223 protein-coding genes, 4 tRNA genes, 3 rRNA genes, 1 other RNA gene and 8 pseudogenes (2 of these 239 only partly in view) are annotated in these 230,686 nt (G+C 39.1%); 72 read left to right on the forward strand and 167 right to left on the reverse strand.

The window, feature by feature from the left end:
- The 21 genes from CVT08_RS05440 to CVT08_RS05535 form a co-directional block, all read right to left on the reverse strand.
- Positions 1-224, reverse strand: partial view of an AAA family ATPase gene (locus CVT08_RS05440; RefSeq protein ID WP_021092016.1) — the start only. 421 nt of this gene lie to the left of the window's left edge; only the first 224 of its 645 coding nucleotides appear in the window; it begins with the start codon at positions 222-224; its stop codon lies beyond the left edge, outside the window.
- A gap of 161 nt (positions 225-385) precedes the next feature.
- Positions 386-640, reverse strand: a complete 255-nt coding sequence (locus CVT08_RS05445) for a hypothetical protein (RefSeq protein ID WP_021092014.1) — start codon at positions 638-640, stop codon at positions 386-388.
- A gap of 21 nt (positions 641-661) precedes the next feature.
- A complete protein-coding gene (locus tag CVT08_RS05450) occupies positions 662-1,660 on the reverse strand; it encodes an adenine-specific methyltransferase EcoRI family protein (RefSeq protein ID WP_103560458.1) in 999 nt (332 codons plus the stop codon).
- Between the two features lie 8 nt (positions 1,661-1,668).
- Positions 1,669-2,070: a single-stranded DNA-binding protein gene (gene ssb, locus CVT08_RS05455; protein ID WP_107811793.1), complete on the reverse strand. Its 402-nt coding sequence runs from the start codon at positions 2,068-2,070 to the stop codon at positions 1,669-1,671.
- 23 nt (positions 2,071-2,093) lie between these two features.
- Positions 2,094-4,052, reverse strand: coding sequence for a type IA DNA topoisomerase (locus tag CVT08_RS05460; RefSeq protein WP_107811794.1), 1,959 nt, complete (start codon positions 4,050-4,052; stop codon positions 2,094-2,096).
- Complete coding sequence (locus CVT08_RS05465; protein WP_107857017.1) at positions 4,049-4,621, reverse strand: AAA family ATPase; 573 nt, start codon at positions 4,619-4,621, stop codon at positions 4,049-4,051. The genes CVT08_RS05460 and CVT08_RS05465 overlap by 4 nt, the downstream gene beginning before the upstream one ends.
- A gap of 18 nt (positions 4,622-4,639) precedes the next feature.
- Positions 4,640-5,860, reverse strand: coding sequence for a type IV secretion system protein (locus tag CVT08_RS05470; protein ID WP_107857016.1), 1,221 nt, complete (start codon positions 5,858-5,860; stop codon positions 4,640-4,642).
- 1 nt (position 5,861) lies between these two features.
- A complete protein-coding gene (locus CVT08_RS05475) occupies positions 5,862-6,137 on the reverse strand; it encodes a hypothetical protein (RefSeq protein WP_021091977.1) in 276 nt (91 codons plus the stop codon).
- Between the two features lie 69 nt (positions 6,138-6,206).
- The gene (locus CVT08_RS05480) at positions 6,207-7,064 is read right to left on the reverse strand and encodes an ArdC-like ssDNA-binding domain-containing protein (RefSeq protein ID WP_107857015.1); all 858 of its coding nucleotides are present in this window, start codon (positions 7,062-7,064) and stop codon (positions 6,207-6,209) included.
- Between the two features lie 41 nt (positions 7,065-7,105).
- A complete protein-coding gene (locus CVT08_RS05485; RefSeq protein WP_107811796.1) occupies positions 7,106-7,303 on the reverse strand; it encodes a hypothetical protein in 198 nt (65 codons plus the stop codon).
- 199 nt (positions 7,304-7,502) lie between these two features.
- Positions 7,503-9,308, reverse strand: a complete 1,806-nt coding sequence (locus tag CVT08_RS05490) for a type IV secretory system conjugative DNA transfer family protein (protein ID WP_107860961.1) — start codon at positions 9,306-9,308, stop codon at positions 7,503-7,505.
- Between the two features lie 52 nt (positions 9,309-9,360).
- Positions 9,361-9,771, reverse strand: a complete 411-nt coding sequence (locus tag CVT08_RS05495; RefSeq protein ID WP_107811797.1) for a plasmid mobilization relaxosome protein MobC — start codon at positions 9,769-9,771, stop codon at positions 9,361-9,363.
- A complete protein-coding gene (locus tag CVT08_RS05500; RefSeq protein WP_103587021.1) occupies positions 9,768-10,715 on the reverse strand; it encodes an ATPase, T2SS/T4P/T4SS family in 948 nt (315 codons plus the stop codon). The genes CVT08_RS05495 and CVT08_RS05500 overlap by 4 nt, the downstream gene beginning before the upstream one ends.
- The gene (locus CVT08_RS05505; RefSeq protein WP_021091988.1) at positions 10,708-10,914 is read right to left on the reverse strand and encodes a hypothetical protein; all 207 of its coding nucleotides are present in this window, start codon (positions 10,912-10,914) and stop codon (positions 10,708-10,710) included. The genes CVT08_RS05500 and CVT08_RS05505 overlap by 8 nt, the downstream gene beginning before the upstream one ends.
- A gap of 9 nt (positions 10,915-10,923) precedes the next feature.
- Positions 10,924-12,147 (reverse strand): DNA type IV secretion system protein ComB10, encoded by a 1,224-nt coding sequence (locus CVT08_RS05510; RefSeq protein WP_021092026.1) that lies wholly within the window; start codon positions 12,145-12,147, stop codon positions 10,924-10,926.
- A gap of 1 nt (position 12,148) precedes the next feature.
- Positions 12,149-13,375, reverse strand: a complete 1,227-nt coding sequence (locus tag CVT08_RS05515; protein ID WP_021092019.1) for a TrbG/VirB9 family P-type conjugative transfer protein — start codon at positions 13,373-13,375, stop codon at positions 12,149-12,151.
- Positions 13,372-14,022, reverse strand: coding sequence for a type IV secretion system protein (locus tag CVT08_RS05520; protein WP_107857007.1), 651 nt, complete (start codon positions 14,020-14,022; stop codon positions 13,372-13,374). Before CVT08_RS05520 ends, CVT08_RS05515 begins: the two co-directional genes overlap by 4 nt.
- Position 14,023: 1 nt before the next feature.
- Positions 14,024-14,146: a hypothetical protein gene (locus tag CVT08_RS10310; RefSeq protein WP_021092012.1), complete on the reverse strand. Its 123-nt coding sequence runs from the start codon at positions 14,144-14,146 to the stop codon at positions 14,024-14,026.
- A gap of 2 nt (positions 14,147-14,148) precedes the next feature.
- Positions 14,149-16,608: an AAA family ATPase gene (locus CVT08_RS05525; RefSeq protein ID WP_107857006.1), complete on the reverse strand. Its 2,460-nt coding sequence runs from the start codon at positions 16,606-16,608 to the stop codon at positions 14,149-14,151.
- A gap of 9 nt (positions 16,609-16,617) precedes the next feature.
- Positions 16,618-16,908 carry a hypothetical protein gene (locus CVT08_RS05530; protein WP_413784155.1) on the reverse strand — a complete coding sequence of 97 codons (291 nt, stop codon included), beginning with the start codon at positions 16,906-16,908 and terminating at the stop codon, positions 16,618-16,620.
- Positions 16,878-17,195 carry a hypothetical protein gene (locus tag CVT08_RS05535; protein ID WP_035142263.1) on the reverse strand — a complete coding sequence of 106 codons (318 nt, stop codon included), beginning with the start codon at positions 17,193-17,195 and terminating at the stop codon, positions 16,878-16,880. The genes CVT08_RS05530 and CVT08_RS05535 overlap by 31 nt, the downstream gene beginning before the upstream one ends.
- Before the next feature lie 746 nt (positions 17,196-17,941).
- Here CVT08_RS05535 and CVT08_RS10155 point away from each other — a divergent pair.
- Entirely contained in the window at positions 17,942-18,724 is a 783-nt protein-coding gene (locus CVT08_RS10155) for a relaxase/mobilization nuclease domain-containing protein (protein WP_230855970.1), read from the forward strand.
- A 206-nt stretch (positions 18,725-18,930) separates the two neighbouring features.
- Positions 18,931-19,380 (forward strand): hypothetical protein, encoded by a 450-nt coding sequence (locus tag CVT08_RS10160; protein WP_230855905.1) that lies wholly within the window; start codon positions 18,931-18,933, stop codon positions 19,378-19,380.
- 260 nt (positions 19,381-19,640) lie between these two features.
- Here the strand turns inward: CVT08_RS10160 and CVT08_RS05545 are convergent, their stop codons facing one another.
- From CVT08_RS05545 to CVT08_RS05595, 11 genes are all read right to left on the reverse strand, one after another.
- Entirely contained in the window at positions 19,641-19,880 is a 240-nt protein-coding gene (locus CVT08_RS05545) for a type II toxin-antitoxin system RelE family toxin (protein WP_230855906.1), read from the reverse strand.
- The gene (locus tag CVT08_RS05550; RefSeq protein WP_103596518.1) at positions 19,870-20,121 is read right to left on the reverse strand and encodes a hypothetical protein; all 252 of its coding nucleotides are present in this window, start codon (positions 20,119-20,121) and stop codon (positions 19,870-19,872) included. The genes CVT08_RS05545 and CVT08_RS05550 overlap by 11 nt, the downstream gene beginning before the upstream one ends.
- Positions 20,122-20,132: 11 nt before the next feature.
- Positions 20,133-20,384 (reverse strand): hypothetical protein, encoded by a 252-nt coding sequence (locus tag CVT08_RS05555; RefSeq protein ID WP_103596519.1) that lies wholly within the window; start codon positions 20,382-20,384, stop codon positions 20,133-20,135.
- A gap of 84 nt (positions 20,385-20,468) precedes the next feature.
- Positions 20,469-20,708 (reverse strand): hypothetical protein, encoded by a 240-nt coding sequence (locus tag CVT08_RS05560; RefSeq protein ID WP_103560449.1) that lies wholly within the window; start codon positions 20,706-20,708, stop codon positions 20,469-20,471.
- An 11-nt stretch (positions 20,709-20,719) separates the two neighbouring features.
- Positions 20,720-21,094, reverse strand: a complete 375-nt coding sequence (locus CVT08_RS05565) for a hypothetical protein (protein ID WP_107832581.1) — start codon at positions 21,092-21,094, stop codon at positions 20,720-20,722.
- A gap of 10 nt (positions 21,095-21,104) precedes the next feature.
- On the reverse strand, positions 21,105-21,344 hold the full coding sequence (locus tag CVT08_RS05570; protein WP_103560451.1) for a hypothetical protein: 240 nt from the start codon (positions 21,342-21,344) through the stop codon (positions 21,105-21,107).
- A 10-nt stretch (positions 21,345-21,354) separates the two neighbouring features.
- Positions 21,355-21,540, reverse strand: coding sequence for a hypothetical protein (locus CVT08_RS05575; protein ID WP_196380996.1), 186 nt, complete (start codon positions 21,538-21,540; stop codon positions 21,355-21,357).
- A gap of 1,234 nt (positions 21,541-22,774) precedes the next feature.
- Positions 22,775-24,013, reverse strand: coding sequence for a toprim domain-containing protein (locus CVT08_RS05580; protein WP_107857010.1), 1,239 nt, complete (start codon positions 24,011-24,013; stop codon positions 22,775-22,777).
- Positions 24,010-24,246: a TrbM/KikA/MpfK family conjugal transfer protein gene (locus CVT08_RS05585; RefSeq protein ID WP_103560454.1), complete on the reverse strand. Its 237-nt coding sequence runs from the start codon at positions 24,244-24,246 to the stop codon at positions 24,010-24,012. Before CVT08_RS05585 ends, CVT08_RS05580 begins: the two co-directional genes overlap by 4 nt.
- A 9-nt stretch (positions 24,247-24,255) precedes the next feature.
- The gene (locus CVT08_RS05590; RefSeq protein ID WP_103596523.1) at positions 24,256-25,242 is read right to left on the reverse strand and encodes a type IV secretion system protein; all 987 of its coding nucleotides are present in this window, start codon (positions 25,240-25,242) and stop codon (positions 24,256-24,258) included.
- A 26-nt stretch (positions 25,243-25,268) separates the two neighbouring features.
- Positions 25,269-26,573, reverse strand: coding sequence for a hypothetical protein (locus tag CVT08_RS05595; RefSeq protein ID WP_230855907.1), 1,305 nt, complete (start codon positions 26,571-26,573; stop codon positions 25,269-25,271).
- 738 nt (positions 26,574-27,311) lie between these two features.
- Here CVT08_RS05595 and CVT08_RS05600 point away from each other — a divergent pair.
- Positions 27,312-28,466: a site-specific integrase gene (locus tag CVT08_RS05600; protein WP_107811806.1), complete on the forward strand. Its 1,155-nt coding sequence runs from the start codon at positions 27,312-27,314 to the stop codon at positions 28,464-28,466.
- Positions 28,467-28,599: 133 nt separating this feature from the next.
- Here the strand turns inward: CVT08_RS05600 and CVT08_RS05605 are convergent, their stop codons facing one another.
- Positions 28,600-29,940, reverse strand: a complete 1,341-nt coding sequence (locus CVT08_RS05605) for a class II 3-deoxy-7-phosphoheptulonate synthase (protein ID WP_107856882.1) — start codon at positions 29,938-29,940, stop codon at positions 28,600-28,602.
- A gap of 141 nt (positions 29,941-30,081) precedes the next feature.
- Between CVT08_RS05605 and rarD (CVT08_RS05610) the strand changes: the two genes are divergently transcribed.
- The 5 genes and pseudogenes from rarD (CVT08_RS05610) (at position 30,082) to CVT08_RS10165 (ending at position 35,249) form a co-directional block, all read left to right on the forward strand.
- Complete coding sequence (rarD, locus tag CVT08_RS05610; protein ID WP_072594294.1) at positions 30,082-30,969, forward strand: EamA family transporter RarD; 888 nt, start codon at positions 30,082-30,084, stop codon at positions 30,967-30,969.
- 16 nt (positions 30,970-30,985) lie between these two features.
- Complete coding sequence (gene rarD / locus CVT08_RS05615) at positions 30,986-31,840, forward strand: EamA family transporter RarD (protein ID WP_265094273.1); 855 nt, start codon at positions 30,986-30,988, stop codon at positions 31,838-31,840.
- Positions 31,833-32,285: an aryl-sulfate sulfotransferase gene (locus CVT08_RS05620; protein ID WP_107856880.1), complete on the forward strand. Its 453-nt coding sequence runs from the start codon at positions 31,833-31,835 to the stop codon at positions 32,283-32,285. Before rarD (CVT08_RS05615) ends, CVT08_RS05620 begins: the two co-directional genes overlap by 8 nt.
- Before the next feature lie 39 nt (positions 32,286-32,324).
- Positions 32,325-34,067 carry an AAA family ATPase gene (locus CVT08_RS05625; RefSeq protein WP_230855909.1) on the forward strand — a complete coding sequence of 581 codons (1,743 nt, stop codon included), beginning with the start codon at positions 32,325-32,327 and terminating at the stop codon, positions 34,065-34,067.
- Positions 34,039-35,249, forward strand: a pseudogene (locus CVT08_RS10165) (McrC family protein). Before CVT08_RS05625 ends, CVT08_RS10165 begins: the two are co-directional and overlap by 29 nt.
- Positions 35,250-35,266: 17 nt before the next feature.
- Here CVT08_RS10165 and CVT08_RS05640 read toward each other — a convergent pair.
- The 14 genes from CVT08_RS05640 to CVT08_RS05705 form a co-directional block, all read right to left on the reverse strand.
- Complete coding sequence (locus CVT08_RS05640; protein WP_107856877.1) at positions 35,267-36,322, reverse strand: glycoside hydrolase family 3 N-terminal domain-containing protein; 1,056 nt, start codon at positions 36,320-36,322, stop codon at positions 35,267-35,269.
- Positions 36,319-37,209: an NAD(P)H-dependent glycerol-3-phosphate dehydrogenase gene (locus CVT08_RS05645; protein ID WP_107856876.1), complete on the reverse strand. Its 891-nt coding sequence runs from the start codon at positions 37,207-37,209 to the stop codon at positions 36,319-36,321. Before CVT08_RS05645 ends, CVT08_RS05640 begins: the two co-directional genes overlap by 4 nt.
- 12 nt (positions 37,210-37,221) lie before the next feature.
- Complete coding sequence (gene gatB / locus CVT08_RS05650; RefSeq protein ID WP_107856875.1) at positions 37,222-38,643, reverse strand: Asp-tRNA(Asn)/Glu-tRNA(Gln) amidotransferase subunit GatB; 1,422 nt, start codon at positions 38,641-38,643, stop codon at positions 37,222-37,224.
- Between the two features lie 167 nt (positions 38,644-38,810).
- The gene (locus tag CVT08_RS05655; RefSeq protein ID WP_002942300.1) at positions 38,811-39,494 is read right to left on the reverse strand and encodes a F0F1 ATP synthase subunit A; all 684 of its coding nucleotides are present in this window, start codon (positions 39,492-39,494) and stop codon (positions 38,811-38,813) included.
- A 65-nt stretch (positions 39,495-39,559) separates the two neighbouring features.
- A complete protein-coding gene (locus tag CVT08_RS05660) occupies positions 39,560-40,321 on the reverse strand; it encodes a TSUP family transporter (protein WP_107856874.1) in 762 nt (253 codons plus the stop codon).
- 156 nt (positions 40,322-40,477) lie between these two features.
- On the reverse strand, positions 40,478-41,014 hold the full coding sequence (locus tag CVT08_RS05665; protein WP_107856873.1) for a superoxide dismutase family protein: 537 nt from the start codon (positions 41,012-41,014) through the stop codon (positions 40,478-40,480).
- Positions 41,015-41,080: 66 nt separating this feature from the next.
- Complete coding sequence (locus CVT08_RS05670) at positions 41,081-41,848, reverse strand: TIGR02757 family protein (protein WP_107856872.1); 768 nt, start codon at positions 41,846-41,848, stop codon at positions 41,081-41,083.
- Positions 41,845-43,716 carry a flagellar hook-associated protein FlgK gene (gene flgK, locus CVT08_RS05675; protein ID WP_009293752.1) on the reverse strand — a complete coding sequence of 624 codons (1,872 nt, stop codon included), beginning with the start codon at positions 43,714-43,716 and terminating at the stop codon, positions 41,845-41,847. The genes CVT08_RS05670 and flgK overlap by 4 nt, the downstream gene beginning before the upstream one ends.
- Before the next feature lie 3 nt (positions 43,717-43,719).
- Positions 43,720-44,151, reverse strand: a complete 432-nt coding sequence (locus tag CVT08_RS05680; protein WP_002942314.1) for a flagellar export chaperone FlgN — start codon at positions 44,149-44,151, stop codon at positions 43,720-43,722.
- A gap of 16 nt (positions 44,152-44,167) precedes the next feature.
- A complete protein-coding gene (locus CVT08_RS05685) occupies positions 44,168-44,371 on the reverse strand; it encodes a flagellar biosynthesis anti-sigma factor FlgM (RefSeq protein WP_035142326.1) in 204 nt (67 codons plus the stop codon).
- A 58-nt stretch (positions 44,372-44,429) separates the two neighbouring features.
- On the reverse strand, positions 44,430-44,729 hold the full coding sequence (locus CVT08_RS05690; RefSeq protein ID WP_012001656.1) for a rod-binding protein: 300 nt from the start codon (positions 44,727-44,729) through the stop codon (positions 44,430-44,432).
- A complete protein-coding gene (locus tag CVT08_RS05695) occupies positions 44,729-45,781 on the reverse strand; it encodes a flagellar basal body P-ring protein FlgI (RefSeq protein ID WP_103599301.1) in 1,053 nt (350 codons plus the stop codon). Before CVT08_RS05695 ends, CVT08_RS05690 begins: the two co-directional genes overlap by 1 nt.
- A 56-nt stretch (positions 45,782-45,837) precedes the next feature.
- Positions 45,838-46,404 (reverse strand): 16S rRNA (guanine(966)-N(2))-methyltransferase RsmD, encoded by a 567-nt coding sequence (gene rsmD / locus CVT08_RS05700; RefSeq protein ID WP_107856871.1) that lies wholly within the window; start codon positions 46,402-46,404, stop codon positions 45,838-45,840.
- Positions 46,401-46,745, reverse strand: a complete 345-nt coding sequence (locus CVT08_RS05705; RefSeq protein WP_107856870.1) for an ornithine carbamoyltransferase — start codon at positions 46,743-46,745, stop codon at positions 46,401-46,403. The genes rsmD and CVT08_RS05705 overlap by 4 nt, the downstream gene beginning before the upstream one ends.
- A 119-nt stretch (positions 46,746-46,864) precedes the next feature.
- On the opposite strand from CVT08_RS05705, the gene CVT08_RS05710 reads away from it, so the two are divergent.
- Genes CVT08_RS05710 through CVT08_RS05725 form a run of 4 tightly spaced genes read left to right on the forward strand, consistent with a single transcriptional unit; the run spans position 46,865 to position 49,624 of the window.
- The gene (locus CVT08_RS05710; protein WP_107714967.1) at positions 46,865-47,260 is read left to right on the forward strand and encodes a FlaG family protein; all 396 of its coding nucleotides are present in this window, start codon (positions 46,865-46,867) and stop codon (positions 47,258-47,260) included.
- A 2-nt stretch (positions 47,261-47,262) separates the two neighbouring features.
- The gene (fliD, locus tag CVT08_RS05715; RefSeq protein ID WP_107856869.1) at positions 47,263-49,023 is read left to right on the forward strand and encodes a flagellar filament capping protein FliD; all 1,761 of its coding nucleotides are present in this window, start codon (positions 47,263-47,265) and stop codon (positions 49,021-49,023) included.
- A gap of 9 nt (positions 49,024-49,032) precedes the next feature.
- Positions 49,033-49,404, forward strand: coding sequence for a flagellar export chaperone FliS (fliS, locus tag CVT08_RS05720; RefSeq protein ID WP_035167483.1), 372 nt, complete (start codon positions 49,033-49,035; stop codon positions 49,402-49,404).
- Positions 49,397-49,624, forward strand: coding sequence for a hypothetical protein (locus CVT08_RS05725; RefSeq protein WP_103599304.1), 228 nt, complete (start codon positions 49,397-49,399; stop codon positions 49,622-49,624). The genes fliS and CVT08_RS05725 overlap by 8 nt, the downstream gene beginning before the upstream one ends.
- Before the next feature lie 66 nt (positions 49,625-49,690).
- Here the strand turns inward: CVT08_RS05725 and rnpB are convergent.
- An RNA gene (gene rnpB, locus CVT08_RS05730) (RNase P RNA component class A) lies at positions 49,691-50,017 on the reverse strand.
- Positions 50,018-50,593: 576 nt separating this feature from the next.
- Here rnpB and CVT08_RS10430 point away from each other — a divergent pair.
- Together CVT08_RS10430 and CVT08_RS10435 are read left to right on the forward strand one after the other, a co-directional pair.
- Positions 50,594-51,421, forward strand: a pseudogene (locus tag CVT08_RS10430) (Cache 3/Cache 2 fusion domain-containing protein); the annotation flags it as partial.
- 27 nt (positions 51,422-51,448) lie between these two features.
- Positions 51,449-52,501: pseudogene (locus tag CVT08_RS10435) on the forward strand (methyl-accepting chemotaxis protein); the annotation flags it as partial.
- Between the two features lie 113 nt (positions 52,502-52,614).
- On the opposite strand, the gene truD reads toward CVT08_RS10435, so the two are convergent.
- Together truD and CVT08_RS05745 are read right to left on the reverse strand one after the other, a co-directional pair.
- Positions 52,615-53,739, reverse strand: a complete 1,125-nt coding sequence (gene truD / locus CVT08_RS05740) for a tRNA pseudouridine(13) synthase TruD (protein ID WP_107856081.1) — start codon at positions 53,737-53,739, stop codon at positions 52,615-52,617.
- Positions 53,717-54,538, reverse strand: a complete 822-nt coding sequence (locus tag CVT08_RS05745) for a thiamine-phosphate kinase (RefSeq protein ID WP_107856082.1) — start codon at positions 54,536-54,538, stop codon at positions 53,717-53,719. Before CVT08_RS05745 ends, truD begins: the two co-directional genes overlap by 23 nt.
- Positions 54,539-54,601: 63 nt before the next feature.
- Here CVT08_RS05745 and CVT08_RS05750 point away from each other — a divergent pair, with 63 nt between their 5' ends.
- Positions 54,602-55,615, forward strand: coding sequence for a hypothetical protein (locus CVT08_RS05750; RefSeq protein ID WP_107856083.1), 1,014 nt, complete (start codon positions 54,602-54,604; stop codon positions 55,613-55,615).
- Positions 55,616-55,739: 124 nt separating this feature from the next.
- Here CVT08_RS05750 and CVT08_RS05755 read toward each other — a convergent pair whose 3' ends face one another.
- From CVT08_RS05755 to CVT08_RS05810, 12 genes are all read right to left on the reverse strand, one after another.
- Positions 55,740-57,317: an RNA-directed DNA polymerase gene (locus tag CVT08_RS05755; protein ID WP_107856084.1), complete on the reverse strand. Its 1,578-nt coding sequence runs from the start codon at positions 57,315-57,317 to the stop codon at positions 55,740-55,742.
- 8 nt (positions 57,318-57,325) lie between these two features.
- Positions 57,326-59,134, reverse strand: a complete 1,809-nt coding sequence (locus CVT08_RS05760; RefSeq protein WP_107856085.1) for a menaquinone biosynthesis decarboxylase — start codon at positions 59,132-59,134, stop codon at positions 57,326-57,328.
- A gap of 185 nt (positions 59,135-59,319) precedes the next feature.
- Entirely contained in the window at positions 59,320-59,670 is a 351-nt protein-coding gene (locus CVT08_RS05765; RefSeq protein ID WP_107856086.1) for an Imm10 family immunity protein, read from the reverse strand.
- Positions 59,671-59,672: 2 nt separating this feature from the next.
- Positions 59,673-60,602 carry a hydroxymethylbilane synthase gene (gene hemC / locus CVT08_RS05770; RefSeq protein ID WP_107856087.1) on the reverse strand — a complete coding sequence of 310 codons (930 nt, stop codon included), beginning with the start codon at positions 60,600-60,602 and terminating at the stop codon, positions 59,673-59,675.
- 8 nt (positions 60,603-60,610) lie between these two features.
- Positions 60,611-61,042, reverse strand: coding sequence for an FxsA family protein (locus CVT08_RS05775; RefSeq protein ID WP_107856088.1), 432 nt, complete (start codon positions 61,040-61,042; stop codon positions 60,611-60,613).
- Entirely contained in the window at positions 61,039-62,739 is a 1,701-nt protein-coding gene (locus CVT08_RS05780) for a proline--tRNA ligase (protein ID WP_107856089.1), read from the reverse strand. Before CVT08_RS05780 ends, CVT08_RS05775 begins: the two co-directional genes overlap by 4 nt.
- Positions 62,729-64,012 (reverse strand): glutamyl-tRNA reductase, encoded by a 1,284-nt coding sequence (hemA, locus tag CVT08_RS05785; protein WP_107856090.1) that lies wholly within the window; start codon positions 64,010-64,012, stop codon positions 62,729-62,731. The genes CVT08_RS05780 and hemA overlap by 11 nt, the downstream gene beginning before the upstream one ends.
- Positions 64,012-64,905: a polyprenyl synthetase family protein gene (locus CVT08_RS05790; protein ID WP_107856091.1), complete on the reverse strand. Its 894-nt coding sequence runs from the start codon at positions 64,903-64,905 to the stop codon at positions 64,012-64,014. The genes hemA and CVT08_RS05790 overlap by 1 nt, the downstream gene beginning before the upstream one ends.
- Positions 64,906-64,915: 10 nt before the next feature.
- Positions 64,916-65,347 carry a hypothetical protein gene (locus tag CVT08_RS05795; RefSeq protein WP_107856092.1) on the reverse strand — a complete coding sequence of 144 codons (432 nt, stop codon included), beginning with the start codon at positions 65,345-65,347 and terminating at the stop codon, positions 64,916-64,918.
- Positions 65,340-65,594, reverse strand: coding sequence for a DUF2018 family protein (locus CVT08_RS05800; protein WP_107856093.1), 255 nt, complete (start codon positions 65,592-65,594; stop codon positions 65,340-65,342). Before CVT08_RS05800 ends, CVT08_RS05795 begins: the two co-directional genes overlap by 8 nt.
- Before the next feature lie 48 nt (positions 65,595-65,642).
- Positions 65,643-66,266: an HAD family hydrolase gene (locus tag CVT08_RS05805; protein ID WP_107856094.1), complete on the reverse strand. Its 624-nt coding sequence runs from the start codon at positions 66,264-66,266 to the stop codon at positions 65,643-65,645.
- Positions 66,263-66,595, reverse strand: a complete 333-nt coding sequence (locus tag CVT08_RS05810) for a hypothetical protein (RefSeq protein WP_009293722.1) — start codon at positions 66,593-66,595, stop codon at positions 66,263-66,265. The genes CVT08_RS05805 and CVT08_RS05810 overlap by 4 nt, the downstream gene beginning before the upstream one ends.
- Before the next feature lie 105 nt (positions 66,596-66,700).
- Between CVT08_RS05810 and CVT08_RS05815 the strand changes: the two genes are divergently transcribed.
- Positions 66,701-67,972 carry an O-acetylhomoserine aminocarboxypropyltransferase/cysteine synthase family protein gene (locus CVT08_RS05815; protein WP_107856095.1) on the forward strand — a complete coding sequence of 424 codons (1,272 nt, stop codon included), beginning with the start codon at positions 66,701-66,703 and terminating at the stop codon, positions 67,970-67,972.
- Between the two features lie 731 nt (positions 67,973-68,703).
- On the opposite strand, the gene CVT08_RS05820 is transcribed toward CVT08_RS05815, so the two are convergent.
- From CVT08_RS05820 to CVT08_RS05835, 4 genes are all read right to left on the reverse strand, one after another.
- The gene (locus CVT08_RS05820) at positions 68,704-69,141 is read right to left on the reverse strand and encodes a hypothetical protein (protein WP_021085477.1); all 438 of its coding nucleotides are present in this window, start codon (positions 69,139-69,141) and stop codon (positions 68,704-68,706) included.
- A gap of 30 nt (positions 69,142-69,171) precedes the next feature.
- Positions 69,172-70,413 (reverse strand): ArsS family sensor histidine kinase, encoded by a 1,242-nt coding sequence (locus CVT08_RS05825; protein ID WP_107856096.1) that lies wholly within the window; start codon positions 70,411-70,413, stop codon positions 69,172-69,174.
- Positions 70,413-71,090 carry a response regulator transcription factor gene (locus CVT08_RS05830; RefSeq protein WP_107856097.1) on the reverse strand — a complete coding sequence of 226 codons (678 nt, stop codon included), beginning with the start codon at positions 71,088-71,090 and terminating at the stop codon, positions 70,413-70,415. Before CVT08_RS05830 ends, CVT08_RS05825 begins: the two co-directional genes overlap by 1 nt.
- A gap of 97 nt (positions 71,091-71,187) precedes the next feature.
- Positions 71,188-72,591: a Do family serine endopeptidase gene (locus tag CVT08_RS05835; RefSeq protein ID WP_107856098.1), complete on the reverse strand. Its 1,404-nt coding sequence runs from the start codon at positions 72,589-72,591 to the stop codon at positions 71,188-71,190.
- 155 nt (positions 72,592-72,746) lie between these two features.
- On the opposite strand from CVT08_RS05835, the gene CVT08_RS05840 reads away from it, so the two are divergent.
- The 3 genes from CVT08_RS05840 to CVT08_RS05850 are packed head-to-tail and all read left to right on the forward strand — an operon-like array spanning position 72,747 to position 75,650.
- On the forward strand, positions 72,747-73,643 hold the full coding sequence (locus CVT08_RS05840; RefSeq protein ID WP_009293707.1) for a DnaJ family protein: 897 nt from the start codon (positions 72,747-72,749) through the stop codon (positions 73,641-73,643).
- 3 nt (positions 73,644-73,646) lie between these two features.
- A complete protein-coding gene (locus CVT08_RS05845; RefSeq protein ID WP_107856099.1) occupies positions 73,647-74,021 on the forward strand; it encodes a heat shock protein transcriptional repressor HspR in 375 nt (124 codons plus the stop codon).
- Positions 74,022-74,024: 3 nt separating this feature from the next.
- The gene (locus tag CVT08_RS05850; RefSeq protein ID WP_107856100.1) at positions 74,025-75,650 is read left to right on the forward strand and encodes a cation:proton antiporter; all 1,626 of its coding nucleotides are present in this window, start codon (positions 74,025-74,027) and stop codon (positions 75,648-75,650) included.
- Between the two features lie 268 nt (positions 75,651-75,918).
- On the opposite strand, the gene CVT08_RS05855 is transcribed toward CVT08_RS05850, so the two are convergent.
- The 3 genes and pseudogenes from CVT08_RS05855 to secA form a co-directional block, all read right to left on the reverse strand.
- Positions 75,919-77,118 (reverse strand): ABC transporter permease, encoded by a 1,200-nt coding sequence (locus CVT08_RS05855; RefSeq protein WP_107856101.1) that lies wholly within the window; start codon positions 77,116-77,118, stop codon positions 75,919-75,921.
- A 51-nt stretch (positions 77,119-77,169) separates the two neighbouring features.
- Positions 77,170-77,271: pseudogene (locus CVT08_RS10440) on the reverse strand (SEC-C metal-binding domain-containing protein); the annotation flags it as partial.
- A 108-nt stretch (positions 77,272-77,379) separates the two neighbouring features.
- Positions 77,380-79,776: pseudogene (gene secA / locus CVT08_RS05860) on the reverse strand (preprotein translocase subunit SecA); the annotation flags it as partial.
- 97 nt (positions 79,777-79,873) lie between these two features.
- Here secA and lolA point away from each other — a divergent pair.
- Positions 79,874-80,386 (forward strand): LolA-like outer membrane lipoprotein chaperone, encoded by a 513-nt coding sequence (gene lolA / locus CVT08_RS05865; protein WP_087578679.1) that lies wholly within the window; start codon positions 79,874-79,876, stop codon positions 80,384-80,386.
- A gap of 27 nt (positions 80,387-80,413) precedes the next feature.
- On the opposite strand, the gene CVT08_RS05870 is transcribed toward lolA, so the two are convergent.
- From CVT08_RS05870 to CVT08_RS05895, 6 genes are read right to left on the reverse strand one after another with little or no spacing between them, the layout of a single operon-like run.
- Positions 80,414-80,953, reverse strand: a complete 540-nt coding sequence (locus CVT08_RS05870; RefSeq protein WP_021089839.1) for a hypothetical protein — start codon at positions 80,951-80,953, stop codon at positions 80,414-80,416.
- Positions 80,950-82,269: an ATP-dependent DNA helicase gene (locus CVT08_RS05875; protein WP_103599297.1), complete on the reverse strand. Its 1,320-nt coding sequence runs from the start codon at positions 82,267-82,269 to the stop codon at positions 80,950-80,952. The genes CVT08_RS05870 and CVT08_RS05875 overlap by 4 nt, the downstream gene beginning before the upstream one ends.
- Positions 82,270-84,285 carry an SH3 domain-containing protein gene (locus CVT08_RS05880; RefSeq protein ID WP_107856103.1) on the reverse strand — a complete coding sequence of 672 codons (2,016 nt, stop codon included), beginning with the start codon at positions 84,283-84,285 and terminating at the stop codon, positions 82,270-82,272.
- Positions 84,282-84,776: a chemotaxis protein gene (locus tag CVT08_RS05885; protein ID WP_107856104.1), complete on the reverse strand. Its 495-nt coding sequence runs from the start codon at positions 84,774-84,776 to the stop codon at positions 84,282-84,284. Before CVT08_RS05885 ends, CVT08_RS05880 begins: the two co-directional genes overlap by 4 nt.
- Complete coding sequence (locus CVT08_RS05890) at positions 84,769-85,212, reverse strand: DUF523 domain-containing protein (RefSeq protein ID WP_107856105.1); 444 nt, start codon at positions 85,210-85,212, stop codon at positions 84,769-84,771. Before CVT08_RS05890 ends, CVT08_RS05885 begins: the two co-directional genes overlap by 8 nt.
- Positions 85,209-86,075 carry a D-amino acid aminotransferase gene (locus CVT08_RS05895; RefSeq protein WP_107856106.1) on the reverse strand — a complete coding sequence of 289 codons (867 nt, stop codon included), beginning with the start codon at positions 86,073-86,075 and terminating at the stop codon, positions 85,209-85,211. Before CVT08_RS05895 ends, CVT08_RS05890 begins: the two co-directional genes overlap by 4 nt.
- A gap of 104 nt (positions 86,076-86,179) precedes the next feature.
- Here CVT08_RS05895 and CVT08_RS05900 point away from each other — a divergent pair, with 104 nt between their 5' ends.
- Complete coding sequence (locus CVT08_RS05900) at positions 86,180-86,686, forward strand: hypothetical protein (RefSeq protein WP_103559074.1); 507 nt, start codon at positions 86,180-86,182, stop codon at positions 86,684-86,686.
- On the opposite strand, the gene CVT08_RS05905 is transcribed toward CVT08_RS05900, so the two are convergent.
- Genes CVT08_RS05905 through rsmH form a run of 3 tightly spaced genes read right to left on the reverse strand, consistent with a single transcriptional unit; the run spans position 86,665 to position 89,824 of the window.
- Positions 86,665-88,614, reverse strand: coding sequence for an FUSC family protein (locus tag CVT08_RS05905; RefSeq protein ID WP_107856107.1), 1,950 nt, complete (start codon positions 88,612-88,614; stop codon positions 86,665-86,667). The genes CVT08_RS05900 and CVT08_RS05905 overlap by 22 nt on opposite strands.
- Positions 88,605-88,898: a hypothetical protein gene (locus CVT08_RS05910; RefSeq protein WP_002940285.1), complete on the reverse strand. Its 294-nt coding sequence runs from the start codon at positions 88,896-88,898 to the stop codon at positions 88,605-88,607. The genes CVT08_RS05905 and CVT08_RS05910 overlap by 10 nt, the downstream gene beginning before the upstream one ends.
- Positions 88,899-88,900: 2 nt before the next feature.
- Positions 88,901-89,824, reverse strand: coding sequence for a 16S rRNA (cytosine(1402)-N(4))-methyltransferase RsmH (gene rsmH, locus CVT08_RS05915; protein WP_107856108.1), 924 nt, complete (start codon positions 89,822-89,824; stop codon positions 88,901-88,903).
- 126 nt (positions 89,825-89,950) lie between these two features.
- Between rsmH and CVT08_RS05920 the strand changes: the two genes are divergently transcribed.
- The 4 genes from CVT08_RS05920 to ftsZ all read left to right on the forward strand — a co-directional run bounded on the left by CVT08_RS05920 (position 89,951) and on the right by ftsZ (position 94,713).
- Positions 89,951-90,538 carry a class II aldolase and adducin N-terminal domain-containing protein gene (locus CVT08_RS05920; protein WP_107856109.1) on the forward strand — a complete coding sequence of 196 codons (588 nt, stop codon included), beginning with the start codon at positions 89,951-89,953 and terminating at the stop codon, positions 90,536-90,538.
- Between the two features lie 139 nt (positions 90,539-90,677).
- Positions 90,678-92,135 (forward strand): peptidylprolyl isomerase, encoded by a 1,458-nt coding sequence (locus CVT08_RS05925; RefSeq protein ID WP_107856110.1) that lies wholly within the window; start codon positions 90,678-90,680, stop codon positions 92,133-92,135.
- Between the two features lie 5 nt (positions 92,136-92,140).
- On the forward strand, positions 92,141-93,559 hold the full coding sequence (gene ftsA / locus CVT08_RS05930) for a cell division protein FtsA (protein ID WP_103644993.1): 1,419 nt from the start codon (positions 92,141-92,143) through the stop codon (positions 93,557-93,559).
- 14 nt (positions 93,560-93,573) lie between these two features.
- Positions 93,574-94,713, forward strand: a complete 1,140-nt coding sequence (gene ftsZ, locus CVT08_RS05935; RefSeq protein WP_107714648.1) for a cell division protein FtsZ — start codon at positions 93,574-93,576, stop codon at positions 94,711-94,713.
- Between the two features lie 276 nt (positions 94,714-94,989).
- Here the strand turns inward: ftsZ and CVT08_RS05940 are convergent, their stop codons facing one another.
- The 17 genes from CVT08_RS05940 to rpmH all read right to left on the reverse strand — a co-directional run bounded on the left by CVT08_RS05940 (position 94,990) and on the right by rpmH (position 110,358).
- On the reverse strand, positions 94,990-95,286 hold the full coding sequence (locus CVT08_RS05940) for a metal-sulfur cluster assembly factor (protein ID WP_107856111.1): 297 nt from the start codon (positions 95,284-95,286) through the stop codon (positions 94,990-94,992).
- 3 nt (positions 95,287-95,289) lie between these two features.
- Positions 95,290-96,480, reverse strand: coding sequence for a peptidase M50 (locus CVT08_RS05945; protein ID WP_107856112.1), 1,191 nt, complete (start codon positions 96,478-96,480; stop codon positions 95,290-95,292).
- A 1-nt stretch (position 96,481) separates the two neighbouring features.
- Positions 96,482-96,820 (reverse strand): hypothetical protein, encoded by a 339-nt coding sequence (locus CVT08_RS05950; RefSeq protein WP_107856113.1) that lies wholly within the window; start codon positions 96,818-96,820, stop codon positions 96,482-96,484.
- A 73-nt stretch (positions 96,821-96,893) separates the two neighbouring features.
- Positions 96,894-97,934, reverse strand: coding sequence for a peptide-methionine (R)-S-oxide reductase MsrB (gene msrB, locus CVT08_RS05955; RefSeq protein WP_107856114.1), 1,041 nt, complete (start codon positions 97,932-97,934; stop codon positions 96,894-96,896).
- Between the two features lie 77 nt (positions 97,935-98,011).
- A complete protein-coding gene (gene purH, locus CVT08_RS05960; RefSeq protein WP_107856115.1) occupies positions 98,012-99,544 on the reverse strand; it encodes a bifunctional phosphoribosylaminoimidazolecarboxamide formyltransferase/IMP cyclohydrolase in 1,533 nt (510 codons plus the stop codon).
- Between the two features lie 22 nt (positions 99,545-99,566).
- Positions 99,567-100,139: a hypothetical protein gene (locus tag CVT08_RS05965; RefSeq protein WP_107856116.1), complete on the reverse strand. Its 573-nt coding sequence runs from the start codon at positions 100,137-100,139 to the stop codon at positions 99,567-99,569.
- A complete protein-coding gene (locus tag CVT08_RS05970; protein ID WP_107856117.1) occupies positions 100,140-100,874 on the reverse strand; it encodes a TerB family tellurite resistance protein in 735 nt (244 codons plus the stop codon).
- Between the two features lies 1 nt (position 100,875).
- Positions 100,876-101,928 (reverse strand): SDH family Clp fold serine proteinase, encoded by a 1,053-nt coding sequence (locus CVT08_RS05975; protein ID WP_107856118.1) that lies wholly within the window; start codon positions 101,926-101,928, stop codon positions 100,876-100,878.
- A 3-nt stretch (positions 101,929-101,931) separates the two neighbouring features.
- A complete protein-coding gene (purL, locus tag CVT08_RS05980; RefSeq protein WP_107856119.1) occupies positions 101,932-104,121 on the reverse strand; it encodes a phosphoribosylformylglycinamidine synthase subunit PurL in 2,190 nt (729 codons plus the stop codon).
- 56 nt (positions 104,122-104,177) lie between these two features.
- Positions 104,178-104,897 (reverse strand): hypothetical protein, encoded by a 720-nt coding sequence (locus CVT08_RS05985; RefSeq protein WP_107856120.1) that lies wholly within the window; start codon positions 104,895-104,897, stop codon positions 104,178-104,180.
- Between the two features lie 74 nt (positions 104,898-104,971).
- Entirely contained in the window at positions 104,972-105,553 is a 582-nt protein-coding gene (locus tag CVT08_RS05990) for an NAD(P)H-dependent oxidoreductase (RefSeq protein ID WP_107856121.1), read from the reverse strand.
- Between the two features lie 42 nt (positions 105,554-105,595).
- On the reverse strand, positions 105,596-106,921 hold the full coding sequence (mnmE, locus tag CVT08_RS05995; RefSeq protein WP_107856122.1) for a tRNA uridine-5-carboxymethylaminomethyl(34) synthesis GTPase MnmE: 1,326 nt from the start codon (positions 106,919-106,921) through the stop codon (positions 105,596-105,598).
- Entirely contained in the window at positions 106,918-108,009 is a 1,092-nt protein-coding gene (locus CVT08_RS06000) for a Jag N-terminal domain-containing protein (protein ID WP_107856123.1), read from the reverse strand. The genes mnmE and CVT08_RS06000 overlap by 4 nt, the downstream gene beginning before the upstream one ends.
- Positions 108,009-109,562 carry a membrane protein insertase YidC gene (gene yidC, locus CVT08_RS06005; protein ID WP_107856124.1) on the reverse strand — a complete coding sequence of 518 codons (1,554 nt, stop codon included), beginning with the start codon at positions 109,560-109,562 and terminating at the stop codon, positions 108,009-108,011. The genes CVT08_RS06000 and yidC overlap by 1 nt, the downstream gene beginning before the upstream one ends.
- Positions 109,563-109,904, reverse strand: a complete 342-nt coding sequence (gene yidD, locus CVT08_RS06010) for a membrane protein insertion efficiency factor YidD (protein ID WP_087583103.1) — start codon at positions 109,902-109,904, stop codon at positions 109,563-109,565.
- Entirely contained in the window at positions 109,901-110,236 is a 336-nt protein-coding gene (gene rnpA / locus CVT08_RS06015) for a ribonuclease P protein component (RefSeq protein WP_035142427.1), read from the reverse strand. The genes yidD and rnpA overlap by 4 nt, the downstream gene beginning before the upstream one ends.
- Complete coding sequence (gene rpmH, locus CVT08_RS06020; protein ID WP_002940373.1) at positions 110,224-110,358, reverse strand: 50S ribosomal protein L34; 135 nt, start codon at positions 110,356-110,358, stop codon at positions 110,224-110,226. Before rpmH ends, rnpA begins: the two co-directional genes overlap by 13 nt.
- A 123-nt stretch (positions 110,359-110,481) precedes the next feature.
- Between rpmH and CVT08_RS06025 the strand changes: the two genes are divergently transcribed.
- Positions 110,482-111,135, forward strand: a complete 654-nt coding sequence (locus CVT08_RS06025; protein ID WP_107856125.1) for a uracil-DNA glycosylase family protein — start codon at positions 110,482-110,484, stop codon at positions 111,133-111,135.
- A complete protein-coding gene (locus CVT08_RS06030; RefSeq protein ID WP_107856126.1) occupies positions 111,132-112,412 on the forward strand; it encodes a hypothetical protein in 1,281 nt (426 codons plus the stop codon). The genes CVT08_RS06025 and CVT08_RS06030 overlap by 4 nt, the downstream gene beginning before the upstream one ends.
- 12 nt (positions 112,413-112,424) lie before the next feature.
- Here the strand turns inward: CVT08_RS06030 and CVT08_RS06035 are convergent, their stop codons facing one another.
- The 9 genes from CVT08_RS06035 to CVT08_RS06075 all read right to left on the reverse strand — a co-directional run bounded on the left by CVT08_RS06035 (position 112,425) and on the right by CVT08_RS06075 (position 119,697).
- The gene (locus tag CVT08_RS06035; protein ID WP_103595535.1) at positions 112,425-112,814 is read right to left on the reverse strand and encodes a YbgC/FadM family acyl-CoA thioesterase; all 390 of its coding nucleotides are present in this window, start codon (positions 112,812-112,814) and stop codon (positions 112,425-112,427) included.
- 20 nt (positions 112,815-112,834) lie between these two features.
- On the reverse strand, positions 112,835-113,350 hold the full coding sequence (locus CVT08_RS06040) for a threonine/serine exporter family protein (RefSeq protein WP_002940362.1): 516 nt from the start codon (positions 113,348-113,350) through the stop codon (positions 112,835-112,837).
- Entirely contained in the window at positions 113,343-114,125 is a 783-nt protein-coding gene (locus tag CVT08_RS06045; protein WP_107856127.1) for a threonine/serine exporter family protein, read from the reverse strand. The genes CVT08_RS06040 and CVT08_RS06045 overlap by 8 nt, the downstream gene beginning before the upstream one ends.
- Complete coding sequence (locus CVT08_RS06050) at positions 114,109-114,588, reverse strand: DUF4149 domain-containing protein (RefSeq protein WP_107856128.1); 480 nt, start codon at positions 114,586-114,588, stop codon at positions 114,109-114,111. The genes CVT08_RS06045 and CVT08_RS06050 overlap by 17 nt, the downstream gene beginning before the upstream one ends.
- Positions 114,589-114,598: 10 nt before the next feature.
- The gene (gene prmC, locus CVT08_RS06055) at positions 114,599-115,411 is read right to left on the reverse strand and encodes a peptide chain release factor N(5)-glutamine methyltransferase (RefSeq protein WP_107856129.1); all 813 of its coding nucleotides are present in this window, start codon (positions 115,409-115,411) and stop codon (positions 114,599-114,601) included.
- A complete protein-coding gene (locus tag CVT08_RS06060) occupies positions 115,401-116,603 on the reverse strand; it encodes a M48 family metallopeptidase (RefSeq protein WP_107856130.1) in 1,203 nt (400 codons plus the stop codon). Before CVT08_RS06060 ends, prmC begins: the two co-directional genes overlap by 11 nt.
- Before the next feature lie 8 nt (positions 116,604-116,611).
- The gene (locus tag CVT08_RS06065; protein ID WP_107856131.1) at positions 116,612-117,724 is read right to left on the reverse strand and encodes a hypothetical protein; all 1,113 of its coding nucleotides are present in this window, start codon (positions 117,722-117,724) and stop codon (positions 116,612-116,614) included.
- A 4-nt stretch (positions 117,725-117,728) separates the two neighbouring features.
- Positions 117,729-119,102: a sodium-dependent transporter gene (locus tag CVT08_RS06070; protein ID WP_107856132.1), complete on the reverse strand. Its 1,374-nt coding sequence runs from the start codon at positions 119,100-119,102 to the stop codon at positions 117,729-117,731.
- Positions 119,103-119,256: 154 nt separating this feature from the next.
- Complete coding sequence (locus CVT08_RS06075; RefSeq protein ID WP_107856133.1) at positions 119,257-119,697, reverse strand: hypothetical protein; 441 nt, start codon at positions 119,695-119,697, stop codon at positions 119,257-119,259.
- A 162-nt stretch (positions 119,698-119,859) separates the two neighbouring features.
- Here CVT08_RS06075 and CVT08_RS06080 point away from each other — a divergent pair, with 162 nt between their 5' ends.
- Positions 119,860-120,075 carry a hypothetical protein gene (locus tag CVT08_RS06080; RefSeq protein ID WP_230855911.1) on the forward strand — a complete coding sequence of 72 codons (216 nt, stop codon included), beginning with the start codon at positions 119,860-119,862 and terminating at the stop codon, positions 120,073-120,075.
- Between the two features lie 92 nt (positions 120,076-120,167).
- Here CVT08_RS06080 and CVT08_RS06085 read toward each other — a convergent pair whose 3' ends face one another.
- The 5 genes from CVT08_RS06085 to abc-f form a co-directional block, all read right to left on the reverse strand.
- Positions 120,168-122,108 (reverse strand): BCCT family transporter, encoded by a 1,941-nt coding sequence (locus tag CVT08_RS06085; RefSeq protein WP_107856135.1) that lies wholly within the window; start codon positions 122,106-122,108, stop codon positions 120,168-120,170.
- Between the two features lie 125 nt (positions 122,109-122,233).
- A complete protein-coding gene (locus CVT08_RS06090; protein WP_107856136.1) occupies positions 122,234-123,679 on the reverse strand; it encodes a DKNYY domain-containing protein in 1,446 nt (481 codons plus the stop codon).
- Positions 123,679-125,190, reverse strand: coding sequence for a DKNYY domain-containing protein (locus CVT08_RS06095; protein ID WP_107856137.1), 1,512 nt, complete (start codon positions 125,188-125,190; stop codon positions 123,679-123,681). The genes CVT08_RS06090 and CVT08_RS06095 overlap by 1 nt, the downstream gene beginning before the upstream one ends.
- Before the next feature lie 75 nt (positions 125,191-125,265).
- Positions 125,266-125,700 (reverse strand): hypothetical protein, encoded by a 435-nt coding sequence (locus CVT08_RS06100; RefSeq protein ID WP_021089328.1) that lies wholly within the window; start codon positions 125,698-125,700, stop codon positions 125,266-125,268.
- Position 125,701: 1 nt separating this feature from the next.
- Positions 125,702-127,633 (reverse strand): ribosomal protection-like ABC-F family protein, encoded by a 1,932-nt coding sequence (gene abc-f / locus CVT08_RS06105; protein ID WP_107856138.1) that lies wholly within the window; start codon positions 127,631-127,633, stop codon positions 125,702-125,704.
- A 95-nt stretch (positions 127,634-127,728) separates the two neighbouring features.
- Between abc-f and CVT08_RS06110 the strand changes: the two genes are divergently transcribed.
- From CVT08_RS06110 to CVT08_RS06120, 3 genes are all read left to right on the forward strand, one after another.
- Positions 127,729-129,048: an MATE family efflux transporter gene (locus CVT08_RS06110; RefSeq protein ID WP_107856139.1), complete on the forward strand. Its 1,320-nt coding sequence runs from the start codon at positions 127,729-127,731 to the stop codon at positions 129,046-129,048.
- Positions 129,024-129,686: a M48 family metallopeptidase gene (locus tag CVT08_RS06115; protein WP_230855912.1), complete on the forward strand. Its 663-nt coding sequence runs from the start codon at positions 129,024-129,026 to the stop codon at positions 129,684-129,686. The genes CVT08_RS06110 and CVT08_RS06115 overlap by 25 nt, the downstream gene beginning before the upstream one ends.
- A 70-nt stretch (positions 129,687-129,756) precedes the next feature.
- Entirely contained in the window at positions 129,757-130,242 is a 486-nt protein-coding gene (locus tag CVT08_RS06120) for a tetratricopeptide repeat protein (protein ID WP_021089341.1), read from the forward strand.
- 94 nt (positions 130,243-130,336) lie between these two features.
- Here CVT08_RS06120 and CVT08_RS06125 read toward each other — a convergent pair whose 3' ends face one another.
- A complete protein-coding gene (locus tag CVT08_RS06125; protein WP_107856140.1) occupies positions 130,337-132,403 on the reverse strand; it encodes a TRAP transporter permease in 2,067 nt (688 codons plus the stop codon).
- Between the two features lie 89 nt (positions 132,404-132,492).
- A complete protein-coding gene (locus tag CVT08_RS06130; protein ID WP_103599594.1) occupies positions 132,493-133,434 on the reverse strand; it encodes a TAXI family TRAP transporter solute-binding subunit in 942 nt (313 codons plus the stop codon).
- Between the two features lie 597 nt (positions 133,435-134,031).
- Between CVT08_RS06130 and CVT08_RS06135 the strand changes: the two genes are divergently transcribed.
- The 4 genes from CVT08_RS06135 (at position 134,032) to CVT08_RS06150 (ending at position 135,939) form a co-directional block, all read left to right on the forward strand.
- Positions 134,032-134,331 (forward strand): DUF883 family protein, encoded by a 300-nt coding sequence (locus tag CVT08_RS06135; protein ID WP_107856141.1) that lies wholly within the window; start codon positions 134,032-134,034, stop codon positions 134,329-134,331.
- 258 nt (positions 134,332-134,589) lie between these two features.
- Complete coding sequence (locus CVT08_RS06140) at positions 134,590-134,826, forward strand: hypothetical protein (protein ID WP_103599591.1); 237 nt, start codon at positions 134,590-134,592, stop codon at positions 134,824-134,826.
- A gap of 184 nt (positions 134,827-135,010) precedes the next feature.
- Entirely contained in the window at positions 135,011-135,166 is a 156-nt protein-coding gene (locus tag CVT08_RS06145) for a hypothetical protein (protein ID WP_180995817.1), read from the forward strand.
- A 161-nt stretch (positions 135,167-135,327) separates the two neighbouring features.
- Positions 135,328-135,939: a phosphate ABC transporter ATP-binding protein gene (locus tag CVT08_RS06150; RefSeq protein WP_107856142.1), complete on the forward strand. Its 612-nt coding sequence runs from the start codon at positions 135,328-135,330 to the stop codon at positions 135,937-135,939.
- 26 nt (positions 135,940-135,965) lie between these two features.
- Here the strand turns inward: CVT08_RS06150 and CVT08_RS06155 are convergent, their stop codons facing one another.
- From CVT08_RS06155 to CVT08_RS06170, 4 genes are read right to left on the reverse strand one after another with little or no spacing between them, the layout of a single operon-like run.
- Positions 135,966-136,838 (reverse strand): carbon-nitrogen hydrolase, encoded by an 873-nt coding sequence (locus tag CVT08_RS06155; protein ID WP_107856143.1) that lies wholly within the window; start codon positions 136,836-136,838, stop codon positions 135,966-135,968.
- Between the two features lies 1 nt (position 136,839).
- Entirely contained in the window at positions 136,840-137,766 is a 927-nt protein-coding gene (locus CVT08_RS06160; RefSeq protein WP_107856144.1) for a cation diffusion facilitator family transporter, read from the reverse strand.
- A gap of 2 nt (positions 137,767-137,768) precedes the next feature.
- On the reverse strand, positions 137,769-138,737 hold the full coding sequence (locus CVT08_RS06165) for an agmatine deiminase family protein (protein ID WP_107856145.1): 969 nt from the start codon (positions 138,735-138,737) through the stop codon (positions 137,769-137,771).
- Positions 138,734-138,979 carry a CBU_0592 family membrane protein gene (locus CVT08_RS06170; RefSeq protein WP_103639513.1) on the reverse strand — a complete coding sequence of 82 codons (246 nt, stop codon included), beginning with the start codon at positions 138,977-138,979 and terminating at the stop codon, positions 138,734-138,736. The genes CVT08_RS06165 and CVT08_RS06170 overlap by 4 nt, the downstream gene beginning before the upstream one ends.
- Before the next feature lie 109 nt (positions 138,980-139,088).
- Between CVT08_RS06170 and CVT08_RS06175 the strand changes: the two genes are divergently transcribed.
- The 5 genes from CVT08_RS06175 (at position 139,089) to CVT08_RS06195 (ending at position 142,420) form a co-directional block, all read left to right on the forward strand.
- The gene (locus CVT08_RS06175; protein WP_107714821.1) at positions 139,089-139,742 is read left to right on the forward strand and encodes an amino acid ABC transporter permease; all 654 of its coding nucleotides are present in this window, start codon (positions 139,089-139,091) and stop codon (positions 139,740-139,742) included.
- The gene (locus CVT08_RS06180) at positions 139,729-140,397 is read left to right on the forward strand and encodes an amino acid ABC transporter permease (protein WP_009293647.1); all 669 of its coding nucleotides are present in this window, start codon (positions 139,729-139,731) and stop codon (positions 140,395-140,397) included. Before CVT08_RS06175 ends, CVT08_RS06180 begins: the two co-directional genes overlap by 14 nt.
- A 1-nt stretch (position 140,398) precedes the next feature.
- Complete coding sequence (locus tag CVT08_RS06185; protein ID WP_107856146.1) at positions 140,399-141,136, forward strand: amino acid ABC transporter ATP-binding protein; 738 nt, start codon at positions 140,399-140,401, stop codon at positions 141,134-141,136.
- A gap of 91 nt (positions 141,137-141,227) precedes the next feature.
- A complete protein-coding gene (locus CVT08_RS06190; RefSeq protein WP_107856147.1) occupies positions 141,228-142,085 on the forward strand; it encodes a cysteine ABC transporter substrate-binding protein in 858 nt (285 codons plus the stop codon).
- Positions 142,086-142,105: 20 nt separating this feature from the next.
- On the forward strand, positions 142,106-142,420 hold the full coding sequence (locus CVT08_RS06195; RefSeq protein WP_035142669.1) for a TfoX/Sxy family protein: 315 nt from the start codon (positions 142,106-142,108) through the stop codon (positions 142,418-142,420).
- A gap of 67 nt (positions 142,421-142,487) precedes the next feature.
- Here the strand turns inward: CVT08_RS06195 and CVT08_RS06200 are convergent, their stop codons facing one another.
- The 3 genes from CVT08_RS06200 to groES all read right to left on the reverse strand — a co-directional run bounded on the left by CVT08_RS06200 (position 142,488) and on the right by groES (position 145,898).
- On the reverse strand, positions 142,488-143,855 hold the full coding sequence (locus tag CVT08_RS06200) for a phosphomannomutase/phosphoglucomutase (RefSeq protein ID WP_107856148.1): 1,368 nt from the start codon (positions 143,853-143,855) through the stop codon (positions 142,488-142,490).
- Positions 143,856-143,985: 130 nt separating this feature from the next.
- Positions 143,986-145,620, reverse strand: coding sequence for a chaperonin GroEL (gene groL, locus CVT08_RS06205; RefSeq protein WP_107856149.1), 1,635 nt, complete (start codon positions 145,618-145,620; stop codon positions 143,986-143,988).
- Between the two features lie 17 nt (positions 145,621-145,637).
- Complete coding sequence (groES, locus tag CVT08_RS06210; RefSeq protein ID WP_009293641.1) at positions 145,638-145,898, reverse strand: co-chaperone GroES; 261 nt, start codon at positions 145,896-145,898, stop codon at positions 145,638-145,640.
- A gap of 168 nt (positions 145,899-146,066) precedes the next feature.
- Here groES and CVT08_RS06215 point away from each other — a divergent pair, with 168 nt between their 5' ends.
- Positions 146,067-148,610, forward strand: coding sequence for a tryptophanyl-tRNA synthetase (locus tag CVT08_RS06215; protein WP_107856150.1), 2,544 nt, complete (start codon positions 146,067-146,069; stop codon positions 148,608-148,610).
- Positions 148,611-149,771, forward strand: a complete 1,161-nt coding sequence (locus tag CVT08_RS06220) for an MFS transporter (protein ID WP_107856151.1) — start codon at positions 148,611-148,613, stop codon at positions 149,769-149,771.
- Between the two features lie 377 nt (positions 149,772-150,148).
- Here the strand turns inward: CVT08_RS06220 and uvrB are convergent, their stop codons facing one another.
- Positions 150,149-152,125 (reverse strand): excinuclease ABC subunit UvrB, encoded by a 1,977-nt coding sequence (gene uvrB / locus CVT08_RS06225; RefSeq protein WP_107856152.1) that lies wholly within the window; start codon positions 152,123-152,125, stop codon positions 150,149-150,151.
- A gap of 125 nt (positions 152,126-152,250) precedes the next feature.
- On the opposite strand from uvrB, the gene CVT08_RS06230 reads away from it, so the two are divergent.
- The 10 genes and pseudogenes from CVT08_RS06230 (at position 152,251) to CVT08_RS06275 (ending at position 161,961) form a co-directional block, all read left to right on the forward strand.
- Complete coding sequence (locus CVT08_RS06230; RefSeq protein WP_002940382.1) at positions 152,251-152,484, forward strand: hypothetical protein; 234 nt, start codon at positions 152,251-152,253, stop codon at positions 152,482-152,484.
- A 23-nt stretch (positions 152,485-152,507) separates the two neighbouring features.
- Entirely contained in the window at positions 152,508-152,744 is a 237-nt protein-coding gene (locus CVT08_RS06235; RefSeq protein WP_009293636.1) for a hypothetical protein, read from the forward strand.
- The gene (locus CVT08_RS06240; RefSeq protein ID WP_107856153.1) at positions 152,741-153,154 is read left to right on the forward strand and encodes a type II secretion system protein; all 414 of its coding nucleotides are present in this window, start codon (positions 152,741-152,743) and stop codon (positions 153,152-153,154) included. The genes CVT08_RS06235 and CVT08_RS06240 overlap by 4 nt, the downstream gene beginning before the upstream one ends.
- Positions 153,154-155,004 carry a primosomal protein N' gene (locus CVT08_RS06245; protein WP_107856154.1) on the forward strand — a complete coding sequence of 617 codons (1,851 nt, stop codon included), beginning with the start codon at positions 153,154-153,156 and terminating at the stop codon, positions 155,002-155,004. The genes CVT08_RS06240 and CVT08_RS06245 overlap by 1 nt, the downstream gene beginning before the upstream one ends.
- A gap of 52 nt (positions 155,005-155,056) precedes the next feature.
- Positions 155,057-156,518: pseudogene (locus CVT08_RS06250) on the forward strand (MBOAT family O-acyltransferase).
- Positions 156,519-156,526: 8 nt separating this feature from the next.
- Entirely contained in the window at positions 156,527-157,708 is a 1,182-nt protein-coding gene (locus tag CVT08_RS06255) for a hypothetical protein (protein WP_107856155.1), read from the forward strand.
- 119 nt (positions 157,709-157,827) lie between these two features.
- Positions 157,828-158,886 carry a flavodoxin-dependent (E)-4-hydroxy-3-methylbut-2-enyl-diphosphate synthase gene (gene ispG / locus CVT08_RS06260; RefSeq protein WP_107856156.1) on the forward strand — a complete coding sequence of 353 codons (1,059 nt, stop codon included), beginning with the start codon at positions 157,828-157,830 and terminating at the stop codon, positions 158,884-158,886.
- Positions 158,887-158,890: 4 nt separating this feature from the next.
- Positions 158,891-160,303, forward strand: a complete 1,413-nt coding sequence (locus tag CVT08_RS06265) for a replicative DNA helicase (RefSeq protein ID WP_107856157.1) — start codon at positions 158,891-158,893, stop codon at positions 160,301-160,303.
- A 2-nt stretch (positions 160,304-160,305) separates the two neighbouring features.
- Positions 160,306-161,553 (forward strand): ComEC/Rec2 family competence protein, encoded by a 1,248-nt coding sequence (locus tag CVT08_RS06270; protein ID WP_107856158.1) that lies wholly within the window; start codon positions 160,306-160,308, stop codon positions 161,551-161,553.
- 51 nt (positions 161,554-161,604) lie between these two features.
- Positions 161,605-161,961 carry a hypothetical protein gene (locus CVT08_RS06275; protein ID WP_107856159.1) on the forward strand — a complete coding sequence of 119 codons (357 nt, stop codon included), beginning with the start codon at positions 161,605-161,607 and terminating at the stop codon, positions 161,959-161,961.
- A 71-nt stretch (positions 161,962-162,032) separates the two neighbouring features.
- On the opposite strand, the gene CVT08_RS06280 is transcribed toward CVT08_RS06275, so the two are convergent.
- The 8 genes from CVT08_RS06280 to CVT08_RS06315 are packed head-to-tail and all read right to left on the reverse strand — an operon-like array spanning position 162,033 to position 171,433.
- Positions 162,033-162,896, reverse strand: a complete 864-nt coding sequence (locus CVT08_RS06280; RefSeq protein WP_107856160.1) for a DMT family transporter — start codon at positions 162,894-162,896, stop codon at positions 162,033-162,035.
- Positions 162,893-164,128 (reverse strand): TolC family protein, encoded by a 1,236-nt coding sequence (locus CVT08_RS06285; protein WP_107856161.1) that lies wholly within the window; start codon positions 164,126-164,128, stop codon positions 162,893-162,895. The genes CVT08_RS06280 and CVT08_RS06285 overlap by 4 nt, the downstream gene beginning before the upstream one ends.
- On the reverse strand, positions 164,125-167,151 hold the full coding sequence (locus tag CVT08_RS06290; RefSeq protein WP_107856162.1) for an efflux RND transporter permease subunit: 3,027 nt from the start codon (positions 167,149-167,151) through the stop codon (positions 164,125-164,127). Before CVT08_RS06290 ends, CVT08_RS06285 begins: the two co-directional genes overlap by 4 nt.
- Positions 167,148-167,891, reverse strand: a complete 744-nt coding sequence (locus CVT08_RS06295) for an efflux RND transporter periplasmic adaptor subunit (protein ID WP_107856163.1) — start codon at positions 167,889-167,891, stop codon at positions 167,148-167,150. The genes CVT08_RS06290 and CVT08_RS06295 overlap by 4 nt, the downstream gene beginning before the upstream one ends.
- Positions 167,888-169,153, reverse strand: a complete 1,266-nt coding sequence (locus CVT08_RS06300) for a TolC family protein (protein ID WP_107856164.1) — start codon at positions 169,151-169,153, stop codon at positions 167,888-167,890. Before CVT08_RS06300 ends, CVT08_RS06295 begins: the two co-directional genes overlap by 4 nt.
- Positions 169,153-169,875, reverse strand: coding sequence for a flagellar type III secretion system pore protein FliP (gene fliP / locus CVT08_RS06305; protein ID WP_413784343.1), 723 nt, complete (start codon positions 169,873-169,875; stop codon positions 169,153-169,155). Before fliP ends, CVT08_RS06300 begins: the two co-directional genes overlap by 1 nt.
- A gap of 11 nt (positions 169,876-169,886) precedes the next feature.
- The gene (locus CVT08_RS06310; RefSeq protein ID WP_004318176.1) at positions 169,887-170,666 is read right to left on the reverse strand and encodes a flagellar motor protein MotB; all 780 of its coding nucleotides are present in this window, start codon (positions 170,664-170,666) and stop codon (positions 169,887-169,889) included.
- On the reverse strand, positions 170,666-171,433 hold the full coding sequence (locus CVT08_RS06315; protein ID WP_021086711.1) for a motility protein A: 768 nt from the start codon (positions 171,431-171,433) through the stop codon (positions 170,666-170,668). Before CVT08_RS06315 ends, CVT08_RS06310 begins: the two co-directional genes overlap by 1 nt.
- Positions 171,434-171,569: 136 nt before the next feature.
- Here CVT08_RS06315 and glmU point away from each other — a divergent pair, with 136 nt between their 5' ends.
- Genes glmU through truA form a run of 7 tightly spaced genes read left to right on the forward strand, consistent with a single transcriptional unit; the run spans position 171,570 to position 177,945 of the window.
- Positions 171,570-172,880: a bifunctional UDP-N-acetylglucosamine diphosphorylase/glucosamine-1-phosphate N-acetyltransferase GlmU gene (glmU, locus tag CVT08_RS06320; RefSeq protein WP_107856166.1), complete on the forward strand. Its 1,311-nt coding sequence runs from the start codon at positions 171,570-171,572 to the stop codon at positions 172,878-172,880.
- Entirely contained in the window at positions 172,867-174,039 is a 1,173-nt protein-coding gene (gene coaBC / locus CVT08_RS06325; protein ID WP_107856167.1) for a bifunctional phosphopantothenoylcysteine decarboxylase/phosphopantothenate--cysteine ligase CoaBC, read from the forward strand. The genes glmU and coaBC overlap by 14 nt, the downstream gene beginning before the upstream one ends.
- The gene (locus CVT08_RS06330; protein ID WP_107856168.1) at positions 174,036-174,722 is read left to right on the forward strand and encodes a hypothetical protein; all 687 of its coding nucleotides are present in this window, start codon (positions 174,036-174,038) and stop codon (positions 174,720-174,722) included. The genes coaBC and CVT08_RS06330 overlap by 4 nt, the downstream gene beginning before the upstream one ends.
- A gap of 3 nt (positions 174,723-174,725) precedes the next feature.
- Positions 174,726-175,397 carry a polyprenyl diphosphate synthase gene (gene uppS / locus CVT08_RS06335; protein ID WP_107856169.1) on the forward strand — a complete coding sequence of 224 codons (672 nt, stop codon included), beginning with the start codon at positions 174,726-174,728 and terminating at the stop codon, positions 175,395-175,397.
- Positions 175,398-175,404: 7 nt separating this feature from the next.
- Entirely contained in the window at positions 175,405-176,193 is a 789-nt protein-coding gene (locus CVT08_RS06340) for a prepilin peptidase (RefSeq protein WP_107856170.1), read from the forward strand.
- Positions 176,186-177,214: an LptF/LptG family permease gene (locus CVT08_RS06345; protein ID WP_002942974.1), complete on the forward strand. Its 1,029-nt coding sequence runs from the start codon at positions 176,186-176,188 to the stop codon at positions 177,212-177,214. The genes CVT08_RS06340 and CVT08_RS06345 overlap by 8 nt, the downstream gene beginning before the upstream one ends.
- Positions 177,214-177,945 (forward strand): tRNA pseudouridine(38-40) synthase TruA, encoded by a 732-nt coding sequence (gene truA / locus CVT08_RS06350; RefSeq protein WP_107856171.1) that lies wholly within the window; start codon positions 177,214-177,216, stop codon positions 177,943-177,945. Before CVT08_RS06345 ends, truA begins: the two co-directional genes overlap by 1 nt.
- Before the next feature lie 42 nt (positions 177,946-177,987).
- On the opposite strand, the gene CVT08_RS06355 is transcribed toward truA, so the two are convergent.
- Positions 177,988-178,064: transfer RNA gene (locus CVT08_RS06355), tRNA-Arg, on the reverse strand.
- 109 nt (positions 178,065-178,173) lie between these two features.
- On the opposite strand from CVT08_RS06355, the gene CVT08_RS06360 reads away from it, so the two are divergent.
- Positions 178,174-178,359 (forward strand): hypothetical protein, encoded by a 186-nt coding sequence (locus CVT08_RS06360; protein ID WP_107856172.1) that lies wholly within the window; start codon positions 178,174-178,176, stop codon positions 178,357-178,359.
- 50 nt (positions 178,360-178,409) lie between these two features.
- A complete protein-coding gene (locus CVT08_RS06365) occupies positions 178,410-179,234 on the forward strand; it encodes an adenylosuccinate lyase (protein ID WP_107856173.1) in 825 nt (274 codons plus the stop codon).
- 137 nt (positions 179,235-179,371) lie between these two features.
- On the opposite strand, the gene CVT08_RS10175 is transcribed toward CVT08_RS06365, so the two are convergent.
- The 13 genes and pseudogenes from CVT08_RS10175 to mqnE form a co-directional block, all read right to left on the reverse strand.
- Positions 179,372-179,560 (reverse strand): hypothetical protein, encoded by a 189-nt coding sequence (locus tag CVT08_RS10175; RefSeq protein ID WP_230855914.1) that lies wholly within the window; start codon positions 179,558-179,560, stop codon positions 179,372-179,374.
- A gap of 9 nt (positions 179,561-179,569) precedes the next feature.
- A pseudogene (locus tag CVT08_RS10180) lies at positions 179,570-180,244 on the reverse strand (isoaspartyl peptidase/L-asparaginase family protein).
- Between the two features lie 15 nt (positions 180,245-180,259).
- Positions 180,260-180,418 carry a hypothetical protein gene (locus tag CVT08_RS10185; protein ID WP_230855915.1) on the reverse strand — a complete coding sequence of 53 codons (159 nt, stop codon included), beginning with the start codon at positions 180,416-180,418 and terminating at the stop codon, positions 180,260-180,262.
- A 379-nt stretch (positions 180,419-180,797) separates the two neighbouring features.
- Positions 180,798-180,916 (reverse strand): 5S ribosomal RNA (gene rrf, locus CVT08_RS06375).
- 133 nt (positions 180,917-181,049) lie between these two features.
- Positions 181,050-183,954, reverse strand: a 23S ribosomal RNA gene (locus tag CVT08_RS06380).
- 434 nt (positions 183,955-184,388) lie between these two features.
- Positions 184,389-184,464 (reverse strand) — tRNA-Ala (locus CVT08_RS06385).
- A gap of 12 nt (positions 184,465-184,476) precedes the next feature.
- Positions 184,477-184,553: transfer RNA gene (locus tag CVT08_RS06390), tRNA-Ile, on the reverse strand.
- 94 nt (positions 184,554-184,647) lie between these two features.
- A 16S ribosomal RNA gene (locus CVT08_RS06395) occupies positions 184,648-186,158 on the reverse strand.
- The 16S, 23S and 5S rRNA genes sit together here with 2 tRNA genes alongside, the layout of an rRNA operon.
- A gap of 401 nt (positions 186,159-186,559) precedes the next feature.
- Entirely contained in the window at positions 186,560-187,243 is a 684-nt protein-coding gene (locus CVT08_RS06400) for a type II secretion system protein (RefSeq protein WP_107856644.1), read from the reverse strand.
- A 3-nt stretch (positions 187,244-187,246) separates the two neighbouring features.
- Positions 187,247-188,464, reverse strand: a complete 1,218-nt coding sequence (locus CVT08_RS06405; RefSeq protein ID WP_107856645.1) for an ArnT family glycosyltransferase — start codon at positions 188,462-188,464, stop codon at positions 187,247-187,249.
- 9 nt (positions 188,465-188,473) lie between these two features.
- Complete coding sequence (locus CVT08_RS06410; protein ID WP_021084219.1) at positions 188,474-188,914, reverse strand: phosphoribosyltransferase; 441 nt, start codon at positions 188,912-188,914, stop codon at positions 188,474-188,476.
- A 12-nt stretch (positions 188,915-188,926) separates the two neighbouring features.
- A complete protein-coding gene (locus CVT08_RS06415) occupies positions 188,927-190,219 on the reverse strand; it encodes an NCS2 family permease (protein WP_107856646.1) in 1,293 nt (430 codons plus the stop codon).
- A gap of 11 nt (positions 190,220-190,230) precedes the next feature.
- Positions 190,231-191,295 carry an aminofutalosine synthase MqnE gene (gene mqnE / locus CVT08_RS06420; protein WP_103569336.1) on the reverse strand — a complete coding sequence of 355 codons (1,065 nt, stop codon included), beginning with the start codon at positions 191,293-191,295 and terminating at the stop codon, positions 190,231-190,233.
- 110 nt (positions 191,296-191,405) lie between these two features.
- On the opposite strand from mqnE, the gene CVT08_RS06425 reads away from it, so the two are divergent.
- The 6 genes and pseudogenes from CVT08_RS06425 to CVT08_RS06450 all read left to right on the forward strand — a co-directional run bounded on the left by CVT08_RS06425 (position 191,406) and on the right by CVT08_RS06450 (position 197,763).
- Positions 191,406-193,904, forward strand: coding sequence for an HD domain-containing protein (locus CVT08_RS06425; protein ID WP_107856647.1), 2,499 nt, complete (start codon positions 191,406-191,408; stop codon positions 193,902-193,904).
- Positions 193,905-193,907: 3 nt separating this feature from the next.
- Complete coding sequence (gene glmS, locus CVT08_RS06430) at positions 193,908-195,719, forward strand: glutamine--fructose-6-phosphate transaminase (isomerizing) (protein ID WP_103643424.1); 1,812 nt, start codon at positions 193,908-193,910, stop codon at positions 195,717-195,719.
- A gap of 128 nt (positions 195,720-195,847) precedes the next feature.
- Positions 195,848-196,642 carry a CsgG/HfaB family protein gene (locus tag CVT08_RS06435; protein ID WP_012001529.1) on the forward strand — a complete coding sequence of 265 codons (795 nt, stop codon included), beginning with the start codon at positions 195,848-195,850 and terminating at the stop codon, positions 196,640-196,642.
- Position 196,643: 1 nt separating this feature from the next.
- Positions 196,644-197,069 carry a gamma-glutamyl phosphate reductase gene (locus tag CVT08_RS06440; protein ID WP_103635759.1) on the forward strand — a complete coding sequence of 142 codons (426 nt, stop codon included), beginning with the start codon at positions 196,644-196,646 and terminating at the stop codon, positions 197,067-197,069.
- Between the two features lie 67 nt (positions 197,070-197,136).
- Positions 197,137-197,340: pseudogene (locus tag CVT08_RS10445) on the forward strand (DUF4172 domain-containing protein); the annotation flags it as partial.
- Between the two features lie 108 nt (positions 197,341-197,448).
- Positions 197,449-197,763 carry a Fic family protein gene (locus tag CVT08_RS06450; protein WP_107856648.1) on the forward strand — a complete coding sequence of 105 codons (315 nt, stop codon included), beginning with the start codon at positions 197,449-197,451 and terminating at the stop codon, positions 197,761-197,763.
- A gap of 228 nt (positions 197,764-197,991) precedes the next feature.
- On the opposite strand, the gene CVT08_RS06460 is transcribed toward CVT08_RS06450, so the two are convergent.
- A complete protein-coding gene (locus CVT08_RS06460) occupies positions 197,992-198,486 on the reverse strand; it encodes a hypothetical protein (RefSeq protein WP_103615342.1) in 495 nt (164 codons plus the stop codon).
- An 11-nt stretch (positions 198,487-198,497) separates the two neighbouring features.
- On the reverse strand, positions 198,498-199,697 hold the full coding sequence (locus tag CVT08_RS06465; RefSeq protein WP_107856650.1) for a tetrahydrodipicolinate N-succinyltransferase N-terminal domain-containing protein: 1,200 nt from the start codon (positions 199,695-199,697) through the stop codon (positions 198,498-198,500).
- A 161-nt stretch (positions 199,698-199,858) separates the two neighbouring features.
- Here CVT08_RS06465 and CVT08_RS06470 point away from each other — a divergent pair, with 161 nt between their 5' ends.
- A complete protein-coding gene (locus CVT08_RS06470) occupies positions 199,859-200,455 on the forward strand; it encodes a YagU family protein (RefSeq protein ID WP_107856651.1) in 597 nt (198 codons plus the stop codon).
- A gap of 194 nt (positions 200,456-200,649) precedes the next feature.
- On the opposite strand, the gene CVT08_RS06475 is transcribed toward CVT08_RS06470, so the two are convergent.
- From CVT08_RS06475 to thiC, 6 genes are all read right to left on the reverse strand, one after another.
- Complete coding sequence (locus tag CVT08_RS06475; RefSeq protein ID WP_107856652.1) at positions 200,650-201,102, reverse strand: hypothetical protein; 453 nt, start codon at positions 201,100-201,102, stop codon at positions 200,650-200,652.
- 180 nt (positions 201,103-201,282) lie between these two features.
- Positions 201,283-201,972 (reverse strand): cytochrome-c oxidase, encoded by a 690-nt coding sequence (locus CVT08_RS06480; RefSeq protein WP_107856653.1) that lies wholly within the window; start codon positions 201,970-201,972, stop codon positions 201,283-201,285.
- A 103-nt stretch (positions 201,973-202,075) separates the two neighbouring features.
- On the reverse strand, positions 202,076-203,413 hold the full coding sequence (locus CVT08_RS06485; protein WP_107856654.1) for a PFL family protein: 1,338 nt from the start codon (positions 203,411-203,413) through the stop codon (positions 202,076-202,078).
- Positions 203,414-203,422: 9 nt separating this feature from the next.
- Positions 203,423-203,689, reverse strand: a complete 267-nt coding sequence (locus CVT08_RS06490) for an ACT domain-containing protein (protein ID WP_002939508.1) — start codon at positions 203,687-203,689, stop codon at positions 203,423-203,425.
- 133 nt (positions 203,690-203,822) lie between these two features.
- Positions 203,823-204,923, reverse strand: coding sequence for an Mrp/NBP35 family ATP-binding protein (locus CVT08_RS06495; RefSeq protein WP_107856655.1), 1,101 nt, complete (start codon positions 204,921-204,923; stop codon positions 203,823-203,825).
- On the reverse strand, positions 204,917-206,215 hold the full coding sequence (gene thiC, locus CVT08_RS06500) for a phosphomethylpyrimidine synthase ThiC (protein WP_107856656.1): 1,299 nt from the start codon (positions 206,213-206,215) through the stop codon (positions 204,917-204,919). The genes CVT08_RS06495 and thiC overlap by 7 nt, the downstream gene beginning before the upstream one ends.
- A gap of 149 nt (positions 206,216-206,364) precedes the next feature.
- Between thiC and CVT08_RS06505 the strand changes: the two genes are divergently transcribed.
- From CVT08_RS06505 to CVT08_RS06520, 4 genes are read left to right on the forward strand one after another with little or no spacing between them, the layout of a single operon-like run.
- Positions 206,365-207,483: a bifunctional 2-C-methyl-D-erythritol 4-phosphate cytidylyltransferase/2-C-methyl-D-erythritol 2,4-cyclodiphosphate synthase gene (locus CVT08_RS06505; protein WP_107856657.1), complete on the forward strand. Its 1,119-nt coding sequence runs from the start codon at positions 206,365-206,367 to the stop codon at positions 207,481-207,483.
- Complete coding sequence (locus tag CVT08_RS06510) at positions 207,480-208,370, forward strand: response regulator (RefSeq protein WP_107856658.1); 891 nt, start codon at positions 207,480-207,482, stop codon at positions 208,368-208,370. The genes CVT08_RS06505 and CVT08_RS06510 overlap by 4 nt, the downstream gene beginning before the upstream one ends.
- Positions 208,348-209,529 carry a sulfate adenylyltransferase gene (locus CVT08_RS06515; protein ID WP_107856659.1) on the forward strand — a complete coding sequence of 394 codons (1,182 nt, stop codon included), beginning with the start codon at positions 208,348-208,350 and terminating at the stop codon, positions 209,527-209,529. Before CVT08_RS06510 ends, CVT08_RS06515 begins: the two co-directional genes overlap by 23 nt.
- Positions 209,530-209,537: 8 nt before the next feature.
- A complete protein-coding gene (locus tag CVT08_RS06520) occupies positions 209,538-210,005 on the forward strand; it encodes a phosphatidylglycerophosphatase A family protein (RefSeq protein WP_103648022.1) in 468 nt (155 codons plus the stop codon).
- Positions 210,006-210,039: 34 nt separating this feature from the next.
- Here CVT08_RS06520 and CVT08_RS06525 read toward each other — a convergent pair whose 3' ends face one another.
- The 18 genes from CVT08_RS06525 to rpoB all read right to left on the reverse strand — a co-directional run.
- Positions 210,040-210,657: a hypothetical protein gene (locus tag CVT08_RS06525; RefSeq protein ID WP_107856660.1), complete on the reverse strand. Its 618-nt coding sequence runs from the start codon at positions 210,655-210,657 to the stop codon at positions 210,040-210,042.
- 78 nt (positions 210,658-210,735) lie between these two features.
- On the reverse strand, positions 210,736-211,170 hold the full coding sequence (locus CVT08_RS06530; protein WP_107856661.1) for a fatty-acid--CoA ligase: 435 nt from the start codon (positions 211,168-211,170) through the stop codon (positions 210,736-210,738).
- The gene (gene ccsA, locus CVT08_RS06535; RefSeq protein WP_107856662.1) at positions 211,171-214,266 is read right to left on the reverse strand and encodes a cytochrome c biogenesis protein CcsA; all 3,096 of its coding nucleotides are present in this window, start codon (positions 214,264-214,266) and stop codon (positions 211,171-211,173) included. It abuts the gene before it with no gap.
- Positions 214,267-214,311: 45 nt separating this feature from the next.
- A complete protein-coding gene (locus CVT08_RS06540; protein ID WP_107856663.1) occupies positions 214,312-214,869 on the reverse strand; it encodes a c-type cytochrome in 558 nt (185 codons plus the stop codon).
- Between the two features lie 93 nt (positions 214,870-214,962).
- A complete protein-coding gene (locus tag CVT08_RS06545; RefSeq protein WP_107856664.1) occupies positions 214,963-216,219 on the reverse strand; it encodes a major outer membrane protein in 1,257 nt (418 codons plus the stop codon).
- A gap of 266 nt (positions 216,220-216,485) precedes the next feature.
- Entirely contained in the window at positions 216,486-216,923 is a 438-nt protein-coding gene (locus CVT08_RS06550) for a hypothetical protein (protein ID WP_107856665.1), read from the reverse strand.
- Between the two features lie 126 nt (positions 216,924-217,049).
- A complete protein-coding gene (locus CVT08_RS06555; protein WP_107856666.1) occupies positions 217,050-217,637 on the reverse strand; it encodes a hydrogenase-4 component G in 588 nt (195 codons plus the stop codon).
- Positions 217,638-217,720: 83 nt separating this feature from the next.
- Positions 217,721-218,155: a Dps family protein gene (locus CVT08_RS06560; protein WP_107856667.1), complete on the reverse strand. Its 435-nt coding sequence runs from the start codon at positions 218,153-218,155 to the stop codon at positions 217,721-217,723.
- Between the two features lie 152 nt (positions 218,156-218,307).
- A complete protein-coding gene (locus CVT08_RS06565) occupies positions 218,308-218,685 on the reverse strand; it encodes a rhodanese-like domain-containing protein (protein WP_107856668.1) in 378 nt (125 codons plus the stop codon).
- 216 nt (positions 218,686-218,901) lie between these two features.
- Positions 218,902-218,978 (reverse strand) — tRNA-Arg (locus CVT08_RS06570).
- A 78-nt stretch (positions 218,979-219,056) separates the two neighbouring features.
- Complete coding sequence (fusA, locus tag CVT08_RS06575; protein ID WP_107856669.1) at positions 219,057-221,135, reverse strand: elongation factor G; 2,079 nt, start codon at positions 221,133-221,135, stop codon at positions 219,057-219,059.
- Between the two features lie 12 nt (positions 221,136-221,147).
- Positions 221,148-221,618, reverse strand: a complete 471-nt coding sequence (gene rpsG, locus CVT08_RS06580) for a 30S ribosomal protein S7 (RefSeq protein WP_002941142.1) — start codon at positions 221,616-221,618, stop codon at positions 221,148-221,150.
- Positions 221,619-221,696: 78 nt separating this feature from the next.
- On the reverse strand, positions 221,697-222,092 hold the full coding sequence (gene rpsL, locus CVT08_RS06585; RefSeq protein WP_107856670.1) for a 30S ribosomal protein S12: 396 nt from the start codon (positions 222,090-222,092) through the stop codon (positions 221,697-221,699).
- An 80-nt stretch (positions 222,093-222,172) separates the two neighbouring features.
- Positions 222,173-223,306 carry a beta-aspartyl-peptidase gene (gene iadA, locus CVT08_RS06590; protein ID WP_107856671.1) on the reverse strand — a complete coding sequence of 378 codons (1,134 nt, stop codon included), beginning with the start codon at positions 223,304-223,306 and terminating at the stop codon, positions 222,173-222,175.
- The gene (gene nhaC / locus CVT08_RS06595) at positions 223,303-224,715 is read right to left on the reverse strand and encodes a Na+/H+ antiporter NhaC (RefSeq protein ID WP_107856672.1); all 1,413 of its coding nucleotides are present in this window, start codon (positions 224,713-224,715) and stop codon (positions 223,303-223,305) included. Before nhaC ends, iadA begins: the two co-directional genes overlap by 4 nt.
- 135 nt (positions 224,716-224,850) lie before the next feature.
- Positions 224,851-225,240 (reverse strand): DoxX family protein, encoded by a 390-nt coding sequence (locus tag CVT08_RS06600; protein WP_107856673.1) that lies wholly within the window; start codon positions 225,238-225,240, stop codon positions 224,851-224,853.
- A gap of 132 nt (positions 225,241-225,372) precedes the next feature.
- Positions 225,373-229,887: a DNA-directed RNA polymerase subunit beta' gene (gene rpoC / locus CVT08_RS06605; RefSeq protein ID WP_107856674.1), complete on the reverse strand. Its 4,515-nt coding sequence runs from the start codon at positions 229,885-229,887 to the stop codon at positions 225,373-225,375.
- Positions 229,874-230,686, reverse strand: partial view of a DNA-directed RNA polymerase subunit beta gene (gene rpoB, locus CVT08_RS06610; RefSeq protein WP_107856675.1) — the end only. The gene runs 3,333 nt beyond the window's last position; only the last 813 of its 4,146 coding nucleotides appear in the window; its start codon lies beyond the right edge, outside the window — the gene reads right to left on this strand; it ends in the stop codon at positions 229,874-229,876. Before rpoB ends, rpoC begins: the two co-directional genes overlap by 14 nt.

Consider the following 230,686-nt stretch of genomic DNA (forward strand, 5'->3'; position numbering starts at 1 on the left):
TGCAGGAATACTTTTAGTTCTTCGCCGTATTTATATGCAAAGTCAAATGCTTTTGGGTGATTTTCTTCGTTTCGTATGTTTAAAAATGTAGCTATTGACTTCTGTGGGTCTGTATCGACCAATAATAGTGGTTCGCCTTTTACTATGCCTTGGTTTATCGCTATATTAGTAGCTAAGGTGCTTTTACCGCTTCCGCCTTTTTCATTACATATAGAAACAATCATTTTTATTCCTTTGCCTTAGATTTTTAAATGATTATATACTTTTAAACTTAATAAATAATAAAATATTAAATTATTAAATAGTATTTCAAATAAATATATAAAGAATAAAAATTATATATTGAATATTTTTTTATAAATAAAACAATAGTATTTTATAAAAATTATTCTTTTCTTTCTGAAATAATAAAATTTATCTTAATAATAAAATATAGCATTACGTTAAAAATTATATAGCACATAATAGCGAGAGCTATAAAAAAGGCATCTGCATTGAGTAGGGTCTCTATTTTATTTGGTTTTTTTAAAAGATATAAAATAGTATTTATGCCGATCCCAAATAAATTTATAAATGCAAAAACCCACATAAACCGCTTTGCTGGGGTATTGAAAAGCTGTAGCTTGTTTTTCTTCTTCATGCACTTTTGTCCTTTTGCTACCTAAAATTGATTAAATATTCTTGCTCTAGGCTTTAATCCGCCTTTTCTTTGTATGATGATCCTTGTAAAAAGTTCTTGCCCTTTTAGAACCGCTGATTTTGTGTTGTTTTCTTTGTAGGTATGTTTAACTAGTTCAGGGTATTTGTCTTTAATTTCAAAGTCACAGCCTAAAATTTTAAATTGTGCTGGGTTGTGCCTTAAAAAAAATGTTAGCGGTATACCAATTACTCCGTCATAGTCAATTGGTATGTCCTTGCAATTTTTGACTTCTATGATCTTGTAATTATCGTACTCTGGGTATTTATTTTCATTGCCCTTATACTTTTGGGTTAATCTTATACCATTTTGGTGTTTTATACTTTTTAAATTTGTAAACCATGATATGTTGCTAAAACGCTTCTTACTGCCGTCTGGTCGTGTAAAAATATTTACTTGATGATTGCCTAGCCAAATTTTACCCTTTTTGTATAGCTCAAATATTTTTTTATACGTAATTGAGTAGGTTCCGCCAACTATTAAAAATTTCTTGTTTTGTTCTTCTACAATTTCTATTAGGTCGCGAAAAAGGGAGAAAGGTGGATTTGTAACTATTATATCGCCACTTGCCATAATATTTCTTACTTCTTCGCTTCTAAAATCACCATCCCCTTGCAACATCGTCTCATTTATTCCGCTTTCGCTGATCTCTATTTTCATCCCCTTTGATTTTGGGTCTTTAATATTGTACGTCGTTGTAATTAGCTTTTTTAGCTCTAGGGATTTAAAATTTAAGGCAAAGTATCTATAAAAGTTGCTTTTCTTGCCGTCGTTGCAAGGGCATACTACTACTTTGCCTTTAAAATGTGTTCTATAATCTTGTATTTCGGCTCTTATCTCATCGAAACTCGTATAAAACTCATCATCTACGTCATATTTTGCACTCATGAAGTAGATATTGGCTCTTTTATCTTTATCCGATAACCAGCTTTGAGCTCTTTCGCTTTGGGTTAAATTTTGCATTTTACTGCTCATTCCCCTTGCACATACTCGGTTTTTTCAGCTTGTTCTTCTCGCTCGTTCGGCGTTTCCTTTTCGTTAATTTCCTGCTTTTTGCTATCAAGCATTACCATTTTATCAACGACAATGCTATGTTTGCTCCTATTTTGTCCATTATTGTCTGTCCATTGGTCGAATTTCAATCTGCCATCTACGAAAACCTTTGACCCTTTTTTGAGATATTGATTTGCGATCTCTGCGGTCTTACCCATAAAAGTTGTATCTATAAAGCAGATTTCTTCTTTTTTCTCATTGTTAATAGTGTACTTGTATGTTGATGCGATAGCTGTGTTGCCTATGGCTAGCCCTGATGGTGTGTATCTGAGCTCAACATCCCTTGTTAAATTTCCTATTACTGACACATATGTATGCATGTTTTCTCCTTTTTATTGTTTTATTATTTTTTCTTTATTGCTTTGTCTATAAAATCTTTACAAATTTTTAGATTTTTTTCGTAATCTTTTGGCAGTGCCATTCCTTTGTCTTTAGATAGCTTTTTAGCCAATTCTATTTGTTTCTCGCTTGGTGGCACTATGACTTTGTCTTTATTTTTATCAATAAAATTAGAGCAAATCTTCCAGTCTTTCTCGATGCCGTCTGGCAATTGCATATTTAAACTATGTGCTATATTTTTAGCCCACTCGAGTTGTTTCTCGCTTGGTGGCTTTTGTGTGCTATCGTTTAGCTCTTTGAAACCCATTTTCTCATGGAGCGGTCTTATAAAGTCTAAATAGTCAACCTTTCCATTGCTAATTTCATCTAGCACACTTTCCATTTGTTTCGTAAATTCGCTTTGTGTGATCCACTCATCGTTGTTTGTTTTTATAGTTTCAATAAAATTTATACCCTTTGGCGTTGCTATGATATTGCTATTTTTGCCTTTTGTTTCGATGCTTACGTACTCTCTTTTAATAAGTGTTGGTAGAAATGTTGCATACGTGCTTGGACGTCCGATACCTTCTTTTTCCAAAAGAGATATAAAATTACTTTCTTTATAGTGCTGTGGCGCTTGTTTTTTTACTTCCTGTAGATTAAATTCTAATATTTGGAGCTCGTCGCCTTGTGCTAGATTTAATGTTATCTCTTGAACTTCTTTATCTTTGTCGTCTTCATCTTCAGTTGTGGCTACGATAGCGTTTTTAAATCCTTTATAGATACATTTGCTCGTTTTTGCCTTGAAGCTTAGCGTCTTTATATCTATATCATATATAGTATTTTCGTTAATCGCATTTTTGGCTTGACTTTGAACCGAATTTAAAAAGATAAGCTCATAAAGGCTTTTTTCGTCATCCGTTAGGCTTTCTTTCTTTGCTATTTCTTCTATTTGGTTAAAATCATGTATGTGTGAGATACGTATTGCTTCATGTGCTTCTGCTTGGCTTTGACTTCCTGCTTTATATTCTTTTTTCTCATACCATTCTTCACTGCCAAATTTAACGCCTACTTCATCTATAAATTCGTTTGATAAGCTGTTACTATCGGTTCTATGATAAGTAATTAAGCCTTTTTCGAATAATTTTTGAGCAAGGCTCATCGTCTTGTCAGGGCTAAAGCCCAATCTTTTATTTGCGTACTCTTGTAGTTGTGAGGTTCTAAAAGGTACTTTAGGCTTTTGTTGTGCCTGCTTAACATCAATTTTATATACCTTTGCTAGACTACCAGCTAATTCAGATATTTTGGCATTTGCTTCATCTTTGTCAGTAAATATATTGTCATTTACCGCATTGAATTCTATGCCGTCTTTTGTTTTAAGTTTTACTTTTATTTTATAATCGATCTTTGCGTTTGCCTTATTTTCCAGAAATTCTTTTATTTCCAATTCTCGCTTGACAATTAGAGCAAGAGCTGGGGTTTGCACCCTGCCTACGCTATTGTTTTTATCATTTAGCTTGTTGATATATGTTGGCGACATGATAAAGCCCACTAGCTTATCGCCAACCGCTCTTGCCTTGAAGCTATCAAATTCTTTTAAATTTGAGTTTGCAAATGGCACAGCACTATCTAGCCCCTTTTTTATTCCACTCTCTGTGATCTCGTGAAATTCTGCACGTTTAACGCTTTTTGCTATATTTTTAATAGTTTGATAAACCATATAGCCTATTCCGTATCCCTCTCTATCAGGGTCTGTCGCAATTACGACATCTTTCCCTTTGCAATCGTTAAATATTGCATTTATTCGGCTTTTGCTATCTTCTTTGAAATCAAATATTGGCTCATAGTTCTTAAAATCAACCACTATTTGATTTGTAAGCTCTTTGAAATGCCCTTTTGTAGCATAAACTTTTGCTCCAGTTATTTGCTCTATCTTATTGACCTTGTTTGGACTTTCAATTATGATTATTGTGTTTTCGTTCATAGCTCTAATCCTTTGCTTTGATTTTGGTGTTCTTTCCATTGTTTTGATTTTTCAATCATTTTTAAAACTTCCTTGATTTGCGTGTTTCTGTCTATAATCATAAACGTTTCATCTCTAAGAATAGACGAAGCCAGCATTCTTTCTTGCAATTTTTGGCTTTGTGCGTATGTGTGAACTCTGCTTTCCATTGTGTAGTCCTGTTTGGCTTGTTTGTCAAGTTTTAAAAAGAAGTTGATACTCGTATAGAAGTTTTTACATTTTTTTATGAGTTCATTTGTTCTTTTCTTATCTTTTGGATCGCAATAAAATTTACCAAGCTCTATAGGGCTGTCACTGATTGCTATGTCGTGCTCTTTAAGCACTTTGACTATATTTAACATCTGTCCTTTGGTAACGTATGGCTGGTCTTTTAGCCTCTCTTTTTGGTTGTTTTCGATGAGTTCCGTTGCAAATTCCGAAATTAAGCCAACATCTATTCTTTTTTCTCTCATGTATTTTTTTAAATTTTTAGCTAGCGTACTTTTGCCAGCTCCTGGACTACCATAAATATTTATTACCAATTTATTCATTGCTTTATTCTCCTACTTTTATGGAGCTACATATCCGCCACGAAATGTTTTATACTTTTCATATGCTTTTCCTACGTCTTGACCTATTGCTTTTGAGCCTGCGCCGATATCTTTTATTAAATTTGCACCTGCTCCTATACTTGCACTAGCTATTTGTCCTGCTACTCCAGCTCCTGTAGCTGATCCAAATCCACTTACTGCTCCGCCTATAAAACTTCCGCCACCAGCTTTTCTAGCTAATCCGCTTAATATGGTCTTGCCTGCTACTGCACCAGCCACTATTCCACCAGTTACACCGCCACTTCCATTTTCCATCTGTGTACCAAGCACTGCGTTGATCCAACTTGGAATTTTCCTTAATAAAAACAATGCTGTTATGCAGGTTATCGATCCTGTAATTAGGTATTCGAATTGTTTAGTAAATAGTTCGCCTATATAATCTTGGTATTTCTCTAGTTCTAAAATTGGGTTCATTGCTAAATTTAGGGCTATAAATGCTAATGGTGCAATAATTGCGTATGATAAATAGAGCTTATACCAGCTCCATAAATATGGTAAGAATTTTGGCATTATTAAAAATGGTATGACTAAAGGCAAGGTGCTAAGTATTAAAAATGCCATAAATTTACTAAAGAAAATCACTATTGTAATTCCTATCAAAAGTATAAAAAATGCTAAATAAAAAATCCAAAAAGGTATCATGCGAATTGCTGTTATTACGCCTGCCGATAAATAATCCATCACACCATTAAAGCTAATGCCTAGAAATGACCACTCTTGCGATTGTAAATACTCTTTTGTTCCGTAGCTCCACATCATTTCTCTTAGATTATCGATCCTGTTTGCTGACTCTGTAACAATCGATCCAAAGTCTTTATTTTCAAAAATTGAGCTAACTATTGCGGTTATTGCGTTCTCTGGGATTGTCAGAATGTATAAAACGCCCATATAGGCGTTAAAGGAGCTAAGAGTTGCAAATATAAAGCATAGCAATATTAAATATTTTATAGCTCCGAAGATCTCATCTCTTGTTGGGTAGCCATTATTAACTCTACCTAATAGCCAAAACACCACTATAAGAATTATTATAGTTTCCGATGCAGTTGAATATACTAAATCATGCGATCCATTATAAAATTTTTCAAATAAGCTCATTACGTTTTCTTGCATAACGGCTTGTACTTTATTAATCCAATTGCTATCGGTTAATATATCTTTTGCTACTTCTGTCTGTGCCATTTTACGCCTTTGTTATTTCTTTCATATATGTTTTTATTGATATTAGTGCTCTCCCATTACCTAATGGATTTTTAGTCTTTATTTTTTTTATTTCTATTTTTTTATTATTTTTTATAATTGTTTCTGTTGCGATTTCTTCTTCAAAGTATGGACTTTGCATTTCTATGATAAAATTTTCCGTATTTTCTTTTGTGGTAGGGTTGCCCACATTTGTTTGAATTTTGCTATTGTTCTTTTTGTCGCTCAGCCCTAAAAAATTTATAAAATCGCTTAACATCTTTTTCCCTTTTTACAAACAATAGGGAGCTTTGCTCCCTATTTGTCCTAAGTTTCGTTTATGACCTATTTATCTCTCCATGCCCTTGTTTTGCTCTTTGGTTTGAGCTTTTTCTTTGGTCATGTCGATCTTTTTAGCTGGATTAAAATAATCTACACCTTTAATTTGAGCTAGCGTTAGGTTATTTAGTTGTTTCTCTAAATTTCCGCTTATCCCCAAGGTCTTGTTGTAATCTATTTTTACTTCAAAATCTTGATTTTTTGCTTGCTCTCTATAGTGCTGGATTGCTGTTAGATCTCTTTCTTTGATCTTGCTCTCGTCTAGTCCATCAAACTGACTTACGTGATATAGAGTTTTTGTTTCTAGGCGTGGATTAATTGGGATTTTTTCCTTTACAACATAGGTCATTGCTTCCCCTGTCTCTTTGTCATACTTTATATTGCCGTCTTTGTCTTTAACAACAGCCATGATTTCTTTACCATCTTTGTCTAGCTTTGGTCTTATCTCATGGTCTGCAATATAGAGCATTTTAACACCATCGACTCTAGCTTGTAAGCCATTTTTAGTGGTTAGGATTTCGCCTGTTTTCTCATCGTGTTTTAGCTTTAGTATTCCGCCCATTGCGTTACCTTGCTCCATTGTCACAAATTGAGGCTTGTCATAACCCTTTATAGCCATTTCGGCTCTTAATAGCATACTAGTCTCTCTCGAGTATGTGGCTCCAGTCTTTGCGTTGTATGGAATTGTCCTATCGACTTCTTCTTTACTCATATCTTTTTGCCAGTCTGCTTTTGCTGTCTTGTGGGCTTCAAAGAGCTTATATTTCATGTATTTATCAAAGCTCTCTTTCTTTTCAGCGTTATCCATCTGGTTCCAGCTTTTTCTCTCTTGTTGTTCTGACTTGATATACTTTGTAAAATCAGCCATTTTTTATCCTTTACATCTGTTAATAACCTATAACTTTTGGGCTATAGGTTAGAGTTAGGCTCATTTTCTTCTTCTATGATTTCGAGGCTTTGGTGGTCTTTTTTTAGATAATCCCACTTCTTGCTTTCATCATCGTTGATTTCAAACTCGCCGTCTTGGCTCTCTTCGAATTGCTTTGCAAGATACATCTCATACTCTTTATATGCTTCTTCTTGCTTTAGCTTTTCTGCATAGTTCATTTTCTACTCCTTAGGACAGATTTTTAGAGTTTTTAGGCTCTAATCTAAAATTTAGGTTCTTACTTAAATTTTAGATTAAAAACTTTATAAATAATAAAATATATAATAATAAAATATTAAAAAGTAAAAATATTTAAAATTTATAAATACTATTCCTTTAAAATTATTAGTAATATTTATAAATTTTTTTAAAAAATTTCTACTCTTTATCTATTTTTATTCTTAATGATTTTAATAATTCATCTCTTTGCTCTTTTCTTTCATCTTTTACTTGTGTTTGTTCTTGATTTGTAATTGTCTTAGTTGTTTCTGCTGTTTCTATAATTTCTTGGGTCGATACTACTTCTACTTTATCTGCCCCTTTAAATTGCTCTATTTTGAACCAATACGGCACTTTCGCCTTGATAGGTATTTTAAAAAATCCTTTTACAAGTATCAAAATATCGCTACTATCCTGATTTTTTAGGTCTTGTGCTGTGACCAGCTTCTTTGCTTCTTTGCTTTTTGAGATATTGCTTTTAAAAAGATCCATATTGCCTTGCGATTTACTTATTTTTATGTTGGTGTAATCGCCTATTAGCTTACTTGTGTCTTCAGCATCTTTGTCGCTGTTCATGCCAAAAATTACTTGATAACCGCTGTTATTTTTAACGATATTCATATCATCTTCGCCATAATATTTTTTGATTTGCTCATAGCTTTGGGTCACAAATACAGGCAATAAGCCATAGCTCCTACATAGTGCTGGTGCTTCTAGTAAGAATGGCATCTTCCCAAATCTAACAAATTCATCTAAAAACGCATAAATAAATTTATTTAAATCACTGCATTCTTTTCCGCTCATAAGTTTTTTAAATAGCGTTTCTACAAAAATTCTAATAAGTGGCGCTAGGATGTCCATATCTTCGGTTTGGACGACTACATACATCGATATTCTTTTTTCTCTTAGGTCTTCAAATGTGAAGCTCATTTTGCTGGTGGCACTAGCAACTTGTGGGTTTGTAAAAACTTTCATAAAAGTATCGTATGTGGATTTTATCGATGCAAACTCATTGTCGGCAGATTTTGAGTAGGCTCTAGCTTGATTTCTCGTATTCTCATCTATAGTTTCGTCAAAACTAGTCTGCTTGAGCCAAATTTTGAAAGTATCTACATCATAATCTCGTTCTCTTGGTTTCGTTGGATCGTCTTCATCAGGCTCTTTCATGGCTTCTTCACCAAATTTCTCATCAAGATAGTCGAAATAATCAGCCTTTGGTGCTTGTGCCAATTGCGCTAGCGTTGCGTGCTTGTCTTTTTGCATAAAATACTCTGCAAAAAATACAAACATTGTTTTTGCCGATATTATCCAGTGATCGTTTTCTCTACCTTTTTCGCCTACAAATATTGTGGAGGCGATCTGCTCGGCTAATTTTTTTATGTGAAGATATTGTAAATCTTTAACTAGGCTATGATCAAACGGATTAAAAAATAATGTATTATCCCAGCTAAAAGGGGAGAATAGTTGGATTTCATTATTAAAATATTTTTGACGATAGCCTGCCGTTTTTACGTAAAGCTCTCCTTTGATGTCTAATACTACACAAGAATTCGGCACACTCAGTAAATTTGGGATAATCATACCAGCCGTTTTTCCGCTTCCAGGAGGTGCCACTACTAATGTTGAGAGCGGTTGTGTTGCTCGTATAAATTTTGGGCTTGTGCTGTCAATGTCAAAGCATCCTAGCACAAGTCCTGTTTTGTAGTTTATCTTCATCTTTTCAAAATCTGCTGGCGTTGCAAACCTTGCTGATCCATAATCTTCATTATCTCTTAGATATGGCATTAGCCACCAAATTATAGCGACCAAGAGTGGTGCTATTAGTGCAAATACCGCGACATAGGCTTTCATTTTTAACGTTGGCGTGCCAATATTTTGTAAAATTTTAAATGCCACAATTGGCACATTTACTATGTCAGGGTTGAAAATAAGTTTTACAACTACCAAATATGCAATTATCCCCATTATTAGGGATGTTACGTATATTAATATCCACTTTTTAGCTGTAAATTCTTTGCTATTCACTTTGCAATCCTTTTATCTCTTTGTTATTAGGTTGCTTTGTTCGTTCTACGTCTATTTTTATTTTTAGCTTACCGATCTTATTACTTAGTCTTTCTATTGCGTCAAAAAACTCATACATAGTCTTTTCTAAGTCGCTTTTAGCTTCTTCTTTTTTTATGATATGAGCATTTAGGTGATATGCTATTTGGTTTAAATTTTTTCCGAGGTGCTTAAATTCTTTCAAAAAATCAGCCAAAATTTCATTATTAATCTCAATTTGTTTTAGGGTTTGTGCATATTTTTCAACATGAATTAATTTTCTAACGATCGCAGATTTGCTTTCATTCCTTGCCTGCATCATTTTTGTTAAAATTCTTGCATCGGCTTCGGTAAAATAAATAAAATGGCTAGATACTTTTTTCATGCGATCATCCTTGCAATATCTATCTCTTTTAAATTGAGGATGTCTGTAATTACTCTTTTATTTTTTACCCTTGCTATTTGAATGATATAGTCAATTGCTGTCATTATTAGGCTGTCAAGCATACTTTCATCTACGTTTGATAATCCACCGCCTAATATAATATTTGTTTTTATTGCTTTTATGGCATCTTTTGGGTTGTTCGCATGTAGTGTGCTTAGGTTGCCTGCGTGTCCTGTATTATTTACTCTTAAAAATGAAAACGTATTTCTGATATCTATCTCGCCTAAGAAAAGCCTATCAGGTCGCAAACGCATTGCATTGTCGATCGCTACTTGGTAGCTATAAATTTCTGTTGCTATTTTAGGGACGGCAAGTTGAGTTTTATTTATGTTTTCAACTCTTAGTTCTTGGCTATCTTCTATGGTTACTACTCGCTCGCTTGGGTCTATTTCTCCCATTAGTGAGTTTAAAAAACTTGTCTTTCCGCTTCCAGTTCCACCGCTTAAAAGCACATTCTTTTTTTCGTGTATCAAGTCTTTTATTTTTTCATAGCTCCAGCCATTATTTATGCATTTTTCACTTAGGATAAAGCTTTCAAGCGGATAAATTTCTTTGCTTGGTATCCTTATGCAGATTGCTATTTCGCTATTAAATAGGCTTGATTTGTGCTGTGCTTGGACACGATATCGCAAAAATGGACTTGGCAATTCACAAGACAAGTGACAATGGCTTTCATCAAAACGTTGATTTCTTCTAGTTGCCAACTCGACTAAAAAACTATTTAAAAATTTAGCATCTAGTTTTTCGTCTTTTACCACTTCCCAGTGGTCGCCATAATCTATATTAATTTCGCAAGGCTGGTTAAAAATTAGCTCATTTGCGTTTAGATTTAGATATGGCTTTAAAACATTAAGAATGTTTTTTAAAATTATACTTTCACTCATCTTGCTCGTTTTGCTTTTGGTCTGGTGCTTGGTTCATTAAATTTCTTTTTTCTTCTAGCAACATCTCAAGCTTTTGTTTCTCTTTATCTGCATTTGCTTGAGCTTTCTCGGTTTTCTTTACCTGTTTTGCTATACGCTCCAAAATTTTGTTATAAGCGTTTTGGTTTTTGATTTCCGCTTTAATATCTTCTAGTTGCACGCTTGCTCCTTAATCGTTGAAATATTGCATTAAAACTTCGCCATTTTTAGGTTTTGCAAACCACATGTGATTTGTTGGCACTAAAAATATACGGCTTCCGCTTTTGATTTCAATTGTTGGTTTAATTTGACTTTGTTGTTGGATTATGTCTTGAACCACACTACTTACATCACTTCTTGAATTAGAGTAAATTTCATTTACATAGGTGTTGTTTGCATTGTTTCCACTATTAATTTTCGATGCTATGCCTAAAAGCAAGGCATTTGTAATTGTTGAGATTGAATATGCTATGCCGTATCTTTCCCAATATTTGTTATTGACTGCTCCAACCGCTCCTGTCATACCCATGTTATCAGCTACTATTGCATCTGTTAGCATTATGTTTATGCCTTGTGGCGTGATAATCTCTCGCCATCTAATTTCTAATCGCTCGTGTCCGATCTTGGTGTCGTTGGTGTAAAATCCTATTGCTTTACTTCCACGTGGTATCAATACGGCTCGCCCCATTGCGGCATATATATCTTGCTCTATTTGAGCCGTAACTATTCCGCTTAAATCCGAGCTTATTGCACTAGTTAATATGGCTGGGATTAGTCTGCCAGCTCTAATTGTGCGATACAGCCTATGCTCATTTGTGCTTATATCAACTGGCTTTTGATTTGAAAAGCTATCAACGCCATATTTTGAGCTGTTTTGATTTACGCTTTTTACTTCATTATTGCGATTTGCTAAAATTTGCGCTCGCATTAGCTCCTGCATTCGTTTTTTATACGCCCTTTGGTTGTCTATTGCCATTTCTTGTCGCAATTGTTCTTGTTTGGCTTGAAGCTTGGCTTGTTGTTCTCTTGCACGCTGTGCCATTTGCTCCTGCTCTTGTATATCTTGCTCAGGCGTCTGATCTTGTAAATTTTGATTTCTTTGTTCATTTAAAGCATTTTGTTGCTTGTTGCCTAGCTTCTCGAGTCTGTTTAAAATCTCAGTTAAATTCTGATCTTCATTTGGCTCTTTCTTGCCAGCTCTATAGATATAATCATCTACTGGGAATTTTGAATTTTCGAATAGATGATTTAAATTTGTTTGATTTTGCAAATTCCTGATCTTCTCATCTTTTGCTTTTTTGCTTATATTTTCGTCATCAAATATTTCAGCCGTAGCTGTATTGGTGGCAAAAAGGGGGGCAGATATAACGCTAATTGTAACTATGCTTAAAAATAGTCTATTCCCCTTTTTCATTTTAAATTCCTTTAGTTTCATTTATTGTTTTTTTGTTTTCTTTTTGGTGCTGTCTTATTGCTTCTTTATCTGTATTTAGGTTTTTTCTTATTTCTTTTCTATCTCTTTCTTCTTGCGTTTCTTTTCTCTCTACGCACACATAGCTATCGCCACTTTTAATAGTAAATTTTGGATTTATGGTTTCGGCTATAATGTAATCTCCTATTACTCTTGTTTCTACTGGGCTGTCCTGCTTGTCGATAACTGCAAAAATTGTAGGAATTTGTGGCATTTCATCTTTGGCATATTTAAAATATGTAAATTTCTTGTCGCTAAAAATTTCTGCTGATAAAAGCCATTCATTTTCTTTTTTTGCTTTTTGCGTATAGCCAGTATAAATATCGCTCTTTAGCACTTTTAGCTCTGCTATGCCATCTTTTATGATTTTATATTTATCGCTTTCATCTTTTGCTTTGGCTTGCTTTGCCTTTTGCACTTCATCGTCTTGTATGCGAATTACAAAGCTTGGATCATTCGTATTTTTGTAATCTGTCGAATATAAATAAAATGTGTGGATTTTTCCATCGCTTGTAAAAATAGTTAGACTTGTATCAATTCCTATAAGCTGTGGGATTATCGCTATCGCATTTGCTTTGCTTGGTATTTGCTCTACTTTAAATCCTGTTTGGTCACCCAATACAAAATTATCTATATCATTATCAAATATAAGCGTTGTTGCCATTGCTTGGCGAGTACGTATTTTATGCGTCTTATTTGGTACGTATTTTATTGTTTGTGTATTTTCATATCCGCTATAATTTTTAGTGTGGAATTTGTTTTGTAGTGCTTTTAAGTCCTGATTTCTTATGGCATTTTGCATAAGCTCAAGCTCTTCTTTGCTTATATCTTGCGATTGCTCTGCACCCATTCCATCTTGGTCTGGCATTTGCGCCATTTGTGGTTGAGAATTATTAAATTTTGCTAGTTGCGGATGATTGTTCTGTCCCATGCCAAATGGTTTTACCTTGAAATTTGATTGAACTTGACTATTGATATCCTTGTTTTTGTCATTAAAAATATCTTCGCCCATTGAGCCATTTTTTTGCTGTTCATTAACTAGTTCTTGTGTCTGTCGCATAATTGCACGGACTTCATTCATTTGTTCTTCACTTAATCCGCCTTGGTCTTGTTCTGCATTTAAATTTAAAACAAATAATGCTATTAAAGATAATCTAGTTAAATTTTTCATTTCTTATCCTTTTCATCTATTATCTGCGTTACTTGATATTTGTTCACTATAAAGCCTGTTGGGTTTTTCATTGTGTCCGCATAATTACTAGTTTGGTTACGGAAGTCATACTCTATTGCACTTCTATATTTTTTATAGCTAACTTCAGTGCGAGTTGGATTTGTAATTTCTGCTTGAAAATCTATCGTAGCTACATTTTGGCTTAAAATCGCTACGTTTAGAATTTTTATATCCCTATAGTAGTTTTTGGTAGTGTAAATTGAATTAGGATCACTAACCAAATTTTCGAACGCTTCCCATACCTGTCTACTACTTTGCGTACGTATTTCGTTATAACGCTCGGCATCATCTATGCGATTAATTAGCTCTCTATTTTTCACATATCCTGCAAGTATGCTTTTTAAAAGCTCTTCATTGTTTCTAACGTTTAGACTGGTATCGTCTATTGTCACAAACCTTGAGTCACCATCTGAAAATTTTAACAATACAGGCTTTGTCTCTTTAAGAGGCGTTAGTAGTGCTATCGCAACGGATAAACTTATGCTAACTATTGTTAAAGCAATGATCACATAAAACATATACGCTTTTATGTTTCGCTCCGCCTTAAAAATAAAATTTGGGTCTACTTTTTTGCCTTCGTATGCCATATTAACCTACTTGTATGATGTCGTAGCAAGCGCAAGGGCTTACTTTTTCTATTTTGCTTGGCTTATCAGCACATCCGCTTAAAAATATCATTAAAGCCGTTGTTACAATTACTGCTAGTTTCATTTTTAGCTCCTTTGTTCTTTGTGTTCTATATAGTATTTACGCCAATGTATTGGGCTTTCAGTCTTTAATTTTTTTATCAAATTTACGCTATCTGAGCTTGACGAGAATACTCTTAAATAATTTCCTAGGCTTGACAAATTGACATTTAGTTTTGCGCTCTCGTTTCGTAGCTTCATATTTAAAAGCACCTGCCTAGCATTTGATTGAGTGTCTTTTAAGAATTTAGCTTCCGTAGGCGTTAGTCCTATTATCTCGCTTAGCTGATTTAGCGTATCTTCATTGTTTGTTGGGAAGATAAGAAAATTTGCGATATTGTCAAGAAATGATGAGCCACGCTCATTTCCGTTAAACAGGCTTATGTTTTGAAAGCCAAAGCATCCAACACCGCCTATCTTTCTCCACTCCAAAATACCTTCAAGGATTTTCTCTGACATTACTTCATCTCTTAAATAGTCCTTCAACTCGTCTATGAAACAAAAAAAGCCACGTATATTTTCGCTATTTTTTGCCTGATTTTTCAGTCTGTGAAATACATACATTGCGGTGAGGGCTGATACCTTTTTGTTTGGCAATATTCCATCCATGTTTAGTACTGATAGCTGTTTTGTGAAATTTAGGGCATCTTCTTTGTTGTCGAATATTGAGCCCTTATAATTTCCAAATCTAGTCTTTAATCTTGCTTCATTATCGGCTGGCAGTGAGTCTATGAAATCGCTTAACGACAATATTTGATCCGCTTGCTTATTGTCAAAAAGCCTATTTATTGTTTCTCTAATATCTTTTGTTGCATCATGCTCTTCAGGCTTTAGCTCTGCCATTGAGCTTAGCCATGACGCTAAAAATTCTCTATTCTCTGCTGTATCGGCTAGGCTGAATGGATTTAGTTTAAACCCATCGCTTTCGCTATCATGATATTCGCCGTCCATGTAATTTGTGAAGCAATACATACCCCTTAGCTTGTCCATTGCAAAAATGCTTACAGGATATTTGAAAAGATTTGTCATCAAGAATTGAATTGTTGTTGTTTTACCAGTTCCTGTTCCGCCTATGATCATTGTATGACCTGCTGGTCTATCTCCATCAGGTTGGCAGTGAAAGTTAAACAAAAATGGTGTGCCGTTTAAGTGCTTAAAGGTCGTAACTGCTTCGTCACCCCAATCATTCTGATTAAATCCAGTTACTTCGTTCTCAAAATTTGCGATCGTAGCTAGGTTGCTTATGTTTAATGTTTTCTTTCTTGCATTTAAATTTCCACGACTTGGGAAGAGACTAAAATATAGTGCCTTTTGGTTAATAGTCTCTCTAACAACGTTGAGACCTTGATTTTCAAGGATATTTTTTAGTTCGTTTGTGCGATTATCTAGTTCTGCTAGGTTGTCGGCTAGGCAATATATAGAAAAGCTTGTTTCAACTAGGTTTTCTCTATCTGCTTGGATAAGCTCCATCAAATGATCTAGTTTTTGTTGGACTAGTTCAACCGAGAAGGCTCTAGTATCTTTTATTTTTTTGATTGCTTTGCGTTTTTCGTACGCCTTAAAGTAAATCATCGTCATAAACTCATGATCACTCTTAATTAAATTTGACGTAATAATTGACTTTATTTGCTCTGTTTCGTATGCCTTAACGCTAATAAATCTCGCATATTTTGTTGTGCCATCATTTCTATAAAATTCAATATAATCTTTTTTAAATTCGACATAAGAGCTAATGTAGCTATCTGTTATTAATTCGTTTGTGTATCTTAAATTTGTTTCCTGTGCGTTTGAGTACGTCGCATAAAAATTAATTATCTCATCACTACTCATCTGGCGTGGCTGATAGGTTGCCAAATGATTTTTTATATTTAGAAGTGTGTTATTTAACAACTCCATTTTTTGTCTATAGTTTGAGCTTTCTTTATTTTTCTCGTCTTGTTCGCTAGTTACTTTTGTCTTAAAACTTTCAAGAAATCCAGTTATATTTTTAGTTGTAGTTGATATCAATAAAAAATATTTGATTGAATAAATATCTTGATTTTTCTCCCATTTTTCAATTATTTCATTTGCATATTGATTTATATTTTTTTCTATGTAATCCTTAGCCTTGATCTTAGTTTTCTTGATAATTAAATTAGTTTCTACACTATCTTTTAGCGTTGTAAAAAACATAATTCGATTTATTAGATAATCCATTTCATTGTCAAGACTAATTCCTGCGTAGCTTGTCCCCTTAAGCTCCACTGCAATTGTTATATTGCCATCTTTTGTAACAATAGCATTCTCGCCGTATTTGCATGCGATATTGTTCTCTTTTGCCATTGTGTATATTTCAGGTTCGCCCAGCATTATTATTCTGTCAGCTTTTTTATTTATTTGACTTATTTTTGAGCGGATATCACTATCTTTTTCTTTTTTTGTTTCAATTCCAAGTTCTTGTTTGTTTTGTTTCCAATCTTTAAAAACATCTATAAGTCCACGAGCCATTGTCTAATCCTATGCAAAAAATTTTCTTTGTGAAATTTTAAAATTTGAGCCGATGATCTCATAGATATCTTCATCGAAAAATTCCAAAATGAAAAAAAAGCAGTATAGAACTGCAACGACTGCCAATGAATACAAAATAAGGATAAACCACGATATAAATCCGATTACAAAGATAATTAGTAAGCTTGTTGTAGTTAGCCCCATTATTTTTGTTTTTCTCGTTAAGTCCATATAGCAGTCAGTTACAACCATTTTACACTCGCTTAAATTTACATTGCAGATGCAGTTAATCCGTAGCAAACTCCTAGGATTATCGATGCGATTAGCACAAACCTTATGTGTTGTTTTATTTGTTCGACATTAAAAAGTGCCGTAAGCATGAGGACAATTATCCATAAAATTCCAATAACGAGTATAATCGTGTTTAGAACGCTTGCAACACTGCTTCCTGCTTCAGTTATTTGAGTATTAGTGTTTTGCTCAAGTGTTTTCAACACATTTTGTCCGCCACCTGATCCAAAAAGAAACAATGGTGAGCACATTGCTAGATAAAAAAGCTTTTTCGCTTTTGATAGAATTTTTTTCATTCCATACTCCTTGTGTAATTTATTTTGTTTCCGTTACTATATTATTTTTTAAAAACGGACTTTTTGTATAAATATTTTTAAGATGTATGTTTTTATGGGAGTTCTAAAATATGATATAAGTTTTTAATTTTTATTTACTTTTTAATTTTTCTAAAGTAGCGTTGGCACTTCATTTATTTTTATAAATTTTCTTTTTACAAAAATGTCACTTTATATGTATTTTTATTTTTATTATCTTTTGTGTCTTTGACTATATATTTTCAATTTTTATATATTCTATTTTAATTTATTTTTATAAATATAATTTTTCTTATCATCTTTATTTTACTTATTTTATATTTTTACAAATATTCTTTTTAATTACTATTATTATTTAAAAATAAAATGAGATTTTTATTTTTATTTTTTTATTCTTTTGTAAAAAGAATAAAAAAATCACACTATAAAGCCGATTATATCGGCGTTTAGTGTAAAAAGTGATATATAAAAAGGGGTTATCCTGCCTATCTTCTCGCATTATATTTTTAACTTTACTTACACTAACATCATTACAAATCTTTTAAATAGTTGGAGTTTTTTTATTTTGGCTAGGACAGAAGCACAATGGGATGAATTTTTAAAAAACTATCAGAGCTGGGCGAACAAAAAATTCAATAAATGAGCACAAAAATATATCTTTTAGCTCGAGCCATATTTCATCGATTAAAAATTCTTTCTCAAAAAATACAAAACAATCTGTTGTGAAGATGATTTCAAATTTACCACGTGAAAGTATTAAAAGATGTATTGACTACACTCTCAATAACTCAATTGATGGCTCTGCCATCAATGAAAAAGGGGAGAGAGTAAGCAGTGACGAAATTATGAAAAATTGGAGTAAGGATTTTGGCACAAATAAAAATTCAAAAGACGCTTGGCATCTTATTTTCTCAATCAATGAGCCATGCAATGACGAAAAAACACTAAACGCTCTAGTTGATAGTGTTAGTGAAATTTTAAGTAGAAATTTTATGGGGCATAAGTATGCTTTGGTGCTTCACACACATCAAAATAACCCACACGTGCATGTAGTTCTTAACAAGCGTAATGATATGACTAGGCGTAAAATTCATTTTGATACTCGTGACGAGATTAAAGATTTTTTCGACGAAGTTCGCACTGATTTTGCCTATTCGCTTGGTGCAAGAGGGTTAAAATACGAAAATAAAAACGCTATGCATAAGGATTTAAAAAAAGAATTTTCTAAAATAAAATCTAGTATCAACCTCGAGCAGGATAGCTATACGGCAAAGGATAAAACACTAGAATTTTACGAGCAAATGCAAGAAAAAAATAAGATAGAATATAATGCAACTTCCAGCCGTATTAAGGCTATGAATGATGAGATTGATTTACTAAAAAAAGCCAATGATGAGCTGACTAGGCAATTTTTACTCTACGTTCAGAAAAAGGGCAAAAAACGTTTTAAGCTGGGGAAGGAGCTAAAGGAGAATAATAAAATATTACTTCAAAAAAACGTAAGGATTTAATAAAAGAGATTAAAAAGCTTGATAGTCTTTCATATAAAGCTACTCAGATTAATGATATGCATTTGGCTCACTACAAGGATCAATCTGATACCCTTAAATTACTTGAAAAATTTTAGTTATAACTTTAACAAAATTTATCCGCACGGCAAAGGCTCTAGTAAAAGCCGACTGGTTATTTTCTAAAAAGGTAAAAACGATCTATTGCTGTGCTTCGTGGGCGTGATGATAATGCTAAAAAATACTTTGATGATAGCTTAGTTGCTACACGTCTTTTGGGTCGCAATGAAAGTCTTTTTAAACTTAATAAAAAACTTGAAATTTTAGATCAAAGCCTTTATATTTTACATCACTCCGAGCTTGGCGATACTGAGAAAAATGAATTTAAAAAGCGACTAGATGATAATAAAGATTTTATAGCCGACATTTGCAAAAAACGCTTTTCATATATTGAAAATAAGCTATTAAAATCTGAAAAAATTAGTAAGGACGATTTTCTTTTAAAAGAGTATTTTAAAGGTGTATCTATGCTTGATACTACGGCTAACGAACGACTTATCAGGATCAAAAATGAGCGTAGGCTTTATAAGGATGTTTTGGCGGAACGTGAGACTATGGGCTTAAATGCTTACTCTTCGTACGATAAAAACTCAAAATGAAAAATAACGATCGTAGTAGATAAATGCTATTATCTACTATTTTAAAAATTTTCTTTGATTGTTGTTTGATAGTTTGCTAAAAATAATAAAATATATAACAAAAACTACATATAATTAAAATTAATAAAAAGTTAAGAATAGTAGTAATTTTTTTATAAAAAAATTAAGATAGTAAATATTAAAAATGTGTTATTTTGTTGGCACGTTCTTTAAAAATACTTTTTTTACATTCCTATCGGTATAAACTTCATCTCTTTTACTTATGTCGAGAAAAAAAGTACTATAAGCTCTTCATCTTGTATAAAACATATCAAGCGATAGTTTTTTACTCTATATCTCCATAATCCACTCAAATTCTCAGTTAATCCTTTTCCGCTACTGCGTGGATCATCACTTTCCTCGAGTCGATCAAGAAACTTTTGAATTGGTTTTTTGATTGAGCCGTCAAGTTCATTAAACTTCTCTTTAGCATAATCGCTAAATCGTATCTTATAAGCCATTTTCTTTCTTTATATCAGCCCATGAGGTTGATTTGCTTCCGCTAGCCAAATATTCAGAATAAAGCTTTGCTCCAAGCTTTGCATCTTCAATGTCTTGCAAGGCTTCGCTGTCGATCTTATTTTTCGATGTGTTGATATACTTTATCGTATATGTTGGATTGCTGGCTTTGGCGACAGCGTTTTTTATAGCTTGGATAATTTGTTGGTTTAAATTTTCGCCTGTAATAGTTATAGTTTTCATGTGTTTGCTCTCTATTTTTCAAAGTCTGGAATAACTATAGGTGATTTATACCTAGTATTACATTCATATGCGTCATACTTCAATTTATTATATGCGTCTGATGTGCTTGGTTCGGTATTTCTGTATTTCTTTAAAATGATTTCACATTCTTCGTCACTCAACTCGTGCTTTTGTTTTTGTACCTTTGGCAGTTGAAACTCTGCACATCCACTAAAAAACAATCCAGCTATTGCTGTAATTATCAAAACCTTATTTACTTTCATTGTAAATCCTTTTTTTAAGAAAAATTATAACATATTGTATAAAATTTTACGTTATAAGGCTATTTGGTTTCTCGACCAGCTTTATCATACTCTGGCTCTTCTTTGCTCTTCTTCGTCGATCTGACACACTACTTCGTCGTCGTGCCATATCATGCACCCAAGGGAGTCTAAGTATTCAACCATTAGCCTAACACTGCTTTTTAAAAACGAGAGCTCTCTATCACTTATGTTTGCAAGCTCTCTTGACTCTAGTGGGAGCGGAGCTTTAATTAGCTCATTCATTATTTCATTTGCTCTCTCAAATTTATTATAATCTCTATTCATGCTTGTCCCTTTTATGGCAATTTAAAACCTATTGCATAAATCGGATACACATTCTCTAGAAACCCACTTTTAGCCAAGGTTTCTCTTATTTCCTTGTATGTATGCCTGCGATCATCATATTTGATCCAGCCACCTTCAATATCTTTTTTCTCAAAATACCAATACACTTCATCCATATTGATGTAGTTTTTTTCCACATACTCCTGATTTAGTGCCATGTTATTGAGATAATCGCTTGCTGGTTCGGCTAATTCCATCTCATAGTAATATTCACCATCTCTTGATTTATAAAAATTTACTACTCTATAGATAGACTCGGTTTTATCAAGTGGTCTATCCATGTCCTTTTTTAGGACTATTCTGTCATTTGATTTAAATTTTTGCATTTTAGACTCCTTAATTATTTAAGTTTGCTAGTAAATTTGACTTTTCGTCTTCTATGCTCTTAATTACATCTTCTTTATTTGTAATTTCGCAACCAAACTCGTCTGCTAGCTCAATTATGTACTTTTGAAGCCTAGCACATTCGGCTATGACTTCTTCGCTGTCGTCATCCAAATCCCCTAACCATTTGCATTCTTTTAACGCCTTTAGCGTCATTTCATGCCTGCAGTAGCTCATAAATATCTCTCTCATCTTCTACTCCTTATCTATTTTCTCTTATATTTTGCTCTATAACATCTTTTGTGGCTCTTAGTGACTCACAAAATGATGTAAACTCGGTCTTTTCGCCTTTATTGTAGGTAACATAAACTACGTTAGTTGTGTTCGTGTCGTTTAACATGGCTTCGTATACCACACCATTTCTTTGCATCGATATATGCTTTTTCATCGCCATTTATCTTTCCGTATTGACTAAGTAGGTTAATTATGCTGTTTGCTTTCATCTCTTATCCTTTCTTTTTATAATAAGATTATATCCAAAATAAACTTAATAAATAATAAAATAATAAATAATAGAATATCATATAATTAAAATATTCAGTAGTAAAAAAATAATCTATGAAATAAAAATAATAAAAAAATACAAACATAATATTTAAGCATTTTTTTAAGTTACATTATGCTTTTTTTCTTCCCCCTTTTTAAATTTTACACATCGCTTTTAGCGATGCTACTATATTGCGGGGCGTTGCGGGGTATCCCCGCTTAATACCATAAAGAGCCGAGACCTAGGCTCGGCTCTGGCGTTCCAGCACTCTAGTGCAGGTCGCCTGCCATAAATTTCGGACAATTTGTAAAAATAAATTTACTCAACAATGCGTCAAACTCCCACACAAAGGGGATAAACATCACTTTATCAATACTTATTTAAAGCTTAAAGTCTAAAAACCATAGCTTTATCCTGACTAGCCAAATCCTGAACTATTGACGAGAAAATGTAAAATTTCTTACTACTTAAAAGCCTTACAAATGCCGATACAAAGGGGCTAAACCTAACTTCATCAATACTTACTTAAAGCTTAAAGTCTAAAAAGCAGATGGCTTGCATTCGATTACGGCTCATAAAATTTCGGACAATTTGTAAAAATAAATTTACTCAACAATGCGTCAAACTCCCACACAAAGGGGATAAACATCACTTTATCAATACTTATTTAAAGCTTAAAGTCTAAAAACCATAGCTTTATCCTGACTAGCCAAATCCTGAACTATTGACGAGAAAATGTAAAATTTCTTACTACTTAAAAGCCTTACAAATGCCGATACAAAGGGGCTAAACCTAACTTCATCAATACTTACTTAAAGCTTAAAGTCTAAAAAGCAGATGGCTTGCATTCGATTACGGCTCATAAAATTTCGGACAATTTGTAAAAATAAATTTACTCAACAATGCGTCAAACTCCCACACAAAGGGGATAAACATCACTTTATCAATACTTATTTAAAGCTTAAAGTCTAAAAACCATAGCTTTATCCTGACTAGCCAAATCCTGAACTATTGACGAGAAAATGTAAAATTTCTTACTACTTAAAAGCCTTACAAATGCCGATACAAAGGGGCTAAACCTAACTTCATCAATACTTACTTAAAGCTTAAAGTCTAAAAAGCAGATGGCTGTTTTTTATCGTGTCTTAGATGATCTTTCGTAGTCTTTTTCAATTTTTGCGTTTATCAAGTTAAGTCGCTTATAGCCTTCTCTCATTCCCTGTAATGTCTTGATCTTTGGTTCTATTTCTCTAAATTTTTCAATATTAAGGGCGTATAGGTCTTTTATTTTACTTTTCTTAGCATCTGGCTCGAGAAAGTCGTATTTCTTTGACAAATACTCAACTTGCCGAGAAAACTCCTTTAAAGGCTTTGTTATGCTGTCGAGACTAATTTTATTACTACTTATACCTAATGCTGTGCCTGCTACCAAATCATCATTAAAGTCCTTTAGGATTGGTTTGGCTGATCTCGCATTTGGTACTATTTCTAGTATCGCTTTTGTAAATTCTTTGCCACGTTCGTCATTATCAAATCCTAGTACAACTCCTGCATTTGGTGCCAGCTTTGTCAATGCTTTTATGACTTCCTTTTGCGTTGCCGATATTTGACCATTTGTTGAGCATAGGAGTGTTTCTTTTAAATTTACGTCTTTTATTTCACAATATGATAATGTATCTATCATGCTCTCACAGATTACAATATTTTTAAAATCCTTTGGATTCTTGTGTGCTTCGTCTGCCTTGAGTATTTCAAGCCCCTTTATTCCATTGCAGAGCTGTTTTATTGGCTTAGCGTATGCCTTTCCTTGCTGATCCTGCGTTAAAGGCTTCGATAAGTAGCTTATATATCCTGTCTGCTTTAGAAATTCTCTTTTGCCACTGCTTAGTTCTAATACACTTAATGTATATGTTGGCACTATTGCATTCTTAAATTTTTCATCCTGCTTGAGGCTACTAAATTTTATCAGGATATCGCTTTTAATTTTTCTTTTGCTAGTCAAAAACGAGTTTTCATCTATCTTATTTAATTTTTTAAATTTTTCTACTATAATACTATCATTTTCTTTTTGTTTTATTATTTTTTTAGTATTGTTTTTTAATGTCTTTACATCGTTTATTATATTTTCATCTATTAAATCTTTTATTGATACGCCACGATTTTTGGCGAAATTATAAATATTTCCCCTATCATTATCATCGCTTGGGTTAAAGTATAAATAGTGTCCGTTGCTTTTTCTCGTTATGATAATTGTATCGGAGTTGTTGTTTGTGAGTGTCTTGTAATTTTGGCTACTTTTCTCTCGTTTTTCAAAGTAGCCATTATTCTTTAAAATTTCATCTAGTGGGAGTTCGACTAAATTTTCTTTGTTCATTGTTTAGGACATAATTTTAAAAAGTTCTCACGCTTCTTTGCTTGTTTGTGTGGTTTTTTGTCTGTTATCGAAAAATATTTTTTAAGTGCTGGAGCACATTCGCTCGGTCTTGTTGGGCTTGATAAGCACAATAATGCTTCGCATGCCAGCTTTGCATCTCCTGTTATTTCCTGTGCTACTGCACTACCTGCAAACATTGTTATGGCAACAATACTTAAAACTATTTTTTTCATTTCTACTCCTTATTTAAAAAATACAAATTTTGGAAGCCCTAGCTCATCTTTTGGCATTTGCTTTGTTTCTGGGTCAAATATTGCATCATTTCGCTTATATTCAACAACTTTTTGGTTAAAGCTATCTGGTGTTAAATCTCTAGCATTATCGTCTTTCATGGCTTGTCTGCTCGATGCCATTGCGCTGGTGTAATTGATATTTAGCTCATATTGCTGTTGCATATTTTCTAAAATTTTAAGCAGTATAGTATTCGTTAATGCTTGAGCCTGCTTTTGATTATTAGCCTTATTTAATTGTTTGGATAGCTGTTTTAAATCATCTCTCATTCTATCTCTTGTATACTCTTTCGTTTTATCACCATTATGAAATGTGTCTTCAAATGCTAATAAATTGTTTGTTTTCTCTATATTATCCCTCTCTTGCAAAAACCTTTCCGCATTTTTAATATTACTGATCTGTGCCTGATAGTTTGCTCGTTCTATTGGGTCAACTGCCTTATTCATTTTTTGAGTTAATTCTTCTATGCTCTTGCTTATATTTGCTCCATCACGTAGTGCAAATGTACATCTATTTAGCTTATTTGCTAGTTTATTGCCTGATGCTTTTACTGAGTGACTAAAAAATTGGCTGTTTTGTTCTAAGAATGAGCAGGCTGTCTTAACTCTTGCTATATCCCCCATTATGTCTTTTGGCAAATTTTTTACATCTTCGTATATGCTTTGCATTTGCGCTATTAAACTTTGTGCATCGCCTAATATCTCATAAACGCTGTTCATATCTACACCAAGCTCTTGCATTTGTTTCTCGAAATTTAGTGTATCTTTAACCATTTGCTCATATTGTTTGATCTGTTCTGCATAGTCTTTCAGTGTTTGGGTGTATCCCATAACTTGTTGGGCTATCGCGGCTACGTCAATAGTTGGTATACCGCTAGCATTAACACTACTTAAAAATAGTGAGGATGCTACGGCAACTGATATAATCATTCTTTTCATTATTTTTTCCCTTTTTTACTCATTTTTTATAAGCTCCTGCTTTGTTCTTGGTCTTTTTCTTTTGTCTTATTTAGTATTTTTTCCTTACTCTGCGCTAAACTATCATTAACTTTTTTATAAAATTTAGGATAACTATTTTTAAAATTTGGCGTTTCTTTCTCTACTTCATTCAACATTTTGTTTAATTTTTCGTATCCTTTTACATCAAGCCCTTTTTTAATTTCTTTTTCATACGTTGTTTTTAGTTTTGCGTAGTTTGCATGTTCGTTTTCTAATTCTTTTAAACCGCCCTTGACTTCTTTGCGTTGTTTATAAACTTCTTTAACCAGATCCCCAACTGCATCTTTAAATTTGGGACTATCAAAGGCTAGTTCTAGCTTTTCTTGTCGCTGGCGTTCTTTTGTTTCGCTTTCTTCTTTGCCCTGTCGCATCATCATTTCTAGACTTCTATCCATCTCCTGCAGAGCAGTCATTATGTCTTTTATATCGCCACTATTCATCAGATTGTCAATTGATTTTTGAAAATTGGCTTCAAGCCTAGATTGTTCATCTCTTAATTTTTCAAGCTCTTTTTCGTGCTGGTTTTCCAGCTCATCAGCTTTCCTGCTCCAGTCTTCTTGTTCTGCTTCTCTTTCTTGTGAATGTGTTGTTGTAATTGTGGCATCCTGCTTGGCTTCATTTTTATTCTCTAGCTCAGCTTCTTTTGCCTTGATCTGCTCATCTATCTTTTCTTTTTCTTTTAAAATTTCAAGGCTACTTTTAAGGGTGTCATTACCATCTATTTCATTCAGCTTATCGCTTACAAAGTCTCTCTTTTCTTTTGGACTTTTAAATTCATTAAACTCAGCTTCTTTTGCCTTGATCTGCTCATCTATCTTTTCTTTTTCTTCTAGGGTATTAACGGCTTCATTCAAATTCTTATTTAATTTTAATTCTGCTGTTTCAAAAATAAATTTACGATTTATATCTTGGATTGTGTATTCTTTTTCATTGTCGAAGTTCTCTTTCAAATCCATATCCATTTCTCTTATCGTGAGTGTTTTAATTTTGTTGAGATCTTCTGCACTTATGTCTGTTTTATAGATATTGTTAATAGCTTCTCTTACTTCATTATCGTCGTTGCTACCATAAGCTGTATAAAATTCTCTGGCACATGCTACTGCACCTGTTTCGTTGCTTTTAAAAATTCCTGTGTTATCGATAGCTTCTTTGCATGTTAGCACCTGCTCTTTTACACTGCTTTGTTTTAATTCTTCGGATGGCATCACCATTTCTTGCTCTTTTAGATAACTCCATTCAGCCAATTGATCTTGAGTTAGCTCTTCTGCCATTTTCTTTCCTTAAACGATAGATTATTTAATTAATTTTACCCTTTATTAAATTCAACTAACTTTTAAAAAAAGTGATATATAAAAACAACTATTTTTTTAAGCTAAATTTAATAAAAAGCCACAATCAATCTTTAAATGCTCTACAATCAAAAAAATAAGTGTTTAATGCTATCCTTTCTTTAAATTATTTTTTTAAAAAGCCAACACACCCCTTTAAAATCAATTTAAACGCTAATTCCTTTCTTAAATTTTTTCAACCTACAAAACAATAAAAAATTTAAAAACTCAAAACAACATAAAATAACTTTAAAAAATTTTTAAGCTTCTACTTATTCTATTAAAATTTAAATTTTCTTATTAACAACATCTCTAATAAAAAAATTTCTTTCCCTTTTTAAATTTTATGTATTTATATATTAGTGTTTAGCGTGGCGGACATTTTGTAAAATATTAAACTTTTTATTTAATTTTTCCTTAGTTAAAAATATCCCTATTTTTTGGTGTTTTTAATTAATTCTTTTTATTTATAACTTAAAATAAAAATAACAAATAAAAGGACATTTTGTAAAATAAAGCCATTAAAGCAAGGTATATTAAGCATTTATTAATATTTATTTCCCTTTATATGGTTATTTAAGCTTTAAAAGATATAAATACTCTTTTTTAAAAATCTTAAATAATAAAATTAATTTAAAGTAAATTTTTGTGTTATGTTTAAATTTTTGCTAAAATCACCGCATGAAAAATTTAGAAAAAAATAGAAATATATATATTAAGCATAATCGTTTTTATATTGACTATCAAAAGGATGGCGTAAGAATTCGCCGTGCCACTGGACTGAAAAAATCCCCTTTAGCATTTGATTTTATTCGAAAAAACTATAATTTATTTCTTGGCTCTGAAGAGGATATTGAACTTGCTAAGAGCAAATATTATGAGCTCGAGGATATGCAAACTGATCGCATAATCAGAAAAGGGGAGCAAAAGCTGGAGCCTATTAAAAATACTAGTGAGTTTAGCTTTGAGGGGATTATTTATAGATTGCTTAATGAAAAATCCTTTTTAAAGGATAAAACAATCAGGTTTTATAATGTTGCTAGTCAGGCTGTTATCGATTTTCTGCATTCAAAAAACATCTTTTACCTGTCCGATTTTGAAAGGCAGGATAGTATTGATTTTGTAAAATTTTGTAAAAACAAGGGCTTAAAAGATAGCTCAATTAATGGGTATTGCTCTTTTTTTAAAATGGTTTTTCGTTATGCTATTGCCAATGATATAATCTCAAAAAATCCATTCTATATACCTAGGTTCAAACAAGAATTACATAATGCCGACAATGGTGATTTTACCCCTTTTAATTTAAGTGAGATTTTGCAACTTATAAAACATGCCGAGGGCGAGCTACGCTTATTTTTAATAGTTGCATTCTTTACTGGGGCTAGGACTGGCGAGATTTTGGCTTTGACTTTTAATGACTTGGATTTTCAAAATAAGGAGATACGTATTAATAAAACTCTATCGGAGCTAGGTGTTTTGGATTCTCCTAAAACTAAATCCAGCAATCGTACAATCGATATGCTTGATATTGTTTATAATGAACTGATAAAACTCGATTATACCGATATTAATCAAAATATTTTTTCTCTTTCACGAGCAGTTATCAGATTAAAATTTAATGATTTGCAGAGATCCCTTGGCTTTAAAATACATAAGCTTTATGATACTAGACACTCATTCGCTTCTGTAATGTTAAGTCGTGGCGAGGAGCCGATGTGGGTTGGTTGTAAAATGATGGGTCATAAAAATTTAAATGAGACCTATCGCTCTTATGCTAAATATCTACCAAAAGATACTAGGCAAAGAGCAACTTTTTTAAAGAATATAGCAATTTAAAATTTTAAAAAAATAGACACTTTTTGATAAAAATATGCTATAATATACTAATTTAATTTAAAAAAGTAGATGACTTTTCACCCCTTTTTTATTTATTTAAATGCCTATTTTACGGCATTTCAGCTTATAAATTTTAAGCTTTTTTAACTAGATCAGCCATCAAAAATGCAAGCTCTAAAGCCTGATCAGCATTTAGTCTTGGATCGCACTGCGTCTCGTATCTCTCTTTTAGCGAGCTTTCAGTGATGTTTAGCGCGCCACCGGTGCACTCAGTCACATCTTTGCCAGTCATCTCAAGATGCACGCCACCTGCTCTTGTGCCCTCAGCTTTATGAATTTCAAAAAAGCTTCTAACCTCGCTTAAAATTTTACTAAATTCACGAGTTTTGTAGTTGTTCGAGGCTTTAACGGTATTGCCATGCATAGGATCGATGCTATAAACGATATTTAACCCCTCGCGTTTTAGCTCTCTTAAAATTTTTGGTAAATTTTCGCCGATCTTGTCAGCGCCCATTCTGATTATCACATTTAGTCTGCCAGCTTCATTTTCTGGATTTAGCTTATTTGCGAGTGCGACGACGTCTTCAGCTTTTGCGCTTGGTCCGATCTTTACACCGATAGGATTTTTAACACCACTTAAAAAATGCACATGAGCGTCGTTTATGCCGCGCGTTCTCTCGCCTATCCAAAGCATGTGAGCCGAGCAGTCGTACCACTCGCCACTAAGGCTATCAACCCTGGTTAGTGCCTCTTCATAAGACAATAGTAGCGCCTCGTGAGATGTATAGACTGCTGTTTGATTTATCGCTGGGGTATTTGCCGAAGTGATGCCACAAGCTGCCATAAAAGATAGAGTTTTTGTTAGATCGTCAGCTAGTTTTGCGTATTTCTCACCGATCTCTGGCCTTTTAACAAAGCCTAAATTCCACTTATGCACCTGATGAAGGTCTGCCAAACCTCCTCTTGAAAAGGCTCTTAAGAGGTTCATCGTAGAAGCACTTTGATAGTAAGCTTCTATCATGCGTTTTGGGTCGGCAACTCTAGCTTTCTCGTCAAATTCAAAGCCATTTATGATGTCACCTCTATAGCTTGGCAACTTAACGCCATTTACCTCTTCATAATCGCTACTTCTAGGCTTTGCAAACTGCCCTGCTACGCGGCCTACTTTGACCACCGGACAGCCACCACCAAAGGTTAAAACTATCGCCATTTGAAGTAAGACCTTAAACATATCTCTGATGTTGTTTGCGTTAAAATTTGTAAAGCTCTCAGCGCAGTCGCCACCTTGAAGCAAAAAGGCCTCGCCATTGCAAACTTTTGCAAGCTCATTTTTAAGACTTCTAGCCTCGCCAGCAAATACCAAAGGCGGAAGTGCTTTTAGTTTTTCTTCAGCCTCTTTTAGCTCTTTTAAATTTGGATAAGTTGGTTGTTGCAAGATATTAAATTCTCTCCAACTATCTCTGTTCCAAGTCATAAATTTTCCTATCTTTTACCTTAATTTAGCGCTGATTATATCACGGCAAACTTAAAAAATAAAAGCCATTAATGGGATATTAAAGATATTTTGCATACAATCGCTACTTTAAATTTACCCAAAAAAGAGCATAAATTTTTCATGATAAAAGGCATTTTTTATTCGCTTTTAGCCTCAGTTTTATTTAACTGCATCTACTACATGTCAGTGCTCATGAACCCCATCAGCACGCAAGCTCTTATTGGATACCGCATGATCTTTGCCATGCCTTTTGTCATCGCCGCCATTTTTTTGTTAAAACAGCAGCGAAATTTCAAATTTTTACTTCTAAAAATAAAGCTAAAACCTAAAATTTTACTAGTTTTGCTTGCTACCTCGCTCATCGTCTCATTTCAGATGTGGCTCTATCTCTGGGCTCCAAGTAACGGCGCAGCGCTAAAAGTCTCGATAGGCTACCTCATCATGCCAATAGTCATGGTCCTTTTTGGACGGATATTTTTCAAAGAGCACCTCTCAAAAACAAAGTTAGCATCGATATTTTTCGCTGCCATTGGCGTCTTTAGCACAGCAGTTATAAGTGGCGGCATCTCGTGGGAGAGCGCTGTAGTTTTTTGCCTTTATCCAGTCTATTTTACCATTAGAAAGTACTACAACCTTGCAAATTTCTCAAGCTTTGTTATAGAGATAATTTTTATGTTTTTATTCTCATTTTATTTTGCGCTCACAGCCGACATGAACTACGTGATGAGCCAAAATCCAAACATCTACTATCTACTCATCTTGCTTGGTGCTATCAGTGGCATAGCCCTCATCGCCCAGATCCTCTCAAGCACGCTCGTGCCGATAAATGTGCTAGGTTTGCTTACATATTTTGAGCCTATAATGATGCTTTTTGTCTCATTTGCCATCGGCGAGAGACTGGAGAAAAGCTCATACTTTTTGATGATCTGTCTAGCCATTTCGGTCACGCTTTTGATGATAGATAGTATAAATTCTATAAAAGGCGACAAAAATACCAAGACTAAATGAGAGCCAAAAAGGCGTTATTCTCGCGCTTAGCGCCTTTTTTATGTGGGGGTTTTTGGCGGTTTATTTCAATCTATTTAGCAAAGATGTCGATGCTTATGAAATTTTAGCCCACAGGATCATCTGGTCATTTTTCTTGATGGCGGCAGTGCTTTGCATTAATGGCAAAATGGGCGAAATTTTTGCGCTTCTTAAGGATATCCGCTCGCTAAAGGCTCTATTTTTAAGTGGTATTTTTATCACCATAAACTGGGGCGTTTATGTCTATGCGGTGGGTAGCGGCAAAATTTTAGATACGAGTTTGGGATATTTTATAAATCCCTTGATAAGCATGCTCCTTGGCGTCATCATCTTTAAAGAGCGCCTGAGCAAAGCTAGCGCCATAGCCGTTTGCATCGTCATCGCAGCCGTTTGCGTGCAAATTTACGCCAAAGGTGGCCTGCCACTTGTCTCTATCATCTTGCCACTTTCGTTTGGATTTTACGCGATGGTTAGAAAGATGGCGAAGATTAGCGCATTTAACGGGCTTTTTATCGAAACATTTTTTATGTTTCCATTTGCGCTTGGCTACGTTTTATGGCTGGTTTTTCACTCGCAAAGCCACTTTGGGCTAAACGGGGACTCACTTTTAATGATCGCTTCAAGCATCGTAACCATCGTGCCACTTGTCGCATTTAACGCAGCTACGACAAGGATAAATTTAACGACGATCGGATACTTGCAATACATCTCACCAACTATCGCGATCCTTTGCGCGGTCTTTATTTACGGCGAAATTTTAGATGGCTACAAAGTCATCTCATTTTGTATGATCTGGCTGGCGCTTGCGATAATTAGCGTGGATAAATTTAGAAAAAGGAGTAAAAATGAATAGCGTTACGATTTATTTGCTGCTTGCATTTTTTGCGGCGCTTATTTTATATTTTCAGATACAAAAACTCACAAAAAAGCTCGACGATGAAGGAGCGGTGCCTGCCTATCAAAAGGCTGCACAAGAGGTTTTGCAAAATTTAAATAACGCTGAGAAATACCCTAAATTTTGCAATGTCATACAAAAAAAGATAAACGCTCTAAGACAAGACATACTCTTTGAAGATGCGCTAAATGGGGCTGGCGATAAGGACAAAGCGCTTGATACCTTAGAGCAGATAAGAGATAAGGTCGAGGTGCTTTTAAAGCGGGAAAATGCAAACTGGGAGAGCGAACTGGTTGAAATTTTAGACGAGATCGATGGCTTTGTGAAGGCAAATTTAAAAAACGGCGAAGAAAGAGCCGAAGAGCTAAGGGACGAACTAAAGAAAGAATTTGATGGGTTGTGAAAGTGACTTTGGTAAATTTTGATAATTAAAGGAGTAAGCGTGTTTGAATTTATAGATTACGATGGTTTTCAGGACTACTGTGATAAGAATAAATATATGGAGAATAGCTCTGTTAAAGCCTATCATTCTTACTTAAAAAACTTCATTAGTTTTTTGGAATATAATAAAATTTATTCATTTTCCGATTATGATAATGCGGATATAAAATATTTAGAACAAGAATTTACAAAAACGGGCAGAAATGAACAAACTTTTAATAAGTATATGCGTGCAGTAAATTATTATAGAGATTTTAAAAAAGGTAAATTAGAGACGATGCCAACAGAAAACAATGGACAACAAAAAGCTAAGGTAAATTTTCCACTAAATCAAATTTTATATGGCCCTCCAGGAACAGGAAAAACATATAGGCTTTCAAAGATCATGGATAATTTTACTCAAAATCTCAATGTAAAATCGAACGATGACACTGACGCGCTATATGAAATGTTAAAAATAGAAAACTACACTTGGTTTCAAGTGGCTGCAGCCATATTATATGATGCAGCTATTTCAAATATTAATAGTGGTTGGGTTAAGTTAAATAACGACATAGTAAATCACACTTTATTTAAATTAAAATCAATAAAATCAAATTCAAAAAAACCAAACCAGACAATATCTACAGTTTTACTGTCTCATACAAAAATGGATTGTAAGTATGTAAATATTAAAAGAAAAGACCCTCCTTTTATATTTGAGAAAAATGAGAAAAGTGAATGGTGTGTAGATACAAAAATACTTAATGATGAGTGTCCTGAAGCCATAGATCTTTATGAAAAATACAAAGAGATAAAAGATAAAAAAGTAGGCACAAGCTACACTAAAGAAAATTTTAAATTTATAACATTTCACCAAAGCTACGGATATGAGGAATTTGTTGAGGGTATAAAGCCAGTATTTGATGACGAAAACGAAGATGGCGATATAACTTATGAGATATCAAAAGGCATTTTTTATCAGTGCTGCGAAAACGCCTTGCTTCTTAGTGATTACAAAGGCAAACTTAGGGATTTTTGCGATCTGCCAAAAGATGAGCGACAAAAGTTTTTTAATGAAAACACACCAAAATATGCCATCTTTATCGACGAGATCAACCGCGGAAATATCTCTAAAATTTTTTGTGAGCTCATAACTCTTATAGAGCCGTCAAAAAGGCTCGGCGCAGATAACGAGATAATGGTCGAGCTACCATATTCAAAAGAGAAATTTGGAGTGCCGTCAAATTTATACATAATAGGCACGATGAATACAGCAGATCGAAGTATAGCCCTTATGGATACGGCTCTTAGAAGAAGGTTTGAGTTTGTGGAGATGATGCCAGAATACGATGCGCTAAATGAAACAATCATTGAAGGCATCAATGTAGGTGAAATGCTAAAAACGATAAATGAGCGTATAGAGTATCTTTATGACAGAGATCACACGATAGGGCATGCTTATTTTATAGATGTGTCAGACTTAAAAACGCTTGCGAATGTCTTTAAAAACAAAATTTTACCGCTACTGCAAGAGTATTTTTACGACGACTGGGAGAAAATAAGGCTTGTTTTGGGCGATAGTCAATTTATCAAAGAAAAGAAGTCAGCAAATGCTTTATTTAAAAGCGGCACTGACTATATAAACGATAAAATTTTATACGAAATAGACAAAGAAGCTTTTTACGTCGAGCAAAACTATCTAAAAATTTACAATTTAACAAGTAGCCAAGCAGATGAAGCAAACCCAGATAACAATTACTGAGTTTGAGCGTATATATGAGCGCATTATAGGCAAAAAAGACTTTTGCGATATAGAAAATTTTATCCTTAAAAATAGCGATGAAAATGCGCCTTTTTTAAGGATAGCAAGCGGAGTTGGTGGGAAATTTATACAAGCTAAAAGCTATGTCGGCGTCTTGCAGACAAAAAGCGGCTTAACGATAGAAATTTTGCCAAAAATAGCAGACAAAACCAACGCTGAAAGATCAAAAGCAGTTTTTATAAAGATGCTAAGGACGCTAAAAAATTTTCCATTTAAAAGCTCAAATTTAGCTAGTTTAAAAATCCAAAATTTACCGCTTTTGGAAATTTTCATCTCTATGTTTTTATGCGAGCTTGAAGCTCTTGTAAAAAAGGGGATAAAAAGTGACTATGTGGCGCTAGAGGAGAACCTAAATTTCCTAAAAGGGAAGCTAAATATAAACGAGCAGATCAAAAAAACAGCATCCACAAAGAGCGGTTTTACGTAGGATACAGCGAATTTTTAAGCGATATAAAGATAAATAGGATCATAAAATCAACGCTTAAATTTCTATACAAAAAGTCAAATTCTAGTAAAAACCAGCAAAAAATACGCGAGTTTTTATTTATGTTTGACGAAGTTTCTACGTGCGATGATTATAAAAATTTCTTTACTAACTTTGTTATAAACCGCCAAATAAAGCACTACGAGCAAACGCTTTTATGGTGTAAGATATTTTTGCTTGGCAACTCTTTTACTCCACACAAAGGCGATGATTTAGCCTTTGCCTTACTATTTGATATGAATGCGCTCTTTGAAAGCTATGTTGGAAATTTTATAAAGAAAAGCTTTCCAGGCACAATATTACAACACTCAGAAAAGCACCTCGTTGAATATCCAAAAAGCTTTAAACTAAGACCTGACATATTTTTAAAAGATAAATTTATAGCCGATACAAAATGGAAGATCATCAGGCAAGATAATAAAGAAAACGAGGAAAAGTATAAAATCTCACAAGCCGACCTATATCAACTCTATGCCTACGGCAAAAAACACGAGTGTGACAAGCTTTACCTCATCTATCCAAAGATAGAGGGCATAAGACAAAAAACTATGAAATTTAGATACGACGATGAAATGTGGCTTGAAATTTTATATTTTGATCTTGAAAAAGACGAAAATAACGCAAATTTACTAGCGTAACTTTCTAAAAGCCAAATTTAAATCTTCGCTTTTAGAGCCATTATCCTCTTATATGATGCGTCTATCCGCTCTTTACTGATCTTTTTCTCATTTACGGCATCCACTATGATCTGAGTGACTAGATCGGCCGTTCTTTGGTTATTTATCTTAAACTCACTAAAGAGCAAGATATCACCACCAGCATTTATAAATTTCACCACTTTTTGCGCCAAAGTCTCATCTCCAACGCCTTTCATCAGCATATCATCGCTAATAACCACACCATTAAATTTAAGCTCATTGCGAAGCAGATCGGTTATTATTTTTTTAGAAAGTGTGGCTGGATTGTCCTCGTCGATACCCTTTACAAAAAGGTGCCCGACCATGATGATCTGCGCTCTACTTGTGCTTATAGCGTCTTTGTATGGCAAAAGTGCATCTTTACTTAGAGTGACCTCGCTCTTATTTTTATGTGAGTCCTCTTTTGAGCTGCCATGCCCTGGAAAGTGCTTAAGTGTCGTTAGGATACCCTGCTCTTTAAATGCGTCCATAAAAGCATCAGCATAGATCACCACCTTGCTTGCATACTCGCTAAACGCCCTTTGCTTAGCGGCGATGATGGGCGAGTTTTCATCGTGCAGATCGACCACTGGGGCGAAATTTAAATTTATGCCGCACTCTTTTAAATTTATAGCCATTTTTGAGTAGAGACCATAGGCACTTTTGATATCAAGCGTGCTTGCGACCTCGTATGCGCTAGGATATGGGCCATCAAAGCTCTTGTCTTTCATGCGGCTTACGTTGCCGCCCTCTTCGTCGATAGCGATGAAAATTTTAGGGCTTTTCTCTTTGATCGCCTTTATGCTAGCTTTTAGCTGGGCTTTGCTGGTGATATTTCTGCCAAGTAGCATCACACCGCCAAATCTCTCGTAGCCAGCGTCGCTTAACATCGCGCGAAACGCAGTGTCTTTTGTGCTAGCGCCGTTAAAGCCGACCATTATCATCTGCGAGACCTTGGCTCTTAGGCTCACCTCTGCGCCGTTTAACCCAAGAGTAAAAATAGCCATAAAAAGTATAAATTTAAAAGCTCTCATCTTCTTCCCAAAAGCGATTTTACGCTTTCAAAAACGTCTTTGCCATTTAGCATATTTTCAACCTCGCTTGCTATTGGCACATATATGCTCTTTTCTTTAGCGATCTTGCTAATAGCCCTTGCAGTATCGACGCCCTCTGCCACCTCGCCAAGCTCATTTAAAATTTTCTCTAGTCTCTCATGCCTTGCGATGCCAAGACCTACGCGGTAGTTGCGTGAGAGTATCGACGAAGCGGTTAAAAATAGGTCCCCTGCGCCACTTAGCCCCATAAATGTCTCATCTTTTGCGCCAAAAAATTTGCCAAATCTAGCCATCTCGACAAGCCCACGTGAAATGAGGCTAGCTCTTGCGTTGTTGCCAAGACCAAGACCCTCGCAGATACCGCCAGCTATGGCGATCACGTTTTTATACGCCCCACACACCTCAGCGCCGATCACATCCTCAGAGGTGTATGCCTTCATATAGCTTGGGAAAAATGAAGCAAATTTTAAAGCTAAATTTTGATTTTTAGAATTTACCACCAAGGCGCAAGGCAGCTTTTGCATGATCTCTTTTGCAAAGGTCGGCCCAGAAAGAAAAGCCAAATTTTCACTATCCACAAAATCCTCGTAAATTTCATTTAGAAATTTAAGATTTGCCGTGTCTATGCCCTTGCTGGCGACTAAGATCTTTTGACCTTTGTTTTTGTAGTTTTGCTTTAGCCATAAATTTGTAGCTTGCGTTGGGATCGTGCAGACTAGGTACTCGCACTCCAAAGCCTCTTCTAAGCTTACAAAATTTGGCATCTCTCTTGGCGTTCTTGAGCTGATGACGCACTCGTTATTCTCACTAAATGCGTGAAATAGCGCACTACCCCACTTGCCAGCTCCGATGACTGCTATGCTCATTTTAGCCCTTTTTTAGCCTATTTTGGCCTTTAAAAGCTCATTGACCTTGCCTGGGTTAAAGGCACCTTTGCCCTCTTTCATCACCTGACCGACAAAGAAGCCAAACATCTTATCTTTGCCGTTTTTATACTCTTCTACTTTATCGGCGTTTGCAGCTAAAATTTGATCTATAATGGCAACGATCGCTGAGTCGTCGCTCACTTGTTTTAAACCAAGCTTTTCGATGACGCTATCAACATCCGCGTCGTTTTCCATTAGATAGTCTAGCACCTCTTTTGCAGCTTTGCCGCTTATCGTGCCATCTTCTATGCGTTTTAGTAAATTTATCATCTTAGCACTACCAACTGGGCTTGTCTCAATCGTCACGCCGTTATTTAAGCGGCCAAGAAGCTCGACTATAAGCCACGTAGTAGCAAGCTTTGGAGAAATTCCAGCAGCGATCAGCTCTTCAAAATATCTAGCCATCTCAACGCTTTGAGTTAAATTTAAGGCATCGCTCTCTTTTACACCTAGCTCGCTAACATATCTTGCGACCTTTTGTTCGGCAAGCTCTGGAATTTTGATCGCTTCGTTATACATCTCTTCTGGCACCTCAACAGGCAGCAAGTCAGGGTCAGGAAAATACCTATACTCCGCGCTATCCTCTTTGCCACGCATAGACCTTGTCACTAAATTTGTCGTGTCAAACAGCCTTGTCTCTTGATAGACCTCTTCGTCATATCTGCCATCTTCCCAAGCTGCACTTTGGCGCTCTACCTCGTAGTCGATCGCTTTTTGGATAAATTTAAATGAGTTTAGGTTTTTTATCTCAACTCTTGTGTAAAGCTTGGTGTCGCCTTTTGGACGGATAGAGACGTTTGCGTCGCAGCGAAAGCTACCTTCCTGCATATTTGCGTCGCTGATGTTTAAAAAGCGAAGGATCGAGTGCAGTTTTTTAAGATAAGCCACCGCCTCGTCGCTACTTCTAATATCTGGCTCGCTAACTATCTCAAGAAGCGGCGTGCCAGCTCTATTTAGATCGACCAAACTCTCGTTTTCTTCGTGGATATTTTTGCCAGCGTCCTCCTCAAGGTGCGCTCTTGTTACTCCGATACGTTTTTTAGTGCCGTTTACGTCGATGATGAGCTCGCCACCTTCTACGATAGGAATTTCAAACTGTGAAATTTGATATGCCTTTGGAAGGTCTGGATAGAAGTAGTTTTTTCTATTAAAGACTGATTTTTTATTTATCTTAGCGTTTATCGCCGTGCCAAAGCTGATCGCCTTTTTGACCGCCTCTTTATTTAGCACAGGCAAAGCCCCTGGTAGCGCTAGGCAGGTCGGACAAACGTGAGTGTTTGCCTCGTCACCAAAGCTAGTCGAGCAAGAGCAGAAAATTTTAGTTTTTGTATTAAGCTGAGTATGAACTTCTAAACCGATAACGACTTCAAACATATTTTTACCTTTAAATTTATGCAAATTTTTAGTGCGTATTTTAGCGATACTTTCTTTTAAAATATCTAAAGGGGAGCTTTAGTGATCTATTTATATAGGTTAAAAATGTTTTTGGAGAATAAATTTAAAAAGAGAAAAGCCATATAATAAAAATATGGCTTTAAATTTTAATGCTCGTGCTCGCTAATAGCGACTGCGCCAGCTAGATAAACGTAAGTTAGCATCATGAAGATAAATGTTTGCAAAACAGCCATAAGTGTTAGAAGTGCAAAGGCTGGAAGTGGAGCAAACCAAGGTGCAAGTGTAAGCATCGCAAGCAAGAACAAGTCGTCGCCTTTGATGTTACCAAAAAGACGGAAAGATAGCGAAACTACACGTGAAAGATGTGAGATGACTTCGACTGGAAACATAATAGGAGCTAGAAATTTGTTTGGTCCCATAAAGTGTCCAAAGTATTTGAAAAAGCCATTTTCTCTAATGCCCTCAAAGTTGTAGTAAATAAATACAACCAAAGCCAAAACTAGAGTTAAATTTAAGCTTGAGCTTGGTGACTCAAAGCCAGGGATGATACCGATGACGTTTGAGAAAAATACGATAAAGCCGATAGTTGCAACAAGTGGGAGGTATTTTCTAGCTAGCTTTTCGCTACCTAAAGTATCTTTACCCATAGAGATAACGCCCTCTAAATAAGCCTCAACTATGTTTTGAAGGCCTCTTGGCACAAGCTGCATCTTGCTCCTTGCGATATAGGCAACGATGAGGATGATCAAAGCTACAAGGCAAAAGTGAAACGCATAGACAAAGGCATGTGAATGGTTTAGCAAATTTGAGAATAGAAACAAATCTTTCATTGATTTACCTTAGATTTAGAATTTTGCGTGATTGTAACAAAATTATTGTTAAAACATTTTTAATTTTAAGCTTTGAAGTAGTCAAAAAGCAGTTTGCAAATAGTCGCTGCGACAACTATCAAAAACATCGTTCTAATAAATTTGACCTCTTTTTTGATGACTAAGTTTGAGCCAAAATAAGCTCCTAAAATTTGCCCCACAGCCATCAAAAAACCAACCGCCCAAAGCACCTTGCCGCCTATTATAAAAACACCAAGTGCTACGATGCCGCTGGTAAAATTTAAAGCTTTCGTGTGAGCGACCGCCTTTTTTAAATTTAGCCCTATCAAAGCCACCATCGCAAACATCCAAAACGACCCAGCTCCAGGCCCGAAAAAGCCATCGTAAAAGCCCAAAATGAGCCCAAAGATAACATAAAATAGCCTCTCGTCCATCTTTGCAGCTCTGTCGCTCTCGCCTATCTTTGGCATAAAAAGTGTGTAGATAAAGATGGCGATTAGTAAAAATGGGATGATGATTTTTAAGAAATTTGCATTTAAAAATAAGATGAGCGTCGCTCCGATGACAGCTCCTATGAATGTAAAAACTATGCCAACAAAGCACTCTTTATAGTTAATCAGCCCTTTTTTGGTGAAATTTAGCGTTGCTGTAAAGCTGCCAAAGACACCTTGAAGCTTGTTTGTGCCAAGGGCAAGATGCGGTGGCACGCCCATAGCCATTATAGCTGGCAAGGTGATCAGTCCGCCGCCTCCTGCGATCGCGTCGATAAAACCACCCAAAAATGCAGCCACAAAAAAGAGGGCGTAGCTAAGTAGATCAAATTCCATTTTTGCTCTTTAGTAAATTTAAGTCAAAAGCGGATTGTAGTTTAAATTTTTGAAATTTTATCTTAGAAATGGGGGTTAAATTTAGATATTGAAGTGTGAAATTTAAAAGAAAAAGCCTTTAAACGTTAAATTTAAAGGCTTTTTGTGGGGGTTTAATTACTTAATAACGCCGCAAAGCATTCTAGCGCCGCCGCCGCCAAGTGCTTTTGGATGGTCGCTGTGGTTGTCGCCACCAACGTGAACCATTAGTGAGTGACCTTTTAGCTCGTCAAGGTTTTTGATCTTTGGAGCTAGCACTGGGTAGTTTGCATTGCCCTCGGCATCTACGTAAAGTGCTGGTAGATCGCCTTTGTGACCCTTATCGTCCCATGCAAATGAGTGCATTTTTGTCTCAGCTGGATCCCAGTGACCACCTGCTTTCATACCAAGACCTTTCTCAGTCGCGCCACAATCAGCATTTTGATGAACGTGAAAGCCGTGAAGTCCTGCAGGAAGACCTTTTAAATTTGGAAAAAACGCAACGCCGTAGTTTGTCTTAACAGCTACTACTTCGCCAACGCTCTTATCGCCCTTTTCGCTTAGTTCGCTAACTGGGATCACAAGATGCTCGCCAGCCTTTGGATCAAAGTGATGGCCCTCGTGAGCAAAAAGTAGTGTTCCTAAAACAGCACTTAGTAAAACGATTTTTTTCATACACACTCCTTATGGATAAAATTGTAGGTGAAGTCTATCCTAAATTTAAAAATTTAGCAATAATTTTTATTTTTTGAGATTTTTTACGATGGTTTCTAGCTCTTTGCTCTGCCCTATCCTATAAAGCGCAAAGTCGTATTTTATCGGATCAAGCTCGTCAAATTCTCTAAGTTTTTTTGTAAGATCCATGACCGCTTTGAAATCGTAGCTCTTTCTGTTTATAAGTCCTAAATTTAATGAAACCCTATGCGTATGCACATCAAGTGGCATCAAAAGCCTATCTTTTGGCAAATTTTTAAATAATCCAAGGTCGATGTCGCTATCTCGCACCATCCAGCGAAGATACATGTTATAGCGTTTATATGGGCTTTGAGGCTCTTTGCTAAAGCTCTTACCAAAGAAAAACTCATATCCATCTGAGCGGTAAGAATTTAGCCCGTAAATAAATTTAATAAGCCCATTTACTGCTTCTATCATCTCGCCATTTTTTGCAAGACCTTGGCGTAAAATTTCTTCTATGTCAGCCTCTTTTTTTAGGCGTGAAAGTGTGATAAAAATTTCTTTTACGTCATTTTCATTTTGAAAGCGGTATTTGAAATTTGAAAGATTTTTCTTGATATTTTTCTCGCTCTCATCAAGCAGGTTAAATTCAAGCGAATTTAGAAATTTCACTATCATTTTTGCGTTGCCATAGGCAAATAACGCACAAATGAGCGCTATGTTTGGCTCTTTAAATTTAGTAGCTACTTGAAGTGGGTCCGGGGCGTCAAATAGCCCCGAATTTGTATTTTTGCTAAGTACGTGTGAGTCTAAAAGGCTCTTTAGTTCGCTCATTGTTTTAGTGAAAGAAGCGTGTCAAGCATCTGATCAACTGTCGTGATGATCTTTGCAGCTGCGCCGTAGCTTGCTTGAAAGCGGATCAAGTTTGTAAGCTCTTCGTTAGTATCTACGCCACTTGTTGATTGAAATTCCTCTTCAGCAGTCCTTTGCAAAGATGTGTTTGTGTCGTGGATAGTGTTGTTTGCCTCGGTATCGCTCGCCATATCGGTTGTAAAATATCGGTAATATCCCTCGATCGTCTCATCTCTATCAAGCGCAGTGCCACTTGAGTAAAATGTCTGCTTTTGGTACTGAAGCTGTATCATCTTATTTGCAACTTCGTTGTTGCCCACGACTGGCTTTGAGTAGGCACGAAGTTTTGTGTGATCTTGGGTGAAATTTTGATTGATACCTATTGTATTTGAGTTTGTGCCAGAAAAAAATCTGTTGATACCAACAACGCCTGGGAAATTTGTGCCGTGATCGACTATTGAGATGCTATAAAGCCCTTGAGCTTGCTTTGGTATGAGCGCAAATGTGCCTTGGTGCGTGTTTTTATCATAAAAATACGACGCTTCAAAGAAGTCATCGACGTCATTTAGCATGTTGTTATCGTTGTTATCGTCTGAATTTGAGTTAAAATCCTGCACAACAGAGTTGCCGTATTTTGTATCGTTCATCGTCGTTGTGCCGTTTATCTCGATAGTCTTTTTAGCTACGACATTACCCTTGTTGTCATAAACGATAGCATCAAAACTGCCGTTTCTTATGCTGTTGTCGTGGTTCATCAGCGTCTTGTCATTTTCTAGGTAGCTGATCGGATCTGAGTTTGAAATTTCAACCGCAGACTCGGCATAGACGTTATTTGTGCTAGTTATTAAAGTTTTTGAAAATGTATTTAGATTGTCGATATATTTTTGGATGATACCATCACTAAATTTATCATTATCTGGCTCGTAGTTGCGACCTCTAAGATCAAGTGCAGCGCCTATCTTGCCATTTGTGATCTTCTCCTCCATAGGGATGCGTCTGCCATCTTCTCTTTCATAATAAATTTTTGTGTATTGCCCACTCTCAGTTGAGCTCATAGAAATTTCATGAAAATTTACGCCATCAACGATGCTTACACCGCCGATATTTAGGTTGTAGTATCTTCCTTGATCGCTTATGCCTGTATCTATCCTTGACTCGCTTTTTAGATCGCTTTTATAAACAGCTGTATTTACCAGCTTTGACATAGCAAGCTCTAGCTCATCGCGCTTGTCACGAAGGTCATTTGCATTTATCTTGATGCCAGCGTCTGCGCCAGATTCAACTCTTTGAATTTGTTTATTGATATTTGCTATTTGCTTGCCAAGTGAGTTTATCTCGTTTATATTTATCTTTATAGTCTCATCTATCTGCGTGTGCATATCATAAAGCATCTTTGATGAGCGGTTGATGCTAGCTGTTAAAACGCTAGCTTTGTTTATCAAATTTACCTTTTGAGCGCCCTCGTCTGGGTTTGAAGCAAAGTTATTCCACGCAGCAAAATACTCCTGTATATCTTTTACCATGCCGTTATCTTTTAGATCTGGGAAGTATTTTGTCGCCTCTTGTAAAATTCTCTGTTTATAGCCTGTATTTTCTAAATTTGATGATGAATATTTTAGTCTTTGGTAGGCAAACTCGTCGTGAAGTCTTGTCACAGTATCTACTTGCGTACCTGTGCCAACGCCACCAGGGACTGTGTTCATCGCTGGAGATGCTGACTGGACTACACGCTGCCTTGTGTAGTAGTTACTATCGGCGTTTGTGATGTTGTTTCCAGTTGTGCTTATTTGCACTTGGGCTGCATTTAGCCCTGAAACGCCTGTGCCTAATGACATAAAGATATTAGCCATTTGTTAAACCCTTGATTTGTAAAAATTATTATCTGTGCCGCTGCCGTCTTGTCCGTATTCATTAGTCTGAGTACCAAAGACTTTTTTGCTAAGTGAGTCGAAAAACTCCTTAACAACAACGACGTGTCTTGCATATTCTTTATTTACTTTATGTAAAATTTCAAGCTTTGAACGCATAAGCACTAGCTTTGACTTCACTTCATCATCTAAAACGCTTGCAAGTGTCGTAGTGCCACTCTCTTTTGAGACCCTTAGCAGTTCTTTATCCAAAGCTCTTTTGGTATCTTCAAAAGCACGCACGAGAGCATTTTTCTTCTTCACGCTCTCATCAACGCTTGAGTGTTTCGCCTCTTTTATATTGGCGATATCTTGCATCGTTAAATTTATAAGCTCGTCTAGCTCGCCTATGGCCTCGTCCAAAAGCTTTTTAATCATTTAAATTCCTTTAAATTTAGAGCAACGCATCAGCCACAGCTTTTGCTGTTTTAGAGATATCTACCTGATAGGTGCCATTTGCTATTGCATCAGCTATCTCTTTTACTCTTGCGTTTTCGTTTGTTTTTACTTCTTTGTTTTCATTTTCAACTCTAGCATCGCTATTTTTATTTAGCGTATTTGCCTGGTAGTTTGGTCTTTGGTTCAAAGGAGTTATCATATCCATACCTCTTAAAATAAAATGTTTATATCACTACATCGGCAAAATATAAATTTACTTAAGAGTCTCTCTTCAAAAAATCGTATAAAAGTTCTGAAAAACCTAAATTTCCACTCAAAGCTTTGCTCATAGCGTCGTTATACATAGACCTATAAATGTCGCTGCCAGCGGCTTTTGGATAGAGTGAGTTCTTATCATCTTCTTTTAAAGCGATATCAAGAACAGCTTTTACCATAAATGCTTCAAAAGCATCAGTTTGCTCTTTTAAAAGTGCATCTTGTTTGGCATTTGCGTTTTTTATCTTGTTTGCTGAGATGTCACTATATGAATTTAGTGCTAGGGTGTTGTCTATTTGCATTATATTATCTCCAGATCGACTTGTATCGCGCCAACTCGTTTTAAATTTTCAAGTATCGAGATGATGTCACTTGGTGTTGCACCAAGCTTGTTTAGCGCTCTTGTCACGTTTGCAACAGTTGTTTTCTCGCCTGAAATTTTAAGTAGATTTTGACTAGGGGCTACTGAGGTGTCGCTACCTATATTTACATCATTTTGCGCTGCCTCTTCGTAGCTGTTTGGCTCTATTTTTATTGTAATTGCGCCGTGAGTTATCACAACTGGACTGACCACAGCGTTTATACCGCTAACTATAGTGCCAGTTCTCTCATCAACCACGATCTTTTCATCTGGCTTATACTCCACATCAAGATCAAGCACAGCGCTTGCAAGCTCGATGATGCTAACGTCATCTGGCTTTTTAACGATGACCGTTCTTGGATCTATCGCCTTTGCAGTATCGTCTGAGATGTTTGCATTTATGGCATTTTGGATATCAAGAGCGGTTTTGAAATTTGTATCTTTTAGGCTTAGCTTTATGCTATCTTGGTTGTAGATATCATAAGTAACCTCGCGCTCCACAAGGGCGCCATTTAGGATAGTGCCAACGGTTGGGTGGTTGCCACCACTTCTGCCTGCACTCTTGCCACCGATACTTAGAGGGCCCTGAGCTAAAGCGTAGATATCGCCATCAACGCCTTTTAGCGGGGTCATAAGAAGTGTGCCACCTTGCAAGCTTTTTGCGTCGCCGATAGATGAGATCTCGATATCAAGCTTGTCGCCATGCCTTGCAAATGCAGGCAATTTTGCTGTCACCATAACAGCGGCTGCGTTTTTAGACTTGATATCATCTGGATTTATCTTGACATTTACGCCTTGAAGCATGTTTGATAGCGACTGGATCGTAAATTTTGACGTTGAGCCATCCCCTGTGCCGTTTAGTCCGACAACCAAACCATAGCCTATTAGCTGATTATCCCTTACGCCAACGATATTTGCAAGCTCTTTTATCTGCGTAGCAAAGGCTGAAGTAGCTATAACTGAAGCTGCTACAAAAGATAAAAATTTTTTCATATTTTTTCCTAAAATTTAGCTATTTTAGGTTTTTAAAGCAAAAGATGTTCCAAATTTTACTGAAAATAAGAGAGAGAAGTGGCTCCAAATTTTTTAAATTTAATAAGTTTATATGCAGAAATTTCATCATTAAATTTAAAGTCGCTGTTATGCTCAAAAACTATCATATAAATTTTCTCTTTTTTTAGCTGCGAGATCAAATTTACAAGCTTTTCATAGATATCATCAAAGCCAGCCCTTATGTCAAATGGCGGATCAAGATAGAGTAAAACCTTGCCATTTTGCGAATTTACAAGATCAGGCAAAAGCGTAAAAGTATCGCCATTTATAGCTTTTAAATTTGAACTTTGCAGGCTTGAAAGATTGCTTTGCGTGATCTTAAAAGCAGCCCTATCTTTTTCGATAGCGATAGCCTCACGTGCTCCGTTGCTAACAGCCTCGCTTGCCATCACGCCACTTCCACCAAAGCCCTCTATAAATGTAAGTGAGTAAATTTCATCTCTGATGACGTTAAAAAAGGACTCTTTTACGATGCTTTTTGTGCTTCTTGTCGTGCTTAGACTTGGCAATTCAAGCCTTTTGCCTTTAAATTTACCACTTGAAATTTTGGTAAAAAGTTTCACTGATTTGCCCTTAAAATTTCAAGCAGATCAGCTTTAAATTTATCAATTAAGAGCGATACTTTTTGCTCCAAACTCTTTTCATTTGCTATCTGCGCTGGCTCTTTTGCCTTTGAAATTTGCGTAGCTGAGTAAAACTCCTCAAGCGTATCAAGAAGGGTTGCTCTTGTGAATGGATGAGAAAGATGGGCGTTCTTACCTATTATAAATAGCGGTTTTTTTGTGACGATCTCGCGGTCACTCACTACAAAATCACAATCCTTATGATGAGCGGCTAAATTTCCACAAAAAAGCAGCAAGGTCTTTTGCAGCAAAATGCAGTCGCATTCAAATGAAATTTTCATATCCCGTCCTATAAATTTTGCTCGATTTTAACCTAAATAATCAAAAATTTATATAAATACTAAAGGAATTTAAAATTTTACCGATGTAGATGCTGATGTAAGTTTTAAGGAGTAAAACTATGGAAATTTTAAAGGCAGCAGCAAATCAAACGCTCGAAGCAAATATGAGTTCATCAGCTCAGCGCCAGATAGATAGCAGGCCTATCGAGCATACTGATATCAGTGCAAATGTCGAGAAAAACGACAAATCAAAGGATATTAACGAGCTAGACGGACTTAGTAACGAAGATCTTGCAAGAAGGACAAGAGAGGTCACTGATAAGCTAAACTATCAGATGCAGCAGCTCGATACTAATGTAAGATTTGCTTACAACGAGAAGTTAAATTTGATGGTTGTTCAGGTAAAAGATGCCAAAACAGGCGAGGAAATAACACAGCTTCCAAGCAAAGAGGCTATAAAAATAAGTGAATACTTTAGGGAAAGTATAGGCATACTTTTTGATAAGGAGAGTTAAAAATGGCAGTAGGTAACATAACAAATTTAGGCATCGGTACAAAAAATAGCGGCCTAAACGACGAGCTTATCAAGAAACTAAAAGAGGCTGATGAGGCTGGACAGATCAAGCCACTAACATCAAGGCTAGAGAAAAACGATCTTAAACAAAAAGACCTTGCGGCGCTAAAAACTCTTGTTAGCAACGTAAATGTGAGCGGCAAAACACTTGGTGGCGAGGCTTTGTATCTAAAGAGAAATACAAACAACGCTGGCTCAAGCGTCACAGCATCTGCAGCAAATGGCGTTAGCGTGCAAAGCTTTAGTATCGACGTGCAAAAACTTGCTCAAAAAGATACATTTCAAAGCAAAAATTTCAAAAAAGCTTCAGAAATAGTGGGCGCAACAAGCACTGGCTCATTTGACGTTGAGATCGACGGACAAAAGTTCTCTATCGGCGTGACAAGATCGACAACATATCAAGATATCGTTGATAAGATAAATGACGTAAGTGGTGGCAAGTTGCAAGCTAGAATTTTAAATGTTGGTGGCGACAAACCAAATCAAATAATGCTTCAATCAGGCAAAACTGGTGCAACACAGACTATCAAAATTTCAAATGATACATCTGGCATTTTAGACAAGCTTGGCTGGGATGATACGCAGTTTCAAGACACAGATGAGAATGGCGCACTATTAACAAATCCTGATGGTTCACCAAAGATGACATCAAATTTGGAAAAAAATAGAATTCAAAAAGCACAAGATGCAGAATTTACATATAATGGCGTAAATGTTAAAAGGGATAAAAATACATTTGATAATCTTAGGCCAGGTGTTACTATAACACTAAATGAGGTTGGTAAAACAAATGTTAGCATTTCACAAAATACAGACGAAGTCATAAAAGCGGTTGAAGAGTTTATAAAAGACTACAACTTAATGACCATGAACCTTGGCATCGCGACAAGCTATGATGAGGAAAAAGGCGCTGGCACCTTCCAAGGCGTGAGCGAAATTTCAGGCCTTAGATCAAACATCGGCCGTCTCATAAACGGACAAGATAGTGAAGGAAAGGCGTTAAGTAAATTTGGCATAACACCTGATAAAGATGGTCAGCTTCAGCTTGATCTAAATAAATTTAACGCTGCTCTTAGCAAAGATCCTGAGGAAATTCAGAGATTTTTCATGGGATCAAACAAGACTGAGCCGATAACTCACATGGGAAATGCTCCAGTTAGCGCCGGAGCTCTAAATATAGCAGCTGGCGATCTTACTATAAATGGCAAGTCAGTTATTTTCTCAACCGCAGCTGGCTCATCAGCTGAGGACAACGCTCTAAAGCTTCAACAAGCTATAAATGACGCTGGAATAGATGGTGTCACAGCTAGCCTTGATCAAAGTGGCAAGAGAATAATCCTAAAGAGAAATGATGGCCAAAGTTTGGAGATAAAAGGCAATAGCACAGCCCTTGCAAGCCTGGGAATGAGCGAAGCAACTGTAAATCCAATAACTAAAAAGATAGATGGTCTATTTACAAGACTTAACAAAATGCTTGATGGTGTCGTTGGCAAAGATGGTACAATGATTGCTATGCAAAATCAGCTAAGAGATGAAAACAAATCAATTACAGACAACAAAGAGGCTACACAAAAGCTTTTAGACGAGAAATATACAACGATGCAAGAGCGCTTTATCAAGTACAACGCTATCATTGCTAGTTTGGAAAATCAATTCTCAACTCTAAAATCAATGATAGATGCTGAGATAAACAGTAGAAAATAAGAGAGAAAAATGAATCAAAGCGCATATAGTGCATACGCACAGTCGAGTTTTGGGGGCATTGAGTCCCCAACTAAATTAATAGAAATGCTTTATGATGGGATTTTGAAATTTATATTTCGCACCAAAAAAGCGATAGAAGCTGGAGATATAGAGAAAAAAGTCTACTACATAAATAGAACAAACGCCATTTTTGTTGAGCTTTTAAACTCGCTTGATTATTCTCAAGGTGACGTAGCTCACTATCTTAGCGGCCTTTATACAAGGCAGATGCAGCTTCTTGCGATGGCTAATATCCAAAATGATATAGCCGCGCTAAATGAAGTAACAAACGTCGTAAAGCAGTTATCAGAAGCATGGAGGGAGGTAACATCAGGTGAATAGCTGGGTCAATGAGTTTAAGCTAGCATTAATAGACGAGGATGTCAGAAAGCTAGCTGTTTTATCACAAAATTTCAACGAAGATATGTTTAAAAGCTTAGCTGCAGCTGAAGAGGCAAAGGCCTTGATAGGTGGCGCGATAGAGCTTTTTAAAAGCAAGTCCTCACACATCCAAAGCGAGCTTATAAAGCTACAAAAAGCTCAAAAATACATCAATAATTAAATTTCAAATTTCAAGGCATGGCTAAAAGCCGGCTTGTCTTGAATATCTCTAAATTTCACTTTAAATTTAAAAGGCACGGCGTTAAGCCGAGTTCTGTCTTGAGCGATCATTTATCTACGCTTGCTTTTACAAACAAGCTCTAGCGAAGGGTTTTAATATAAGACCAAAACCATCCCTTCTTACTGCAAGTTGGGTTTATATGGCCACGCAAGTTACCAAGCGTGCCGGTGGGCTCTTACCCCGCCGTTTCACCTTTACCGCCAAGGCGGAAGTTTGCTTTCTGTTACACTATCCCTTAGGTTTCCCTAGCCATCCGTTAGATGGAACTTTGTCTTATCGCAGCTCGGACTTTCCTCTTTTGCAAGATGCAAAAGCGACCGCTTACCGTGCCAGAGCGTGATTATATTTAAAAATATATAAATTTACCCTGCGGCTAAATTTTTCATCAATTTTAGCAAATTTTATCTAGGCATTTTTTTGATTTTTGAGCCTAAATTTTGTCACAACTTTGCATAAAAATTAATTTTTATTTAATATTTTTTTAAAATTTTCTTTTACAAAAAAACAAGAGTAAAACGCTCCAAATTTCACTTTTTGTTATTTTGCTTTGAACCTTAAATAAATCTAATAAAAATATACGAAAAATCAACAAAATGATACAAATTTAAATTTTAATCCCTCAAAAGCGCAAATTTCTTGCTTTTGCCAAACTATAAATTTTGCTTAAAAAGCTAAATTTAAATAGCAATTTTTTATAAATTTTTGCTCCAGTTTCATAAAAGTTATAATTATAAATATAAAGCAAACAAAAATTTAAAATTCATTATTTTTCTCCGAAATTCTATATGTTTTACGAGAAAAAATTTGTATAATAAACCCTTAAAATCTAAACCAAGGAGGATATAGATGAATTTGCGTAGCATCTTAGTCAAGGTCTCGGCGATCATCGCTTTAGTTCTTGCCATTTGTATGGCTTGCTTTGTATTTTTTATATCAAACGTTTTGGAGCGTGAGATCAAGAATGGAGTGGCAACTACAGTTAAACAAGACGTCGCACTTGCAATGGATACAGTTGAGCTATTTGATGAAGATAACGAAGATAATGCAAAACTATATATGCATATCTTAAAAGAGGCTTTAGGCAACATAAGAGCCACTAGCCAAACCATAAAAACAGAAAATGACGATGCTTTAGAGCTTATCTCAGATAAAATGGGCGTGTTAAATAACAACCACGAGATATCTGATAAGATCAAAAAGCTAACAAACGGCGGCATCCCAACCATCTTTGCAAAATCAGGCAATGAATTTGCTGCTGTATCTACCTCACTTTTACTAGATGATGGCAGTAGAGCGCTTGGTATGCTAAACAAAACGATATATCCAAAGATGATGAATAAAGAGACGTATGTGGGGCCTCTAAACATTTTTGGTAGAAACTATATGTGTGTTTATGAGCCAGTCGTTCAAAACGGCGAAGTTGTAGCGGTTTTATTTATAGGTTACGACTTTACTGAAGGCTTAGAAGATCTTCAAAAGACAATGTCACAAATGAAGTTAGGTGAGCATGGGTATTTCTCTATCTTTAATACAAAAACTAATAAATTTGAGATCCACCCAACTCAAGCTGGTAAAGAGCTAAGCAGCGATGTTAAAGCTGCTATGGAAAAAATAGCGAAACAAAAAGAAGGTGTTGAATTCGCTAATACTGGTGGTGTTGAACGAGTAGTTGCTTTTGAGCCATTTGACAAGCTAAACTGGATAGTGCTTGGCTCAGCTGTTACTGATGACTTTTTAACACCTCTAAAAGTGGTTAGTAAAAACTTCATCATAGCAAGCATTATAGTTACTTTGCTTCTTATCATAGTATCTATCTTCTTGCTTAAAAAGCTAGTTGCAAATCCTATCGATAGACTAGGAGCAAATTTAAATGCTATAACATCTGACTTTACTCTTAAAATTCCAATCTACGGCAAAGATGAGATAGCTAAAATAAGCAATGATATAAACAACTTCATAGAGCGCATAAGAGTGCTTATAAGCGATACTAAAAATCTTTCAAGTGAAAACAGCTCAGTCGCAAATGAGCTAAGCTCTACCTCTCTTCAAACGGGCAAACGCGTAGAAGAATCAACCCAGATCGTTGAAGAGACAAATCAAAGATGCAAGTCTATGCAAGAAAGTATGAAAGAGTCTCTATCTATAGCTCAAGCTGGTAAAGATGACCTTCAAAAGGCAAGCACTCATATAAAAACAGCTACTGACGCTATCAAAGCCCTATCGTCTCAGATCGTAGACTCTGCAAACGTAGAGAGCCAAATGGCTGGCAAGATCGAGCAGCTTAGCCGTGACGCCGAGCAGGTAAAATCAGTCCTTGTTGTTATCAACGATATCGCTGATCAGACAAATTTACTAGCTCTTAACGCAGCTATCGAAGCAGCAAGAGCAGGTGAGCATGGACGTGGCTTTGCAGTCGTTGCTGACGAGGTTAGACAGCTAGCTGAAAGAACTCAAAAGTCTCTAACAGAGATAAATGCAACTATCAACGTTATCGTTCAAGCGATCAACGATAGTAGCGAGCAAATGGGTATCAACTCTAAGCAAATTCAAGAGCTAACCCATGTGGCAAGTGACGTTGAAAAGACGATAAATGATATGAGCGCAACGATGAATAACGCCATAGCGATGTCTGATAAGACTATGCAAGACTACATCGCAACTGGTAAGAATGTAAATGAGATCATGGATGGCATCTCAGATATCAACCAAATTTCATCTGAAAATGCTAGAAGTGTCGAAGAGATAGCTTCTGCGGCTGAACATCTAAATAAGATGACAGATGCACTAAATTCTAAACTAAGTGTCTTTAGAACTTAAGACTTTTACCTTTTAAATTTAATGTTTTTAGGTCTAGCTTTGGCTAGACCTTTTTAAATTTCACCTAGCTAAATTTAGCCAGCCCCACTTTTAAAACTATCTTTAAATTTACCCTACTCAAATATATTTTTATGCAAAATTTCTTCTAACACAACCGTGGCGTATGAGCCCTTTTGAAGTGTGAAATTTAGACTAAAATGAGCGTTCTCTTCGTTGTATTTGTAGCTTGTGTTTTCAAGATACGCCCAGTTAAAGCGCCTTGAGCCAGTGATCTTTGAAGTAAGCAAAACTGCCTCAGCGAAAATTTCATCCTCAAGCTCTTTTGCCACGCCGCTTGCTTCATAGGCCTTTGCACCGACAATGAGACCAAGGCTTGTGATATCACGCCTAGCAAATCTTTGCGCCTCTTGATCTAAATTTTCACACAAAAAGAGCTTGCCAAATGGATAGTGCCCCAAAACCTCCCCTGGCAAAAGCTTAAAAAAACTCTCCTGCGCCTTCATCGCCTTTAGATCATCTTTGCTAAAGTTTTTATAAATTTCGCCTAGCTCATTTAGGCTAAAGTCGCTTACAAACCTTGAAATTTCAACCCTTTTGCTAAGATAGCGGTTAAAAAGTTCGCTTTGATAGGCTGAGATCAAAAAGTCATTTAGCTTTACATTTTTGCTCTTTTTGCCATTTATCGTGCCGTTTTTAAGTAGCTCCAGCCCAGTTGCAGCATTGTCGCCAAATTTACCAAAACGCTGATAGCCAAAGTAGTTTGCATAGCCCATTTTATCGATATTAGTAAATGCCTGCTCGAGCTTTTTAGCGCTACTTGGCAGCACTTTTTTTAGGCGGATAAAAAAGCTATTGCCCTTTAGATGTCCGATGCGAAGCTTGTTTTTATGCACGTTTAAATTTAAAATTTTCATCTTTTCGTGGCTAAAGTTTGCAAGCGCGCTCTCAAATTTACGAGGCATTGATATAAACTGCGTAGTCATCCCCTGCTTGTCCTTTAGCCCAGCATAGCCAAAGTCGCGCATCTTAGCCCCTGTAACCTCGCTTAAGGCGTGCAAAGCGTCGCTTGTCGTCATATCTTTTTTAGAAATTTCAACGATCAAGTGCTCGCCGTCACCGCTAAATTCATAAAGCGGTATCTCGCGCACGACAAAATCATCTGAATTTTTAGAAAAATATGCCTCAATGGGCGCATGAGTGAGCGCATAGAGTGGCTTAAAAGTGGTGGCTTCTTGCATTTTGTCTTAACCTTTTGTGTGAAATTTTTGCAAAGATGTTGATCTTTGTCCTAGTTTTTGCGGCGATCCTTTTTATAGCGCTTAAATTTTTAGGGCTAAAAGTAAATAAAACCTCGTACTCCTCGCCGCTACTAAGCTCAAATTTGCTTAGTTTTTTTGTAAATTCAGCCCCCTTTTTGCTAGCCTTTAAAAGCTTGCCAAGGTCGGTATTTAGCCCGTCTGAGATATCCATGGCAGAATTTAGCAGATGAGCTGCTTTGTAAAAAAACTTATCTCTTAAAATAGGCCTTTTAAAGCGTGAGTTTTTTGAAATTTGAGCTAGTCTTAGAAGCGAATTTAGCCCCTTTTGACTGCCTCCAAGCTTGCCTGTAAATGCAACTAGATCGCCAAATTTAGCATTTTTTCTTAGCACTGCCCTACCCTTTAGCTCGCCGATCACACTAACGCTTATGTTTAAAATGGGGCTACTTATCGTATCGCCGCCTATTATCTTTACGCCAAACTCCTCGCACGCCCTATTTATGCCGCTACTTAGCTCACTGATCTGCCGAGGCGTGAAGCTCTTTGGCAGACTAAGCCCTAGAAGAGCAAATTTAGGCTTAGCATTCATCACGATCGTATCTGAAAAATTTACGATCATCGCCTTGTAGCCGATCTCTTCAAGGCTTAGCCAGCCAAGCTTAAAGTGCGAATTCTGTGCAAAAATGTCCTTGCTAAAGACCATTTTGCCGGCAACCGCCGCATCATCGCCGATATATTCGTTACTAAAGCATGCAATCGTAAAATTTTCTTTATCCATTGAGCTATTATAATGAAACTCCTTTTAAATTTAGGATAAAATAAGCCCAAAAAAAGGATAGATATGCAAAGAGTTGAGATTTTTAGATTTGACGCGAAAAGAGATGTTTTGGCATATTTTAAGCCCTATTTTTTGGAAATTTCAGACTTTGCAAACTTAAACGAGCTTTTTGCCCACGTAAAGAGCATAGACCCCTACTTTAGCCCTTTTGAAGGCTTTGTCAAGGTAAATGGCGTCGTAGTTAGCACCGCCCAGCCACTTGCAAATTTAGCTCAAAAATTTGGTAGCGAGCTTTGCATCGCCCCACTTGATGAAAAAAGAGCGGTTTTAGACCTTGCTATAAATGATGATGACTTTTGGGCTAAATTTGAGCCATTTGCTAGCTTTTGCAAAAGGGCTGATAAAGAGCTTTACGCTAGTTTTAAGCCATATTTTTACGCTGATTTTGTGAGAGAGTATGAGCCAAATTTTATAGGCGCAGCAGCGATAATGCTAGCTCATCATCTTTACAAAAATGAGAAAAATGATGAAATTTTAAAGCTAGTTGGTGCTAAAAATGGCGTTTTGATAGCCTGCGAGCTTAATGATCTACTCTTTGAAGGTAGCGAAAAATACACCGAAGCGATTGATTTTTTCAAAGAAATTTTAGGCATAAAAGCTGCGCAAAAACATGAAAACGAGCTTGAAAAGATAGAAAAACTTAGTAAATTTAAAGAGTTTAAGATAGCCATAAAAGATAAACTGCCAGCAAATTTAAGCGATTTTAGAGCAAATTTCATAGAGCTAGATCTAAAAATTCCTTGTGGATATGATCTTTTAAAGGTCGATGAAGAGCTAGCTTGCAAGCTTGCTAGCGATACCATCTTTGCTGCATTTGACAGTGGAGCGGACTTTTTACTGGCCCTAAACGAGGCGCAATTTTATATGTTTGATGCTCTTAGTGCAAAGCTATCGAAAATTTGCGGAAGAGATTTGGACGGATTTTATATACTTAGACAAAGCGAGCTGATAGCGCTAGCAAACGGCGATACGCCTCAAAGCCTAAGCGAGCATAGGCTAAAAGTCAGACTGGTTTGATAGCTGGCTCTATCTTTAAACGTATATTGATGAAAATTTATTGGCCTTACAAAAGCCAACTCACTCAACAGTGAATAGACTAGATTAAAACATAGCCAAATTTTAACAAAAATATACTCATAAATTAATTTTCATACCCATCCTTTAAAAATGAAATCTTTTTTTCTTTTAATTTTTTCCAATCTTTACATTTATTCAAAGATTGAGGTTTTTCATGTAATAGTACTTCATAAGAAAATAACCAGAATTCATCATCAATGTTATTTGTATCATCAATAAAATTTTCTGCCATTTGAATATACTTAGAACAATTTCTTTTGTGCCTTTTATCATATAAATAACAAAGTAGCATTAAGGTACAATCTTCTTTCTTTGTAGCCTCTTTTGATACGCATATATGCATTAGCTTAAATCTATATTTTAATGCAAAATATATGGCATACGACATTGCTTCATAATTTTTATTTTCTTGTCCTAGCTTAAAAATGTTCAATGATATTTCTTGAATTTTTTCTACTCCAATATTTTTATTGTCAATAAATTTATCAAATACTTGTTCTAAAAGAAAAATTAAATATGAATAAATTAAAACTAAATGATGAACTATATCTATAAAATATTTAATGGCATTTGGTGTCATATCCTTTTTTAAAAGCATCTTGATAGCATATGTTAAAATCGATGCATTATTTTTATTTTCTTTCATCAAGTCCAACGCCAAATCCATAAAAGGAGCGATACCACTATATTTAATCTTTCCTTCCCATTCTTCAATTTTATATATTTTTAATTTTCTTGCCCAATCTTCTTCAAAAGAATTCGGTAATTCTATTATCTCAGTTTTTTTGTGATTTAATAACAATCCAAATTCTTTTAACGACTGAGACAAATCTAATAAAAATTTATCTGCTTTTTCTCTGGTTTCTACATAACAACTATAATCATCTATGTGCCTTATATATTGATATTTATCTTTTATTTTTGCGTCTACTGCAATTAAAATTATTTCAGAAACTAAATTGGAGCTATGTGGTCCTATTAAAATTCCATGCGTTTCGTTGTTGTTTAGCCACTGTGCAGAGCTATCAATCATATTATAATATTCTTTTTTTGAGTTACGATTTCCTTTTGCATTATTCTTGCCAATCAAAGCCCATGGTATAGCATGGGTATATATACTGGGAAAACAAGTCGAAATATCAGCCTTCACTTTATATTTCTTGCCGATAAAAATTTCTTGCTCTGGATTACCATCAATATGATAATCCTTATAATTCATGTCAAAAAGCTTATCTAAATAATTTTTTATATCAAGTAATTCATTTTTATCTTTAATTTTTCTAATATGTATGCGGCTTATCTTGTATTTGTCTTTCTTTGTTTTCTCTCTAAAATATTCTTTTAATTCCCAAAAACTCTCTCTCAAAATTTTACACTGCTTATAATAAGCAAAAGGATTTGGAATAGCCAAAATTCTTGGTATGTTTATATTTCTCATATTTTCATATTTTATATATTTAAATGTTTTTTGATCAAATTCAGGATCATAATCCCTACAAAATTCAAAAAATTTTACTGATGATAAAAAGTTAGGAATTTTTTCCGCAAACATTCCATAGCCAAGCAAACCCTCAAATAATTCATCATTATTTATTTGATTTAAGCATTCATAATAACTTTTTTGTCCATTAACATCTTTCATTATCCATCCTACCCAAATATCTCAAATTTACTAAATAGCTCTGGCTCATCTTTTACTACGCCTCGCTTCACAAGAGTAGCCACCACTCCGCGGTCGCAGTCAGTTTGCATAGGCCAGCCACGAGTGTATCCTTCTAGTTTGTCCTTGCTCGTCGCATCCACGCAGAAATTTTCACCATCTATATAGATATCACGCAAGGCATCTATGTTATTTGTCACACGCCAAAGCAGCATATATGGGTTTTCTAGGTAGTTTTGCATATCCACAACAACCAGTAGCTTGAAAAATTCATTAAACGCCAAAAGCTTAGTAAATAGCTCTTTTACAGGGCGATCTTTTTCAAATTTCACTACACAAATAGGCGTTTTGCTCCTGGTTTTAAACTGCCTAAGCTCCTTAACATTTGGCGCAAGGCTTTGAAATTTAGCCAAAAGTTCATCGTCGCTTAAAACTGCAGGGCTAAATTTACAAAAGTCCTGCGTCGCGTCGATGCCTAGCTTGCCACCAAAGCACGAGTTTGGACTGGCGTGATCGAGCTGGTCGCACACACCTTGGCTTATCAGCACACTTTCGCTGCCAAATCTATCAAGCACAAAGTCCGCAAATTTGTCGTATTTCGCTAGCTCTGGTGCATCGTTACCCACAAAGATCGCATGCTTTACAAAGCTCATCTGCCCAACTCCCCAAAACGCGTGCATCGCCTGCTTTGCGTGCGCTGGATAAAGGGCGTTGATCTTGGCTAAGATAAGGTTGTGAAAGACGCCATTTTCAGGCATGTTGTAGTCTAGTAGCTCTGGCACGGTCGTACGTAAAAGTGGCAAGAAAATGCGCTCAGTAGCCCAGCCCATATACTTATCCTCAAGCGGTGGCTTGCCAACCACGGTCACGTGAAAGACAGGGTCTTGCTTGCTCGTTATCGCCGTAACATCCATCACTGGAAATGGCTCAACCGGCGTGTAAAAGCCAGTGTGATCGCCAAATGGCCCCTCAAGCTCGCTCTTAGTCGTATCCACAAAGCCCTCTATCACGTAGTCGGCGTCGTGCGGGACGTAAATTTCATTGGTTAGCGACTTTACAAGCTTTGCTGGCTCTTTGCGGATAAAGCCGTAAAGTAGCAGCTCAAAGACGCCCTTTGGCAGCGGCGCTTGACCGCACCAGATATATAGCGGATCGCCACCGATCGCCACCGAAACTGGCATCTTACGGCCTGCACGCTTATACTCGTGGAAGAAATTTGCACCGTCTTTGTGGATCTGCCAGTGCATGCCAAGGCGATTTTTATCATAAATTTGCAAGCGGTACATGCCTAAATTTTGCAGCGCGCCATCAAGACTTTGCGTATAGACCTGCCCCATCGTGATAAAAGCGCCTCCGTCATGTGGCCAAGTCTTTAGCGCAGGCAGGCTCAAAAGATCGGCCTGCTCGCCCATAAATTTGACCTGCTGGCACTCGCCCTCGCCTTTTAGCCTTTTTGTAAATATCTTTCTCATATTAAAAAGATAAGATAAAAAGTCAAGCTTCTCTTTGAAATTCTCAGGTTTTTTGGGCTTTAAAAGCTTCTCTATCTCAGCTGCGATCTCATCAGGCTGCACGCCAAATATCAGCTCAAGCGCCCTTTTTGAGCCGTAGATATTTGTAAGCACTGGGGCAAATTTACGCCCAGTTTTTTTGCAGACTGGATTTGTAAAAAGTAGTGCTTGTGAGCCCGCGCGTTTGACCTCGATATAGCTAGCGTGCGCGATCTCCAGGTCGATATCTACTGGCTCATTGATCACCCTAAGTAGGCCGTTATCTTTTAAAAGCTTGATGTAGTCCATATTTTTCCCTTAAATTTTCAAAGATGATAGCTAAAATTTGATAAAAAAGGCGATGCTAATATTTTGTTATTGCACACAAAGGCAGTTTGTGCGTGTCTGTTTTTTATCGTAAAAATAATAAATTTATAATCTATCATCGTGGCTAAAAAAGTGGCGTAACAGCAGGCGAATGATTAAATTTAGGACTACTCTAGCAGCTCGCCAAATATCTCTTTGCTATATTTCATAAAGCGCTCATTAAGCTTTACGCCCTCTGTATCTACGCAAATAAGGCTATCTTGCATCTCAAAAATGATAGTTTTTTCAGAGATCGTCACCCGCTTGCAAGCGTTATAACAAACATCGCCATTGCACTCTGCATATAGGCCGTTTATGTCGGCGTTTTCGTCGTCACCTTTTTTTAGTTTGATCGGTCTTTGAAAGATTATGTAGTTTTTGTAGTCATATTTGTCGTCTGCAAGACCGATCATATAGTAGTTGTCTTTGCTATTTTTGGTAGCACTTATGGCTTTTGCTTTAAATTTTAGCTCAAACACGCTTACGCCATCTCCTCGGCACGTTTTAGTAGCTCTCTAGCACCTTTTTCTATAAATTTATGCGCTAGCTCCTTGCCGATGCTTTGAAATTTATTCTTGCTAGTCTTTAAGCTATCTTTTATATACTCGCTTCCATCAGGCAGGCCAACGATCGCATCGATAGAAATTTCATCACCTTGTAGCCTTGCGCTGATGCCTATTGGCACTTGGCAACCCCCCTCTAAAACGCTTACAAAGTCACGCTCTATGGTCGTTTCTATAACTGCATTTTCGTCATTTAGAAAGTCAATCTGCTCTAAAATTTGCTTCTCGTCTCTAGCCTCTATACCAAGAGCACCCTGACCCATCGCAGGTATCATCTCGTCAAAGCCAAATGTGTAGATGTGTGCCACTTCAGCCTTGATATTTAGGCGGTTTATGCCAGCCATCGCCAAAATGATCGCATCAAATTCGCCCTCTTTTAGCTTTCTAAGCCTAGTTTGTACGTTTCCACGAAGCGAGATGATCTCAAGATCAGGCCTCATGATAAGTAGCTGCATCTTACGGCGTAGGCTCGTTGTGCCAACCTTTGCACCGTGCGGTAGGTCGCTAAATTTAGCAAATTTCTCACTTATCATCGCATCTCTTGTATCCTCGCGTGAGCAAATGGCCGCTAGTTTAAGCCCTTCTGGAAAGACTACTGGGACGTCTTTTAGGCTATGCACGGCGATGTCAGTCTCGCCTTTTAGCATGCTATCTTCAAGCTCTTTTGTAAAAAGCCCTTTGCCGCCGATCTTGGCAAGTGGCGTGTCAAGTATCACGTCGCCCTTTGTCTTCATGCCCTCAAGCACGACCTTCACGCCCTTGTGCTGCGCCTCGATCCTAGCCTTGATATGCTCGCTTTGCCAAAGCGCTAAGATGCTCTTTCTAGTTGCTATTTTTATCTCTTTCATCATCTCTCCTAATTTACTCTTTTTGGCTCTTCGATGACCTCAACGTCGATGATCTCGCCCTCATCTTTTTTACTGCGCTGCTCGCTAAAATTTTGAAATTTAAACTCCTGATAGCTCTCATTTTTCGCTGCATTTTTCTTAAATACTAAAGAAAAAACGACCACGGCTATGCCAAAAATATCCGTTAAAATTCCTGGCAAAAAGAGCAGCGCTCCACCAAAGCTAAGCCCTAGCTGACTAAATAAATTTCCGCCAAGAAAGCTTTTAAATGCCACTTGAGGCGAATTTAAGCTAGAAAATCCAGCATTAAAAAGAAGTACGATACCCACAAATCCAGAGACCAGCACCTCAAGAAAGTAGTTCAAAAAGTCAAATTTATCAACAAAAAGATAGATAAAGACCGCTTCTATCAAAAAAAATAAAAATGCAAAAAATCTCATAAGCTTTCTTTTATCTTTCTAAAGGCCTCATCTGCGCCTATCGACTCTTTGTTTAGCCCATCTCTTGTGATAAACTCGACCTTGCCATTTGCAAATTCTTTACCAACAAGTAGCGCATAAGGAAAGCCGATAAGTTCAAAATCATTCATCTTAACGCCAAATCTCTCGTTTCTATCGTCGATTATGACGCTAACACCAGCTTTTTTAAGGCTCTCATAAAGCTCAAATGCAAATTTCACGCCCGCCTCATCTCTTAAATTTGAAATGATGATCTCCACATCAAACGGCGCGCACTCTTTTTTCCAGATGCAGCCCTTCTCGTCATGGCTAGCCTCTATCATCACAGCGATCAGCCTGCTGATACCAATGCCGTAGCAGCCCATCAAAAATGGCTTTGCCTTGCCGTTTTCATCAAGATATGTCGCATTCATCGCAGCTGAATATTTATCACCTAGCTGAAAGATATGACCGACTTCTATGCCTTTGCTAAGTTTTAAATTTCCGCCGCAAACTGGGCATTTATCGCCCTCTTTTACCTTTACAAGGTCTTTAAATCTCTCCTCGTTAAATCCGCTAACACTAACGCCAACAAAGTGATAGTCCTTCTCGTTAGCACCGCATATCATGTTATTTGCGCCCCTTAGCTCGTTATCTATAAAAAATTTCACATCCTTTAGCCCAACTGGCCCGCAAAATCCAGCAGATAATCCAGCTTTAGTCACGTCAGCCTCGCTAGCATCTACTAGCTCAAGCGCCTTGCAAGCGTTTTGCGCCTTTGTCTCTTGAAGCTCGTCATCGCCCCTTACGAAAAAGACCACAACCTCTTCTTTATCCTCATAGATCGCCTTTTTCATAACGGCTTTTATGCAGTAAAACTCGCTAACTTTGAAAAACTCTGCCACATCTTTTATAGTTTTTGCATTTGGCGTTAGAAATTTAGCCGCGTCCGCCTCTGGTGTCTCAGCCTCGCTAACTCTTGGTTTGCGTCTTGCAGCCTCGACGTTTGCAGCGTATCTGCAAGCCTCACAGCAAAGTATGTCGTCCTCGCCGTTACTTGCAAGCACCATAAATTCTTTACTGCCGCTACCGCCAATGGCTCCGCTATCAGCCTCAACAGCTCTAAAATTTAGCCCCAAGCGGGTAAAAATCTTACTATAAGTTGCCTCCATAAGGTCAAACTCACGCTTAAGATCCTCTTTGCTTGAGTGAAAGCTATAACCATCTTTCATCGTAAATTCGCGACCTCTTAGCAAGCCAAAGCGTGGTCTTGCCTCGTCACGAAATTTGGTGTTTATCTGGTATAAATTTAGTGGTAGCTGTTTGTAGCTAGTCACCTTGCCACGCACCAAAGCAACGGCTGCCTCTTCATTTGTAGGACTTATAACAAAGTCATTATCCTTTCTATCTTTAAAGCGTAAAAGCTCCTTGCCAAAGACGTTGTAACGACCACTTTGCTTCCAAAGCTCGCCTGAAGTGACCACGCTAAAGCTCACCTCTAGCGCGCCAGCCTCGTTCATCTCCTCTTTTACCACGCGTGAAATTTTATCGTGCATGATCTTTCCAAGCGGCAGATAGTTATAAAGCCCAGAGCCGATCTGCTCAACAAAGCCACCTCTTATCAAAAACTGATGGCTTGGTAAAGATGCATCTTTTGGCGCTTCTTTGGTAGTTGGGGCGTAAAATTTACTAAATTTCATCTATATCTCCTGCTTGAAAATTTTGTTCATCTTTTATGTCAAATAAAAATTTAACTCCGTTTGAAAGCTCACTAGCCCTCTCCTCGTCTGCAAGCCCTTTTAGCTTCATCGTTGGCTGGTGTAAAAAGGCTTTAAAGACCTGATGGATGAGCTTTTGCGCCTCATCGTAATCGCTATGTTTTAAATAGCCCTTTTTTATCGCCTTTTCTAGCTCGTTTTTCGCGCAAATTTCAGCCTGCTTGCGGATTGATTTTATAAGAGGCACGCTCATATCTTCTTTTAAAGTCTTTAAAAACTCGCTTGTGTCTTGACCGACGATTGAGTAGGCCTTTTGCGCCTGCTCCTCTCTTAGGGCTAAATTTTTACGCACGATCTCCTCTAAGCTATCAACCGTATAGACGCTTATAAGCTCTGTGTTTAAAAGATCGATATCTCTTGGCACGGCGATATCAAAAAAGTATCTGTGAAATTCTCTTGGCTCGATGATATCGCCTGTGATGATGGCGTGCGGAGCTGCAGTGCTTGAAAAGATGAGATCGTAATTATTTACATACTCTTTTAATTTCAAGATACTATCCCAGCTCGCGTTATCGCCCAGGCTATCAACTAGCTGCTCGACGCGCTCAGAGCTTCTGTTTATGATGATCACTTCTGCGCCGCTTGATATGAGGTGCTTTGCTGCTAGCTCGCCCATCTCGCCAGCGCCCACGACGATAGCTGTTTTACCTTCAAGCGTGCCAAAAATTTCTTTTGCTTTTGCCACGGCGACGCTTGAAACTGAGATCGGGTTTTTAGAAATTTGAGTTTCGTTTCTAACCTTGGCAGCGCACTTACATGCGTAGTGGATGATCTTGCTGATATCTTCGCCGCATGAGTTGTTGTCATAGGCAAATTTAAAGGCATTTTTTAGCTGGCCAACGATCTGCGTTTCGCCAACTACTAGGCTATCAAGCGAGCTTGCCACAGCAAAGAGGTGGTGTGCAGCACCGCTGTTTTCATAGATGTCAGCTCTCTCATAAAGCTCATCTTCAAAAACGCCTGAAAATATCGACATACACCTGATGATATGAGCAGTAGCGGCCTTTACATCCTCTACACTTGCTATGATCTCGACGCGGTTGCAGGTGTTTAGCACCATGCTCTCTTTTATGTTTTTGTTTGAGTTTATCAGTTTTAAAATTTGCTCTTTTTTATCGTCACTATCAAATGCAAGCTTCTCTCTGACCGAAATATCAGTGTTTTTATATGTAAAACTTATATCTAAATAGTGCATCAAAATTCCCTATCTATCATGCTTTTTATGATCCCTTCAAGCTCAGCGTTTTTATACTCTTTTATCGCTTCTATCGCTTCATTTCCAAGCCTTTTGGCTTCATTTATAGCTTTACTAAGCGAGCTAGTTTTATCAAAATTTTCTTTTAACCACGAAATTTCGTCTGCGTTTAGCTTCTTTGCCCAAAGCGATCTAAGCTTTGTTTTACCAGCCTCGTCCAGGCTCTTATAAAGATAAATGTAAGGGAGTGTCGTTTTGCCCTCGACAAAGTCGTTAAGCGCTGGTTTGCCAAGCGTTTTTTCATCTTGAGTGATGTCTAATATATCATCAACAATCTGAAATGCAAGACCTAAATTTTTGCCATAAAGGCCAAATTTCTCACTATCTTTGCCAGCTATCTTTGCCCCACAAATAGCCGTAGCTTCTATCAAAACAGCTGTTTTATAATAGATCATTTTTAAGTATTCTTGCTCGTTTTCATTAAAATTTTCAGCCATTTTCACATCCATCATCTCGCCGACGCTTAGTTTGCTGACCGCATCTGAGATGACAGCTGCGATGCTTGGGTCAAATTTTGTAAGCTCAAAATAAGCCTTTGAATAGAGGATGTCGCCTAGCATGACTGAGTTTTTACTACCAAAAAGTGCGTTTATGCTTGGTTTGCCGCGTCTTATATTTGCCTCGTCTATGACGTCGTCGTGCAATAAGCTTGCAAGGTGGATGAGCTCGATGATAGCGCAAAGCTTAAGAGAAATTTCACTCTCGCCTGCGATCTTTAAAAGAAGTTTTGAGCGAAGCTTTTTGCCTGAGCTTATCTTTAAAAACATCTCAAACGCCTCTTTATAGCCAAGCTCGCTTATAAATTTGCTCATTATTTCATCGATTTTATCCATTTTTATCCTTCTATTTATCCTCGTGTGGATCTCTAAAACCCACATCCACACGCTTACTCTCATCTAGCAGCGCCACCCTAAAATGCGCCTTTTTATCCCTAAAATCAATAAATGATATATAAAGGCTCACGCTCTCGTTTGGCGGCATCATAAAATCAGGCAAAACTCGCTGCATATAGGTATCTTGCCCATGTCTTAGCGAAAAGACCATCTGTCTTGGATAGCGCCTAAAAAAACTTTGCACAGTGATATTTGTGCTATCAAATAGCGTCCAACGAAAGTCAAATGTTTCAACTTTTTGAGTTTTTTTCTCGGTTATAAAGACCCGCGCCCACTCATCTTTTTTAAGCTCAAAAGTATGCACCGAATTTGGGTCAAAATTTGGCTCTTTTGCAAAGGCAAGAGCGACTAGCAAGGCCACAAGCGCAAAAATTCTACTCATTTTGGCTTAAAATTTCTCCGCTAAGCTCAATATATAGATCATTTACTCCGTTATAAATTTTATCTTGCTCTGAGAGTATAAAATTTCTGATCTCATCTTCGCTAACGCCATGCTTCTCGCAAAGCTCGCTCATAGCTACAAATTTCTCAAAAATTTTATCTATCTCGTTTTTAACCAAAACGGCATTTGCGTTAAACAAAATGTCATAAAATTTATCCCTCGCACTGCCCTCAAATATATCTATCATCGCTGTTTCTTTGAAAATTTCTTAAGATTATAGCTAATTAAAACTAAGTTAAAAATTTAATATTATCTCCCACGCCTCGCCAACGTTTTTAGCATTATAGGTCGCTGTCTTGCTCTCCTCGCCAAATCCCCAGCAAACTTGCACATAAGGCATATTTGCGTTTTTGGCCGCAAGCTCGTCTTTTAGGCTATCTCCTATAAAGATCGCCTTGTTAGCTTTAGTTTTACTAACAGCTAGGTGAAGCATCGTAGGATCTGGCTTTTGCGGTATCTCCTTGCTAGCGCCGATGACCTCGTCAAATAGCTCATAAATTTCATTTTTCTTTAAAATTTTCTCTAGCGTATCATGCGGTGCATTGCTTGCCAAAACAACCTTAAATTTAGCCTCTTTGCACTTTTGCAAAAGCTCTTTTACGCCATCATAGGTAGTCGCACACTCATCATAAAATTTCTTAAATTTCTCTTCAAAGCCCTCTTTTAAGCTCCTGCTTGGCGTGTCGATGCCGTAAAACTCAAGGGCTAAATTTCTACCTGGCTCGTTGATCGCTTTTATGATAAATTCCTTATCAAGTGGCGGCAAATTTAGCTCATCTCTCACTTCATTTACCGTTTTATATATCGCCTCGCCGCTATCGATCACCGTGCCGTCCATATCAAAAATAACTACTTTCAATCCTCATCCTTAAATTTATTTTTATGTTTTTCTTTTTTATATGTCTTTTGATTTTTTAGCTTATCAAGTAGATTTGCCGCCTTTAAAAGCTCATCTTTTGGGGCATTTTTGATAAGCAAATTTATAAAATTTTCTAGCGCCTTTGAGTATGGTTGATCAAGATAAACAGCCTCGACTTTTTCAATGACTTTCGCGTTTTTCTCAACTCTTTGGCGAAATTCAGTCTCGTCAAAGTCATCTCTTTTTAGCCCGTTTATCGCTGATTTTGCAAATTTTTCTAGCGCGCGAAGATATTTTACACGTTTAAATTTGTCCGTGACTTGGTTCAAATTTTTCCTTTTTTTGGCAAATTATATCAAAATTTGATTTTATCCCCTAAATTTTGGCTTTGCTAATGTATAATTTACGCCAAAATTACCAAACAAGGAGCAAAAATGAGGCAAGAAACCGCTGCGATCCACGTAGGCTACGACACACATGAGGGCTTTGGCACGATGGCTGTGCCTATTTTTCAAAGCACGGCTTACGACTTTGGAAGTGCCGAGACAGCCGCTGCTAGGTTTGATCTAAAAGATAACGGCCACATCTACACAAGACTTGGCAATCCAACGACAGATATCTTTGAAAAAAGGGTCGCCGCACTTGAGGGCGGAGCCGCTGCAATAGCGACTGCAAGCGGTCAGGCAGCTTTGTTTTATAGCATCATAAATTTAGCCCAGGCAGGCGATAACATCATCATCGCAAAGAAAATTTACGGCGGCACGACGGTGCTTTTTACGCACACGCTAAAGAGATTTGGCATAGAGGCTAGAGTCTTTGACAGCGATACGGCCGATGATCTGGAGGGTTTAATAGATGATAAAACGAGGGCTATATTTTTTGAAACGCTCTCAAACCCGAAAATTTCTATCCCAAATATCGAGAAAATCGTAGAGATCGCAAACAAATATGGCATCATTAGCATCACGGATAACACCGTACCAACACCTATCATCTTTCAGCCACTTCGCCACGGCGTCGATGTTTGCGTGCATAGCGCTAGCAAATATATGAGCGGTCAGGGTCTTAGCCTAGCAGGTGTTGTTGTAAGTGCAAATCACCTAAATGAAAAGCTAAAAGGCAACAAGAGATATGAGCACTTTAACGTGCCAGATGCGAGCTACCACGACATCGTTTATGCCAATATGACCGACAACTTCGACATCTACACGCTAAGAATGAGACTAGCCATCGTGCGCGACATCGGCGCTGTGATCTCTCCGTTTAACTCTTGGCAGCTTATACAAGGGCTTGAAACGCTTGCTGTTAGGGTTGAGAGACACTCGCAAAACGCGCTAAAAGTGGCTAAATTTCTAAACTCTCACAAACATATAAAAAGCGTGGCTTATCCTGGGCTTGCCGACAACGTAGATCACGCAAAGGCGCAAAAATACTTTAAAGACGGCATGGCTAATGGGCTATTTTGCTTTGAGACTGATAGCTTTGAGCGTGCAAAAAAGATGCTAGAGCGCGTAAAACTCTTTAAGATCGTGGTAAATATAGGCGATACAAAGTCACTCATCACACACCCAGCCTCGACAACTCACCAGCAGCTAAGCAGCGAAGAGCTCATCAAAGCTGGCATCACAAAAGAGCTGATAAGAGTTAGCATAGGTCTTGAAAACGCCGAGGATCTGATAGCTGATCTAGCTCAAGCCTTAGAATAATCAAATTTCTAGCTCTTTTTGGGCTAGAAATTTAACTCATCTTTTAAACTTGCATATGCTCTTATCGCAAAAAAATAGATATAAATTTTTCCTATACGCTAGAAAATGCACCACACCGCATGCGGTTTATGTGAGAGAATTTATAACAAATTTTAAAATTTCATGAACGAGCAATTTAGGCTCTAAAATTTGAGCTAAGCGATAAGCGAAGCCAAATTTTAGTAGTCAATTCTTGAGAGTGAATGTAATTTTAAAATTTGATAGATAGTAAATTTCTATTTTTGAAATCACGACTTTAAATTTATAAGCTCTTTTATTCAAAAGGGAGACAAGGGGACTTGAATTACGAAGCCGTCCCCTTATCCCCCTTTTTAAATCCCCCAAACCCCTCGCACGTTCAAAGGGCATGCGATGGCACTATCGTGCCGCATGTGTTTTTATACCAGATAAGCTCACACAAATTTTAAAATTTTATGAACGAGTAATTTCAGCTCTAAAATTTGAGCCAAGCTGTAAGCTAAGTCAAATTTTAGTAGTCAATTCTTGAGAGTGAATGGAATTTTAAAATTTGCAAAGCAATAAACAAATTTAAATGTTTGTTTCTTTGTTAAGAGAGAATAGGTTTAAATTAAAAATACTCTTAGCTCATATAAGATTAGAGGTGCAGATAGCGCTAACACACTACCTGCTTTTTATTGGATTTTCTAATAAATTATTTTATTAAATTTATCTCAAACGATATCTTCAAAGACTTCAAATTTATCTTGATTTACAAGCATCTCAAGCAAGACACCGTAGTTATCTTTTATCTCATCTTGAAGTTTTATAGCAAGCTCTTTTGCGTCTTTTCCATCTTTTGGATAGGTAACTACTAGATCGATCGGTTCAGCGTTTAAAAACTCTTGTATGCCAGTTAGTAGCTCGCTAGCGCCTCTTTCGTTTGTGCCGTGAAGCACGACCACGTAGTGTTCGTTTTCTCTTATAACAACGTCTGTTTGTCTTAGGATTTTTTCAAAAATTTCGCCATATTCTTTACTATTTGGCAAAGAAAAATATATCAAAGATAAATTTTTCGCATAGTCCTTTACGTTTTTGTATCGCTTTATAAAAGCTATCTCAAGATCGATTATTGATAAAATATCAACTGCCGAGAAGATTTTTGCCGCCATTTTTACACTCCTTTTTTTGCGGTTTTGATTTTACACCGCTATTATATCTTGTAAATTTTCAAAAATAAAGACATTCATTCCATTTTTGTATTCATAGCCAAATTTTAGTCCATGAGCCTCAAGGATGTTGCTAACTATATATAAACCTAGACCAAAGCTCTTTTGTGCATCCTCACCTTTGATAAATGGCTGGATGTAAAAATCAAGGTCATTTTTTAGCTTCTCGCCTTGAGTTATAAATTTCATATGATCCTTGCTAACCATGATATTTACGTGCTTATCGGTTGAGTACTTTATGCCATTATCTATCATATTTTTTATAGCGACTGAAAATAGCTTAAAATCAACCATCACTCTAACCTCATCAAGCTCGCTGATACCAACGTGCTCTTTTTCGATCATCGCTATATCGATAGCCTCATCGATGAGATCTCTCATAAGGCAAGGCGTCTTGTTTGTAAGGCCTATTTTTGAGGTTATCTGCTCGATTGCTGCAAGCTCATTTATCAAATTTTCAAGCTTGTGAAAGACGGAGATTAGCCTCTCTTGATTTTTGCTTTTTTCTATCATTTGAGCGGCGATCAGCCCCTTTGTGATAGGCGTTTTTAGCTCGTGCATGATATTTCTTAAGAAAAGATGCCTTGAGTCATTTAGTGCTTTGATCTGACAAACAGCCTCATAAAATGCCTCTGAAACTTCAGAAATTTCATCCTTGCCGTTGCCGACATTTTGCACGCCATCAAGCTCGCCATTTGCAAATTTAACGATCTGACGCTTTAGCTTTCTAAGCGGTTTTATCTTATAGATGACAAAGATATAAGCAGCCAGCAAAATGACCGCAACTACGGCAAACACAGCCTTTATCACCTCGTATCTGTAAGGCTGAAATTCTTTATCCATCAAAAGCTTTAGCTCGTCTAAATGCTCGATCTTTAGGTAGTGATGCTTATCATAAAGCAAGATAGCACTAGATCCTAGATCACTTGAAATTTCTTCTAAAACGGCTGCATTTTTTAAAATTTCTTCTTTTTCATTTTTAGCGGTGATCTCTGGCATGTCGATGTTTGAGAGCTGACGGTCATACTGGGCTTTGTTTATTATGCCACCCATGTAGAGCAAATTTGTCCTAGCGACGTTTGAGTATTTGTTATTTAGCTCTCTTGTGTAGTTTTGTTTATCAAAGCCCATGAGCCACAAAAAGGCTAGAAATATCGAAACGAGCGCAAGTCCAAAGATAAACGTTATCGTGATAAATATAGAAGATCTTGGCATCAAAGAACCAACTTATAGCCGATGCCGCGGATCGCGTGAATGTATTTTGGCTCTTTTGGATTTTCATTTAGTTTTTGGCGAATTCTGCCGATGATGACGTCGATACTTTTGTTTGAGCTATCTTCATTTATGCTTTCGCAGTTGTAGATGAGCTCCTCTCTAGTGACCGCTCCACCCTCTTTTTGAAGCAGATATTTTAAGATGTCATACTCCGCTGCGGTTAAATTTAGCACGCTTCCTTTAAATAAAATTTCCCGCTCAAAGTCTTTTAATACCAAGTCTTTGTTTAAATTTCTTGCCTCATTTGCAGGGGCGATGCTCTGCCTTCTTAGATGGCTTTTGATGCGAGCAAGAAGCTCTTGTGGGTCATAAGGCTTTGGTAGATAATCATCCGCACCGTTATCCAGGGCATTTACTTTGTCCGTTATATCGTGTCTTGCGCTTGAGATGATGATAGGGATGTTGTGCTTTTTTCTTATCTCTTTGCAAACCTCCAGCCCATCCATGCCAGGGAGAGTGAGGTCAAGTATCACTAGGTCAAATTCGCTCGTGTTTAAAGTAGATAGTCCGATATATGGCTCCTCGGCCGTCGTCACTTTTATGTCGTAGTTTTCTAGGTATTCAGTTAAAATTTCAGCAAGCTCCATATCATCCTCTATCATTAAAATTCTAGTCATGATCTTTCCTGTTGTAAATTTATTTTTAAGGATTATAGCAGATAAAGGTTTTAAAAATTTAAAAGAGTTAAGAGCTGAAATTTCAGCTCTTAAGTGGTTATTTTATAACAAGGCCTTGCATGATGCCACCGCGGTTTATCCACACTAGCGTCTTTTTGCCTTTTGCATTTTTAACTGTGCTTGCAAATGTTTGAAGATCTTTTATGCTCTCTTCGCCAACTTGAACGATCACATCGCCTCTTTCAAAGCCAAAGTCTTCAGCTTTTGAGCCAGATTTTACGTCAGTTACAAGCACGCCTTGAGTGTCTGGGCTGATCTTATACTTAAATCTTATCTCATCGCTTAGATTACTAACGCTAAGACCTTCGATGATGACGCTTTTTGTCGCATCTTTTGCGTTGTGATCCATATTTACAAGCTTGATTTTTGTATTCATCACCTTATTTGATCGCTCGTAAGTTATATCAACGCTGCTATTTGGAGTTAGTGAGCCGATGAAATTTTTAAGATCATTTGCGTTTTTGATAGCTTTGCCGTTTGCTGAAATAACCAAGTCGCCTCTTTTTAGCCCTGCTTCATCTGCTGGCATGCCCTGCTCTACGCCACTTATTAAAGCACCTTCTTTATTTGTATAAAGCTCTTTTTGCTCATCAGTTAAATTTGCAATCGTAACGCCGATAAAACCACGCTCGATCTTACCGTCAGTTATCAGCTTTTTAGCGATATCTTTTACCATATTTGATGGTATGGCAAAGCCAATGCCGTTGTTACCACCACTTCTTGAAAGTATGGCTGAGTTTATACCGACTAAATAGCCCCTGCTATCAACCAAAGCGCCACCTGAGTTGCCAGGGTTTATCGAAGCGTCTGTTTGGATGAAATTTTCATATTGATTAAGGCCGATGTTGTCTTTATTTAGCCCTGAGACGATACCTTGAGTGATGCTCTCGCCCACGCCAAATGGATTGCCTATGGCAAAGACGACATCCGTGTCAAGTAGCTTTGACGAGTCGGCAAATGTGATCGCATTTAACCCATTTGCCTCTATCTTTATGACGGCTAGATCAGTCTTTGGATCGCTGCCTATTAGTTTGGCTTTAAATTCTTTGCCGCCATTTGCCAATGTCACAACGATCTGGTCGCTATCTTCGATGACGTGGTTGTTTGTAACGATGTAGCCGTCATTTGAGATGATGACACCAGAGCCAAGAGAGGTTGTCTTTTCTTTCTCTTTTGGTTTTGCAAAGTTAAATCCAAAAAATTCATTCAAAAACGGATCATTAAACATCTGCTCGATACCCGCATTGCTTACTGTTTTTGTAGTCGAGATATTTACTACTGAAAGTTTTGCCTGAGCGATAGAGTCGTAGTATGAGAGCACGCTATTTTTATCGCTTAACGGCGAAACTCTAGTTACATCTTGGTTTGCTTCGTTAAATTTAATATCAGCTCCCATTAGCAAAGAAGCCGCTGCTAATGAAATTAGCATAAATTTTTTCATTTTTTTCCTTTAAATTGAAAATGTCTTGAAATTATAAATAGAGCTTAAAAATAAAATCTTAACGCTTTTTTCTCCTTTGTAAATAAAAATAAACTTGACTTGCATAGACTAAAGTTTTGTGATATAATCCGTGTCAAAAAACATAAGGAGAATATATGAGCGAAAGCTTATATGAAACTTTAGGAGTTTCAAAAGGCGCATCAAGCGACGAGATAAAAAAAGCTTATAGAAAACTTGCTAGAAAGTACCACCCAGACATCAACAAAGACCCTGGAGCAGAGGATAAATTTAAAGAGATAAACGCTGCTTATGAAATTTTAAGCGACGAGAAAAAACGTGCCCAGTATGATCAATATGGCGATAATATGTTTGGCGGTCAAAATTTCCACGACTTTGCCAGAGGCTCAGCCGATATGGGCGATCTAAACGATATCTTGAAAAATATCTTCTCAGGTGGATTTGGCGGAGGCGGCGCTAAATTTAGCGGTGGCTTTGGTGGCGGTTTTGAAGGATTTGAAGGCTTTGGCGGAGGCGGATTTGGCTTTGGAGGAGCTGATCTAGATGTAAATGCCAAAATTTCTATACCATTTGACGTGGCTGTAACTGGCGGCGAACACAAGATAAATTTTAATGGCGAAAGCATCAAGATAAAGATCCCAAGCGGCATAGAAGGCGGCGAAAAACTTCGCATAAAAGGCAAAGGCAAGAGTGCTGGCGGTCAAACTGGAGATCTTATACTTGCCATTAGCGTTGAGCCAAGCGACGAGTATGAAAGAGTCGGCGACGATCTTTATAAAGATGTAGAAATTCCACTAAAAACTATGCTCTTTGGCGGCAAGATAAATGTGCATACATATAAAAAAGATGTAACCATTAAAATCGCTGAGAACTCAAAAACAGGCACAAAGATCCGTTTAAAAGGATACGGCGTGCAAAACAGAAAGAGCGGAATTTATGGCGATCTTTACTTAAAGGCCAGGGTAAAACTTCCAAATATCAGTGAGCTTGACGAGGGCTTAGTAAAAGAGTTAAAAGAAAAATTACCGGAGTAAAAAATGCAAAATTATGAAGAACCACTTTTTTTAATAAGCGTTGTAGCAAAGGTTTTAAGCATACATCCACAAACTTTAAGACAATACGAAAGAGAGGGACTAGTTGAACCCTCAAGAACAGACGGCAAGATGAGACTCTACTCGCAAAAAGACGTCGATCGCGTCAAAACGATACTAAATTTGACCCGCGAACTTGGCGTAAATTTAGCAGGTGTTGATGTGATACTTCAGCTAAAAGAGAAAATTGACGATTTAGAATCAACTATTGATGATTTAAATAAAAAATTACACGAAGCTACCAGTCAAACTAGCACCAAAAGATCGCTTGTTAAGAGAAAAAATAGCTTTGATCTTGTCTTTTATGAGGGTAAAAAATAATATATGGAACAAATTTTAGAAGGCTTCTTGCTTGTCGCTGCGATCTCGGTTGCGTTAAATGTCATTTTTAAGAAATTTCAGATACCAACTATCATCGGCTACATCGTAACTGGCACGCTTATATCTGAGTTTTTCAACCTAAAAAGCAACGATGAAATTTCTCATATCGCGGAATTTGGTATCGCATTTTTGATGTTTACGATCGGACTTGAGTTTAGCTTTAAACACCTGATGAGCATGAAAAAAGAGGTCTTTCTAAATGGAGGTCTGCAAGTTTGCCTAAGCGGCTTTGTGATGGGCGTGATGCTCTACTACGCGCTTCATCTAAAGGACGAGACAGCACTTATCGCTGGTCTTGCCTTTGCTCTATCTTCAACTGCGATCGTGCTAAAAACGCTAAATGACAATGGCGATGTAAGTAAAATTTATGGTAGAAAGGCGCTTGGAATTTTACTATTTCAAGATATCGCCGTCATCCCTATTTTGCTTATGATAGATATGTTTAGCTCGCAAGATGCCTCGATAAATGAGCTTTTGTTAAAGACATTTACAAGTGCAGTTATCCTTATCGTTGTGCTATTTTTGCTCGGCAAATACGTCATCAACTGGATATTTTACAAAGTCGTTCAGACAAACTCTCAAGAGGTCTTTATAGCTACGATCCTCTTTTTAGTAGTTGGCGCCAGCACGCTAGCCCACTTCTTTGGCTTTTCATACTCTCTTGGTGCATTCTTAGCTGGTATGATGATGGCAGAGACGCAGTATAAGCACCAGATCGAGGTCGATCTCATACCTTTTAGAGATCTGCTTCTTGGACTATTTTTTATAACCGTTGGTATGCAGATAAATTTTGTAGTCGTGCTCTCAAATATCTGGCTAGTTCTAGGTCTAGTCTTTAGCATAATGGTCGTAAAAGCTATCGTCGTTTTTGCCGTTTTAAATATCTACTTAAAACGCAGGGTCGCTGCTAAAACCGCACTTAGCGTCTGCCAGATCGGCGAATTTGCACTGGCTGTATTTGGGCTGATGACTACTAGAAATCTTCTTGATGTCCAAACTGCGCAAATTTTCATCGCAGCCTCTGTTATATCGATGTTTGCAACACCTTTTATACTTAAAAAGCTTGACGTCTTAGCTGATCTTGTAGAGCGTGAGGTGATAGTCGAGTCAAACGAGACCTTAAAACCACAAAAACTAAAAAATCACATCGTAGTCTTTGGCTATGATAGGCTCGGTCAAGAGGTGGTTTTGAGACTAAAAGAGACAAAGCTTTTATACATCGTGCTTGATAACGACATCAGCCTAGTTGAGCTTGGCAGAAGCCGCGGGGAAAATGTATTTTTAGGAAACGTGCTTCAAAGCAACACTCTTGAAAATGCCTGCCTAAGCGACGCAGCGGCCGTTATCATAACATTTAGCAACGAGCAAAGAGTTGAGCTAATCGCTCAAAAGATAAAAGACTACGGAGCAAATATCCAGACCATCATCAAAGCAAATGGCGAGGGTAACAAAGATATTTTTGGCGAGCTAGGCGCAAATTTCCACCTAATAAGCGAAGAGCGCGTCATGGCAAAAACTCTTGTTCACGAAGCCCTTCAATACAAGATCGACCACGACATAAGAGCGTAGTAAATTTTACTTCTTAAAACACGCTTTTTTGTTAAGTTCGTTTAAATAAATTGATAAAACTATTAGCAATATTTTTGATTATATAAGAAACAATAAGAAGCTAAAAATTTGTCTGGTCAAAATATCAATGCTAGTCTTAATGAGAAAGAAGTAAAAATTAAAGAGCTATCAAAAGATAAAAAATAGAATTTATTACAAATTAAAATAAAAGCATATTAGCCAATAATATGCTTTTAAAATTAAATTTAAAGCCTAGTTTTTCTAGGCTTTACTCATTTCTTAAAGTTTGAAGGACATTTACCTCTGTGGCTTTTTTAGCTGGATAGTAAGACGAGATAGCCACGATAAACACAGCTCCAACTACGATAAGCACAAGATCGATGGTTGAGAGTTCAAGTGGTAGTTTGCTTGAGCCATAAACATCAGCTGGCAGGTCTATGATGTTGAAATTTCCAAGTAAAAATAGCCCCAAAAAGCCAAGCACTAAGCCAAATATAATGCCACCTCCACCTATTACTAGCCCTTGATAAAAAAAGCTTCTTTTTATCTCACTTTTACTAGCACCAAGCGCTAAAAGCAAGGCGATCTCTTGCCTGCGGTTCATCACGGTCATTAGTAGTGAGCTTATGATATTTAGCGACGCCACAAGGATAATTAACATCAAAACGATAAAAAGTGCTCTTTTTTCAAGTGCGAGTGCTGAGAAAAAGTTGCCATTTTGCTCCCACCAGCCAATAGCAACTGTGCCAGCTGGTAGGCCTTCGCGCACCCTTTTTATATCATCAAATGGCTTACTTGAAAAGATGTGAATTCCATCATAAACGCCTTTTGGGTAGTCTAAAATTTTCCTTAATGCATCAACTGAAGTATATGAAAACGCCTTGTCGTAGGCGATTAGCCCAGATGTAAATGAGCCGCCTATGTCAAAGCGCTTCATCTTTGGCGTTAGCGAAAAGCCAGCAGGATCAGCCTTTGTAAAGATAAGTGTTAGTTTTTCATCGTTTCTTAGCCTAAACTCACTCGTTATGCCACTTCCCACAAGTATCTCAAAGCCCTCTAGCTCTTTTTCCTTCAAAGCATCATTTACAACTGAATTTATCTGCTTTTCATCTTTAAAATTTACGCCATAAATTAGCCCACCTTCAAGCGCATTTGCCGAGCGGTAAATGACCTGCGTGCTGATATATGGACTAAATTTAAGGTCGCTAAATTTAGCCTTTAGCTCATCTACAAAGCCATCATCGATCGATCCTTTAAAAGCGCTTTGAACGGTTATAGGATAGTTCATCGTAAAAAGTTTGCGCTCAAATTCTTTATCAAATCCGTTCATGATCGCCATTGCAACTATTAAAACCATAAGTCCTATACTAACACCAAGAAAGGCGAGCAAGGCGCTTAGAGCGATAAATGGCTGAGTTTTATCAAATCTTAAATATTTAAAAAGTAGGTACTTTGGTAAGCTTGTCATCAAATAGCCTTTAAAAGATTAAGGCGCTTTGGCGCCTTAAAAGTAGAAATTTTAAGCAAATATGCCTTTTTTAGGGCCACTTTTGCCGTGGCAATCTTTATATTTTTTACCGCTTCCGCAAGGGCATGGAGCGTTTCTTGGTATCTTTTTTTCAGGCGTGAAATTTTCTTCTTCGCCTTGATTATTATAGCTTAGGGGCTCATTTTCAGCATTTTGGCTAGCTTCTAACATCATCCTGGCTTGCTCTTCTTGCTCCTCACGGCTCTTAAATCTAACGATTTGAAGCGTTTTAACGCTCTCAGTTTTTAGCCTGCCAACTAGCTCCATAAAGAGGTTGTAGCTCTCTTTTTTATACTCCACTAGCGGATCTTTTTGATTATACCCTCTTAGACCGATACCAGTTTTTAGGATATCCATCTGATAAAGATGCTCTCTCCACGCATTATCAAGCACTTGAAGGTATAAAATTTTCTCTATATCTTTTCTTTGCTCTTCATTTAGCACGCTCATTTTTTCGTTATATCTAACCTCTAAAATTTGCGCTATTTTTTCTACTAGTTCATTATACTCTAGCCCTTTTAGCTCGCTCTCGTCGATCTCTTCGCTGCAGTCCGCAAGGATGATAGAGCATAAATTTTTAATGTCATAATCATCTTTTAAGCCGCCATGGAAAATTTCAGCCGTATCAAGTAAATTTGTAGCGTATTCAACTCTATTTTGAGCTATTTTTTCACTCATATCGTAGTTTTTATCAAGTAGCTCGTCGCGGTATTTATAGATGGTCTTTCTTTGCTCATTTGCCACGTCGTCATACTCAAGCAAGTGTTTTCTAGCCTCAAAGTGCAAGCTCTCGACTTTCTTTTGAGCATTTTCAACAGCTCTTGTCACCATGCGGCTTTCGATGCTTTCGCCCTCGTCGATACCAAGCCTATCCATGATCGCTTTTATGCGGTCGCTACCAAAAATCCTTAAAAGATTGTCCTCTAAGCTTAGATAAAATCTACTCATACCAGGATCACCCTGACGTCCAGCACGGCCACGCAGCTGATTATCTATCCTTCTACTCTCGTGCCTTTCGGTGCCGATGATATATAAACCGCCAAGGTCTCTCACCTCGTCATTTATCCTGATATCAACACCACGTCCAGCCATGTTTGTAGCGATAGTCACAGCGCCTTTTACACCAGCTTGCGCGATGATCTCGGCCTCTTTTTCATGGTTTTTAGCATTTAGCACAGAGTGTGGGATGCCAGCTTTTTTAAGCATCTCATGAAGCACCTCACTACGCTCGATACTTGCAGTTCCTACAAGCACTGGCTGACCTTTCTCGTGAGCTTTTTTGACTTCATCGATAACTGCTTTAAATTTCTCGTTTTGAGTTTTATAGATAAGATCGTTTTGATCGATCCTCTTAACTGGCACGTTTGTTGGGATTGAGATAACTTCAAGATTATAAATTTGAGAAAACTCAGTAGCCTCTGTCTGAGCCGTGCCGGTCATACCTGCAAGCTTTTTATACATCCTAAAATAGTTTTGATATGTCGTATCGGCAAGAGTTTGGCTCTCTTCTTGAATTTTCACGCCCTCTTTTGCCTCAAGCGCTTGGTGAAGCCCCTCGCTAAATCGCCTGCCCTCGCTTAGACGTCCTGTAAATTCATCAACGATGACAACTTCGCCATCTTTTACGACGTAGTGCACGTCTTTTTCAAAGAGATTGTGCGCCTTTAGAGCTTGATCTAGGTGGTGGCTTAGCACGGCGTTTTCAAGGTTATATAAATTTTCAACTCCAAAGAGCTTTTCAGCCTTGCTTATGCCAGCCTCTGTGATCATTATCGTTCTATTTTTTTCATCTACTATAAAGTCCCCCGTTGGCTTTGAGCCTGGCACGTTTGGATCAGCTGGAGTGCCTCTAGTAAGCTGTTTTGCGACTTGATCAGCTCTTATGTAGCCATCAAGCGTGCGGTTTGTTGGACCAGAGATTATAAGTGGCGTTCTAGCCTCATCTATCAATATACTATCGACCTCATCTACGATAACGAAGTTATGGCCTCTTTGTACCTTTTGACCAGCTTCAAATTTCATATTGTCACGAAGGTAGTCAAAGCCAAATTCTGAGTTTGTGCCGTATGTTATGTCGGCGTTATATGCAGCTTGCCTTACTTCATCGTCGTATCCGCCACTTAGTATCACATCGACGCTTAAGCCTAAAAAGTTATAAAGCTCGCCCATTTGCGTCGCGTCACGCTTTGCAAGGTAGTCATTTACGGTAACTACATGCACGCCTTTGCCACTCATCGCGTTTAAGATAACTGGTAAAGTCGCCACCAATGTCTTACCCTCGCCTGTCTTCATCTCAGCGATCCTGCCCTCGTTTAGCACCATACCACCGATTAGCTGCACGTCAAAATGGCGCATCTTAAGCACCCTTTTGCTAGCCTCTCTAACTAATGCAAAGACATCATTTAAAATTTGATCTAAAGTGACTTTTTCTTCGACGACTTGGGCTTTAAGCTCGTTAAATTTGATCTTAAGCTCATCATCGCTCATCTTCTCATAAGTAGGTTCTAGCGCATTTATCTGCGCCACACGTTTTATATATTTTTTGACTTCTCTATCGTTTTTCGTGCCAAAAATCTTTCTAAATACCGATGAAATCATTACTTTACCTTCCTAAATTTTTAAACTTTGGATCTTAGCATAGTTTAACTATTTATTTAATTAAACTGGGCTAGAATACGCCAAAAAAGGATAAAAAATGAGAAAATTTTTGATAGCTTCTCTCGTTGCAGTTTGTTCATTTGGCGCTGGCTTAAATTTTAAAAGCCTGCAAAGTGACTTTACGCAAACTGTCTTTAGCGAGGGCAAAAGTGTAAATTATAAGGGTAGATTTTACGCTAAAAACGACAACACAGCACTTTGGATATATGAAAGTCCAACACCAAAGAGAATTTACTTTGACAAAGATAAAGTGGTCGTGATCGAAGATGAGCTTGAGCAAGCCATCATTTCAAGACTAGACGACACGCCAAATTTGACGCAGGTCTTAGCTCACGCAGAGCAAATTCAGCCGACACTTTATAAGGCGATATATGACGGAGTTGAGTATTTTATAACGATCAAAAACACGCTTCCAACGACGATTGACTATAAAGACAAGCTCTCAAATAAGATAAAAATCACTCTAAGCAACCCAGTAAAAGACGCACTCATCCCAAAAGAGACGCTAACTCCAGTCATCCCACAAGGTTACGACATCGTAAATCAATAAATTTGGCTAGCTTTTAGCCAAATTTACTCACTTCTCTCCAAAGTCTTTTCCAAATTCTTGCACATTATTTAGATCGATCGGCTTTTGCACCACATCATTTGGATCAGGTGCGACGATGATCTCGTTGCCTTTTTTCTTCTTTTCTGGCTTTGTCATCACATCTTCATTTACGCTTGGATCAGAGCATAAATTTTGGCTTTTTATAGCTTTTATGATCTCGCTTAGCTCTAAATTATTTATCACTTTGATATTTAAAATAAGCACGTCGTCGATGTCAAGCGAGTGTTTTTTGGCTGCATATTTCATAAAGAGCTCTTTAAATTTCTCTTTTCCCATTGAGGTTAGGATATCCTCCACGTAAAAGCTGCCAACAACGACGTTTAGCGCGTCAAGCACGTAGGCTTCGTTCTCCTCCACGTCACGTCCGACAACTTCAAGGTTCATGCTTATCTTTTTTGTTAAATTTTGTCCAGCTTTTGAGTAGATATCTGTTTGAAAATCACTCACTTTTAGCACATCTGCAAATGCAAAAACGCCAAAAACAAGGCTTAAAAGTAGCTTTTTCATAAACTCTCCTTAATATGCAAAAATACGTTTTCTTGGTAAAATTTCTTAACTTCGTCGTCAATTTTAACCACTTTTCTTAAATGCTGCCTAAAATCACTTTTCTTATCATAAAAAAGTTTTAAATTTTTAGGATTTACCGCGCGAGAAAGTGCGACGTAGAGCTGTCCTTTGGCAAAGATGTGGTTGATGTTGCAAATGAGTGAGTTTATACTCATGCCTTGAGACTTGTGGATAGTTAGCGCATAGGCTAGCTTAAATGGAAACTGATAAAGCGAGGCTTGCACGTTCTCTTCGATCTCGTCTTCGTTTAAATTTAGCGCGCAAAAGTTGTATGCGCACTTTTCTATCTCACATATCTCGCCGCTATCTTTTTGTACGATCACACTTGAGATCACGCCTTTTTCTTTTAAAATTTGCATGATCTTGCCCTGCTCGCCGTTGTAGTATTCGCCCCATTTATTTGAAGTAAAGATGATCTTAGCCCCTATCTTCATCTCCAAATTTCGCAAGATATTTAGCGTGTTTGCCCACTTTTCAAACTCTTTTTTATCTAAATTTTCATCCATAACAAGCACGTCCGAGTTTGAAATTTCAAGAGGCGCATTAAGCGCAAGAAGCCTTTTTTGATTTAGCATCTCAGCCTCTGCGTTTCTACCAAAAAGCACGCTTGTCTCGCTATCTGGCTCTATAGCATCCACTCGCAGACCCTCTATATAAGCCATCATCTCATCATCTAGCTCACCAACTCTAAGACGAGAGAGAATTTCATAAAATTTAAGATCATTTGTGCGTTTTGAGACGAGCAGCTCGACATTTGTAAATTTCATATCCTCCCACGCATTGGAGTTAAAGGCGTATAAAAAGTTAAAAAGTTTGCTCTCATTTTGCTCTTTTTGCACGGGCGGAAGCTGATAAAAGTCGCCCACTATAAGCACCCTGCCCTTAAATTTAGAGGTAAGCAAGCGGTATCTTATCATCTCCATTACATTTGAGCTCACCATCGAAATTTCGTCTATTACAAGCAGATCGCAGGCATCTAGCATATTTCGTAGCTTGCTTAGCTTATCTTTTTGGCGGTAGTCAAGCCGTCTTAGCTCCTCGTAGTCCTTGCAGTAGCCAAATTTAAAAAAGCTATGCAAGCTCACGCCCCCAAGGCTAACAGCGCTTATGCCAGTTGAGCCAAGGATGACGACGTTTTTGAAATTTTCTTTGTAGTGTCTGATGATGGAGGCGGTTAGATAGCTCTTGCCAACACCGCCGCCGCCTGTTAAAAAGACGTTTGAGCGAGATAGAATTTCTAAAATTTGATCTTTCATCTACTCAAACATCTCTGGGCGATACTCAAAATGCATCGTATCAAAGTGCTTCCAGCGTCCGCCCCAGACAAATTTATGCTTCTCAAAAACTCGCACGATCTTTTCAGGGATCAAGTTTTCATAGCCCTTGCTCCACTGCCAGTAGTGGCTCTTTTTTACATTTATATCGATCGCGATGCCGTAGCTGTGCGCGCTTAGGCGGTTTGTGCCAGCGATGATGCGCCACTTAAATGTCCCGCCTGGATCTTTTAGGTACTCAAGTAAATTTGGATCGCTCTTTACCATCTCGTTTAGCTCGTTGCTCACATCTTGCAAGGCGGCTGCAGCGCCATTTTTAGAGTTAAATTTTAAAGGCAAATTTAAAAAATCCTTTAGCCAGATGACATCTACTAAATTTGCCTTTACCGCGCTCTCGCTTGAGCCATAAATTTTGCCTAAAAGCTCGTAGTTTCTGCATCTACCAGCATCACTTAGCGCGGTACTTAGTGGCGAAAACGCAGCGTAATCAAGTGCGTTCATATCTTCGATATCAGCCCCGGTGCTGCACTCTTCATCTTTTTGTTTAAAATCATCATAGACTAGGCTCGTGCCATCACTAAATTTAACCAAATTTTCTTCGATCTTTACGTCATAAGCTCTTTGCAAAGCTGAGATCTTTCTAGCCTTATCTAGCATCCCTTGCTCAGGCCTCATTACATTTATAGAATCAACCTTAGAAATTAGCAAATTTGCACTTTGTATGTCGCTTCTATTTTGTCCGATATTTAGCGTAGTTATGGCAGTCGCTCCAATTAGCGCGCGGCCGTTGTTTGCAGTCTTTAGCCCCCAAGCATCATGCACCACGTAGATATCATCGCCCTTATATCCAGCATAGAGCATGATGTGACCTGGCAGATGCACGAGCGTGAGATATGGCACGCCCTTTTCTTTTATCTCTTTGCTCTTTGCAGCGTTACTAAGACCTTTTAGATTGATCTTCTCTCCCATATTTGCCTGCGCCCTTGAGTTCCTAGGTAACCACACGCCAAAGCTTGCTAGCAAGTCTTTTGTAAAGAGCGAGCAGTCTCTTAGCTTATCCACCCCACCCCAGCCATAAGGCTGAGTAAGAAGCGAGCTAAGAATTGTTTTTAAATTTGAGTCGTTAAATTTAAGTGGAAAAAGGGCGCTAAAAGACTTTGAGAGGACAAACTCCCTAAGCATATTTCTTACATAAATTTTGCCGTAGTAGTTTTTGTCATCTTGCGCCAAAACTGGCAGTATCGCGCCGACACGTGAGTAAAACAAAAAGTTTCCACCCTTGTCATAAACTGGCATCTTGTCGGTTTTTATCGTGACAAAGCTTGATTTTTGATAGGCAAGCGCCTCTTCATCGCTTATAAATTTGATATCTTCAACTTTCACCCAGCCCCAAACCGCATCATCACTCACAAACGCCCACGCCCTATCTTTTGAGAGGTGCGAGACAAAAAGCGGATGAGCGATGCTTAGGGTGGATTCTTGCAAATAATCAAACGGATAGCCCTCGCCCGGAGTTTGCGGGTTTAAAAATATCGGCTCGTCGGTTGGGAAATTTCTTACAGCTGTGTTTGCTGAAGTTAGAGCGTAAGCTGAAATTTGCAAAAAGCCAGCGAAATTTGCATTGTCCTTTTGCGCGTCAAACCAGCTTTGAGGTATCTGCCTAAAATTTGAGCCAAAATACTTTCTTTTTTCGCTTGGTTTATATACATTAAACGCCCAAAAAGCGTCATTTGGGTTAAATTTCACGCCTCTTAGAGTAAAAACTTTAAATCTTCTTTTTAAAATTTCATCTTGAGCAAAACTTGCGCTTTGCATATTTTGAGGTAGCGACGAGGCGTCTTGTTTTACTTCAAATTCAAGCAAGCTGATGCGCTCATTTGGCTTATAAACATTTTCGTCTGGCAGGGCATTTTGCTGCTTGTTTGGCTCTGGTTTTGTTGTCTGCGAACAACCCAAAAACAAAGCAACACTAAGTGCTAAAAATATACCTTTTTTCAAATTTCTTCCTTATCCTTAAATATAGCTTCTACGATCAAAACAAAGATATAAAACATCTTTTCATCGTTATTTTTGCAAATTTGCTTCATCGTCTCGTTTTGATCCCTGACCTTTATATCGTTTGATCTTAAAATTTCTGCAACGTCTGAGCCAAATTTATTTGAAATTTCCCCAACTTTGACATCATTTAGCGCGTTTAAAAACCTTGTAGTGTTGCAGTCCATCTGCACTGGCTTGTGCTTTAAGATATTTTTAAACTCAAGGCTTAGCTTTTTTAGCTTTTTCTTCTTGACGTAGCTGTGAATGATAGTTAAAACAACTAAGCTAAAGCCAAAGAAAATGTGCAAATTTAGCGAATTTTCGCTCATCTCTCCCTTTAAAAAGAGCACGCCGCTTACAAAAAGTCCAGCCACGCAGACAAAAAGTAGCAGCAAGATGATGTATTTAAAGACGACCTCGAGCCAGACGTTATCTTTTAGCTTCTCAAACATCAAGCCGCCCTATCTCATCTTCTCTAAAAACTAAAATTTCATTCTCTTTTAGCAGTTTTGCTGCTACGCCGTCACCTAAAATGAGCCTTTTAGTGAAGCTTCCATCATAAATTTGTCCACTCCCACAGCTTGGGCTTCTAGCTTTTAAAATAGCCTTTTTACAGCCATTTAGCTTAGCTATCTTTAGGCAAATTTTAGCTCCATTGATGAAATTTTCGCTCACGTCTTTGGCGGTTTTTGTGACAACAAGCCTATTTTTCATCTCGGCTGGCTCTCTTGGCGTACTAAGTCCGCCAAAAACCTCTGGGCAGACAAAAAGCAGATGATATCTCTTTGAAATTTCATCTAAAATTTCCCTATCCAAAAGGTTGTTTTCACCATTAAATTTGCAGTTTATACCAGCAAGACAAGCGCTTATTAAGACCTTTTCTCTCAAAGTCCAGCTTCTTTTAAAAGCTCACTAGCATAAATTTCACGAAGTTTGCTTGAGATTTCGCCCACTTTTGCGCCGTTTATCGCCTTGCCGTCAGCATAGATGACTGGCAAAAGGATGAGCGTAGCAGCCGAGATAAAGACTTCATCAGCGCTATAAACCTCGTCCATGCTAAATTTACGCTCCTCTATCTTTAGGCCGATATCTTTAGCGATCCTTAAAAGCCTCATACGGCGTATCCCTGGTAAAATTTCATTTGAAAGTGGCTTGGTTATGAGAGTTTTATCCTTGATGATAAAAGCGCTCGAGCTACAGCCCTCTGTGACAAAGCCGTTTTCGACCATAAAGCCCTCGTCTGCGCCCTTTTTGTGAGCCTCATTTTTAGCGTAGCACTGAGCTAGAAGCGAGATCGACTTTATGTCGCGCCTTTTCCACCTTATGTCCTCGACGCTTACCACTTTTATTCCAGTTTTTGCGGCTGGGTTGTTTAAAATTTCACTCTCATAGCAAAAGATAAAGACGCTTGGGGTTAAATTTTCCATAAAATAGAAATTTCTAAATGCCACGCCTCTTGTTACTTGCATGTAAATTCCGCCCTCTTTTAAGGCGTTTTTGGCGATCATCTCATTTAAGATCGCTTCAAATTTATCTTTTTCGTAAGGCAGGCTTATATCTATCTCATTTAAACTTCTCTCAAATCTCGCCCAAAAACGCTCTTTATCAACCATTTTTGAGTTTATCACAGGCACCACTTCATAAATTCCATCGCCAAATATAAATCCCCTATCAAATGCACTAACTTTTGCCTCATCTTTTGGCACAAACTCGCCATTTACAAAGACCGTTTCTAAAGCTTTATCTGCCATTTTTAGCTCCTTAAATTTTGTGCAAATTGTATCTAATTTTGTTTGAATTTATAGATTTTTAGATACAATGAGCTGAAATTTTTAAGGTAAAAAGTCTATAAAAAATGAAAGAAAATTTAAGAAACACTATCATTAAAAACGTTTTTTTCGTATCAAAACAGCCAGTTTTATTTAGAGATTTACTTGAAGCAAATGCCCTTTTTAACGAAGGTATGCTAGTTGATGGAGCAAAGCTAAATTTTAGATTTAACCACGTGAAGCTCTACCAAATTTACGCACTCATATGTTTTGTTGTCTTATTTCCGCTTCTCATCATCACGCACCATTTTTTAGCAAATACTGACGCTCACATCTCAATAATTGCAACCACGATCGTCACTTCAGCTGTTTTTATCGGCTTTGACATGTTTAAGGTTTGGGCAAGAAGAGAGATAAGTTTGGAGCTTATAAAAAAGGCTTGGAGCGTGCATTTTCCATATTTTGGATATGAAAAGTATTCAAGCAAAGTTGAAGAAATTTACAACACCGCTCTTAAAAATGACGTTTCAAAAAAAGATTTAGAACAATATATATATGAAAAGCTAATTTCTCAAAAAGAGAGCGCTGAGTAAATTTCATTTTGCCCTAAAGCAACTCGTAAAATTAGCTTTTTAGCGTTTTCGTCTTTGCAAAGCAGTTTCGTTTCTATCTCGCTTATGAAATAATATGGAAGCTTCCTCATCTTTTTATCTAGCATCAAAAACCTATCTGAGATGATTTTTACATCATTTTGCAAGGCGTTTTTCTCTTTTAGCTCGTCTAAATTCAGATAATTTCTAAGCTTAATCAGATCGCTATTTATATCATCAAGCTTGCTAGCTATAAATTTTGCATTTTTTATATTATCATCGTCTAAATTTTTACTAACTTTTATAGCGTAGTTTAGCTCATTTAGCGAGCCTAAAATCTCTTTTTCATCCGTGCTAAAAGCATCTTTGTTTGACTCATTTAGAGAAATTTGCACTAAATTTCTAAAACCTATCAAGACATCACTTAAGCTATCTTTTACCTTAGTATAGTCATTTTTCCTAGTTAGCAAATATGCGGCAAAAACTATCACAAAGCCAGCCGCCACGTCGAGCAATCTATCGACCATAAGGGCTAAAAAGTCTCTTTTTATAAGCGAAAAAATGGATGTAAATTCAAACATAAAAGCCGTTGCAAAGACGATTTGTTTATAGGCTTTAAGGTAATAAACCAAAAACATACCGATAAAGACAACCACGTAAAATGCGTATGATTCACCCATAAATTTCACAAAAGCAAGCGCGATAAAAAAGCCGATAACTCCGCCAAGAAGGCTATCTCTGCCTGCATTTTTTAAAGCATCTTCGTCGCTTTTGTTTAGACTCATCACTGCTATGGCGATCCAAATTCCATGATTTATATGAAAAGCTTGTGCTATAAAAATGGCTAGCGACATACAAATGGCAAGCCTTAAAGACTCTTTTAATACTTCATTTTTTAAATTTATCTTTTTAAACGCCTCTTTTAGCGTGATCTTTTTTGTGTTGTTAAATGAGAGCTTATCCTCGCCGCCCTCTTTTATAAGCAAAAATTTATCATAAAGCACGCCAAGCGAGCTTGCAAAAATTTTAAAATTTGAGTTTTTAGCTAAATTTAGCGCATCAAATTTTAGCTTTGGAGTTTGATTTTTGAAAATTTTTTTAAGCTCAAAAAGGTTGTAAGCGATCTCATTTTTTACCTCGATTAAAAGCGCTTTGTCCTCGATCCTTTCAAACGAAGCGCCCAATGTTCGAAGCAAAAGAGCGATCTCTTCAACTTTATAAAAATAAAATAGTGCTTTGGCTTGATTTCTAACTAGCTTAACATCTTTTATCTTTAGGCTTTTGTTTGCGAAAATTTCTTTTGATTTATCAATCGAGCTCATCAAATCTGCAATACTTGCGTAAAAATGGCTCGTGCCAAGCGCCTTGCTCGATAAGATGGCGTTATCTAGTAAAAAGCTGATACTCTTTTTAGTAAATTTGCCGTATTTGCCAAAGTTTTCAAATTTTATGATGATGCTTAGCACGCCAGCAAGCACCAGACCGCCAATGCTATCAATCACATTTAGCCCAACTGCGGCCTTTGTCACAAAAGCAACTAGCCCTGTTGCATTTACAGCAAGTAAAATTTTGTTTAAATTTGAGCTATAAATTTGGCTAATGCCTACCACAAATATCCAGACAAATACAATAAGCGAGAGCCAAACGCCAAGGCTAATAAATGGATCAACAAAGGGCATAAAAGCGCAAGAAAGCGCGATGTAAAGTAGCAAAAATGCAAATTTACTCCTATCTTTGCACTCAAGCTCGCCAAGAAAGAAGATACCCATCGTGATATTTACAGCCATGATAGCGCCACTTAGATGAAAGAAGTAAAAGCACAAAAAGCAGTTAAAAGCGATGGTTGTGGCAGCTTTTAGCGAGTAGATGAGCTGGAAATTTGCAGGGTCGTAGTAGCGGATAAAGCTTTTAAATTTCTTAATTATTTCCATTGACGCTCTTGCATATTGTTTAAAATTTGATTTTTATAACGCAAATTTTCAAGCTTTATGCTAAGAGCTCTGTTTTCTTCAAGGAGCATATCTCGTTTGCCGCTGATGTCGGCGATATCTCTACTTATATAATAAATTTGATTTGCTATGTAAATTTTTGGCAAAAATAGAGCCAGCGCTATAAAAACCGCCAGATAGACCATCACTAGCGTCTTAAAGCTTAAATTTACCTCACGTTTTTGCTCCTCGTCGTGAAGTGTTAGCAGCTCTTCTTTTTCTTGCATCTTTATCCTTTTATCTTAAAAACACGCAGTTTTGCGCTCTTGCTTCGTGAGTTTTGCGCTAGCTCACTTTGGCTTGCTGTTAGTGGTTTTTTAGTTAAAATTTCACCCAGTTCGTGGTTGTTTCCGCACTCACATCGGTAGATGCCAGGCGGGCAGATACAGCTGTTTGCCCACTTTTTGAAGCGCTCTTTTACGATCCTATCTTCAAGCGAGTGAAATGTTATGATCGCCACCAAGCAATCTTTAAAACCGCCCTTTTCTATACTATCAAGCAAATTTATTAGCTCATCTAGCTCGCCATTTACCTCTATCCTGATCGCCTGAAAAGCAAGGATCGCAGGGCTAACACCGCGCCCTTTTATCTGAGCTGTGCCTATTATGTTTGCAAGCTCTTTTGCGCTTGTTATCTTGCCTAAATTTCTAGCATTTATTATCTTATTTGCGATCCCAGAGGCATTTTTTAGCTCGCCGTAATCCCTAAAAATCCTAGCTAACTCATCAAACGAGTAGCCATTTACCACGTCATAGGCGCTAAATCCTCGCTCTTTATCCATGCGCATATCAAGCACACTTGAGCCGATGCTAAAACCCCTATCATCTTTATCTATCTGCAGCGAACTAACGCCGATGTCAGCCAAAATTCCTCTAACGTTTGAAATTTCATCGCTGCTAAGTTTGCCAATAAGCTCAGAGAAATTGCTCTTATAAATTTTCACTCTATTGCCAAATAGCTCAAGTTTTTTGAGCGAGAAATTTATAGCTTCGATGTCTTTATCGCAAGCGATCAAATTTAAATTTTCATTTTGAGACAAAATGGCACTAGAGTGTCCAGCATATCCAAGCGTGCAATCTATAAAATTTCCACGCAGATCTTTAAAAAAAGATAAAACTTCGTCAAGTAAAACGCTAATATGCGGACTTTGCAACACTGCCTCTTTAATGAAATTAGTGTGAAAATTTATCGAAATTTTACTTAAAAAGCTATCATTACATAAAATTTTACACAAATTTTAAGATAGCTTAAATATAATCACCCAAACGTAGGAGAAAAAATGGACTTAATGCACTCAACAAATGAGATAAAAAAGATATCTCTTTCGATGTTTAGAAAGAATTTTTTTGGTGTTTTTCATGGTTCTATCTCTGCAAGAGTAGAAAAAAATCAATTTATCATCAACAAGCAAAATGCCATTTTTGATGACTTGCAAGATAGCGATCTAACGCTTCTTTCATCAAAAAAAGACTACCGCTGGAATGATGCGAGTTTGGATGCTGATATACACTTAAATATCTACAAAAACATAAATGAAGCAAAATTTGTCTGCTACGCCATGCCTCCATATGCGACAGCTTATGCAATGAAACATGAAAAAATAGCGCCAAAAGACTATTTTGGGTGCATGAGATTTAATGAAATTTTAGTCTATGATCCAAAGCAGTTTGACGACTGGTATGAGCGTGCTGAGACAGAAATTTATAGAGCTATGATAGAGAAAAATACTAACATCGTCGTGATCAAAGGATACGGCGTTTACGCGTATAGCAGGAGTCCTCAGCTACTTGCAAAAGATATAGCTTTGTTAGAAAATAGCTGCAAACTGCTTCATTTTACTGGTGGTTACAGCGATTTTAGCATTTAAATTTTTGCTAACAAAGATAAAAAATGTTAGTAAAAATTTAGCAAGAAACGTTTTTATAAAGCCCCATTTTAAGCTTATTTAAGCCAAATTTCTATAAAATATCGCACAAGCTTTGTTAGTATTTTAAAGGAAGAACTTAATGTTATCTTGGATGCAAAAACATAAAAAATACCTTGTCGTGACAATTTGGGTAAGCACGATAGCTTTTGTCGGTGCTGGTTTTGTCGGCTGGGGCGCATACGATCTAAACAGCAACAGAGCTACTTCAGTAGCCAAAGTAGGACATAGAAATATAAGCGTTCAAGAGTTGCAACAAAAATATGATAGGTTATATCAGTACTACAACAATGTATTTGAAGGTAAATTAACTCAAGAGAAAGCTGAAGAGTTAGGTTTAGAAAATGCTGCACTTCAAGCTGCTATTCAAGAAAATTTATTACTAAATTTTGCAGACGACATCGGTCTAAGCGTTAATAAAGACGATGTTTTAAAATATATAATCGTCGATCCAACATTTCAAAAAGACGGCGTTTTTGACAAAAATTTATACTACGATGTGCTAAGAAGAGCTAGGATAAACCCAACTGATTTTGAAGACAATCTAAAACTAACCATCTTACTAGATAAACTTAGAACTATTTTAAATTTACCTGCAAGTAAAGAAGATATCGCCATGATGGAAGCTAGCTTTTTCATGCAAGATAAATTAGCCGTACAAGTAGTAAATGCTGATCAAAACGAGATCAAGGTAGATGAGAAAGAGCTAAAAGATCTTTGGGAGATAAATAAAAATAACTATATGACAAAGACACTTTATGGTATAGATACATACTTTGTCGAATCAGAAAAAAGCGACGCAAATGAAAGCGTTTTAAAATCTTACTATAACGAAAACCAAGATAAATATAAGGGCTTGGATGACAAGATAAAACCTTTTAGCGAGGTAAAAGCTGAGGTTAATAAAGACTACAACATAGAGCAAAGCAAAACTAACGCTTTAGAAAAGTATGTCGCTGTTAAAAAAGCTGAGCTTGCAACTAATGGTTTTGTAAGCGTAAATGAGGACAACGCTACTTTTTCACTTGATGAGATAAAGGGCGCAAAAGTTGGCGAAGTGATAAAACCATTTATCTACAAAGATGGCTATTTAATAGCTAGAGTAAAAAGTATAACTCCTCCACAACCTATGAGCTTTGAACAAGCAAGAGCTAATGTGCTTGAAATTTATAAAAGCAAAAAAGAAAAAGAAATTTTAACAGCAAAAGCAAAAGAGACTCTACAAAACTTTAAAGGCACAGATGTTGGCTTTGTTAGCAGAGAGGTAAATGGCTCTATTGCGGGCTTAAATGAGAGCGATACAAGAGCTTTTGTATCTCAACTTTTTGATACTAACAACACAAAAGGTTATGTTATATTAGATGACAAAGCCGTAGTGTACGATATTTTGGAACAAAGATTGCTTACTAACAATATAAATAACAACTATAAGCAAATAACACAACAAAATGTTGCAATGCTTAAAAACAATGAGTTGATAAAAGATTTAACAAACAAACTTCTAAAATATTATGAAGTTAAAGAATATGTCAAAAGGTAAAAATTTTGAGTACTAGAATTTTAGGCATAGATGTCGGATCATTTCAAATTTGTGCTGTTATAGCAGAACAAAATGATGATGGCATAAAAATAATAGGAATAGGCACAGAAAAAGCACAAGGTATAAAAAAGGGTGCTATAAACAACATTGAACTAGCTGCAAAGTCTATAAAAAATGCACTCATAGAAGCACAAAAAGTTGCAGGCACACACTATGAAAGAGTAGTGGTTTCGATATCCGGAAAATATACTAAAAGCGTAAATAGCAGTGGCGTAGTAAATATACCAAATCATGAAATAGGCATAAAAGAGATAGAGCGTGCTATGCAGATGGCAGATCACAATGCCGAGACTTCACCAGAATATGAAAAACTTCACGTCTTACCTTACAACTTTAAAGTAGATGGACAAGAATTTATAGAAGATCCTATTGGTATGAATGGCACTAGACTTGAAGTGCAAACACATATCATAAGCATTCAAAAATCACAACTTAGCAACCTAAGAAAAGCTATAAATTTAGCAGGAGTACAGGTTGATAATGTAGTTCTTTCTGGTTATGCTTCAGCCATAGCAACACTAACAAAAGACGAAAAAGAACTTGGTGTTGCGCTTATAGATATGGGCGGCGAGACATGTAATATGGTAGTGCATGCTGGAAATTCACTAAGATACAACTCATATCTACATGTTGGCTCGGCAAATATAACTATAGATCTTTCAATGGCGCTTCATACTCCTTTACCAAAAGCTGAAGAGATAAAACTAGAATATGGCAAGCTAGTAAATAAATCAGTAGATCTTATCGAGCTTCCAAGACTTGGCGATGAGCAAAAAACTCACGAAGTTTCACTTGATGTTATATCAAATGTCATCTCAGCTAGAGCAGAAGAGACTGTGATGGTGCTTGCAAATATGCTTGAAGATAGTGGATACAAAGATCTTGTTGGTGCTGGCATAGTACTAACTGGCGGCATGACAAAACTTGATGGGCTAAAAGACTTAGCTTCTGCGATATTTGACAACATGCCAGTTAGGATCGCTAGACCAAAAGAGATGGATGGTTTATATGAAATTTTAAGAGATCCAGCAAATTCTTGTGCCATAGGACTTTGTATGTATGGAGCTGGAGAATTTACGCCTTATGAGATAGACTCAGAAAAAAAGATGAGATATAAAGGTGAATTAAGATCAAAGCCAAAAACAAATTTCAACATTTTTGAAGAAGAGAAAAAAGAGAAATTTGAAGTAAAAAAACAAGAAAAAGATGATTTTGAAGAAGGCATTGAACTTGTAAATATGGATATAAATTTAGAGCAAACAAACAACAAAAATGAGCTTGCAAATATTGCTGATATAAGTAAGCAAGAAAAAAAACCAAGTGCTTTAAAGAAATTTTGGCACAGCATGACACAACTATTTTGAGGAGAATTTTTACAATGAGCAACAGTTTCACAATCGAAGAGAACAAAAGCCTATATAGCGCAAAGATAAAGGTAGTAGGCGTAGGTGGTGGCGGTGGTAATATGATAAACCACATCATCAGAGAGAATCCAAATTTAGACATCGATCTAATGATAGCAAACACAGATGCTAAGGCACTTGACAATTCTCCTGCACACACAAAGATACAGCTTGGTGAAAAAAAGACAAAAGGTCTTGGCGCTGGTATGAGACCAGAGATTGGCAAAGAAGCTGCACAAGAGAGCTACGAAGAGATAAAAAGCGCTCTTGAAACTTCTGATGTTGTGTTTATCGCTTCAGGTCTTGGCGGTGGTACAGGTACAGGTGCTGCTCCAGTTGTTGCGCAAGCTGCAAAAGAGATAGGTGCGCTAACAGTTGCAGTTGTTACTATGCCTTTTTCATTTGAGGGTAAAAAGCGCAGTAAGCTAGCAGATATAGGTTTAAGCGAACTTAGAAAAGAGAGCGACTCTATCGTTATCATACCAAACGACAGACTTTTAACTTTGATAGATAAAAAATCAGGCATCAAAGAGAGCTTTAAAATGGTTGATGAAGTGCTTGCAAGAGCAGTAAATGGTATGTGCTCTATCGTGCTTGACTCTGGTGTCAGCGATATAAACCTTGACTTTGCTGACGTAAAAACAGTTATGAGCCACAGAGGTCATGCTTTGATGGGCGTTGGCGAGGCTTATGGCGAGGGTGCAGCTCAAGAAGCCATCAAAAATGCTATCCAATCACCACTACTGGACAACATGAACATAAACGGAGCGCTCGGTGTTTTAGTTCATTTCAAAATGCATCCAAACTGCTCACTTGATGACCTTCATAGCGCTATGTCAATGATCGAAGAGGCATCTGATGATGATGCTGATGTGATCTTTGGTACAACAACTGATGAAAACATAGAAGACAATAAAGTCGAAGTTACTATCATCGCAACTGGATTTAAAGGTACTGAAAAAGAAAGCGAAGAAAAAAAAATAACCCAAGAGCCTGAAAACGATCTTCTAAATAAAAATATCGTTTTAAAAAGAAGAGTAAGTGGTGGATATAATAGCGACGAGTATATCTCGCAGCTAGATATCCCATCATATCTTCGCCACCAAATGGACTAAGTCCTAACTAAAAATTCTCCTGTTAAATTGCAAGTTTATCTTGCAATTTAACTTTTAATATATTCAAAATTTTAACCATAATCTAGCAAACACTTAAACTTGCATTATATTTTTTAGCTTTTACTTGCATAAATTTATTTGTAAATTTATTAAAGAGCTTAAGCATCACCAAAAAAATTTAACTACGCTTTTATGATATTTTTGAAATTTAAAGTAGAAGTTCAAGAAGAAAAGCTAGGAATTTGCTGACTAAGCTAAATTTCTAGCCAATAAATTTTAATTCACTCCAAGTTGTGCTTTTACAAAATCGCTTGCCATTTGGATATTCCACTCAGGCTCCCAAACTAGGTCGATCTCGCACTCTTTTACGCCTTCCACTCCAAGCGTAGCCGTCTGCACCCACTCAAGTATCATCTCATGAAGCGGACAAGACTTGGTTGAAAGCGTCATCGTCACCTTTGCTTTACCGTTCTCATCGCAGCTCGCATCATATATGAGCCCAAGCGAAACGATGTCAAAGCCAACCTCAGGATCGACGATATTTGACAGAGCATCATAAATTTTTTCTTTCATTTTTTATCCTTTAAAACCAGTAAATTTAAAAACATTTATCATATTTATAGCAAGCAAAATGATGCTTAAAGCCATAAAGATCATGCTTGCATAGACTAAATTTCTCATCGCAAAGCTAACTGCCAAAGGATAGCACACAAGCGAAATGGCATTAAAAGCTATGGCAAAATAAGCCGCTTTTTTTAATATCATCGCATCAAGCAGCGGCACTTTTGCCTTGCCAACAAATGGCGCCACATAGTGATACCAGATGAGAAATGGCGCGATCTTATAAAGATGAGCCACGATAAAGGCAAACAAAAAGCCATATATCATAAAAAATGCAGCCAAATTTAGCTTTTCAAAAACCATAAATGTAGCAGCGCAAAGCAAGGCAAGCAGCGAAAGAGCGATATTTACATTCCAGTAGTCATACGCCTTTCTCACGCGCTTTTTTAAGATATAAAACGCCTGAGCTATAAAAAGCAAAACCGCCACAGCCACTGCAAAAATGGCTAAATTTTCATCGATTGCCAGCAAAACTCCAGCCAAAATATAAGAAGCAAGTGAAGCCTTGCTAAGCGTAAATTTAAGATCGTGAGCCAGCGCAAACATCGGTAAAAGCACGCTTGCGGCCCCAAGTATCACGAAAAATACAAAGCCCAGCACAAAATATACGTGAAATTTTAACGTCATCATAAAATCAAGCATAAGCGTGCCGCCAAGTATCATCACTAAGCAAAATCCAAGCGTTATGCCAACTAGCAAAAATATCGCCGAGGCAAAGAGTGCAAAGGCAGCAAAGCTTCTTTTTTGATTATTTAAAAAGCTTAGTGCATAAGTCGAGCCAAAAAAAACAAGTGCGCCAAAAAGAAAAACTCCGCCAACTTGCAAAATTTGACCCTCGCCAAATATCATCGCATAGCTCATGGCAAGCAGTGAAAAGCAAAAAATGGCTAAATTTAAAATAGCCCCTTTGACCGTAAAAAATGGCTTTTCTAAGATGACCGAGGTTAGCTGACAGAGCGCTCCGATGATGATGCTCATCACAAAGCCCACGAAAAATATATGCAAAAAGCCAGCCGTATTTAGCGAGCTAATCGCCTCAAAATCAGCGTAAAAAAAGGCCCGGACGCTAAGCGCTAAGAAAAAAATCCCAGCGATAAAGTAGCCGCCGACTAGCTTAAATGGCGGCGCATAGGTGTTTAAAAGCATTTTAGTGGCAAAGGCTGGTGTCTATGTTTTCTATGCTCTCACCCTCTTTTAGGCTAAAAGTCATCTTCACAGCCCCACCCTCAAGGTCCTCGCGCTCCACATCAAAGCTCTTTTCTATCTTTGGGATGAGCCCAGCTGGAAATTTGTGATTTACCATCACGATCTTTGTATCTTTATCAGCAAATTTTATCGCCAAAAGCGCGTTCATCATAGGCTCAGGTGGCACGCAAGGACGTGAGTCAAAGCCCACAAATTTTGCTCCATTTTCACTAAATTTATAAAACGGCACCGTCGCACCCTCTACGTTAAATTGCTCTGCATTTTTGAAAAATTCACTCATTTTTTCTCCTTTTGATTTTGGAGAATTATACTCTGATTAAACTTTTCAAACCATTGATTTGCTTCAACAAAAGCTACTTTACGTAGGGGATAAACTCCTCATATCCAAGCCTAGCCATATCTTCAAGCGGTATAAATTTCAGGCTAGCGCCGTTTATGCAGTATCTTAGTCCGCCCTTATCGCTTGGCCCATCGTCAAAGACATGCCCAAGGTGCGCATCGCTGTTTTGAGACCTAACTTCAACCCTTTTCATCATAAATGAGTTGTCTTCTTTATACGTAAGCGCCGTTGTCGTGATAGGCTTTATGAAGCTTGGCCAGCCACATCCTGCGTCAAATTTATCAGCGCTTGAAAAGAGCGGCTTGCCACTTGTGATATCGACATAGATGCCTTTTTTGTCAAATTTATCATACTCGCTGCTAAATGGCCTCTCAGTCGCCGCCTCCTGCGTCACGGCATACTGCTCGCTGCTTAAATTTCTCTTTAGCTCCTCTTTGCTAAGCGGCTTAAATTTAGCCTCGTCATAGAGCGGTTTGCCGGCTAAATTTAGGTCGATGTGGCAGTATCCAAAAGGGTTTTTATCAAGATAGTCTTGGTGATACTCCTCGGCAATGATAAAATTTTTAAGAGGTGCTACCTCAACCACGATCTTATCTTTAAATTTCTTTTGCTCGATCTTTATAAAGCTCTCAATAACTGGTAGATCGTCCTTGCTAACATAGTAAATCCCGCTTCTATACTGCCTGCCAACGTCATTGCCCTGTTTATTTAGCGAGGTCGGGTCGATCACCCTAAAAAAATGAGCCAAAATTTCAGCCAAAGCAACCCTGTTTTCATCAAATTTCACATAAAGCGTCTCGGCGTGATCGCTCTCATGAAGCTCGCGGTAGCTCGTGCTCTCGCTCTTGCCATTTGCGTAGCCAACCTTAGTATCCACCACGCCAAATATCTTTTTAAAATATCCCTGCATGCCCCAAAAGCAGCCACCTGCTAAATAAATTTCTTTCAAATTTTGCCCTGCCATCGTCTGCTCCTTTAAAAACTCATCTTTTGCCATCAAATTTAGACCCAAAAATACCGCCAAAACTAAGAGAAAATTTAACATCTTTTTCATGAGAACTCCTTTTTTGAAGGATTATATAAAATTTAAAGTTATAAAGTGTGAAGTAAGGGGCAAAGCGCCCCTAAATTTTAGTGCAAGAAGTGTCTAACGCCAGTGAAATATAGCGACATGCCGTGCTCATCGGCAGCCTCTATCACCTCATCATCTCTGATGCTGCCGCCTGGCTCGATGACGCATTTTACGCCCACTTTGCTAGCGATGTCGATGCTGTCTCTAAATGGGAAGAACGCCTCGCTTGCAAGCACGCAGCCACTTAGGTCGATCTTTAGCTCTTTTGCCTTTGCCACGGCCGCACGAGCAGCATCCACGCGGCTAGTCATACCCATGCCAATAGCCACCATCGCGCCATCTTTTACATAAACTACGCAGTTACTCTTCGTTAGCGCAGCCACTTTCCACGCGATCTGAGCGTCTTTTAGCTCGCTACCAGTTGCAAATTTCTTGCTCATTTGCTTCATATTTTCAAGCTCTTCGTCTTTTACAAAGTCCCTTTCTTGAAATACAAATCCACCATCGATGTGCTTAAAGTCAAATTTATCATTTGCACGCACTAAAAATTTATTATCTTGAGTGAAAATTTTGATGCGTTTTTTGCTCTCAAATACCTTAAGCGCGGCATCATCGACATTTGCAGCGATGATTACTTCAACGTAAATTTCATTTATCTTTTTAGCTAGCTCCTCATCAAGCGTGCCATTTATCGCGACCACGCCGCCGTATGCTGAGATCGGGTCGCACTTAAGCGCTGCTACGTAGCTCTCAAGTAGCGTATCTTTTACCGCAAAGCCGCAAGGGTTAGCATGTTTGATGATAGCCACTGCTGGCGCATCCTCAAAGCTAGTTGCAAGCATCAATGCGCCATTTATATCGGTCATATTATTGAAACTTGCCTCGCCTTTTAGGGCTCTAAAGTTGTTCGTAAAGAAATAATCAAACTCATAAAGCGCGCCTTTTTGGTGTGGGTTTTCGCCGTATCTGGTGTCAAAAACCTTGCTTCCCACGATAAATCTAGCATCGCCAAAACCGCCATTAAATCTATCGTTCATATAGTTTGCGATCATGCTGTCATATGCCGCTGTATGCTCGAACGCCTTTATCATCAGCGATCTTCTAAACTCATAATCATCGCTTTTTTCTCTTAGGCGCTTTAAAATTTCATCATAATCAAGCACGCTTGTGACGATAAGGACGTCTTTAAAATTTTTAGCCGCACTCCTTACCATAGCTGGGCCGCCGATGTCGATATTTTCGATGATCTCGGCAAAGTCATCAGTTCTAATCGTAGTCTCTTTAAATGGATATAAATTTACGCAAACCAGGTCAATCCCCTCAATGCCGTACTCTTTTGCCTGAGCCACGTGCGTAGCGTCGTCACGTTTATGCAAGATGCCGCCATGTATCTTTGGATGAAGGGTCTTTACCCTGCCCTCAAACATCTCAGGCGACGCTGTAAATTCGCTAACTTCAGTAGCTTTGACGCCCTCAGACTTTAAAAGTTTGTAGGTGCCACCAGTTGAAAGTATCTGCCAGCCAAGCTCTTCTAGCCCCTTTGCAAACTCTACAATGCCCTCTTTATCGCTAACGCTAATCAACGCTCTCATTTTTTCTCCTTTATTAAATTTTTTATCTTTTTGTTAAACACATACCTTTTACAAGCAGAAGCTGCCCCATTTTTATATCCTTTGCGATATTCTTTATCGATAAAGCTTCTAGCGTCACCATAACATTTGTAGCTGCATCTATATAATAGTCTTTTCTATCTACAAAGTTTTCACGCTTTTGACCAACAATATCAACGCTAAAGGCATAGCTTGAAATTTGATTGCCATCAAAGTAACTCGCATCTAATACGCTTAAATTTACAGGTTCCTCTTTCTCAAGCGCCTCGCATATCGGCTTTTTCGAGCTAAATTTCATCACCTTTATGCCACGATCATACGAAAAGATATACTCACTAATTTCGTTTAATTTTTTTGCTTGAACTGACATAATGTCACTCTTGTTGCCATCTTTATCGACAAATATTATGCTCACATTGCTATCTTTAACATCGTAGTTGCTGATGATTAGCCTTTGATCTCGATAAAGCTCGCTTTGCGTAAGCTTAAATTTTATCTCTTTTCCATCAACATTTACCACTTTAAAATCATTACAAAAGCCAGCCACCGCTAGCAGCAAAATAATAAATTTCTTCATCTAAACTCCAAATTTCTCTTTTAAGCGCCCATAAGCCTCGTTTATCTCCTGAAGCTTCTTAGTAGAGCGCTCTATCACCTCTTTACTCTCGCCCCTGCCCATCAAAATGTCAGGGTGATACTGCCTCACAAGCTCTTTGTAGCGAGCCTTTACCTCATCAAGGCTTGCATTTTTGCTAAGTCCTAAAACTTCAAATGCGTCGTTTTCTTGGCCTATCTCATCGTGATCTGCCCCAAATCTCGAGCCATAAAAGCTATCAAATTTATAGATTATCTCATCAAGCGTCTCTTTGTCGATGCCAAATCCATAAGCGATATTTCTTATAACATCTTGCTCGCTTTTGTTAAATTCTCCGTCTATATAGGCTAAATTTAGAAAAAAAGTGAGCCTTGCCACGCAGGTATCGTAGTTTAGATTAAACGCACGCTTGTAGTTTCTGGCGGTTTCATAGGCGTTATTTACATTTTCTTTTTGGCTGTTATAGACCTCTTTTAGATACTCACGCACGCCACTAACACCGCTAACTTTCTGGCTTAGATCATCTAGCACTTGAGTGATCAGCCTAGCCTCTAGCTCGCTAACTCTGCCGTCACTTTTAGCGACTTTTGCAAGCAGTGAGACTAGAAATTTAGCCTCATTTACATTTGCTTGTTTCTTGCGGTTATTGCCTATTTGCACGCTCATAAAGAAAAATATCGCACCGCCTAATATTAGTAAAAACAAAACTCCAGACATATTACCACAAGTGATAGATCGTATTTTTTATCTTGCCATTTACTAGCTCATTTTTACGCCATGAGCTCTCGTCATTCATCACGTTCCAGCGGCGCTCCTCAGGGCGATAAAACCAGTCTTTATCGATCTGATAGTAAATTTGTTTGCCGTTTGTCTCGATGATGTTTGCGATGTTATTATCGTGATAGCTGTTCTCATCGTAGTCGGTAAAGGCTCGCTGCCCCATCTCTGAGTAAAGTAGCGTTAGCTCCTGAAGCATCTCGTTTAGATCATCGTCCATTTTCTTGACATGCAGGCCGATCTCCTGCGCCTCACGAAAGAGTATCGGATACTCATGCGCTGGGTAGTCTGCGTTTAGTCGCTCTGAAATTTCAACGATCTTTTTATCATCATCTATGTGATATCTAAGTAGCTCAGAGCAAATTTTAAGTGAGAGCGAGCTAGCACGATCAACCGCACCAAAAACTAGCGGGTGGATATACTCATATAGCGAGTTATAGGGGTTTGTGTCATTTGGCCTATCTTTATCCTGCTCTTTCCAAAGCTTCACCACACGGCTAAGCTCGTCCATAGAGACGCTAACAAGCTCGTTGCCCTTATTTGTAGGGCTAAGCTCATGTTTGAGCGAGGTATCAACTGGCGTTAGATAGGCAAGTGGCCCCATTACGATCTCATTTGCGCCAAGTGCCATCATCGTAGCAGCTGAGGCGCAGTTTGATGGGATCAGCGCTATTAAATTTTTGCAGTAGTTTCTAAGGGTGCTAATGATCCTAAGTGCGGCTATACCGCTTCCGCCGTCACTTTTTATGAAAAGATAGGCAGTGTCTATCTTTTTGCCCTTTAAAATTTCATACATCGCACTAGCATCGTTGCCGCAGACATTACCAGCGTTTGAGTTGTAGTAGGTTATCAAAGGGGCGTTTAGCCTTTTTTCGATCGTACTTATTAGATCTTGCGTCTGACTAAAGAGCACTGGCGGTTTTGCCACGCCCTTTTTCTCGTTTTGCTCTACTTCCTTTTCCCCGCTTGCTTTTTGAGACTTTTTAGAAAACATCTTTTAGTCCTCCTTTTTTACGATTTTCGCAAACTCATTTAGATAAATTTCTCTTACGTCCTCTAAGCTCTCATCGATATCATTTAGCTTAAATCTCTTGCCTCCGCTAACGCCGATCTTTTCAAATTTCACTCCAAATTTATCCGCAAGCGCTTCAAATTTAGCCTCGTCTTTTACACCCACAACTGCTCTTGAAAAGCTCTCGTCAAAGATGAAATTTGGCTCTTTAAATTTAATCTCGCAGTTTGCGCCGATGTTTGAGAGGCTGGCCATTTTTGCTAACGTGATAGCAAGGCCGCCCACACCTACGCTATTTGCAAACTCTAAAATTTGCTCTTTATTTGCCTCTATCACTAGCTCCCAAAGGGCCCTTTCAGCTTTATAATCAACCTCTTTTAGCTTGCCACCAACCACGTTAAATATCGACTTTGCGTAAAGTGAAGCCGCAAATTCTCCACTTGTCTCGCCAAGTAGATATATCGCTCTACCCTCGCTTAAAAATGTGCTTTTTAGGTTTAAATTTGCATCTTCATTTACCCCAACTGTTACGATAGCTGGCGTTGGATAGACGCTAACACCGTCAGTGTCGTTATAAAGGCTCACGTTGCCACTAACAACTGGCGTATTTAGCTCACGGCAAGCCTCTTTTATGCCTTCACATCCCTCTTTAAACTGCCACATAACCTCTGGATTTTGCGGGTTGCCGTAGTTTAGGCAGTCAGTGATCGCAAGTGGCACAGCGCCGCTCATCGCTACCTTTCTACCAGCTGCAGCGACGGCTCTTGCAGCGCCGATTTTAGGATCAACGAAATTTGCTCTAGGATCGCACTGAGCAGCCATAGAGACGGCCTTTTTAGTGCCTTTTACTCTGATACTTGCAGCGCCTAAGTGACCTGGCTGTTTTATGGTGTTTGTCTGGATATTTGCGTCGTATTGGTCGTAGATAAAGCTTTTATTTAGCACTTCTGGCTCTTTTAAAAGCTTGAAAAATGCAGTTTTGTTATCAATATTGTTTTTAATTTTTAAATTTGCTATCTCATCAAGGTATTTTGGACGTACAACTGGACGATCAAGCACAGGAGCTGCCTCGCTAAGTGGGCCGATAGGGATTTCGCCTGCAAGCTCGTCGTGCCAGTAAAGCTGCATCACGCCGCTACTTGTGACCTCGCCGATGATCTCAGCGTCAAGGTCCCACTTTCTAAAAATTTCAAGCACCTTTTGCTCATAGCCTTTTTTGGCACATATTAGCATGCGTTCTTGAGACTCGCTTAGCATTAGCTCATAAGGCGTCATGCCAACTTCGCGCATCGGTACGCGCTCTAGATACATCTTCATGCCGCTGCCGCTTCTGCCAGCCATCTCAAAGCTAGAGCTTGTAAGTCCTGCTGCGCCCATATCTTGTATGCCGATGATGTAGTCTTTTTTAAAGAGCTCTAAGCACGCCTCCATAAGCAGCTTCTCGGCAAATGGGTCGCCTACTTGCACCGTTGGGCGAAGTGATTTATTTTCGTCGTTAAAGCTATCACTTGCCATAACAGCGCCGCCAAGTCCGTCTCTACCTGTCTTTGAGCCCACGTAAATGACTGGGTTGCCCACGCCTTCAGCCTTGCCATAGAAAATTTCATCACTTTTGCAAAGTCCAAGCGCGAAGGCGTTTATTAGGATATTGCCATTAAAGCTAGGATCAAAGGTGGTTTCGCCTCCGATCGTTGGGATGCCCATGCAGTTGCCGTAGTGTCCTATGCCAGCTACACTTCCTTTTAGCAAATATCTATGCTTTTTGGCTAGCTCGCCCTCGCCTCTTATCTCGCCAAAACGAAGTGAGTTCATGTTCGCAACGACTCTTGCGCCCATCGTAAAGACGTCTCTTAAAATTCCACCAACGCCAGTTGCAGCGCCCTGAAACGGCTCGATAAAGCTTGGGTGGTTGTGGCTCTCCATCTTAAACACAGCTGCAACCCCGTCGCCAACATCGATGACGCCGGCATTTTCGCCAGGTCCTTGAATGACCCAAGGTGCCTTTGTCGGAAAGCCGTTTAGGTATTTTTTGCTTGATTTGTAGCTGCAGTGTTCGCTCCACATCGCTGAAAATATGCCAAGCTCTAGTAAATTTGGCTCACGGCCTAGGATTTTTAAGATCTCTTCATACTCTTCATCGCTGATTTTATGTGCTTGTATGGTAGCTTTATCCATTGATGTAACCTTTTAAGAATTTTAAGCTATTTTACAACCTTGCTTATAAAAAGTTACTAAAAAGCCTTTTGAAATTTACTAAAACAAAGCACATTTGAGAGAATTTCACCTTGTCTCACGAGGTCACTTTCGATAAATGTTTTGTAAAAATTTTGCGTTAGCGTCTCAGCCTTAATCTTCTCTTCATCTTCGCTTGAAAGGTTGAAATAATACCTCGTCTCTCTTAGAAAAAAGCCTTGATCATTAGATATATCTGAGTTTAAGATCACTGTAAAAAAGCCATTTTTCAAAGGGTGATTTGTCACGCTTTTTACTTTTATCGCCTCTTTGCCGCTTATAAAAGCTTCGCAAACTGACATGCCCTTTGTGCTATAAACCACGCTTTTTATAGCGCCATTTGAAATTTCATAAAATTTGATATTTTTTGCATTTATTAGCTCATCTATATCGTTAGAATTTGATAGCACAGCGTCCTTGCTAGTGTCTAAGTTTTTAACGATCATCGTTTTATTTGCGTCGCCACTTTGCATTAGCTCGCCAAGAGCGCTAAATTTGCTATTTTCACTAGCCTCTTTTATCTCAGCCTTGCCGACAATGTTTGCAAATTTATTAAAGTCATCTAGGCTATTTTGCAGCTTATAAAATTTCATCTCATGCAAAGTTTCGTTATTTTCAAGGTAGATTAAATTTGACTTTTCGCTTGGCGCCAAAATTTGCCTGCCAGCGCACCCTGCAAATAATATAGCCGCAGCTAAAAATAGAAATTTTGTCCTCATTTTCCCCACACAAGATAGATATAAATTTAAATGCCCTCTAGCGCAAATGGCTAGAGAGCGGTAGAAATTTGTTTTTACGCTTTGAAAACTTTTTCAAGATGCGCCTCATACTCTTTTAGATCTCTTGGCACATCTGGCATCTTGATGACATCGTAGCAGACAAAATATGGAAGTGGCTTCATGCCCAAAAACTCATTTGCCTTTCTAAAATGAAAATAAACTCCATCAACGCCGCGCGCCTCAAAAAACTCATTTGGATCGCTAAATGCCTCGGCTGGGGCATTCCAAGTAAGGCTTAGCATAAAATTCTTGCCATTTAACAAGCCGCCTTTGCCGTAGTTTTTGGCTGGATCTATCCTGTGCCTGCCATCACTCGTATAAAGCTTGTCGTGTCCTGCTGTAAAGACCTCGTCGATATATTTTTTCACTATCCAAGGCTCGCCCATCCACCAAGCTGGCATCTGCCAAACTACCGCATCCATCCAAAGAAATTTCTCAACTTCAGCCTCAATATCATAGCCTTGATCTATCACGGTTTGCTTTACCTCGTGACCCATTTTCGCTAGTTTTTCGCACGCGAGATCGTGAAGTGTTTGATTGAGCCTGCCATCTGAATGACCAAATTTTTTGCCGCCATTTATAAGTAAGATTTTCATATTCTCTCCTTTAAAAAGCGCAAATTTTAACCAAAAAAAGTATCATTTTCCTAAACAAAAATGACTAAACATCTCGTCTAAAATTTCGCTTCTCTCAAATGGCTTTGTGATACTTGCAAGTGCCTTTATCGCAATATTTAGCTCATAAGCAAAAATTTCTAACTCCTCTTCATTTAGTCTTAAAAACGCCCTTTTTAAAGCCTCGCTCGCCTCTTTGCAGCTTAAAATTTGGCGGTTTGAGCTTAGCATGATCTCGTCGGTGTCTTGCGTCTTGAGATAACCCTCAAGCTCTTTTAAAACTACGCTTGTATCATTTTTTGCTGAAATTTTGATAGCGCCCTCTAACTCTATGTCAAATTTAAACGCCAGATCGCTTTTATTTAGGATAAAAAAGGCTTTTTTGTTTGAGCTAGAAACGAGCCTAATTATCTCTTTATCTTGCTCGTCGCTTGGGCAAGAGCCGTCAAATACAGCTAGGATGATGTCTGCCTCGTTTATGGCTGAGATCGAGTAGTTTATACCGATTTGCTCGATCTTTCCAGCATCTTTTCTGATGCCTGCGGTGTCTATTATGCGAACTAGATGTGAGCCGATCTTGAAATTTTCTTCTATCCTATCTCTAGTCGTGCCAGCCTCGTCGCTGACGATCGCGCGCTCATATGCCAAAAATGAGTTTAAAATGGAGCTTTTGCCAACATTTGGCTTACCAACGATAGCGATCTTAAAGCCATCTATGAGCCCTCTTCTTTGCTCGCTAAGAGTGGCTATGCGCTCTAGCTTCTCGCTATTTTTTAAAAGCATCTGCTTAGTCTGCTCTAGTAAATTTGCAGGCAGATCATCATCAGCGTAGTCAATCATAGTCTCAACAAAGGCAAGAGTTTTGACCACTTCACCCCTGATCTCGCCTACAAATTTACTAAGATCACCTTGCATTTGGCGGGTCAAAATTTTAGCAGCGATCTCGCTTTTTGAAGTGATGAGCCCTTGCATCGCCTCGGCCTTGGCTAGATCCATCTTGCCATTTAAAAATGCTCGCTTGCTAAACTCGCCTGGCATTGCCAGCCTAGCACCAGCTCTTATTAGCTCATTTAAAATTCTCTCGCTCACCATCACGCCGCCATGAGTTTGAAACTCGACGATGTCCTCACCAGTAAAGCTCGCTGGGGCTTTAAAATATATAACTATGCCCTCGTCTAAAAATTCATCATCAATGGAGTAAATTTTGGCTAGTTTTGCGTATCTTGGCTCTAAATTTGAAAGTTTAAGGAGTTTTAAAGAGGTGGCAAGGGCGTCCTTACCGCTAAGTCTTACGATAGAAACTGAGCCGATGCCATAAGCTGTGGCAAGGGCTGCGATAGTTTCACTCATTTTTTGAAAAAGTCATTTACAACGACAAATTTGCCGTCATTGCCACTTTTTATGCCGACATATTTATCTGGGAATTTCTCACGTAGCTTTTCAAGCGCGATCTTAACCAAAATCCCATCAAGTGGCTTCGTTTGCGCTCTACCGCTATTTTGCACACGCTCAATCACGCCATTTAAGTATTGATCCATCATAGCTTCTTGATTTTGTAAAAACTGCGCGATCTCTAGGCGGATAGCAAGGTTGTATTTTGAATTTAGCCAGTTGTAAAGCATATAAGATATCGCTTTATATCTATAGCCCTCTTTGCCGATAAGTAGCGCCGCATCAGCTCCGTCTAGCTCAATAAGCACGGTCTCGTCGTTAAATTTACTAACCTCTATCTTATCTATCTCAAAGCAGCTAGCTTTAAAAAGACGCGTCATACCCTCTTTTATCTCTGGCAAGATGGCATCAAAGTCGATCACAACCTTCTCTTTTTTCTCTTTTGGCAAAGCTTGAGGTACACTCTCTTCATCTGTATGGTTGAAATTTTCGATGATTGAAGTATCTAGGATATTTTTAGGAGCACTTTTGCTAGCTTGTGACTCTTTTGCTTCTTTTTGCTCTCTTTGTTCTTTAGGCGCCTTTGGCTCATCAAGTCTTTTTATAACATATCCTGGCTCTTCAGCCTCTTTTTCGCCCTTTTCAGCAAAGGCATCTTTTGCAAGAGCTGAGTTTTTCTCGCTTAAATTTTGCTTTTCATTTTTATGCTCTTTTTGTTCAGACCTAGCCTCATTTTTCTCATCTTTGTGCTTTTTAGGATTTCGCTTTTTATCATTATGATCGTGTTTTTTGCTCTGTTTTTTCTCTTCTTTTACAGGCTCGTTTTCATCGCTTTTTTTAGCAAAATTTCTATCATTTTTTGGTTTTTGCTGTGGTTTTGGCTGATTTTCTAAATTTGCCTCAATGATCGCTGTCTTTTTAAAAAATCCAAAAATTCCACCGCTTGGGTGTTGCAAAACCTTTATATCAAGCTCAGTAACCGAGCAGTTAAGCTGCTCGGCTGCCTTTTGAAATGCCTCTTGGAGAGTATTTGCTTCTATTCTCATTAAGCCTTTACCTCCGCAGCTTTTTTATATTTTTCAAAAAGTTTATTTACAAAGACTTGTTGAACGACCGAACAAACGTTATTTACAAACCAGTAAAGCGTAAGACCTGCTGGGAATGTCACAAAGAAAAATGTGAAGATCAAAGGCAAGAATTTCATAACCTTTTCTTGCATAGGATCGGTAAATGTCGTTGGTGTAAGTTTTTGTTGTAAAAACATCGTTAGACCCATTAAAATAGGCAGCACAAAGTATGGATCCATCACTGAAAGGTCGTGTATCCAAAGTATCCACGGCGCGCCTTTTAGCTCGATCGCGTTTAGTAAAACGCGGTAGATCGCAAAAAATACCGGAATTTGAAGCAATATCGGCAAGCAGCCACCCATTGGGTTTGCGCCATGTTTTTTGTACAGCTCCATCATATGGACTTGCATCTTTTGCTTATCGTCTTTATATTTTGTTTGGATCTCTTTTACCTTTGGAGCAAGCTCTTTTAGCTTATTCATCGATAGCATACCCTTATATGTAAGCGGGAATAAAACTATCCTTATAACAAGCGTTAGCACGACTATCGCCCAGCCCCAGTTGCCAATATAGTTATGTAAGAAATTTAAGAATGCAAACATCGGCTTTGCTATAAATGTAAACCAACCATACTCGATAACGTCATTTAGTCTCTCGTCCATCGAGCTTAAAATTTTATGCTCTTTTGGTCCGATGTAAGCGCCTAGTTTTAAGCTATCATTTGCCTTTACAAAGACGATAGGATTGTTATTTGCATCTTTATCAACAACAGCTTCAAATGGCTTATTAAATGAGTAAAATAGCGCTGTGTAGTATCTATCAGATGCAGCTGCTATAGTTGTGTTTGCATAGTTTTTAACCTCTTTTGCATCGCCATCTTCTATGATATTTAGGCTATCGTCTGTATTTCTAAGCATGACACCATGAACTGTGTAGCTATCTATCGCGATGTTTGGCCTAAAGCCAGGAGTGATGAAATAATCAACACTTTTACTTAAATTTACTTCAACTTCATAGTGACCATTTGGGTAGAATTTGATATTTTTTGTGACTGTAACACCGTCTAAAATTTGAGTGAGTTTTATAGTTTTAAGCTCGCTGCTAGCATCTACCTCGCTAGCGTCACTACTATATGCAACCTTAAAAGCATCAGCATTTAAAGCGCTATCGTTAAATCTAAGTTCAAGCGGCAGTGGATTTTGTGAAACAAGCTCGATTTTGTTGCCATCTTCTGTTTTATACTTATCTTCGGTGAGATAAAACTTTGCAATCCTACCTAGCTTATCTATCTTTGCTTCGTAGCTTTGACCTTTGATGGTAGCGATTATCTCATTTGAAGCTAAATTTTCATTTGATTTTGGAGTATCGTTAGTAGAGGCTGGAGCTTTGCTTTGATCCATTGTTTGAGAGATCGTTGTCTGGTTTTGCTCTAGTGGAGCTCTTTTTGGCATAAAAAAGTCATATACTATGAAAAATACGATTGACAAAAGTGCTGCAAGAAGCAACCTTTTTTGCATAGACATCTGTTCCATTTATTTTTTTTCCTTTAATTTATCTAATACTTTTACGACATAAAATTTACTATTTTGGCAAGGGATAAACCAGAAATTTACATTTTTGGTATCACTTTTTTGAAATATAAAACATGAGTTAAATTTTTTGCGGATGATTGGGTAGTTGATACCGCCTTTGAAAAGTTGATTGCATCTTAAAATTCGCATGAATGTTGCAAAAAAAGCAGAGAAAAAGCTGTTTGTTTGAAATTCCCAAATGGCGTATTGTGAGCAAGTCGGATAGTAGCGACAGCTTTTTGGCAGAAGTATGGAAATATATTTTTGATAAAAAGCGATAAATTTAATCGCAAATTTTTTCATTTTAGACATCCCATTTTTTTTGTAGACCAGCTCAAATTTTTACAAATTTTGTCAAATGAAATTTCTGTAATTCCATTTTTTGCGACCATAATGTAAGTGCCATCTTTTAGCTCGTTAGAAATAGAAAAAAAAGCAGCTCTTAAAAGCCTCTTTGCTCTATTTCTAACTACTGCTTTTCCCACTTTTTTGCTAGCAACAACTGCTAATTTTTTTTCAATTGTAGGTTTATAAAAAACTACGCAAGCGTCGCAGTGCCATTTACTGGCCTCTTTATAAACCTGAGAAAATTCTCTCGAGTCACTTAGTGACTCAAAACCAGCTAAGCAGCCAATCTTTTTCTACCTTTAGCACGTCTAGCGTTGATAACCTTGCGGCCATTTTTAGTTTTCATTCTTAAACGAAAGCCGTGAGTGCGTTTTTTAGGGGTTTTATGAGGTTGATAAGTCCTTTTCATTTCTATCCTTAAAGTTAATATAAAAAGTGGGATTTTATCAAAGCAATACTTAAATTCCTTTGAATAAATCAGCCCGAAAAAACTATAATTTAAACTTTAAGTAAATCAAGTTATAATCCAAAAATGAAATTTCATAAAAATAAAGATCTCTTAGAAAAATTACTTTTTTTAAAAGCGATCGGTTACAATTTTATAGATGAAAATTTTCTTAATTTAAGCAAATATCAAGATTATAACAGCATAGACGAGCTAAATAGTGAGATAAAAAAGTGCTCTCTTTGCTTTTTGAGAAATAGCTCAAAGTGCGTTTTTACTGGCTTTGGCGATAAAAATAGCAAGATAATGTTCGTATCGCTTTGCAAAAAAGATGATTATTTTGAAGGCACAAGTGGCAAAATTTTAGAAAATGCTATAAATAATGGCTTAAATTTAGAAAAAGATAGTGTCTATATAAGCTTGCTTTTGCGCTGTGAAATTTCAAATAGTGACGCGAAAAATCAAGCGTTAAAGAGCTCGTTTGAGCTTTGTAGGCCATATCTTTTAGAAGAGATAAGGCTTATTAAGCCAAAAATTATCATCACTTTAGGAGAGGAAGCTTTTATGCATCTTTATCCAAATTTGCTCTCAAAGGGCGGATTTTCAAGCATAAGAGGGAGCATTTTAAAAGATGATGATAGGTTTATAATGCCAACTTTTTCAACAGAGTGGATCAGCAAAAATCCAAGTTTTGAAGAAAATTTTATAGATGATTTGAAAAAAATCAAGGGAGTGATATGAAAAGAATTTTTCTTTTTTTAGTTATATTTGTAAGCCTTTTTGCAGCGCAAAATGAAGCCTTAAGCGAGGCGCAAGACGAGATCACTGAGGCAAAATTTGAAAGCAACATCACTAAAAATCAAAGCCTCTCAAGCATACCACCAGCAAAGATCACTTACATAAATTTAGAGCCAGATTTTTGTGATAACTCTTGCCTAAATGAGCTTATTAAGAGCGATATGTTAGCTAGCTTTATGGCTAGATTTGAGCCAGCAAAGATAGATGATAAAGCACTTTTAGACCTTTACGCTTCGCTTGGCGGAGAGATGGTTTTAAAGCTTGCACAAAGCGATAAGATAGCGGTTATCATCCCTCAAAAGATTATAAAATCATACGCAAATGTCGTATCAAACGCTATTTTGAGCTACATCTTAAAGCAAGATGCAAATGTCGAAGTGAAATTTATAAATAGCAGCGACGAGAGCCTTCAAAACCTTCAAAATGCGCTTCAAAACGCTAGAAACGAAGGTTTTATCTACTTTATAGCAGCCCTTACTCAAAATGGCGCAAACATAGTAAATTCTCTCATCTTGCCAAACGAACTCATCTACATCCCAAGCGTTCATAGCTCTTTTATGGCAGCTCCAAAGCCAAATTTGATCTTTGGTGGAGTTGATTACAAAGCGCAAATTTCAGCCCTGCTAGCTTTTGCCAACGAAAAAATAGTCGCCTTTGACGATGGCAGCGCGCTAGCACAAAAGCTAAATGAGTATGTGCGCATGCAAAGCAACGACTACTACGAGAGCTCGATCACTGGCAAAGATATAAATTTAAACGACACTTTAAGTAAAAAGTCTAAATTTGATAACGCAAGCGTCTTTTTAAACATCCCTATAGTTAAAGCTTCGCTTGTGGCAACGCAGATGAGAGGCTTTGAGATAAAGCCTTACGCGCTTTTAAGCACGCAGATAAATTTCTTGCCAAATATCTTTAGCGCTATCACGCAAAGAGATAGACAAAACCTCTTTGTGGCAAATTCGCTAAATTTACTTGATGAGAGATTTTTAGGACTTGGAGATCTTTTTGGAGTTGATTTTAGATACTCACAGATCGGCTATTCAAGCGCCTTGGGAGTGGAGTATATCTATACAAATTTCATAAACAAAAGTGCCAGCAAAATTTTTGCTGAGAGGGTTGAGGGCTCGCAAGTTTTATATGATGTAAAAATTTATGATACAAAAAGCGATCACTTTAATGAGGTAAATTCGCAGGAGCAAAACAGCACAAGCGGAATTTAGCAGTTTTGCTTGCTAAAATTTAACCTCATTTATAAAAGTTTTCATGCTCTCATATATCTTTGCTAGCCTGCCATCTTTCATAAAAGCTAGCGTGATAGTCGCTTTAAAGAGCACTTTTTCGACATCTTTTTCATCAAATTTATAAATTTCTTGCTCTAAAACAAGACTTGCCTTTTTAAGCTCTATGAGCTTTGTTCTTACAAAAACCTCGTCGCCAAGCACGGCTGAAGCGAGAAATTTAGCTTCAAGAGCTGAAACGACAAAGTATCCGCCCTCTTTTGTGAAATTTAGCCCAGCCTCAAAAAAAGCTTCACTTCTAGCTCGCTCGCAATATTTAATATAGTTTGTATGATAGACGATGCCGCCTGCATCGGTATCTTCGTAATAAATTCTTATTTTCACAGCAAAGCTCCTTTAAATTTTCATTTGCTCTTACTAGGCTTGCCTTTAGCGCCTCTAGTTATTGTAAGCGACTGATCATAAAACAAGATAAGCACCACCGAAACGCCCACACCAAGGGCTAGCGAAACCGTCGTGGTCGTGATGGCATTATCAAAAAATATGATCAAATACTCATTTTTCTTAGCGATACTTGTCTCATTTAAAAATGAAAAAAGTGCCAATATCCCTTTATATGCAAAAACTCCTGGTACCATCGGCAAAAGCGCTGGAAATGCGATGATCTCAGCTGGCACCTTTAGCCGTTTGGCAAAGAGCATGCCTAAGATTCCGCTCATAAAAGAGACGATGAGCGTTGCGACACTGATGTTAAAAAATCCCATCTGCATGATCCAAAAGCGGCTAGCATGCGCAAATGCAGCGAGCAAAGCACAAAAGATGAGAGTTCTTTTTGGAGGCGAGCTAGCATAGGCAAAGCCAAGTCCAGCCACCGCAGCAAAGCCAGCATCTACAAGCGTTTCACTAAAAAGCTCAAACATTTAATATCTCCGCGCTGCTAAGCGTTAGCGTGATATAGACGCCAACAGCCATGCAAAGTATGAGGATGCCCGTGCTTATAGCCCTACTGATGCCAACAAGGGTGTTATCATTTAGGATATCAAAGACTGAATTTATGAGAAAAACGCCCGGCATCATAAAGAGCACAGACGAGCCTATCGCCACATCGCTTGTGTGCGTAAGACCGTAGGATACGCCAAGATAGGCGATAAATGAGACGACAAAGGATGTCAGGACGTATTGAATTTTTAAATTTACGCCCATTTTTGCAAGGGCAAATTTAAGAGTGTAGCCAACAAGCGTTGCAAAAAATATGCAAACAACCGAGCCAGCATCGCCTCCAAAAAGTCTGCAAAATGCCGCATTTGCAAGGCTTATCAAGATAAGTGAGCTAGCAAATTTATTTGCACTAACACTCATCACACTATCAAAGCTCTCTTTAGCTTCATCTAAACTTAAACCCTCATCTAAAATTTGCCAGCTAAGTGAGGATAGCTCGGAAATTCTGTTAAAACTAACGTGCCCTAGAGGGATCTTTCTCACATAAGTTCGGCGCAGGGAGTTATCCTGTGAGTCCATCACACTAATAGTAAAATACTTCACGAAAATGGTCACGCTAACGTCGTATCCGTAGTGATTAGCTATGCGGTCGACGCACTTTTCTACGCGCGCAGTGTATGTGCCAGCACTCACCATAGCTGTTGTGTATTCGGCGAGAAAATTTGTTAAAATTTGAATATCAGGCTTGGCGTTCATTTTGACTGATCTTAAATTTCAAAAAAAACAAAATGAGCTGCAAAACAAGCATCACTTTCATCACATATTCGCTAGCGCTATGCATCTTGGCAAACTCCGCTGTCTGCGTCGCCTCTGCGCCAAGACCCTGAGCCTGCACGATAAAAGGCGTGAATATAAAGACAAAGCTTAGCGCTAGGGCTAAGTTTAAAAACGAGAGCATAAATGTGCTAAATTTTAGTGAAAATGCAAGCTTTTTTCTTAGATCAAAGAGCTCGCTAACTGCCACAAATGCGCTTACAAATAGCAAAACATAGTTAAATTTTAAAAATATCTTTGTCATCATCTGCCCGCTCATAAAATGCGTCAGCACCCCCTCGCCTATGATGCTTTGCGGGAAAAATATGACTGGCGCGACCAAAATTCCAAGCGTTAGCTCAGTGCCGATCACCGCTGCTAATAGTAAAAAATAGATACTTCTCAACCTCTCTCCTTTATAGTTTTAAACTAGCACAAAAACCCCTGTCAAAGCCCGCTAAGTCCTTGTAAAAAGCGCTTTTATAGCCATTAAATTTTAGCGCCATCTCCATGCTCGCTCTTTGATCATAGCCCATTTCGCAGGCGATATCTTTTATGCCGCGATTTCTAGCGATAAGGATGATATTTTTTAAAATTTCATCTCCGATCTCACCGCCAAATAGCGCCTCATGCGGCTCGTTTATCACAAATTTATCAAGTTTATAGTCTCGTGCGATATAAGGCGGGTTTGAGACCAAGATGTCGATATCGCCTAAAATTTCATCGATATATGAGCACTTTACAAAGTCGATCTTCTCGCTTACATTAAATTTAAGCGCATTTTTTTTAGCTAAATTTAGCGCCTTTTCATTTATATCGGTGGCTACTATTTTTGCATCACTTTTAAGGGCTAGCATGACGCTTATTATCCCACTGCCAGTGCCGATCTCAGCGATCTTTGGCGCTTTGTAGTTGCTTGCTATCTCTAGTACTTTATCAACTAAAATTTCAGTCTCAGGGCGCGGTATCAAAACGCCACTTTCTACCTCAAACTCCAAGCCATAAAAGCCAGCCTTGCCGGTAATGTACTCAAGCGGCTCGTAGTTTTCAAAGCGCTTTATAAGATCAAAGTAGCCGCCCTCGTCAAATTCGCTATTTTGGTTTAAAAATATCCACTCTATGCTCACATTAAGGTAGCTCATGAGCAAAATTTTAGCCACCCTGCTTGGATTCTCGCAAAGTGGCTTTAGCCTTAAATTTGCTTCTTTTAGAGCCTCTTCAACTCTCATTTTCTAGCTCATTTATCCGCTCAAAAAGGCTTGGGTGCGAGTGATAGACAAATGAGTAAAGCCAGTGCGACTTTGGAAATGCTTTGTTTTCGCTGCCAAGCTTGGTTAGGGCATTTATCATGTCGGTTTTGTTTGAAATTTCTTTTGAAAATCTATCTGCGCCAAATTCATTTTTACGGCTAAAGTGCGAGATGATCGGCGAAAAAAGAAAGCTAAAAATAGGCGAAAAAAGCACCAAAAAAATGATGATACTAGCGCCATTTTGTCCTAGTCCTATCGCCTCGTATGCGCCAGCACTAACGTTTCCAAATATGAAAAATAGACACAATAGCATGACCGCACTTAGCGCTATCATTTTTAGGATATCTTTATGTTTAAAGTGCCCAAGCTCGTGACCCAAAACCGCCACGATCTCCTCGGTGCTTAGCTTTTTTATTAGCGTATCAAAAAGCACCACTCGCTTTGTCGCTCCAAGCCCGCCAAAATAGGCATTTAAGCGGTTGTCTCGCTTACTAGCGTCTATCGTAAATACGCCACTACTTTTAAAGCCACATTTTTTAAGTAAGCCCTCTATCGAGCCCTTTAGCTCGCCATCTTCAAGCGGCGACATCTTATTAAAAATAGGCGCGATGAGTGTTGGGTATATCAAATTTATAATTAAAGCGACGCCAAAACTTAGCAAAAACGCCCAAAACCACCAAAGATCGCCAAGAAAATTTATGCAAAGAAGCACGAGCCAGACGAAAGCTGAGCCAAAAACTAGCATAAGAGCTAGCGACTTTATAGTATCAACCAAAAATATCTTTGCACTCATATTTGAAAAGCCAAGTTTTTTATCTTTGATAAAGCTCTCGTAGATATTTAGCGGCAGATCAAGCAGCGATGAGATCAGTAAAAAGCTCATCACAAAGATGATATTTTCAAACGTAGTGCCCTCTTTTAGGCAAGCGTCTGAGAGCATTTTTAGCCCAAAGCTTATCCACGCAAAGAATATAACAGCGTGATAGATGAGGCTAAAAATTTCAAATTTTTGATTTGTCACGGCGGCAACTGCGGCGTTTTTGTATTCGCTCGCCTCAAGCACAACAGGCTCTTTTTTGGCTTCAGCCCTTACAAAGCTGATCTGTAAATTCGCCAAAAAAAGCTTAATAATCACATAAAAAATATAAATAGATAAAAGTGTATAAAACATATTCTCCCTTAAATTTCATAAAGACTAAAGCAGCCATAGTCCGTTCTAACTGCGAGTTTGCCATCTATAAATTTAGCCTCACAGCTCTTTACGACGTGATCTAGCGTAAATTCCGCCATCACATCGCCACTTTTTAAATTGGCGGCGTAGACTCTGCTTTGATCTACCACTACAAGCTTGCCAGCCTCCACGCAAAACTCGCTCGCTCTTAGATACTCGTCCTTTATCCAAGGCTGCTTTATCACTTTCGCGCTTTTGATATCCACGCAAAATAGCTTGTTTTCAAGATACTTTCTAACCAAAAGCGTCTCATCGTCTAAAAAGCAAATTTTATCAAGCGCTCCAAATTCAGCTCTTACTTCACTTAAAATTTCGCCATTTTTTGCGTTTAAAATTTGCACTTCGTTCTCTTTGGTGCAAAGCGCAAGCATGCTAGCATCCGCACTAAGAGCCGCACAAAGTATAGGTGCGTAGCTTTTTTCGATGCATTTACACTCTCCGATCTTTGAAATTTCGCCATCTCTAAAGGCAAAAATTTGCCCAAACATACCAAAAATAGCCACATTATTTGAAGCACAGATAAAGCTTGCTATCTCGTTATTTCGCTTGAGATTTTGCTCGACTGAAATTTGGCGAAATTTAGCACTCTTTGGCTCAAAACTGTAAATTTCATGATCAAGATCTAAAAGCAAATTTTCACCCACACACTCAGCATGCCACGCAAGTGGCTTTGGCAAGGCTATCTGCTCTTTTATAAGGCCATTTTTATCAAGCCTAACCAAAAGATCATCCATCATGCCACCATCTTTTTGTCCGCCGCATTTATAAACGTAAATTTCATCTCTCACACTTGCAAACGAAAGCGCTCCAGTGTATCCACCACCGATATAAACGTGTAAGCATGCTTTGCCGGCTTTTGCCTCGCTATCTTGCAGGATAAAACCCTTTTTTAGGCTCTCCCACTCTCTTTTAATGCAGGCTTTTTTGGCCTCTTGCTCGCTTGCAAATTCTTTTTTAGTTTGCTTTGTTTTGCCGCTTTTTAGGCTCACGCTTACTAAAGCTTTATCCTCTACGCCAAGCCCTAAACGCTCACCGCTATCAAAATTTACAAGCTCGCGCATATTTTTACTTTAAAAAGTTGTCGTAAAAGCTGCTGATAAATAGCACCAAAATGACAAAAGGCACGATAAATTTGATGTAGAAAAACCAAATGTTTATAAGCTTTGCGTATTTTTCACTGCCTTGCAAGATCTCTTTTTTTGCTTCATCTTTTAGCACCCAGCCGACAAATATCGCGCACCCAAGCGAGGTCAGCACGAAAAATATAGTAGCACTTATCGCGTCGTATGCGTCAAAGATATTTTTACCAAAAACTGTGACGTGGCTTAGTAAATTTGTAGCCATAAGTGATGGTAAATTACCTAGCACGAAAATGACGCTAAGCACTAAAAATATCGCTTTTTTGCGCTTTATCTTAAATTTCTCTTGCAGCGTAGTAATGATCACTTCATATATCGGTAACGACGTCGTAAGCGCAGCGATCATAAGAAGCGCGAAAAACGCCACCGCGAAAAATCCGCCAAACGGCATGTGCGAAAAGACGATCGGAAGCGACTTGAAAACTAGGCTAGGACCGCTATCTGGCGAGACGCCGTAGCTAAAGAGCGAAGGGAATATCATAAAGCCAGCAAGCACGGCTATGACGGTGTTTAAGATGCCTGTGATGATAGAAATTTTAACTAAACCCTCGTCTTTTTTCACAAAACTTGAGAGCGTTATCATCACGCCAAATCCAAGCGAAAGTGCAAAGAAAACCTGCCCCAAAACCTCGACAAAAAGCTTTAAGCTTATCTTTGAAAAATCAGGCGTTAGATAAAATTTCACGCCATCCATCGCGCCATCAAGTGTGATATTTTTAGCGATCATCACGAGCATTAGGATAAAAAGAAGCGGCATTAGGTATTTTGCTGAGCGCTCGATGCCGCCAACTGCACCTTGCACCAAGATAGCGTAATTCACTAGAACAAAAACAAGAGTCGCAAAGCTGATTGCTAGCGGGTTGCTAACGATATTTTGCTCGTAAAATGCGCTCGTTTGCTCAAAACTCACGATGTGCGAGAGATCAAGCAAGCCAAATGAAATTTGAGCGATATAGTTTAAAACCCAGCCTCCGATAACCATATAATAAGCCATGATGCCAAATGCGCCTACAAGCCCCATCCAGCCGACTATCTGCCACTTTTTGCTGATCTTTTTGCCATTTATCGTGCCGCCAAATGCATCAACGGCGTTGCACTTTAGTCGCCTGCCGATGGCATTTTCAACCAAAATCATAGGAATACCAATGACTATCATCGCTATGCAAAACACGAGAACATAGGCCCCGCCGCCGTTTTGACCGACCAAGTAAGGAAACCGCCACGTCGCGCCAAAGCCGACCGTAGCCCCTGCAACAGCTAAAATATATGTAAGTCTTGAACTCCACGATTTTCTATCCATATTATCTACCTTTGTGAAAAATTTGGATTATATAAAAAAAATGATTAAATTTTGCTAGCAAAAGGCGATACTTGCGTGTAAATTTGGCTTTTTTGATAAATTTTAGGACTTTTATATGCCGATTTTTTGTCTTTGCAGGGTAAATTTAACTCTATTAATATAAAACACCAAATTCCACATACCCCTCCATCGCAATGAGCAAGATCCAACCATCTTTTGGGCTGCAAAAATAGTGATGTTGCGCGATATTTTCAACCATAAATTTTAAAAAATCATAAAAATAATCAGGTGCAAATTTAAGCTCTGTGCTTGTCAGACCATCACCGACGTAGCCTATCTCGCTGCTTAAAATTTTGCTTTGGATACTTGGATATGAGCTTAGAAAATTTTTAATATCAGCAAAATTTTCATAATCAGCCGTTTTATAATCTTTTAAATTTTGCAAAAGCGGTTTTGAACCGACAAAGGTAAAATTTCGCTCTATAAAATTTACTACATCATCGCTTTTGTGCCATTTTTGACCCAAATTTGACAAAAAAGTAAGCACCTCATCATCAGCTGAGATGAAATTTGAAACTGGATTTTTCTCGCTCATTTGTATCCTTTTTTGTAAAGTCGCTACACCTTTATAAAAGAGGGATTATATAAAATTTTGTTTAAGCGTTTAATGTAATTTTGCGACTTTGCCTATCAAAACCTGTGCATAGCGCAGTATGTGGGTTATCATCGGGCAAGTGTCAGGCAAATTTTAAAATTTATGAACGAGCATATCACGGCTCTAAATTTAGTGCTAAACGCAGTGCAGCCTAAATTTAGTAGTCTGCTAAGGCGAGTGAGTAAGATTTTAAAATCTGCAAATTTGTTTCATCATGCAAGTGCCATACAAATTTTAAAATTTCATGAACGAGTAATTTCGGCTCTAAAATTTGAGCTAAGCGATAAGCGAAGCCAAATTTTAGTAGTCAATTCTTAGGGGTGAATGAAAGTTTAAAATTTGCAAAAAGTTCAGTCAAATTTATAAATTTGCCTAGAAATTTTAAAATTCCAGGCAAATTTCACTCAAATTTACTCTCTAACAACGTGTAAAAACTGCATGTGTTTGCGGTATTGCTCGATGACGTCGTTTATCAGCGTAGCTTCGCTCCAGCCAAGCACGTCGTAGTCCTGACCGCCCTCTTTTAGATAGACTTCAGCCCTATAGTAAAGATCGTCGCCCTCAAGCTCCCTGGTGTAGTCTGGGCTCTGGCTCTTGGTGAGATAGACGCCATATCTAAAGTCCATCTCGTCGCCAAGTCCGACATTTAAATTTACAAAATTTTCGCCATTTGTGACCTTTGCTTCAAGGCCGTTTTTGGCAAATTCCTCTTTTAGCTCATTAAAAGCTTTTAGCACGACTTCATTTAAAAATTTCTTGCCATCTTTCTTGCCTGGTAGCGTAATGATCGCACTTAGACGTTCTTGCCACGGCTTTGAAAGATCACTAATGGGCATGTTGCTAAAGTTATTTGTCTCTTTTTTGGTTAGATCCACACGTAACGCCTTAAATAGCCCGTAAATGGCGCCAAGTAGCACTATGGAAAATGGCAGTGCTGTCGTGATCGTAAGTGCCTGAAGTGAGCCAAGACCACCAGCTAGCATCAAAAATGCCGCCACGACGCCCACTGTAACGCCCCAAAAGACCTTTTGCCAAACTGGTGTATCATCCTTGCCATTTGAGCAAAGCATGTTCATAACGATCGCCGCAGAGTCGGCGGAAGTGACAAAAAATATGACGATCATAAAGACTGCGATGGTGCTTAGCACGCCTGAGAAGCTAAATTTTTCTAAAAACATAAAAAGTGCTGAGGCTGAGTCAGAATTTACCGTGGTCGCTAGCTCGCTAAAGCCATTTTGAACAAGCGCAATCGCTGAGTTACCAAAAAAGCTCATCCAAGCAAAAGTAAAGCCAGTTGGCACGAGAAGCACGCCTATGACAAATTCTCTGATCGTTCTGCCTTTTGAAATTTTAGCTATAAAAAGCCCCACAAACGGCGACCAAGATAGCCACCAAGCCCAGTATAGCAGCGTCCAACCGCCAAGCCAGCTCTCGTTTTGCCTCTCATAGGCGTAGAGGTTAAAAGTGTTTGAGATGAGCGTAGAGATGTAGTCGCCGCTGTTTTGCACAAACGACTTTAGAAGCTGCGTCGTATCGCCCAAAAATAGTATCAAAAACATAAAACATATAGCTAGCGCGATGTTTGCGTTTGATAAGATCTTAATGCCCTTATCCACGCCGCTTGCCGCTGAGATAGTAGCTGCAAAACAAAGCACTATTAGAAGCGTGATATGCATAGTCGGCAGGCCAAAAACGTGCGTAAGGCCAGCATTTACCTGAAGTACGCCATATCCCAGCGATGTCGCCACGCCAAAAAGGGTCGCTACGACGGCAAATGTATCGATGGCACTACCTATCTTGCCGTAAATTTTATCTCCGATGATCGGATAAAACGCCGATCTAAGCGTTAGTGGCAAGCCGTGTCTATACGAGAAAAAGGCTAGAATTAGCGCTACGATAGCATAAACTGACCATGCGCTCATGCCCCAGTGAAAAAATGTGATATTCAACGCAAGCTTTTGCGCTGCGATAGTTTGCGCGTCGCCAACTGGTGGGTTTAGATAGTGCATGAGCGGCTCGGCCACACCAAAAAATACTAGACCTATGCCCATGCCAGCGGCAAACAGCATAGAAAACCACGAGATATTTTTGTGCTCTGGCTTTACATGGTCAGCTCCAAGCTTGATCTCGCCAAGCTTACTAAAGCCAAGAATGATGACGCTTAGCAGTATGACGGCAACGACTAGGATATAAAACCAGCCAAATTTGGCCGCGATGTAGTTTTGCATACCCTTAAAAAACTCATTTGAGAAATTTGGAAATATCGCTGCAAATGCCGCTATTAAAAATATGATAACAAGCGATGGGATAAATACTGAGTTGTTAAATTTTGACCTTTGAAATTTAAACATTTTTCTCCTTTTTATAAATTTCAGTTTTGCCTTAAAATAACAAAAAAGAGTAAATAGGTCAAATTTTCTCTTTAAATTTTTATGAAATTTTAAGCTTTAACCACCAAAAATAGCCACTTTGAAATTTATCTCAAGTCTCTTTCATCTCTCTTTGGTTTTGCAAGAGTTGTTAGCACTATGACGAAAAAAGCGATGCCAAATGTGATATACAAGATGATCTTTGGCGAGTCATACTCTATCCTAGATCTAGCGACCTCTTCGCCGCTTGCCTCCACTAGCTCGCCGCGCTTTATCATCTCGCTGATATCTTTTGCGCTAAGCTCTTTAGACGGCCTTGTTAAAATTTCTATGACGCTAAGATCTGCCACCTCATAAACGCTATGTCTAATGCCATAAAATGGCTTTATACTGCTAAAAAAATAGACCTTATCGCCGTTTGCATAGACCGCGCCATACTCGCCATCTTTTACCAGTCCTATCTCGCGCCATGATGAGCTTGGGGCAAATTTATACAAAGAGACGGTTTGTGCCACTAAGTGCCTGCCGTGCTTTGAGCGCTGCCACTCTTCGCCTTGTTGTAAAAAATATGCTGAGCTATCATCTACAAAAACGTCAGCATAGAGCCTTTTTAGCTCGCCTTTTAGCTGGTAGTCTGAAATTTTAGCCTGCTCGTTTTTACTGCCATCCCAAAAGTAAATTCCATCTTTGCTGGCAAAAAGAGGCCAAAACGAATGCACGTTATCCACGCTATAAATGGCGCTATAAGGCATATTTTGAGCGCTAAATTTATGCTCATTTGCAAACACCGCCCCACTTTTTGGCTCAAAAAGATATTCTATATCGTGCTTAGCATCGTAGCATATCCGGCGCGTCTCATCTGAGTAACTTGCATCGAGCCTATAAAAGCCCATAAACAAGCTTTTGCCATCTGTGTAATATCCGCTAGCAGCGCCATTTTCTGTTGTGATGTATCTTAGCTCGCTAGGATCTGCGTCAAGCTTTTCGCCCTTGTAGTAAAGCGTAGCTCCGTCTCTTGCAAAGCCAGCGTCAAAGACAGGCTCTAAATTTGTGCTTTCAACTCGCTTTGTCCTGTAAAAATAAGGGCTATCATCGTAGCTTTTGATAAAAACGTGAACAAGGTTTTTCATAATGGCGCCAAATTCGCTAAATCCGGGCTCTTTCTCGCTTCTAGTAGCGCAATAATAGCTTATCTTGCCGTCACTTATGTAGCCATTGCCAAGCACTTTTGTGCTGTTTGGATCAAGTCCTGGCAAAATTTCTCTAGCGCAATAGACATGATTTTTATCAGCCGCCACGTTTGAGTAATCATACGCGTGTTTTAGCTTTAAGACCCTAAAACTAGCCTCATCGATGCCTTTTAGCTCATACTTGCCGCTGCCTGAAATTTGAACGTAAATTTTACCCTCAGGCGAGCGGTAAAACTCGCTATTATCAATGTTTGCAAAGCCTCTTTGATACTCGCCTTCATGCCATAGATAAAGCATCGCCAAAACAAAAAATAGCGTCAAGATAACTAAAAAATAAACAAATCTAATAGTAATTTTTCTCATTATCTATAGTCATCCACCCTTTTTTTAAGCTCGCTTTTTTGCTTTTTGTTTTTAAAAATAGCGCCAACCACCGACATTATAAATGCGATGGCAAGAAATATCCAGTAGGCATATTTTTGCGAGTAATCATCAAAGTCGCTTATCGCATCGATCACCACCTCGCCCTCAGCTGGCACCATAGCGCCTTGATCTACCATTTTTACTATCTCATCAAGTTTTAAATTCTTAACATTTGGACCATAAGGACGAGTGAGAATTTCAACCACGCCAAGGTCGTTTATATCATAAACACTGCTGTTAAAACGCCAGCCGTAGCCGACGTTATCAAAATAATATGTCTTATCGCCGTTTGCATAAACCGCTCCGTAGCCATCGTTTCTTACAAGCCCTATCTTTCGCCACTGCTCTTTTGTATCAAGTCTTACGATACACGTGTGGCGTGAGCTTAGGCCGTGGCTAATTTTAGTGTTGTGCCAAATTTCATAGGTTTTTAAAAAATATGTCTTGCCATCACTTATCACCACGTCGCCATATAGCGGCGTTATCTCGCCTTTAAATGGATCATCGCCGTCTCTTACAAACTCGCCCTCATCTATGCTGTTATACCACTGCCACTTTCGCTCCCAGTGATAGATACCGCCTTTGCCGCGAAAAAGAGCGTGATAGGTGTGCCTGTCTTCTAGGTTAAAAAGTGGCTCGTATGGGGCAAATTTGGGGTCAAATTCATGATCGTTTGCATAGACCATGCCAGAATTTGGCTCATAAAGATAGTGAATGCGCCATATCTCGCCGATATCACGCATTTGCGGGCTAAATTTGATCCTTAGTTTTGTGCTGTCATAATAGACATTTTCTCCGTCAGTCGTAAAATGCAAGCTCTTTCTGCCAGATGCCTGCTCGATATATCGCATTTTGCTGGCATTTGCGCCCTCTAGCTCTTTGCCCTCATGATAGACCTTTACTCCGTCGCTTGCATAGCCAAAGCCCAAGATCGCTGCTAAATTAGCGTTATCAACCTGCCTAAATTTATAGATATGAGTTTGCGCTTTTGGGGTTTTAAACATTTTATGTGAGAAGATGTCCCAAAACTCTTTAAGTGCGGATATTTCGAGGTTTGTCTCGCTTTCGCTATCGCAAAAATATGTTATCTTGCCATCGCCAAAGTAGCCATTGCCAAGCGCTCTAACGCCTTTTGGATCAAGTCCGCTCATCACGAGGTTACCACAATACACCGCCTTATCGCTAGCGCCAACATTTCTGTTGTCGTATTTGCCGGTGTCAATGTATCTAAATTTACTGGCCCTCACGCCTATTAGCTCAAATTTACCGCCACTTGGCACCATGGCATAGACCTTGTCATCTTTGACGTAAAAATAGCTATTATTTAACTCTTTACTATCGCCAATGTCGTCATCTAAAATAGTAGCTAACCCAAAGACAAAAAAGTAGGTAGAAAAAAATATCACAACAATGGCGATTATTACTGAGATTAGCGGATGTTTTTTTAACATTTTAGCTCCATTTCAAACAAATTTAGCGACCTCATCAAGTCGCAAAAACCTTTCATACATTTAAATTTCAAAGTTCTATCCAAATATAAAATATCTAAAAATCAAAAACCTATAATATGCAGATTTACCCATCCAAAATAGAAAACAAGCGGCTGCTAATGTAACAAAAAGCCTATAAATGCTAAATTCCAACGTGATCCCATAATAAATAACCCACAAAGAAATAAAACAAAGATACAAGGCAACAAGCAAAAAGAATAAATTTTCTATCCTTGCCAAAAGCCCTGACTCTTCGCTGTTTTTTGCTATTAGTCTAATTGTCTCTATCTTATTTAAAAATCCAACCTTTTTATATTTTATCTGGACTAGATCGCCTACTTCATATTTATATATTTTAGGCGAAAATGTCTCACTAAACCTCATCTTATCAACGATAATGCTAAGGCTTACAACAGAATTTTGCCTAACAACTCGCGTATTTAGCGCGCTTATCCTACCGATCTTTTTCAAGCTACTCTAGCTCCTCGGCGATCTCTAGCACTTCAAAATAGTCATTTTCTAGGCTTTCAAGCTCAGCTTTTGCACTTTCAAGCTCTTCATAAAGCTTAGTAAGTCCTACTTCTTGATAAATTTTAGGATCACTAAGCCCCTCATTTAGCTCAGCCACTCTTGCCTCAAGGGCTGAAATTTTATCTGGATATGTGTTTAAAATTTGCGTCTGTTTGTAGCTTAGTTTTGCGCCAGATTTGCTCTTTTGTTTGGCTTCATTTTGGCTATTTGCTAGCTCTTTTTCAAATTTATCAAGCTCTTTCATCTCATCTTCAAGCTCCAAATAGACGCTATACTCTTCATGCAAGACATTTATCTTTGTCCCCTCAAATGCCCAAAGCTTATTTGCCATCTTATCGACAAAATATCTATCGTGGCTAACTAGCAAGATAGCCCCCTCAAAGCTTTGCAAGTAGTCTTCTAAGATGTTGATAGTTGCGATATCAAGGTCGTTTGTCGGCTCGTCAAGCACCAGCACATCGTAAGTTTTGGTAAAAAGCATCGCCAGTGCCACGCGGTTTTTCTCGCCGCCACTTAAAACGCCTATCTTTTTATCTAAAAACTCCTTTGGAAAGAGGAAATTTTTAAGATAGCCATAAACGTGCATATTTCGCCCACGAACCAGCACGTGATCGCCGCCATTTGGACAAAACGTCTCTATAAGGCTCTTATCATCATCAAGGACATTTCTAGCTTGATCAAAGTAGCCGATACTCACTTCGCCCCTTTTTATCTCGCCGCTACTTTGCTTTTCAAGTCCTAGCAAAATTTTAAGTAGCGTGCTCTTTCCGCTGCCATTTCGTCCGACTATGGCGATCCTCTCGCCCTGCAAGATTCTTGCGTCAAATTTTTCAAAAAGCACCTTGCCGTCTATGATCTTGCTTAAATTTTTAAACTCAAAGAGCATTTTTTTGCGGTTTTGGCTCTGCGTTTGGTTGAAATTTTTACTCGCACGCTCAAGCTCTAGCCTCACGCGCCTTATCACACCTGGGTTTTTCTTGGCCTCCTCGCGCATGGCGAGCACCCGCTCTTTTCTGCCCTCGTTTCGCTTTAGCCTAGCTTTTACGCCGCGCCTTAGCCACTCTTCTTCGGCCTTTAGTTGTTTTAGCAGCGTCTCATGCGACTTTGCAAGACTTGCTAAAATTTCCTCTTTTTTGGTTAGATAGTTTGCATATCCGCCCTCGAAATTTTTTAAGCTTGCATCCTCGACCTCAACGCACCTAGTAGCCAGCGCATCGATAAAATACCTATCGTGGCTAATAAAAACTATGCTTTGATTTGAGCTTTTAAGCATATCTTCAAGAAATTTGACCATATAGACATCAAGGTGGTTTGTAGGCTCGTCAAGCAGCAGCACATCTGGCTTTTTAAGGATGAGCGCGCCCAGTGCCACACGCCTGATCTCGCCACCACTTAGCGAGCAAATGGGTCTATTTTCATACTCTTTTAGCTTAAATTCTTGCAAAATTCGCTCGATCTTGTGCTCGATATTCCAGCCATCCTTTGCCTCTATAAATTTTAAAAGCCTCTCTTGCTCTTTTAAAATTTCTTTGTTTTCAGGCTCATTTGCTAGCAAGACGCCACTTTTTTCATAGTCGCTTATCGCGTTAAATATCTCTTTTAGCTCGTTATTTAGCGCATCTCTTACGCTAAAAGTGGCGTTAAAATTTGGATTTTGCGCTAGCATCTCGACGCTTATCAAGCTCTGCACTATGCGTCTTCCGCTATCAGCTGCCACCTCGCCAGAGATGATCTTCATAAGCGTGCTCTTGCCGCTGCCGTTTTTACCGATGATCGCTATCTTTTCATTTTCATTTACACTAAGACTTACACTGTTTAAAATTTCATTTGCGCCAAATTTTTTACTTACGTCTATTAGGTCGATTAATGCCATTTTTCTCTCAAATTTTAAATTTTTTGGATTATATCAAAAGGGAGCTAAAACCTAATTTGGCTATAATCGCCCAAAATTTAAAAAAGGAGAAATTTATGAATCTTTCTATGAAAAAGCTGGTCGTCCCTATATTTTTAGATATGTTTTTGCACTTTATAACGCTTATCATAAACACCTACATGGTGACAAAAGTGAGCGTGCATCTAGTTGGCGCCATGGGTGCTGGCAATCAAGTGATGGACCTTTTTATGACCATTTTTAACTTTTTAAGCATGGGCTGCTCAGTCGTCGTCGCACAAGCACTTGGAGCAAAGCAAAACGAGCTAGCTTCAAGCGTCATACACGCAAGCATCACGTCAAATACGGTCTTTGGCATCTTTTCAGCCATCATCATCTACGTCTTTGGCTACAACATCTTAAATTTACTAAACGTGCCAAGTGATCTCATAAACGATAGCTTCTCATACCTTCACATCCTTGGCTTTGCATTGCTATTTGATGGCATCGGCATGGTGCTAGCTGCGGTGCTTCGCGTCTATAATCTAGCAACTGCTGTGATGCTAACTTCAGTTTTGATGAACATCATCACCATCTTTGGCAACGCCATCGCTCTTTTTGGCTGGTTTGACCTGCCAAATTTAGGCCTGCAAGGAGTCGCTATCTCGACATTTGTAGGTAGGCTTATTGGCGTTTTTGTTCTACTTTATATGCTCATACGCGTGGCAAAAGTTAGAATTTATCTTAGCAAACTGCTTGTCGTGCCGTTTGGAATTTTAAAGAAAATACTCTCAGTTGGCTTGCCAAGCGCTGGCGAAAATTTACTCTGGATGGCGCAATACATGGTCGCTTTTGGCTTTATCGCGAGCATGGGCGAGGCAACTCTTAGCGTGCAGACTATCTACTTTCAGATCACGCTTCTCATCTTGCTTTGTGGCGCAAGTATCAGCGTGGCAAACGAGGTCATCGTTGGGCATTTGGTTGGGGCAAGCGAGTTTAACGAGGCCTATACAAGAACCTTTAAAGCCTTGTGGCTTGGCATTTTTATAACGCTCGTCGTCGTTTTGATCGCCTACGCCTTAAAGTATAAGATCATGGACGCACTAAATTTAGATGAGGGCTTGCGCAAGATAATGCTACCGCTCTTTACGCTCTCGATCGTGTTAGAAGCTGGCAGAACCTTTAACGTCGTCATCGTAAATGCCCTTCGTGCAAGTGGCGACGCGAAATTTCCACTTGCAACTGGGCTTATCTTTATGTGGGGGCTTTCGCTGCCGCTTGGATATTTCTTAGGCATACACCTTGGCTGGGGGATCATCGGCGTTTGGATAGGATTTTGCGCTGATGAGTGGCTAAGAGGCCTTGCAAATACCTGGCGCTGGAGAAGCAAAAAGTGGCAAGAAAAACGCCTAGTTTGAGGCAAAAGAGCCTAAATTTAGACTTTTATGGCTTAAGCGTTTTAATAAATTTTAAAACAAATGTAAAGGCTATGCGATTAAGAGTTGGCAAGGATGCTAAGATCACGCTTTCTATGCCATTTTACAGCACGCAAAAGATGGCTCTTGGCTTTCTTGAAACGCACAGAATTTGGCTTGAAAACTCTTATAAAAAAGCTCTTTTAAATTTGCCAAAAGATGATGAGATGAAATTTCTTGGGCAAATTTATAAGATCAAATTTGATGAGAGCGTAAATGTGCCTTTTTTTGAAGATAAATTTATCATAACGCCAAATTTAAAGGCACTTGAGCGCTTTAAAAAAGTAAGAGCAAAAGAGCTATTTTTAGAGCTTGTAAGCTACTATCAGCCTCATATCAATAAGCCAGTTAGTCGCATCGTCATAAGAGATAGCAAAACTCGCTGGGGCAGTTGCAACCACAAAAAAGGCTATATAAACTTAAGCCTAAGGCTTATAGAAAAGCCGCTCTCAGCCGTGCGATACGTCGTGCTTCACGAGCTTACTCACCTGCTCTATCCGCATCATCAAAGCAGTTTTTATAAATTTATAGAAGCCATCATGCCTGATTACAAAGAGCAAGAGCAAATTTTAAAATCGTAATTATTTTTCATCAAGTAAGTGTAAATTTAATATGTTAAAATGGCATATTACTTTACAAAAGGAAATTTAAATGAAAAAAATGATTTTTATCTCGCTTCTTGCAGCTTGCGCTCTAGCAGGCGACTTTGAAGATGGTTTGAAAGCTTATGCTGACTCAAATTTCACTGAGGCTTTGTCTAAATTTGAAGCAGGTTGCGCGGCAAATGACGCAAGATCATGCGTAATAGCAGGTGCGATATACCAGGTTGGCAAAACTGACGTGCCAGATAGCAACAAAGCGTTAGAGTTTTACAACAAAGCTTGCCAAGGTGGCGAAAAAGAGGGTTGTTCAGCAGCTGGTGGAATTTATCTAGATAATGATCCACAAAAAGCAAGAGAGCTTTTTAACAAAGCTTGCGAGCAAAATGACGGCTACTCTTGTGGCATGATAGGCTCGATACTAATAGAAGCTAAGAAATTTAAAGAGGCTTACACCTTCTTAGAAAAAGGCTGCAAACTAAAGGACAAGATGTCTTGCGAGTTTGCAGGTGATCTAAAACGCTCAAAACAACTTTGATCTTTAGGCTTTATAAGCCTAAATTCTCGCTTTTTACAAAATCACTAGAAATAAATAAATTTAAAAGTTTAGGCAAGAGAGCTCTTGCCTAATGTTAAATCGCTCTTATTTGATCGAGCGGTTTATCTTTTATGCCCCACTGAGTCATAAAGACAAAACCATAAAGAGCTGCTGCTACGATGTAGGCTGTGTATTCGTTTGGCATTAGTCCAAATTTCACGCAGATGTTTGGCACAAGAGCTAGAGGCACGACTGGGATAAGTAACGCCCTCTCCCAAATCCTAAGCTTTGTGACGTAGTATCCTTGAAGCAAGCTAGAAAAGGCAAACATGCCCACGATCGCCATGCCAAAGACGAGCAAAATTTCAAGTGGATTGCTCATCCAGACTATCCCTTTTGAGTCAAGCGGATCGCTCGTGTTTATGCTATCAATTAGCATAAGTTTGTTGTTAAAGAAAAAGGCAAATGGCAAGATCGCCGTTCTTAGATCGTAAAAGAACCCTTGAACGCCAACGGTTATTGGATTTGCTTTAGCGATGCCCGCTGCTGCGTAGGCTGCGATGCCAACTGGTGGCGTATCATCGGCCAAAATTCCAAAGTAAAATACAAAAAGATGCACGGCGATAGCAGGGATCAAAAAGCCATTTTTATGCGCTAAAAACAAGATGACTGGCGCAACAAGGCTTGATACGACGATGTAGTTTGCTGTCGTTGGAAGACCCATGCCAAGGATAAGCGACATAAGAGCTGTTAAAACTAGGATCATCATGATGTTATCGCCTGCTAAAAGCTCGACTAGATCAGAGAGCACCTGACCAAGGCCAGTAAGCGAGATAGAGCCCACAATGATGCCAGCAAGCGCGGTTGCGATGGCTATTGTGGTCATGCTCTTTGCGGCTGCGACCATCGCCCAAAATATATCCTCAAAGCCAAGAAGCACGTCGCTTAGCCCTACTTTTTCGCCTGAAGCTAGCTTTTTAGTTGGCTCTTGAAAGATCATTATCAAAAATAAAAATCCTATCGCATTAAACGCAGCGGCTATGGCTGACTCTTTTGCGATTAAAAGCGTGTAAAGCAATATCAAAATCGGCGTTATATAGTGAAGGCCACTTACAAAAATTTTAAATCTTGAGTGAAATTCGCTCTGATTTATGCCTTTTAGTCCAAGTTTAACACTCTCTAGATGCACGATGAAAAATAGTGACAAATAACAAGCAAATGCTGGGATAACCGCTGCCATCATGACATTTGTATATGTCATACCTAAAAACTCAGCGATGATAAAAGCAGCCGCACCCATGATAGGAGGCATAAGCTGTCCATTTACGCCAGCTGCAACCTCGATGGCTCCAGCTTTTGTGCGTGAAAGACCAGCTTTTTTCATAAGCGGTATGGTAAATGTACCAACGGTTACGACGTTTGCTGTTGAGCTACCTGAGACCATGCCAGTTAGGCCACTTGCGATGACTGAAGCTTTGGCTGGACCACCTCTATATTTGCCAAGAAGTGAGAAGGCTAAATTTATAAAGTATTGTCCAGCGCCTGCCCGCTCAAGCAATGAGCCAAAAAGAACAAAAAGGTAGATAAAGCTAACACTAACGCCGATAGGCACGCCAAAGACGCCCTCAGTCGTCAAAAACATGTGTCCTGCGATCTTTTCAAAGCTAGCGCCTTGATGAGCGATGATGTCTGGCATATAAGGACCAAAGTGATCATATATCAAAAATAATATACAAATGATAGGAAGTGCTGGTCCCATGACACGTCTGCCAGCCTCAAGTAAGACGATGATCGCCAAAAACGATATGACGATATCTTGAGTGATGTAGTCCCCTGTCCTATCAGCTAGCTCGTAAAAATAAACCGCTGGATAAAGCACGGCAACAACGCCTACAACGCAAAAAACTAGGTCGTAAAATGGCAAACTTGAGTGAGCCTTTTTATGAAAAGTGACTGGATAGAGCAAAAATACAAGCCCAACCGCAAAAGCTAGGTGCACTGAGCGTGAAATGTTGGTATTTAGCGGAAAATAAGCTATATAAAGCTGAAAAACTGACCAAGAAAAGCATACAATCGCAATGAAATAGTTGTAAAAATTGCTATTTATCTCCCTTGTTTTTACCTCGACAAATTGTTCTTCGTTGTCTTTGACTTCGTTCATCTCTCTCCTTTAAAATTTAAATATATAAATTTAGAAGAAATTTGCATATTTAAATTTTATCCAGAGGCAAGAGCCTCTGGAAATTTGAGTTATTTTAAGATACCAGCCTCTTTAAATGCAGCCTCTGCAGCTGGGTGAAGCGGAGCTGAAAGACCTTGGACGAGATCTTCTTTATTGACTGATTTTAGTGCTGGGTGAAGAGTTTTATACTCATCAAAGTTGTCTAAAATAGCTTTTATCACAGCTTTTACAGCCTCATCTTTTGTGTCTTTATTAGTTACCAAAACAGCTTTTACGCCGATAGTATTTACGTCGTGATCGACGCCGTCATATGAGCCTTTTGGGATCACACCTTTTGCAAAGTATGGTTTTTCTTTAAGAAGATTATCGATCTCGCTGCCTTCGATATTTAGGATATCAATAGGCAAAGATGTCGCTGCATCAGTGATGTTTGCAGTTGGGTGACCAACAACAAAGCTATAACCATCTATCTTTTTATCTTTTAGTGCGTGTGGGCATTCGCCAACTGTTAAAACGCCGCGGTATCCTAGTTTTGAAACGTCAAAGCCTTTTGCTTTAAAGACTTCAAGCGTGCTCACTTCGTTGCCGCTACCTGGGTTGCCTACGTTGTATTTTTTACCTGCAAAAGACTGGATATCACTTGTTAGGCCGCTATCTTTTGCTACAACAAATGCAAGAAGCTCAGGATAGATAGCTACTACTGAGCGTAAATTTTCATCTTTTGCTCCGTCAAATTTGCCAGTGCCATTATATTTATCATAGACGACGTCACTTTGAACAAAGCCAAAAGTAAGCTCTTTTTTAAGGACGTTATTTACGTTATAAACAGAGCCGCCAGTTGATTGAACAGAGCATTTTACGTCTGTATTTTTATTTGCCAAGCGGCAGATCGCTCCACCTATCGGATAGTACGTGCCTGTCATGCCACCAGTGCCGATACTGATAAATTCTTTTGCTGAAAGTGTTGTTGCCAAAAGCAATCCAGCAAGTGCTAAAGAAGTAGTTTTCATCTAAAATCCTTTCAAAAAATTTAAGGCTATTTTATTCTATAAATTTAGCTTTGTATCTTTTTGATATGATATTTTTATGCCATTTTGGTAAAGTTGCAACTATTCTACACAATCAAGGCTTAAAAAAATATTTTCTTAAGAATAAATTTATATTTCTTTATAGGGCGATTTGATTTTAATAAAACAAGAGCCCAAATATTATTTTTATAGCATGTACGATAATAACTTACTTAGTAAACTCAAATTGAGTTTACTGTAAGGTCTTGGCAGGCGGCCAATATTTTATTCTCATAGTAGAATAAAAATATAAAAGCTCAGACAAATCATTATCTCTAAAAACTATTTTCATATATAAAATATCTAAGTTTTGCATAGTAATTTAATAAAATATATTAAAAATAATTAAAGGTATAACACTAAGAATTTTGAAAGGATATCGGAATACCTTATGGTGACTTTTAGTTATTAACGGAACATAGAATAGCATCATACCACCAATGAGATTATTTGAATTGCTAAATTTATTAACCATTAAGTAACATCATATATAATTATACGAGAGCTTCAGCTCAAAACAATATTAATAAAGGAGTCCTAATGGCTACTCAAGAGGTAAATTTAGAGTCTTTAAAAAAAGACTTAGATTCTTTGAAAGCAGATTTTAAAGATGTTATAAAATCTATCAAAGATATGGGTGCAGAGCGTGCGGAATCCGCTAAAGATAAAATTTTAGACCAACTAAATATCGATGAGATCAAAAAATACATAGATGATCTAAAATCAAAAGGCAAATACGGCATAGAGAACGTAAACGACGCAATAAAAGAAGATCCGATTAAAAGCATTGCTATTGCTGCAGGTGTTGGATTTTTAGCTGCCTGGTTATTAAAAAAATAATGGTGGGCATATCTGAATTTATAGTCTCCGTGGTTGAGCTTATAGATGCTCAAGCTGACGATATTAGGTATTCTTTTTTAAAGAGTGCCAATTCAGTTGTACTCAATATAATTGTGGGTGTGATTTGCATCATAGGCTTAGTATTCTTTTTGCTAGGCCTGCACACGCTCCTTGAAAAAACTATTGGGGAAATTTGGGCGTATTTTGCATGCTCTGCTGTGGCTTTTTTATCTTCAATTATCATATACAAGGTATTCCGTGCAAAGTGATATAACAAAAGAAAAGCTAAGAACAGTAGTATCGATGCTAGAGAACAAAAACACAGATAAAAAAAAGCTAAAGCTTGAAGAGGCTAAGCTGAATTTACTACTAAATGACCCTTTGCCAAACTTTTCAAAAGAACTCAATCTAATCAGTCGAGGCAATATTAAGCAGGCCTTGATATCAATAATAGATAAAAATTTTATAATACCTACCTTAAGCAAATTTCTATAAAAACTAATTTTTTATACTCTTTTCTTACTTTTGATAAAAAAATTAATAAATTTTAGATATAATTAGCTATATAATTTCAAGAGATGACCGTGCCGCCGAAAACGAAGATCTTGAAAACCGTTTAAGGCATAAAAGATTGCCAAATTCTGCCCAAGCGCCATCTCTTAAAAACAAAGGAGTAAATATGCGTTATTTTCTAACACTGTTGTGCGCTGCCTTTTTTATGGTTGGCTGTTCCAATACTTGGCATGGTGCAAAAGAGGATACAGGTAATGCTGTAGAATGGTCAAAAGACAAAGTTAACAAAGGTGCTACCTACGTTAAAGACAAAACAGAATAATTTTTGTTTTTAATTTAAACGTAGATATTAATTCATTATCCAGTGGGTTGAACTTCAATAGTTCGACCCATATAATTTTTCCTATTATATTTTATCTTGCTTTTATAGAATCATATTTATAGTCTTCTTTAAAAGCCAAAAAATTACAACAAGAGAATGAAATTTTAAAATATCTAAATTTAAACATCGCCCAAAACGAGATCATCTGCCTAATGGGTAGCTCAGGATGCGGCAAATCGACTTTTCTTTCAGCGTTAAATGGCTTTTTGGAGCAAAAGGGCGGCAGATATAGCGGAGAGATACTATTTAAAGGCGAAAATATCAAAACCAAAGACGAAATTTGGCTAAGAAGAAAGCTAGCTATACTTTTTCAAGACGCCACGCTCTTTCCCTTTAGCGTAGAAAGAAATTTGACCTATGCGATGGAATTTTACGAGGGCAGCATAAAAGATAAGCAAAAAAGAGTAGAAGAACTGCTTAAAAGCGTAAATTTACTAGATGAGATAAATGGCCTAGATATACCAGCTAGCAAGCTTTCTGGCGGTCAAAAGCAAAGACTTTGCATCGCAAGGATGCTAACTACAAAGCCTGAAGTGCTCATGCTTGATGAGCCTTGCTCGTCGCTTGATATGAAAAATGTCTTGATCGTAGAGGAGCTTTTAAAAAGCCTGTCGCAAAGATATACGATCATCATCGCCACACACAACGAAGAGCAAGCAAAAAGGCTTGGCGGCATGATAGTCCGCATAGTGGATAAGAAATTTGCATTTTAAAAGAGCTAGAAATTCTAGCTCTAAATTTAGTCGATAAACCTCTTTGTGATATTTGCATAGGCATCGATCCTGCGGTCACGTAAAAATGGCCAAATTCTGCGAACTTCTTCGCTTCTTTTCATATCAATTTCTACGATCTTGCACTGCTCGCTATGGCTATCTGCGCGGAAAAGCTGCTCGCCTTGTGGCCCAAAAACAAAGCTATTTCCCCAAAACTTAATCCCATCCATCACGCCACTATCATCTTTTTCAAAGCCCACGCGATTTACTGCGACCACTGGCAGGCCATTTGCCACGCTGTGGCCTCTTTGCACCGCCACCCACGCTTCAAGCTGTCTTGATTTTTCATCCTCACTATCGCCCTCAAACCAGCCAATAGCCGTTGGATAGATGAGAATTTTCGCCCCTTTTAGCGCCATGAGCCTTGCTGCCTCTGGATACCACTGATCCCAGCAGACCAAAAGACCAAGCTTGCCAAGGCTGGTTTCAATAGGCTCAAAGCCGATATCGCCAGGTGTAAAGTAAAATTTCTCGTAAAATCCAGGGTCATCAGGGATGTGCATTTTTCGGTATTTGCCAGCCACGCTGCCGTCACGCTCGAAGACAAAAGCGGTGTTGTGATAAAGTCCGTCAGCCCTTTTTTCAAAGAGCGAAGTAACCAAAACTACGCCGTTTTCTTTTGCCACCCTGCCCCAAAAAGCGACATCTTCTTGCCAGTCGTTTGCGTGATCAAAGAAATTTGTATCCTCGCTTTGGCAAAAGTACTGCGTCTGGTGCAGCTCTTGGCAGACCACGAGATCAGCGCCACCTTTTTTTGCCTCAGCTATTAGCTCAAGCGTCTTTGCGATGGTCGCCTCTTTTGTCCCTTTAAATTCTTGTTGAAGTAGTGCTACTTTCATCTCATCTCCCTTCTTTGTCGTTGTATGGGTCTAAATGCGTGGTTATCTGCCACGAAAAATCCTTAAATTTCTCTCTTATCTCAGCTTCAAGCGATTCGGCCACCTCGTGCGCATCGTAAAGCGAGATATCTTTGTCAAAAACCAAGTGCAGCGTTAAAAATATGGTATTTGCGCTCTGCCTTGTGTTTAGATAGTGAAAGTCTGAAATCCTCTGCTTTGCCTTTATCATCTTGATGATCTCAGCTGTGACCTCAGGGCTTGCTGCGTGATCTAGCAAGACACCAAGGGCGTCTTTGCCAAGACTTATGGCGCTTTGAGCGATGTAGCCACTTATCACGATACCAAAGATCGCATCTATCATCACAAATCCGCTAAATTTAATGATAAGCAGCGAGATGATGACTGCTAGGTTGCTAAAAAGGTCGATCTTATAGTGCAGCGCGTCTGCTTTTATGATAAGGTTGCCACTTTTTTTAGAAATTTGGTTTAAAAATAGCACCAAACATAACGTCACCACAACCGAAAATACCATCACACCAAGGCTTAAGCCAAGGTCTATCTCTAAATTTGGCTCACTAAATTTCTTAACGCTCTCATAAAATATATATCCAGCAGCCAGCACGATGATGACACACTCAAATAGCGCTGCTAACGCCTCTAGCTTTGTGTAGCCAAAGTTAAATCTCTCATCGGCTTGCTTTCTTGACTTTCTAAGCGCAAATAAATTTAAAAGCGAAACGATAAAATCAAGCATCGAATCAATCGCCGAACCAAGCACAGCGACTGAGCCGCTAAAAAGCCCTGCTGCAAATTTCACAAGTGCGAGCAAAAAAGCGCATGCTCCAGCTGCGATAACGGCCTTATTTTCGCTCTGCGTGCACTCCTGCTTATTTATGCTGTTAAACTCATAATCAAACGGACTTCCCAAACTTAAGCCCTCTTGTATCTATTTTGGCTTGAGCAGTGAAGCGAGCCATTTTGACGGACAAAAACTAGCGAATTTACACCGATGATCTTTCTATCTGGCAGCGCCTTGGCAAGTAAATTTAGCACCTTTTCATCGTTTTCATCATTATATGTTGGCACGATTAGCGCACCATTTATAAAGATAAAGTTTGCATAGGTGCAGCCAAGCCTTTTGCCATCATAAAATTTAGGCTTAGGTAGTGGCAGAGCAAGTAGCTTAAAGCCAGTTTTTTTAAGCTCATCTTCCATCCTTTTAAGCTCATCAAAGTGCTCATCGCTCCTATCTTCGCAGCTCGCATAAGCTATCGTATCAGGCGTGATAAAGCGCGCTAAAGTGTCGATGTGGCTATCTGTGTCATCGCCTCTTATAAAGCCATTTTCAAGCCAGATGATACGCTTTAGTCCAAATAAATTTTTTAGTTTTTCTTCGATCTGCTCTTTGTTAAGTGCTTTGTTTCTATTTTCATTTAGTAGGCATTTTGTGGTGGTTAAAAGCACACCATCTCCGTTAAACTCGACACTCCCACCCTCTAGTATCATATCAACAGGCTCAAGCTTAGTTTTGTAAATTTTAGCTAGCTCTAAATTTATCGCATCATCTTTTGAACTCTTAAATTTACCGCCCCAAGCGTTAAATTTAAAGTCGTAGCTCTTTATGCCGTCCTTGGTGCAAACGTCGATCATACCGTAGTCTCTGATCCAAGTATCGTCAGTCTCAAGCTTGACAAACTCTACATTTTTAAATTTCTTAAATCTAGTGAAATTTGCCTCATCAGGGCAGATGAGCACCACCTTTTCAAACGGCGTAACAGCAGCCACAAGCTCCTCATAGCCCGCCAAAATCTCCTCCAAATAAGGCTCCCAGTCGCTCTTACTATGTGGCAGCGATAAAAACAAAAGCTCCTGCTCCTCCCACTCTGCATACGCTCTCACGCTCTCTCCTTATAAATTTTATAAATTCCATAAATCGTAATGATTATCCAAAAGACCTCTATCAAAAATGAGCCTAGGTTAAAATGCACAAAAAGCGAGATTATAAGCAGCACCGCACCTACTAAATTTATTATCTGGTAGGCTAGATCGTGGTTATTTAGACGGCCGATCTGGAGTAAAAAGTAGCCCATCACGATGCAAATCATCCCTAAAAAGCCGATGATCTGAAAAAGATCGATCAAATTTTATCCTTTTTGTAAGCTTAAATTTAAAGCGTGATCATATCTAATTAGTTTTAAATTTATGATTATGGGATAAAATAACTCCATTTTTCAGATTGGATTAAAGTTTATGGATTTTGAGTTTATTGAGAAATTTTACCCCCTTTTTGTAAAGGCTGGGATTCTCACCTGCCAGATCGCCTTTTTGGGGATCGTTTTTTCTATTTTGATAGGCATTTTTTGCATGGCTGTGAAATTTTACAAGCTAAAATTTCTCTCAAAGCTCGTTGATTGCTATGTTGAGCTTTCAAGAAACACACCGCTTCTTATCCAGCTCTTCTTTTTATACTACGGCTTGCCAAAGCTTGGAGTGTCGATGAGTGGCTTTGCCTGTGCGGTCGCTGGACTTAGCTTTCTTGGCGGTAGCTATATGAGCGAGAGCTTTAGGCTTGGCTTTGAGGCGGTTAGAAGGTCGCAGATAGAAGCAGGTCTTAGTATCGCACTTAGTAAAAATCAGCTCCTAAGATATGTCATCTTGCCACAAGCCTTTAGCGTGGCGCTTCCAAGTATCAGCGCAAACGTCATATTTTTACTAAAAGAGACAAGCATCGTTAGCATCGTAGCGCTTGCCGATCTAGTCTATGTTGCAAAGGATCTCATCGGACTTTACTACAAAACAGATGAGGCGCTTTTTATGCTCGTTATTAGCTACCTCATCATCATCTTGCCAGTCTCGCTGGCGCTTAGCTACGTCGAAAAAAGGGTGAGAAATGCAAGGAGTTAGTATATTATTTGACACGCAAAATTTACTAAGACTGCTTGAAGGTCTTGTAGTAAGCACTGAAATTTCACTCATCTCTATCATCATCTCCGTCATCGGCGGACTCATACTTGGCGTTTTGATGAGTATGAAAAACAAATTTATCTATTTTGTTTTAAAAATTTGTCTCGAGATCGTGCGCATCATGCCTCAGATCGTCTGGTTATTTTTATTTTATTTTGGCGTTAGCAAGGCTTTTGATATCCACATCTCAGCATTTACCGCCTCACTCATCGTCTTTAGCCTTTGGGGTGTTTTTGAGATGATGGATATCGTGCGAGGAGCGATCACCTCGATACCAAAGCACCAGTTTGAGTCAGCTGCCTCACTTGGACTTAGTAAATTTCAAATTTACTTTTACGTCATCATCCCGCTTGCTACTAGAAGGCTGGTGCCTGGAGCTGTAAATTTACTAAGTCGTATGATAAAAACGACCTCTATCGTCGTGCTAATCGGCGTTGTAGAGGTGGTCAAGGTCGGTCAGCAGATCATCGAGCGAAATGTATTTACAAATCCTATGGCGCCATTTTGGATATACACGCTCATATTCTTTTTATATTTTGCGATCTGCTATCCAGTCTCAAAACTATCGAAAAAACTAGAAGAAAAATGGAGCTAAAATGAGCGAAAATATCTTAGAACTTAAAAAAATAAACAAATTTTATGGAGAGCTTCACGCCTTAAAGGATATAAGCTTGGAGGTTAAAAGTGGCGAAGTGGTCGTGCTTCTTGGACCATCGGGCTGTGGCAAGAGCACAACTCTTAGATGCATAAACGGCCTTGAGAGCATAGTAAGTGGCGAGATCATCATAGACGGCGAAGCGATAGACGCTAAATTTAAAGAGTGGCAAAGTATCCGCCAAAAGGTCGGCATGGTCTTTCAAAGCTACGAGCTATTTGATCACATGAACGTCATAGATAACGTCCTTCTTGGGCCTTTGAAGGTGCAAAAAAGAGATAGAGCCGAGGCTGAAAAAACGGCTGATATGTGGTTAAGCAAGGTTGGGCTACTTGATAAGAAATTTGCCTATCCAAAGGAGCTAAGCGGCGGTCAAAAGCAGCGCATAGCAATCGTTAGAAGCCTTTGCTTAAACCCTGAGATCATGCTATTTGACGAGGTTACGGCTGCACTTGATCCAGAGATCGTTAGAGAAGTGCTTGATGTGATACTAAATTTAGCCAAAGATGGCATGACGATGTTAATAGTCACCCACGAGATGAGCTTTGCAAGAGCGGTTGCAAATAAGATCGTATTTATGGACGCTGGAGCGATCGTGGAGATAAGCGAGCCAGAGGAGTTTTTTACTAATCCAAAGAGCGATCGCGCGAAGAAATTTCTAAATTTATTCTCGTTTTAGAAAAAATAAGAGATAATTTGCCGTTTTTTCAAAATGCGTTTAGAGCGAGATTTGATCGCTCTTATTTACTAAAATTTCTAAAGGAGAAAGAGTGAGAAAATTTAAATTTTTCTTATTAGCATTAGTCGCTACCGTCTTTCTAACGGGTTGTGGTGATGACAAAGGTGCGGACAAATCGGCCGCTTCAAATCAAGCTGACGCTATTGCAAAGATCAAAGAGCGTGGATATGTAAGGATAGGCGTTTTCAGCGACAAACCGCCATTTGGCTACGTCGATAAAGACGGCAAAAACCAAGGCTATGACATCTATTTTGCAAAACGCATCGCAAAAGACTTGCTTGGCGATGAGAGCAAGGTAAAATTTGAGCTAGTCGAGGCTGCTGGCAGGGTTGAAGTGCTCACAGCTGACAAGGTCGATATCACGCTTGCAAATTTCACAAAAACGCCTGAGCGCGCGCAAGTTGTTGATTTTGCGCTTCCATATATGAAGGTCTCACTTGGCATCGTTAGCCCAGAGGGCGCTGTGATAAAGAGCGTTGATGAGCTAAAAGATAAAACACTAATCGTCAATAAAGGCACAACCGCGGACGCATTTTTTACGAAAAATTATCCTGATATCAAGCTTTTAAAATATGATCAAAACACCGAAACTTTCGCGGCTTTGGTTGATAAAAGGGGTGCGGCTCTAGCGCATGATAATGCCCTACTTTTTGCCTGGGCGAAGGAGACTCCTGGCTTTGTCGTAGGTGTTGAAGCGCTTGGGGATGTGGATGTGATAGCTCCAGCTGTCAAAAAGGGCAACAAAGCCTTGCTTGAGTGGCTAAACAACGAGATCATCGAGCTTGGAAAAGAAAATTTCTTCCACAAAGACTATGACGCAACGCTAAAACCGATATATGGTGACAGCGTCAATCCTGAATCTCTAGTCGTCGAAGGCGGCAAACTCTAAATTCAAAGTGAGTGATCATAGTGAATGAATTTAATGAATATGTTCGCGATAGATTTTCTGAATTCGGCGATATTGTCATAAAATCCATGATGGGTGGATACCTTGTATATTTTAACGGTAAACTGATAGGTGACATTTGTAATAATGAACTGTTTTTAAAGAGAACGCCGACATCGGACAGACTTCTTGCAGACTCAGAACTACGTTATCCTTATAATGGCTCAAAGACGTTAATGCATGTATTCGAGAAATTTGAGGATGCGAATTTGATTGGAGAATTGTTGCGCGGCATGTATGCGGAACTGCCCGAAAAGAAACCAGCAAAAGCCAGATAAGTTGGATGTTTAAATAAAAATTTGAAAAGCATTTTGGAGTAAATTTAACCCAAAATGCTTTTATTGGCTACATCAAGCTCTTTAGTAAATTTGTCACTTTTTGCTCGATCTCTGCAAGAAATTCCTTGCTCTTTGCCTCAAATCTAGTGACGATAACTGGCGTTGTATTTGACGCACGCACCAGTGCCCAGCCATTTTCAAACTGAATTCTAATACCATCAATGTCTATGATATTTTTTATCTTTGGCAGGTCGCAGCCTTCATTTTTCACGCACTCTTTTAGCTTGGCTACTATCTTAAATTTAGCCTCGTCAGTCGTCTTTATCTTGATCTCATCGGTGCTAAAGACAAGCGGCATCTTATCAAGCTCGCCGTCAAGATCAAAGCCCTTATGAACTAGCTCAAGCACCCTCATCATCGCATAAAGCGCATCGTCAAAGCCAAAATAGCGCTCTTTAAAGAAGATATGACCGCTAACTTCGGCCGCGAGATCTACGTTTAGCTCTTTCATCATCTTTTTTATATTACTGTGTCCGGTCTTACCCATGAAAACTTCGCCGATTTTTGCGATCTCATCATACATATTTTGTGAGCATTTTACCTCGCCAAGCACCTTTGGATGTTTCATATTTAGCGCATAAAGATAGGCTAGCTCATCGCCTTTTATATCTCTTTTTGGAGTTATCACGGCGATCCTGTCACCATCTCCGTCAAAGCCAAATCCAAGGTCAAATTCTTTTTTTTCGATGAGTGAAAATATCTCTTTTAAATTCTCTTTTTCGCTTGGGTCTGGGTGGTGATTTGGGAAATTTCCGTCTGGATCTTCATATAAAATTTTCGCATTTAGCCCAAGTGCCTTGACGATAGGCACCAAGCTCACGCCAACAGTGCCATTTGCGCAGTCTATGACAAAAGGCTTTTTGAAATTTTTAAGCTCGCTAAATTCTTTTACAAAAAACTCAACGTATTTTTCTAAGATGTTAAATTTCTCACAGCTCTCATTGTCTGCGATCTCTAAATTTGAGGCGATTATTTCATTGACTTTATCTTTTAAAATTTGCAGATCTTTGCCAAAAAAACTATCTTTTTTGATAGTAATCTTAAAGCCGTTATAATCTTTTGGATTGTGAGAGCCTGTGATCATGATATTTGCGTCAAAATAATCAGCATAAACGCTAAAATAGCCAACAGGAGTTGGTAGCAAGCCGATGTTATAAATTTTAAAGCCACCAGCCTTGTTTAGACCGCTTAGCAGATACCTAAAAAGCGTGCTAGCACTTAGCCTTGCATCAAAACCAACGCTTAAAGTTTTCACGCCAAATTCGTTAAATTTCTTACCCAAAGCAAGTCCTATAGCCTTGACGCTGTCCTCTGTCAAGTCCTTTTCATAAATGCCGCGGATGTCGTATTCTCTAAAAATTTCATCATACTTCATTGTAAATTCTCCCTAAAAGAATGCAAAAATAATACAAGAATAAATTTAAAAAGGAGTAAATAATTTTATAAATTTAGTGAGGTTAAAATTTAAATTCGAGCTAGAAAAGGCTCTAGCTCGAAAAAGGCTGCTACATCATGCCGCCCATGCCACCCATTCCGCCCATGTCAGGCATTGCAGGCATTGCTTTTTCTTCTTTTATCTCGCTGATAGTTGCTTCAGTTGTTAGTAGCAAGCTAGCTACGCTAACAGCGTTTTGAAGCGCAACTCTCTCAACTTTTACTGGGTCGATGATACCAGCTTCAAACATATTTACATATTCGCCAGTTGCAGCGTTAAAGCCAAAATTTGCATCTTTGCTTGTTTCAACTGCGTTTGCTACTACGCCAGCGTCAAATCCAGCGTTCTCAGCGATCTGGCGAAGTGGAGCACGAAGCGCTCTTCTAACGATCTCAGCACCGATTGCCTCGTCGCCTTCTAAATTTAGCTTAACACTCTTTGAAGCAAGGATAAGTGCTGAGCCACCACCCACAACGATACCCTCTTCAACAGCTGCGCGAGTAGCGCTTAGAGCGTCATCTACGCGGTCTTTTTTCTCTTTCATCTCAGTCTCAGTCGCAGCACCTACTTTGATAACTGCCACGCCGCCGCTTAGTTTTGCAAGGCGCTCTTGAAGTTTTTCTTTGTCGTAGTCGCTTGTAGTCTCAGCGATTTGTGCTTTGATTTGAGTTATTCTAGCGTCTATTGCTGACTTCTCGCCTGCACCATTTACGATAGTTGTGTTATCTTTGTCGATAACTACGCTTGAAGCTTGTCCAAGGTCGTTTATAGTGGCACTCTCAAGTGTTCTGCCTAGCTCTTCGCTGATAACTTCACCACCTGTTAAAATAGCGATATCTTCAAGCATTGCTTTTCTTCTGTCGCCAAAACCAGGAGCTTTTACAGCTGAGATGTTTAGCACGCCACGAAGTTTATTTACAACAAGCGTTGCAAGCGCCTCACCCTCGATATCCTCAGCGATGATTAGAAGTGGTTTGCCACTCTTTTGTACTTGCTCAAGCACTGGAAGCAGGTCTTTTAGATTTGTGATCTTCTTGTCAAATAGCAATATAAATGGATTGCTTAGCTCAACTTGCATCTTTTCAGGGTTTGTGATGAAGTATGGGCTTAGATATCCGCGGTCAAACTGCATACCCTCAACTACGCTTAGCTCGTCTTGGATAGACTTTGCCTCTTCTACTGTTATGACGCCATCTTTGCCGACTTTCTCCATCGCATCAGCGATAAGCTTGCCGATGCTCTCGTCTGAGTTTGCAGAGATAGTAGCGATCTGAGCGATCTCTTTTGAGCCAGAAACTTTTTTAGAGATGTTTTTTAGTGCATCTATAAGAGCTGCTACTTCTTTATCCATACCACGTTTTACTTCGATAGGATTTGCACCAGCAGTTACGTTTCTAAGACCCTCTTTAAATATCGCGTGAGCTAGCACAGTCGCTGTTGTAGTGCCGTCACCTGCTTGGTCGTTTGTCTTGCTTGCTACTTCTCTAACTAGGCTTGCACCCATGTTTTCGATAGTATCTTTTAGCTCAACTTCTTTAGCCACGCTAACGCCGTCTTTTGTGATGTTTGGAGCGCCAAAGCTCTTTTGGATAAGGACATTTCTGCCTCTTGGTCCCATTGTCACTTTTACAGCGTCATTTAGTTTTTTTACGCCCTCGTATAGGCGGTTTCTTGCATCATCAGAGTAAAAAATTTCTTTTGCCATTGTCTTTCCTTTTTAAATTATTTAATCACGCCCAAAATGTCGTCGATGTTTAAAACAAGATATGTTTTATCATCTAAATTTACCTCAGTGCCAGCGTATTTAGCAAATACAACTTTTTCGCCAACTTTTACGCCCTCAGCTTCAGCACCAACTGCTTTTACCTCGCCGCTTAAAGGTTTTTCTTTTGCGTTATCAGGTATAATTATGCCCGAAGCTGTCGTCTTTGTCTCTTCTACGCGTTCGACTAGGACACGCTTGCCTAATGGTTGAAAGTTCATTGTTCATCCTTTTAGTTTAATTGTCTTTTTTAGCACTCTTTATTTTTGAGTGATGAAATGCTAGCATTTTTTTCTGAAAAAGTCAATAATTTATAGTGAATTTTATTAAAAACTTTAGTCTAAGTGACTAAAGTTTTATGATATGTAAAACTAATATAAAGGAATTTTATGAAAAAAGTAGCTTACATAGTTGGCGCGCTTGTGCTCATAGTAGCTTGCATTTTTGGCTTTATCTTTAGCTCTTTTGGCAACAAATTTATAGCCAGCAAAATAGAAAAAGAGGCACTCGCTCGTGGTATCGATGTCAAATTTAAAGAGTTTAATCTTGGTCTTAGCACCTTAAATTTAGAGGCGACCGTGATGAATGCCATAAATTTAAAGGCAAATGGCGATCTATCCTTGCTTGCTCAAAGTATGAGCTTAAACATAGATATAAACGCCGACAAGGCAAAGGCTATCGAGCTTGGTCTAAAAAAGGACGTCGCGCTTAAAGCAAACGTGGCTGGTAAATTTAGCGACTTCAAGCTAACAGCAACTGGCACGGCGCTTGGTTCAAACATAAATTTAAACGCAAATTTAAAAGACTACCTGCCAAAAGCTCTAAATCTTGACGCTAAAAATATCGAGCTTTCTGAGATATCAGCTCTTGCTAAAAAGCCAAATTTAGCTAGCGGCAAGCTTGATCTAACGAGCAATATGCAAGGAGTTGATGAGAAAAATGAGCCCATCATAAACGCTCAAATTTTAGCAAGCGACGCAGCGATAAACAAAGAAATTCTTAAAAATGAATTTGGGCTAAATTTAGCAAAAGATATAAACTTTAAAGGCGGCGTAAATGCTAAATTTGCAAATGAAAAAGTGAGCGCAAAAACCCTCATCATCGCACCTGAAGCCACTTTAAAAGCAAACGAGACGACCTATGATCTAGCTAGTAAAAATTTAAAGAGTGACTTTTCGCTAAATGTGCCTGATCTTGCCCTTTTTGGCAAGCTCTTAGGCGAGCAGCTAAGTGGCGCAGTGGATGCAAACGGCGAAATTACAATGCAAGAAAATGCCCTTAAAAACTTAAAAGCTGAGATAAACGGCCTTGGCGGCAAGATAAATGCAAATTTTGATAGCAAAAACTTAGCCCTAAATGCGGCTAGCATCAAGCTAAAAGAGCTTCTAGCGCTTGCCTTGCAGCCTAGCTACGCAGACGGGCAGATAAATTTAAATGCAAATTTTAGTGGCTTTGACGAGCTAAAAAAGCTTGCGGGCGAGGCTAAATTTGAGATAAAAAATGGCCTTATAAATAAAGAACTTGCAAAGCTTAAAAATGCGGCTAAATTTAAGCTAAAAGGTGGTGCTGTCGCAAAGGACGAGCTTGTAAATTTTGACGCAAATGTGCTTAGTGACCTTGGCGAGCTAAAGGATGTAAAGGGCGTTTTTGACCTAAAAAACAGCCAAATTTTTAGCAAATTTGCCCTGCTCATTAACGACCCTGAGAAATTTAAAGCGGTTAGTGGCTTTGAGGTTGGCTCAAAGATGGCGCTTACGGGCGATGTGAAGGTTAAAGCAAGCAAGATAGATGAGCTAAATTTAGGCGGTGATGCCTTTGCTGGCAAGCTAAACGCCACCATAAAAAATGAAAATTTTGATTTTAGCCTAAAAGAGGCGCAGTTAGGAGAGATCCTAGCGCTTAGCGGCAACGATAGACTAGCAAACGCCAAGGCAAATGTCCAGGCAAAAGGGCAAAATATCTTTAGTAAAAGCCCAAGTATCGCTACAACAATCGCTTTAAATGAGGGTAAATTTAACGCCGCAGCACTTAGCAAAATGCTTGATAAAAAATTCCCTGAAAATGAGAAATTTAGCTCAAATTTAAGCCTAGACTACAAAGGCGACGTAGCGAAATTTAGTGGCGATTTTCTTAGCTCGCTAGCTGATATAAAGGGCATAGATGGCAGTTTTGATACGGGCAAAAGCACGCTAAACTTAAAGCTTCAAGCGGTGGTTTCAGAGCTAAATAAGCTTGCATTTTTAGCTGGTCGCGAGCTTCACGGTAAATTTGCAGCCCTCGTAACGGCAGAAGGCAAAGTGGATGACCTAAGCGTAAAAGCCACTTCAGATGATCTATTTAAGGGCAAACTCGAGGCAAACTACAAAGGTGGTACGCTTGATGCGGTGCTAAAAAACTTCGAAGTCAAGGGCCTAACACAGACTTTGGGGTTAGAACATCTTTATGACGGCAACGGCGATGCTAAATTTGACTACGAAACAAAGCAAAGGCTCGGCAAATTTGACATCTTGCTAAAAGAGGGTCACCTAGCCAGCACAAATCTCACAAACAACATAAAAACCTTCACCGGCAAAGACATCACAAAAGAAATTTACAAAGACGGCAAAATTTACGGCGATATAAAGGGTGACAACGTCATTTTTAACGTAAATTTAAGCTCGCCAAAGAGCGACATAAAGGTTACAGGCGGCACTTACAATACCGCGACAAAAATGCTTAATGCGCCGCTTGTTTGCAGGCTAGAAAAGACTGACCTAAACGTGAAAATCTCAGGCACGACAGATAATCTAAAATACGACGTCAGATCGCAATATCTTGAAAATAAGGTCAAAAAAGAGATAGGTAGATTTTTAGATAAAAAGCTTGGTAAAGATGATGAAAGCACAAACGGCGAAAAGCAAAATTTAAAGGGTCTTTTAAAAGGGCTATTTTAGATGAAAAAGGCGGAAAATTTAAAGTATCTAATGGGGCTTGGGCACTTTTGTAGCGACATAAACCAAAGTGCCCTTGGTGCGATGCTACCCTTTTTCATCGCAAGCTACCACTACGACTACGCTACAGCCGCCTCGCTCGTGACAGCCACAAATTTAGCAAGCTCTCTCATCCAACCGCTGATCGGCCGCTTAAGCGACAAAAAAGAGCTACCATACGTCATCCCGCTTGGGCTACTTTTGGCAGGCGGGGGCATGAGTCTCACTGGCTTTATCACAAACTACTACCTCATCTTAGTTTGTGTGATGATAAGCGGTATCGGCGCTGCGCTCTTTCACCCAAGTGCCGCAAGGATCGTAAACTACGCCTCAAACGCCAAAAATAGAGCCAAAAGCATAAGCATATTTTCATTTGGTGGCAACGTAGGCTTTGCAGTTGGTCCAATTTTAGTCGCCGTTTTTGTGGGAAATTTTGGTCTAAAAGGGACGCTAGTTTTCATCATCCCTCAAATTTTGCTAACACTTTTATACCTTAAAAAGGGCAAATTTATAAAAACGCTCGAAGGCAATCACAAAAAGCAAATTTCACAAAAAACAAGCGCTCTAAAAGACGATCTGGACGCATTTTTGAGGCTTTGTCTGTGTATATTTTCACGCTCGATCGTCGCATTTGGATTTTCGGCATTTTTTAGCATCTACCTCATCAAAATTTTTGGCCTTAGCAAAGAGGCTGCAAATGTAAATTTAAGTATGTTTTTTGCTGCAGGCGCGATCTCTACGCTATTTGGCGGAGCTCTAGCAGATAGATACGGCCTAGTTAGGCTCATCAAAATAAGCCTAAGCATAGCCGCACCGCTAGTCGTGCTAATGCTCTTTATCGACAGCTACGCGCTATTTCTCGTGGCCTCCATCTGCGTGAGCGCCTGCATTAGCCTATCTTTTAGCCCATCTATCGCCCTTGCACAGCTTTATCTGCCAAATCAGATCGGCCTAGCCTCTGGCGTAACGCTTGGGCTTAGCATCACTATCGGCGGTATATTCGCAACGGTCATCGGAAAGATCGCTGACATCTTTAGCCTAACACACTCATTTTACTTTATCGCCGCAGTTTCGCTCATCTGCGCGGTGTCAAGCTATTTTTTAAAGCCGGTAAGCAAGATCTAAATTTATAAAAATAGCTTGCTAACAACGTAAAACACGGCCTTTCCACCAAGTACCACTCTGCCGTCATCTCTCATCAAACAAGAAATCTCACCACCCCCTCTTTTTTGACTTCGCTACGATGAGATGATGCGAAATTTTACGATATGAATGGGCTCAAAAGAAGCAGTGTTTTGTGATAGATTTAAATGTTGCGCGGTTTAAAATTTGGCAAAATAAAATAATAAAATCTAGCCCATCTAGTAACTTTAATCCATAAAGACAAGAAAATTTTTGTTTCAGACAAGGCGGATGAGCAAAAACAAGGGAGCGTATATATCATACGTGACCGAAGTTTGAAGCGATATCCAACGCAGTATAAAACAAAAAGGGCTTGTCTTTTAGAGCTTTCTCATCTTTGCTATCTCGTCACGTAATGCCGCCGCCTTCTCAAACTCCAGCTGCGCCGCCGCTTCAAGCATCTGCTTTCTTAGCTCTTTTACTATCGCAGCCCGCTCGCTAGCAGGCATCTTCTCTAAATTTTTACCACGATTGTAAATTTCGCCGTCATCCTCAACGTGCAGGCTCTCTTCGATATTTCTGCTGGCAGAGTGCGGCGTGATGCCGTGAGCTTTGTTGTATTCATCTTGAAATTTACGCCTAGCAGTCGTCGTATCGATCGCCTCTTTCATTGATTTGGTGATCTTTTTGGCAAACATTAGCACCTTGCCATTTACGTTTCTGGCCGCACGCCCCATCGTCTGTATAAGGCTTGTTGTCGAGCGCAAAAAACCCTCTTTATCGGCGTCCATGATCGCTATTAGGCTCACTTCAGGCAGGTCAAGCCCCTCACGGAGCAAATTGATGCCTATTAGCATGTCAAATTCGCCGCTTCTAAGCCCTCTAATGATCTCATTTCGCTCGATCGCGTCGATGTCTGAGTGCATATACTTGACCTTGACGCCAAGCTCGATGTAGTAGCGACTTAGCTCTTCAGCCATCTTTTTAGTTAGCACCGTAACTAGCACACGCTCATTTCTGGCGATGACCGTCTTTGCCTCGTCAAATAGCGCTTCAACCTGGTTGTCACTATCTTTTATCTCGATGATCGGATCTAGTAGCCCCGTAGGACGCAAAATTTGCTCATAGACGTGCCCCTGACTGATACCAAGCTCGTATTCGTTTGGCGTGGCTGAGACAAAGAGAAATTTCGCCTTTTTACTTATAAATTCGTCAAATTTAAGCGGCCTATTATCAAGTGCTGAAGGCAAGCGAAATCCATACTCCACAAGCACCTCTTTACGGCTCCTATCGCCTGCGTACATGCCCCTAAACTGCGGCAAACTCACGTGGCTCTCATCGACGATGACCAGATAGTCCTCGCCACTTATCTCAAAATAGTCAAACATCGAGTACGGCGTCTCTCCAGCCTTTTGACCAGTCAGATGTCGCGCGTAGTTTTCGATACCTTTACACATGCCAGTGCTCGCCATCATCTCAAGGTCAAACTCCACCCTTTGCTTTAGTCTCTGCGCCTCAACAAGCTTGCCCTGCTCGTTAAATTCTTTTAAACGCGCATCAAGCTCCTCTTCAATCTCTTTCATCGCGATCTTTAGCCTATCAGCGCCCACGATAAACTGGCTGGTGGCATAAAGCGTAAATTTAGAGATATCCTTTAGCCTTTTGTTATCAAGCACGTCAAAATGATACATCGCATCGATCTCATCGCCGAAAAACTCGACCCTTAGCGCTTCGTCGTTGTAATAAGCTGGGTAAATATCCACCACATCGCCATTTACACGAAAGTCGCCCCTGTCAAAGTAGTTGTCATTGCGCTTGTAGCCCATATCCACAAGCTGCTCTAAAAGCTTTCTTTGGCTTATCTTCTCACCCACGCTAAGATATGCCACCATCCCTTTATACTCGCTTGGATTACCAAGTCCGTAGTTTGCGGAGACTGAGGCGACGCAGACGACGTCGTCAAAGCTTAGCAAGCTAGCCGTCGCAGAGAGGCGCAGGCGCTCAAGCTCCTCATTTACCGAGCTATCCTTTTCTATATATAGGTCGCTTCTTGGGATGTAGGCCTCTGGCTGGTAGTAGTCGTAGTAGCTTATGAAGTACTCGACATGATTTTTTGGGAAAAAGCCCTTAAATTCGCTATAAAGCTGAGCGGCTAAGGATTTGTTATGCGTCATTATAAGCGTTGGCATATTTAGCTCGCGTATGACGTTTGCCATGGTAAAAGTCTTGCCAGACCCTGTCACGCCTAGAAGAGTTTGGTATTTGTTGCCTGATTTTATACTTTTTACTATCTCTCTTATCGCTCTTGCTTGGTCACTGCTTGGGCTAAATTTAGATGAAATTTCAAATTTACTCATTGATCGCCTTTAAATTTGGGCGAATTTTATAGCAAAGATAGTGTTTTGTCAAATGAGAATTTTAAAAAGAATTTAGCCTCTGCGTGTTAGAATACGGCATTAATTATTATTTTAAAGGAACCTTTATGTTTGAAGATAATGCGATCTTAACCACACTAAGCGATAAAGTAAATGACCTCATCACAAAATACGATGAAGTTTGCAGAGTAAATGAAGAGCTACGTAACGAGATCGTAACATTAAAAGCACAAAATGAGGCAAAAACCAACCAGATCATGCGCTTAGAAGAGGACCTAGATAAGAAAAATAGCGAAGCTGATGATGTAATGAAAAAGATCGAAGCTGTCCTTGGTAGATAAGCTAGGCATTTTTGGCATAAAAGATGAAACAGATCACGCTCACCGTATCATCTCGCGACTACACGATAACGCTTGATGATGATTTTGCTGAAGTTTTTGAGCGTGACTGGCAGAAATTTATGGGGGGAAAGAAATTTATCGAGCCTCGTGAGCTTATAAACGCCTTTGTCGAAAAGAGCTACGAGAGCTACACAAATTTGCGCGTCGTAAAGGACGTCACAAAAGAGATAGAAGAGATACTAAAACCGGAAAATAAATGAAAAAAAGAGCTTTTACCCTAATAGAAATTATATTTGTCATCGTCATACTTGGCATTTTAAGCGCTGTTGCGATACCAAAGCTTTTCTTTACTAGAGGCGACGCCATAGTCGCAAACGCAAGAGCACAAATAGCCGCCATAAAAAGTGGCATCTCGCTAAAATACAATGATAGCGTCCTAAAAGGCACTCCAAAGTATCCAGATACGCTTGAGAGCCCAGGAAGCAACCTTTTTCAAAACGTTGTGAGCGTGCCTGTAAAAGACAGCGGCACAAAAAACGGCTGGCATAAAACTGGAGCAACAACTTATACCTTCAAACTAGACGGACAAACAGCAAATTTCACTTACAAAAACGCAACTGGCGAATTTGACTGCACGAGCAGCGACGGACTTTGCAGCGCTCTTGAGTGATGAGATACTACGAGGTCGTATTTAGCGGGGTAAATTTAGCTGCGCTCACATATAAAAGCGAGCTAGATATTGCGCCATTTCGCGCCGTCACTGCAAAACTTAGAGGCAAAAGCCTAGTTGGCTTTATCCTGCGCGAAGTGGATGAGCCAAGCTTTAAAACAACTCTCATTGATGAAATTTTACCCATTAAGCTAAACGACATCCAAGTAACTTTAGCCAAATTTATCGCCTACTACTACACCTGCGAGCTTGGCGTTGCTATAAATTTATTTGAGCCACAAAGCCTTATAGATGATGAAATTTATAGTGGCGCAACCGACTTTAAAGCGCCAAATTTAAGTCAAAAGCAGCTTGAAGCGCTAAATTTTATAAACGAACGAAAAAGCTCGCTCATCTTTGGCGACACGGGAAGTGGCAAAAGCGAAATTTATATAGCAAAGATTAGAGAAATTTTAAAGGCAGGCGGCCAAGCGCTATTTTTGATGCCTGAAATTTCACTAACACCGCAGATGCAAAAGCGCCTAGAGAGCTTCTTTGGCGAGGCTGTGGCTGTGTGGCACTCAAAGATCACGCCAAAGAAAAAAGAGCAAATTTTAAAGGAGATTAAAAGTGGCAAAGCAAGGCTAATAGCAGGAGCTAGGTCTGCCCTATTTTTGCCACTTGAGCGGCTAAAACTCATCATCATCGACGAAGAGCACGACGATAGCTACAAAAACACAGGCTCAAAGCCCCACTACAACGCAAGAGACCTAGCGCTTTATCTAACTAGCAAATTTGACCTACAAGTGGTACTTGGAAGCGCCACGCCAAGCCTTACTAGCTTTTACAAGCAGGAGCATTTTCGCCTAAAGGGGACATATTTTGCGTCGCAAAAGAGCTATATATTTGACGAGAGCGAGACTGGCATAAGCGAAATTTTAAAAGAGCAGATCGCAAAGACGCTTGAAAACAAAAAACAAGCCGTCATCTGCCTGCCAACAAGGGCAAATTTCAAATATCTTGTCTGCAAAAACTGCGGCGAGACGGTAAAGTGTCCGTTTTGTAGCATCGGCATGAGCTACTATAAAAAACAAAACGTGCTAAAGTGCCAATACTGCGAGCACAAAATGGCCGTGCCAAAGACCTGCCATCAGTGCGGCAGCGAGATGATAGAGGCTAAAAAGATCGGCACGAGCGAGCTTCTTGAGAGGCTGCAAGCCGAGTTTGCAAACGCTAGGATCGCTAAATTTGACAGGGATGAGATCACGACGCAAAATAAGCTCGTAAAGGCCTTGAAAGAATTTAACGATGGCAAGATAGACATCCTGCTTGGCACGCAGATGTTAAGCAAGGGGCATGATTATCACAACGTCGAGCTAGCCGTCATCATGGGCTTTGACGAGCTTTTAAATTTTCCTGATTTTAGAGCTAGAGAGCGGACACTCGCCCTTGCCATGCAAGTAGCTGGAAGAGCTGGTAGAAACGGAGCTGGCAGGGTCATCATCCAAAGCAAACAAAGGGAGTTTTTTGAAAGTTATATCAGCGACTACGACGCGTTTTTAAAGGAGGAGATCGGCTACCGAGAGGGACTGTATCCGCCATTTACTAGGCTGCTTCGCGTGGTCGTTTCGCACAAAGATGAGAGCATGGCAAAGGGTACAATGAACGAATTTGCGCAAAGGCTAGAGTCACTAAAAGGCGATGAACTAGAGATCGTGGGATATGGCAAATGCCAGATCGAATATCTTGGCGGCAAATTTAGATATGAAATTCTGCTTCGCTCAAACTCACACGCCATGCTTTTAAAAGCGGCAAACCTCTGCAAAAGCGAACTTAGCGACATCGATATAGATCCAGTGAATTTTAGTTAGAGATTAGCTAATGTTGATTATAATCTCATCAAAAAATTTAACGGATGCATCAATGCTTTTTAACTCTTACGAATTTATATTTTTATTCTTGCCATTTACATTTTTTATATACTTTTACCTAAATAAAAAGCGTCTTACAGAAGTAGCAAAAGGCTTCTTGGTTCTATCATCTCTATTTTTTTATAGCTGGTGGAATGTCATTTATCTACCGCTAATCTTAGGCTCAATGGTATTTAACTACTGCTTTGGAGTGGAACTAAACAAAGAAAATAGTAAAATTTCTAAAAAATTTATTCTTATACTGGGCATCGCAGCAAATTTGATGCTGCTTGGATATTTTAAATATTCAGACTTTTTTATAAGCAATCTAAATTTTATCTTTAACACCCAGATACCTCATTTAAATTTGCTACTACCTCTTGCGATATCATTTTTTACCTTTCAGCAAATAGCCTATTTGGTCGATAGTGCTACGGGGGGGGGGTACGAAGCAGTATGACTTTTTAAACTACTGCTTATTTGTTACCTTTTTCCCACAACTAATCGCTGGTCCGATCGTGCATCACAAAGAGATGATGCCGCAGTTTGCAAATACTAGAAATAAAATAATCAACTATAAAAATATAGCACTTGGTCTATTTATATTTTCGATAGGTCTTTTTAAAAAGGTGGTTATCGCTGATAGTTTTGCTGTTTGGGCAACAAATGGTTTTGACAAGGCGACTGTCTTAAATTTATTTGAAGCATGGGCGACTAGCCTAAGTTATACATTTCAGCTCTACTTTGACTTTAGCGGATACTGCGATATGGCTATCGGCGCAGCACTTCTTTTTAACATTAAGCTTCCGATAAACTTTAACTCACCTTATAAAGCCTTAAACATTCAAGACTTTTGGCGCAGATGGCACATAACGCTAAGCAGGTTTTTAAGAGACTATATCTATATCCCGCTAGGTGGTAACCGCAAAGGTGGGCTACGAACATACGCAAATTTAATGGCAACCTTTATAATAGGTGGTATATGGCATGGGGCTGGCTGGACATTTGTTTTTTGGGGATTTTTACATGGAGTTGCCTTGGTTATTCATAGAATTTGGAGTGAGCTTGGCTTTAAGATGAATAAAATTTTGGCTTGGTTTATAACATTTAACTTTATAAATATTGCTTGGGTCTTTTTTAGGGCAAAAAATTGGGACGATGCTTTAAAAGTGCTAAAAGGTATGTTTGGGCTTAGTGGTATTGTTTTACCAAATTTTTTATTAGCAAAGCTTGGGTTTTTAAAATCTTTTAGTGTAAGTTTTGGTGATTTTATAGCCAGCATTGAAGGGGATAGATATACTTTCCTATATATTGCATCTGGTTTTGTTTTAATCTTGCTTTTCAAAAACTCTGTAGAGAAAACAGCCATATTTAGACCAAGCTACTTAAACGTCATATATCTTATATTGATTTTATTATTATCCTTTTACTCAATGATCGCTGTAAAAACAGAATTTCTATATTTTAATTTTTAGGATTTTAAATGCTAACAAACAAAAAATTTTCAATCATTATATTTTTTACATTTATTATTGCATTTTTTTTAGTATCAATACCTTCTTTTTTTGTATATAAAATATTACTTAAAGCAAAAGAAGATTTGTCACTACAAGAAGCTACAAAATTTCAATTAGAAAAAAATGCAATATATAACTACTTGAACTTAGATATGTTTCAATACAAATTAGAGCTAATCAAAAACATTAAGCCAAAAATTATAGCACTAGGCTCATCAAGAGTTATGCAATTTAGAGAAGAAAGTTTTAATACAAGTTTTATTACAACTGGCGGAGCAATGCATCATCTAAACGAAGGATATTTATTTTTACAAGAAATGAAAAAAATCTATAAGCCAGAAATCATAATTTTAGGTTTAGACTTTTGGTGGTTTAATGAAAAACTTTATCAACCAAGAGTTTTTAATTACTTAAATAAAACAGAAATTGATATAAAAGCAAAAATTAACCAAACACTATCCATAATCCTAAAAAGAGAAATTGACCTTGATATTTTTAAATACATCTTAAAAGACAAAAATGACATAACAAACTACCAAAACATAGGACTAAGATCCCTTAAATACTCAAATGGCTTTAGAAAAGATGGTTCTTACCAGTATACTAGTTTTATTTTAGGAGATGAAAAAAATTCAGATATAAAATTTTCAGATACTTTAAAAAGAGTAAAAAGTAGCGATTCTAGATTTGAATACGCTAACCACATCTCTAAAGAGAGGGTTGAAATTTTCAATGAGATTATAAAATTTGCAAAAGATAATGATATAAAATTAATACTCTTTATACCGCCTTTAGCAAACGAAGTTGTTGAAAAGATGAATAGTCTTGGCGATAAATATAACTATGTTTCTGAATTTAGAAAACTCGTAAAAGACACGGATATAGAAAATTATGACTTTCACGACATGAGAGATTATTATAAGGACAGTTGCGAATTTGTTGATGGTTTTCATGGTGGTGATGTGGCCTATCAAAGGATATTAAAAAAGATGTATGATCAAAACTCAAGCCTATCAAAATACTTAAATATAGAATTAATCAACAAATCAATTAGTGAAAATGCAGGAAAAACTCTAACTATTTTCGACAAGACAAAATATAAAATATATAAAGAAAGAGATTTTTTAGAGCTGGGATGTGTAAAATAAAAATTTACACACTAGATTATGTTGCTGGCATATAACAAAAATATTTATAACTATTTTTAACAAATTTATTTAAAAGCCAAGATTTTATATAATCCCCAATAAAATTTAAAGGCAAAATTTTGCAACGATACCCGACAAAACAGATAAAAATTCGCGATGTTTTAATAGGCGGTGACGCACCGATCTCCGTGCAGTCGATGACATTTTCAAAGACAAAGGACATAAAAGGCACGCTAGAGCAGATACAAAGGCTATATTTTGCAGGCTGTGACATCGTGCGCTGCGCAGTTTTTGACAAAGAGGACGCCAGCGCGCTAAAGCAGATCGTCGCAAGCTCACCCATCCCAGTCGTTGCAGACATTCATTTTAACCACACCTATGCGCTCATCGTTAGCGAATTTGTCGATGCTATCCGCATAAACCCCGGCAACATCGGCTCAACTAAAAACATAAAAGCAGTCGTTGATGCCTGCAAGCAGCGAAACTTACCCATCCGCATAGGCGTAAATTCTGGCTCGCTTGAAAAGCAGTTTGAAGACCGCTACGGCCGCACGGTGGAGGCTATGGTGGAGAGTGCATTATACAACATCAAGCTTCTTGAGGATTTTGACTTTACGGACATTAAAATTTCGCTCAAATCAAGCGACGTCGAGCGCACTATGCAAGCATATAGAGCGCTTCGTCCAAAGACAAACTACCCATTTCATCTAGGCGTAACGGAGGCTGGCACGGCGTTTCACGCTACCATAAAATCAGCCATCGCACTTGGAGGGTTACTACTTGAGGGCATCGGCGATACGATGAGAGTTAGCATCACAGGCGAGCTTGAAGAGGAGATCAAAGTCGCAAAGGCGATCTTAAAAGATAGTGGCCGCCAAAAAGAGGGGCTAAACATCATCTCATGCCCAACTTGTGGGCGTTTGCAAGCTGATCTCATGGCAGCAGTAAAGCTCGTAGAAGAAAAGACAAAAGGGATAAAAGAGCCGCTAAACGTCTCAGTGATGGGCTGCGTGGTAAATGCGATCGGCGAGGCAAAAGGCGCAGACGTAGCCATAGCATTTGGCAAGGGAAATGGCATGATCATGCGCCACGGCGAAGTGGTCGCAAGGCTGCCTGAGAGCGAGCTTGTGGATAGATTTTTACAAGAGATCGACGACGAGATAAAAAGCAGAGGATAAAGCAGTGGCAAAAGAGAGACTTAACGAGATAGAATTTAGCAACCTTTACGACCTTGATATGGAGCGAGCCATACTAAGCTCGATCATCGCAAATAACGACGCTTTGGGCGAAATTTTTGACACGATAAAGACTGGGGACTTTTACCTAAAAGCTCACGCTCAAATTTACAAAGCGATGGTTGATTGTCTAAACGGTGACGTGCCTATCGCATCGACATTTATCAAAAATAAGCTTGGCGAAAACTACGATGACAACGTCATGGCGAGCATTTTAGCCACAAACTCGATCATCGACATCCAAAGATATGCAAACGAGCTAAAAGAAAAGTCGATAAAACGAAGCCTAGTTAAGATCGCCCACGACATCCCAAGCAAGGTAAATGAAGACAAAGCTAGCCGCGATATGGTCGATGAGCTAAGTCAGGAGTTTTACTCGCTAGTCGATGGCAGCGGCACTGGCAGTATCAGAGATAGCGAAGATATCATAAAAAGCTTGATCGTGCATATGCAAAAGCAAGCTGCCCTAAACGAGCGCGATATCATCGGACTAAACACCGGCTTTAAAAAGCTAAATGAGATGATAAAAGGCTTTAAAAATGGCGACCTCATCATCATCGCAGCGCGCCCTGGCATGGGTAAAACGACGCTTTGTCTAAATTTCATGGGGCACGTTTTAAAAAGTGGCGCAGGCGTCGTCTTTTTCTCACTTGAGATGCCAGCAGAGCAGATCATGATGAGGATGCTAGCTGACAAGACCTCGATCCCACTTCAAGAGATAATGACAGCGAGCCTTGACGATGAGAAGCTTGCTCACTTTAGCCACGCATGCAGCGAATTTTCGCACGCCAAGCTCTTTGTGCATGATAGTGGCTACGTAAATATCCACCAAGTAAGGACACAGCTTCGCAAGCTAAAGTCAGCTCATCCTGAAATTTCACTCTGTGTCATCGACTACATCGGCCTTATGATGAGCACAAATAACTTCGCCGACCGCCACATACAAATAGCTGAAATTTCTCGTGGCTTAAAGCTTCTAGCGCGCGAGCTAGATATGCCTATCATCGCACTTTCGCAGCTAAACCGCGGCCTTGAAGCACGTGCGAACAAGCGACCTATGCTAAGCGATCTAAGAGAGTCAGGCGCGATCGAGCAAGACGCCGACATCATCCTTTTTGTCTATAGGCACGAGGTCTATCTGGAGCAAGAGGAGAACGAGAAAAAGAGCAAGGCAGCAGCCGAGGGCAAACCTTATCAAAGCGAGCATGTTTTTAACAAGCTTCAAGAAAACGCAGAGATCATCGTTGGCAAAAACAGAAACGGCGAAGTGGGATCTATCGACGTGCTCTTTCAAAAGCAATACTCGCGCTTTTGCGATATCGCCACCACACCAGTGCAATCAACTGAATTTAAAGAGTAAATTTGCCAAAAAGCAGGCGTGTATTTTATTTTCTCCTGCTTTGCCTATTTATTTTTTGTATAAATTTATCTATCAAATTTCATGAATACAGCGCATTTATGGAGCTTGGCGAGCAAGATATCACAGGCAAAGTAAGCGTAAATTTCACCAAAGAGAAAAACGGCAAAAAGCGTCAAATCATTAGGATTGACACCTCAAATTTTAGCTTTTACACAACCGCTTCTAAAAAAGATGAGATCGCACTTTATGACATCGTGGTGCTTAGCGTTCAGCCAATAGACGTTAGTTTCAAAAACTATCTTTCTGGCACATTTTATATGCCTAGCTACGATAGAGCCGTTATCAAAAGAGATGAGAGCCTAAGGCAAAGAGCTATAAATTTCATCTCAAGCCAGCACGAAAACGCTAAAATTTCGCAGCTTTTCTCAGCGCTCTTTCTTGGCACAAACGTCTTTGGCGAGCTAAGAGATGACGTCTCAAACTGGGGCGTGGCGCACCTCATCGCCATTAGTGGCTATCACCTTGGCGTTATAAGCGCGGTTTGCTTTTTTCTTTTAAAGCTCATTTTTAAGCCCATCTACACAAGATATATGCCATATCGCTCATATATCTTTGACATCTCTATCGCCGTATTTTTGGTGCTTTGTTTCTATTTTTATATGATCAGCTTTATAGCAAGCTTTTTGCGGGCATTTTTGATGAGCGTGGCTGGCTTTTACATGATCTGTAAAAAGATAAAGATCTTAAATTTCTATACACTTTTTGGCGTTATCTTATTTAGCGTCGCCCTATTTCCACAGCTTCTTTTTAATGTTGGCTTTTATTTTTCATGCCTTGGCGTCTTTTATATCTTCGTCTATCTTTTGTATTTTGCGCCCAAATTTAGCCTGCTCGCGAACTCGCTACTTTTAAATTTATATGTCTTTTTTGCAATGGAGGTTGCGGTGCTTTACTTTTTCCCGTTCATTAGCCTCTTGCAGCTTAGCGTGCTAGCTTTAAACTACATATTTAGCATATTTTATCCGCTAAGCTTTTTACTTCACCTCTTTGGATATGGCGGCATTTTTGATGAAATTTTAAGCAAAATGCTAGCTTTTAGACTAAGCTCAGGCAATCTTCACATAAGCACATTTGTCTTTTTACTTTATAACGCCATCACGCTTTTATGCGTTAAATTTAAGCCAGCAGCACTTTTGCCACCACTCTTTGGCGTGGCATCGTTTTTGATTTTTTTGCTAAATTTTTCGTAGTCAAAATTTATTTAAATTTGCCGATATGCTTTTAAATTTAAAGGCGAGGCGATGCAGATAAACTCAAATTTTATAAATTTAAATAAAAACGGCTCTACAGCTACTGACGACGAAAATTTAAAAAGCAAAAATTTGCCAAAACTAGATAAGAGCGAAATTTTACACGACGCTTCAAATTTAGCTAGCGAGGCAAATAATGAGAGCGAGAGTAGCGCCGATGTCATAAAAAAGCAGTTAGAAAAACTGCAAAAACAGCTAAAAGAGATTGATAGCGCGATAAAACAGGCAAGTGCGAGCAAAAATCCATACGCAAAAGAGCTGGTTGCTTCGCTTCAGAGTAAAAAGGGAGCTATCTTTGCTCAGATAATGCAGCTAAACGCCCAGCTTGTAAAGATGCAAGGCGCTTAGGTAGATCAAATTTAATGCTTTAAAATTCTCTACTTAGCTTAAATAACTCAAATTTGATCTTAAATTTAACCTCACGCGGCCTTTACGCCGTAAAATTTCATGATTTTATTGTGAATTATTAGCGAGATATACATTATCGCAGCTCCTAAAATGAGCCTTGTTAGGTTGGCGTCCTTTTGCCAAAAGAGTAAATTTACGATGATAGCAGCTGGTATGAGGGCGTTATTCATGATGGCAAGCACGCCGCTATCGACCTCGCAAGCCCCCTTGTTCCACATAAAATATCCCAGTCCGCTAGCGACTACGCCAAGCCATAAAAGCACCAAAGTTTGGGTTAGATCTACATGAAATTTAGCTGGATTGCCAAGGGTTATGAGCGCTATGACAGCGACAAAAAACGCTCCAAAGTGAAAGTAGCCAAAGACCTTTTTTTGATCAACTTCAAACTTCTCCAAAAGCGCCTTATAGGCACTCTGTCCTGCTCCAAAGCAGATATTTGCCCCTTGCACCAGCAAAAAGCCCTTTAGCACACCCTCATTTATCGCGCCATACTTGATGATAAGCGCTCCAAAGACAGCCACGCCAACGCTAAAGAGATAAAGTGGTCTAAATTTAAAGCTAAATGCGTCATATATGAGCGTCACATAAAATGGCGTAAAAATAGTAAAAAGTGCGACTTCTGGCACGCTTAGATACAAAAATGAGTTGTAGTAGCAAAGATACATAAGCCCTATTTGCACCGCTCCAATCGCCATTATGCCAAGGGCGAGCTTTGGATTTATCCCGCGGAATTTAGTAAATGGCAAAAAAACTAGGCTTGCAAGCGTCACGCGCACAAAAACGGCTAGGTAGCTATCTACTTTGCCCGCTAAAAACTCGCCTATCAAGCTAAAGCTAAACGCCCATAAAATGGTCACGAAGATCAGTTTATTCATTCTATCACCACCTCATTTATATTTCTTGCGCACTCAAAAAAGTATTCAAGCTTGTTTAGCTCGAGCAGATCGCCATTTAGGATAAAATTTGCCCTGTCGCTAAAATTTTTCTCGCTCACAAATAAAAACTGCTCAAATTTTACCTTGCCGCTAAGATAGCCATTTAGCAGGTCATTAAAGTCGCTATCAAGGTTATCTTGCTTTAGCGAGTCTAAATTTAGCCTAGCACTTAAGCCCTCTATCACACCTCTTAGATCCTTTAGCCTAGCCATTATCCTGTTTTCTTCATCACTTAGATCAAGTGCGGCCTTTTGCTCCTCTATGCGCTTAGTTTGGCTTTGCTTGCTAAGGCTTAGGCTATCTGGCAGCTTCCACTCAAACTCCACTCTAGGCTTGTTCGCATCAGCGTATGCCTCAGCCATCTGCGAAGTCGTCCTCTCGCCTTTTTTAAAGCTGTTATTATTCACACTTTGCGTATCTTTTAAGTAAATTTTTGGAGCAAATTTGCTCTTTTGCTTCTCATTTTCTTGCTCTTTTATATATTTTTCTTGCTCCATCGCCCCAAGCTTAGCGCTTAGATCATCCTTGCTAAAATCAGGCATCACTATCTTTGAGCCAGCATTAAAGCCGATCTCGCCGTTTGAGAGTAAATTTATCCTTGAGTTTAGCTCGGCTAGCTTAAGCCCAAGCTCGTCTAGCTCGGCTCTTTTTTTATTAAGAGTGAAATTTATCGCATCAAACTCACTCTTATCTATCCAGCCATACTCAAACCAAAACTCATTTTCAGCCGCAGCCTTGGCAAAGCTATCTACAAATTTTGTCTCTAAATTTATAAGAGAATTTAGTGCAACAGCGTTAAAATAGACCTTTGCGACCTGAAAAGCAGTGAGATTCATAAGTTCTTCATCTTTGTAAATTTTCTCCACGCCCTTGTGGTCTAAAATTTTATCCGAAGCCTCACTCGCACCGCCGTCAAAGATGAGATACTCGACCTTTGCCGTGATCGATCCAGCCTTTGTCATATACCCGCCCTTTAGCTCGTCAGGCACAAAGGTATATCTGCCATCAAGGGATAAATTTAGCTTGTTGCTCTTATTTTTATTTATATATTCGTTTTTATTAAATTCTTTCAAACTCTCAAGCTTCGCACTTTGCGCCAGAGCGATGATCTCTAGTAAATTTCCAGCCCAAAGAGGCAAAGCAAAGAGCAAAACAGCCAAAATCTTCTTCAAATTCTCTCCCTTTCATAAAATTTTCTTATAAATTTATCAAGATTATAGACCCAAGCAAATAGCACTGGCACAACAAGTAGGCTTAGCAAGGTCGAGCTAATGAGCCCAAAGATGATGCTTATAGCCATAGGCGAGTTGGCTTCAAAGCCAGCGCCTCTGCCAAGCGCAAGAGGCAGCATGGCAAATATCATCGCAAAAGTGGTCATCAAAACAGCCCTTAAGCGCTTTTTAGCAGCCATTTTCACAGCTTCGTTTGCCTCTATGCCGCTATTTGCAAAGTGATTTGCAAAATCAACCACCAAAATGGCATTTTTACCGACCATGCCAAAGAGCAAGATGACGCCAACCATGACAAATAGGCTAAATGGATTGCCGCTTATAAAAAGTCCGATCACCACGCCACAAAAGGCAAGCGGCATGGCTAGCATGATTAGAAATGGCAGTAAAAAGCTCTCATAAAGCGCAGCAAGCACCATGTAAATAAGCACCGCACTAGCGCTCACTGTAAAGATAAAAGAAGCGTTCGTATCGTCCATCAGCTCGATAAAACCAAGAAATTTATACTTGAAATTTGCTGGCAAAATTTCATCAAGCTTCTTTGAAATTTCATTTGCCACGTTATTTAGCGGAGCGTTGTTTTTTGTATTTGCTAGAAATTTGATCTCATCGGCTCTATTAAACCTTGAAATACTAGCTGGCTTTTGCTCAAAACTAATCGTCGCCACATCGCCAAGTGTGACAAAAAAGCCCTCATTGCTTCTTATCTTGGTCTTTAAGATATCATTTGTATCGCTTCTAAATTTATCATCAAGACGCATGTAAAGCTCATACTCTTTGCCATTTTCGTTTTCAAAAACAGAGACCTCATTCTGGCTAAATGCGCTATAAACGGCACTTGCAATGCTGGCTTTATCTAAATTTAGCCTTTTTGCCTTATCTTCATCGATAGAGATTTGCACGCGCTTTAGCAGATCTTCTTCGGGCGAGTTCACGTCTGTTGCGTCATTTATCTCTTTTAGCATCTTGCTGATCTTTGGTACAAATTTCTCTAGATCTTTGCCATTTTCAGATGTGATAGTAAGCTTAACTGGCTGCACATCGCCACCTTCAACAACTGGCAAGTCGGCCACAATGACACTCATATCGTCACTTTTTAGCTTGTCACGAAACCTCTGCATGATGACGTTTTGCCGCTCATGATTAGCTCTATCTTTTAGCTCCTTTAGCCTAACGTAAGCTTTTACAAGATAAGGCTGCTTGGCATCTGTGTAGCCAAGGATGAAGTAGGCGTAAGCTACCTGAGGATCGGCGTTTATGAGTGAAATTTTATCTTTTAGCCTCTCTTTGCTAGCTTGCAGGCTAAGTGATGGGTCAAGCTTAAAGTAGATGTTAAACTCCGAGTTATCCTCGCTTGGCATGAAGTCGCCACCTACAAATTTAGCCAGCCCAAACGAGCAAACAACGACCACAAGCGTTATGGCTAAAAATATGAGCTTAAATTTAAGCGCTAAGGTTAAAAGCTTTTCATAGAAATTTTCAAGCGCTTCAAAAAATGGCTCGCTCTTTATATAAAATTTGCTCTCCTTAGCATCTACAAACCTAGCACTAAGCGTTGGCACAAGAAATATACTCACAAAAAACGAGATGACGATGCCAGCTGCTACGCTCATCGCAAATGAGTTAAAGTATTTACCAACGATACCGCTCATAAAGGCGATAGGCACAAAGACGCAAAGCAGCACGAGCGAGATCGCAAAGACGCTAAATGCTATCTCTTTTATACCTGCAAAGCTTGCCTTTAGGGCATTTGGCTCATCTTTTAGCCGGCTAGCGATGTTTTCAGTGACGACTATCGCATCGTCGATAAAAATTCCAATACCAAGCGTAAGTGCTATAAGGCTTAAGCGGTTGATGTCGTAGCCTAGGGCATTTATGATGAAAAATGTCGCCACGATGCTAGTTGGTATCGCCACGACTGAGATGATGGTGATCGAGAAATTTCTTAAAAACAGATATACGATCACGATGGTTAGCAAGACGCCAAGGATCATATCAAAGGCGGTTTGATCGATGTGCTTTTGTATCACTTCGCTCTTATCGTAGGCTATTTTTACGTCGTATTCGCTGCCAAGCAGGCTTTTAAACTGATCTAGCTTTGACTTAGCTAGAGCGATAACCGTTAGTGCGTTTGCGTCTGGAGCGAGCTCAAGACCAAGCAAGACGCCACTTTTTTTATCCATTATCGCTGCTTCGTTTGCGTCTTTGTAAGCAAGATCAACACTTGCGATATCTTTTAAAAAGACCCCTTGTTTGATCGTTAAATTTCTTATCTCATCTATGCTTTTGGCGCTAAAATTTGACTTGATCGCCATTTGGATCTGCTCATTTTCTATCTTGCCAAGCGGTGCTTTTAAATTTTCAACCTTTATCAAATTTGCCACTTCATTTGCACTAAGGGCGTTTTTATCAAGCTTAAATCTATCTAGCAAAATTTTCACCGCTGGCTCCAAAAAGCCATTTGTCTTGACCTTTGAAACGCCGCTTATGCGCTCTAAAAATGGCTTTGCCACGTCATCGATCTCTTGCATGAGCCTAGTTTCGTTGCCATCAAGCCTTGTGATAAAGAGGCTAAAGACGGCTGAAGAGAGGCCATTTAGCTTTTCTATCTCGTAGTTTGCGCCAAGTCTCGCCTTTTGCATCTTGTCGCGGACATCGTTTGTAGCGCCCTCCAGGTCTTTGTTTAGCTCAAATTCGATAGTAATCACGCTTAGGTTGTCAAAGCTCGTTGAATAAAGCTTTTTTATCCCCTCGATGCTCGAGACCTCGTCCTCGATCTTTTGCGTGATCTTGGTTTTTATATAGTTCATATCGCCGTTTGCGTAGGTCGTGATCTTAACGATTGGGATATTTACTTGCGGGTATAAATTTACATTCATCGTCTTTAGCGAGTAGGTGCCAAAGACAACGAGACTTAAAAATATCATAAGCGTAGTTATGGGGCGGTTTATGGCTGTTTTTATCATTTATTTTCGCCGATTATAACTTTTCCTTGACCAAACATGCCTGGCTTCATCCCCACATCGTATGCTTCGGCGTAAAATTTCCTAGTCTCTCTTTTTATCTCTGGATGAATGAGCGCGATTTTAACCTCTTTTTCTTCACTTGTTGCGTCAAGCTTAAATTTAAACATATCGCCTATTTTTACTAAATTTGCGTATTTTTCATCAATCGCTATTAAAATTTTAGCCTCCTCAGAGTTTAAGACAAAGGCTGGCTGAAGCGGCGAAGCACTCTCGCCAAGCTCGACATTTTTACTAGCTATGACGCCATCAAAAGGAGCTTTTAAAACGGCCTTTTTAAGATGATCATCTGCGTTTAAAATGGCGATCTGGGCACTCTCTACCCTAAGAGCTGCCTCATCAAATTTATACTTTACCTCGTCAAATTCTTGCTTTGAAGTGACATCCTTTACTTGGCTAAATTTATTAAAAGTGCTTTTAGCAAATTCTTTGGCATTTTTGGCAAGCGCTAGGTCGTTTTTTGCCTTTTTTAGAGCGATCTCTAGGCTTGTTTGATCAAGACTAGCTAAAGTATCGCCCTTTTTAACGTGACTTGAGACATCTACAAAAATTTTATCTACCTTACCGCTGCTCTCAAATGCAAGCTTTGAGCTTTGCTTAGCATAGACTTCAAAATCAGCAAAAATCTCCTCCCTTGCAAATGAAAAAATGCAAAATATCATTAAAATTATCAGCTTTTTCAATCCCTAATCCTCTCTAAAATGCTCTCTCCGCTCTCAAAAAAATACTCCGCCTTTTTTATCTCCAGCTCATCTTTCGCCCCTTCAAAAAGGCTAATGGCGTCAAATTTCTGAGAAAGTGCTTCAAGTAGGTCGCTATATCCCAAAAGCCCAGAGTTATACTTCTCAAAGCTTGCTCTAAGTGCTAGATCACTCGCCTTTACATACTCATTTAGCGAGGTGATCTTTGAGTTAAGTGTGGCGATCTCGTTTTGTAAATTTTTAAGTTTTGTCTCGTTTTCACGCCTTTTATACTCTAAATTTAGCCTCGCTTCATCAAGCGCGATCTTGCTAGCTTGGCTCATCTTGCTAGTTGCAAAAAAGTCAAAAATTTTCCACCTAAAGCTAACGCCAAATTTATTGCCGTGCGTATCTTCTTTTAGATATTTATCAAGATATGGGCGATACGCGCTATACTTGCCAAGGTCGATGTCGTAGTTGTTTTTGTAAAATCCATAGGTGTCATAAAGCGAAATTTGAGGCAAAAAGCCAGCTCTTGTCTCGCTAAGCTTAGCTTCGCTTAAAGATATATCTTGACTTAGCCTATCAAGCTCAGCGTTTTTTGAAGCTAAATTTGAGCCAATCTCAGCCATTTTTGCTCCGCTCGTAGGCGCGATTTGCTCGCCTGTTAGCAAATTTATCTCATTTAAAATTTGCTCCATTTTGTTTTTATACTCAAGCTCCACGCTGTTTGCCAAGTGGTATTTTGCCCGCACATTTTCTAGCTCGTCTTTTGCAGCAAGACCGGCTTTATTTGCCTTTTCAAGCTTATCTAAAACACCTTTTAAGAAATTTGCCTGAGCGTTTTTGGCAGCTATTATATTTTCAAGCGCGCAGGCATTAAAGTATAAATTTACAGCCTTAAAGGCAAGGTAATTTTTAGCTTCATCACTTGCGATGGCGGCTTTATTTTTTAAAAGCTGGTTCATCTTTAACCTAGCCTCTCTCGCCCCACCGTCGTATAGTAAAAAATCGATCCTTGCCAGCACGCCAGCTGACTCTTTAGCGACGATGCTTGGGAAGGTGCTTGCGTTTTTGCCGTATGAGCCCTCTAAACTAAGACTTGGCAAATAGGCACTAGTGGTAGCCTCGCTATTTAAATTTGCTCTTTTTAACTCAAGCTCTTTGATCTTTGAAATTTCGTTTTGAGTGGCTTTGTTTGCTATCTCGCTCAAATTTGATCCAAGCAGTGCCAAAGGCAAAAGTGCTAATAAAATTTTTTTCATCAGTGAAAGCTCTTTACTAAATTTCCTATTAGCAAATTCCAGCCATCAACTAGCACGAAGATGAGTAGTTTAAATGGCAGCGAGATCATGACAGGAGGGAGCATCATCATACCCATCGCCATCAAAACGGAGCTTACGACCATGTCTATGACCAAAAACGGCAGGTAAAGCAAAAAGGCTATCTCAAAAGATGTCTTTAGCTCGCTTATCATAAAGGCTGACATAGCGATGCTTAGCGGGATATCCTCAATATTTGCTGGATTTTGCAAATTTCTTATCCTAAAAAATAATGCCAGATCCTTCTCTCTAGTGTTTTTAACCATAAATTCTTTAAACGGCTTTAAGCTCTTATCAAGCATCTCCTCATAGCCTATCTGCTCGGCTATATAAGGCTTTATGCCCTCATCGTAGCTTCTTTGCCCGACTGGCTCCATGATAAAAAATGTAAGCACCATCGCAAGCGAGATGAGCACCATTGAAGGCGGCACTTGCTGCGTACCCATCGCTTGACGCAAAAATGAAAAGACAATGACAAGGCGCAAAAAGCTAGTCATCATAAAGATGAGTGAAGGAGCGAGTGCAAGAGCAGTGAGGATTAGTAAAACATTTAGAGAATTTACAAGCTGCTCAGCATTTTGCGGTGAATTTAGGCTTAAATTTATAGTTGGTAGCGCAGGATCAGCGCCAAAAACTACACAAAACAAAACCGCTAAACTAAGCAGTGCTTTCACGACTAATTCCTCGTATCAAGGATACTTTTCTTAGTAGCCTCTTTATTTTTTGGCTCGAGCGAGACGAAGTGAATTTCCACTCTATTGTTTTTAGCTCTGCCCTCGTCTGTGCTGTTGCTAGCGATCGGATCAAAAGAGGCTCTGCCAGAAGTGATAAGCCTCTCTTGTGGTACGCCATCGCTAACTAGCTCTTCAAGCACGCTTAGCGCCCTTGCAGTAGAGAGCTGCCAGTTATTTTTATATATAGAGTCTTTACTTGGATTTGTATTATCAGTGTATCCGATGATATCTGTTTTTACCTCATTTGGCATTTTGGCTATGATCATACCTATTCGCTTTAAAAAGAGCTTCGCATCCTCGCCAGAAATTTCAGCACTATCTTTGTCAAAGAGCATCGCAGCTGGAAGCCTAACGATAAAGCCATCCTCGCTCTCCTCCATCGTGATCTCAGGTGCTCCACTAGCCGTTAGTAGCTCATTTATCTTTTTAACAGTCGAAGTGACCTCATTTTGAGCGCCTTTTTGAGCTTTTGGTTTTGGAGTGCGTCTGCTTTCAGGATCTGTCTCTTTTTCTACCTGACTATCTGGTCTTGCGCCACCCTCTAGCACACTTAGCGCACCAGCTAGCGAGCCAACAGCAGCCTCCATCTTTTTAGCATCCATCGTCGCCATAGAAAGGAGCAAAACAAAGAAGCAAAGTAGGAGCGACATAAGGTCGCCAAAGGCAGCCAGCCACTCAGGCATGCACTTTGGGCACTCTTCTGGCTTTATTAACTTACCCATTATTCAAACTGACTTTTTCTATCTTTTGGAGGTAAAAATGCTAAGAGCTTAGCTTCAAGCGTTCTTGGGTTATCCCCTGCTTGTATCGCCATGATCCCCTCTAAAATGACTTGCTTCTCAAGTGCCTCATCAGCATCGCGGATCGAGAGGATGTTTGCAACAGGCGAGCCGATGATGTTACCTATCATCGCACCATAAAGTGTCGTAAGCAAGGCAACCGCCATAGATGGACCGATCGCACTAGGATCTGACATGTTAAGAAGCATCGCAACAAGGCCAATGAGCGTTCCGATCATACCCATCGCACCTGCAAAACCGCCTACTTGCTCGAAAATTTTGATGTTATTTGCATGCCTTGTGCTAGTTTGATCGATGTCGATCTCTAAAAGCGCTCTTATCGCGTCTGGCTCATTGCCATCAACTGCCATTGAAAGCCCTTTTTTTAAAAACTGATTTGTCTCGTTATTTACTTCGCTCTCAAGTGCCAAAATGCCATCTCGCCTAGCTTTGGTTGAGTAATCAACTACTTTTTTTATAGTCTCAGGTAAATTTACAACAACTGATGGCTTAACTGCGACACCATAAAATTTACCGATACCTTTAAGCGTCTCCATCTTGAAGCCAACCATCATAACGCCGATAGTACCACCAAAAACGATCATCACAGAAGGGATATCGATGTATGGCCCTATACCAACGCCTATCGCCATTGATCCAAACAAAAGCACTAGGGTCAAAACCCAGCCGACGACGGTTCCTAAATCCATTTAAACTCGCTTTATTTATAAATTCTTAAGAATTGCTATTTTATTAGCTTTTTGTTGAAACAATCGTTAAATTAAAAAAAATGTTTGCCATTTTTTGCTACAATCTGCGAAATTTTTAACGTTAAAAGGCTTAAAAATGAACAATAATACTTCAATCATAATCCTAGCCGCTGGTCTTGGTACCAGAATGAAATCAAAACGCCCAAAAGTCCTATTTGAGCTATGCGGCGAGCCAATGATCATTCACATCTTAAAGCAAGCTTATGCGATCACAAATGACGTTAGCGTCGTGCTTCACTACGAAAAAGAGTTAATTAGCAAAAAGATAAAAGAAATTTTCCCTCAAACTAAAATTTTCGAGCAAGATCTAGCAAATTTCCCAGGCACAGCTGGCGCTATAAAAGGCGTAAATTTAAGCGGTGAAAAGGTGCTTGTCACTTGCGGCGACATGCCACTTGTTAGATCAACTGACCTTATGCGTCTAGCAAATGCCGAAGCAGACGTGGTTATGAGCTCATTTGAAGCGGCAAATCCTTTTGGCTACGGCAGGGTTATCATAAAAAATGGTAAAGTTGAAGCCATCGTCGAGCAAAAAGATGCGAGCGAAGCTCAACTTGCTATAAAGAGCGTAAATGCTGGCTGTTACTGCTTTAAACGCGAGGTGTTAGAGCAAATTTTACCGCTCATAAACAACCAAAACGCACAAAAAGAGTACTATCTAACTGACGCCATAAAAATAGCAAATGAAAAGGGTTTAAAGTGCGTTGCAGTAAATGTTAATGAGCAAAATTTCATGGGTATAAATGATAAATTTCAGCTAAGCATCGCTGAAAAGATCATGCAAGATGAGATAAAGCAAAATTTGATGAAAGCTGGCGTTTTGATGCGCATGCCTGAGAGCATTTTTATAGACAGCAGGGCTAAATTTGAAGGCGAGTGCGTGCTCGAAGAAAACGTAAGCATCCTTGGTGCGTGCGTTATCTCTGAGAGTATCATCAAAAGCTCATCAGTGATCGAAAGTAGCGTCATCAAAAACTCAGACATCGGCCCACTAGCTCATATAAGGCCAAATTCTGAAATTTCTGACACACACATAGGAAATTTCGTAGAGGTTAAAAAAGGCGTCTTAAATGGCGTAAAAGCAGGACATCTAAGCTATCTTGGCGACTGCGAGATAGAAAGTGGCACAAATATCGGTTGTGGCACGATCACATGCAACTACGACGGCAAGGCAAAATACAAAACCAAAATCGGCAAAAACGTCTTTGTTGGCTCAGATACGCAGCTAGTTGCCCCTGTAAACATCGCTGATAACGTCATCATCGCAGCTGGCAGCACCATCACAAAAGACGTTGAGAGCGGCGCTCTAGCTATCAGCAGAGGTCGTCAAGAGAATAAAAGCGGCTTTTTTGAGAAATTCTTTGGCAAAGACGATGTTAAAAAATAAGAAAATTTTACTTGCCGTTTGCGGCAGTATCGCCTTTTACAAGGCATTTGAAATTTTATCGCTGCTTAAAAAGAAAGGTGCTGATGTTTATGTGGCTTTAAGTGACGGAGCGCTTGAATTTTGCAGTATAAGCGGCTTTGAGGCGCTAAGCGAGCATAAAATTTTAAGCTCACAAACGCAAAACTGGCAAGACGGCGTAAATCACATAGCCTACTCCAAAATGGATCTAGTCCTCATAGCACCTGCCTCGGTAAATACGATAAATAAGCTAACAGCTGGTATCTGCGACAATGTCTTTATGCAAACGCTAATCGCCGCCTCGCACGTGCCTTTGGTCGTTGCCCCAGCTGCAAATAACAATATGATCGAGCATTTTGCAACGCAAAATTCACTTGAAATTTTAAAGAAAAACGGCGTTTTAGTGGTTGAGCCAGTACTTAAAACTCTAGCTTGTGGCGACGTTGGTAAGGGCGGTCTTGCAAGTCCTGAAGTGATAGTAGAAGCTGCCATTAAAAGGCTTAGCAAGCCACTTTTCGCAGGCAAAAAAGTAGTGATAACTGGTGGCGCAACAACTGAAAAGATAGATGATGTAAGAGCTATCACAAATTTCTCAAGCGGCAAGATGGCAAGAGCCTTGGCTAGAGCCTTTTACTACACAGGTGCAGAGGTAAAACTGCTTGCTAGCTTTGAAACTAGTGGTGAGCCGTTTCTTAGCCTTAAATTTAGCTCAAGTATCGAGCTTTTAGAGCTTTGCAAGAGCGAGTGTGAGGACGCAAATTTACTTGTAATGTGCGCTGCTGTGAGTGATTTCATACCGACAAAGGCTCAAGGTAAGATAAAAAAAGAGGACGTTGGCGAAGTTTTAAATTTAAGCCTAAACAAAAATATCGATATTTTGCAAAGCTTAAAAGAGTTTAAATGTAAAAAGATCGGATTTAAGCTCGAGCTATCAAGCCAAAACGCTCTTAAAAGCGCTAGATCAATGCTAGAGAAAAAAGCGCTTGACGCAGTTTGCTTAAACGTAATGGGCGAGAAAAATGGCTTTGCAAGCGAGCAAAACGAGGTAAATTTCATCACAAAAGATGATGAAATTTTGCTGCCACTTGCCTCAAAAGATGAGATCGCAGGGCACATAGTGGAGCTAGCAGCAAATTTATGATAGAGCAGATCTCACGCGTCCAAAAGATAGCAAAAAACAGCCAAGCTCCGCTAGTAGCGATAAATTCGTCCCTGCCGCTTAGCATTTTGGTGAGCCAAAAGGTCGGCTTTAATAGATACATCTTAAATTTCGCAAATAGAAATTTAAACACAAAAAGCGTAAAAGAGCTAAACGTCGGCTCTAGATATTGGGGCGAGGTGCATAGTCAGGGCGAAAACATCGTCATAAAAAATTTATATGAAAAACCAAAAATTTTAGATGAGGACGTTTTGGCTGATGGGCTAAATTTGATAGAAAATTTGGTAAAAAACGAAAATTTATCGTGGCTTTACAGCTATTTATTTAAAAACTTAAGCGAAGTTAAAACAAAAGATGAGATGAGAGTGCTGGCAAAAATGCTCTTTGCTCTGCAAGAAAACGTCGTACATATACCCTTTGTGTATAGCGGCACAAACGGCATTTTCCAGCTTAAAAAAGAGGCAAGTGAGATGAGAGTTTTTCTTGTTTTTTCAAATTTTGCGCCGCTTATTTTTAAATTTAAAGATGAAAATTTATATGAGATCGCAACTCCATTTAGCAACGTCGCAAGCTTGCTAAAAAGCGAATTTGACACGTCAGTTTTGGTGCAAAACGTAAGCGCTCTTTGGAGTAAAAAAGAGCAGATAATTGACTTTAAAGGCTAGATATTGAACAAACTTAACCACCTCGCTATCATCATGGACGGTAACGGACGCTGGGCGAAAAAGCGTGGATTTTTGCGGACAAATGGACACGAGGCCGGAGCAAATGTGGTAAGCGATATGTGCGAATTTTGCATCAACAATGAGGTAAAAATTTTAAGCCTTTACGCATTTAGCACCGAAAACTGGAAAAGACCGCAAAAAGAGGTTGATTTTTTGATGAATTTACTTAAAAAATTTCTTCTTTTAAAGCGTGATGATTTTATAAAAAATGGGATCAAATTTAACACGATCGGCGACATCTCGCCATTTAGCGATGAGCTAAAAAATGAGATAGAGATCACCAAAAATGCAACAAGAGAAAATACAAATTTGCTTTTAAATTTAGCGATAAACTATGGCTCAAAAGATGAGATAATAAGAGCCATAAAAAAGCTAAATTTAGAAGGTGCCCAGATAAATGAAGCGAGCTTAAATGCGGCACTTGATGAGAGTGAGCCAGTCGATCTTCTCATTAGAACCGGCGGCGAGAGCAGGCTTTCAAATTTCATGCTCTGGCAGGCTAGCTATGCGGAGCTCTTTTTCACGCCGACACTTTGGCCAGACTTTGGCAAGGATGAGCTTGCAAGCATCGTTGCTAAATTTAAAGATATAGAGCGAAGATTTGGCGGAGTTTAGTGAGATAATGAATATTTTAGTCATCTTTTTTGCCGTTTTTGCTTTTGTTTTTGGCATCTGCGTGGGGTCATTTTCAAATGTGCTAATCTACCGCTTGCCACGAAATGAAAGCATAAATTTCCCAGCCTCACACTGCCCAAAATGCTCTCACAAGCTAAATTTTTATCACAACGTTCCACTTTTTTCATGGCTATTTTTAGGCGGAAAATGCGCCTTTTGCAAGCAAAAGATAAGCCTTATCTATCCGCTAGTTGAGCTAGCCTCTGGGATACTTTTTCTGATCTGCTTTTTTAAAGAGTGCGGCGAAATTTTAAGCATAGAAACCTTGCTTTATGCGCTATTTTTAGGGCTTTGCTTTATCATGCTACTAGCCCTTAGCGTCATAGATATAAGATATAAAGCCGTGCCAGATCCGCTCCTTTTTGCAGCGCTATTTTTTGCATTTGGCTACGCCCTGCTGCTTTTTATCTTTAAAGGAAATTTTGCTCAAATTTTAAATTTACTCCTTTTTGGATTTATATTTTGGGCGCTAAGATTTGTCGTGAGCTATGCGATGAAACGCGAAGCCATGGGAAGTGCAGATATCTTTATCGCAGCTATCATCGGAGCCATTTTACCAGCCAAGCTAGCCCTTGTGGCGATCTATCTGGCCGCACTTCTTACGCTTCCAGTCTATGCGCTCGTTCGCAAAAAGGGCTACGAGCTAGCCTTTGTGCCATTTTTAAGCCTGGGACTGCTTGTCACCTACGCTTTTGAAGGGCAAATTTTAGAAATTTTAAGGTTCATTTATGAGTAGAGTAAATAAATATCTTTTGTTTAACTTTTTAGGCACGTTTGCATCGCTATTTAGTACTCTTTTTTTGATCATGTCGATCGTCTTTTTCATCCAGATCGCACGTATCACTTCATACATCGAGATCAGCTTTGGCGAGCTCTTTAAACTCTACTCATTTATGCTCCCACGCGTGCTGCTCTTTGTTGTGCCTATCGCGTTTTTCGTTTCACTTGCGATGACGCTTTTTCGGCTATCAAAAGAAAATGAAAGTATCGTTATCTTTACACTTGGTGGCTCGCCAAATAAGATCGCAAGATTTTTCTTAGCTTTTTCAGCCCTTTTAAGCGCTGCCTTGCTGGTAGTTGCCATCGTCATGATACCAATAGCCGCCCAGCTAAATGCAAATTTCATCGACTATAAAAAGACGGTTGCTAAGCTAAATTTAAAGCCGACCCAGTTTGGACAAAAATTCTCCGACTGGATGGTCTATGTGGGCAGCGAAAGCGAAGACAAAAATGGCACAACCTATAAAGATATCGTGATGTTTAACCCATTTGTCAAGGACTCACAGCGCCTAATAACCGCCAAAAACGCAAAGATCATAAACGTGGGTCAAAGTGTAGAGCTCTCTTTAAACGAGGGCAAAATGTATGACATAAGAGATGAAATTTATCACCAAAGCAACTTCAAATCAATGAAGATAAGAACCGCCCAAAGCGAGGAGATAAGCGACGTTGGCAGCATCAAAGAGTACTGGATGGATGCAGCTAGCAGCGATAAGCGCAGAAAAGACCTTAGCACTTACGTCCTAGTGGCCCTCTTCCCGCTTGCTAGCACGCTCTTTGCGATCAGCCTTGGCATCGTCACATATAGATACGAAAAGGGTATGGTCTATGTTGGCACTTTTGGCGTTTTATTTGGCTATTTTACGCTCATAATGCTCTTTTCATCGAAGCCAGCGCTTGCAATACCGCTCATATTTTTCGTATTTTTACTAGCTGGCGTCTTGCTTTATAAAGGCAAGATCACACGAAGATACTGATGAAAATTCAGCTAATCTACAGCTACGACGGCTCGAAATTTCAAGGCTCACAGACCCAGCCGCATGAAAACGGCGTAGAGGATGAGTTAGAGCGCGCCCTAGCTCACGTTGGCATTTTCGAAAGAGTGGTCTCTAGCTCGCGCACCGATAAAAGCGTGCACGCAAACAACCAAAGCTCAAGCGTCGTTTGCGGCGATCACTTTAAAGACTTAAATCGCCTAAAAGATCTTATAAACCGCCACGCACACCCAAGCATTCATATAAAACGCATAAATTTAGTGGATGAGAGCTTTCAAGCAAGATTTGACGCAGTGGCAAGGTCGTATAGATATGTGATAGATCACGGCAAATTTGATGTTTTTAGCTCAAACTACAAGGTGTTTTTACCTAAATTTGATACCAGAAAAGCAAATGAAATTTTGCGAAATTTTATCGGGGAGCATGATTTTAGTGCATATATGAAAACTGGAAGCGACACAAAAAGCCCAGTGCGAGAAATTTATCAAGCATTTTGCTACGCACGCAAAGAGCAAACTATCATCGTTTTTAAGGCAAATGGCTTTTTGCGTGGTCAAGTACGCCTCATGGTTGCAAATTTACTAAAAGCGCTAAAGCAAAAAGATGGTGGTAAGCTCATCAAGGCTTCGCTAAATGGACGTCCTGCTTTAACTCGCATACCTGCGCCTGCTGAAGGGCTATATCTAAATAGAGTTTTTTATAAATTTAACTAGTCTCAAAAGTGGTCTGAAAATAAAATTTGGGGAGAAAAAGGATGGTGCGCCCGAGAGAATTCGAATCTCTGACCTTTTGAACCGCAATCAAATGCTCTATCCAGCTGAGCTACGAGCGCACATGAAAAATTAAGTTGTGATATTAACCAAACTTTCCTTAAAAAGAGATTGTATTCATTTTAAATTTATAACCTTTTTAGTAAAATCCTTTGTACAAAAGGAGCAAAAATGAACGATTTTTTCGATAGTCTAAAAGAGATCAAAAAAGAGCTTGCAAAAGAGCAAGGCGTAGCGAAAAAGCCCCAAAAAGAAGCCGCTTCTCATACAAAAGAGGAGGCGATCTTACACAAAGAACAAAAGCTAAGAGATGAGTTTTTGGCATATACAAAAGATAGCAATATCAGGAAAATTTAACTTTGGAACGCTAGTTGCTTTAAATGGGGATATTTTGAATGGAGAAACCCATGAATATAACCCAAACTTTAGAATCTTTAAGCATTTTAACCGATAGCGACGCTCTTTTTTGCGAGCTTCGCGCACTGATAAGTAAAAATTTCACAAAAACCCTAGCAAACAAAGACAAGATCATCTCTTTTTACGAAGAGAGCGAGATCCCGCAGCGAAAATGCTTCTTAAAATTTATAAAAAAACTCTACGAAAAACAGGGCAACGAGCTTGACGTGACCTTTGCAAAATACAAAACCATAAAACTATCTTTAGTGCAAAGAAATGCCCTAACAAATATCTACAACATCGATATCGATTTTTTTAATGGTGAGATGATCTTTACGCTAAACAATACTCCAAGAGCTTTTGCTAGTTATATATTGCAAAATTTTAAAAGTAATGAGTCTAAATTTGATGAGAAAAATCATACATTTAGCCTAAAGATAAAAAAAGATAGCGATTTTGACTTGGTAGAAGAGATCATTTCAAGACGCGAACATCTAAAATTTATAGTAAATTTTAACTACAATGAAGTCAAATTTAAAGAGTTCAAGAGAAACTACAAGGTCCAAAACTCGGCCAAATTTAAAAGTCGCTTCAGCGCTTTGGCAAATTTACTAGAAGAAAATTTTGAAATTTTAGGCTGCTCAAATAGCGATAGCTTCGAAACCGTAAGAGATAGCTACCTGACCCTTGCTAAAATTTACCACCCAGACAGGCACTCAAACAAAAGTGAAAGCATCAAAAACGAGTACAACGCTAAATTTAAAAAGATCCAAGCAGCTTATGAGGCGCTAAAACCATACTTTAAAAACCAAGAGAATTTTATAAAAGTTGGTTAAATAAGATAACACTTAATATAAATTTGCTTAGCGGTTTTTGCCTAAGAGCATTTATTGTTCTTGGAGCAATTTATATATTTTAATAAACTTTCTCCCTTTAAAAACTAGGCTAGATAGGATCTGGCCTAGCTATCTAATCATTTCTCACCAAGTGGCCAGTAAACAACTGGTTTACCTCCAAGTCTTGCCTCACCATGATACATACCAAGCTTATCTTTAGTCCAAGCAAAGCCAGCCTTGCCAAATTTATCAATAGAGATGATACAACCGCTACCGCCTAGTGCTGCAACCTCTCTTACAGCCTCCTCAGCTGCTTTTTTGCACATCTGAAGTTTTTATTTATAAAGGGCTGAGACCTCATGAGTAGCATTTACGCGCATGTAGATATCGCCTGCGCCAGTGCAAGAGACTGCCACCGAGTCATTATCTACATAGGCTCCAGAGCCAATTATCGGACTATCGCCTATGCGGCCAGTTATTTTGTTTGTCATGCCACCAGTGCTAGTCGCTGCAGCTAGGTTGCCATTCTTATCAAGAGCAATCGCTCCAATAGTGCCAAGATATGGGCGCTTATATAAATTTAGCGAAGTTTTCTTTATCTTTTCACTATCAAGCATTAGTTTTTGTTACTCTTTAGCTCTTTGGAGTGCGTCATATCTAAACTGCGTAAAAAAGTACTTTTGATCAACCATCTCTAGGCCGTTTTCTTTGGCTAACTTGTCAGCTCCCTCGCCAGCAACAAGAGTATGCCAAGTCTTGTCCATGACGACTCTTGCACCAAGGATTGGGTTTTTGATATGCCTTGCCATCGCGACCGCACCCGCTTTTTTAGTAGAACCATCCATAATAGAAGCGTCTAGCTCATTAAAGCCATCTGCTGTAAAAACTACGCCCTTACCAGCATTAAAATTTGGATCATCTTCTAACGCCATAATAGCTACTATCACCGCATCCATAGCACTACCGCCCTTTTCAAGCACAGCTTGGCCAACCAAAAGCGCCTTTTTCATAGGCTCTTCGCGCACTTAAAATTCATCTTTAGTAAGCTCAAGTCCGCTAGTGCCGCCATGTATGACAATGACAGGACTAAATTTATCCTCTGCGTTTAAGAGTGAGCCTGCGAATAAGGCAACGCCAGCTGCTACAAAAACAGCTTTAAAAATACTAGTTTCATACGCTCTCATTTAAAGAAATTTGATAAATCTTAAAAAAATAATATAACTTAATACTTTTTCGTTTAGCTTAATATAAGCATACACTTTTGCATGAGGCAGTGTTAAATTTAATAAATTTAGCATCGCGTTCGTTTGTGTGTAATAGTACTTTAACAAGAACGATAAATACATAAACTATCAACGCATCACCTCAAAAATGACTTTTTAAATATCAGCTTAGAGGTCATGCTAATATCAAATAGCTAAGGTTCGGTATTTTTAACAAGTAATGGAATGAATATAAATAGCAGAATTAAAAAAATAAAAACTAATATCCTATACTTAAGCGGAAAGTAACACTAATAAAAACTAGGATTAAAAATATAAGAACTAAGCAGACAAACAACAAAGCCCGCAACGACCTACTTTTCCAACATCCCAGTAAGGGAGAGTATCATCAGCCAGGACGAGCTTAGCTTCTTGGTTCGAGATGGAGCAAGGCGTTTCCTCGTCTGTATAGTCACGGGCAGTGTTAAATAAAAGATATATTATATAAATCTCTTATTTAACACTACTAAATAAAGTTAAAAGTCATAAACAAAGTTTTATAAAAACATATCTTATTAAGTTTTTACCCTTAACAAGGAAGTGATGCTTATTAAAAGATAAGCAGACGAGCTATTAGTACTGGTCAGCTAAAGGACTTTCATCCATTACACACCCAGCCTATCAAACACATAGTCTATATGAGCTCTTAAAAGAAGATTCATCTTGGAGTTGGCTTCCTGCTTAGATGCTTTCAGCAGTTATCACATCCCAACATAGCTACCGAGCGGTGCCCTTGGCAGGACAACTCGTACACCAGTGGTTGGTTCGACCCGGTCCTCTCGTACTAGGGTCAACTCTCCTCAATCTTCTTACGCCCACGGCAGATAGGGACCGAACTGTCTCACGACGTTCTGAACCCAGCTCGCGTACCGCTTTAAATGGCGAACAGCCATACCCTTGGGACCTGCTCCAGCCCCAGGATGCGATGAGCCGACATCGAGGTGCCAAACCTCCCCGTCGATGTGAGCTCTTGGGGGAGATCAGCCTGTTATCCCCGGGGTACCTTTTATCCTTTGAGCGATGGCCCTTCCACACAGAACCACCGGATCACTAAGACCGACTTTCGTCTCTGCTTGACGTGTATGTCTCGCAGTTAAGCTGGCTTATGCCTTTATACTCTACGAACGATTTCCAACCGTTCTGAGCCAACCTTTGTAAGCCTCCGTTACATTTTGGGAGGCGACCGCCCCAGTCAAACTACCCACCAGACATTGTCCTACTTGAGGATAACTCAAGCTAGTTAGCTATCAGAATAAAAAAGAGCGGTATCTCAACAATGGCTCACCATAAACTGGCGTCTATGGATCAAAGCCTCCCGCCTATCCTGCACATTTTTATCCCAATAGCAGTGTCAAGCTGTAGTAAAGGTCCACGGGGTCTTTCCGTCTTGCCGCGGGTAGGAGGAATTTTCACCTCCACTACAATTTCACTGGATCCCTCTTCGAGACAGCTCCCATCTCGTTACGCCATTCATGCAGGTCGATATTTAATCGACAAGGAATTTCGCTACCTTAGGACCGTTATAGTTACGGCCGCCGTTTACTCGGGCTTCGATCAAACGCTTCGCAGAGCTAACGTCATCAATTAACCTTCGAGCACCGGGCAGGCGTCACACCCTATACATCCTCTTACGAGTTAGCAGAGTGCTGTGTTTTTGGTAAACAGTCGGGAGGGACTCTTTGTTGTAACCTTCAATGCTTACGGAGTAAATCCTTCACAAAGTTAGGCACACCTTATACCGAAGATACGGTGCTATTTTGCAGAGTTCCTTGAAGAGAGTTCTTCCACGCGCCTTAGAATACTCATCCCACCCACCTGTGTCGGTTTACGGTACGGGCAACTATAACTAAACTTAGAAACTTTTCTTGGCTCGACAGTATCAAGGATTTACGATTCATTCCGAAGAACTTCACGCACCTGTAAGGCCTCGGCTTAAAGGAGTTCGGATTTGCCTGAACTCCAACCTGCACCTTTCGACCAGCACTACCATCCGCTGGCTCCTCTAACTCTAAGCGTCCTTCCATCGCACATTATAGTTGGCATTGGAATATTAACCAATTTTCCATCGCATACCCCTTTCGGACTTTGCTTAGGACCCGGCTAACCCTACGATGACGAGCATCGCGTAGGAAACCTTGGGTTTACGGCGTTGGGGATTCTCACCCCAATTATCGCTACTCATGCCTGCATGCTCACTTGTATTCGCTCCAGCACTCCTTACCGGTATACCTTCAACGCAAATACAACGCTCTCCTACCACTTAGTAAAACTAAGTCTAAAGCTTCGGTACTCATTTTAGCCCCGTTATATTTTCCGCGCAGAATCACTAGACCAGTGAGCTATTACGCTTTCTTTAAAGGATGGCTGCTTCTAAGCCAACCTCCTGGTTGTTTAAGTAACTCCACATCGTTTTCCACTTAAATGAGATTTAGGGACCTTAGCTGTTAGTCTGGGTTGTTCCCCTCTCGACGACGGATTTTATCACTCGCCGCCTGACTGCCATGATTACACACTAGGTATTCGGAGTTTGATAGGGTTTGGTACATTGGTGTATGCCCTAGCCCATTCAGTGCTCTACCCCCTAGTGTTACTACATGACGCTATACCTAAATATATTTCGGAGAGAACCAGCTATCACGATGTTTGATTGGCCTTTCACCCCTATCCACAAGTCATCCCATAGCTTTTCAACGCTAGCGGGTTCGGTCCTCCGCCGGTTCTTACACCGGTTTCAACCTGCTCATGGATAGATCACATCGTTTCGGGTCTGCAACGTCTGACTAAACGCCCTATTAAGACTCGCTTTCGCTACGGCTCCGGGTTTCCTTAACCTCGCCAGACATCACAACTCGCAGGCTCATTATGCAAAAGGCAGTCCATCACCCTGATAAATCATAGGGCTCTGAATGATTGTAAGCAAATGGTTTCAGGTTCTATTTCACTCTGATCACCTCAGTTCTTTTCACCTTTCCCTCACGGTACTTGTGCACTATCGGTCTAGTAGTAGTATTTAGGGTTGGATAGTGGTCTACCCAGCTTCAGACAGAATATCACGTGTTCCGCCCTACTCAGGATACTGCTAAGTAAAACAAAGCTTTCATATACGGGGGTATCACCCTCTGTGCCTAACCTTTCCAGGTCGTTCTATTAGCTAAGTTTAGTCTATATTGCAGTCCTACAACCCCACTAGTAAACTAGTGGTTTGCCCTCTTACGCGTTCGCTCGCCGCTACTAGCGTAATCTCTTTTGATTTCTTTTCCTGAGGGTACTAAGATGTTTCAATTCCCCTCGTTCGCTCCGTTATACGGTAACTAATATCTCTATTAGTTGGGTTGCCCCATTCAGAAATTCCCGGATCAAAGCCCCTTGACGGCTCCCCGAGACTTATCGCAGCCTGGCACGTCTTTCATCGCCTCTACTAGCCAAGGCATCCACCACTTGCTCTTTGTAGCTTACCTTTTCTATATTAGATTATTCTAATTCGCATCACTTCCTTGTTAAAGATAACTTTATGTTACTACATTTAAATTCTAGCTCTCAAGACGGAAAGCATTGACTACTATTTAGATAAGTTTTAAATCCTAAATAGATTGTGATGTCAAACTTTTGCATTAAATGCAAAGAGAATAGAAATTTAAATCTTTAACAAGTCCTGTAAAATTGTTTTTAAAACTTGCTTGTGACTATTAACAATATTAATTAAAAGAACATTTAGACTTCGCAGACTAGCAAGCTAGTCTTTACGACCAAAGAGTTACACCCTTTGGAAACCCCTAAAGCACAAAGTTACTTTCGACAACTTTGTCATCAATAAAGATTAAGTACGCTTAAAAGTCTAAAGTAAATGTTTCTAAAAACACTTAATATAGACTTTTTCTGTTAAACTATTTTATGGTGGAGAATAGCGGGATCGAACCGCTGACCTCCTGCGTGCAAAGCAGGCGCTCTCCCAGCTGAGCTAATTCCCCAATTAAATTCTCTGGTGGGCCTAACAAGACTTGAACTTGTGACCTCACCCTTATCAGGGGTGCACTCTAACCAGCTGAGCTATAGGCCCCTATAGGTCTATCAATCTTTCAAAACTAAACAAGGATGATTGAGAATATCTTTCTTATAGATATCTTGTGAGAGAATATCTATATGTACTCTAGAAAGGAGGTGATCCAACCGCAGGTTCTCCTACGGTTACCTTGTTACGACTTCACCCCAGTCGCTGATTCCACTGTGGACGGTAACTAATTTAGTATTCCGGCTTCGAGTGAAATCAACTCCCATGGTGTGACGGGCGGTGAGTACAAGACCCGGGAACGTATTCACCGTAGCATGGCTGATCTACGATTACTAGCGATTCCGGCTTCATGGAGTCGAGTTGCAGACTCCAATCCGAACTGGGACATATTTTATAGATTTGCTCCATCTCGCGATATTGCTTCTCATTGTATATGCCATTGTAGCACGTGTGTCGCCCCGGACATAAGGGCCATGATGACTTGACGTCGTCCACACCTTCCTCCTCCTTACGAAGGCAGTCTCATTAGAGTGCTCAGCCGAACTGTTAGCAACTAATGACGTGGGTTGCGCTCGTTGCGGGACTTAACCCAACATCTCACGACACGAGCTGACGACAGCCGTGCAGCACCTGTCTTAACATTTCTGCAAGCAGACACTCTTCTATCTCTAGATGATTTGTTAGATATCAAGTCCGGGTAAGGTTCTTCGCGTATCTTCGAATTAAACCACATGCTCCACCGCTTGTGCGGGTCCCCGTCTATTCCTTTGAGTTTTAATCTTGCGACCGTACTCCCCAGGCGGTATACTTAATCCGTTAGGTGCATTACTGCCAAGACTAGCTTAGCAACAACTAGTATACATCGTTTAGGGCGTGGACTACCAGGGTATCTAATCCTGTTTGCTCCCCACGCTTTCACGCATTAGCGTCAGTTGAGTTCCAGCAGATCGCCTTCGCAATGGGTATTCCTGGTGATCTCTACGGATTTTACCCCTACACCACCAATTCCATCTGCCTCTCCCTCACTCTAGATTATCAGTTTCCCAAGCAGTTCTATGGTTAAGCCATAGGATTTCACAAGAGACTTGATAATCCGCCTACGCGTCCTTTACGCCCAGTGATTCCGAGTAACGCTTGCACCCTCCGTATTACCGCGGCTGCTGGCACGGAGTTAGCCGGTGCTTATTCGTTAGGTACCGTCATTGTTCTTCCCTAACAAAAGGAGTTTACGCTCCGAAAAGTGTCATCCTCCACGCGGCGTTGCTGCTTCAGGGTTTCCCCCATTGAGCAATATTCCCTACTGCTGCCTCCCGTAGGAGTCTGGACCGTGTCTCAGTTCCAGTGTGACTGATCATCCTCTCAGACCAGTTATGCGTCATAGCCTTGGTGAGCCATTACCTCACCAACTAGCTGATACAATATAGCCTCATCCTACACCGAAAAACTTTCCCTATCTAACTTATGTCAGACAGGAGTATAGAGTATTAGCAGTCGTTTCCAACTGTTGTCCTCTAGTGTAGGGCAGATTAGCTATACATTACTCACCCGTGCGCCACTAACTCATAAGAGCAAGCTCTTACTTGTCCGTTCGACTTGCATGTATTAGGCACGCCGCCAGCGTTCACTCTGAGCCAGGATCAAACTCTCCATATTAACCTTCTTTAGCGTAAAGCAGAGCTTTACTAAGAAGCAACACTAAAGACTAGGATTGCTAATGCAATCTAGTAATAATGTTTTTACTAAAATTGCTTTTTAGTATTTATTATGAAGTTTTTAATCAAAAAAACTTTTAGTTTTATATATTAGTTTGTCTAATCTATTATTTAATCATAATAGACTGGCTCAATCGATCACTTGTTTAGATTTCAAAGATTGACTAATAGTTTAACAATTGTAAGTTAAAAGAACAACGATAAGAAAAAGGCTTTATTAACGTTGAAGTTAAAGGTGGTTTCTCGTTTCGTGAGCTGGAATTATATATGAGGGATGCTTAAATGCAGATTAAAAAATGGCAACTTTTTTAAAAAATAAAAACTATAAATTTTTAACTAAATTTAACCATTCTCTTTTATAGATGCAAAGCCGCTTTCTTTTTCTATAGTAATGGTCGTTTGATTGCCACGTTTGTCAGTTATTGTTATACTGCAATCTTTTTTAAGAAGTCTATCATAAGGACGCTTTGCTCCACCAGAAGTAGTACTTGCTACTCTCATAGGACGACCCATTTCATCAAAAATTATAGTTTGCATTCCATTGCAACCGTCTTTAAAATCAACTGATGCTATACCAAATCTTTTTCCTAAATTTAATTCTTTATTCCACTTTTTGCAAGTAGCTTCTGTTACTATTCCGCTACTCCAGCCTCCACTAAGGAGTTTCCCGCTTTTATAGATATCGTTTGCAACTTCACTTTCTGAATTTATATTTCCATTTAAACTTTTGTCAAAAAAGACACTATATTTCCAAGTTAGCTCATTATTTTTATCAACCGAACAGCCATCTACTTTATCTTTCGCAAAAGCTATCGTCCAGCGCTGTTTTGCCCATCCTTTTTCGGTGATAGAATACTTATCATCCTGCATAGCAAGGTGTTGAGTGTATCTTATATGAGTTAGGATCTGATTTGCTGCTTCTCTTGAGGCATTTCTATTTAGTTTTGGGATCATAATGGCAGCTAAAATTCCAACAACAACAATAACAAAAATAAGCTCTATCATCGTAAAAGCTCTTTTTTTCATAGCTTATCGTTCCTTGATATTGAAATTTGCAACTACTTTTCCCATTTTTTCTATACTAAATTTTGACTTCTCATCTAAATCGGCACTTGCTAATAAATTTTTAGAGTAGCTTTTTGTTTTTATCCCATAAAATTTAAGCCTAAGAGCAAGCCTTGTGTCATCAGTCGCAATATCTTGCACTCCAGCCTCTTTTAGCTTATCTGCCAGCTCTTTTGCCACATCAAATTTATAAGTGAGATGTTTTGTAGGATCGCTTAAAAAGAGGTAAAAAATTTGATTAAAGATGATCGCTGACCAGTTAAATATCAAAAAGAGCATCACTAAGCTAGTGCAAATTTTATGACCTTTTCTAAATTTTGGCAGCCTCACGCGATATGAGTTGAAAAAAACTCTTACCATAAGTGGCGTTGCTATCACGCAAAATGGCAAAAACTGCTCAAGCTCCAGCCTTTGGCGCACAGAGACTATCATACAAAAGCAAAATGAGCAAATGGCGATAAACCACAAAAGATCCTTCTTCTCCTTAACCCAAATTCTATAAATCGTATATACAAAAAATATAAAGACAAATGGCGAAAATACAGCAGCAAATATGCCAAAGGTATCGATAAAGTGCCCGCTTGGTCTGCCATTTGTTTCAAAGCCAAAAAAGTAAAGTGTCAGCAAAAACAAAATGGCGCTTAGCCAAGCAAGTGGCGGCTTTCTTTTGTAAAGTGCAAATATAAAAAATCCTGCATAAAATATCAAGAAATCGCCATCTATAAAAAAGGCTAGGCAGAAAAAGAGGCTAAATAAAATTTTCTTTTTAATATGAAAAAGATATATACACAAAAGCGCTAGAGTGATGCAAATTCCAGCATTATTTATGATAAGGGCTGAAGCTAGTGTGCCAGGAAGTAACACAAAAAGTAGGACCGCTACGATCCTGTCAAACTCTAGCTTGATGTAAAATTTGCTCACCTTATACATCAAAACCACGCTTGCGATGTGAAAAAAGATCATCACGCCCCGCACAGCAAGGTCATTTTGACCAAAAAAATGGGTGCTTAGTTTTAAGATGTAGCTTAGAAGGCTGTGCTTTTGAAAGAAAATTTCAGCCTCGTTGTAGCTTATACTAAGAGAATTTGCCGCATAAAGTAGAAAAACAAAATCAATCAAACATATAAAAAATACGCTAAAAGCGATGTGTCTGCTAGCAAATTCTCTAACTCTTTCTAACAAATTTAGCCCTTAAATATGTATATCCCAGAAAAACTCAACCCAGTCATGAGCCTCTTTTACCTTAAATTCAGGCAAAAGCAGAGCCTTTTCTTTGTAAAATACAGTTGCTATCTTTATATCTAAATTTGGATAGCGTTTAAGCAGCTCTCTTTTTATCTCGACCATGCTCTCGCCGCTATCGATGATATCATCAACAAGCAAAATTTTAGTGTATTTGCTAAGATCTGGCACGTTAAAAATTTGTATCGTATCAAGCTTGTTTGTATCCTCGTAGTGGATAGAATTTAATGTAAATAAATTTCTATTTTCAAGCGCAACAGCTAGCGAGTGGCCAAGCGTTAGACCACCTCTTGCCACAGCTAGTATTACCTCTGGATCAAATTCATCTTTTATCTGTTTTGCCATCTTTTTAGCATCAATGGCAAATTCATCGTAGCTATAAAATATCATCTTTCATCCTTGTCAATGCACTAAAAATACGATAAAACTAATGAGCGCTAGCACGACTACACCTAAATTTATATCGCTAAATTCTCTCTTTATGAGCTTAACTATGACATATGACATAAAGCCAAATGCAAGGCCGTTTGTGATCGAGTAAGTAAGCGGGATGAGCACAACTATGAAAAATGTCGCAATGCCAATGGCTGGATCTTTGAAATTTATGCTAGCAAGCTCGGCAAACATAAGCACGCCGACCATTACAAGGATCGGATAGATGGCATTGCCAGGGATCGCTTTAAAAAGTGGCAACATAAATAGTGTAAGTATGAATAAAAGTCCGCAAAATACAGCTGTTAGACCAGTCCTGCCACCCTCTTCTACGCCGCTTGCGCTCTCTACAAACGATGTGGTCGTACTTACACCTACAAGCGAGCCAGCTGCAGTAGCAACAGCATCAGCTTCAAGAGTTTTTTCAAGTTTTACGACGCCATCTTTTTTGTTTTCGTCAAATATCCCAGCCCTTGTGCCAACGCCAGCTAGTGTGCCTATCGAGTCAAAAAGATCGGTCACAAAAAATGTGATAACAACTGGTAGTAAGGCTAGGCTAAAGGCACCTTTTATGTCAAGCTCTAAAAATATCGGAGAGATAGAGGCTGGAGTTGAGAAAATTTCTGTTGGATGAGGAGCGATGCCAAGCACCCAAGCTATCACTGAAGTGACAAGCACAGCTAGGATAAACGCGCCCTTTATCTTCCACGCCCAAAAGCAAATAACCAAAAATAGCCCCAAAACGCCAAGAAGCACGTTTGGATCTCTGAAATTTCCTATGCCAACCAAAACCGCGTCATTATTTACTATAAAGCCCATTTGCTGAAACGCGACAAAGCTGATAAATGTGCCTATGCCAGCGCTTATCGCTCTTCTTAGATCAAGTGGGATGGATCTTATTATCCACATTCTAAAATTTGTAAAAGACAAGACGACAAATATCACGCCGCTTAGAAAAACAACGCCAAGAGCCGTTTGCCAAGGCACTTTCATGCCGATGCAAAGACCAAATGTAAAATAAGCATTAAGCCCCATGCCAACGCTCATCGCAACTGGTGTGTTCGCCCAAAGGCCATTTAATACAGTAGAAAATATGGTAATTAGCGCAGTTGCAGTGATTAATGCCTCATAAGGCATGCCAGTTTTGCTCATAATGATCGCATTTACCGGCACGATATACATCATCGCTAAAAATGTCGTAAGTCCCGCTCCAAATTCCTGCTTCACACTCGTTTTGTTTTGTGCTAAGTCAAAAAATTTCACCCCAAGCTCCTTTAGTAAATTTTAAGTTCGTTATATAGGCTATCACGCTCAACCGGCGTAAAACCAGATGTTTTTATGAGATCGCAAAATGTCTTTAGTGTGACGCCATTTGCGCTATTTGCACCAGCTGCACTTTGGATACTCTCTTTTTCTATCGTGCCATCAAGATCATCAGCGCCAAATTCCTGAGCGATCATCGCTAAATTTAGCGTCGAAGTGGCCCAGTAAGCTTTAATGTGTGGGACGTTATCAAGCACCAAGCGAGATATCGCCATAGTCTTTAAAATTTCAGCTGATCCTAGAAATTTAACATCTTTTAAGTAGTTATTTTCTCTTTGATAGACAAGCGGGATAAATGCGTTAAATCCACCAGTTTCGTCCTGCAAGTCCCTGATCCTTAGCATGTGATCGATCCTATTTTCACGGCTTTCTATGTGGCCAAAAAGCATTGTTGCGTTGCTTTGCCTGCCTTTATCGTGCCACATTTTGTGAATTTTGAGCCAGTTCTCGCTACTTACCTTGCCTTTGCAAATTTTAGCCCTGACCTCTTCGTCAAAAATTTCAGCCCCACCCCCTGGCATGCTATCGACACCGTATTCGAGCATCTTTTCTATCACCTCATCGTAGCTTAAGCCGTAATGCCTCGATAAAAAATCAATCTCAGCCGCAGTCATCGCCTTTACGTGAAGCTCTGGATGAGCTGCCTTTATCTTTTTAAAAATTTCTAAGTACCACTGCCAGCCGCTAGTTGCGTTGTGGGCGGAGACGATGTGTATCTCTTTTACGCCGTGGCTCACGCTCTCATCAACGATCTTTAAAATTTCTTCGTGGCTCATTAGGTATGGATTTGGATTTTTTCTGTGGGCTGAAAATGCGCAAAATTTACAGATGTCAGCACAGATATTTGTTGGATTGATATGGCGATTTACGTTAAAAAAGACCTTGTTGCCGTGCAGTTTTCTGCGCTTTTTGTCGGCAAATTTAGCCAAGGTAAAAAGATCAAGCTCATAAAGCGAAAAAGCCTCTTGCTTACTTAATCTCTCGCCACTTTCTAGTTTTTGTAATAGATTCATTATTTATATCGTCCTAAAGCTGAACTTAAGGCTTTATTATAAGCAAATAAAGCTTTGTTTTTGCAAAAATTATGTAACATTTGCCAAGATATTTTTAACAATGGAAACACTAAATGCTAGCTGATAAAAGTGCCAAAAATAGCGATAATTATTCAAAGATCAAAGAGAAATTTCTTGATTTTAAGGCAAATTTGCCAAAACATTTTCAAAAAAATCAAGGCAGAAATTTCACAAATTTCTTAGCCAAAGAGTATGATGATTTTATAAAATCTTATTTAAATGAAACTATGCGAGAATTTTTTGATGAGTTTGTGCCACAAAATGACAGCTTTGCTTTTAGCGTTCTAGCCACTGGCAAATACGCTCAAACGCTGCTTAGCGCAAATAGTGAGCTTGAAATTTTACTAGTTTATAAAAATTTAAAGGGCTATAATATAAAAAATTTCTTAAAAGAATTTTCTGAAATTTTAGATAACTCTGGCATGAAATTTGTGATAAAAATTGCCGAAGTGGATGAAATTTTTATAAATTTCAAAGATGACCTTAAATTTAAAAGCGAAACCTCGCAACTTCGCTACATTTGTGGCTCAAAAAGCCTCTACCGCCTAGTAAAAAGCGAGATCATAAAGATAAAAGAATTTGATAAAAAAGCCTTTTTAAACTACCATTTAAAGGCATTTTTGCCATTTTCTAGCATAAGCTACTTGACACAAGAGCCAAATTTAAAAAGTGGCTTTGGCGGGATCGATGAAATTTACCGCTTAAACTGCATATTAAACTGCCTTGATAGCGACGTTTCAGTTAGATCGCAAGCCCTTAAAGTGATGAATGAAAAAGAGATTGCTAGCTTTAACCTAAACGTGGATTTTTTACTAAGCTTGCTAAGTGCTTTAAATTTAACTCAAAACACCGATACTTTCAGCGCTTCAAGTGTCGAGATCACGACAAATTTCATGCAGACAAAGTCCAAAAAGCTGCAAGACAACGAGAGCGTCATCAGCCAAAAGATGCTAAGCTCGATGAATAACGTGGCCATTTATTCAAGATTTATCGCAGCTTCGCTTTGCAGGCCATTTTTCAAAAGCGAGCTAAGCTTCGAGCAGAGGAAATTTGCTAGGCTGAAAAATGGCTTTTATGAGATAAATGGCGTCATCTACGTGCCACTTCACAAAAAGCCAGCGCTCATCGAGGATCTCATAAATGAGCTTTTGGAGCTAAAAGATGTGGATTATAAATTTGATATAAGCGCGATCTTTTATATCAAGCGAGCCATCATCACAAAAGATGGCCTAGAGCGCGCTATAAGCGAGTTTAAGAAGATATTTTTAAGAGAAAATTCCTACGCCATCTTAAAATCCTTACTAGATGCGCAGATGATACAAATTTTGATAAAACCGATGGAGCATATCTCCCAGCTAGCAGAATATGACGGCTATCACGAATTTACGGTTGATGAGCATAGCATCTTAAGTGTCAAATTTCTTGAAAACATAAAAGATAAATTTATAAAAAATCTCTACACTGAGCTTTGCTTGGAGGGCAAAACGATGCTTAAGATCGTGACGCTTATGCATGACGTAGGCAAAGGACTTGGCGGCAAAGATCACGCAAACATCGGCGCAAACATCTTTAGAGCCTATGCTAACAAGCTAAATTTAAGCCAAAAAGCTATCAACATCGGCGTCATCTTGATAAAATATCACACTCTAATGAGCAACGTCTCAAACAGAGAGGATATCTACTCGCAGCGCGTCATCTTTGCCTTTATCTCGAAGCTTGGCGACAAGCAGGTTTTAAAGCTACTTTACATCCTTAGCTACTGCGTGATAAATGCCACAAACGAGAGGCTTTACAACGCCTACACAGCAAAGCTTTTAAGAGAGCTTTATGAAATTTCTCTTAGTGCATTTAGCGATGAAAATTTACTTGATGAAGCGACAAGGCGAGTAAAAAAAGAGCAGTCTATAAAACGAAATAGCGAGTTTTTGGCGCTTGAGCCAAAGCTGCAAGAGAAAATTTTTAAGATCACATCAAATTTGGTCTTTACAAAATATAGCGCGAGCGAGATCATAAATTTAAGCAAAGTGGCCGATAGCTTAAATGAAACCGAAATTTTTATAAACAATAGTAAAAATTTAAGCATTCAAATTTATACAAACAAGAGCCTAAATTTAAGCGCCCTGCTCTATGAATTTGCCAAATTTGACCTTGCATATATGGAGATATTTGAGCTATTTGAGAAGAAATTTTACATCAGGCTTGACTTTAACCAAAATGTAAAAAATCATGAGCTTGAAAATACTAAAATTTTAGCCCTAAAATCCCTAAATAGCGAGGTTTTAAGAGAGCCTTTGAAACCAAATATTAACAAAGATGAGATAAACTTCGAGCTAAATCACTCAAAAGATTACGCCAAGCTTAGCATCAACGCAAAAGATCAGCGCGGGCTAATGGCTTATGTGATGAGTGTTTTTGACAGGCTTCATTTTCAAGTCACAAGTGCTAGAATTCAGACGGTTAAAAATAGAACGAGAAATCTCTTTTTGATCGAGAAAAACGAGCGACTTGAGAGTAAAGGCGAAGAGATATTAAATTTATTAATAAGCGAGTAAAACATGTGTGGAATCGTAGGATACATCGGAGATAAAGAGAAAAAAGAGGTCATTTTAAGCGGTCTAAAAGAGCTTGAGTATCGTGGATACGACAGCGCTGGCATGGCTGTGATGAGTGATGGCAAGATAGACTTTTTCAAAGCGGTCGGCAAGCTTGAAAATTTAGCCCTAAAGACAAAGGACTTTACATCGGAGGGCTTTGGCGTGGCGATAGGTCACACACGCTGGGCAACTCACGGCAAACCAACTGAGATAAATGCTCACCCGCACCTTGGCGAGCACTCATTTGTCGTTCATAACGGCATCATCGAAAACTACAAAGAGCTTAAAGATGAGCTTGAGGCAAAGGGCGTTAAATTTGTCAGCCAAACCGACACCGAAGTGATCGTGCACCTTTTTGAGGAAATTTTAAAAGAGAAAAAAGACCCATTTAAGGCTTATGAGGCGACTATCGCGAAGCTAAGAGGCGCTTATGCGACGCTACTTATCACTAAAACTGCACCTGATAAGATATTTTTTGCAAAAGATGCCGCTCCTATGGCGATAGGCAAAAGCGACAAAAAAGAGCTATATTTTGCCTCATCAGATGCGCCGTTAATCGGCAACGCAACAGAAGTGGCATATCTTGATGATAACAACTACGGCTATGTGAGCTTAGATGAGATAGCTGTTTTTAAACACAGCAAAAAAGCTAGCATAACATTTAACGCACTGCCAAAAGATAAGAGCTATGCCCAAAAAGAGGGTTATACATTTTTCATGGAGAAAGAAATTTACGAGCAAGGCGCAGTCGTGTCTGAAACCATCATGGGCAGAGTTAAAAACCACAAAGTCACCCTTGAAAATTTAGACGATGAATACCTAAAAGGCATCGATGATGTCGTGCTTTGTGCGTGCGGTACGAGCTACCATGCAGCGCTTGTTGCAAGCTATCTTTTTGAGAGGCTTGCCAAAGTTAGAACAAAGGTCGAAGTGGCAAGCGAATTTAGATACAGAAAGCCTTATCTAAACAAAAACTCGCTCTTCATCGTCATCTCGCAAAGTGGCGAGACAGCTGACACTCTTGAGGCACTTAGGATAGCAAAAGAGGCTGGGCTAAAGACACTTGCAATTTGCAATGTCGATAACTCATCTATCGTTAGACTAGCTGATAATACGCTTCTAACTCGCGCCGGCATCGAAAAAGGTGTGGCAAGTACAAAGGCCTTTGCTACGCAGATCATCGTGCTTTGGATGCTTGTGCTTCAAATGGCATCAGCAAAGGGATCTATCAGCAAAAAAGAGCTTGATCACGAGATCAAAACGCTTCTTCACATACCACAAATTTTAAATATAGATAACTCTTTGCAAGAGAAGCTTCACCGCCTAAGCAAGCACTATCTGCACGGTCATGGCTTCTTCTTTATCGGTAGAGACATCTTCTATCCGCTAGCACTTGAAGGTGCGTTAAAACTTAAAGAAATTTCATATCTTCACGCCGAGGGCTATCCATCAGGCGAAATGAAGCACGGACCTATCGCGCTTGCAGATGAGAAGCTATTTACGATCGCTTTAATGCCTCAAAATTTGTTATATGAAAAGACAAAGAGCAACGTCGAAGAGCTTGCTGCAAGAGATGCATATATCCTAGCGATCAGCCCACTTGAGTTTGAGCTAAGCGATGACTACGTAAAAACAAGCGTTCAAGATCACTATATGAGCGAATTTTTCGAGATGATGCTAGTGCTTCAGCTACTTGCACTTGAAATTTCCGTTAGACTTGGCAACAATGTCGATATGCCAAGAAACCTCGCAAAAAGCGTAACTGTCGAATAATTTATGTGGCTGGTATCTTGCTGGCCGCTTAAATTTTACTTTTATATTTTTCTTTTAAAATTTAAGTTTTCACAAAATATTATTTTCTTATAATATTTGCACTTCTAATTACATTAAAAAGGATCTTCATGAAAAAGAGATTTTTAGCATCTAAGGTCTTTAGCAGCGTTGCCGCTCTTTGTTTATTTGCTGGATGCGCTAGCAGCAATAGCGGTGTAACTGGCGCTGCAGCAGGTGATACAGCCAAAAACGCCAACACGAAAATCGAGCGTTGCAGCCAAACACTAGGAACATTATCTTTTTACGAAGATCAAAGTAGCTCATGGTACTCATATCTAACTAGAGATTATCAGCTTGGCTCAACCGTACCAGTACTAAGGATCTTAGCTCAGCAAACTGGCTGCTTCGTCATAGTAGAGCGTGGCAGAAGTATGGATAATATGATGCAAGAGCGCGCACTTGAAGCTAGTGGCGAGCTAAGAAAAGGTTCTAAATTTCACAAAGGTCAAGTCGTAGCAGCTGATTATACCATGCAGCCAGAGATCACATTTAGCAAAGAGGACACTGGTGGTATCAGCGGACTTGTGGGCGCTGTCTTTGGTAACGTTGCTGGCAAGGTAAGCGGAGGCTTTTCAAAGAGCGAAACACAAACATCTTTGCTTCTCATAGACAACCGCTCAGGCGTACAAATCGCTGGTGCAGTTGGCAGTGATAGCAACTTTGACTTCTTTGGCATGGGCTCAAATTCATTTTCACGTGTGAGCGCTGGACTTGGTGGCTATACAAAGACACCAGAGGGCAGGATGATCGTAAATGCCTTTATGGACGCGATGAACCAACTTATAGTCGCACTAAAAGACTATAAAGTCCAAAATGTAAAAGGCGGTCTTGGCAAAGGCGGAAATATAAAAATAGGAGACTAAGATGAAATTTATAGCCATTTTGTTTTGTACATTTACGATGTTGCTAGCTGCAAACTATACTAAAAAGATAGAGATCGGACTTTGCAAACTTATAAACGAAAGAGAAATGGCTAAATTTTATGGCGATACAAGAAACTACGACGCCCTTAGTAAAAAGATAGACGGATATAAATTTCGTTTTGGATTGAAAGATTTTGATGAGGATAGTTGCCGTATGAGTGGCTACTATCCTATTGATCCAAACTATGCGCCATATCCGCCTAACTACCGTCCATACTATCAAAATGAGTACGAAAGATTTGATAGATTTCAGCGTGGTTACCGTGGAGGCTACTACAACGACGATGACTACGACGATGGTTTTGAGCGAGGATATAGACGTGGCTACAATGACGCTAGAAGAGAGTATAGAAGACCTTATAGATAGGCACAAAAGCCGTAATCTTTAAAGAAATTTGATGCAAAACCTTTGGATATGATAGCATCCTAACTACCCAAATTTATCTTTCGACAAAAGTGCAATAGACAGCATAATAAATAAACTAGAGCAAAATCACGAAATTTTAAAAGATATAACAAATAAAATCAACAGACACGATCTTTCAAGGGCGCAAATTAGCGCACTTGAAGATGAAATAATAAGCTCATATCTCATAGAGGGCGAGAGACTTAATAGATCAAGCATTCGCTCGTCGGTAAAAAAGAGACTAGATGAAAATTTTGACTGCTTAGCTGACACTCATGCGACTAGACATAGCGATAATCTAGTCTCGCTTTTGCTTGATGCAAATTTAAACAAAGCTCCTATGAACTTCGAGCGGCTACATGGCTGGCACAATGCCTTGTTTGAATATAGCCATAGCAAAGCTTACAAGATAAAAAGAGCTAAATTTAGAGATGATGAGATGAGCGTCGTTTCAGGTCATCTAGAAAATAGGCAAATCCACTACGAAGCCTTGCCAGCAGAGCGTACAGAAAATGAGATGAGAAATTTTTTAAATTTTATCAATAAAAGCTCCAAAAACGCCTATATAAAAAGCGCCTTAGCACGCCTTTGGTTTGTGATCATCCATCCTTATGATGACGGCAACGGACGCATGGCAAGGGCTTTGGCACACTAATGCTTGGCTAGTGAAAGCATTAAGCCGTTTTCTATCTCCAGCATTATTTACGCAAATAAAAAAGTTTATTATGAAATTTTAGAGCAAACAACAAAGCTTGAAAATAATTCAAATTTTGACTTTACACCGTGGATAAAGTGGCATTTAGAAGCGGTAAATAGCGCCATAAAACAAGCTATAAGCTCATTAAAAAGATAAAATTTCTATCAAACTTAAGAGCTAAAGCCCTTAAATTTTATCTTTACTTAGGATTTTTGCGAGCTGCTCTTTGATCTCGTCATCAAATTCACTAACACTTATCACGCCCCTGCTCTCGCACATCTTAGCGTCATTTACCTCGCAGTAGCCACTCAGCGCGTTTTTGTATCCGCCCCTTATGCAGGCCTCTCTATCTTCTAAAAATCCAGCCCCGCCAAGGATGAGCACGCCAAGGTCAAAGCCGATCTTAAATTTCGCACTCGCTGAGCTTTTTATCCAGCTTAAAAATATCTCATCATATCTTAGTCCAAGCGCTCCAACGCCATCTGGCACGACCAAGATATCAACGCCATAAAGGCTTTCAGCGTAAATTTCAGGATGAAGTCTAATGCCAAATTCATCGACTATCTCAGGCTTTAGGGCGTAGGTTTTGATGTTAAAACCTTCAAATTTATGCAAAAAATCATAAATTTTGGCAAAGCTTAACAAATTTATCTTGTCAAACATCAAAATGCCAACTTTCATGTTAGCTCCTTTTAATGAAGTGCCTCATTTAGCTTGATCGCCCTTTTGCTCGCACTTGCAGTGATCTGACCTGTTTGGCTATTTTGTCTAAAATGAAGTCCGTTTAGTCCGCCAAGCTCAAGCGCTTTATAAATTTCAGCTTCAAATTTAAAGCTAGGATTTATCTTAGCTAGTTTTTCGCGCTCGCTGGCCAAGATATAGACCTTTGTGCCCTCAAGCACCGCTATGCCAGCATCCACGATGCAGTTATCACCAAGTGGCACGCCAGTGACTGAGTTTGCGCCAAGCAAGCAGTGTTTGCCGATGCTTACAGGGTTGCCGTTTGTGCCGCTTAGCACGCCAAGTATGCTAGCTCCGCCACCAACGTCACTGCCCTCGCCCACTACGACAGAGCTGCTGACCCTGCCCTCGACCATCACGCCACCAGTCGTGCCTGCGTTAAAGTTGATATAAGCAGCCCCTGGCATGACGACTGTGCCAGGATGCACAGCTGCGCCCATGCGGACTTTGGCAGCGTCTAAAATTCTCGTGTTATCAGCTGGGATGATGTGACTTAAAAATCTTGGAAATTTATCCACGCTCACGATCGCTGGATACTCGCCAAACATCTTTAGAGAAATTTCATTTTCTCTTAGCCACTCAAGCTCGATCGGGATGTTTTGGCTAGTCCATGCGACATTTGGTAACACCCCAAAGGCTCCATCAAGCACGATCGTCCTAGGTGCGACCTTGCCAAGTGATATCAAGTAGAGCTTGAGATAGACAGCCTCCACGCTAAGTGGCTTTGCGTCGTCGAACAAAAATACAAGTTTAAATTTATTCTCATTTAGCTCAAGATCGTCATCAAATGCCATCTTCACAGCGTGTAAATTCTCCACGTTTTTGTGTGATTTTATATCTTTTTCAAAGACGCTAAAGAGCTTGCTAGCCTTTTTTGCTACCTTTAGTGTGAGATCGGCTACGAACTCGTGAGCGCTAAAATCAACCTCAACATCGCACTTTTGCAAAGCATAGATAAAGGCAGCCGCGCTTAAAAAGCTCTCTTTGTAATTTACAACGGCGTAACTTGCTTGTAAAATTTTATCTACATTTTTTTGTCCGCGATCGACTCTTGCGATGCCAAAAGCAACTGGATCTTTGTAACCATCTTTTTTTCTAAATTCTTCAAAAAATTCCTTAAATTCGTTTGCGTCTTTGAACTCTTTAGACATCTATTCTCCTTTAAATTTTCTCTTAGTCTAGCCAAAAATGGCTAAAAATTTTATGATTTTAAAGTATTTGAGTTTTTGATAAATTTATAAATTATAATAATGATTAATCTTATCATAAAAGAAATAGAAATAAAATGGCACAAATTTTACAAGGAGAGAAAATGTCAAAGTTAGCTACCAAACCAAAATTTGCTTTAGCTGCGCTGATCGGTTTAATCGCTGGCGTAGTTTCAGCTTTCGTCAAATGGGGCGCAGAAGTGCCGCTTCCACCAAGAAGCCCTATGGATATGTTTAACGCTGCTTGCGGACCAGAAAGTGCCATCAGAGCGGCTAATGCGATCGACTGCTCGAGAAATTTCTTAAACCCGCCTTATGTATTTTTGAGAGATTATGTCGGTATCACCGATCCAAATGCTGCTATCTACGAGTTTGCAGGGCATGTCTTTAACTACGTGATGCTAACGCACATCATATTTTCAGTCGTTTTTGCTGTTGGCTACTGCCTCGTGGCTGAGAAATTTCCAAAGATCACAATGTGGCAAGGCGTGATGGCGGGCATTTTAGCAACCATCGCAGTTCATGGTATCTCACTGTCGCTTCTTGGCCTCACTCCGCCACTTTGGACACTTCCTTGGTATGAGTATGTCTCTGAGCTTGCAGGTCACATGGTCTGGTTTTGGTCGATAGAGATCATCCGCCACGACCTAAGAGCTAGGATCACAAAAGAAAAAGATCCTAGCGACTGCTGCAACGCATAGCTTATAATTTTGCTGTTTTGGGCGCAAAACCTAAGACAGCAAAATTTAATCATTTAAAAAACTCTAGCGCCTCTTAGACGCAGTCATATCGATTAAATTCATCTGCCTAAAAACAAAATTTCATCATTTTTTGCAAGGCTTGAAAATCTTAAATTTATCTAGCTTTTAATACGTAAATTTAAAAATTTAAGCGTTTAGCACTCACTACTAAGCTCTAAATTTTCTAAACGAAGCGGCTTTTCATCCTCAAAAATCATCCCTATACCATAAGGCTCACAGATATCAAGCGCGCCCTCAGCAAATCTCATCAGCCACTGCTTATCACGCGCATAAAAGGTGCATTGTGGCGAGCTAAATGGCAGTTCGCAAACTGGCACGTCAAGCAAGCCAAGCTCGTCCTCGCTCAATTGATACTTTTGCCTAAGCTCATCTTTTAAAAAGACAAGTGCCTCTTTTATATGCTGGTCAATATCTCGTGCGATGCGCTCTGCTAGCAAAGTAGTCTCATTGTCTGCGCCAGTCTCGTCTTTACAGACAAGGCAAAACGGCACTTCTCCAAAGCTCTCGCTTTTTAGCTCCAGCTGCGCGTACCAAATAAAACCATCATCTACCGCGACTTTTTCAAGCTCGCCAAATTTCAAAGTCATTTTTTATTCTCATTTTTGTGATTTTACTAGCCTCTTATGCAAAAGGCTAAATTTGAAGTATGTTTATCGTAGGCAAAAGGGCTCAAGTGCCCAACACTTGCGAGTTAGAGCTAAATACTACCTTTAAATTTGCTGTCTTAGGCGCAAAACCTAAAACAGCAACTAAATTTAGCTCTTCGCTTAAAAGCAAAATTTCTCATCGGTGCCATTTTGCTTGCGCATAGCTTTAAAGTTAGCAAGATTGTCTTTGTCTAAAAAGTAATCTTTCTCTTTTTTATTGCGGGCTTCAAGCTTTTCTATGCCTTTTGCAAGGGCTGCTTTTCTATCTTCGTGAGGTGAGCTAAATTCTGGCGAAAACATCGCTTCATAGGCATTTTTCTTAGTCCATTCAAGTGCTTTATCAGCGATCTCTTGTTGTTTTTTGATATCGCAAAATGCATAAGGATTGACCACGTCGCCAACAAGCTTCATAAACGCCCCTATCGCAGCCACCACGTCAGTAAATTTCTCGCCCTCCATGTCTATAACGCCTCTTAGCAAGATCGCGCGATTTTTTGCCACGTAAAACCAAAATACCGCATCATCGCGAAGTCCAAGATCATAAGCGCGAGCTGATAGAACAAAAAGAGTTATCGGACTAACTAACTGCGAAGCGTCCTGCACGATCTTTTCTGCCTTTTTAAAGTCCTCTACTTTGCCACTTTTTAAAAGCTCATCTATCTTGTCATAGACCTTGACATACTCCACCTTGCCAGCGTTTGCTGAGTAGTAAGGCGTGACGTAGATGTCGATACTTCTTACTTTGCCGTCGTTTGCAAAACCACATACCGCTGTAAAAAGTAGCATCGAAAGCAGTGATAAAATTTTCATTTTAGCTCCTTGGTTTAAAATTTTTATTATTTTAACTAAAAGTGGTTGAAAAGTTTGGGTAAATTTAAAGGAAAGTCCGCAAATTTAAAGCGGACTTTGAAGATTAGTTTTTAAAACTATGTATAGGCGCTGGAATTTGTCCGCCACGAGCGATGAAGTCAGCACTTGAGGCTTTATTTATCTTCATCACAGGCGCTCTTCCTAAAAGACCGCCAAACTCAATCATATCGCCCTCTTTGCCTAAAGGTATGATACGAACGGCCGTTGTTTTTTGATTTATCACGCCGATAGCCGCCTCATCAGCGATCATCGCAGCTATACTCTCGCTTGGCGTATCCGCAGGTATGGCGATCATATCAAGTCCCACCGAGCATATCGCTGTCATTGCTTCAAGCTTTTCTAAATTTAATGATCCTGCGCGCACCGCAGCTATCATGCCCTCGTCCTCTGAGACTGGGATAAACGCACCACTTAAGCCGCCCACTTGATTGCACGCCATGACGCCACCTTTTTTGACCGCATCATTTAGTAGAGCAAGTGCCGCAGTTGTGCCGTGCGTACCGACAGCCTCAAGCCCCATCTCCTCAAGCACACGAGCCACCGAGTCGCCCACAGCTGGCGTTGGAGCAAGAGAGAGATCGACGATACCAAATTTAACCCCAAGGCGCTCGCTCGCCATTTGACCGACTAACTGACCGATACGAGTGATCTTAAACGCCGTCTTTTTCACAGTTTCAGCCACCACGTCAAAGCTCTCGCCACGCACCTTTTCAAGGGCTCTTTTGACGACGCCTGGACCTGAAACGCCGACATTTATCACTATATCAGCCTCACCCACGCCGTGAAATGCTCCAGCCATGAAAGGGTTGTCCTCGACTGCGTTTGCAAAAACCACGAGCTTCGCACAGCCCATCTCTGATGCCGCCGCCGTCTCTTTTATGATGCGTCCCATGTCACGCACTGCACTCATATTTATGCCAGTTTTTGTTGAGCCGACATTTACACTTGAGCAGACTTTTGCAGTCTGCGCTAGTGCTTGCGGGATAGAATTTATCAAAATTTCATCGCCCTTTTGATAGCCCTTTTGCACTAGAGCCGAAAAACCACCTATAAAATCAATACCAACTTCAATAGCTGCCCTATCAAGCGTCTTTGCGATCATCACGTAGTCTTTTGCGTTGGTTGCGGCGCCGATTATCGAGATGGGCGTCACGCTCACTCTTTTATTGACGATTGGTATGCCTAGCTCAGCGGAAATTTCGTTGCCCACTCTAACTAGGTCTTTGGCTTTAGTGGTGATTTTTGCGTAAATTTTGTCGCAGGCTTTGTTGATGTCAGAGTCGATGCAGTCGAGCAAACTAATGCCCATCGTGATCGTTCTGATGTCAAAATTTTGCTCCTCGATCATCGAGATCGTTTCAGTTACATTTTTGATATCCATCTTTTGTCCTTAAATTTTGTGCATAGCATCAAAAATGGCTGAGCTTTGGATATTTATCTTTACTTTTAGGCTCTCTCCAAGCTTATCTAGCTCCGCTCTTAAGGCCGTAAAGTCCTTATTTTCATCGCTTGAAACCACCGCCATCATCGTGAAAAAGTCGCTCAAAATAGTCTGTGAGATGTCGTCTATGTTTAGCCCTAGCTCACTAAGCTTTGCTGAGACGCCAGCAACGATGCCTACCCTATCTTTTCCTACTACGGTTACGATCGCTTTCATCTTTTCTCCTGTTAAATTTTAATTTTTTTTAAAGTGCATTTTGGCTCCAAAATTTAAACCCTGGATCAAGCAAAGCTAAATTTTGGTAGCCAAATTTAATTAAAATTTGCTCTAAATTTTATCTTTTACAAATTTATTTCGAGCAAGCACTCTTACCGTCATTTACTGGCTGGATCGCTGAGTTATCGGCCCCACCGCCGTTATTTATATTTTCTATCATCTCCCAAAGCCTTGCAGCTGCGCTCTCATAGCGTTTTGCAGTGACTGAGTTTGGCTCGTAAAAGCTAACTGGCTTGCCGCTATCGCCGCCTACTCTAACCGCTGGCTCGATAGGAATTTCGGCTAAAATTTGAGTGTTATAAGCCTTTGCCACCTCTTCAGTCGTGCCTTTGCCAAAGATATCATACTCTTTGCCGTTATCTGGGCAGATAAAGCCACTCATGTTCTCGATGACGCCAGCGATTGGGATGTGAAGCTTCTCAAACATATCAAGCGCACGTTTGCTATCGTCAAGTGCTACTACTTGAGGCGTTGTGACGCAGACACCTGCCGTTACTGGCACGCTTTGAGCAAGGGTAAGTTGCGCATCGCCCGTTCCTGGAGGCATGTCGAGAAATAAGACATCAAGCTCGCTCCAAAGCACGTCTCTTAGTAGCTGCTCGATAGCTTTCATGATCATCGAACCACGCCAGATAAGGCTCATGCCCTCTTCCATCAAAACGCCCATGCTCATCATCTCCACGCCGTGACTAAGGATCGGCTTTAGCTTGTTGCCAACGACTTGTGGCTGAGTATTTACTTCGCCAAGCATTCTTGGGATATTTGGTCCGTAGATGTCAGCGTCTAAAATTCCCACTTTTTTGCCTAGTTTTGCCATTGAGATGGCTAAATTTAGCGTTGTGGTTGATTTGCCAACGCCGCCTTTGCCTGAGCTTACCATTACGAAATTTTTAACTTGAGGCGCGATATTTTTGCCACTTTGAGTGTTACTTTTCTCCTCAGGTATCTTTGGCTGGATCAAATTTAGCACGTACTCATTTGAGCCCATGACACGCTTGATGTCCGTTTTTAGCTCGTTTGCCACATCAGGATTTGAGCTAACGATCTCGACTTCGATTAATATTTTATCGCCGATCTGCACGTTTTTTACAAAGCCAAAGCTAACTATATCCTTCTCAAATCCCGGATATATGACACCTTTTAGTCTATTTAAGACCTCTTCTTTATTTAACATTTTTCTCCTTTTTCTAGATCTTTTGAAATTTTATATGCACAAAATTTTGGTCCGCACATCGAACAAAAATGAGCGCTCTTAAACGCATCTTCTGGCAAGCTCTCATCGTGAAGCTCTCTAGCCTTTTTTGGATCAAAGCTAAGCTCAAACTGCTTGTTCCAGTCAAACGCATATCTAGCGTCACTCATTGCGTGATCTTTTTCGATAGCTCCAGCCTTGCCAAGTGCGACATCTGCGGCATGAGCTGCTATCTTGTGAGCTACGATGCCCTCTCTTACGTCATTTTCATTTGGTAGTCCTAGGTGCTCTTTTTGCGTCACATAGCAAAGCATGCTAGCGCCGTGATATGCTGCCATCGTACCGCCAATCGCTGAAGTGATATGATCATACCCCGCGCCGATATCGCTAACAAGCGGTCCAAGCACGTAAAATGGGGCATCATGGCAAAGCTCTTGTTCGATTTTCATATTATACTCAATTTGACTTAATGGCACATGACCAGGGCCCTCTATCATCACTTGCACATCTTTTTGCCACGCACGAAGTGTTAGCTCTCCAAGCACCTTTAGCTCGCTAAGCTGCGCCTCATCTGTTGCGTCATAAAGACATCCTGGACGAAGTCCGTCACCAAGCGAGAGTGAGACGTCATATCTAGCGCAAATTTCTAAAATTTGATCAAAAATTTCATAGAAAGGATTTTGCCTATTTAGCTTTGACATATAGCTTGCAGTTAAACTACCACCACGGCTAACTATGCCCATTTTACGCTTTTTAACAAGGGACAAAAACTCACGCAAAAAGCCAGCGTGTATCGTAAAGTAACTAACCCCTTGCTTTGCTTGCTTCTCTAGCACGCTTAAAATTAGCTCATTTGTGATATTTGTAACCTCTTTTGCCTCTTTTAAAATTTCATACATTGGCACCGTGCCAACTGGCACGCTTGAATGCTCAATGATAGCACTTCTAATGGCATCCAAATCGCCATCCGTACTTAAATCCATAACCGTATCTGCGCCAAATTCTAAGCAAATTTCAAGCTTTCTAAGCTCTGCGCAAATGTCACTGCTTAGGCTTGAGTTGCCGATATTTGCATTGATTTTTGTCTTTAGCTTTCTGCCTATGCCCATTGGTTTTAAATTTATGTGATTTACATTTGCTGGGATGATGATCCTGCCGTTTGCCACCTCATCCATGAGCAAATTTTCGCCTATCCCCTCGACCTTTGCCACATAGCTCATCTCCTTTGTGAGCTCACCTCGCCTAGCATAGTACATCTGCGTCTTATCTCTCATGAGTAGCCTTTTTAAATTTATAAAAAAGCTAATTTTAGTCCTTTTTATATTTGAACTAACTAAATAAATCTAAATTTCTACTCTTTTTTAAAAAGATTTTTTCAAGTTTTAGAATGTATAATTCCGTAACAATCTTCAAAGGAGCTACCTTGCTTGATATCTCACTTATAATGCTTGGAGCCGGAAATTCCAGCCGTTTTGAGCTACCTGTAAAGAAGCAATGGCTTCGCATCGGCAGCGATCCACTTTGGCTATTTGCCACTAAAAATTTGAGTAACTTTTACACATTTAAAGAGATCATCGTCGTTAGCAAAGAGTGCAAATATATGTCTAAATTTGCTCCAAATTATAAATTTGTTGATGGTGGCGAGACAAGACAAGATAGCCTAAAAAACGCTCTTGAGCTAGTAAGTAGTGAATTTGTCCTAGTTAGCGACATCGCGCGCCCTTGCATATCAAGCGAGCTCTTTCACAAGATCATCGAGGCAGCCACTCAGGCTGACTGCGTGGTCCCTGCGCTAAAGATCGCTGACACTGCCTATCTTGGCGAAAACGCAATCGATAGAGAAAAAGTAAAACTTATCCAAACACCGCAGCTCTCGCGCACAGCACTTCTTAAAAAGGCTCTTAGTAGCGCTGAAATTTACACAGATGATAGCTCGGCTATGAGAGCCATTGGCGCAAGTATTTGGCACATTTTGGGCGATGAGATGGCTAGAAAGATCACTTTTAAAGAGGATCTTGCCAAAATTTCAGCCCTAAAAGCACCAGAAAACGAAGTCTTTGTAGGTAACGGCTTTGATGTGCATGAGTTTGAAAAGGGTCGTCCGCTTGTGCTTTGTGGCGAAAAGATCGACTATGAGTTTGGGCTAAAGGCTCACAGCGACGGCGATGTGGCACTTCATGCGCTAACAGACGCTATCTTGGGAGCTGCTGGGCTTGGCGACATAGGCGAACTTTTTCCTGATACGGACGCTAAATTTAAAGATATTAGCTCTATTTACTTGCTTGAGGAGGCCTACAAAAGGGTGCAAAGCGTGGGCTTTGTACTAACAAACGCTGATATCACGATAATGGCACAAAAGCCAAAACTTTCAAAACTAAAATCAAAAATGGAGGCAAACATCGCGCAGGCTCTAAATTTAAGCCAAAGCCGCATAAATGTAAAGGCGACGACGACTGAGGGGCTTGGTTTTGTCGGCAGATGCGAGGGGATCGCTGTCATGGCAAGCGCTAGCCTTAAATTTTACAACTGGACACAAATATGAAAATTTTAATAGTAGAAAACGAAATTTACCTAGCTGGCTCGATGGCTAGCAAATTAGCTGACTTTGGCTACGACTGCGAGATTGCAAAGAGCGTCAAAGAGGCTTTGAAATTTGAAAATTTTGACGTAGTGTTACTTTCTACCACACTCCCGGGGCAAGACTTCTACCCTGTCATAGAGAAATTTAAAAGCTCTATCATCATCTTACTCATCGCCTACATCAACAGCGACACCGTGCTAAAACCGATACAAGCGGGTGCGGTGGATTACATCCAAAAGCCATTTATGATAGAAGAGCTTGTTAGAAAGATAAGACATTTTGAAGAGTTTAGAGGCTTTAAAAACGAGATCAAAAACTACGAAAACTATATAAATTTCGCCCTAAAAGACTACGAGATACCTTGTTTTGAAGCTAAAAAGATCAAATTTCCACTTCTTTTAAAATCAAGCAAAAATGGCTACAGCGATAAATTTATCTTTAACTATGTAAAGGCTGGGAATTTACCATTTTTGTTTTTAGGCAAAGCCTGTTTTAGCGAGCTTGAAAAGGCACTTGCTCAAAGTGGCGATGAGCTCATCTACATCACAAATCTCGAAGAGCTAAAAGAGGATGAAAAAGAGAAAATTTTAGAGCTTTGCAAAAAGAAAAAGGTGGCGATCTCAACTAGCGATTTTGCGCAAAGTGCTCCATTTGAGGAGCTTGAACTCTCCGTCCGAGATAAAAACTTTGACATCGGCGAGATCGTCACGATCGATGAATATATAAAATATATCATCGTTAATTATCAAGATAAATTCCCCGACACCGAGCTAAGCAAAAAGCTTGGAATTTCTAGAAAATCACTTTGGGAAAAGAGAAAGAAATATGACGTCAGCAAGAAAAAATAGTGAAATTTCTATAAACACCGAAGTTTATGGCGCCTTAGAGCTTATCAAAAACAAAATTCTCTCAAATTTTAGCGCCCTGATGGACGACGAGCAGATCAAAGAGGTGGCAAAAAAGGGCTACTTTAACGGCAAGCCGATGCCCTACTCTTTTGGCTTTGCTCCATTTGGCGAGGTCAATCAAAATATCGCTAGCAAGCTGCATGCTGGACAAAGAGTAAATTTAAATATGGACGGCAAGATCGTTGGGCACATCGACGTGGCAAAGGTCTTTAAATTTGACGAGAGTATGCGAGCTAAAAATATATTTTTAGCAAATGAAGCCAGCAACGACAAAGAGATAAACCTCGGCAAATACGGCATTAGCGGTAAATTTGAGCTATATGACGAGAGCATGCAAGAGAGCAAAAAAGCACTTTATGAGCTCATAGCCGAAAGCGGCGCTAAAAAGATAACCGCTGTCTTTTTAACAGCCGATCCATTTAACCGCGCGCATGAACGCCTAGTTAGGATGACTATCGACAAGGCCGATCTAGTCGTTGTTTTTCTCATCAGAACGCGCGAAGAGAGGCATATCGACTATGAGATCAGAAAGCAGGTGCTTGATTATTTCAACCAAAACTATCTGCCGACAAAAAAGGTCTTTGTCTTTGCACTAAAAAACACAACTCTTTTTACCTCGCACGCCAACCCAACGCTTGAGTGTATCGCGGCCTCAAGACTTGGCGCAAACAAGCTCGTCATCGGACAAAACCACTCAGGCATCGGCATGTTTTTTGACCACAACGAAGCGCACACGATCCTTGATATCTACAAAAATGATCTAAATTTAGACGTGATCGTCCTGCCTGAGCTAGTTTATTGCAACAAGTGCAAGACGCTAGTTAGTACCAAAAGCTGCCCGCACGGACAACACCACCAGATCAAATACCACCCAGACGTGATCAAAGAGCTGCTATTTAACGGCATCATGCCACCAGCCATACTCGTGAGGCCTGAAATTTCAGCGCTCATCTTAAGCAAGCTTTATGTAAATCGCTTTAAAGATATACAAAAGCTCTGCGACGATCTCTTTGTAAATTCTGGCTTGCTTGAAAACAAAACCGACCGCGACTTTTACGAGGAGCTCATGAAGCTTTATCAGACATCATCACTCACTTAAGGAAATTTATGCAAAAGCTATTTTTGACATTTTTTGGATTTGGACTTTTACCAAAGGCGCCTGGCACTTGGGGCTCGGTGGCTGGAGCTGTGGCGGCTTTTTTTGTGCTATATTTTTTCTCAGCGACCACGCTTTTACTGGCTAGCATTTTGCTATTTTTGGTGAGCATTAGTGTTATTGATGATTTTGAAAAAAAGGTAAATTCGCACGACGAGAGCTTTATAGTGATCGACGAGGTTGCTGGCGTTTGGCTTGCTATCGCCATTAGCGGAGCGACGATCTCTCAGCTAGTGCTTTCGCTCGTGCTTTTTAGGGTGCTTGACATCAAAAAACCATCGATCATTGGCCGGATCGACCGCAACGTAAAGGGCGGACTTGGCGTTATGGGCGATGATATGGTCGCTGGATTTTTCGCTGGCATTATTAGTGCGATGATATATGGCGTGGCTATGAAATTTGGCGTAGTTTTGCCGTAAGCTGAGCTAGCTATCTTGCTGGCTCTTTTTAAATTTAGCCCTCTCTGCTATTTTTCCATTTTAAAAACTCATCCCACTCATCTTTTGAGACTAGAACTTTATCGATAGAAATTTTCTCATCCCTGCTGAGAAATTTATCTTTGTCGTGAATTTTTCTAAAGACGATCATATTATAAAGTGAAAATTTTAGCTCTCCAAAAAGGCTTAAATTTTTCACATTTTCAGGGGTTATCTCATTGCCATTTTTATTGCTATTTTTATTGCTATTTTTGCCACCCAAAAATAGTAGATAAAGAAATGGGGTCATGAAGTTAAATCTTAAAAGTAACGCTAAAAAGCAGTTTAAAAAGCCGTGATTATATTTAATGCAAACGTAAAAGCCAAAAACGGCGTAAATAGCTATTATAAAAAGCATAGTGTAAAAAATATAAGCTAGTCCATCATCGTTTGAAACACCTAAATACTCGCATACTGCACAAAAGATAGCTACAAAGGTGGGAAATATCACGAGTGGAAAAATGAGATGCAGTCCAACTAGGTCAAATTTACTCAGATAGACTTTTATATTTCGCCTGCCAGCAAAGATCATCAACAAAATAGCTAGCACTATCGGCAAAAAGACTAAACTAGCATAGAGATCATTGATGTCCAAATTGCACTCCTATTTTTGCTTTGTAAATTTGAGTTTTGCTAACGACGTTTTGCGTTCTTAAATTTAAAAAAGCTAAATTTACCTACGATTTTTGCGGTTTTCTATGCCTATCCTCTCACTGTCTTCGATCTCTGCAACATAGCTTGGATTTTTCTTTTTAGCCTCTTTGTCTAAAAAGCTAATAAGCTTTGCATCGGCATTTTGATGAGAGCAGATTAGGATTATAAAATTTATGTAGTTGCTAGCTTCTTTTGGAGCAACCTGATTTTTTTTCGCTGGTATTATAAATTTCTCTCCAAAAATTTGTATAAGCTCGAAAAGCTCGTTTTTGCTTAAAGTTTTATCACTAGCAAGTTCTTCAAGCTTTTCGATCGTGATCTCTTCTTCGCTCTCAGGCTCTATCCCTCTTACCAAGACTTGATGATCTTTGTTTTTTAACAAAAGATAGACTAGCGCGCAAATGGCCACTATAAGCAAAAAAATAAAAAAGACTATCAAGCCTTTAAGAAGCATCTATAACCTTGTGCAAAGAGAGCGTTTCGTAAATGCAAGAACGCTCATCGCTATCATAATGGCGATGCTTATCCAGACAAAATCAGGCACTGGAAGCGGATCTCCAGCTGCGTATGAGTGCATGCCAGCTAGATAGAAATTTACCCCAAAATAGGTCATTATGATCGACCAATAGGCAAAAAATGATGCAACAGCAAATGCGTATTGATTATTAAGCTTTGGTATAAATCTCATGTGAAGCACTGCTGCATAGACAAGGATCGAAACTAGCGCCCAAGTCTCCTTGCTGTCCCAGCCCCAGTATCTACCCCAGCTCTCATTCGCCCAAACGCCACCTAAAAAGTTTCCAAGCGTAAGCAAGCTAAGACCTAGTATCATCGCCATCTCATTTATACGCGTTGCTTCAGTGATATTACGCGCGATCTCAGCATTTGGCTTTTTCTTATTTTGCAAGATGATAAGTAGCAAAGTAAAGCCACCAAGCAGCGAGCAAAGACCCAAAAATCCATAACTTGCAGTTATGATAGAGACGTGGATGGTTAGCCAGTAGCTCTGAAGCACAGGCACAAGTGTCGTGATCTGCGGATCCATCCAGCTAAGGTGTGCAACAAATAGCGTAACACCAGCTAATATAGATGTAAGCGCAAGTGCGATCGGACTGCGTTTTGCAAAGATGATGCCAGATAGACCAAGCGCCCAAGCGATATAGACCATCGACTCGTAGGCGTTACTCCAAGGGGCGTGCTCAGCGATGTACCAGCGAAGTCCAAGGCCAGCTGTGTGCGCAAGAAAGGCTAGTAAATTTATAATATACACAGCTTTAACTATGCCATTTATCTGCACTTTTGGCGCTAGCATCTTGACAAAAACAAATAGCAAAAGCGCAAGTCCAGCCAAAAGATATATCGGCGTCAAGCGGTCAAATACTTGAAATTTATTAAATAAAATTTCTATGTCTATTTTTTTCTCACTTGGCATGACGGCAGAGCCGTATTTGTGCTGATAGGCTGAAATTTTCTCAAGCACCGCATCCGCCTTACTCCAGTCATTATCCTTTGAGGCTGCATCAACAGCTGAAAAATACTCTCTCATCATGCCAACTACTAGCTCAGCCTCTTTTGGCGAGAAGTACATCATCGCACTAGCTGGCGAATACCAAGAATTTGACGGATCATCTTGTTTTGGGAAAATTTTGAAAATTTCACCGATAAATATCATATAAAATACATTTAGTCTCTCGTCGATCTTTATCACATCTTTGTCAAAAGTATTGCGTGAGCCTGGGTGTTTGCGGTTTGCTATCTCGGCAAATTTTGTTAGTTTATACTCGCTTCCGCCATCTTTTGTCGCTTTAAAAAATTCATCAAAGCTTGCGTATCTTGCATTTTCATCGACGCCTAGCTCTTTTTTTAGCTCCTTGCTTTGGCCAAGTGCGATGATCTTCTCATTTCGCCAAAAATCAGGCGTTACCATTATAGAAAGCATCGCTTGGTTTGAATTTAGGCTACCTATGCTCTCGCCTCTGTGAATTTTGTTTAAAACCTCTTTGCTAAGCGTATCAAATGGCTTCATTCTGCCATCTGGACTTTGCACGATAAGTCTAGCAAGCTTGTCTGCATGCTCTTTGCTGATATGCGGCAAGAAATCCTCTGCCTTTAGCGAGCTAAAATTTAAGCCTAAAAGCAAGACTGCTATGAGTGTAGCTACTTTTTTACCACTTTTTGTTGATTCATTATCTATTAGTTTTGCGAGCTTTCTAAAGCGGCTATTAGGATTTATGACATTTAGCAAGAAGCCAAGACCTAGCAAAAAGTAGCCGATATATGTCGGGATCTTGCCTGGGTCTTTATTGACAGAGAGGATCGTGCCTTTCTCATCAGTATCGTATGAGCTTTGGAAAAATCTATATCCATCATAATCAAGCACATGGTTCATATAAATTCTATAATCAAACCCCGGATCATTTGTGCCATCTTTTACCACAACCTCGCTTGAGTAGCTCATAGGAGAATTTGAGCCAGGATATCTTTTTAGCTCAAAGTCCTTTAGGTAGAGGCTAAATGGGAGTTTTATCTGCTGAGCCCCCCATGAAGCGTTAAACTTCTGTCCAGCCACAGCGATACGTGAAGGCTCCATTAGGTTGTAAAATACATGCATCTCTCTACTCTCACCTTTGTAGTTTAGCTCAGCTATCAACGCATTAAACTCGCTATCCTTTGAGCTAACTAGCTTTCTTGTGGCGTGCGCTGAGACTAGCCTTGGGGCGAAATTTATATTTGAGATAGTATATAAGCTACCTGTGCCAAATTCATTCACGCTGCCAGCTTTTAGCTCAGTTTTTGAGCTATCTGCCATAGTAAATTTTGAAAGATCGACATTTGAAGCAACTGTGAAATTTCCATCATTTAGTCTAAAAAGAACATATTTTTTATTTTCATCTGGTTTAGCATTAAAGATAAAACTGATATCCCCAACCCTTGCCTCTTCTTCTTCAAGTAAAAATATCTCTTCACTTTCGCTCTCGTTTGAGACTACAAACTCTACGACAGGCTTTCCGCTATCATCACTTACAAATTTATAACTTGCATTTGGCACAAATTCTTTAAATTTTAAACTGGCCTCACCGTCTGCTGTTTTTAGCTTTAGATCAAAGCCCTTCTTTACATCAGCAAGTCCTAAAGGTATAGCTGAGCTGATCTCTTCGCCTTTGTCGTTAAGCGCTGTTAAATTTATATACGAAACCTTTGTACTAACAACATTTGAAGCGGTGTTTTCACGTATATGCATATCAGCTTCAAAGCCAAGGTATCTTGTGATGCCAGCACCGATTAAGATGACGATAAAACCTAAGTGAAAGATGAGTGATGGAAGTTTTTTAGGATCTATAAGATTGTATCTAAAGATGTTAAAGGCTAAATTTATACCAAGAAGTAGTTGAATGAGCGCAAACCAGCCAGCCCCATAAACATAGTACCAAGCTGCTTCAGTGCTGGTTTTGCTCTCTATTATTGTGGCGACTCCGCTAGCTACGGCAAAGATTATCATCAAAACGATAGCTGAGCCCATACTTAAAAATAATTTTTTTGGATTTAACATCTGCTTCCTTTTATTTATATTGTGGCAAAGCTACCGAAGTGAAATTTATCTTAAATAACTGCCCTGCTTTGTCTCGGTTGAAACTGGTTTATTTTCGTTTGTATCTTGATCTACAAGTGCATCTTTACCTTTTAGATAGGCTAGTATTGCACCTAGATCATTGTTTGAGACGATCTTAGCTTGGTTTTGCATAACGTTTTTACCGCTACCACCAAAGCTTGAGTCACTTCTATAAGAGATGATGCTATCTTCTATATCTTTAGCATCCATGTTTTTAAGTGGTGTAGAGCCAAATGGTCTTTTGTCCGCGCTTTCGCCATGGCAGCTAGCGCATTGTTTATCATAAAGCTCTTTTCCTAAAGAGACGCTATATCTACCTTTTCTATCAACACCAAATTTTAAAATTCTATTATCTTTATAGCGTCTTGGATCTTCATCGACATAGACATTTACTTTTTCATTTCTGTCATTAGCCTGCTTTTTTGCCATTTCGGCAAGCTCTTTACCAAACTCGCCACGAGCTTCTATATAATAAACCTGAGAAGCTGCAAAGGCATTTGCCACCAAAAAACACGCCAAAAAAGAAATTTTGATATTTTTCATGAGTTTCCTTGAAATTTTGCTCTAAATTTAAAAATCCCGGATCAGATTGCTCCGACCCGGGATTATATCATAAGTTGATTAACGAGCTATGAATTAGAATGAGTATTTAGCTTCAAATCTTAATTTATCAGTTTTTTCTTTATTTCCATTATGCTCTTTTTCTGTTTTAAAGGCATAGAATGAGCTAAATTTCAACTTTTTATTGTATTGATAAGCAAATCTTGGAACAAATTCCTCAACTTTAGTCTTATTATCTGTTTTGTAACTACCTTTGATATAGTCTAAACCAGCTGTAAATTTATCAAATGTATATGCACTTGTTGCATAGAAGTAACTACCCTTACCTTTTGCACGTGTCCAGTCAAATACATCTTCGCCAGCATCGATTAAGCCACCTTGATCTTCAAATGTAAATACTGAATATTTACCATCTTGATAGTTTTGAGTTTTGTAACCAATATAGCCAGCAGCTAAATCAAGACCAAATAGTGAAGTTGAAAGTTCACCAGCATAGAAGTTACCATCATCGTAACCAAGAGCATTTTTTGCACTTGTATCAGCTTGGCTATGTGCATAATTAATTCTTGCACCTAAAGATACATCGTTAGTTATAGCAAAATTTCCTGAAACATCAGCTGCAAGAACATCAGCTAGGTTTGTTAAACTAGCATACCATAGTTGGAAATTGATAGGATCGTATGAACCAGCAATACCAGCTGCATATAGATTACCAATATCGTAGCCATTTAAAGAACCAGTTGCAGAATATAAATCACCGTCAGCCCAGTCACTAGAGATAGCATCAAATGCTAAAGCTGTAAGAGTAAGACCTTCAATATCTTTATTTTCTACTCTTATACCTGTTCCAACTGCATCATCAGTAAGATATGAACCGATGACTTGCTTACCAGCTGTTATAGTAGTACCACCTACTTTGTAGCCAAGATAGAATTGATGTACAGCAAAAGTACCACTTGCATTTGTTTTATCTGTACCATCATATGTATTTTTTTCTACATTACCATTTTTTTGATTTATTGCATATGCACTTGAATGTGCATTGTCGCCTGAACCATCTGACGTATTGTATCTAAGACCAATAACACCAAAGAAGTTATCGTCGATAGCAGCTTTAAAGTTAGTAACCATTCTAAATTGATGATTTGCATCACTACCTTTTGTAACATCTTTTGCTACTGTATTTTTCTCGTGAGTATTTGTATATCTATATCTTGCAAATCCTGAAAGATCTACGTTTTTTATAGCTTCTTCAAGTGGAGTTGCACTTGCAACGCTTGAAAATGCACCTAAAGCAACCAATGCAGCTAAACTAATTTTTGTTAGTTTCATTTTTTCTCCTTTTAAGGTTTTGTGATGACGATTATAATCAATAAATTTTAATATGAAGCTTAAAAAATCATAAAATTTTGCACTTTTGTTACCGATTGTTTACCGATTTTGAGCAAAAAGAGGTATATTTTGATAATTTATCTTTCACAAATGAGACTTTTAAAATGGGATAAAAAGAAAAAGGGGCTGTTGCTTTGCCCCTTAAAAGGAGTTCTAGTTTTGATTGCTGATGAAATTATATATGCTAGCAGTAAATCAACGGTAATCTAAAAAGAAATTTTCTCCTCTTTTGGTACTTCGATATTTGTTTTTATATTTTTTCTTTTTACAACTACTTCATTTTGCGGTTTTCTTATGCCATTATATGCACCCCTAGAGCCACCTTCTTTTATAAGAAGCATGTCTATGAGCTTATCTGCGTAAAAAGTCGCATAGACAAGATCGCCCTTATCGTAATAATATCTGTTTGCACAAAAATTTGCTTTGTTTAGTTTGTGATTTTTCACATCGCTGGCTACTATCTCGTAGCAGTATTTCAAATCTTTATAGCTGACATCTTTTATGAAGCCTTTGATGGAGCTTTTTGCAGGTGTAGTTTTACTGGCTTGCCTTGGTTGCTTGTGGACTGGTGGATTATCATCAAAAAATGAACATCCCAAAAACATAGTGGCTACTGATAGAGGAAGTAAAATTTTAGCTTTCATCTTTTCTCCTTAATATAAAGAGCAAAGTATAGCTTTTAAGATTAAATAAAATTTGCGAGTTTTTAAAATTTGAGTTTTGTGCTTACATTAATATGTTTAAATTTCTTGGGAGAGCTCCCAAGAAATTTAAGCTGATACATTTAAGACGTTACCGCCAAGCTCGGCGATCTTTTTATCAAGCGTCTCAAGCGTCTTTTCGATAGTTTTTTGTGAAATTTCAGGTAGCTCTCCACCCCAAATTTTCTTTGCGTCCTCAAAGCCCTTTGCCACGCCCTCTCTACCAGCTTTTAGCTTCTCTACATCATCACCTGCGCCATTTAGCACAAAGCCAGCTATCCTCTCGGCTGTATTTGAGATGCCAAAAAAGCCATTTTCACTAACTAGCTCGCTTGCCTCATCGCTACTTAGCTCTCCTAGAGCTTTGCCGTTGTAGCCGATGCCTGCTAGATCAAGTCCAGCTAAAATGTCTGATAAATTTTCAGGTACGTTAAAGCTTAGGCCGCCTTGTGCTAGTAAATTTGAGCTAGCGCTTTGAGTGATCTCTTTTTGATACTGCAACAAGTAGCTATTTGATATCTCTTTTGCACTTAAATTTGAAACATCGGACTGCTTTTTAGAAACCTCTTTTTCATCTTTGTGAAGTGAAATTTCTGATTTTACATTTTCTTTTACGCTTGAAGTGTTATATGAACTTGCGATTTGACTGATTTGCATATTTGACTCCTCTAAGTTTATAAAAACTATATCGCCAAAAGGTGGAATTTATTTAGGGTAAAGCGGGAGAGCTCCCGCTGTGATTATTTACCAAGTGTTGCGTTTAACATCCAGATGGCTTTTTCAAATTTAGCTATTTGATCTTGTGCGTACATCTGAGTTGTTGTGTCGCCCTCTGCAAGCTCATCAAGCTTTTTAAACTCACCCAAAAGGTGCTTGTAGTCGGCCAAAACGATCTCTAAAACTTCAGTTGGAGTGTAGTTCTCTTTTGGCTCATGTTTGATGTGGGCGACTTTTGCTAACTCCTCAGCCTTGACTATAGGTCTTCCACCAAGCATAAGAGCTCTCTCAGCTGCGTCATCAAAAATCTCGCTCATATCCTCATAAGCTTTTTCTGTATATTCATGGACGCTAAAAAATTGAATACCTTTTACATTCCAGTGAAGATCGTGAAATTTGATGTAAAGTGCGTTTGCATCGGCTTGAATTGTATTTAACTGTAAAATAACTTTTGACATTTTGTCTCCTTCTTTATTATTTAAATGTGATGAAATTATATGCAGTCAGAGTTAATCGTTGGTTAATCAAATAATAATTTTTATTATTTGATATAAATTTTGGCTACAAAATAAATTTATCTTGTAGCCAGAAGTAGAATTTGCAAATTTGCTTATTTTTTATATGGCGTAGTTTTGTAGCCCTGCTCGATCAAGCTGCCCATACCGCCGTCTAAATTTATAATATTTAGATCAGCACTATCGATAGCAGCTGCTGCGGCCGCACTTCTTCTACCGCTTCTGCAAATAAGCGCGATAGGCTTTTTGATATCGACCGCCTTTGAGAGCTCACCAAAAAATGACTCTTTTCGACTTGGGTCAAAAGTGATAGTCTTTGCACCTGCGATGATACCCGTATCTTGCCACTCAGATGGAGTTCTTATATCAACGATCTGATCGTAATTTTTTATCACATCTGGAGTCACAGGAATGGTTTTAACGTCAGCAGACAACATAGAACAAACAGCTCCTAAAAGTAAAATTTTTTTCATCTACTCTCCTTAAATAAATTTTTGAAATGTTAGCATGGATTATTAAATATATAAAATTTTTGTTGATAAATTTTATCGATGATGAAGAAATGTAAATAATACAATTAAGAAAGAAATTTTACATATCAAAGCTACTTATAAAAGAATATAAATTTAAATATAAAAGATTTAAACACTCTACAAAAGATTGTTATTGCATGGTGTTAAAAGAAGAAGTGGTGTCCCCAGCGAGGTTCGAACTCACGACCTCAGAATTAGGAATTCTGCGCTCTATCCAGCTGAGCTATGAGGACAAATTTGTAAGATAGTTTAAATTTTATCCAAGTAGTTAAATTTTAAAGGGCAGATCGCTCTGCCCTATTTTTGGCTAATTAGCCATTTCTCTTTTTAATGATCTCTTCACTTACGTTTTTAGGAACTTCTTCGTAGTGATCAAATTCCATAGAGTAAGTCGCACGACCTTGAGTCATTGAGCGAAGATCTGTTGAGTAGCCAAACATTTGAGCTAGCGGACAATAAGCTGCAATGATTTTTACACCATTTCTATCATCCATTGAATTTACTTGGCCACGGCGCTTGTTAAGGTCACCAATAACATCACCCATATACTCTTCTGGAGTCTCGACTTCAACTTTCATCATAGGCTCAAGGATAACCGCACCTGCTTTTCTAGCGCCCTCTTTAAAGCCCATTGAAGCAGCAAGTTTAAATGCCATTTCAGATGAGTCAACTTCGTGGTAACTACCATCGAAAAGTGTAACTTTAACATCTTCAACTGGATATCCAGCAAGAACACCGCTTTGAAGCGCTTCTTTACAACCTTTTTCAACAGCTGGGATGTACTCTTTTGGAACAACACCACCTTTGATATCGTTAACAAATTCAAATCCGCTAGCAGCTGGAAGTGGCTCGATGCGTAAGAATACGTGACCATATTGACCACGACCACCTGATTGTTTAGCATACTTATACTCTTGCTCAACTGCCTTACGGATAGTCTCGCGGTAAGCAACTTGTGGCTGACCAACTTCAGCATCAACTTTAAATTCACGAAGCATACGATCAACAATGATCTCTAGGTGAAGCTCACCCATACCGCTAATGATAGTTTGTCCGCTCTCTTCATCAGTGCTAACTCTAAAACTTGGATCTTCTTGAGCTAGTTTTTGAAGAGCTATCGCCATCTTCTCTTGATCTGCTTTTGTTTTTGGCTCAACTGCAACGCTAATAACTGGCTCTGGGAAGTCCATTCTCTCAAGGATAACTTTATCTTTTTCGCTTGCAAGAGTATCACCAGTTAGAGTATTTTTTAGACCAACAACAGCACCGATTTCACCAGCAAAAAGCTCAGTAATCTCTTCACGTTTATTTGAGTGCATTTTTAGTAAGCGGCCGATTCTCTCTTTGCAGTCTTGAACTGTGTTGTAAGCGTAGCTACCACTTTCAAGGCTTCCTCTATAAACACGGATAAATGTTAGCTGTCCAACAAATGGGTCAGTCATGATCTTAAACGCAAGAGCAGCAAATTCGCCATCATCTGTACTTTCAACAGTCACTTCAGTACCATCTTCATAAACACCATTTATCGCTGCGATCTCATCTGGAGCTGGTAAATAATCAACAACAGCATCAAGTAGAGGCTGGATGCCTTTGTTCTTAAACGCAGTTCCGCAAAGCATAGGCGTGATAGTCATTCTTAAGCAGCCTGCTTTTATACCTTTTTTGATCTCTTCTTCAGTTAGCTCTTCGCCTGCAAAGAATTTCTCCATCAAGCTGTCGTCTGTCTCAGAAACAGCTTCGATTAGTTTTGCGCGGTATTCTTCAGCCTTATCTTTAACTTCAGCTGGAATTTCTTCCTCAACATAATCAGTTGGCTTTTTCTCGTCATTCCAAACGTATGCTTTCATTCTTACAAGATCAACCACGCCTTTAAAGTTATCTTCTGCACCGATTGGAATTTGAATAGGCACTGGATTTGCTTTTAATCTTTCTCTGATCTGCTCTTCAACTCTAAAGAAATTTGCACCAATTCTGTCCATTTTATTGACAAAAACGATTCTTGGTACGTGATATTTGTTTGCTTGTCTCCAAACAGTTTCAGACTGTGGCTGAACACCACCAACAGAACAAAATACTGAAACAGCACCGTCAAGAACACGCATAGAACGCTCAACTTCAATTGTGAAGTCAACGTGTCCCGGAGTGTCGATTAGGTTTACTTGGTAGCCCTTCCAAAACGCTGTAGTTGCAGCTGATGTAATAGTAATACCACGCTCTTTTTCTTGCTCCATCCAGTCCATAGTAGCAGCGCCATCATGAACCTCACCTATCTTATGGCTCATACCAGTGAAGAATAAAATTCTCTCACTGGTAGTTGTTTTTCCAGCATCAATGTGAGCCGCAATACCGATATTTCTTACCTTATGTAAAGGCGTTTTTCTCTCTGCCATACTAATTCTTTCTTACCAGCGGTAGTGAGCAAATGCTTTATTAGCCTCTGCCATCTTGTAAGTATCTTCCTTCTTCTTGAAAGATGCACCTTTTGAATTTGCCGCATCTAAAAGCTCATTTGCTAGTTTATCAACCATTGTTCTTTCGCTTCTTTTTCTAGCAAAAGTTATAAGCCAGCGGATAGCAAGAGCTTGTTGGCGAGCTGGACGAACCTCAACTGGTACTTGATAAGTAGCACCACCAACACGGCGTGATTTAACTTCTAAAATAGGTTTTACATTTTCGATAGCGTCGTTAAAAACGTCGATGCCTTTAACCTCAGCATTTTTCTTTTCGATAGCTTTAATAGCACCATACATTATCTCTGTAGCGACGCTTTTTTTGCCATCATACATAAGAGAATTAATAAATTTAGTGATTATTTTATTTCCGTAAATCGGATCAGGTAAAACTTCCCTTACAGGAGCTTTTCTTCTTCTCATTTTGATTTTTCCTTCAAATTTTTATGAAATTTTACTCAAACGTTTGCAAATTTAAGCAACGTCTGCGAACCTAATTTTTTACTTTTTTGGAGCAGCAGTGCCAGCTTTAGGGCGTTTTGCACCATATTTAGAACGAGAAACTGTTCTTTTTGCAACACCAGCAGTATCAAGTGCACCACGAACGATGTGATATTTAACACCTGGTAAGTCTTTAACCCTACCGCCGCGAACTAAAACGATACTGTGTTCTTGTAGGTTGTGACCTTCACCGCCGATATAGCTGATGACTTCAAAACCGCTTGTAAGCCTAACTTTGGCAACTTTCCTCAAAGCTGAGTTTGGTTTTTTAGGAGTTGTAGTATAAACCCTAGTGCAAACTCCTCTTCTTTGAGGGCACTCTTTTAACGCTGGAGATTTTGACTTAACAGTCACTTTCTTGCGTTCATTTCTGACCAATTGATTTATGGTTGGCACAATAATTCCTTTCAACTAAATTTATTAAAAAGACCTAATTTTATTTAAAAAAAGCTTAAATAACGGTTAATAAGTTGGAGTTATTCATACGTTCCTTTTTTGATAAAACCACTGTCATCTTTTAAAATTTCACCCTTTGCAACGACAAATTTAATCTCAAATTTCTCATCGATTAGCAAAATATCTGCATCGAAATTTTCTTTTATCTCGCCTTTTTTATTTTGCAAAGCCACACTTTTTGCCACGTTTGTCGTAAAATATGGCAACGCCTCTTCGATACTAAAGTCATCTTTTACGAAATTTATAAACTCTTCATATAAGCTCTTGACGCTAGCGATGCCAATCTTTAGTAAATTTCCGTCGCTATCATAGCTAGAGTAGCTACCAAAGCCATCTGAGCTAATTGTTATCTTATTTGTCGGTAAATTCTCTTTTTTGATACGCTTTACAGCTTCAAGTGGCGTAAGTCCTGGCATGCAGGTAAAGTCGATATAGCCGCCATCTTTTATAAATTTAAAGCTTTGTTTAAAAAGCTCCTCGTTTCTATTTACGTGCGTTGGCTGAAATAGCGTAATAGGCATGTCGTACTCATTTAGCACTTCGTAAATCAAATTTATGCCCTTTTTGCCGTCACCCATGTGAAGCGTGGTGTGTCCTGACTTTGAGCTGATCATACCAGCCACCCTGCCAGCGGAGACTATGTGAGCTAGCTCATCTTTGCTCACGCTTGATGAGCGGTGGTCGCTTATGGCTAGCTTGGTGCCAATTATCGGATCAACAAAGACAATATCTTTTTCGATCTCGCCAGTTATGGTTGGCGTTTTAGAGCTGTATGCGCCAGTGTGAGCGTAGCATGTGATACCCTCGTCGTTTAGTGCGTGTGCTTTTGCGACTAAATTTTCAACGCTTCTTGTCGTGCTGTCAGTTCCAAGTAGTCCAACAGCTGTCGTTATGCCAGCTTCTATTAAATTTGATAGCATGATCTCAGGCACCCTAGTCTTAAAGCCGCCCTCTCCGCCTCCTCCAGTGATATGCACATGCTTATCGATGAGACCTGGTATGGCTACTAAATTTGAAGCGTCGATCACCTTTACATTTGGTAAATTTGGCTCTAAATTTTCAGCTATGCAGACGATCTTGCCATTACATATAAATATATCTTTTTTACCAAGAAATTTTGGCGAGTAAATTTTGGCGTTTTTTATAAGTATCATTTGGTGTCCTTGTTTATCTTAGCTATGCCGATGCCAGTAAGTGCTAAAATGATTGCAAAGACAACGCCCATGTAGTTTAGTATCGCCCATGGTAAATACTCTACCGTTGGCACGCCAAGCGTGGCTGTCATATATGCACCTGCTGCTGACCAAGGGATGAGTGGGACGATCACGGTGCCAGAGTCTTCAAGTGTTCTTGATAGGTTTTTGGCTGCTAAATTTTTCTCTTTATAAAAGTCTTTAAACATCTCGCCAGGGATGAGGATAGAAAGATATGAGCTACCTGTGACAAATGCAACAGTTAGGCATGAGCCGATGGTTGAGATGATGACGCCTGCTGTTGATTTGACCTTTGCCATGATGGTGTGAAGCACCTTTGTAAGCATGCCAGTTTTTGAGATGATACCAGCAAAGCCCATAGCGCAGATGACTAGGATGGTGGTTGAATTTACCGAGCTCACGCCGCCTCTGTTTAGAAGCTTCGTGATATCTTTTGAAAACTCCATATTAATGCCGCTCATCGTGACGTTAAAGCCAGTCATCACTGAGATAAAGCCATTTTTAAGGCTAAAATCTTGAACGATCACACCAAGAAGCACTGAAAATAGAGATGCGATGATCATGACAGGTATCGTTGGCCACTTTAGCACCGAGCCAGCCAAGACAAAAAGCACAGGCAAAAGTAAGATGATGTTCCAGTGAAAAATTTTATCAAGCTGACCTTGAAGCGCCAAAACCGACTCTGAAACATTTGCGCCACTACTTGCAGCCTCGCTACCGAAAAATAGATAAGCCGCTATCGCAACAATAGTTGCTGGGATAGTTGTATAAAACATATGTCTGATGTGCTCATAAAGCTCGCTTCCAGCTGCTATCGGAGCTAGATTTGTCGTATCTGAGAGCGGAGAGAGCTTATCGCCAAAGTATGCTCCTGCAACTACCGCGCCAGCAGTTGCCGCTAAATTTACATCAAGACCTTGAGCTATGCCCATAATAGCGACGCCAACTGTGCCAGCAGAACCCCAAGATGTGCCAGTTACAGTTGAGATGATTGCTGCGATGACAAAAGCAGTTAGGACTAGATATTGCGGACTTATAAGATCCACACCGTAGTAGATGATCATAGGTATAGTGCCTGAAAATACCCACGATCCAATAAGCAGACCGACTGCCCAAAGTATCATAAGCGCTGGCAGTGAGCTTGAAATTTTCTCTATCACTCCTTCTTGAAGCTCGCTCCAGCTATATCCTAGTCTCCAAGCGATGCCACCAGCCACAAGAGCAGCGATAAGGATGATAGGCTCGACCTTTAGCTTCATATAACCAACGCCAAGCGCAAGGCCTACGATCATAACCAAGATAGGCGTAAGGGCCAGCAGAAACGAAGGCTCTTTTTTTATAGAGTTCATCATGTGTCCTTTAAATTTGAGATACTTTTGAATTTAAAGGCTACAAACTTAAATTGTTATAAAAAAATAAAATAAAATTAAAATTTAAATAAAATGTGTGAAAATTTAGCACATTTGATATGTGCTAAATTTAGATCAGTCTTGCTTGATAGCGTATTTGCCGCTACCAGTCGAGATGATGCAAAGTGACATAGCGATATAAAGATATATAAGCTCTGCTTTAAAGCCATTTACATTAGTTAGTTCAAGTAAATTTGACAAACCAAAATATGAATACAAAATGACAAGACTAGAGCCAAAAACTAGGAGCGCGCCAAGCCTTGAGTAAAAGCCAACAGCGATCATTATAGGGGCTAAGACCTCGCTAAGATAGGCAAAATACGCCAGAAAACTAGGTAGCCCAGCATCAATTAAAATGCTCTTTACGCCGCCAACTCCGTGTAAAATTTTGCCAAAGCCGTGCATAAAAAGGCAAATTCCAAGACCTAAGCGTAGAAATAAGAGTCCAAGATCAACATTTTTCATAATATCTCCGTTACATATTTTTAGTTAGGGATTTTATTTAATATTGATTAATGGCTTGTAAATTTTGAAATTTTGTAAATTTAAGTGGGAAATTTATGAGAGGTTTAAGCCCCAAAAGCGGGGCTTAATATATTAGTTTTCTTTGATCTTTATCTTTTTGTCTTTGTAAAAACCAGTACCAACTGGGATCATACGTCCAAGGATGACGTTCTCTTTTAGATCTTCAAGATAGTCAAATTTAGCAGCGATTGAAGCCTCTGTTAAGACCTTAGTTGTCTCTTGGAATGACGCAGCAGAGATCACACTATCACTTCCGATAGCCGCTCTTGTAACACCAAGAAGGATCGGTTCAGCGATAGCTGGCTCGCCACCCATTTTCATAATGCGCTCGTTCTCTTCTTTAAATTTGTTTCTTGAAACCATGTCGCCAACGATGAAATTTGTATTACCACTATCGACGATTTTGACTTGGCGAAGCATTTGAGAGACGATGATCTCGATATGTTTATCAGCGATCGCAACACCCTGGCGGCGATAAACTTGCTGAATTTCACTGATCAAATAGTAGTGAAGCGCCTTTTCACCTAGAATTCTTAAAATATCATGGCTTGAGATAAGTCCGTCTGTTAGTTTCTCACCAGCATGGACAAATTCGCCGTCTCTTACTTGGATCTGGCGGCTCTTCTCGATCAAATACTCAGCTGTCGTGCCATCTTCTGCTTGGATGATGATGCGCTCTTTTGAGCGAAGTGGCTTGTCAAATCTAACAACGCCATCGATCTCTGCAACGATAGCTGTATTTTTAGGGCGTCTTGCTTCAAATAGCTCACTAACTCTTGGAAGACCACCGGTAATGTCTTTTGACTTGGCAACAGCTTTTGGAGTCTTAGCCAAAATGTCAGCTTGAGCTACTTCGTCGCCACTTGACACAAAGATCGCAGTTTTTGGATCAAGCGGATACTTGATCAAATGTCCGCTCTTTGTAGTGATAATGATCGCTGGTTTTACGCCGCTTGGCAAATACTCGTTGATAACAAGACGTCTTTGACCAGTTGCCTCGTCAGCTTGCTCAGTCGCACTATATCCTGGCTCGATATCTTCAAAGCTAACCACACCAGCCTCCTCTGCGATAGTTGGAGTTGAGTATGGATCCCACTCAGCGATTATTAGCTTGTCATCTTTTTCAGGTAGTGAGACCACTGTCGCTCTTTCTACCGCATCATTATCTGATACTTGGATGATAGAATTTCTTGGGATGTAGTGGCGAACTGCCTCGCGTCCATCCTTGTCAGAGACGACAACAAAGAAGCCTTTTTCAGTTACTTTGTGACCTTTTTTGATATCTTTTAGTCTATCAAGGAAGTCACCTTTTAGTATGAAAAATTTAACAACACCATTTGCATCTGCGGTAATCTTTCTAGTTACTGGATCGCCATCTGAAATTTTAAGCTCACTAGCATAAGGGATACGATTTGGAACGTTCCAGCCCTCTTTTATGATCTCGACGATACTTTCGTTTTCTTTTACTTTGTCGCCATTTGCATAAGGGATATACATCTTGCCTTCGATCTTACCGCTAACGCCAGCTAGTTCGTTTGGTTTAGCAAGATCGTTTCTTCTGATGGTATATTTGATCTCTTCTTTTTTGCCTTTGATAACGATATTTACGTCTTCGTGAGCATATTCGATCTCGATTTTACCATCAATTGTTGATTTTATCTTTGGCTCAACAAGTAGCACAGCTGCACTTCTTCTGTTTGCAACGATTTTCTTGCCGTTGTTCTCGTATGTACTAAGGTTGTAATACCTAATAAAGCCCTCTTTTTGAGCGATGACTTGGCGGTCTTGTTGCTCAGTAGAAGCCGTACCACCAATGTGGAATGTTCTTAACGTTAGCTGAGTGCCTGGCTCGCCGATTGATTGAGCCGAGATGATACCGACAGCCTCGCCTGGTTTTACAAGTTTGCCCTCACCCAAATTTAAGCCGTAGCATTTTGCGCAAACGCCTTTTGGCGCCTTGCACGTGATAGGTGTTCTAATGCTTACTGATTTTATGCCAGCTTCTGTTATGGCCTTAGCTTTCTCTTCATCAAGCAATGTGCCTTCGCTAAATAAAATTTCATTTGTTATAGGATCGATCACATCATCTGCTAAAACACGGCCTAATACTCTCTCTTCAAGGCTCTCTATTAGCTCGCCACTCTCTGTGATATCTGTGATCTCAACGCCCTCGTGAGTACCGCAGTCGTGCATTGTGACTTTAACGTTTTGAGCAACGTCGATTAGTTTTCTTGTTAGGTAACCAGCGTTGGCAGTTTTTAGCGCGGTATCTGCAAGACCTTTTCTAGCTCCGTGGGTTGAGTTGAAGTACTCCATTATGTTTAGACCTTCACGGAAGTTTGAAATGATCGGTGTTTCGATGATCGAGCCATCTGGTTTTGCCATAAGACCACGCATACCAGCTAGCTGACGAATTTGCGCCGCACTACCTCTTGCACCTGAGTCAGCCATCATATAAATTGAGTTAAATCCGCCTTTATCACTTTGGATAAGTTTCATCATCTCGCTTGCAACACTGTTGTTTGTATCTGTCCAGATATCGATGATCTTGTTGTATCTCTCACTATCTGTTAAAAGACCAGCGCCGTATTGTTTTTGAATTTCACGAACTTTTTTCTTAGCTTCGTCGATATACTTTTGCTTGCTATCTGGCACGATGATGTCTGCGATAGAGATAGAAATTCCCGCTTTTGTAGCATATCTAAAACCTAAATTTTTAAGCTTATCAAGGAAGTCAGCCGTTACTTCAAGGCCGCCATTTCTATAAACATAATCAACCAAATTTGCAATATCTTTTTTCTTCATGATCTTATTCCACATATTTTCAGGGACAAAATCAGGTAGTATCGCTCTTAGGATCAAGCGACCAGCCGTTGTGAAGATGATCTTATTATCAACCATTGTCTTAATTTTAGCGTGAAGGCCAAGGGTATTAGCCTCCTCAGCGATCATTACTTCATCAACACTTGAGAAAATTTTATTTGCACCTTTTTCGTCATTTCTCTCTAAGCTTAGGTAATAAATTCCCAAAACCATATCTTGTGAAGGGACTGTGATAGCCTTACCACTTGCAGGAAGTAAGATGTTCATTGAGCTTAGCATCAAAATTTTACACTCAGCGATAGCCTCTTGAGATAGTGGCACGTGAACAGCCATTTGGTCGCCGTCGAAGTCAGCGTTGAACGCCGCACAAACTAGTGGGTGAAGCTGGATCGCCTTGCCCTCAACAAGCACTGGGTGAAACGCTTGGATAGAAAGCTTGTGAAGTGTCGGAGCACGGTTTAGCATGACTGGATAGTCTTTAACAACCTCTTCTAAACACTCCCAAACCTCATTTGTCTTATCTTCTATCATCTTTTTAGCTTGCTTAACGGTTGTCGCATAGCCTTTTTCTTCAAGGCGAGCAAGCAAATGTGGCTTAAATAGCTCTAAAGCCATCTTCTTTGGAAGACCGCACTGATCCATCTTTAGCTTTGGACCAACGACGATAACAGAACGTCCAGAGAAATCAACACGCTTACCTAGCAAATTCTGACGGAAGCGGCCTTGCTTACCTTTGATGATCTCGCTTAGTGATTTTAGTGGGCGCTTATTTGCGCCTTTTACTGCATTTGCTCTGCGGCCATTGTCAAATAGCGCATCAACAGCCTCTTGAAGCATTCTCTTTTCGTTTCTTATAATGATCTCAGGTGCGTCAAGCTCGAGCAGACGTTTTAGACGACTATTTCTATTTATTACACGGCGATATAGATCATTTACGTCCGAAACAGCAAATTTACCACCATCAAGATTAACAAGTGGTCTAAGATCAGGCGGAAGAACTGGTAAATTTGTTATCATCATCCACTCTGGGCGGTTGCCTGAATTTAAAAAGCTCTCGATAACCTTTAGACGTTTTACGATAGTCTTTTTCTTAGCCTCAGAATTTGTAGCCTCCATCTCTTCTTGTAGCTGATTTAAAATTTGAGTTAGATCAAGCTCAGCTAGCATATCATAGATGACCTCGCCACCCATTCTTGCCGTAAAGCCACTCTCTTCATATCTTGAAGCTAGGCTTTGGTATTGCTCCTCGTTTAGAACGTCATATTTTTCAACTTTTTTAGAATTTTCATTGTCATAATAAGCCTCGCCAGCATTATCAACAATATATGCCTCATAGTAAAGTACGCGCTCAAGATCTTTCATCTTGATACCAAGAAGTGCACCAATACGGCTTGGTAAGAAATTTACATACCAGATATGAGCCACTGGAGTTACAAGCTCGATGTGGCCCATGCGAGAGCGACGAACCTTAGATGTTGTTACTTCAACACCGCATTTTTCGCACTTGATGCCCTTATAACGCATCTTTTTATATTTACCGCAAAGACACTCGTAGTCGCGGATCGGTCCAAAAATTTTGGCACAAAATAAGCCATCACGCTCAGGTTTTAGCGTGCGGTAGTTGATAGTTTCTGGTTTTTTAACCTCGCCATAACTCCAAGATTTTATCTTCTCAGGACTTGCTAAACGAAGTTGAAAAGCTTCAAAATCACGAGGTCTATGCTCTTCTTTTATCTCAACTGGTTTTAAATTAGTTAGTTTCATTTGTCTCATCCTCATCATATACTTCCACATCAAGAGCTAGTGATTTTAGCTCGTTTGTTAGAACAAAGAACGTCTCAGGGATACCAGTCTCAGGAACGTTTTCACCTCTTGTTAAAGCTTTGTAAGCAGAAAGTCTTCCCTCGACATCGTCTGATTTTACAGTTAGCATCTCTCTTAGTGTATGAGCAGCACCATAAGCCTCAAGTGCCCAAACCTCCATCTCACCAAACCTTTGACCACCAAATAGCGCCTTACCGCCGACTGGTTGTTGTGTAACAAGGCTATATGGTCCAGTACTTCTTGCGTGAACTTTTTCATCAACCAAGTGGTGAAGTTTTAGCATATACATACAACCAACATTAACGCGTTCTCTTATCTTTGAGCCTGTGCGTCCGTCATATAGCTCAGTTTTGCCGTCACTATCTATCTTTGCCATCTCAAATAACTTTGCAAATTCGTCAGCCTTAACGCCTTCAAAAATCGGAGTTGCAAATCTTACGCCATTACTCCAGTCTTTTGCATACTCAAGAAGCTTCTCATCGCTCATCTTACCAAGAGCTTTTTTAGCGTCCATTAGCTTAGCAACGCTTGCGATCTCTATCATCTTAGCTCTTAGCTCTTTTATCCACTCGCCCTTTTTGGTCTCAAAAATTTGATTAATCTGCTCGCCTAAGCGGTAACCAACAAGACCAAGGTGGCTCTCTAAAATTTGACCGATATTCATACGGCTTGGAACGCCTAGTGGGTTTAGCACGATATCTACGATCTGTCCGCTTGGAAGATAAGGCATATCGACCTC

The sequence above is a fragment of the Campylobacter concisus genome, from assembly GCF_003048835.2.
Taxonomy (GTDB): Bacteria; Campylobacterota; Campylobacteria; order Campylobacterales; family Campylobacteraceae; genus Campylobacter_A; species Campylobacter_A concisus_D.

Bases quoted from the DNA above. Each gene is read 5' to 3' on its own strand.
- CVT08_RS06245 (WP_107856154.1), top strand. From the start codon at position 153,154: ATGAGATACTACGAGGTCGTATTTAGCGGGGTAAATTTAGCTGCGCTC.
- CVT08_RS05840 (WP_009293707.1), top strand. From the start codon at position 72,747: ATGAGCGAAAGCTTATATGAAACTTTAGGAGTTTCAAAAGGCGCATCA.
- CVT08_RS05835 (WP_107856098.1), bottom strand. From the start codon at position 72,591: ATGAAAAAATTTATGCTAATTTCATTAGCAGCGGCTTCTTTGCTAATG.
- groL (WP_107856149.1), bottom strand. From the start codon at position 145,620: ATGGCAAAAGAAATTTTTTACTCTGATGATGCAAGAAACCGCCTATAC.
- CVT08_RS06130 (WP_103599594.1), bottom strand. From the start codon at position 133,434: ATGAAAACTACTTCTTTAGCACTTGCTGGATTGCTTTTGGCAACAACA.
- CVT08_RS05660 (WP_107856874.1), bottom strand. From the start codon at position 40,321: ATGGAATTTGATCTACTTAGCTACGCCCTCTTTTTTGTGGCTGCATTT.
- CVT08_RS06560 (WP_107856667.1), bottom strand. From the start codon at position 218,155: ATGTCAAAAGTTATTTTACAGTTAAATACAATTCAAGCCGATGCAAAC.
- CVT08_RS05830 (WP_107856097.1), bottom strand. From the start codon at position 71,090: ATGACTAGAATTTTAATGATAGAGGATGATATGGAGCTTGCTGAAATT.
- CVT08_RS06515 (WP_107856659.1), top strand. From the start codon at position 208,348: ATGACGTCAGCAAGAAAAAATAGTGAAATTTCTATAAACACCGAAGTT.
- CVT08_RS06030 (WP_107856126.1), top strand. From the start codon at position 111,132: ATGAAAAGAATTTTTCTTTTTTTAGTTATATTTGTAAGCCTTTTTGCA.
- thiC (WP_107856656.1), bottom strand. From the start codon at position 206,215: ATGAGAGATAAGACGCAGATGTACTATGCTAGGCGAGGTGAGCTCACA.
- CVT08_RS05495 (WP_107811797.1), bottom strand. From the start codon at position 9,771: ATGAAAAAAGTATCTAGCCATTTTATTTATTTTACCGAAGCCGATGCA.
- CVT08_RS05515 (WP_021092019.1), bottom strand. From the start codon at position 13,375: ATGAAAAATTTAACTAGATTATCTTTAATAGCATTATTTGTTTTAAAT.
- CVT08_RS05595 (WP_230855907.1), bottom strand. From the start codon at position 26,573: ATGGCAGAAGAGCTAACTCAAGATCAATTGGCTGAATGGAGTTATCTA.
- iadA (WP_107856671.1), bottom strand. From the start codon at position 223,306: ATGATACTTATAAAAAACGCCAAAATTTACTCGCCAAAATTTCTTGGT.
- CVT08_RS05695 (WP_103599301.1), bottom strand. From the start codon at position 45,781: ATGAAAAAATTTTTATCTTTTGTAGCAGCTTCAGTTATAGCTACTTCA.
- CVT08_RS05485 (WP_107811796.1), bottom strand. From the start codon at position 7,303: ATGAACTATGCAGAAAAGCTAAAGCAAGAAGAAGCATATAAAGAGTAT.
- CVT08_RS06520 (WP_103648022.1), top strand. From the start codon at position 209,538: ATGCAAAAGCTATTTTTGACATTTTTTGGATTTGGACTTTTACCAAAG.
- CVT08_RS05500 (WP_103587021.1), bottom strand. From the start codon at position 10,715: ATGAGTGAAAGTATAATTTTAAAAAACATTCTTAATGTTTTAAAGCCA.
- CVT08_RS06435 (WP_012001529.1), top strand. From the start codon at position 195,848: ATGAAAAAGAGATTTTTAGCATCTAAGGTCTTTAGCAGCGTTGCCGCT.
- CVT08_RS06475 (WP_107856652.1), bottom strand. From the start codon at position 201,102: ATGACTTTGAAATTTGGCGAGCTTGAAAAAGTCGCGGTAGATGATGGT.
- CVT08_RS06025 (WP_107856125.1), top strand. From the start codon at position 110,482: ATGAAATTTCATAAAAATAAAGATCTCTTAGAAAAATTACTTTTTTTA.
- ccsA (WP_107856662.1), bottom strand. From the start codon at position 214,266: ATGTTAAATCCAAAAAAATTATTTTTAAGTATGGGCTCAGCTATCGTT.
- CVT08_RS05620 (WP_107856880.1), top strand. From the start codon at position 31,833: ATGAATAGCGTTACGATTTATTTGCTGCTTGCATTTTTTGCGGCGCTT.
- CVT08_RS05905 (WP_107856107.1), bottom strand. From the start codon at position 88,614: ATGGAAATAATTAAGAAATTTAAAAGCTTTATCCGCTACTACGACCCT.
- yidC (WP_107856124.1), bottom strand. From the start codon at position 109,562: ATGGAACAGATGTCTATGCAAAAAAGGTTGCTTCTTGCAGCACTTTTG.
- CVT08_RS05575 (WP_196380996.1), bottom strand. From the start codon at position 21,540: ATGAAAAAGCATATATCGATGCAAAGAAATGGTGTGGTATACGAAGCC.
- CVT08_RS06360 (WP_107856172.1), top strand. From the start codon at position 178,174: ATGAACGATTTTTTCGATAGTCTAAAAGAGATCAAAAAAGAGCTTGCA.
- CVT08_RS06510 (WP_107856658.1), top strand. From the start codon at position 207,480: ATGAAAATTTTAATAGTAGAAAACGAAATTTACCTAGCTGGCTCGATG.
- CVT08_RS05580 (WP_107857010.1), bottom strand. From the start codon at position 24,013: ATGAACAAAGAAAATTTAGTCGAACTCCCACTAGATGAAATTTTAAAG.
- abc-f (WP_107856138.1), bottom strand. From the start codon at position 127,633: ATGGCATTAATCGACCTAATAGACGTAAGTAAAAAATTTGGCGCAAAT.
- CVT08_RS06045 (WP_107856127.1), bottom strand. From the start codon at position 114,125: ATGAACGCCAAGCCTGATATTCAAATTTTAACAAATTTTCTCGCCGAA.
- CVT08_RS06345 (WP_002942974.1), top strand. From the start codon at position 176,186: ATGAGTAGAGTAAATAAATATCTTTTGTTTAACTTTTTAGGCACGTTT.
- CVT08_RS05820 (WP_021085477.1), bottom strand. From the start codon at position 69,141: ATGGCGGCAAAAATCTTCTCGGCAGTTGATATTTTATCAATAATCGAT.
- CVT08_RS05950 (WP_107856113.1), bottom strand. From the start codon at position 96,820: ATGAGTGAATTTTTCAAAAATGCAGAGCAATTTAACGTAGAGGGTGCG.
- CVT08_RS05690 (WP_012001656.1), bottom strand. From the start codon at position 44,729: ATGCAAATAGACAACACCCTAGCACTAAATTCATATAGTGACATCTCA.
- CVT08_RS06480 (WP_107856653.1), bottom strand. From the start codon at position 201,972: ATGAAAATTTTATCACTGCTTTCGATGCTACTTTTTACAGCGGTATGT.
- CVT08_RS05975 (WP_107856118.1), bottom strand. From the start codon at position 101,928: ATGTTTTCTAAAAAGTCTCAAAAAGCAAGCGGGGAAAAGGAAGTAGAG.
- CVT08_RS06600 (WP_107856673.1), bottom strand. From the start codon at position 225,240: ATGAAAAATGTTGATCTTGGACTCTTATTTCTACGCTTAGGTCTTGGA.
- CVT08_RS05760 (WP_107856085.1), bottom strand. From the start codon at position 59,134: ATGGACTACATCAAGCTTTTAAAAGATAACGGCCTACTTAGGGTGATC.
- CVT08_RS05745 (WP_107856082.1), bottom strand. From the start codon at position 54,538: ATGGATAAAGAAAATTTTACGATTGCATGCTTTAGTAACGAATATATC.
- truA (WP_107856171.1), top strand. From the start codon at position 177,214: ATGAAAATTCAGCTAATCTACAGCTACGACGGCTCGAAATTTCAAGGC.
- CVT08_RS05855 (WP_107856101.1), bottom strand. From the start codon at position 77,118: ATGACAAGCTTACCAAAGTACCTACTTTTTAAATATTTAAGATTTGAT.
- CVT08_RS05685 (WP_035142326.1), bottom strand. From the start codon at position 44,371: ATGATAACTCCTTTGAACCAAAGACCAAACTACCAGGCAAATACGCTA.
- ssb (WP_107811793.1), bottom strand. From the start codon at position 2,070: ATGCATACATATGTGTCAGTAATAGGAAATTTAACAAGGGATGTTGAG.
- CVT08_RS05645 (WP_107856876.1), bottom strand. From the start codon at position 37,209: ATGAGCATAGCAGTCATCGGAGCTGGCAAGTGGGGTAGTGCGCTATTT.
- CVT08_RS10310 (WP_021092012.1), bottom strand. From the start codon at position 14,146: ATGAAACTAGCAGTAATTGTAACAACGGCTTTAATGATATTTTTAAGC.
- rpoC (WP_107856674.1), bottom strand. From the start codon at position 229,887: ATGAAACTAACTAATTTAAAACCAGTTGAGATAAAAGAAGAGCATAGA.
- glmS (WP_103643424.1), top strand. From the start codon at position 193,908: ATGTGTGGAATCGTAGGATACATCGGAGATAAAGAGAAAAAAGAGGTC.
- yidD (WP_087583103.1), bottom strand. From the start codon at position 109,904: ATGAAAAAATTTGCGATTAAATTTATCGCTTTTTATCAAAAATATATT.
- CVT08_RS06280 (WP_107856160.1), bottom strand. From the start codon at position 162,896: ATGAATAAACTGATCTTCGTGACCATTTTATGGGCGTTTAGCTTTAGC.
- CVT08_RS06410 (WP_021084219.1), bottom strand. From the start codon at position 188,914: ATGATATTTTATAGCTACGATGAATTTGCCATTGATGCTAAAAAGATG.
- CVT08_RS06125 (WP_107856140.1), bottom strand. From the start codon at position 132,403: ATGAACGAAGTCAAAGACAACGAAGAACAATTTGTCGAGGTAAAAACA.
- CVT08_RS05825 (WP_107856096.1), bottom strand. From the start codon at position 70,413: ATGCCAAGATCTTCTATATTTATCACGATAACGTTTATCTTTGGACTT.
- gatB (WP_107856875.1), bottom strand. From the start codon at position 38,643: ATGTTTGAAGTCGTTATCGGTTTAGAAGTTCATACTCAGCTTAATACA.
- CVT08_RS06090 (WP_107856136.1), bottom strand. From the start codon at position 123,679: ATGAGAAAAATTACTATTAGATTTGTTTATTTTTTAGTTATCTTGACG.
- CVT08_RS05775 (WP_107856088.1), bottom strand. From the start codon at position 61,042: ATGAGATTTTTTGCATTTTTATTTTTTTTGATAGAAGCGGTCTTTATC.
- CVT08_RS05990 (WP_107856121.1), bottom strand. From the start codon at position 105,553: ATGAAAATCTTACTTATAAATGGCGGCAAAAAATTTGGTCATTCAGAT.
- CVT08_RS06230 (WP_002940382.1), top strand. From the start codon at position 152,251: ATGTTTGAAGATAATGCGATCTTAACCACACTAAGCGATAAAGTAAAT.
- hemC (WP_107856087.1), bottom strand. From the start codon at position 60,602: ATGAAAGAGATAAAAATAGCAACTAGAAAGAGCATCTTAGCGCTTTGG.
- CVT08_RS05550 (WP_103596518.1), bottom strand. From the start codon at position 20,121: ATGAAAACTATAACTATTACAGGCGAAAATTTAAACCAACAAATTATC.
- purH (WP_107856115.1), bottom strand. From the start codon at position 99,544: ATGAGAGCGTTGATTAGCGTTAGCGATAAAGAGGGCATTGTAGAGTTT.
- CVT08_RS06310 (WP_004318176.1), bottom strand. From the start codon at position 170,666: ATGGGTAAGTTAATAAAGCCAGAAGAGTGCCCAAAGTGCATGCCTGAG.
- rpmH (WP_002940373.1), bottom strand. From the start codon at position 110,358: ATGAAAAGGACTTATCAACCTCATAAAACCCCTAAAAAACGCACTCAC.
- CVT08_RS06095 (WP_107856137.1), bottom strand. From the start codon at position 125,190: ATGTTAAAAAAACATCCGCTAATCTCAGTAATAATCGCCATTGTTGTG.
- rpsG (WP_002941142.1), bottom strand. From the start codon at position 221,618: ATGAGAAGAAGAAAAGCTCCTGTAAGGGAAGTTTTACCTGATCCGATT.
- CVT08_RS06155 (WP_107856143.1), bottom strand. From the start codon at position 136,838: ATGAAAGTAGCACTACTTCAACAAGAATTTAAAGGGACAAAAGAGGCG.
- hemA (WP_107856090.1), bottom strand. From the start codon at position 64,012: ATGCACTATTTAGATATAAGTTTTACATATAAAAACACTGATATTTCG.
- fusA (WP_107856669.1), bottom strand. From the start codon at position 221,135: ATGGCAGAGAGAAAAACGCCTTTACATAAGGTAAGAAATATCGGTATT.
- CVT08_RS06120 (WP_021089341.1), top strand. From the start codon at position 129,757: ATGAAAAAAATGATTTTTATCTCGCTTCTTGCAGCTTGCGCTCTAGCA.
- CVT08_RS06215 (WP_107856150.1), top strand. From the start codon at position 146,067: ATGAAAAAAGTAGCTTACATAGTTGGCGCGCTTGTGCTCATAGTAGCT.
- CVT08_RS06485 (WP_107856654.1), bottom strand. From the start codon at position 203,413: ATGGATATCAAAAATGTAACTGAAACGATCTCGATGATCGAGGAGCAA.
- CVT08_RS06240 (WP_107856153.1), top strand. From the start codon at position 152,741: ATGAAAAAAAGAGCTTTTACCCTAATAGAAATTATATTTGTCATCGTC.
- fliS (WP_035167483.1), top strand. From the start codon at position 49,033: ATGAATCAAAGCGCATATAGTGCATACGCACAGTCGAGTTTTGGGGGC.
- CVT08_RS05750 (WP_107856083.1), top strand. From the start codon at position 54,602: ATGCAAAGAGTTGAGATTTTTAGATTTGACGCGAAAAGAGATGTTTTG.
- rarD (WP_072594294.1), top strand. From the start codon at position 30,082: ATGATAAAAGGCATTTTTTATTCGCTTTTAGCCTCAGTTTTATTTAAC.
- CVT08_RS05965 (WP_107856116.1), bottom strand. From the start codon at position 100,139: ATGAAGAAATTTATTATTTTGCTGCTAGCGGTGGCTGGCTTTTGTAAT.
- CVT08_RS06465 (WP_107856650.1), bottom strand. From the start codon at position 199,697: ATGTCTAAAGAGTTCAAAGACGCAAACGAATTTAAGGAATTTTTTGAA.
- CVT08_RS06110 (WP_107856139.1), top strand. From the start codon at position 127,729: ATGAATCTTTCTATGAAAAAGCTGGTCGTCCCTATATTTTTAGATATG.
- CVT08_RS10175 (WP_230855914.1), bottom strand. From the start codon at position 179,560: ATGTGCAAAAAAGCAGCTGAGGAGGCTGTAAGAGAGGTTGCAGCACTA.
- CVT08_RS05900 (WP_103559074.1), top strand. From the start codon at position 86,180: ATGAAAGAAAATTTAAGAAACACTATCATTAAAAACGTTTTTTTCGTA.
- CVT08_RS05680 (WP_002942314.1), bottom strand. From the start codon at position 44,151: ATGATTAAAAAGCTTTTGGACGAGGCCATAGGCGAGCTAGACGAGCTT.
- CVT08_RS05710 (WP_107714967.1), top strand. From the start codon at position 46,865: ATGGAAATTTTAAAGGCAGCAGCAAATCAAACGCTCGAAGCAAATATG.
- CVT08_RS06460 (WP_103615342.1), bottom strand. From the start codon at position 198,486: ATGAAAGTTGGCATTTTGATGTTTGACAAGATAAATTTGTTAAGCTTT.
- msrB (WP_107856114.1), bottom strand. From the start codon at position 97,934: ATGAAAAAGATGTTAAATTTTCTCTTAGTTTTGGCGGTATTTTTGGGT.
- CVT08_RS06235 (WP_009293636.1), top strand. From the start codon at position 152,508: ATGAAACAGATCACGCTCACCGTATCATCTCGCGACTACACGATAACG.
- CVT08_RS05545 (WP_230855906.1), bottom strand. From the start codon at position 19,880: ATGGCTTATAAGATACGATTTAGCGATTATGCTAAAGAGAAGTTTAAT.
- CVT08_RS05665 (WP_107856873.1), bottom strand. From the start codon at position 41,014: ATGAAAAAAATCGTTTTACTAAGTGCTGTTTTAGGAACACTACTTTTT.
- CVT08_RS05465 (WP_107857017.1), bottom strand. From the start codon at position 4,621: ATGAATAAATTGGTAATAAATATTTATGGTAGTCCAGGAGCTGGCAAA.
- CVT08_RS06440 (WP_103635759.1), top strand. From the start codon at position 196,644: ATGAAATTTATAGCCATTTTGTTTTGTACATTTACGATGTTGCTAGCT.
- CVT08_RS06200 (WP_107856148.1), bottom strand. From the start codon at position 143,855: ATGAAGTATGATGAAATTTTTAGAGAATACGACATCCGCGGCATTTAT.
- CVT08_RS06450 (WP_107856648.1), top strand. From the start codon at position 197,449: ATGAACTTCGAGCGGCTACATGGCTGGCACAATGCCTTGTTTGAATAT.
- CVT08_RS05815 (WP_107856095.1), top strand. From the start codon at position 66,701: ATGAGGCAAGAAACCGCTGCGATCCACGTAGGCTACGACACACATGAG.
- CVT08_RS06425 (WP_107856647.1), top strand. From the start codon at position 191,406: ATGCTAGCTGATAAAAGTGCCAAAAATAGCGATAATTATTCAAAGATC.
- CVT08_RS06340 (WP_107856170.1), top strand. From the start codon at position 175,405: ATGAATATTTTAGTCATCTTTTTTGCCGTTTTTGCTTTTGTTTTTGGC.
- CVT08_RS06220 (WP_107856151.1), top strand. From the start codon at position 148,611: ATGAAAAAGGCGGAAAATTTAAAGTATCTAATGGGGCTTGGGCACTTT.
- CVT08_RS06075 (WP_107856133.1), bottom strand. From the start codon at position 119,697: ATGAGCGAGAAAAATCCAGTTTCAAATTTCATCTCAGCTGATGATGAG.
- CVT08_RS05525 (WP_107857006.1), bottom strand. From the start codon at position 16,608: ATGGCTCGTGGACTTATAGATGTTTTTAAAGATTGGAAACAAAACAAA.
- flgK (WP_009293752.1), bottom strand. From the start codon at position 43,716: ATGGCTAATATCTTTATGTCATTAGGCACAGGCGTTTCAGGGCTAAAT.
- CVT08_RS05535 (WP_035142263.1), bottom strand. From the start codon at position 17,195: ATGAAAAAAATTCTATCAAAAGCGAAAAAGCTTTTTTATCTAGCAATG.
- CVT08_RS05605 (WP_107856882.1), bottom strand. From the start codon at position 29,940: ATGACTTGGAACAGAGATAGTTGGAGAGAATTTAATATCTTGCAACAA.
- purL (WP_107856119.1), bottom strand. From the start codon at position 104,121: ATGGATAAAGCTACCATACAAGCACATAAAATCAGCGATGAAGAGTAT.
- CVT08_RS05870 (WP_021089839.1), bottom strand. From the start codon at position 80,953: ATGAAAAAGCTACTTTTAAGCCTTGTTTTTGGCGTTTTTGCATTTGCA.
- CVT08_RS05790 (WP_107856091.1), bottom strand. From the start codon at position 64,905: ATGGATAAAATCGATGAAATAATGAGCAAATTTATAAGCGAGCTTGGC.
- CVT08_RS05445 (WP_021092014.1), bottom strand. From the start codon at position 640: ATGAAGAAGAAAAACAAGCTACAGCTTTTCAATACCCCAGCAAAGCGG.
- CVT08_RS06275 (WP_107856159.1), top strand. From the start codon at position 161,605: ATGCAGATAAACTCAAATTTTATAAATTTAAATAAAAACGGCTCTACA.
- CVT08_RS06040 (WP_002940362.1), bottom strand. From the start codon at position 113,350: ATGTTTGAGCTTTTTAGTGAAACGCTTGTAGATGCTGGCTTTGCTGCG.
- CVT08_RS05845 (WP_107856099.1), top strand. From the start codon at position 73,647: ATGCAAAATTATGAAGAACCACTTTTTTTAATAAGCGTTGTAGCAAAG.
- CVT08_RS05920 (WP_107856109.1), top strand. From the start codon at position 89,951: ATGGACTTAATGCACTCAACAAATGAGATAAAAAAGATATCTCTTTCG.
- CVT08_RS06145 (WP_180995817.1), top strand. From the start codon at position 135,011: ATGCGTTATTTTCTAACACTGTTGTGCGCTGCCTTTTTTATGGTTGGC.
- CVT08_RS06065 (WP_107856131.1), bottom strand. From the start codon at position 117,724: ATGCGCGAGCTTGTAAATTTTGATAGCGGTGAGCGTTTAGGGCTTGGC.
- CVT08_RS05925 (WP_107856110.1), top strand. From the start codon at position 90,678: ATGTTATCTTGGATGCAAAAACATAAAAAATACCTTGTCGTGACAATT.
- CVT08_RS06470 (WP_107856651.1), top strand. From the start codon at position 199,859: ATGTCAAAGTTAGCTACCAAACCAAAATTTGCTTTAGCTGCGCTGATC.
- glmU (WP_107856166.1), top strand. From the start codon at position 171,570: ATGAACAATAATACTTCAATCATAATCCTAGCCGCTGGTCTTGGTACC.
- CVT08_RS05560 (WP_103560449.1), bottom strand. From the start codon at position 20,708: ATGAATAGAGATTATAATAAATTTGAGAGAGCAAATGAAATAATGAAT.
- CVT08_RS06185 (WP_107856146.1), top strand. From the start codon at position 140,399: ATGAGCGAAAATATCTTAGAACTTAAAAAAATAAACAAATTTTATGGA.
- CVT08_RS05590 (WP_103596523.1), bottom strand. From the start codon at position 25,242: ATGAAAAGAATGATTATATCAGTTGCCGTAGCATCCTCACTATTTTTA.
- CVT08_RS06175 (WP_107714821.1), top strand. From the start codon at position 139,089: ATGGATTTTGAGTTTATTGAGAAATTTTACCCCCTTTTTGTAAAGGCT.
- CVT08_RS06000 (WP_107856123.1), bottom strand. From the start codon at position 108,009: ATGAGAATAGAAGCAAATACTCTCCAAGAGGCATTTCAAAAGGCAGCC.
- CVT08_RS06135 (WP_107856141.1), top strand. From the start codon at position 134,032: ATGGCTACTCAAGAGGTAAATTTAGAGTCTTTAAAAAAAGACTTAGAT.
- CVT08_RS06300 (WP_107856164.1), bottom strand. From the start codon at position 169,153: ATGAAAAAAATTTTATTAGCACTTTTGCCTTTGGCACTGCTTGGATCA.
- CVT08_RS06490 (WP_002939508.1), bottom strand. From the start codon at position 203,689: ATGAAAGCGATCGTAACCGTAGTAGGAAAAGATAGGGTAGGCATCGTT.
- CVT08_RS06255 (WP_107856155.1), top strand. From the start codon at position 156,527: ATGCTAACAAACAAAAAATTTTCAATCATTATATTTTTTACATTTATT.
- prmC (WP_107856129.1), bottom strand. From the start codon at position 115,411: ATGAGAGTTGAAGAGGCTCTAAAAGAAGCAAATTTAAGGCTAAAGCCA.
- CVT08_RS05795 (WP_107856092.1), bottom strand. From the start codon at position 65,347: ATGAGTAGAATTTTTGCGCTTGTGGCCTTGCTAGTCGCTCTTGCCTTT.
- CVT08_RS05470 (WP_107857016.1), bottom strand. From the start codon at position 5,860: ATGGCACAGACAGAAGTAGCAAAAGATATATTAACCGATAGCAATTGG.
- CVT08_RS10185 (WP_230855915.1), bottom strand. From the start codon at position 180,418: ATGAGAGCGTATGAAACTAGTATTTTTAAAGCTGTTTTTGTAGCAGCT.
- CVT08_RS05780 (WP_107856089.1), bottom strand. From the start codon at position 62,739: ATGAAATTTAGTAAATTTTACGCCCCAACTACCAAAGAAGCGCCAAAA.
- CVT08_RS06495 (WP_107856655.1), bottom strand. From the start codon at position 204,923: ATGTTAAATAAAGAAGAGGTCTTAAATAGACTAAAAGGTGTCATATAT.
- truD (WP_107856081.1), bottom strand. From the start codon at position 53,739: ATGCAAGAAGCCACCACTTTTAAGCCACTCTATGCGCTCACTCATGCG.
- CVT08_RS05885 (WP_107856104.1), bottom strand. From the start codon at position 84,776: ATGTTTGAGAAGCTAAAAGATAACGTCTGGCTCGAGGTCGTCTTTAAA.
- CVT08_RS06400 (WP_107856644.1), bottom strand. From the start codon at position 187,243: ATGAAAAAAAGAGCTTTTACGATGATAGAGCTTATTTTTGTTATTGTT.
- CVT08_RS05450 (WP_103560458.1), bottom strand. From the start codon at position 1,660: ATGCAAAATTTAACCCAAAGCGAAAGAGCTCAAAGCTGGTTATCGGAT.
- CVT08_RS05800 (WP_107856093.1), bottom strand. From the start codon at position 65,594: ATGATAGATATATTTGAGGGCAGTGCGAGGGATAAATTTTATGACATT.
- CVT08_RS05875 (WP_103599297.1), bottom strand. From the start codon at position 82,269: ATGAAAGATCAAATTTTAGAAATTCTATCTCGCTCAAACGTCTTTTTA.
- fliD (WP_107856869.1), top strand. From the start codon at position 47,263: ATGGCAGTAGGTAACATAACAAATTTAGGCATCGGTACAAAAAATAGC.
- CVT08_RS05755 (WP_107856084.1), bottom strand. From the start codon at position 57,317: ATGAAAGATGTTAATGGACAAAAAAGTTATTATGAATGCTTAAATCAA.
- CVT08_RS05910 (WP_002940285.1), bottom strand. From the start codon at position 88,898: ATGCAAGAAAAAGAAGAGCTGCTAACACTTCACGACGAGGAGCAAAAA.
- CVT08_RS05490 (WP_107860961.1), bottom strand. From the start codon at position 9,308: ATGGGGATAATTGCATATTTGGTAGTTGTAAAACTTATTTTCAACCCT.
- lolA (WP_087578679.1), top strand. From the start codon at position 79,874: ATGAGAAAATTTTTGATAGCTTCTCTCGTTGCAGTTTGTTCATTTGGC.
- CVT08_RS05640 (WP_107856877.1), bottom strand. From the start codon at position 36,322: ATGAGAGCTTTTAAATTTATACTTTTTATGGCTATTTTTACTCTTGGG.
- CVT08_RS05555 (WP_103596519.1), bottom strand. From the start codon at position 20,384: ATGAAAGTAAATAAGGTTTTGATAATTACAGCAATAGCTGGATTGTTT.
- CVT08_RS06565 (WP_107856668.1), bottom strand. From the start codon at position 218,685: ATGAAAAAAATTTTACTTTTAGGAGCTGTTTGTTCTATGTTGTCTGCT.
- CVT08_RS06290 (WP_107856162.1), bottom strand. From the start codon at position 167,151: ATGATAAAAACAGCCATAAACCGCCCCATAACTACGCTTATGATATTT.
- CVT08_RS05565 (WP_107832581.1), bottom strand. From the start codon at position 21,094: ATGCAAAAATTTAAATCAAATGACAGAATAGTCCTAAAAAAGGACATG.
- uvrB (WP_107856152.1), bottom strand. From the start codon at position 152,125: ATGAGTAAATTTGAAATTTCATCTAAATTTAGCCCAAGCAGTGACCAA.
- CVT08_RS06070 (WP_107856132.1), bottom strand. From the start codon at position 119,102: ATGGATAGAAAATCGTGGAGTTCAAGACTTACATATATTTTAGCTGTT.
- CVT08_RS10155 (WP_230855970.1), top strand. From the start codon at position 17,942: ATGATTTCAAATTTACCACGTGAAAGTATTAAAAGATGTATTGACTAC.
- CVT08_RS05460 (WP_107811794.1), bottom strand. From the start codon at position 4,052: ATGAACGAAAACACAATAATCATAATTGAAAGTCCAAACAAGGTCAAT.
- CVT08_RS06555 (WP_107856666.1), bottom strand. From the start codon at position 217,637: ATGCAAATCAGTCAAATCGCAAGTTCATATAACACTTCAAGCGTAAAA.
- CVT08_RS06330 (WP_107856168.1), top strand. From the start codon at position 174,036: ATGATAGAGCAGATCTCACGCGTCCAAAAGATAGCAAAAAACAGCCAA.
- CVT08_RS06365 (WP_107856173.1), top strand. From the start codon at position 178,410: ATGAATATAACCCAAACTTTAGAATCTTTAAGCATTTTAACCGATAGC.
- CVT08_RS06530 (WP_107856661.1), bottom strand. From the start codon at position 211,170: ATGCTTCTTAAAGGCTTGATAGTCTTTTTTATTTTTTTGCTTATAGTG.
- CVT08_RS06545 (WP_107856664.1), bottom strand. From the start codon at position 216,219: ATGAAACTAACAAAAATTAGTTTAGCTGCATTGGTTGCTTTAGGTGCA.
- CVT08_RS06315 (WP_021086711.1), bottom strand. From the start codon at position 171,433: ATGGATTTAGGAACCGTCGTCGGCTGGGTTTTGACCCTAGTGCTTTTG.
- CVT08_RS05895 (WP_107856106.1), bottom strand. From the start codon at position 86,075: ATGGCAGATAAAGCTTTAGAAACGGTCTTTGTAAATGGCGAGTTTGTG.
- CVT08_RS05945 (WP_107856112.1), bottom strand. From the start codon at position 96,480: ATGCTTTTAAACACCTATGCGCCGCCATTTAAGCTAGTCGGCGGCTAC.
- CVT08_RS05985 (WP_107856120.1), bottom strand. From the start codon at position 104,897: ATGAGGACAAAATTTCTATTTTTAGCTGCGGCTATATTATTTGCAGGG.
- nhaC (WP_107856672.1), bottom strand. From the start codon at position 224,715: ATGAACTCTATAAAAAAAGAGCCTTCGTTTCTGCTGGCCCTTACGCCT.
- CVT08_RS06180 (WP_009293647.1), top strand. From the start codon at position 139,729: ATGCAAGGAGTTAGTATATTATTTGACACGCAAAATTTACTAAGACTG.
- CVT08_RS05940 (WP_107856111.1), bottom strand. From the start codon at position 95,286: ATGAAAGAAAAAATTTATGATGCTCTGTCAAATATCGTCGATCCTGAG.
- CVT08_RS05600 (WP_107811806.1), top strand. From the start codon at position 27,312: ATGAAAAATTTAGAAAAAAATAGAAATATATATATTAAGCATAATCGT.
- CVT08_RS06060 (WP_107856130.1), bottom strand. From the start codon at position 116,603: ATGTTTTATACACTTTTATCTATTTATATTTTTTATGTGATTATTAAG.
- CVT08_RS05510 (WP_021092026.1), bottom strand. From the start codon at position 12,147: ATGAAAAAGGGGAATAGACTATTTTTAAGCATAGTTACAATTAGCGTT.
- coaBC (WP_107856167.1), top strand. From the start codon at position 172,867: ATGTTAAAAAATAAGAAAATTTTACTTGCCGTTTGCGGCAGTATCGCC.
- ftsZ (WP_107714648.1), top strand. From the start codon at position 93,574: ATGAGCAACAGTTTCACAATCGAAGAGAACAAAAGCCTATATAGCGCA.
- CVT08_RS05670 (WP_107856872.1), bottom strand. From the start codon at position 41,848: ATGAGCGAACTAAAGAGCCTTTTAGACTCACACGTACTTAGCAAAAAT.
- CVT08_RS05705 (WP_107856870.1), bottom strand. From the start codon at position 46,745: ATGAAAATTTCATTTGAATGCGACTGCATTTTGCTGCAAAAGACCTTG.
- CVT08_RS06550 (WP_107856665.1), bottom strand. From the start codon at position 216,923: ATGAAAGCTAAAATTTTACTTCCTCTATCAGTAGCCACTATGTTTTTG.
- CVT08_RS05585 (WP_103560454.1), bottom strand. From the start codon at position 24,246: ATGAAAAAAATAGTTTTAAGTATTGTTGCCATAACAATGTTTGCAGGT.
- mnmE (WP_107856122.1), bottom strand. From the start codon at position 106,921: ATGAGTGAAACTATCGCAGCCCTTGCCACAGCTTATGGCATCGGCTCA.
- CVT08_RS05570 (WP_103560451.1), bottom strand. From the start codon at position 21,344: ATGAGAGAGATATTTATGAGCTACTGCAGGCATGAAATGACGCTAAAG.
- CVT08_RS06540 (WP_107856663.1), bottom strand. From the start codon at position 214,869: ATGAAAAATATCAAAATTTCTTTTTTGGCGTGTTTTTTGGTGGCAAAT.
- CVT08_RS05655 (WP_002942300.1), bottom strand. From the start codon at position 39,494: ATGAAAGATTTGTTTCTATTCTCAAATTTGCTAAACCATTCACATGCC.
- CVT08_RS05520 (WP_107857007.1), bottom strand. From the start codon at position 14,022: ATGGCATACGAAGGCAAAAAAGTAGACCCAAATTTTATTTTTAAGGCG.
- CVT08_RS05480 (WP_107857015.1), bottom strand. From the start codon at position 7,064: ATGGCTGATTTTACAAAGTATATCAAGTCAGAACAACAAGAGAGAAAA.
- CVT08_RS06080 (WP_230855911.1), top strand. From the start codon at position 119,860: ATGAACGAGCATATCACGGCTCTAAATTTAGTGCTAAACGCAGTGCAG.
- CVT08_RS06085 (WP_107856135.1), bottom strand. From the start codon at position 122,108: ATGTTTAAATTTCAAAGGTCAAAATTTAACAACTCAGTATTTATCCCA.
- CVT08_RS05475 (WP_021091977.1), bottom strand. From the start codon at position 6,137: ATGTTAAGCGATTTTATAAATTTTTTAGGGCTGAGCGACAAAAAGAAC.
- CVT08_RS05850 (WP_107856100.1), top strand. From the start codon at position 74,025: ATGGAACAAATTTTAGAAGGCTTCTTGCTTGTCGCTGCGATCTCGGTT.
- CVT08_RS05970 (WP_107856117.1), bottom strand. From the start codon at position 100,874: ATGTCTGGAGTTTTGTTTTTACTAATATTAGGCGGTGCGATATTTTTC.
- groES (WP_009293641.1), bottom strand. From the start codon at position 145,898: ATGAACTTTCAACCATTAGGCAAGCGTGTCCTAGTCGAACGCGTAGAA.